The sequence below is a fragment of the Pseudonocardia sp. MH-G8 genome, from assembly GCF_002262885.1.
In the GTDB taxonomy this organism is placed as follows: Bacteria; Actinomycetota; Actinomycetes; order Mycobacteriales; family Pseudonocardiaceae; genus Pseudonocardia.
Window position 1 is genome coordinate 1 of the sequence record NZ_NKYF01000016.1, and the last position, 187,082, is coordinate 187,082.

Genomic DNA, 187,082 nt, shown 5'->3' on the forward strand with positions numbered 1-187,082 from the left:
CGAGGTCTACACCGCCCTAACCCACAGCCACCAAGATCTTCAGATCACGGGTTGACTTCCATAGGAGCATCGGGAGGGTGGAGCCTTCTTCGCGAGTCGGGGTGTGGGCGCATGTGTGTCGTGGGCGGGGTGCGTGCCTCAGGCGGCCGCCTCGTCCGCCGCGCGCAGCACGCGCAACGCGTTGCGTCCGGCGAGCTTCGCGCAGTCCTCCTCGCTCCAGCCCCGCTCGAGCAGCGCGGCGAACAACACCGGGTAGCGCGACACGTCCTCCAGGCCGACGGGCAGCTCCACCGTGCCGTCGTAGTCGCCGCCGAGGCCGATGTGGTCGACGCCTGCCACCTCGCGGGCGTGCTCCACGTGCGCCACGACGTCGGCGAGCGTGGCCCGGGGGCACGCCGGGCCGTCCCAGGTGGCGGTGAAGGCGGTGCGCGTGGCCACGTCGCGGTGGTCCTGGCCCGCCGCCGCCATCGCCTCCCCCAGCTCCCGGTCCCAGTCGGTCACCGCCGCCGAGACGAAGCGCGGCACGAACGTCAGCATGCAGGCCCCCCCGTTCGCGGGCAGCGCGCCCAGCACGTCGTCGGGCACGTTGCGCGGGTGGTCGTTCACCGCGCGGCACGAGGAGTGCGTGAACAGAACCGGCGCCGCGGTCGTGGCCAGCGCGTCGCGCATCGTGGTGGCGGCGACGTGCGAGAGGTCGACGATCATCCCGATCCGGTTCATCTCCCGCACGACCTCGCGGCCGAAGTCGCTCAGACCTCCGTGCACCGGCTCGTCGGTGGCCGAGTCGGCCCACTCGGTGTTCGCGTTGTGGGTGAGCGTCAGGTACCGGACGCCCAGGCGGCGCAGCGCCCGCAGCACCCCGAGCGATCCGGCGATGCCGTGCCCGCCCTCGGCGCCGAGCAGCGAGGCCACCCGGCCCTGCGCGAACGCGGCCTCGGCGGCGTCGGCCGTGGTGGCCAGGGCGAGGTCCGGGTAGCGCTCGGTGAGCCGGTGCACGAGCTCGACCTGCTCCAGCAGGGCCGTCACCGCATCGGAGCCGGCGAACGAGCACGGCACGTACACCGACCAGAACTGCACCCCCACCCGTCCGGCCCGCAGCCGTGGCAGGTCGGTCTGCAACGCGGGCATCCCGGCCACCAGGTCGGTGCCGGCGACGGCGTCGGCCGGGTCCGGGCCCGCGACCTGGCGCAGCGCCCACGGCAGGTCGTTGTGCCCGTCCACGAGCGGGGTGGCGGTGAGCAGCGCCTCGGCGCGCGGAAGGTGGTCCACACCGCCAGTCTGCCGCTCGCGTGGCACCGTGTGGACGTGAGCATCGCACGTGACAGGGACCCGTCGGGTCGACCCCGCAACTCCCGCCCCCGCGACGCGGCGGGCCACCCGCTGCCGCACGGCGCGGAGGGTGCGGAGCGGGTTCCCGAGGACCTGGTGCTGAGCGCGCAGGACAGCGTCACCGAGGCCCAGCGCCTGCTCGATGCCGGCCTGCCCTTCCCCGCCCACGACGTGCTGGAGGCCGCGTGGAAGGCAGCCCCGGCGCAGGAGCAGGAGCTGTGGCGCGGGCTGGCCCAGCTCGCCGTCGGACTGACGCACGCGCAGCGCGGCAACGCCAAGGGCGCCGCGGCGCTGCTGGAACGGGCCGCGGACCGGATCGGGGCCTGGGCCGCGCCGCCGCCCGCAGGCGTCGACGTCCGCGGGCTCCGCGCGTTCGCCGACGCGCTCGCGGCGCGGATCGCCGCGGACGGCCTCACCGGCATCCCCGAGGCGGACCTGCGCCCACGCCTGCGCGGCTGACCGCACGCGGTGATCGCCGGTCCGGCGCACAATCCGGCAGCCCGCCGCCGTCCGCGCACCCATCCGACGATCATGCGGCCGCGCCGGAACCGGTTGGCCCGCTCCGCGTGACTCCGCCATGATCGGCGGGTGCCGCTGCCCACGTCCGCGCCGACGCTCACCGACGGCGTGGTGACCCTGCGCGCCCACGCACCTGCCGACGCCGACAGCGTGCTGGCGATGGCCCGCGACCCCGAGACCCGGCGTTGGACGAGCATCCCCGACCCCTACCGCCCCGATGATGCACGGCGCTGGATCGAGGAGAAGGCCCCGCAGGACTGGCGCAGCGGCGTGGCGTTCCGCTGGGCCGTCGAGGCCGACGGACGCTTCGCCGGCAACCTGGACGTGAGCCCGGGCCCGCCACCGTCGGTCGGCTTCGGGCTCGCACCCGCGGCCCGCGGGCGCGGGGTGATGTCGGCGGCACTGCGGCTCGCGGCGCGCTGGGCGTTCCACGAGGCCCGGTTGCCGGTGCTGCACTGGTGGGCGCAGGCGGGCAACCTCGCCTCCTGGCGGGTGGCGCACGCCTGCGGCTTCCGGCACGAGGGCACCCGCCGCCTCGCCGTGGCCCGGCGCGGGGAGCTGCGCGACGGCTGGTTCGCCTCGCTGGCCGCGGGCGATGCCCTGTCCCCGCGGACGACCTGGTGGCCGACGCCCGTCCTGACCGGGGAGCGGGTCCGGTTGCGCCCGCACACGGCCGCGGACCTGCCGCGGATCGTGCAGGCGTGCTCGGACCCGCGCACCCGGCGCTGGTTGCCGGGCCTTCCGCACCCCTACACCGAGCAGGAGGCGCAGGAGTTCGTCCTGGCCGCCCGGCTCGGCGAGTCGCTCGGGCGCAGCGTCACCTGGGCGGTGGCGCACCCGGACGACGACCGGCTGCTCGCGAACGTCTCCGTGTTCGCCCTCGACGACACGATCAACCCGACCAGCGGCGAGGTCGGCTACTGGGCCCACCCGGACGCCCGGGGACGCGGCGTGGTCGGCGAGGCGCTGGACCTCGTCGTGGCCCACGCCTTCACGCCGGTGACCGCGGGCGGGCTGGGCCGCCACCGGCTGCAGATCGGCGCGGCCTGGTCCAACACGGCGAGCCGCCACGTGGCCGAGCGCGCCGGCTTCCGCCTCGCCGGGCGCTTCACGCGCGACGGCGTGGTCGGGGTCGGCGCCGACCGGGCGATCGAGGACGGCGCCTGGTACGAGCTGCTCGTGTGAGCGGCGCCGCTCGGCGGCGCGCCGCTACCGGGGCATCCGGCGCCACAGGGCCCGTGGCGCGTGGCGCAGCACGGCGAAGATCGGGCGCAGGACCGCAGGCACCCACACCTCGCCGCGGCCGGCCCGCAGCGCGGCCACCGTGGCGTCGGCGACCTGGGCCGGTGTGGACGAGAACGGCGCCGGCGCCATCCCGTCGGTCATGCGACCGATGACGAACCCCGGCCGCACCAGCACCAACCGGGCGCCGCTGCCGTGCAGGGAGTCGGCGAGGCCGCCGGCGAAGCCGTCCAGGCCTGCCTTCGCCGAGCCGTAGACGAAGTTGGCCCGCCGCACCCGCGCCCCCGCGACCGACGAGAACACCACGAGCGCGCCGTGGCCCTGGCTGCGCAGGATCGCGGCCAGGTGCAGCAGGACGGCGACGTGGGCCACGTAGTCGGTGTGCACGATCGCCAGCGCGTGTGCGGGGTCGCGCTCGGCGCGGGCCTGGTCGCCGAGGATCCCGAAGGCGACCACGACGACGTCGAGCCTCCTGTGGCGGCGCACGACGTCGAGCAGGACGGCGCGGTGGGTGTCGAGGGCGTCGGCGTCGAACTCGACCCGGTCCACCTCCGCGGCCCCCGCCGCGCGCAGCAGCTTCTCCTCGGCATCCAGCTCGGTACTGCGCCGCGCCGCCAGCACCACCGTGGCGCCCGCGGCGATCCGCCGCGCCACCTCCACCCCGATCTCGCTGCGCCCCCCGAGCACCAGCACCGTCTCCCCCATCCGCCGAGCGTGGCACAGGCCACCGACGGCGCCGCAGCGGTCCCCCGGGCCCGCGGTGTCGCTGCGCAGGCCGGGAACGATCGGCCGAGACCGCCGGGGATACTGGCAGGCATGCGCGCGGCGGTACTCGGACTCCCCGTCGGACACTCGCTGTCCCCGGTGCTGCACTCGGCGGCCTACGCCGCGCTCGGGCTCGAGGGCTGGCACTACGACGCGCACGAGTGCGACGAAGCCGGTCTGGCGGGGTTCGTCGCCGGGCGAGGGCCCGAGTGGGCGGGGCTGTCGTTGACGATGCCGCTCAAGCGGGTGGCTCTGGACGTCGCCCGCGAGGTCTCCCCGCTCGCGGCCGCCACCGGCGCGGCCAACACCCTGGTCCTGCGCGACGGGCGCCGCTACGCGGACAACACCGACGTCGCCGGCGTCGTCGCGGCGCTGCGCGGGGCCGGCGCCGCACCGGGCGGTCGCGCCGTGGTGCTGGGCGCGGGCGGCACGGCCCAGGCCACTCTCGCCGCGCTGCCCGCATTGGGGATCCACGACGTCGCGGTGCTGGTGCGCAGCCGCTCCCGCACGGGCGGGCTGGACGCGGCGGCGAAGCGCCTCGGCGTCGCACCCTCGGTCTCCGACGCCCTCACCGACCCGGCCCGGACCGGGGCCGAGCTCGCCGCGGCCGACGTCGTCGTCTCCACGCTCCCCAGCGGCGCCGCCGACGCGTTCACCGGTGTCCGCGCGGGCGCCGTCCTGCTCGACGTGGTCTACGCACCGTGGCCGACGGCCTTCGCCGCGGCGGCCGAGGCGGCGGGGGCGCGCGTCGTCAGCGGTCTGGAGATGCTGCTGCACCAGGCCGTGGCGCAGGTGGAGCTGATGACCGGGAGGACACCACCGGTGGCGGCCATGCGCGACGCCCTCGACGCGGCGGACGCCGCGCGGGTCTGACCCGCCACCTATCATCCGCCCATGGAGGGCAGCAGGAACGCGCCGGCACGGCCGGGCACCAACCTGCCGCGCATCGCCGACTTCAACCAGGCGGTGATCCTCAACGCCGTGCGGCACGCGCCCGAGGGCCTGTCGCGCGTGGAGCTCGCCGAGCTCACCGGCCTGTCCGCCCAGTCGGTATCCAACATCACCCGCAGGCTGCTGGACCGCGACCTCATCACGGAGGCGGGCACGCTCGTCCCGGCCGGGCGCGGGAAGCCGCGCACGTTGCTGCGGCTGCACGCGGGCGGGCACTTCGCGATCGGCGTGCACATCGATCCCACCGTCACCACGGTCGCCCTGCTCGACCTCGTGGGCGACGTCGTGGCGTCGGTGCGCACGCTGCCCGCCTCCGCGGCGTCCCCGACGCGGCTGGTCGGCGCGGTCACCGCGGCCGCCGAGGGGCTGGTCGCGGCCACCGGCGTCGACGCGCGGCGGGTGCTGGGGCTGGGCATCGCCGCGCCCGGCCCGCTCGATCCGGGGGCCGGCGTCGTGCTGGAGCCCCCGCTGCTGCCCGGGTGGACGCACGTGGGGCTGCGCGCGCTGCTGCACGAGGCCACCGGCTACCCGGTGGTGCTGCACAAGGACGCGGCCGCGGCGGCGCTGGCCGAGCTGTGGCGGGGTCCGCGCGGGTCGGCGTTCGCGCTCGAGGACTTCGTGTTCCTCTACCTGGGCACCGGCCTCGGCGCGGGCCTCGTCGTGGGCGGCGAACTGTTGAGCGGCACCACGAACAACGCCGGCGAGATCGGGCACCTGATGGTGGCCGCCGACGGGCCGCGCTGCAACTGCGGTCAGCGCGGCTGCGTCGGGGCGGCCTGCATGCCCCGCAACCTGGTGGCCGAGGCCGGCGACGCGGGCCTGCTCCCCCGGCCGGGCACCGGCGACCGCGAGATCGACGACCGCGAGATCGACGAGCTGTTCACCGACCTGTGCGCGCTCGCCGCGGACGGCAGCGCGCCGGCGCGCCGGATCCTGGAGGCCAGCGCGTTCCGGCTGGCCCGCGGCGCCGCCACCGTGAGCAACCTGCTCGACGTGCGCGCCGTGGTCTTCGGCGGCCCGATCTGGGACCGGATCAGCGCCGTGTTCCTGCCGATCCTGCGCGACACCCTGCTCACCACCACCGAGGCCCGCCAGGTGCACCCCGTCACGGCGCTGGGCAGCTCACTCGGCGCCGACGTAGGCGCGATCGGCGCCGGCTGCCTGGTCCTGGAACACGCGTTCTCGACGCGCCCGGCCACCCTGCTACTGGGGCAGGAACTCGAAATGGCCACCTTGGAGCCATAGCGCTGTTCTCAGGCCGAGAGACAGCAGTACGGCTCCAAGGTGCGGGTGGTTCACCCCTTGACGCCGCCCGCTGCCGTGAAGCCTGCACCCAGGCGGCGGCCCAGCAGCAGGTAGAGCAGCACGACCGGGGCCGAGTAGAAGATCGAGAACGCGGCGAGCTGGCCGTAGGCGACCTGCCCGTACTGCGAGGAGAACGTGAAAAGGCTGACCGCGGCCGGCAGCTTCTCCGGCGAGAGCAGCAGCATGAACGGCACGAAGAAGTTGCCCCACATGCCCACGAACGTGAAGATCGTGACGACCGCCATGCCCGGGCGCACCAGCGGCAGCACCACCGACCAGAGCGTCCGCACCATCGAGGCGCCCTCCGTCCAGGCGCTCTCCTCCATGTCGACGGGCACGCCGTCGAAGAAGTTCTTCGTCAGGAAGATCGCGAACGGCAGCGAGGACGTCGCGAGGAACAGGATCGCCCCGGGCATCGAGTCGACCAGGTTGATCTGCACGAACATCGCGTACACCGGGATCATGATCGCGGTGATCGGCAGCCCGGTCGCGAAGATGATCGTGAGCAGGAACGGGCGGCTGGCCCGGGAGCGGTAGCGCGAGAGCGGGTAGGCCCCCAGCGCGGCGCACACCACGGTGATGAGCGTGGCGCCCCCGCAGAGCACCAGCGAGTTCCACAGCGGCCGGAACGTCGTCTCCACGTTCATGATCTCGCGGTAGTTCGCGAGGCTCGGTTCCTCGGGCCAGGACACGGTCAGGGACGCGTTCGGGTCGAACGAGGCGAGCACGACCCACAGCAGCGGGATGCAGTAGAACGCCGCGATGAGCAGCAGGCCGACGTTGGACGCGACGGCCGCGCGCCGGACCCCGCGGACGCGCGCGCTGGTCCCGCGGACCGGGGCAGCGGCGGCGGGACGGTCCTGCACCGTTGTCATACCTTGTCCTCCTTGGGGAGCACCCGCAGGTACACGATCGAGGCGAGACCGCCGATGAGCAGCAGGAGCAGCGCCACCGCGGTGCCGAAGCCGAGCTGCCCGTAGCTGAACGCCTGCTCGTACATGTAGAGCGGCAGCGTCTGGCTGGACGTGCCGGGCCCGCCGGTCGTCATGATGTAGATCAGTCCGAACACCGACAGCGTCTGCAGCGTGATGACCATGAGGTTCGTCATGATCGACGGGCGGAGCAGCGGCAGGGTGATCGAGAAGAACCGCCGCGCGGGGCCCGCACCGTCCATGCGGGCGGACTCCTCGATCTCGGGCGAGATCTGCGCCAGCGCGGCGGTGTAGATCAGCATGGAGAACGCGGTGCCGCGCCAGATGTTCGCGAAGGACACGGCGAGGATGGGCAGCGAGAACAGCAGGTCCTGCGGGGGGATCCCGACCACGCCCAGCAGCGCGTTCAACGACCCCTCGTCGCCGAGGAAGGTGTACCAGAGGTAGCCCGTGACGACCTCCGGCAGGATCCACGCCCCGATGACGATCATGCCGGTGATCGCGGTGACCGCCTTGCTCGCCTGCCGCATCAGCAGCGCGAGCAGGAGGCCGAGGATGTTCTGGCCGATCACCGCCGAGACGATCGTGAACACCAGGGTCAGGCCCACGGAGTTCCAGAAGGCGCCCGTCGTGAACGCCTCGGTGAAGTTCTCCAGGCCGACGAACTCCGTGGAGGACGAGCCCTCGCCGCGCAGCGCCTTGTTGGTCAGCGACAGGTAGATGCTGTAGACGACCGGCCCCGCGAGGAACAGCAGCAGCAGCACCACGGCCGGGGTGAGCGGGGAGGCTCGCAGCACCGACCGGCGCCGGTTGGGCTGGTTGCGCGGGGCGGGCGGCGCCGGGGCTCCGCCGCGTTCGGTCGGGGTCGTCGCCGGGGCCGCCATCACGCCTCCTGCGCCGTGCTGTCGCCGCCGACGATGTCGGCCACCGCCAGGTCGTACTCCGCCACCGCCGCTTCCGGTGGGGCGCCGCGCATCGCCGCGTCGGCCGCGGTCTGCAGCGCGGTGGAGATCTGCGGGTACGGCGCGAGCGCGGGCCGGTACGTGGCCATCGGCACCAAGCCGGTGAAGAACTCGATCGTGGGCGAGTACCCGCGGTACTCGGGATGGTTCACGACGTCGCGCCGGTTGCTGACCTTGTTGTCGTCGATCGTCCAGGCCAGCACGTGTTCGGTCGAGCACATCTCCGTGAGGAACTGCCACGCGAGCTCGGGGTTCCGCGCCCGGCTCGGCAGGCCCCACGACCAGCCGCCGGCCAGCGTGACGACGCCGGGGTCCTGCCCGGACTGCGTCGGCATCGCCGCGACCGCCATCGTCTGCGCCCACTCGGGCCACTCGCCCGGCTTGCCCGGACCCCAGTTCTGGTTGATCCAGTTGCCGTCCAGCGCCACGGCGATCTTCCCCTCCGGCAGCCAGGACGTGTAGATCGTCTCGCTGATGTTCGCGTCCAGCGCGTCGGCGATGCCGGGCCCCAACTCCTCGGCGTACAAGGTCTGGATGAACCGCAGCGACTCGACCAGACCCGCGCTCCCAGTGATCCACTTGCGCGTCGCCTCGTCGTACATCACCGAGCCGGTGCCGTAGAGCAGCATCTGCACGCCCTGCATGCTGGTCTTCTCACCCTGCGGCTTCCCGGCGAAGATGTTGACCGGGACGACGTCGGGCAGCTGCTGCTTCAGCGTGCGGAACGTGGCGAGCAGGTCGTCCCAGCTCCGGGGCTCCCACGGCAGCGGGATGCCGGCCTGCGTGAAGAGCTCCTGGTTGTACCAGAGGGCCCGGGTGTCGGTGGGCGCCGGGATCGCGTAGGTCCGGCCGTCCTCACCCTGCACGGCCTTGCGCGCCACGTCGTAGAACTCGTTCCACAGCGGCCACGACGCCACGCGGTCGTCGATCGGGCGCAGGTAGCCGGCCGCGATGTCGGACTTCAGGATGAACGTGTCCTCGTAGACGATGTCCGACGTGGTGCGCTCCGAGGACATCATCAGCTCGTTCTTCGTGAAGTAGTCGTTCTCCGACGCCACGAGCGGCACGAGCTCCACCGTGACGTCCGGGTGGCGCAGCGCGAATGACGCGGCCGCCCTCTGCAGGTAGGTGCCGTGGATGCGCCCCGAGCCCCACTGCTGGTAGCTGACGCGGAGCGTGTTCGGCGCGGCCGAAGCGCCGCCGCACCCCGCGGTGGCCAGCAGCGGTGTCGCGACGACGGCGCCACCGAGCGCCTTCAAGATGGTGCGCCGAGCCAGTGGCCGCGTACTGCGCGAAGCGGTCATCGAAGTCCCCCGAACCTCGTCGATGAGGGTGGCAGCTCCCACGTAACAGGGCCTAGTAAAAACGATGGACAAAATCTGTCAAGCGGTGGCCCTGATGTGGATCGCGATCACGTAGTCGCCGCCCGTGTACGGCTCGCGCTCCCACGTCGCGAACCGGTCCTCCGGCGTCGCGCCCGCCGCCGCGCACCAGCGGTCGTAGTCGTCGAGGCCGGGCCAGTCGGGTCGCAGCGAGAAGCCCGCGACCAGCCGGCCACCGGGCACGAGGTGCGCCACGCAGGCGGCCACCGCGTCCGCCCGCCGCTCGGGCGCGACGTAGGGCACGACGTTGCCGGCGAGCACCACGACGTCGAACCGCTCCGGGCGGTCCAGGCCGGCGAGGTCCGCCGTGACCCACTCCAGCCCCGGCGCCTTCGCCCGGGCGGCCGCGATCATCTCGGGGTCGGCGTCCACGCCGAGCACCGCGATCCCGCGCCGGTCCAGCTCGATGCCGACGCGCCCGGTGCCGCACCCGGCGTCCAGCACCGTGGCGGGGTGGAAGGACGCCACCAGGTCGGCCTCCCCGTGCATGTTCCGCCCGGCCTCGGCCAGCCGCCGGAACCGCTCGTCGTAGTGCGCGGGGTCGGTCTGCGCGCGCCAGGTCTGCCAGTCGTCGGGGAGCTCGGACACGCGGGTCAGGCTAGAGGCACTGCCACGGAGGTGGGTGACGGATGCTGCCGCGGAGGTGGGTGACGGCGCACCCGCGGCCCGCGCCGGACAGCGCCCGGGGAACAAGCCGCCGGGCGCCGCTGGTTGAGCGTGGACGTGAAGGTGGAGATCTGGTCCGATGTCGTCTGCCCGTGGTGCGCGATCGGCAAGCGCCGGTTCGAGAAGGCGCTCGCGGGGTTCGCCCACCGCGACGAGGTCGAGGTGAGCTTCCACAGCTTCGAGCTCGACCCGTCGGCGCCGCGTCAGCGGGAGGGCGACCTCGCCGAGCACCTGGCCGGCAAGTACGGGATCTCCCGCGAGGAGGCCGCGGACAGGCACCGGCAGATGACCGAGACGGCCGCGGTCGACGGCTGGGACTTCCACTTCGAGCGCGCCCGGGGCGGCAACACGTTCGACGCGCACCGCCTGCTGCACCTGGCTGCCGAGCGCGGCGTGCAGGACGCGGTCAAGGAGCGCTTCTTCCGGGGCTACCTGGAGGACGGCGCGCCGATCGGCGACCCCGAGACCCTGGTGTGGCTCGCCGCCGAGGCCGGCCTCGACGCCGAGGAGGCCCGCGCGGTGCTCGCCACCGACCGCTACGCCGACGCGGTGCGCGCCGACCAGCGGCAGGCCCAGGCCTACGGGATCAGCGCCGTGCCGTTCTTCGTGGTCGACCGGAAGTACGGGGTGGCGGGAGCACAGTCGCCGGAAGCGCTGCGAGAGGTCCTGGAGACGGCGTGGACCGAGGCCCACCCGCTGCAGGTGCTCACGCCGGCCGGTGGCGACACGGACGCCTGCGCCGACGGCTCCTGCAGCGTCTGATCGCAGCGAGCCGCACACCAGGCTGCCCCGGACAACAGCCACGTGCTCCTCGGCCCGCTCACGCGGCCGGTCGACCCCGCCCTGCCCCGCCGGCGATGATCGCCGTGATCAGCACATCAGCGCGGTGCCGGCAGCATCCTTGTACGGCTCACGCGGATCATGCGGCCCTGATCCTTCCGATTCGCGCACCAGGGCGGCCGTGACGACCGCGCCGCGCGACTCGCAACGATCAACGTCGCCGCTCGCGCGGCCAGCCTGCCGGCCGACCGGTCAGGAGACCGGTCGGCGTTGATCGTTACCAGCCGCACACCATGGCTGCCCGGACCACCGCCGCGTACGGCTCGCCCGGATCACCGGCCCCAAATCCATCCGAGTCGCACGCCACCGCGGTGGCGACAGCCGTGACGTGCGACTCGTGGCGATGTCCTCAGTCGCGACGGCCGCGGCCGGCGCCGGCCCCTGCGAAGCCGCGGTCGCGACGCACGTTCGCGCGGCGGCCCTTCAGCGTCGTGGCGCCGCGCAGGCTGCGCAGCACGTCCTCGGCCGCGTGCTCGGGGATCTCCACCAGCGCGTGCCGCTCGTGGATCTGGATGGCGCCGATGTCACGCCCGGACAGGTTCGACTCGTTGGCCAGCGCGCCCACGATGTCCTGCGGCCGCACTCCGCTCGCGCGACCCGCGTTGACGAACAGCCGGGTGGTGCCGGCCTTCGGCGGGCGGGTGCCTGCGGCGGCGCCGCCGCGGCTGCGGGGCTCGCGACGCTCGCCGGCACGAGGGAGCGCGACGACCGGGATGTCCTCGCCGTCGTTCGGGGCGCCGGTGGCCTCCTGCAGCAGCCGGACCGCGGCCGCCGCCACGTCCACGCCGTCGAACTCGGCGGCGAGGACATCCAGCATCGCGCGGACGCCGTCGCCGTCGGTCGGGGCGCCGGGCTCCTCGTCGCGCAGGTCGGCGACGAGCCGCTCCCGCAGCACGGTGGCCGTGCGCGCGAGCCGGGTGGCCCGCAGGTCGGCGGCCGTGGGAACCGGTGCGAACTCGATCGGCTGCCCGGTGAGCCGCTCGACGCCGCGCATCGCGTGGACCTTCGACGGCGGCACCAGCGTGATCGCCACACCCTCGCGACCGGCCCGGCCGACGCGGCCGATGCGGTGCACGTAGGCCTCGGACGACTGCGGCACGTCGTGGTTGACGACGTGCGTGAGCAGGTCGATGTCCAGGCCGCGTGCCGCGACGTCGGTGGCGACGAGCAGCTCGGTGCGGCCGCTGCGCACCCGCTCGACGACCCGGGTGCGGTGCTCCTGGTCCATGCCGCCGTGCAGGGCCTCGGCGCGCAGGCCACGGGCGGTGAGCGTCTCGGTGACGGCGTCGACGTCCAGGCGGGTGCGGCAGAACACGATCGCCGCCGTGGGCCGCTCCGCCTCCAGTACGCGGCCGAGCGCCGCGGTCGTGTGGCTGCGCGGCACCAGGTACGCCGTCTGGCGCACCTTCGGGGCCTCGCCCTCGGGCACGACCTCGCGCCGGATGCGCACCGTGACCGGCTCGCGCAGGTACTTCTGGGCCAGAGTCTCGATGCGCCGCGGCATGGTGGCCGAGAACAGGACGGCCTGGCGGGTGTCGGGCGTGGCGTCCAGGAGCGTCTCGATGTCCTCGACGAAGCCCATGTCGAGCATCTCGTCGGCCTCGTCGAGGACGACGGTCTCGAGCGCGTCCAGGCGCAGCGAACCGCGGTTGAGGAGGTCGATGGCCCGGCCGGGGGTGGCCACGACGATGTCGACCCCCTGCTGCAGCGCCTTCCACTGCGGGCCGACGGGAGCGCCGCCGTACACGGTGACGACGCGGGCGCCGACACCCCGCCCGTAGCGGGTGACGGCCTCGGACACCTGCAGGGCGAGCTCGCGGGTGGGGGTCAGGACGAGGCCGAACGGGGCGTCGCCACGGCTGCGCTCGGGACGCTGCGCGGCGAGGCGCTCGAGGATCGGCAGCGCGAACGCGGCCGTCTTGCCGGTGCCGGTGGCCGCCTGCCCGAGCAGGTCACGGCCCTCGACCAGCGGTCGGATCGACTGGGCCTGGATGGGGCTGGGGTTCTCATAGCCCAGCTCCTCGACCTCGTGCTGCAGCTCGGCGCGCAGCGGGAGGTCGGAGAAGCGGGGCAGGTCGAGCTCGTGCTCGTTCTCGCTCAAGAAAAGTCTTCCGACGCAGGGACGGGAGCACGGACGGCGCTCCCACGGGCGAGCCCGCGGGGCCTACGGCACACGTACTACCTGGCCGGTGCGGTCTCTGAGGTGACTCAACGCGCCACCGACCTCACATAGTCCCAGGTGATCGCGGTCACGGCCGCACCGGGGCTCGTTCTGCGGTCACCGCAGCGCGGGCAGCACGTCCTTCTCCCACGCGGTGAAGAACCCCTCCATGTCGCTGCCCATCTGCGAGACGTAGAGCTCGTCGACGCCGGCGTCGAGGAAGGGGCGGACCTGCGCCACCTGCGCATCGACGTCATCGCCGCAGGCCACCGACTCCCCGATCATGCCGGGCGTCACGAGGGTCTGCCCGTCCATGAAGTCGCGGGGCCGCGGGAGCGTCTGGGCGAGCTGGCCCGGCAGCCCCTGGTTGCCCCAGGTGCGGTGGGCGATGTCGAGCGCGCGCTGCGGGTCGCGGTCCCAGCTCACCTTCGTGCCGGCCTGCACCGGCTTGCCCTGCCCGCCGGACTCCTGGAACACCCGGACCAGGTCGGCGTCGGGCATCGTCGTGATGTACCCGTCGCCGATGCGGCCGGCCAGCTCGGTGGCCTGCGGCCCGAAGCCGGAGACGTAGATCGGCACCGGCTCCGCGGGGAGCGTGTAGATCCGCGCATCCTGCACCTCGTAGTAGGTGCCGTGGTGGCTGACCTCCTCGCCGCCGTGCAGCAGCCGGATCACCTCGATCGCCTCCTCCAGCATCTCCAGCCGCACACCGACCGACGGCCACTGGTCGCCGAGCACGTGCTCGTTGAGGGCCTCCCCGCTGCCGACGCCGAGCACGAACCTCCCGTCCAGCTGCACGGCCGCGGTGGCGGCGGCCTGGGCGATGACCGCAGGGTGGATCCGGAACGTCGGGCAGGTCACCGCCGTCGTGACCGGCAGCGACGTGGCCTGGGACAGCGCGCCGATCACGCCCCACACGAACGGGCTCTGCCCCTGCTCGTCGTTCCAGGGGTGGAAGTGGTCCGAGATCCACAGCCGCTCGAAGCCCGCGGCCTCCGCGCGCTTGGCCTGGTCGATGAGCTCCTTGGGACCGAACTGCTCGCTGGACAGGAAGTAGCCGATGCTCGCCATGCCTCTCCCCTACCCGCGATCGGGCCGCTCGACCCCACCGCGGGCGCGCTTCCCGGGCGTCCGGCACAGTCGAGTCGTGCCCGAACCCCCGCGCCGCCGTCCCGTCGTCGCCACCACCACCGTGGTGGGCACGGCGCTGCTCGGCGCGTCGCTCGCCGCCCGGCCAGGGTCCCGCGCCTTCACCGCGCTGACGCTCGCCACCGCCGCCACCTGGACGGCCGGCGGCCTCGCGTCCGGGCCGGTGCCGCGCGGCCGCGCCGTGGCGGCGCCCGTGGCCACCGGCGCGGGCGTCTTCGCCGCCTTCTACGGGGCCGCGTTGGTCGCGCGGCGCATCCCGTTCCTGGACCGCGCGCTGACGTCGGTGCTGCGGCACGCGGACGCCGGCTCCGGTCCGCTCGTGCTGGCCACCACGCTCGCCAACGGCGCCGCCGAGGAGATCTTCTTCCGGGGCGCCGTCTATGCCGCCGCCCCGCGGCGCCCGGCCGTCGTGTCCACCGCGGTGTACGTGGCCTCGACCGTGGCCACCCGCAACCCGGCGCTCGTGCTCGCGTCGGCCGTCATGGGCACCCTGTTCGCCCTGCAGCGGCGGGCGACCGGCGGCGTGCAGGCCCCGTTGCTGACCCACCTCACCTGGTCGGCGCTGATGCTGCGGTTCCTGCCGAGGCTCTTCCGGCGCTGAGGCCGGGCGAGCGCGACACACGCGCGCCCAGACCCCGACTCGCGGGAGGTGTGGAAGTCCCCCGCGAGTCGGGAGGTGTGGAAGTCCCCCCCGCGAGTCGCGAGGTGTGGAAATCCCCGCGAGTCGGGGTGTGGGGCGCGCGTGTCGGGGTCCTGTCAGCGCTTGCCGTCGCCGCTGGAGAGACCCGCGCGGCGCAGGGCGTCGGCCATCGCACTGTTCATCGGGCTGCCGCCACCCTGGCGCTGCCCGCCGCGACCGTCGCCGCCCTTGCGGTCCCCGCCGCGACCGCGGTCGCCCTGCGGCTCCCGGCGGCCGTCGCCCTTGCGGTCCCGCGGCCCGCCCTTCGGCTCGCGCCCGCCCTTCGGCTCGCGCGGCCCACGTTCCTGCTCGCGGGGCCCGCCGCGCTTCTGGCGCGCTCCCCCGCCGGCCTCGTCCTCGAGGCGCAGCGTCAGCGAGATCCGCTTGCGCGCCTCGTCGACCTCCAGCACCTTGACGCGCACGACGTCGCCGGACTTCACGACCTCGCGCGGGTCGGACACGAACTGGGTGGACATCGCCGACACGTGCACGAGCCCGTCCTGGTGCACGCCGACGTCCACGAACGCACCGAATGCCGCGACGTTGGTGACCACGCCCTCCAGCAGCATCCCCGGCTTCAGGTCGGCGATCTTGTGGACGCCCTCGGCGAAGGTGGCCGTGCGGAACGCCGGGCGCGGGTCGCGGCCGGGCTTCTCCAGCTCGGCGAGGATGTCGGTGACGGTGGGCAGCCCGAACGTCGTGTCGACGAACTCGTGAGGCTTCAGCGACTTGATCTTCTGCGCGTTGCCGATGAGCGCATCGATGTCGGTCTTGGCGCGGGCCAGGATGCGGTGCACGACCGGGTAGGCCTCGGGGTGCACGCCGGAGACGTCGAGGGGGTCGTCACCGCCGCGGATGCGCAGGAAGCCCGCGCACTGCTCGAACGCCTTCGGCCCGAGCCGCGGGACGTCGGCAAGGGCGGTGCGGGTGCGGAACGGGCCGTTCGCGTCGCGGTGCTGCACGATCTGCGACGCGAGGCCCTCGCTGATGCCCGAGACCCGGCACAGCAGCGGCACCGAGGCCATGTTGACGTCCACCCCGACGGCGTTCACGCAGTCCTCGACCACGGCGTCGAGCGAGCGCGACAGCGCCGTCTCGGCCAGGTCGTGCTGGTACTGCCCCACGCCGATCGACTTCGGGTCGATCTTGACCAGCTCGGCGAGCGGATCCTGCAGCCGCCGGGCGATCGAGACGGCGCCGCGCAGCGTCACGTCCAGGTCCGGCAGCTCCGCCGACGCGAACGCCGACGCGGAGTACACCGACGCGCCTGCCTCGCTGACCATCACCTTCGTCATCTTCAGCGCCGGGTTCGCGGCCACCAGCTCGCCGGCGAGCTTGTCGGTCTCCCGGGACGCCGTGCCGTTGCCGATGGCGATCAGGTCGACGTCGTGCGCCACGGCGAGCTTCGTGAGGGTGGCGAGCGTGCCCTTCCAGTCGTTGCGGGGCGCGTGCGGGTAGACGGTCTCGGTGGCGACGACCTTGCCGGTGTCGTCCACCAGGGCCACCTTCACGCCGGTGCGCAGGCCCGGGTCGAGGCCCATCGTCGCGCGGCTGCCGGCAGGGGCGGCGAGCAGCAGGTCGCGCAGGTTCGCCGCGAAGACCCCGATCGCGCCCTCCTCGGCGACCGTGCGCAGGCGCACCCGGATGTCGATCGACAGGTGCATGAGGATCCGGGTGCGCCACGCCCACCGCACGGCGTCGTTCAGCCACTTGTCGGCCGGGCGGCCGAGGTCGGCGATCGCGAAGGCGGCCGCGATCGTGCGCTCGTAGTCGGTGACGACTCCTGGTTCGGCCGGTTCCGCGTCCGGCTCGAGCGCGACGTCGAGGATCTCCTCCTTCTCCCCGCGGAAGGCCGCGAGGATCCGGTGCGAGGGGAGCTTGGTGAACGGCTCGGAGAAGTCGAAGTAGTCGGCGAACTTCGCCCCCTCGGTCTCCTTCCCCTCCCGCACCTTCGTGACCAGGATGCCGCGCGACCACACCCGCTCGCGCAGCCCGCCGATGAGGTCGGCGTCCTCGGCGAAGCGCTCGACGAGGATCGCGCGGGCGCCCTCCAGCGCGGCGGCGGCGTCGGCGACCTGCTCGTTGAGGTACTCCGCTGCGAGGGTCGCGGGGTCCTGGGCGGGGTCGGCGAGCAGCGTTTCGGCGAGCGGTTCCAGCCCGTTCTCGCGGGCGATCATGGCCTTCGTGCGGCGCTTGGGCTTGTAGGGCAGGTAGATGTCCTCGAGCCGCGCCTTGGACTCCGCGGCCAGGATCCTGGCCTCCAGGGCCTCGTCCAGCTTGCCCTGCTTGCGGATCTCGTCCAGCACGACCGTGCGGCGCTCCTCCAGCTCCCGCAGGTAGCGCAGCCGTTCCTCGAGCGTGCGCAGCTGCGCGTCGTCGAGGGCGCCGGTGGCTTCCTTGCGGTACCGGGCGATGAACGGGACGGTCGATCCGCTGTCGAGCAGGTCGACGGCGGCGGCCACCTGGTGCGGCCGGACGCCGAGCTCGTCGGCGATGCGCTGCTGGACGGGTTGCGGGCGGAGCGGGCGCGGATCCTGCTGGGTCGGGAGCGGCGTGCTGGTCACCCGCACATCGTCCCGGTCGCGTCGCGGCGGCGTTGCGAGGGGTGGGTGCTTCCCGCACGAGGGCGCGGCGCAACCCCGAATGCGCCGGTCCACAGAGCCGAACGGCGCAGCGGCGCCCGGCGACGCGGCGTCGCACACCGACTTCGGTGCCGCCACACCGACTGCAGTCGGTGCGTCAGCACCACCGTCGGTGTGCGACGGCCGGCGGCCGCCACTCGCCGACCGCGTCGCGCCCGCACACCGACATCCGCGTCCGCGCACCGACATCCGCGTCCGCGCACCGACTTCGGTGCTCACGCACTGACTGCAGTCGGTGCGTGAGCGCCACGATCGGTGTGCCAGCAGACCGGCCGGGCCGTCAGGCGGGCGCCGGCCGCACGTGGGCCAGCGCCGCCTCCAGGTTCGCCTCCGCGTCGTCCAGCGAGTCCAGCCGCAGTACCGGCTCGCTCCACGGCTCGTACTCGCGGGCACGCACGTCCGCCCAGGTGGGCTCGCGCAGCGCCAGGCCGCGGGCGCGGGCCTGCAACCGCGCGCGGTGGACGGCCGGGTCCGAGCACACGACCTCCACGACGGCCCGCCGGGCGCCGCGGCGCTCCGCGAGCGCGCGCCACTGCTCCCGCGCAGGCGTGACCGCGTTGACGGCGTCGACCACCACCGGCACGCCTGCGGCGAGCGCGTCGTCGGCAACGACCTCGGCCGCGAGGTAGGCCGCGAGGCCGGTGGGCCCGTCGACGCCGGCCCGCAGCATCGCGTCCTCCAGGAGGTCCACCACCACGAGCGCGGCCCCCAGCCGCCGGGCCAGCGGGCGGGCGAGCGCGGACTTCCCGCTGCCCGGGAGCCCGGCGAGCACGACCAGGACGGTCACACCCGGCTCAGCAGGGCCACCGACTCGAAGTGGTGCGTCATCGGGAACGCGTCGAACGCACGCAGCTCGTCCAGGCGGTAGCCGCGCCCGGTGAACAACGACAGGTCCCGCGCGAGCGCCGCAGGGTCGCACGCCACGTGCACGACGCGGTCCGGCTCCCGCGCGCACAGCGCCTCGACCAGGTTGCGGCCCAGCCCGCGCCGCGGCGGGTCCGCCACCACCACGTCGGGACGGCCGGTGAGCCCGCCGAGCACCTGCTCGACCCGTCCGACGCGCCAGCCCACCTGGGGCAGGTCGGCCAGCGCGGCACGACCGTCGGCCACGGCCTGGCGCGCCGACTCGACCACCGTGACCGCGCCGTCGCGCCCGACCTGCCCGGCGAGCACCGCGGCGAAGAGCCCGACGCCGCCGTAGAGATCCCACGCCGTGCCGCCGGACGGTGCGGCCGCCCACTCCCCCACGACGCTCGCGAGCGCGTCCGGCAGCGCCGGGTGGACCTGCCAGAAGACGCCCGGCGTGAGCCGCCACTCCCGCCCGGCGGCGCGCTGCACCACCGGGCCGCTTGCGCCGACGTGCACATCGCCCTCCGCGTCGACGGCCACCTCGACCTCGCCGCCCGGCTCGAACCGGCGCTCCAGAACCGGCGGCAGCGCCCCCGCGGGCGCGATCGGGCAGTCGGCGATCGGCAGGACGTCGTGGCTGCGGTGCGCACGCAGCCCCGGCCGGCCCACCGCGTCGACCGCCAGCCGCACCCGGTGGCGCCAGCCCAGCGCGCCACCCGGCAGCTCCTCGACCTCCACCGCGCGCTCGATCCCGGCGAGCCTGCGCAACTGCTCGGCGAGCACCTCGCCCTTCAGCCTGCGTTGCAGGGCGGGGTCGGCGTGCTGGAAGTCGCAGCCCCCGCAGCCGCCCGCCCGCGCCCACACGCAGGGCGCGGGCACCCGCTGCGGTGCCGCCTCCCGCACGGACACCGCATCGGCCCGGCAGAAGGCCCCGCCACCGTCCTCGACGACGACGGCGAGCACCCGCTCACCGGGCAACGCGTGCCGGACGAACACCACGCGGCCCTCGTGCCGGGCCACGCAGTGCCCGCCGTGGGCGACGGGCCCGACCTCGAGCTCCAGAAAGCGGTCGGTCCAGTCCGTGTCCATGGCCTCCGCTCCGCTCCGGCGGCTCGCGGGCCCTTCAGGCACCGCCCCGCTCCTCCGGTGCTCGGTCGCTCGTTCCTCGCTCCCTGCGCGCCTCCCCCGCGGAACGGCACCGGCCCGCTCGCGCTCGTTCACGTGCGCCGCTGCCCGGTTGCCGTCTTCGCCGGGGGCGGCGGCGTCCCGGGGTCGCGGGTGACGGGCTCGTAACCGCGCCGCGACGATCCGGGCGGCGTCTCCGGCCGCCGCGCGACCATCCGCTCGGACGAGCGCAGCTGCCACGGCACGCTCGTGACCATCACCCCGGGCTGGAACAGCAGCCTGCCCTTGAGCCGCAGCGCGCTCTGGTTGTGCAGGATCTGCTCCCACCAGTGGCCGACGACGTACTCGGGGATGAACACCGTGACGACGTCGCGGGGGTTGTCGCCGCGGATGCGCTTGACGTAGTCCAGCACCGGTTTGGTGATCTCCCGGTAGGGCGACTCGACGACCTTGAGCGGCACCGGGAGCCGGCGCTTGTCCCAGTCACGCATGAGCCGCTTGGTGTCCGCGTCGTCGACGTTGACCGTGACGGCCTCCAGCACGTCCGGGCGGGTGGCCCGGGCGTAGGCGAGCGCGCGCAGCGTCGGCTTGTGCAGCGTGGACACCAGCACGATCGCATGGTTGCGCGAGGGCAGCACGGTGTCGGGCTCGCCGGCAACCAGCTCGGCCGACACGCGGTCGTAGTGGCGCCGGATCGCCTGCATCAGCACGTAGAACACGGCCATCGCGGCGATGGCGATCCAGGCGCCGCGGGTGAACTTGGTGAGGAGCACGACGACGAGCACGACCCCCGTCAGCACCGCACCGAACCCGTTGATGGCCCGCGCGCGATACATGCGGCGCCGGGCGGCCGGATCGGTCTCGCGAGCGAGCAGCCGGTTCCAGTGCCGCAGCATCCCGGCCTGGCTGAGCGTGAACGAGGTGAACACACCCACCGTGTACAGCGCGATGAGCCGGGTGACCTCGGCCTGGAACCCGACGACCAGCACGATCGCCACGGCGGCCAGCACGAGGATGCCGTTGGAGTAGGCGAGCCGATCGCCGCGGGTGTGCAGCTGGCGGGGCAGGTAGCGGTCCTGAGACAGGATCGACCCGAGCACCGGGAAGCCGTTGTAGGCGGTGTTGGCGGCGAGCACGAGGATCAGCGCGGTGACCACCACGACGAAGTAGAAGCCGACGCGGAAGTCGTCGAACACGGCGTCGGCGAGCTGCGCCACCAGCGTCTGCTGCACGTAGCCGGACGGGGCGCCCACGAGCTGGGTGGCGGGAGACTCGGCGATCTTGGCTCCGGTGAGCTGCGCGAGCACGATCAGCCCGGAGAACAGCGCCACCGAGATCCCGCCGAGCAGCAGGAGCGTGGCGGCGGCGTTGCGCGACTTCGGCTTCCGGAAGGCGGGCACACCGTTGCTGATCGCCTCGACGCCCGTGAGCGCCGCGCACCCCTGGGTGAACGAGCGCAGCACGAGCAACGCCAGTGCGAGGCCGGTGAGCGCGTCGCCCTGGGCGACCAGCTCGAGATCGGCGCTGGGGGCGCGCACGTCCTCGCCGAACGCCAGGATGCGGGTCAGACCCCAGATGATCATCGAGCCGACGCCCAGCATGAACGCGTACGTCGGGATCGCGAACGCGACGCCCGACTCGCGCACGCCGCGCAGGTTGATCGCGGTGAGCAGCAGGATCGCCACCACCGCGAAGGCCGCCCGGTGCTCGGCGACGAAGGGGACCAGCGCCCCGACGTTGGCCGCCGCCGCGGAGATCGAGACGGCGACGGTGAGCGTGTAGTCAACGAGCAGCGCGCTCGCGACCGTGAGCCCGGCGCGGCGCCCGAGGTTCACCGTGGCGACCTCGTAGTCGCCGCCGCCCGACGGGTAGGCCTGCACGTTCTGCCGATAGCTGGTGACCACCGTGAGCAGCACGACCACGACGGCGAGCCCGACCCACGGCGAGAACACGTACGCAGACAGGCCGGCGACCGACAGCGTCAGGAAGATCTCCTCGGGCGCGTAGGCGACCGAGGACATCGCGTCGGAGGCGAAGACGGGCAGCGCGATCCGCTTCGGGAGCAGGGTCTGGGCGAGACGGTCGCTGCGCTGCGGCCGCCCGACGAGGACGCGCTTGACGGCGACGCCGAGCTTGGGCACCGCGAAAGCCTATGCGGTGCGCGGCGCGGCGACGCGATAGCGTTCCCGCGACCCCTGGGAGGAAGTGCGTGTACGTCGTGATCATGGGGTGCGGCCGTGTCGGCTCCGCCCTGACGGCCGGCCTCGAGCGGCTCGGCCACGAGGTCGCGGTGATCGACCGCAACCGGCAGGCCTTCCGCAGGCTGGGCCCGGACTTCCGGGGCACCCAGGTCATCGGCGAGGGCTACCACCGCGAGGTCCTCGTCGAGGCCGGGGTCGAGCGCGCCCAGGCGTTCGCCGCCGTCTCCAGCGGGGACAACTCCAACATCATCTCCGCGCGCGTCGCCCGCGAGACGTTCGGCGTGGAGCGCGTCGTCGCCCGGATCTACGACGCGAAGCGCGCCGCGGTCTACGAGCGGCTCGGCATCCCGACCGTCGCGACCGTGCCGTGGAGCACCGACCGGCTGATGCGGATGCTGCTCCCCGACGGCGTCGCCTCGGCCTGGCGCGAGCCGACCGGCACCGTCGCGATCCTGCCGCTGCCCGTGCACGAGGACTGGGTGGGCCGCTCGGTGCGGGAGCTGGAGACCGCGGCCGGATGCCGGGTGGCGTTCATCGTGCGCTTCGGCACCGGCGTGCTGCCCGGCCCGGAGACCGCCGTGCAGGCCGAGGACACCGTCTACGTGGCCGCGGTCTCGGGCACGGTCAGCGACGTCACCGCGGCGGCCGCCGCACCCCCGCAGGAGGGCTGAGGAGGATGCGCATCGCGATCGCGGGTGCCGGAGCCGTCGGGCGGTCCATCGCACTGGAGCTCGTGGAGAACAAGCACCAGGTGATGCTCATCGAACGCGAGCTCGCGAACATCGAGCCGGAGGCGGTGGAGCGCGCCGAATGGGTGCACGCCGACGCCTGCGAGCTGGCCTCGCTGGAGGAGGCCGGGATGGAGGGCTGCGACGTCGTCATCGCCGCCACCGGCGACGACAAGGTCAACCTCGTGGTCTCGCTGCTGGCGAAGACGGAGTTCGCGGTGCGGCGCGTCGTCGCCCGCGTCAACGACCCGCGCAACGAGTGGCTGTTCAGCGACAACTGGGGCGTCGACGTCGCGGTGTCCACCCCACGGCTGCTGGCCGCGCTCGTCGAGGAGGCCGTGGCCGTCGGCGACCTCGTGCGGCTGATGACGTTCCGGCAGGGTCAGGCCAACCTCGTGGAGGTCACCCTCCCGGAGGACACTCCGCTGGCCGGGCGGCCGGTCAAGGCCCTGCGACTGCCCCCCGACTCCGCGCTCGTGGTGATCCTGCGCGGCGGCCGCGTGATCGTCCCGCAGTCCGACGATGCGCTCGAGCCGGGCGACGAGCTGCTGTTCGTGGCCACCTCCGCGGTGGAGGAGGAGATCCACGCCGCTCTGGCCCGGTGACGACGAGCCGGCGCGCGAGAAGCACGTCAGCGCGGTCACGAGGACCCTGGCGTACGGCTCAGGCCCGTCGTCGCATGATCCAGTGGCGAACGGCGGGGTCTCAGGCGGGCGACGGCTCCCGGCCCGCCCTGCGGACCGCCCAGACCGTGCCCAGCAGCGCGAGCCCGACCAGCGGGTAGCCCATCGCGAGCCGGGCGATGCCCAGCCAGGTGGCCTCGTCGGCGTTGTAGAGCCAACCCTGCACGACCACGCGGGCGGCGAACACGAGCGTCCACAGGACGCTGGCGAACGTGTAGGCCCGCAGCAGCCTGCGATCGGCCCGCCAGGACTGGTCGTGGCCGTTGATGGCATGCCACACCACGCCCGCCAGCGGCCGGCGGACCAGCACCGAGACCAGGAACGCGAGCCCGCACACGGCGCTGAACAGCAGCCCGGGCAGGTAGAAGCCGCGCGCCTCGCCGGTGCGGTAGGCGATGAACGCGGCGATCCCCACCGCGAACAGACCCGAGACGGCCGGCTGGAGTGCTTGCTTGCGCACGGCCCGCCAGACCCCGAGCACGACGCCGGCCACGATCGCCGCGATCAGCGCGGGCTGCAACCCGGCCAGGATGTTCGTGACGACGAAGACCGCGACCGGGATCGTGGAGGCGACGACGCCCTGCACGCCGCCCATCTGCTCCAGCAGCGGAGGGAACTCGCTCTCGCGGGGCCGGCCGTCGGTCTCGGGCTCCGGGGTGGGGCCTGCGGTCACGGCGCTCCTCGGTGTCGGGTGCTCAGGTCGTACTCGCCTGGCAGATCTCGTAGTAAGGGTTGTAGAGCACCTTCCGGCCGTCCCGCAGGGCGAGCCGACCGCGCACGCGCATGGTGCGGCCCGGCTCGATGCCGGGGATCCGGCGCCTGCCGAGCCAGATCAGCGTGACGCCGTCGGTGCCGTCGAACAGCTCCGCCTCCAAGGAGGCATCAGCGTTCTGTGGCCGGAACTCTACGCTGCGCAACCGGCCGAGCATCGTGACCTCCTGCCCGCAGGCGCAGTCGGACGCACGCTGCGCCCCCGACCGCTGCGCACCCTCGGAGAGGTCGTCGGCATCGAGCTGGTCGACGTCGCTGGTCAGCCTGCGCAGCATGCGGCGGAAGGCACCGCCATCGGTGCTGGTCATTTCTCCCCCAGCTCGAGGCCCGTGAGCAACACCAAGCGTAACCCGCCGGAAACGTCCCTTGCTGGCTGCGCCACCCGTCGTGCGGCATCGGGCGCGCACCGCCGTCCGCCGAGCGCCGAGCGGTCGCCTCGCCGCGTCGGGTGCACGCGGGCCGTGCTCGTCCGGGTGGTCATGCTCGTCATCGCGGGTCAGGACTCCCTGTGGTGGCGGCCGCGCGGGCGGGCAGGATCGACGTCCCCGAGGAGGGCGCGCAGGCGCTCCGTGGGGGGCACCACCTCGGGGCTTCCGGTGGCGTGCCGACCGCCGTCGCCCTCCGCGCGGTCCGGCATCGCCACGTCCGGGGCCGCCACGTCCGGGGCCGCCACGTCCGGGGCGGCCACGTCCGGGGCCACTGCGTCCGGGGCCACTGCGGCGTCGGGCGCTCCGAAGCGGTCGAGGAACGCCGCCCAGGACGCGTCCTGCTCGCTGGTCCCGATGAGGTACTCGGAGCCCAGGGTGCGCTGGCCGCCGCGGTCGGGGTTCCCACGGTCGAGGTCCGGACGACGATCCTCGTCCGGCTCCGGCGCGGCCCGCCGACGACGCCGCCCGCCACTCGGGGCTGCGTCCGCACTCGGGGCTGCGTCCGGGCCGGCACGGAGACCGAGCAGGTCCTCCGCCGGCTCGGCGGTGTCGGGCTCGCGTCGTCGACGCCGGCCGCCGCCGGCCGGGAGGCCCGCGCTCCACGCAGGCGGCGCGTACGGGTCGAGGGACGCCGGATCGGGCTCCCGGAGGGGCGCTGCGGGCTCGGGGTCCCAGCGGTCCGCGGCCGCGCCGTTCCACGCGCCATCGAGGGCGCTCGGGCCGTCCGGCTCCCACTGCTGCTCGTTGCCCGGCGACCACCCCGCGTCGCCGCCTCCCCCGCGGCCGAGGCCGGTGGTCCACCCGCTCGCGTCGGGGTCCGGTTCCTGCAGGCGCCGCCGACCGCCGGGACGGGACCCGTCGGCCGGAAGGCCGGCGCCAGGATCCAGGGGGCGCCACTGGTCCGGAGCCGGCGCCGGGGCGGACTCCGCCGTCGCCTCGATCGGCCCTCCCAGCCCGGTGGGCTCCCCCGACCACGACGACCGCACGGGATCCGGTTCCACCGGCGAGCGGCTCCCGTTCACGGGCCGGCCCGGGAACGCCGTCCCGGCGGGGTCCGGGGACCAGTCGTCGATCCCGGGGGCCGCGACGGTGGGGACGTCGACCGCAGGAGGATCGACCGCAGGGACCGTGGAGAGATCGGGATCCCGTCGACGGCGGCCCGCCTGGCCCTCGGACGGCTCGGCGTCGCGGAGCCGCCTGCGACCACCCGAGGACGCGGGTGGGGGCGCGGGCTCCCACTGCTGTGCCCCGGTCGCCTCCACGCTGCTGGGTGGCGGCGGCTCCTGCAGGTGCCGTCGGCCCGTCGCCGACACGTCGGTGTCTGCCACAGCCGGCTCACGCAAGGCCCGCCGACCAGTCCCCGAAACATCCGCCCCAGCCGAACCCGGCTCACGCAAAGCCCGCCGACCGGTGCCCGACACACCCGACTCCGACTCCCGCAGCCGCCGGCGACCCGTCGCCGAGACGTCCCCTGCGGATGCGTCGGGCTCCCGCAGGGACCGCCGACCAGTCCCCGAAACATCCGCCCCAGCCGAACCCGGCTCACGCAAAGCCCGCCGACCGGTGCCCGACACACCCGACTCCGACTCCCGCAGCCGCCGGCGACCCGTCGCCGAGACGTCCCCTGCGGATGCGTCGGGCTCCCGCAGGGACCGCCGACCGGTCCCCGACACTCCCTCGACCGCCTCGGGCGCGTGCAGCCGCCGCCTGCCCGTTCCCGTCGTCGACCCGCCGGCCGGCGGGTCCCCCAGCAGGCGCCTGCCCACGGGGGCGGCGTCGTGGACCTGGGGGCTCTCCGGCTCACGCAGGTGGCGACGCCCGGGGCCGGAGTCGAGATCGGCGGCAGGCACCACCGGTCCCGGATCCTCCCGCAGCCGTCGCCGCCCGGCCACGGCAGGGTCCGGTGCCGCGCCGGCGCCGTACCCCTCGTCGAGCGGCTCGCGGCGTTCGAGGGGTTGCACACCTGCGCCCTGCTCGCGCAGGCGCCGCGCGCCCGGGTCCGCCGGACGCACCGGCGGGTCGGGCGGGAGCAGGCCGCCGGCGGCATCGGGCTCCACCGGAGGCGGCCCCTCGGACCGGGGCACCGCAGGTCCGGGTCGCCACGACGCCGCTGCCGTCCGCCGGGCCGCCTGCGCCTGATCCGCACCTGTTCCGGCGGCACGGGCGGCGTCCGCCTCCGCGGCCCGCCACGCGCCGGTGCCGCCGTCCAGCTCCCGAACGGGTCCGCTCACGGCAGCGGTGCGAGGGCTCCGCCTCCCCTCCGCCGGGTGCTCGGCCTGCCCGAACTCCTGATGGGCGGCGCGCTCCTGAGCGGACTTCTTCTGCGCGGCCCTCTTCTGCGCCGCTTTCTTCTCCGCAGCCTTCTTCTCCGCAGCCTTCTTCTCGGCGGCTTGCTTCTGCGCCGCTTCCAGCGCCGCCTTCTTCTGCACCCCCGACTTCCCGGCCCCCGACTTCTGGCCCGCCTTCCGCCCCGCAGCCTGCTCCCCCGCCGGCGCGTCGGCGGCCTCGGCCAGGTGCTCCGGCACGACCAGCGGCAGGATCGTCCGTACCGGGTAGGGCGACTTGCCCCGCATGACGACCGTGCCCCGCAGCACCCGGCGCAGCTCACCGTCGAGGGCCTCCGCCTGGGACGAAGGGCCGGTGGCGACGCCGTAGAGCATCCAGCGCGCCCCGTCGACCCCGACGAACACGGAGGTGGCCGCACCGGAGGTGGCGTGGAGCTCACGACCCCAGTCGCCGGAGAACGACCGCACCGTCGCGCCGCCGTCCCGCAGCGAAGCGTCGATCTCCCGGGAGAGCTCGGGCCACAGCTTCGACGATTTGGGCGCGGCGAGGGCGCTCACCGACAGCCGTCCCTCCGGCATCGTGATGTGCACGGCCTGCATGCGGCCGTTGGCGGTGGGCTCGACCGTGACCTTGCCCCGCGACGGGACGGGCACCCGGAGCGCGCCGAAGTCGACGCGCCCCATGGCATCCGTGGCCTCCGGGTCGAGGTCGTCGCCGTCGTGCGGGCCGGTCAGCGGGCCGGGATCGGCCGGCGTGTCGAGCGCGAGGCCGCCGCCGCCCACGTCGTCGAGCACCGTCCCCGAGGCGCCCCGCTCGCGACGCGCCACTAGTGCCCGCCCAGCCGGGCGTGCCCGCCGGTGGAACCGTGCCCGCCGGCACCGCGCTCCGACTCCGGCAGCTGCTCCACCTCGACGAAGCGCACCTGCTCGACCTTCTGCACGATGAGCTGCGCGATGCGGTCACCGCGGCTCAGCCGCAGCTCCTCGCGGGGGTCGAGGTTGATCAGGCAGACGAGGATCTCCCCGCGGTATCCGGCGTCGACGGTGCCCGGCGCGTTGACGATCGACAGCCCGGTGCGGGCGGCCAGGCCGGACCGGGGATGCACGAAGCCCGCGTAGCCCGCCGGGAGGGCGATCGCGACACCGGTGCCGACGACGGCCCGCTCACCGGGAGGGAGGACGACGTCGGTGGTGCAGTGCAGGTCGGCACCGGCGTCGCCGAGCCGTGCGTAGGACGGCGCGGGCAAGCCGGTATCGAGCCGGGTGAGGAGCACCTCGAGCGTCACCGCGGCCGCGGCGTCGGACGGCGCTGCGGCGAGCGGTGCGGCGAACGGCGAGTGCTGGGGAGCGTCGACGGGGCCGGACACGACGGGCGAGGCTACCCTCGGACACCGTGAGCGAGTACCCGGCTGCCACCCCAGCTGCGACGTCCGGCACCCCTCGGTTCGACGAGCGGTTGTCGGTGCCGCTCTGGTGGTACCTACCGGTGCTCGGCGTGGCGGTCCTCCTCGGCGCCGAGGTGCACATGGGCTACCCGGGCATCCGGTCCTGGATCGGCTACGCGATCACCGTCCCGCTGTTCCTCGGTGCCCTGTTCTGGCTGGGCCGCACCCGGGTGCGGGTGGCCGACGGGGAGCTGCGGGCCGGTGATGCGGTCCTGCCGCTGCGCCACGTGGGGCAGGTTGAGATCGTGCCCCGCGAGGACAAGCAGGTGGCGATGGGTCCGGAGCTGGATCCCACCGCGCACGTGTTGCACCGGGCCTGGGTCGGACCGCTCGTCCGGATCGAGGTCACCGACCCCGATTCCCCCACGCCCTACTGGATCCTCAGCGTGCGCGACGCCGAGGAGTTCGTCGCCGCGCTCGGCCGCTGAGCGACGCCCTCCCGCACACACGTCAGCCCCGAACCGCATGCGGTTCGGGGCTGAGCGGTGCTTCCCCCCGTACGGGGGGCTCAGGCCGCGCAGTCGCGGCAGATGAGCTGCGAGCCACGGCTCTCGGCGAGCCTGCTGCGGTGGTGCACCAAGAAGCAGCTCGCACAGGTGAACTCGTCCGCCTGCTTGGGCAACACCTTCACCGTGAGCTCTTCGCCGGACAAATCGGCGCCCGGCAGCTCGAAGCTCTCCGCCGTGTCCGACTCGTCGACGTCGACGACGGCCGACTGGGCCTCGTTGCGACGGGCCTTCAGCTCGTCGAGCGAGTCCTCGGCCATGTCGTCTGTCTCGTTGCGCCGCGGCGCGTCGTAGTCGGTCGCCATCGTTCCCACCCTCTTACACACATGTCGTCGTCGTGCGGCTGGACAACGCCGCAGAACCGGGGTTTGTGCCCGGCAGTTCTGTGATGCGCGTCTCAACCCGGCCCCGAACTCGGCCGCGATGGGATATCGGGGCCCCGCTCGGGGCGACAGCTTCCCCGGGGCGCAGAGGGTAACCCAGCCCCGGGGATCTCGTCCGGCGCCCCGTGTCGCCCGGAGGTGGCGGCCGTCCGCGCGGTTAGGGTTCCGGGCGTGGCTGTCACTCCCGAGCACGCGGTCGACGTTCCCGCCCCTGGTGGCGCGCACGGGACGGGAGGCACGCTGCGACCGGTCGGTACGGGTCGTTCCAGTCCTGCCGACGGGGTCCGCAACGTCACACTGCTCGGCCACCCGGTGCTCGCGGGGGGACTCGACTGATGGCCGCTTCCCGCACCCGGCCCTATCAGCGCCGCAGACGAGGCCCGCTGCTCGTCGTCGTGTCCGTCCTGGCCGTCGTCGCGATCGCCACCTGGACCACCGTGCTGGTCAGCGCGTCCGGGCCGTCGGGCGCGTCGTCCTGCCCGACGCCCGCCACGCCCGCCGGCGAGGTGCTGGACGACGAGGCTCTCGACGGGGTGGCACCCGGCCCGCCGGCCGCCGTGTCCGCGCGGGTGCTCAACGCGGGCGGCCAGCGCGGCCAGGCGAGCCTCGTGGCCGCCCAGCTCGGCGACCTCGGCTTCCCCACCACCACCGAGACGGGCAACGATCCGCTGTTCCCCGAGGGCGACATGGAGTGCTACGGCCAGCTGCGCTTCGGGCCGAGCGGCGAGGCTGCCGCGAGCACGCTGTCGCTGGTGCTGCCGTGCGCCGAGCTGGTGCGCGACGGCCGTCAGGACGGCGTCGTCGACATCGCGGTCGGCACCGGGTTCGGCGACTTCAACCCGAGCACCGCGGCGCGCGACGCGCTCGAGCAGCTCGCCGAGCCCGGCGGCGGGTCCGACGGCTCGGCCAACGCCGACCCGAACGCGGCAGGCGCCGCCCCCGCGCCGCCGACGGTGGACCCGGCACTAGTGGAAGAGGCACGCGACTCGGCCTGCTGAGCCCCGCACCCCACGCACTTTGGAGCCTTACTGCTGTCCCGAGGCCGGAAAAACAGCAGTGAGGCTCCAAGGTGCGGGATGTGATTCGGGGTGTGGTTCGTCAGACCGAGTCGGCGTCGTGCTCGCGGGCCAGCGCCGCCAGCTCCTCGGCGATGGCCGGGGTGGCCGCGAAGAGGGCGTCGGCGCCCAGCCCGTCGTCGGGCGGGACGCTGCCCGTCGGGCCGGGGGTACGCACCACCGCGCCGGCCTCCCTGGCGATCAGGGCGGCCGCAGCCCAGTCCCACCAGTTGGTGCCGTGCTCGAGGTAGGCGTCCACCCACCCTGCGGCCACCGCGCACAGGTCCAGCGAGGCCGCTCCGGCGCGGCGCACGTCCCGGACGTGCGGCAGCAGGCCGCCGACCATCCGGACCTGCCGCACGCGCCTCTCCGCCCGGTAGGAGAAGCCGGTACCGAGCAGCGAGAGCGACAGGTCCGTGGCGCCGGACACGCGCAGCGGGCGCCCGTCACAGGTGGCCCCGGCGCCGACCGCGGCGCTCCAGAGCCGTCCGGCAGCGGGCTCGAACACCGCGCCCGCCACCGACGCGCCGTCGCGCACCGCGGCCACCGAGATCGCGTACCAGGGCATGCCGTAGAGGAAGTTGACCGTGCCGTCGATCGGGTCGACCACCCACATGGTGCGCGACTCCCCCGCCGTGCTGCCGTGCTCCTCCCCCACCACGGCGTCGTCGGGACGCAGCTCGGCGAGCCGCTCGCGGATCAGCGCCTCCAGTGCGTGGTCGGACGCGGTGACGACGTCGGTGGGGGTGCTCTTCGTCGCCACGCCGTCGGGGGCCGCACCGCCGGGCTCGTCCCACGGCCGCGGCAGCCCGCTCAGGTGCTCCGCCGCCTCGCGGACGAGAGCCTCGGCGATGCGGCGCAGGTCGGCGGGCTCGGTCCGGTCGCCGCCGGTGGTGCCGGTGGGCGGCAGATCGGTGGCGGTCGGAGCGGTCGGGCTGGCGTCGTTCACGGTCACCATCCGACCACATCGCGGCTCATCGGGCGCGGCGCGGCGAGCACGGACACCCGCCCGCGAGGACGCCGGAAGACACGACCCGCCAGGCGAACGGGCGGAGCGCGGCCGACGGAAGCACACGCAGTTACAATGACCGGGTACCCCGATGCGGGATCGCCTCCGAGAGCACCACCAGCACCACCACATCGAGCACCACGGACGGCGTTCCGGCGCGGTATCCCGACAACATCTCCACCTGCAGCCGGATCTTGAGACGGTCCCGGCGCACCGTAGAGCGCACCGTAGCGAGAGGGCCTAGTGGCAGCCGCAGACTCCGCAACCCGCATCGACCCGTCGATCGACGACCCGACGACGGGTCCCGCACCCGCACGCCGATCCGGTAAGCGGTCGGGTGCACCCGCCAAGACCGGCCCCACGCGGTCCCGGGCGGGCGGCTCGGCGAAGGCCAAGCCGGCGACCAAGGGCAAGAAGGGCGACGCCGACGGCGAGCCCACCGAGGTCGACGGCGAGGTCGAGCTGGACGGCGCCGAGGCCGTCGAGCTTGAAGAGGTCGACGTCGAGCTCGACACCGAGATCGCTGCCGAGGAGACCGCCGACGAGGCGGCCGACGACGATGACGACGAGGACGACGACGAGGAGCCGGCCAACACCGGCGCCAACCGTCGCGCCCCCACCACGCGCAGCTCGCAGCAGAAGCAGTCGGGCGACTTCGTGTGGGACGAGGAGGAGTCGGAGGCCCTGCGCCAGGCGCGCAAGGACGCCGAGCTCACCGCCTCGGCCGACTCCGTCCGCGCCTACCTGAAGCAGATCGGCAAGGTCGCGCTGCTCAACGCGGAGGAGGAGGTCGAGCTCGCCAAACGGATCGAGGCCGGCCTCTACGCCGCGGAGCGCATGCGCCGTTCGATCGACGCGGGCGAGAAGGTGTCGCCGCAGATGCGGCGCGACCTGCGCTGGATCGTCCGCGACGGCGAGCGCGCCAAGAACCACCTGCTGGAGGCCAACCTCCGCCTGGTCGTGTCGCTGGCCAAGCGCTACACCGGCCGCGGCATGGCGTTCCTGGACCTGATCCAGGAGGGCAACCTCGGTCTGATCCGCGCGGTCGAGAAGTTCGACTACACCAAGGGCTACAAGTTCTCCACGTACGCCACCTGGTGGATCCGGCAGGCGATCACCCGCGCGATGGCCGACCAGGCCCGCACCATCCGCATCCCGGTGCACATGGTCGAGGTCATCAACAAGCTCGGTCGCATCCAGCGCGAGCTGCTCCAGGACCTGGGCCGCGAGCCCACGCCGGAGGAGCTCGCCAAGGAGATGGACATCACCCCGGAGAAGGTGCTGGAGATCCAGCAGTACGCCCGGGAGCCCATCTCGCTCGACCAGACCATCGGTGACGAGGGCGACAGCCAGCTCGGCGACTTCATCGAGGACTCCGAAGCCGTCGTCGCGGTCGACGCGGTGAGCTTCACGCTGCTACAGGACCAGCTGCAGTCGGTGCTCGCCACGCTGTCCGAGCGCGAGGCCGGCGTCGTGCGGCTGCGGTTCGGCCTCACCGACGGCCAGCCCCGCACGCTCGACGAGATCGGCCAGGTCTACGGGGTCACGCGCGAGCGGATCCGGCAGATCGAGTCGAAGACCATGTCGAAGCTGCGCCACCCGTCGCGGTCGCAGGTGCTGCGCGACTACCTGGACTGAGCAGGATCACCCCAAAGGGCCTCTGAGCTGCGGAAACGCAGGTCAGAGGCCCTTTGCTCATGTCGCACGGCGCTCTCGGTCGTCCACCGTGCGGGGATGGTTCCGGACGGGCGAATCGATGTTGTCGAGGTAGACCGCGGCGCTCCCGCCGCGGCTTCTCACAGAGGAGTCATCGTGCGTCTGGTGTGGCAGCTCTTGGCGGTTGCGGCGGTCTGGATCCTCGGCAATCTGGGCACGGCTGCGGTGAAGGACAACCCCTGGCCGGCGCTCGTCGCCGGCCTACTGACGGCCGTCGTCGGGGTCCTGGTCTACGGCTGGGTGGTGCGGCGAACCGAGCACCGGGCCCCCGTCGAGGTGTCGCTGAAGGGAGCAGGTGCCGGGATCAGCTGGGGCACGCTGCTCGGCATCGCGCTGTTCGGGGCAGTCATCGCGAACATCGCCTTCTTCGGTGACTACACGATCAACGGCCTGGGCACGCCGGCGAGCGCCGTCGCCCTGCTCGGCATCATGGCGGGCGCCGCCGTCACCGAGGAGCTGGTCTTCCGCGGTGTCCTGTTCCGGAACGTCGAGCGCTGGACCGGAACCTGGATCGCGCTCGTGCTGACCGGCTCGCTGTTCGGCCTGATCCACCTGCTCAACGCGAACGCCACCGTGTGGGGTGCCATCGCTATCGCCATCGAGGCAGGCGGGATGCTGACCGCCGCGTACATCGCCACCCGCAAGCTGTGGGTGCCGATCGGTCTGCACTTCGGCTGGAACATCGCCGCGAGCGCCATCTTCAGCACCGAGGTGTCCGGCAGCAACACCGCGCAGGGCCTGCTGGACACGACGATGTCGGGTCCAGCGCTGGTCACGGGCGGCGACTTCGGACCGGAGGGCAGCATCTACGCGGTGGTGTTCGGCGTGCTGGCCACTGGCGTGTTCATGTGGCTGGCCCACCGGCGTGGTCACGTGGTCCCCGTCCGTCGCTCGGCCCGGGCGGACGTGGCCGCCAGGCTCTCCCGGTGACCGAACTCCGGCGGGTCCTGGACCTGCTGCAGGGTCGGTCTCAGCGCAGTTGGCGGAAGAACTCGGTGATGTCGTCGGCGAGCAGTTCGGGCTCTTCGTGGGCGGCGAAGTGTCCGCCGCGTGGCATCGACGTGTACCGGGTGATGTTGTAGGTGCGTTCGGCCCAGGCGCGCGGTGGCTGGGTGAGGTCGGCGGGGAAGACGGCGACTGCGGTGGGCACTTCGACCTTTTCGACGCGCCGGGTCAGGCCGCGGGCGTACTCGTAGTAGGGCCGGAACGACGTCGAGATCGTGCCGGTGAACCAGTACAGCGACGCCTGGGTGAGGACGAAGTCGTCGGTGAACCGGGACGACAGGTCGCCGCCCGATTCGCTCCAGGCGCGGTACTTCTCGACGATCCAGGCCAGCAGGCCGGTCGGAGAGTCGGACAGAGCGTGGGCCAGGGTGAGCGGGCGGGTGTTCTGCTGGTGCTGGTAGCCGCCCTCCTCCGCGCTCCAGGTGGCGACCTGGTCGAGGTAGGCCTGTTCGTCCAGGGTGAGGCCGGCGGCGTCGTACTCCTGGGGTGCGGCGACGGCGAGCAGGTGGATGCCGGCCAGCGACGCCGGGTAGGCCTCACCCAGACGCGAGGTGATCCCCGCGCCCAGGTCGCCGCCGTGGGCGGCGTACCGGTCGAAGCCGAGCTCGTCCCGCATGAGCCGGTGCCAGACCTGGTGGGTCTGGAGCGTCGGCGGGAGGGTCGGTCGTTGCGGTGAGAACGCGTAGCCGGGCAGCGAGGGGACGATGACCGTGAACGCGTCGGACGCGTCGCCGCCGTGCTTCGACGGCTCCGCGAGTCGCCGGGCGAGGTCGGTGAGCTCCAGGAAGGTGCTGGGCCAGCCGTGGGTCAGGACGATCGGCAGGGCGCCGGGCTGCTCGCCGTCGAACCGGAGGTAATGGACGGGCGCGCCGCCGATGGCGGCCGTGTGGTGCGGCAGGGCGTTGATCCGCGCCTCGTGGGTGCGCCAGTCATAGCCTGTTGCCCAGTACTCCGCCAGGCGGCGCACCTCGGTGGTGTCGGCGCCCGCTTCCCAGCCGTCGACGGGCCACCGGGTGGGCCACCGGGTGGCGCGTAGCCGCGCGCGCAGGTCGTCGAGTTCTGCATCGGTCACCGCGCTCAGCGGCTGGTGGTCGGTCATGTGTCTCCTGGTCGTGCTCCCGTGCTGGTCGTGCGCACGCACGGTGCGACAGCGCCTGGCTACCGCGTTGCGGTGGCCAGTGCCGCGCGGATGGCGTCCTCGCCGGCCGGCTCGCCCTTCTCGTTCGAGGACGGCCCGTACGGGGTCCCCCACACCGGCGTGCCCGTGGCCTGCCGCCAGCTGTCGGCCAACGGCCCCGTGTCCACCACGCCGTACCCGATGGATGCGATGAACTCGGTCACCGCCGCCTTCGCCGACCCGGAGTCCCCGGCGATCGGCAGGTACGAGCGGTCGGCCGCCCCCGCTGGGCGGGCGAGTGACAGCAGGTGCTTGAAGTAGATGGTGTTGAACGCCTTCACGAGCCCGGCGCCCGGGATGTACCGCGACAGCAGCTCGCTCGAGGTGAGCGACGTGCCGTCGAGCTCGGGGATGTGCCCGTCACGCTCGGGGCCGTAGTTGCACGTGTCGATGACCGTCTTGCCCGCCAGTGGCGCGGCGGGCAGGTGGGGGAAGGCCGTGACCGGCACCGTGACCACGACGATGCCACCGGCCGCCGCGGCCTCCCCGCTCGTCGCCGCGGTCGCCCGCGGGCCCAGCTCCGCGACCGTGTCCGCGAGCGTCTCGGGACCGCGCGAGTTGCTGAGCACGACCTGGTGGCCGGCCGCGACGGCGAGCCGCGCGATGGTGCCGCCGATGGATCCGCTTCCGATGAATCCCACAGTCGTCACGTTCTCGAACGTCCCTTCACAAGAGCATGGGTCCCTGACCTCAGATGGCGGGGACGTCGGCCGACGGGAAGTAGTGACCGTTGTCCAGATCGGCGAGCAGGCCGGGCTGAGCGGGTTCCCAGCCCAGGGTCCGGCGGGTGATGAGGTTGGACGCCGGGTAGTTCTGCGTGACGACGTTCGCGAGGAACCCGAAGTATCCCGGCAGCATCAGTTCGTCCAGGGGCACGCTCAGGGCGGGCAGACCCAGGCGGCTGCCGATGGCCTCGGCGATCTCGCGGACCGGGATGGCGCCGTCCCCCACGGCGTGCCAGTACTTGCCGGCCGGGCCCTTCTCCAGCGCCAGGCGGAACAAGGACGCGGCGTCACGGGCGTGCACGGCGTTCCACTGGTTCGTGCCGTCTCCGGGGTAGCCGGCGAAGCCCTTCTCCTTCGCGAGGGCGATCAGCGTGGGGAGGAAGCCGGCCCGGTCGGAGGTGCTGTGTGCGATGTTGGCGATCCGCACGACGGAAGACCGCACTCCCCGCTCGGCGAGGCCGATCGCGGCGGTCTCCACGACGTTACGGGCCCGGAGGGTGCCCTTGTGCTCGTCGCCGACGGGAAGGGCCAGGTCGTCCTCGGTGGCCGGGCGGCCCAGGTTCCCTCCCCCGTTCCCGGGCGAGCCGATGCTCCCCGCTATGACCAGCGGCTTCCCGGTTCCCGCCAGTGCCTCGCCGTACGCGAGCACGATCGGGAGCTCGGCGGCGGCCACGGCGTCGATCCCGCCGGACGGAAGCAGGTCCTGCCTGTGCGCGACGTGGATGACGCCGTGGGAGTCGGCGGCCGCCTCCTTGAGCCCGTCGAGGTCCTGGAGGTCGCCGCGGCGCACCTTCGCGCCGAGCGCGGACAGCATCGTGGCGGCCGTGTCCGACCGGGCCAGGCCGGTGACCTCGTGCCCGGCGGCGACGAGCTCGGGGATGATGTGCGAACCGGAATGGCCGGTCCCGCCGGTGACGAAGACGTGCACGTTGCTGCTCCTTGTCAATGGTGCGGGGTGTGCGCTCAGCCGCGGACGTCGACGCCGAGGGCGACGTCGAAGGTCCCCGCGCCGTGGCGGGCCAGGCCCATCAGCAGCGGCCCGACCCCTTCCAGCCAGCGGGCCATCTCCAGGCCGCCGACATCGAGGGGACGCAGTCCGAGGCTCTCGATGAACGCCGACACGCTCGCCTTGGCCTGCGCGTCATCTCCGGCGAAGAACACGTCCAACGGACGCTCCTGGACCAGGACGTGACCGAAGACGGTGTTGAACGCCTTCACGACGTGCGCGCTCGCCGGGACCGCCTTGGCGATCTCCTGTGCACCGGACGTGCCATCAGGGACGACCAGCGCGGTGGCGTCGGCGTTGAAGGTGTTGGAGATGTCGATGATGACCTTGCCGGCCAGTGCGTCCCCGTACCGGGCGACGACCTGCACGGCGCCGGCGTACGGCACGGCCAGGACGACGATGTCGCCCACGGGGACGGTGCCGAAGGTCCCCACCGTGGTCCCGACGCCGAGTTCGGCGGCCAGGCCCTTGGCCTTGGCCGGGTCGCGGCCGATGAGTTCGACCGAGTGGCCGCCCGCGACCGCGCGTGCGGCGATGGCGTGGGCCATTCCACCCAGTCCGATGAAACTGATGCTGCTCATGGTGAGTGCTCTCTTCCTGACGTGGTCGTGTCTTCGGTGGTCACAACCGGCCGGTACGCTCGATCACCTGGCCGGCGAAGTCGAGCAGCTGGTCAAGGCTGGTGAACATCGCGAAGGCATCGAAGTACGCCTCGTCAACACCGGAGTCGGCGTATCGCTTCAGCTGGTCCGCGACCGAGTCGACGGACGTGCCCGGGTCGAGGTTGATCCGCATGGCCGTCTTCAGTGCGTCGGGATCGCGGCCGGCGTCCTGCGCCGCTCGGCGCGCGACCGACCACAGGCGGCCGGCCCCCTCGTCCTGGCTGCTGATCGACGCGGCGGGCGCCGGCCCTTCGACCCCGAGCCAGCCGACCCCGCTGCGGCCGACCCGGCGCATCGCGGCCTCGCTGGCTCCGCCGATCCAGATGGGCGGCCCGCCCGGCTGGACCGGGCGGAGGCCGGCGTGGACCGGTGGCATGGTGAAGAACTCGCTGTTCCAGGACACGGGACTGGTCGTCCACCACGTGTGCAGGAACGCCAGCACGTCATCGAGCATCTTGCCGCGCCGCAGCCAGTCCGCGTTGCGGGCCACGTCGTACTCCTGCTTCATCCACCCCAGCCCCACACCGACGCCGAGGCGGCCGTCACTGAGCACGTCGAGCGTGGTCAGCTGCCGGGCCAGGTGCGGCGGCTCGTAGTAGAACGTGCTGAGCGTGCTGGTGTTCAGGCGTACCCGGCTGGTCGCCGCCGCGGCGACGGTCAACAGCAGCATCGGATCGAAGGAGCGCGACATCTGCGGCCCTCGGGCCAGATAGTCGCTGCCCACATCAACCGGCGTGACCAGGCGGTCGCCGACCCACAGGGCGTCGTAGCCGAGGTCCTCGAGTCCGCGGACGAAAGCGCTCAGGGCGGAGGCGTCGCCGACGGAGGGCCCGACAACGGGAATCATGGAACCGAGCTGCATGGTGATGCGCCTCCTCAGGCGGTTTTATTTCGCCGACTACTCAGCGCAGGGGTCGGTCCGTGAATTCGTTGACGCCCATGGCGAAGTTCCCGTGGCCGATCCCGTTGCCCGCGAGGCCTACCGTGAGCACGCCCGCTCCTTCCAGCCAGTGCGCCATCTTCAGGCCGCCGACGTCGAGCGGGCGCAGTCCGAGGCTCTCGATGAATGCCGCCACGTCCGCCTTGGCCTGCGGGTCGTCGCCGGCGAAGAAGACGTCGGGCCGGCCCTGCGCCAGGACGTCACGGAAGATGGTGTTGAAGGCCTTGAAAACACTGGCGCCGGCCGGGGCGATCTTGGCGACCTCCTGCGCGATCGAGGTCTCCTCGCTGTGGGCCAGCCCGTCGCCCGTGGCGTTGAAGGGGTTGCTGATGTCGATGATGATCTTGCCTGCGAGGGCGTCCCCGTACTCGGCGACGGTCGGAACGACACCGGCGTACAACAGGGCCGTGATGACGAGGTCCCCGGCCGGGACGGCGCCCCACTTACCTGCCGTCGCGCCGCCGCCCAGAACGTCGGCCAGGTCATCGGCCTTGGACTGATCGCGTGCCATGATCTCGACGCTGTTGCCGCCCGCCACCGCGAGCGTGCCGATCGTGCGGGCCATGTTCCCCGCACCGATGAACGTGATGCTGCTCATGACTGTGCACTCTTCCTGTTCTCGAGGCGCAGGTCGTCGACATAGCTGGAGCGGTCTGCACGGTGAATGGGTTCTGAGGAACGGGCCATCGAATACCGATCCCGAATTCCTGCACCGAGTTCCCTCGGCCCCAAGAACGATGCCATCAGCCCGAGCGGGTGTCCAAGACCTGTTTCAGCCATGGCGATGCCCTAGAGGCATTGCCGGACCGAGCTCCCCCAGGAAGCACCTTGGAGCCTTGGTGCTGACTTTCGGCGCTGAGAACAGCGGTGTGGCTCCAAGGTGCGGGATGGGTGCCGTCAGGAGGCGGTCGGAGGCGTCCGGTCGAGCCTGCTCTCGAGAGAGGCGAGGATGTCGCCGCTGCGCACGGCGACGTTGGACAGCAGGGTCGACGCCAGTCCGTGGGTGTGCTCGGTGGCACCCTGCACGTAGATCGGCACGTCGGATCCTTCGAGTTCGAGCCGGTAGTCCTGCGTGATCCGCGCCCGGCCGCGGTCGTCGCGGCGGGCGGCGAGTCCGGTGAGGAACCGCGCCGGGTCACCGGACCGGTAGCCGGTCGCGTAGACGACGACGTCGGCTTCGACGTCCCTCGTGGTGCCGTCGAGCGCGCTCCGGATGCGCACGCGGACGTCGTCACGCCGGTCCTCGCAGGCCTCGACCGAACACATCTTGTCGAACCGGAGCCGCTCGCGGCCGTCGACGCGCTCGGCGTAGTGCCTCTCGTACAGGGCCTCGATGAGATCCGGGTCGACCACGGAGTAGTTGGTGTTGCGGTGCAGGGCGGTGACGCGCAGGCGGACCTCCGCCGGGCTGTCGAAGAACTCGTGGACGGCGTCGGGATCGAACACGCGGTTGGCGAAGGCGCTGTCGTCGGCCGGGCTGTACCCCCAGCGCTGGAACACCGCGTGGACGTCGGCGTCGGGGAAGCTGCGGTGCAGGTAGTCGACGCTCTCGGCGGCGCTCTGCCCGGCCCCGACCACGACGAAGCGCCGCGGCGCCGGGCCGGTGGCCAGCTTCGCCACGTTCGGCACCAGCCGGCTGTTGTGCCAGATCCGCTCGCCCGCCTCGATGCCGTCGGGCAGCACGGGCGTGAGACCGGTGGCGATCACGACGGCCCGGGCGACGACGCGCAGCGGTTCCCCGCCGCGCCGTGCGGTGACGGCGAGCAGCCCGCCCTCCAGCGGCTCGATCTTCTCGACGAGCGTCCCGTAGGCGACGTCGTCGTCGAACCGGGCGGCGGCCCAGGACAGGTAGTCGTGGAACTCCAGGCGGGTGGGGAAGAACGACTGCCGGTTGACGAAGTCGACGAGCCGGCCCCGCTCGGCGAGGTAGTTGACGAATCCGAAGCTGCTGGTGGGGTTGCGCAGGGTGGCCAGGTCCTTGAGGAACGCGACCTGCATGCGGGCGTCCGGGATGAGCATCCCGCGGTGCCACCCGAACGCCTCCTGGCGCTCGAGGAAGTACGCCGAGATCGGCCGCTCCCCCGGGCCCGCGGCGGCGTTGCGCTCGGCGACGGCGATGGCGAGTCCCAGGTTGGCCGGGCCGAAGCCGACCCCCACGACGTCGAGGACAGGGGTGGGCGGCGGAGCGGTGAGGGACACCGGAGCGAGATCCTCTCGTGCAGGGGGCTGGGTCATGGGGTGTGCCGTGACGTGGTGGCGAGGAACTCGAGCAGGACCCGGTTGACCGCGTCGGGGCGTTCCAGGTAGCCGTAGTGGCCCGCGTCGGGGATCTCCACGTAGCGGGCTCCGGGCACGGCGTCGGCCACCTCCCGGGACAGGTGTGGCGGGATCGTGGCGTCGTCGGCGAACCCGACGACGAGCAGCGGCACCGCGACGTCGCGGTAGGCCGCGCGCCGGTCGGTCAGCGCCAGCGACACCGCGAGCTGCGCGCGGTGGCCGGGCCCGATCGCCGCGCCGCGGAAGGCGACCACGTCGAGCCAGTCCTGGGCGGCCCGCTCGTCGCGCAGCGTGGCCGGGGAGAGGTACTGCACGGCGGAGACGGCGGCGTGGTGGTCCGGCGGCGGCACGATCTTCTCGTCGGCCAGCGCGATCTCGCCTGCGGTGAAGGCCCGCTGCACGGGCTCCAGCCGGGCGTGCGCGGCCAGCGCGACAGCCCGTGTGACGAGGTCCGGGCGGGCCAGCGCGAGCTCGACGACGATCCGCGCGCCCAGCGACGTGCCGACCACGGCGGCCGGTCCGGCGTCGAGGTGCTCCACGAGCGCGGCGACGTCGCCGACCATGTCGTCGATGGTGAAGCCCGCGGCGCACTCGTCGCTGGCCCCGGCGCCCCGGTTGTCCAGCGTGACGACCCGGTGTCCGGCCGCGCGCAGCGCCGGCACCTGGTGGGTCTGCCAGACGCGGCCGGGGCTGCCGGTGCCCATCACCATCACGACGAGCGGGCCGGGACCGCCGGGCGGGGCCCAGTCGTCGTAGGCGATCCGGACGCCGTCGCGCGTCACGAACGTCATGACCGCAGCTCCTCGGCGAGCGCCCGTTTGTCGATCTTGCCGACGGCGGTGAGCGGCAGGACGTCGCGGACGACGACGCGGTCCGGGTACATGAAGCGCGCGAGGCCGCGTTCGGCGAGGAAGGCGCGCAGCTGCCGCCCCCTCGGGACGGTCGCGCCCGCCGCCGGGACGAGGGCGGCGCAGACGGCCTCGCCGAGGTCGTCGTCCGGGAGCCCCACGACGGCCGCGGCGGCGATCGCGGGATGCGCCAGCAGGTGCTCCTCCAGCACCGAGGCCGAGACGTTCTCCCCGCCGCGGTTGACGACGTCCTTCACCCGGCCCTCGACGACGAGGTGCCCGGTGGGCAACCGGCGGACGAGGTCGCCGGTGCGGTAGAAGCCGTCCGGAGTGAAGGCCACGGGGTCGTGCTCGCGGGCCCGGTAGTAGCCGCGGATCGTGTACGGCCCGCGGGTCCACAGCTCCCCCCGCTCGCCCGGCGCGACGTCGGCGCCGCGGCGGTCGACGACGCGGACCTCGTCGGCGGGGCAGAGCGGCCGTCCCTGGCACACCGCGACCAGGTCGTCGGGGTCGTCGAGGCGGGTGAAGTTGAGCAGTCCCTCGGCCATCCCGAACACCTGCTGCACCGCGCACCCGAGCGCAGGGCGCACCCGGCGGGCCAGCGTCTCGTCGCACTTGGCCCCGCCGACCTGCACGAGCCGCAGGCTCGGCAGCGGCGCCGGGACCAGGTCGACCCACAGCCGCAGCAGGGGCGGCACCACGGCGGTGACGGTCACCCGCTCCGCCTCCACGAGCGCGAGGGTCACGTCCGGGCTCGGCACCGGGGCGAGTACCACGGTGGCGCCCACCCCGAACGCGCCGAGCATGCCGGGGCAGGCGAGCGGGAAGTTGTGGGCGAGCGGCAGGCAGGCCAGGTAGACGTCCTCGGCGCGCAGCCCGCAGACCTCGGCGCTCGCGCGGGCGTTGTAGGCGTAGTCGCGGTGCGTGCGCGGGATGAGCTTGGGCTTGCCCGTGGTGCCGCCGGAGACGAGCAGCAGCGCGACCTGGGCCGGGTCGACCTCGGGGAAGGCGCCGGCATCGCCGTCGGGCAGGTCGGAGAGCGCGGTGGTCCCGGCGACGGGTTCGCCGTCCACCAGCACGTGGTGCACCGAGGGCACCGCGCGGGCGACGGCGCGGCCGAGGTCGCGGTGGTCGAAGCCGTCGTGCACGTCGGGGCCGATGTAGGCCACGGCGTCGGCCAGACGGGCGAAGTGCTCGATCTCGGAGGCCCGGTGCGCCGGAAGCGCGAGCACCGGGATCACGCCGATGCGCAGCAGCCCGAAGAGCGTGACCACGAACTCGGCGGTGTTGGGCAGGTGCACCACCGCCCGGTCCCCGGGCACCAGCCCGAGGGCGCGCAGGCCACGGGCCCGTGCGTCGGCGCGGCGGTCCAGCTCGGCGTAGGTGATCCGCTCGTCCCCGGAGACGACGGCGGTCGCGCCCGCGTGCCGGTCAGCCCACTCGCGCAGCAGCCCGCCGAGCGTCTCGGCGCGCCAGTACCCCTCCCGCACATAGCGCTCAACCAGGTCTTCGGGCCACCCGAGGGCGCCGTCCAGCAGCGGGGCGGTCACGCCGTCACCACCGGCCCGGGACCGACCAGGAACCGGCTGACGCTGCGCAGCTTCTCCCGCGTCTCCTCGAGCTCCCGCTCGGGGCTGGACTGCGCGACGATGCCGGCGCCCGCGCGCAACCAGGTCAGGCCGTCGCGCTGGTAGACCGAGCGCAGCACCAGGGCGGCGTCCAGGGCGCCCGCGTGGTCCACGGTGAGCACGGCGCCTGCGTAGAGGCCGCGCGGGCCGTCCTCGTGGCGCCCGATCGCCGCGAACGCCGGGGCCTTGGGCAGGCCCGAGGCGGTGACCGAGGGGAACAGCCGGGCGAAGGCGTCCCAGGAGGAGACCCCGGGGCGCAGCCGTCCCCGGACGCGGGACGCGAGGTGCTGCACGCTGCCGCGCAGGACGACCCGCATGAAGTCCTCGACGACGACGGAGCCGGGCACGCTGACCGCGGCGACCTCGTCCTGGGCCAGCTGCACGGACACGGCGTGCTCGTAGATCTCCTTCGGGTCGTTGCGCAGCTCCTCGTGCAGCGCGCTGTCGGTCTCGCGGTCCCCGGACAGCGCGCGGGTGCCGGCGAGCGGCTGGGTGGAGAACGTGCCGTCGGCAGCGACCTCCACCACCGTCTCGGGGCTGAACCCGGCCGCGGCGAGACCGCCGAGGCGCAGCAGGAACGACCGGGCGGGGTTGTTGCCCCGCCGGCCCGCCTCGTAGGTCGCGACCAGGTCGACGGCACCGTCCACCGGCACCGTCCGGGAGAGGATCACCTTGCGGAACCGCGCCTCGTGGATCTCGCGGACGGCCGCCGCGACGGCCGAGCGGTAGCCGGTCGTGTCCGTCACCTCGTCGACCGCCACCGCTGCTCCTGCCGGAACCGGCGGCGCGGCGAGGGTCGCCTCCCAGGCCGCGCGGGCTGCGGGGTCGGCGACGCGCAGCTGCGGCGGGCCGTCCCCGAGGCGGGCCTCCCGGTCGGGGAGCAGCAGGTGCAGCAGCGCACCCGTCCTGTCCGGTGTCGGGAGACCGTGCAGCAGGTGCCCGAGCTCGAACGCGGCCCACCCGTAGGCGCGCCACCCGGGCTCGCCGTGTGCGGCCAGGGCCGCGGCGACCTGGTCGAGCGGCCGGTCGGTCAGGGCTTCGGTGCGGGTCCGGCCGCCGGAGTGCACGTGCAGCCCGGAACGGTCGAGCACGATCTCGGCGCGCACCCCGGCGGCGAACAGCACCTCGCCGTCGCGTTCGTAGAGGACGTACGGCGCGGACCGCGCCTCGCAGTCACGGGCCAGCGCGGCGCCGGCTGCGACGGGATCGGGGGCGGCGGGCCCGGTGCGTGCACCGCTCTGCTCTGTTGCTGTGGACATGCTCGATCTCCTCGCTCGCACAGGAGCGGCCGCGGACGGGACGGGCGGGTTCACCGCCACGCCGCCGCGGCCTCGGGGTAGAAGTCCTCGAAGAGACCCAGGTCGGTTGCCTGGGCGTAGCGCGGGTGGCTGCGGTGTTCGGGAAGGGCGCGTGCCTCGCGCAGGCCGTAGTAGCCGGGGGCGCCCTCCGCGCGCGTCCCGGGGCCCGGGCCGCCCTGAAGGACCCGTTCGAGGTTCGCCACGAAGACCTCGTGGGCGGCCTCGACGAGGTCGAGCATCACGTCCTCGAACACCGCGTCCGGACGTACCGGGAAGCGCCGCTCGGCGAGCACCGGTCCGGTGTCGACGCCGGCGTCGACCTCGTGGAGGGTGGCGGCGAACTCGGGCTCGCCGTGGAGCACGGCGTACGCGACGGTGGCCACCGGCAGCCCGCGATAGCCCGGCAGCGGCCCGCCGTGCACGTTCAGGATGCGCAGCCCCGTGCCGAGCATCCCGGCGCGGAACAGGAACGGGTTGTCGATCGACCACACGATCCCGTCCGTGCACGCGGCGGCCAGCTCGCCGGCCACGGCGTCGAGCTCGTGGCCGTCGGCCACGCGCCGGGCGGGGTGCGGCCCGGGCGTGGCACGGGGCCCGCTGCACACGAGGTCGACGGTGTGTCCCCTTTGCGCGGCGTGCTGCACGGCGCGCCCGAGCAGCGCCCCGTCCCCGACGAAGATCATGTCCGCTCCCCCTCGATCGATTCCCGGGTGGCGCCGCGCAAGGGCCCGAGCAGGACCGCGGTCAGCACCGCCACCCCGGCCATCACGGCGTTGTAGATCCACAGCGCGTCCGCGGCACCGACCAGCGCACCGGCGATCCCGGCCACGACGGCCCCGACCGCGGCCCCGGCCATTCCCTGCGCCGAGAACAGGCTGTTCACCCGCCCCAGCAAGGCGTCCGGGCTGCGCAGCTGCAGCAGCGTGTAGCGCAGGACCTCCTCGAGCGCGTTGGTCGCTCCGGCCGCGACGAACGCGGCCAGCACGAGGAGCAGCGTCGGCGCGGCTCCGGCGGCGGTGTAACAGCCGAAACAGGCGACCATCAGGCCGAGCAGCAGCAGCCCGGGACGGGTCCGGTCGCGCACCCAGCCGCTGCCCAGCGACCCGGCGACGAGCCCGACCGAGAGCGCCGAGTAGATCAGCCCGACGGCGACGGGCGACCCGCCGAACCGGGCATCGACGAACGCGGGCACGAGCACGACGGAGCCACCGCCGAGCATCCCGACCAGGCCGGCGACCATCACGCCGCGCACGACCGGCTCGCGGGCGACGAACCGGGCACCGGTCCGCAGCGCCCGCAGCGGGCTCTCCTGCTCGGCCGGCTCGGCGGCCTCGGCGGGTGCCGGTGTGCCGGTCCGGCCGCCCGTCCCCGGCGGCGGGCTTGCCAGCAGCAGCACCCAGGTCAGGAGAGCGGCAACGGCCCCGGCACCGTAGTTCCAGGCCGCGGACGACACCGCGAACACGAGCCCACCGACCGCCGGGGCGAGCACCGAGCCGAGCCGCAGCGACACGGTGTTGAGCGCGCCGACCGCGTGCAGCTTCGCCCGGTCCACGATGGACGGCATCACGGCCAGCATCGCCGTGAGGCACACCGCCCCGGACAGGCCGTTGATCGCGACGAACACCGCCGTCAGCACCGTCGAGGAGACCCAGACGGCGTTCCCGGCGAGCGCGGCGAAGGCCAGGCCGCTCACCAGCCAGCTGACGATCACCAGCCGCCAGCGATCGACCCGGTCGGCGAGCACGCCGCCGCCGAGGAACCCGACGAGGAACGCCACCGACTCGACCGCCGCGACGGCGCTGACGGCCAGGGTGGACCCGGTGCGGGCGTAGACCTCCAGCGGCACCGTCACCAGGACGACGCCGACGCCGGACAGCAGGATCGTGCGGGCGACGAAGAGGTTGCGGAACGTGCGGTCGTCGCGCAGGGGGCTCAGGTCCAGCAGCACCGCGGACGCCATCAGGCCGGCCCCTCCCCAGCCCAGCGCGCCAGGGTGGCGACCCAGCGGTCCGCGACCCGGGCGGCGAGGTCGTCGTCGAGCACGCCCGCAGGCCAGGTGAACGTCGCCTCGAGCGCCGGAGCGCCGCTCGGGTCGCCGGTCTCCCGCGCCACCGCGTCGACCGCGAGGCTGTGCCCGACCCGGGCCTGCGCGGCCTTCCCCACGTGCACCGCGCCCGCTTCGGGAGCCGGACCCCAGCCGTCGGCGGACTCCACCCGCTCCCGGCCGGTGCGGCCGAGGTAGTTCAGAGTCACCTCCGCCCCGGATTCCGGGATCCGCGCCGGCCCGGTCGGCGGGTGGCGCAGCAGCCCGTGGCCGATGCCTCCGCGCGGGATCTCGGCGAGCGCGGCGGCGACCGGCGGGATGCGGGTCGCCGCGTCGGCCGCGCCGGTGCGGGCGTCGACGCGCACCGGAGCGGTGGTGGCGAACCGTCCGACCGTCCGGGCCAGGTCCAGCGTGGGGTCGAGCTCCTCGACCCGGCCGTGGTTCTCCAGGTCGACGAGCACGTCGCCGTCCACGTCGAGGGCCGAGAGCGCCACGCCGAGCGCGGCGAGCAGCACGGCGTCGGCACCGGTGCCGAACCGCCGCGGCAGGTCGACCAGGATGGCGCGGCCCAGCTCGGCGGGGCAGTGCACCCGTGTCCGGTGCAGGTCGGCGTGCACGTCGGTGCCGTCGCGGGGCCGGCGCACGGGCAGCGGGGTGACGCCTGCGAGGACCTCCCGCCAGTGTTGCGCCTCCGCCGCCACCTGCGGTGAGGCGCCGTGCTCCGCGAGCCGGTGCGACCACGCCGCGAACGAGGTGCCCTCGGGAGCCGGCGTGTTCCCGTCCCGTCCGGACAGGGCCCCGAACCGGGAGATGTCCTCGGCGAGGATGCGCCACGAGGCGCCGTCGACGGCGAGGTCGTGGGCCAGGACGAGCAGGCGGCCCGGCTGCTCGGGCCCGCGGTCCAGCCGGACGAGCCGCAGCATGCCGCCGGGACGGGCGTCGAGCGCGTCACGGGCGGCGAGGGCCTCGCGGCGGATCAGGGCGCGCAGCGGCGTGACGCCGAGCCCGGCGGCGTCGACGGTGCGCACGTGCGCAGCGGGGTCGAGCCGCTCCGCCGGGGCGACCCGCAGGTGCTGCCACCGCCCGTCGGCGCCGACGACCAGGCCGGAGCGGAACACGGGGTGGCGGCGCAGCAGATCGGCGGCCAGCTCGACGAGCGCGGCGTCGGTGAACCAGGACGGGGAACGCACCGCGGCGCCCTGGTGGTGACCGGTGATCGGGCCCTCGAGGGCCTCCAGCCTGCGCATCGCCGGGGTCGGGACGATCACGGTGTCGGTAATGGGGTCGGGGACCGTGACCTCGGTGACGGCGTCGACCTGCTCGGCGAGCCGGGCCGCGGTGGGCGCCGCGAACAGGTCGCGGACACGCACGGCGAGGCCGTCGCGGCGGCAGCGGTTGGCGATCTCGATGGCCAGGAGGCTGTCGCCGCCGAGGTCGAAGAAGTCGTCGTCCACCCCGACCGCGTCGACGCCGATGACCTCCGCGAACACCGCGCAGAGCGTGCGTTCGGTCGGCGTCCGCGGCGGGCTCGCCGCCGCGGCGGTCAGGGGTGCGGGCTCGGGTAGCGCGGAGACGTCGAGCTTTCCGTTGACGGTCAGCGGCAGGTGCTCGACCACCGCCCACAGCGTGGGCACCAGGTAACCGGGCAGGGTCCGCGCGACGGCGGCCCGGACGTCCTCGGCCCGGGCATGCGCCCCGACGAGGTAGGCGGCCAGCCGCCGCTCGGGACCGCCCGTGGCGACGACGGCGGCCCGCTCCACCCCGGGTACGCGGTCGAGCGCGGCCTCGATCTCGCCGGGTTCCACCCGGTAACCGCGGATCTTCACCTGGTCGTCCGAACGCCCCAGGAAATCCAGGTTCCCGTCCGCGCGCCGACGCACCAGGTCCCCGGTGCGGTACATCCGCCCACCCGGGCCGAACGGGTAGGCGACGAACCGCTCCGCCGTCGCCCCCGGCCGGTCCAGGTACCCCCGCGCCAGCCCGACCCCGGCGATGTACAACTCGCCCACCACACCGTCGGGCACCGGCCGCAACCACCCGTCCAGCACGTGCGCGCGGGTGTTCGTGATCGCCGTACCCACCGTCGACGTCGCGCTGTCCGTGGTGCCCGCGCCGAGCGTGTTGATCGTGTACTCCGTCGGGCCGTACAGGTTGTAGCCCCACGTACCCGGGGTGTCGCGCAACCGAGCCCAGATCGACTCCGGCACCGCCTCCCCACCCAGCAACACCAACGGCGGCACATGCGGCCCGTCCAGCAATCCCGCCGCGAACAGGTGGTGCGCATACGTCGGCGTCACGTTCACCACGTCGACCCGCTCAGCAGCGCAGTAGGCCACCAACCGCTCCGCATCGCGACGCAACTGCTCGTCGCACACGTGCACCTCGTGCCCCTCGACGAGCCACAACAGCTCCTCCCAGGACATGTCGAACGCGAACGACACCGTGTGCGCCACCCGCAGCACCCGGTCCCCCGCCGCGGCCACCGTCGGCGCGAAGATCTCCCTACGGTGGTTGACCTGCATGTTCGTCAGACCGACGAACGGCGTCACCACACCCTTGGGCCGCCCCGTCGAACCGGACGTGAAGATCACGTACGCCGGGTGCTCCAACCGTCCTCGCGTGCCCGGCGCGAACGCGCCCAGCTCGCCCGGGGTCAGCGGATCCCCCGGCACCCCGTCGAACACGGCGGCGTCGTCGACGCGCAGCTGCGGCACCCCGCTGAACCGCGGCCCCGCCACCGCGTCCGTGACCAGCAGGCGCGCGCCGGACTCGGCGAGGATCTCGGCGAGCCGGCCGTCGGGGTGATCGAGCTCGAGTGGCACGTAGGCGGCGCCCGCGCGCAGCACCGCGAACAGCGCCACCACCATCTCCACCGACCGCGGCAACCCCAGCGCCACCACCTGCTCCGGGCCCATGCCCCGCGCCCGCAACACGCGCGCCAGCCGCGACACCCGCGCGTCCAGCTCCGCGAACGACACGCGCGCGTCCCCGCACACCAGCGCCGTCCGCTCGGGGCATCGCGCGGCGCGTTCCGACAGCAGCTCGGCGACCGTGACGTCGCCGAGCGGGATCTGCGCGGTCGCGGCCCGCTCGTGCTCGCGGTCCCGGTCGGCCGGGGACAGCACGTCGACGGCGCCGACCCGGGTGCCCGGTGCACTGGCGAAGGCGCGCAGCACCTCGACGAAGCGGGCGGCGAACCCGGCGACGGTGGCCTCGTCGAACAGCTCCGTCGAGTACTCGACCACACCGGTGAGCAGGTCCGGCGAGTCCTGGAAGTTGAACGAGGCGTCGAACTTGGCGGTGCCGGTGCCGACGTAGTCCGCGGTGACCTCGAGGTCGGCGAACTCGGGCACGGCGTAGTTCGCGTCGCCGGACAGGCACACCAGCATCACCTGGAACAGCGGGCTGCGCCCCGCGGCGCGCGCCGGTCCGACCGCGTCGACCACGTCCGCGAACGGCACGTCGGGGTGGTCGTAGGCCTCCACGTCGCAGGCGCGGACCGCGTCGAGGAGCTCGGCGAGCGTGCGCTCGGGGCGTGCGTCGACCCGCAGGGCGAGGGTGTTGAGGAAGTAGCCCACGGCGTCGTCGAGGGCCGGGTCGAGACGGGTGGAGATCGGGGTGCCGACCACGACGTCGGGGCCGTTGCCGTGGCGCGACAGCAGCACCGCCAGCGCGGCGTGCAGGAGCATGAACACGGTGACGCCGTGCGCGCGGGCGGTGCGGTGCAGTGCCGCGGTCAGGTCCGCGCCGACCTCCACCGGCACCTGCGCGCCGGCCCCGCTCGCCGCGGCGGGCCGGAGCCGGTCGGTGGGGAAGGTGCACTCGGCGGGCGCACCCCGCAGGTGCGCGCGCCAGAACTCCAGCTGCGCCGCGGCCGACGTCGGCGCACCGTCGGCCAGGCAGTCCCGCTGCCAGTCCGCGAAGTCGGCGTACTGCACCGCCGGGGCGGGAAGGCCACCCGGCTCCCCTGCCCTGCGCGCCCGGTAGGCCCGCTCCAGGTCCTGGCGCAGCGGCCGCCAGGACCACTCGTCGACGGCGATGTGGTGCAGCGTCAGGACGAGCACGTGCTCGTCCGGCGCGAGCTCCAGCAGCGTGAGCAGCGCCGGGACCTCCGCGGTGAGGTCGAACGGGTGCCCGGCGGCCGTGGCGATGCGCGCGTCGAGGCCGCGGGCGTCCACGCGCTCGCGGACGATCCGGCGCCGGGCGACCTCCGGGCCGAGCACCACGGCCTCCGGGCCTGCAGACCCGTCCTGCAGGACGGTGCGCAGGATCTCGTGCCGGGTGAGCACGTCGCACCAGGCGGCCTCGAGGGCGTCGGCGTCGAACGGCCCGTGCAGCCGCAGCACGTTGGGCACGTTGTAGACCGCGCTGGGCCCGGTCATCCGGTGCAGTGCCCACATCTGCCGCTGGCCCGCGGACAGCGCGCGGACATTGCCGGTGCGCGAACGGGGACGCAGCGGCGGGCGGGTGGCGGCGGCGGGCTCCGGGACCGGGCCGTCGAGGAGCTCCGCGAGCCGGGCCGGGGTCCGCGCGTCGAACACGTTGCGGGGGCGGATCGCCACGCCGGCCTTGCGTGCGCGGTTGGCGGCGGTGAGCGAGGAGATGCTGTCGCCGCCGAGGGCGAAGAAGTCGTCGTCGACGCCGACCGTGTCGACGCCCAGCACCTCGGCGAACACCGCGCAGAGCGTGTGCTCGGTCGGCGTCCGCGGGGCGCGGGTCCCGCCCGTGGCCACCGGCGCGGGCTCGGGCAACGCCGCCACGTCGAGCTTGCCGTTGACGGTCAGCGGCAGGTGCTCGACCACCGCCCACAGCGTCGGCACCATGTAGTCGGGCAGCGTGCGGGCGACGGCGTCACGCACGTCGCCCGCGTCGCCCGCGCCGACGAGGTACGCCACCAGCCTGCGCTGCCCGGGCACCTCGGGGTGCGGGCGGGTGACGACGGCGGCCTGGGCGACACCGGGAACGGCGGCGAGCGCCGTCTCGATCTCGCCGGGTTCCACCCGGTAGCCGCGGATCTTCACCTGGTCGTCCGAACGCCCCAGGAAATCCAGGTTCCCGTCCGCGCGCCGCCGCACCAGGTCCCCGGTGCGATACATCCGCCCACCCGCCACGAACGGGTCCGCCACGAACCGCTCCGCCGTCAACCCCGGCTGGTCCAGGTAACCCCGCGCCAGCCCGACCCCGGCGATGTACAGCTCCCCCACCACACCGTCGGGCACCGGCCGCAACCACCCGTCCAGCACGTGCGCACGGGTGTTCGTGATCTCGGTGCCGACCGTCGACGTCGGGCTGTCGGCGGTGCCGGCGCCCAAGGTGTTGATCGTGTACTCGGTGGGGCCGTACAGGTTGTAGCCCCACGTACCCGGGGTGTCGCGCAACCGAGCCCAGATCGACTCCGGCACCGCCTCCCCACCCAGCAACACCAACGGCGGCACGTGCGGCCCGTCCAGCAACCCGGCCGCGAACAGGTGGTGCGCATAGGTCGGCGTCACATTCACCACGTCGACCCGCTCAGCAGCGCAGTAGGCCACCAACCGCTCCGCGTCCCGACGCAACTGCTCGTCGCACACGTGCACCTCGTGCCCCTCCACCAGCCACAACAGCTCCTCCCAGGACATGTCGAACGCGAACGACACCGTGTGCGCCACCCGCAGCACCCGGCCACCCGCTGCCGCCACGGTCGGGGCGAAGATCGCTTCCTGGTGGTTGACCTGCATGTTCGTCAGCCCGACGAACGGCGTCACCACGCCCTTCGGCTTCCCGGTCGACCCCGACGTGAAGATCACGTACGCGGGGTGGTCGAGGCGCCCCGGCGTCCCCGGCGCGAACGCCCCCAGCTCCGCGTCCGAGAGCGGGTGGTCGGGCACGCCCGCGAACACCTCCGGCTCGTCCACCCGGACCTGCGGGACACCCGCGAACCGCCGTCCCGCGGTCGCCTCGGTGACCAGCAGCGCCGCGCCCGACGCGGTGAGGATCTCGGCGAGCCGGTCGTCGGGATGATCGAGCTCCAGCGGCACGTACGCGGCCCCGGCGCGCAGCACCGCGAACAGCGCCACCACCATCTCCACCGACCGCGGCAGCCCCAGCGCCACCACCTGTTCCGGACCGACCCCGCGGGCCAGCAGCACCCGCGCCAACCGGGACACACGCGCGTCCAGCTCCGCGAACGACACCCGCACCTCACCGGCCACCACCGCCGTCCGCTCCGGACAGACCGCCGCCCGCTGCGCCAGCAGCTCCGCGATCGTCACGTCGCCGAGGTCGCGGACCTGCGACTCGGCCCGCGGCGTGGTCGGGACGGTGATCGCGGCGAGTGGCCGGTCGGGCTCGGTGACCAGCGTGGAGAGCACGTGGACGAACCGGTCGAGCAGCGCCCGCGCGGTGGCCCCGTCGACGGCCTCGGGGCGGTGGTCGAGGGTCAGCTCCATGTCCGCGAACGGGTTCACCGCGAACGACAGGGGGAAGTGCGAGTCGTCGATGGTCTCGACGTCGGCCATGTCGTGGCGTCGCGCGGCGTCGGCGAAGGCCTCCCAGGCGTTGCGGAGCGTCAGGAGCGTGTCGAAGAGCTGCGGCCGCCCGACCGCCTGCTGCACCTGCCCGAGTCCCAGGTACTCGTGGTCCATCAGGGCCGCGCGCTGGGCGCCGAGGCGGCGCAGCAGCGTGCCGGCGGTGTCGGTGGGGGCGAGCCGGACCCGGACCGGGACGGTGTTGAGGAACAACCCGATGCCGTCCTCGATGCCGCTGAGCTCGTCCGGCTGCACCACGACCGGCGAGCCGAGCACGACGTCCGTGCCGGCCGTCAGGTGGCCGAGCACGACGCCGAGGGCCGCGGTCAGGACGGTGTTCACCGTGACCCCGTGCTCGGCGGCGCACGTGCGCACCTGCTCGGAGAGCGTCGCGCCGAGCGTGGTGCCGACCCGCTGCGCCTCGCGGGTCCACACCCGGTCGGCGCCGCCTGCGGCGAGGGTGGGGCCTTCCAGGTCGGCGTAGGCCGCGGCCCACGCCGCGCGCGAGGCCTCCTGGTCCTGCGCGGCGGTCCACCGCAGGTAGTCCGCGTACCCCGCGCCGGTGGACGGCTCGCCGCCCTCGTAACCGGTGAGCAGCTGGTCGACGAACCGCATCGCCGACGCCCCGTCGAAGAGCTGGAAGTGGTTGGTGAGCACCAGCCGGTCGGAGCCGTCGGGCAGGTGCAGCAGCTGGACCCGGAAGAGCGGCGGTGCGTCCAGCGCGATCGGGCGGGCCCGGCCGGTCCCCGCCAGCCGCCCCGCCTCGGCGGCGTCGGCGACCCATTCCTCCTCGACGAGCCCGCGCGGCAGCCGCGCGCGCACGAACTGCACCGGCCGCCCCCGGTCGTCGGTCGTAAAGCCGGCACGCAGCAGCGGGGTGCGCCCGACCAGCTCCTGCAGCGCCTGTTCCAAGCGCGCGCCGTCGAGGACCCGGCCCAGGGTGAAGGTGTTCTGCAGGACGTAGAGTCCTGCCGCACCAGCCCCGTCGGCGTCGGTGTCGCTGTCGGTGTCGCTGTCGGTGTCGCTGTCGGTGTCGCTGTCGGTGACCGACTGGAAGTACAGGCCCTCCTGCAGCGGCGAGAGCGGCCAGACGTCGGTGAGCGGACCGCCGGTCCCGGCGCCGAGTGCCGTGACGTCGTCCGCGGTCATGCCGAGCAGCTCCCGCAGCGGGCCGGCGGGCGGGGCCGGCCGGTGCGCGCGCTCGGCGGTGGCGACGGCGCGCGCGATCCCGCGGGGGGTGCGGTGCACGAACACGTCCGACGTCGAGACGGCCAGACCCGCGTCGCGGGCGGTCCTCGCGACCCGGGTCGCGAGGATGCTGTCGCCGCCGAGGGAGAAGAAGTCGTCGTCGGGCCCCACCCTTTCGTGCGCCAGCGCCTGGCCGAAGGCGCGGCACAGCCGGCGCTCGGTGTCGCCGACCGGTTCCTGGACGGCCCGCTCGCCGCCGAACCGCGGCGCCGGCAGCGCGGCCCGGTCGAGCTTGCCGTTGACGGTCAGCGGCAGGCGCTCCAGGACGACGATCGCCGCCGGGACCATGTACCCGGGCAGTGCGGCGCCCAGCGCCTCCCGGACGGCGGCCGGGTCCGGGGCGTCGACGTCGCGGCCTGCGACGACGTAGCCCACCAGGCGGCGCGCGTCCCCGCTCGTGGACACGGTGGCAACGGCCTGCGCCACCTCGGGCAGCGCCAGCAGGGCGGCCTCGATCTCGCCGAGCTCGATCCGGTAGCCGCGGATCTTCACCTGCTGGTCCGCCCGACCGACGAACTCCAGCTCGCCCGACCGGGTCCAGCGGGCCAGGTCGCCGGAGCGGTAGATCCGCTCGCCGGGCCGCCCGCCCGGTCGGGCCACGAACCGCGCCGCCGTGAGGCCGGGGCGGTCCAGGTACCCCTGGGCGAGCTGCGGGCCGGCCACGTACACCTCGCCCACCACGCCGGGGGGCACCGGTTGCAGGTGCCTGCCCAGCACCAGCACCTCGGTGCCGGGCAGTCCCGTTCCCACCGGGCTGGCCCGGTGCAAGGTGTCGGCGGGGGTGATCTCGCGGTAGGTGGTGTGCACGGTCGTCTCGGTGATCCCGTACAGGTTGGCCATGCGCGGCGCCTGCGCCGGGTGCCGGGCGAACCACGGCCCCAGGGTCGTCGGGTCGAGCGCCTCACCGGCGAACACGACGTAGCGCAGCACGGTGGCCCGCGACCCGGAGGCCAGGTCGTCGGGCTCGTTCGCGGCGAGCCCGGAGAACGCCGACGGGGTCTGGCTGAGCACGGTCACGCGTTCGGCGGCGAGCAGCTCCCACATCCGCTCCGGGCTGCGGACGGTCGCCTCGTCGACCACGACCAGCCGCCCGCCCAGGGCCAGCGCACCCCAGATCTCGAACACCGAGACGTCGAAGGCCACCGAGTGGAACAGCGTCCAGACGTCGCGCGGCCCGACGTCCATGCGCCGGGTCGCCCCCGCGAGCAGGGCGAGCACGGCCGAGTGGGGAACCTCCACACCCTTCGGGGCGCCGGTCGAACCGGAGGTGTAGATGACGTACGCGGGCTGCTCGCCCGGGACCGGCACCGGCGGGGCCGGACGCGCGGCCGCGCGCGCCGCCACCACCGGGTCGGCGTCGAGCACCAGCACCTCGGTGCCTGCGGGACCCGACACCGCCGGGTGCGCGGCGGCCGTGGTCAGCAGCAACCGCGGTGCGGAGTCGGCGACGATCCGGTCGAGCCGCTCGGCCGGCGAGGCGAGGTCCAGCGGGACGTACGTGCCGCCGGTGTGCAGCACGGCCAGCAGCGCGACGACCATCTCGGCGGAGCGGGGCACGGCGATCGCGACGCGGTCGCCGCGCTGCACGCCACGGTCGCGCAGCACGGCGGCCAACCGACCGACCCGGTCGTCCAGCTCGGCGTAGGTCACGTGCCGGCCGTCCACCGTGAGCGCGCTCGTCTCGGGGGCGGTCGCGACGCGGCGCGCGAAGGTCTCGGCGAGCGTCCCGGGCGCACCGGCCACGGCGGGCGGCGGCGGCGCCGCGACGGTGGCGGCGAGCACCGCACGGTCGGCGACGGTGTCGACCCGCAGCGCCGACAACCGCCGCCCCGGGTCCCGCGCGAGCACCTCCAGCACGGCGCTGAGCCGGTCGACCAGCGCCTGCGCCGTCGGCTCGTCGAACAGGTCCAGCGCGTACTCGACGACGCCGTGCAGCACCGGGTTGCCCTGCGCCGTCGCGGTATCGAAGAAGCCGAAGGAGGCGTCGAACTTGGCCGTTCCCGTGTCGACCCACTGCGGCGCCACCTCGGCGCCGGCGAGGGCCGGCTCGCCGCGCGCCGGATCGGTGCGCAGGTGGACCAGCTCGACCTGGAACAGGGGGTTGTGCGTGGCCCGCTGCGGACGGACGCGGTCGACGACGTCGTGGAACGGCACGTCGGCGTGGGCCATCGCGGCGAGGTCGGCGCTGCGTACGCGGTCGAGCACCTCGTCGAGGGTCGGGTCGCCGCCCAGGTCGACGCGCAGCGCGAGGGTGGTGACCAGGAACCCGACGAGGTCCTCCAGCGCGGTGCCGGTGCGAGCGGAGACCGGGGCGCCGATGACGACGTCCCCGCGCCCGTCCCCGGCGCCGTGGGCGTCGAGGAGCACCGCGAGCGCCCCGTGCAGCAGCATGAACATGCTGATGCCGTGCGCGTCCGCGACCTCGCGCAGCCGCCCGGCCAGCGGGGCCGCGACGTCGAACCGGATCTGCGCGCCGCGGCCGGTCGCCACCTCCGGGCGGGGCCGGTCGGCCGGGAAGGTCGTGACCGGCGGGGCGCCGGCGAGCGCCCGGCCCCAGAAGTCCAGCTGGGCCGCGGCGAGTGCGGTGGGCGCCCCCGGCGGGCCGATCCGCTCCCGCTGCCATGCCGCGTAGTCGCCGTGGCGCACCGCGAGCTCGGGGAACCGCGGCGCGTGCCCGGCGCGCCGTGCCGCGTAGGCCGTGCCGAGATCGGCGAGCAGCGTGCGGTAGGACCACTCGTCGACCGCGATGTGGTGCACCACCATCGTCACCACGTGCTCGGTGGGCGAGACCTCGGCCACGCAGGCGCGCAGGGGGGCCTCCCGCTCCAGGTCGAAGCAGTGCCGCAGCACCGCGTCCGCGGATCCGTCCCCGTCGAGATGCAGCGCCAGCTCGCCGGGCGCGTGCACCCGCGGGAGCACCTCGGCGTCCTCGGACTCGTGGTAGGTCGTTCTCAGGACCTCGTGGCGGGCCACGACGTCGCCGAACGCCGCACGCAACGAGGCGCGGTCCAGGGGGCCGCGGACCCGCCAGGCCCGGGGCACGTTGTACGCCGGGCTCGGACCGAGGATCCGGTACAGGCTCCACATCTGCCGCTGGCCTGCGGAGAGCACCGCGGCGCCCGGCTGCCTCCCCGCGATCGGCGCCGGCTGCCCGGTCCCGCGGGCCGCGTCGAGGCGCGCCGCGAGCTGCGCGACCGTCGGGGCCGCGAACACGTCGGCGACGCCCAGCTCGGTGCCCAGCCGCTCCTGCAGCCGGTTGACCAGGCGCAGGGCGGCGAGCGAGTGGCCGCCGAGTGCGAAGAAGTCGTCGCCGGGTGCGGCCGGCGGCTGCCCGAGCAACTCGCCCACCAGCTCGCCCACGACCCGCTCGGTCGCCGAGCGCGGTGCCGCGGCCGCCGCCGACCGCGCCAGCGGGATCGCGGCGAGGGCCCGGCGGTCGAGCTTGCCGCCGGGTGTCATCGGCAGCGCGTCGCCGACCGTGAAGCCCGCGGGGACGATCGCCGCCGGCAGGCGCCCGGCGAGCCAGGCCCGCAGCTCCTCGGGCGCAACACCCGCGCCGGCCGCGACGACGTGGGCGACGAGACCGGGACCGGCGGGGAGCTCGGTGCGCAGCTCGACGGCCGCCGCCGCCACCGCGGGGTGCTCGAGCAGCAGCGCCTCGACCTCACCGGGCTCGGCCCGGACCCCCCGGATCTTGACCTGGTGGTCGGCCCGCCCGATGAGCCGCACCCGCCCGTCCGGGGTCCACATGCCCAGGTCACCGGTGCGGTACAGGCGCCCGCCGCTCCCGTCCGGGTCGGCGACGAACCGCAGCGCGGTCTCGCCCGCGCGCCCGGCGTAGCCACGGGCGACCTGCGGCCCGCCGACGTACAGCTCGCCGACGACGCCGGCCGGCACTGGGTTGAGGAACCGGTCCCTGATCTGGACGGTGCTGCCCGCCGTGGGCGCACCGGCGGTGACGACCGGATCGTCCGCGTGCACCGGGCCGGCGAGCACGTCCCCCGCGACCTCCGACGAACCGTAGGAGTTGACCACCGTGGAGCCGGGGGCCGCCGCGGCGGCTCGCCGGGCCGTGCCCAGCGGCAGCGCTTCGCCCGAACAGATCCACCGGCGCAGCCCGCGGACGTCGCCCGCCCCACCGCCGTCCGGCTCCGTCAGCGCCGACACGACCGACGGCACCGCCGTGAGCGTGGCCACGCCCTCCCGGGCGATCAGCCTGCCGAGCTCGCGCACGTCGGTGGCGGTGACGTCGCTCGCGACGACGACCCGCGCGCCGCCGAGCAGCGCGCCGAGGAGCTCGGTGAGGCCGTCGATGAAGCTGATCGAGGACTTGGCGACCCGGGTCTCCCCCGGTGCCACCGGCCACTCGACTCCGGCCCAGGCCAACCGGCAGGACAGGCCCGCGTAGGTGCCGAGCACGCCCTTCGGCCGCCCGGTCGAGCCGGACGTGTAGACGAGGTAGGCCGCGCTGCGGGGGTCCGGCACGTCCCTCGCGTCGGGAGCGGGGCCCGCGGCGGGCGCGTCCGCGGGGTCCAGCCGCACCGCGTCCGGCGGCGCCCCGTCGAGCTCGGCCCCGGGGCGGCAGATCAGCACGGCGGGAGCCGCGTCGTCGAGCATGAACGCGACGCGGGCCCGCGGGTAGCCGGGGTCGACGGGCACGAGGGTGGCCCCGGCCTCGAGGACGGCCAGCACGGAGACGACGAGGTCGATCGACCTCGGCAGCACGACCGCCACCCGGGTCTCCGCCCCGGCGCCCGCCGCCCGCAGCCGGGCCGCGAGCCGCTGCACCCGCGCGGACAGCTCGCCGTAGCCCACGGTGTGCCCGTCGTGCACCAGCGCGGACGCATCCCCGTGGGTGCGCATCGCCGCGCGGAGCCGCTCGGTGACCGGCTCGGCCACCGGCGCCGCCTGCGGTGCTCCGGCCGCGACCTCGGGACGCAGCAGGGTGGCGAGCGGGCGGTCCGGGTCCTGCCCGGCGGCCACGAGGAGCGCGTCGAGCTCGGCGAGCAGCCGGTCCACCAGCTCGCCCGTCAGGTCGGCCCGGGCGTAGGTCGCCTCCACGTCGAGCCCGGCGTCGGTGAGGAAGACCTCGAGCGCGAGCGGGTGCTGCGCGGTGCCGTTGTCGGTGCGCCGCCAGGTCGTGCGCACCTGCGGCAGCTGCGGCCCGTCGATCTGCTGGGTGAGGAAGAGCAGCTGCGCGTCGAACAGCGAGCCCCCGTGCGCGCCGCGTTCCGGGTTGAGCCGCTCGACGAGCAGGTCGTAGGGGTAGCGCTGGCGGGCGAACCCGTCGGCGGTCACCCCGCGCAGGCGCGCGATCAGATCCCGGAACGTGTCGCGCGGCTCCACCTGGGAGCGGAGCACCACGACGTTGCCGAAGTTCCCGGCGAGCTCGAGGGCGCCCGCCTCCTCGCGGTTCAGCACCGCGGTCCCGACGGCGATGTCGCCGGTGCCGCCGAACCGGCTGAGCAGCGCCGCGTAGCAGCCGAGCACCACGGTGTAGGGCGTCGCACCCAGTCGTGCCGCCAGCGTGCGCACCGCCCGGGCCGCGGCGTCCGACAGGCGCCGGTCGACCCGGGCGCCGGCCTCGGCCGCCGCGCTCCCGTCGTCCGCCGGGAGCCGGTCGAACAGCGCGGGTGCCGGGTCGGCCAGACGGTCGCGCCAGAACGCGAGGTCGGCCTCGTGGTCCGCGGCCGCCCAGTCCCGCTGCTCGGCATCGGCGAAATCGGCCACCTGCAGGAGGGGCGGGCTCGGGGTGACCGGACCGGAGAGCGCCTGCCGGTAGTGGCTCTCGAGGTCCCTGGAGATCGCGGCGAAGGTCAGGCCGTCCCAGGCGATGTGGTGCACCTGCAGCAGCGCCGTCCACCGGTCCGCGGCCTCGCGCACCAGGGTCACCCGCAGGGAGCTGTCCCGAGTCAGATCGTAGGGCCTGCTCGCCCGTTCCCGGGCCAGTACGCGCACCCGCTCACGTGCCGCCTGCCCGGCGCCGGTGAGGTCGACGGTCGTGAGCTCCCAGCTCAGCTCCTCGTGCACCCGCTGGAAGGGGACCCCGTCCTGCGCGTGGTAGGTCGTGCGGAACACCTCGTGGCGCGCAACGAGCGCGGTGAACGCGGCCCGGAGCGCGTCCTCGCGCAGCCGTCCCTCGAACGTCAGCTCGATGCACAGGTTGTAGGCGGTGCTGTCGGGCACGATCTGGTGGTGCAGCCACATCCGCCGCTGCGCGAACGACAGCGGGAACTCCGTGCGCCCGGAGCGCCCGCGTGGACCGGCCTCCGTCGCCCGCTCCCGCCGCAGGCCGGCCGCCGCCAACCGCTGGGCGATCAGCTTCCGCTTGCGGTCCTCGACACTGGTCATCGTTCTGGCCTTCCCGGATCGCACCGCTGCGTGTTCGTTCCACTGCTGTACGTAGTCGTTGCTGGTCAGCCGGTATCGCTGTGTCAGGGATCGAGCGCGTCCGCCACGCGGGGCTCCTCACGGCCCGGCGGACCGCGAGGAGCCGTCACGTCAGCTCGTCGCTCCCTCGAGGAACGGCAGGAGGGTGTCGACGCCGTACGGGATCGACAGCACCGACGGGGCCGACAGGCTCAGGTCGGGCAGCCAGTACGCCCTGCCGTCACGCACCGCGGGCAGGGTGCCCAGCCCCGCGTTCTGCTGCAGCGCCTGCTCCGGGGTCTCGCCGAAGGCGTAGAGCAGCACCACGTCGGCGTCGAGCTGCCCGAGGAGCTCGTTCGACACCAGGATCTGGGTCTCCTCGCTCTGCAGGTCCCGCAGGTAGGGCACCGGCTCGAACCCGAGCTCACCCATGAGCTGCACGGCCGTGGCGTCGCGGCCACCCGCGTAGGCCTCGGCCCCGTAGGCGTCGATATAGGTGAGCGTGCGGCCTGCGAAGCCCGGATGGGCGGCCGCCACGTCGGTGACGTAGCGCTCCGTCCGCGCCACGAGTTCGGCGCCCTCCGCCTCCTTGCCGAGCGCTTCGGCGATGAGCTCGGTCGACTCCTGCCAGGCGGGGGCGTAGGGCAGGGCCCCCGCCGGGAGCGCGACCGTCGGCGCGATCCGGCTCAGCGTGTCGTACCGCTCCTGCTCACCACCGGAGACGACGTCGAGGATGAGGTCGGGCTGCAGCGCGGCCACGGCCTCGTAGTTGATCTCGCGACCCATCACGGCGGGTGTGGCCGCGCCCAGCTCGTCCTCCGCCCACACCCCGACCCCCCGGGGGAAGTTGTACGGGCTCGCGATCCCCACCGGCACCTCGCCGAGCGCCAGGACGACATCGGCATCGGTCATTCCGAGGGTCACGATCCGTTCGGGCGCGCGCTCGACCGTGGTCGTGCCGAGCGAGTGCTCGACGCTCACCGGGAAGGCTCCCGACTCCGGGGCCGGGGCCGCGGCGGGCCCGCTCTCCGCCGGGGCCGCGGAGGAGCAGCCGGCGAGTGCCAGCGTGACCAGCACGGCTCCGATCCGGATCAGGGGGGACGTCAATGATCTCTGCATCAGGGGGAACATCCTCACTCCGGGTCGCGCCCGTCGGGCGTCAACGCCTGCTCGATCTCGTCGGCCGACAGCGACTCGATCTCGTCCACCACCTCGGCGACCGCATCCAGACGCTCGGGGTCGGCCGCCCGTAGAGCGACGGCGGTACCGCGGACCGTCGGGTGGGCGAACAGCATCCGCGCGGTGACGGCGTCGGTGTCCAGCAGCTCGCGCAGCCGCGAGACGATCACCGTGACCAGCACCGAGTCCCCGCCGAGGGCGAAGAGCGAGGTCTCCACCCCCACCGGGGCGCACTCGAGCACCGTGCCCCAGACCCGGGCGATCACACGCTCCAGGGCCGAGGCCGGCGCCACGTGGTCACTCGCGTCGTCGACCCGCTCGGCGGCCAGGCGGCGCACCGCCCGGCGGTCGACCTTGCCGTTGGAGGTGAGCGGGACCTGCTCGAGCGGGAGCACCGCCCGCGGCAGCATGTGCGGCGGGAGCGCCTGCGCCAGCCCACGGGCCACCGTGTCCGGCTCGGCCGGCCCGTGCACCGCGACCACCAGCACGGTGTCCCGCTCCCCGACCACGACGGCGACGGCGCGCTCCACCCCGGGGACCGCGGCCGCGGCCGCCTCCACCTCGCCCAGCTCCACGCGGAAGCCGTTGATCTTGACCTGGTCGTCGCGGCGGCCGAGGAACTCGACGACGCCGCCGGGCAGGTAGCGGGCCATGTCCCCGGTGCGGTACCAGCGCAGCCCGTCGTGCGCGACGAACCGGTCGGCGGTGCGTTCCGGGTCGCCCCGGTAGCCGTGCGCCACGCCGGCACCGCCGATCCACAGCTCGCCGGGCACGTGGTCGGGAACGTCGCGGCCCAGGTGGTCGACCACCCGCAGCCGCACGCCGTCGAGCGGGGTGCCGTAGGGCACCGAGCGCCACTGCGGCGCCACGTCGTCGCCCACCGCGCAGATCGTGGAGTGGATGGCGGTCTCGGTGGTGCCGCCCAGCCCGGCGAAGCCGCACCCGGGGACGCGCTCACGCAGCCGGCCGGGGAGGTCGGTGCCCACCCGGTCGCCGCCGAGCAGCACCTGGCGCAGGCCCGCATCGAGGTCGTGACCGGTGGCGAGCAGGGCGTCGAGCAGGGCGGGCACGCAGTTCAGCACGGTGACGCCGTGGGCGCGCACGAGCTCGGCCCACCTGTCGGCGTCGCGCTGCTCGCCTTCCGCGAGCACGACCACCGATCCGCCGACGGCGAGCATCGCGAACACGTCGAACACCGACAGGTCGAAGTCGAGCGCCGACACGGCAAGCGTCCGGTCGGCCGGCTCGAGCCGGAACCGGCGCACCAGATCGTCGATCGTGGCGACCGCGGCGCGGTGCGGCACCTCCACACCCTTCGGCTCGCCGGTGGAGCCGGAGGTGAACAGCACGTAGGCCACCTGCTCGGGATCGACCTCGACCGGCGCCGGGAGCGGCGGTGCGGCGCGGAGCTCGTCGAGCACCTCAGCGGTGACGGCGATCGTGTGCCCGGACACCGCCCTGATCCGCTGCACGCGGGCGGGCGGCTGCTCGATGCCCAGCGGGACGTAGGCGCCGCCGGCCGCGAGCACCCCGAGCACCGCGACGACCTGGTCGGGGCCGCGCGGCAGCGTGACCGCCACCGGGTCGCCCGGGCGGACGCCGCGTGCCACCAGGCCGCCGGCGACCCGCAGTGCGCGGTCGGCGAGCTCGGCGTGGGTGAGCGATCCACCTGCCCACTCGACGGCGGTGGCGGTCCGGCCGGGTGCCGCGGCGAAGAAGGACCCGTGCAGCGTGCCCGCGGGCGGGCCACCCGGCAGATCGGTGTCGTTGACCCGGTTCCGGACCTCCCGCTGGCCGGCCGGCAGCAGGTCACCGACGGGCTCCCGCCAGGCCCGGTCGTCGGCGAGCCCGTGCACGAGCGAGGAGAAGGCCGCGAACATCGCCTCCGGCACGCCGTCGGCGAGCGCGTCGGCGCGGACGTCCCAGTTCACCAGGATCCGCCCGCCGACCTCGGTGATCTGGGCGTCCAGCAGGACCTGCGGCCCCTGCGAGATCATCCAGACCGGGTCGCCGAAGCAGCGGCGCGCGCGTTCGTCGAACAGCTCGCCGAGGTCGAGCCCGCTGGTGAACACGACGGGTGCGAGCACCTGCTCGCCCGCCGCCCGGCCGAGGTCGCGCAGCACCTCCACGCCGGAGTACGCGGCGTGCGTGGCGTCGTGGTGCAGCCGGCGCTGCACGGCCCGGGCGCGCTCGACGAAGCTCGCCGGCTCGGTGAGGTCGATCTCCAACAGCACCGAGCCGGTGAAGTCGCCGACCACCCGATCGATCTCCGGGTGCACCGGTTCCCGGTCGAACAGCGGGACGTTGAGCAGGAACCGCGGGCGCGCGCTCCACGCGCCGACGACCTCCGCGTACGCGGTGGCCACCACCGCGGGCAGCGTCAGGCCGTGCCGGCGGGCCGCGGTGACCACGGCCGCGCGCTCCGCCCCGTCGAGGGTGAACGCCAGCCGCAGCGCCTGCGGCGTCACGTCCGGCCGCTGCACCTGCGGCAGCTCGGGCGCCCCGGGCAGATCCGCCAGCCGGCCCGTCCAGTGGGCCTTCGCCTGCTCGGCCGCTGCCCGGCGCGCCGGTCCGCGGGCGGCGAGGTACTCGCGGTAGCTCACACCCGGCGGGTCCGCCACACCCGCGGGACCGTCCTCGTAGCAGCGCGCCAGGTCGGCGAGCAGCACGCGGTAGCTCACGGCGTCGGCCGCGACCATGTCGACGTCGAGGTGCAGCCGGGCACCGTCGGGCAGCAGGCTGACCGCGGCCCGGAACACCTCACCCCGCTCGATCGCGAGCAGCTCGTGGGACATCTCGTCGCGCACGGCCTCGAGCCGCTTGCCGCGCTCCTCCGCGTCGAGATCGCGCAGATCGTGCACGACGAGGCCGTCCCACGACCGCGGCGGCAGGACCTCCTGACGCCCGTTGTCGGTGATCCGCGCCCGCAGCATCCCGTGCCGGTGCACCAGCGCCGCCAGGGCGTCCGTCAGCCGCTGCGGGTCCAGCCCGGGCCCGTCGAACTCGAGGTAGAGGTGCGGCGCGACGCCACCGAGGGGCTGGCTCGGGTCCCGGCCGACCCAGTAGGCGTGTTGGAGCAGTGCGAGGTCGAACTCCGAGCCGGGCTCCGCGGCCGGGGCGGCCGGGGCGGCCGGGGCGGCCGGGGCGGCCGGGGCACTTCCCGGCTCCCCGGCGGAGCCGAGCAACGCCGCCCACGCCGTGAGCGTCGGGGCGGCGGCGAGCTCACCGAAGCCGACGGTGCGCCCCTCCTCCCGCCACCGGCCCACCAGCCGCATCAGCGCGATGGACTGCAGCCCGACCTCGAACAGGTCGTCGGAGTCGCCGATCTCGCCGGGGTCCTCGTCGACCAGGTCCGCGATCAGGGTGCGCAGGTCCTCGAGCAGCACCGGATCCGCGGGCATCAGCGGGCGGCGAGCTGGTCGGCCGCGCCGGGAACGGGCTCCGCGGGGTCCGCACCGAGTGCGACGACGCGGTTGGCTGCGTCCACGTGCACCACGCGAGGCACGTGATCGGCGACCGCGGGGTCCGGGACCTGCTGGAAGGCCATGATGATCGTGAGGTGACCCGGGTGCACCAGGTGCGCGGCCGCCCCGTTGATCCCGATCACGCCGCTCCCCCGGGCACCCGTGATCACGTAGGTGGTGAGCCGCGCACCGTTGTCGATGTCGACGACCTGCACCTGCTCACCCTCGACGAGCCCGGCGGCGTCCATCAGGTCCTCGTCCACGGTGAGCGACCCGACGTAGTGCAGGTCCGCCTGCGTCACCGTCGCTCGATGGATCTTGCCGCTGAGCAGCGTGCGGTACTTCGTCACGGCCTCGCTCACGCCGGACACACCTCACCTTCCTCGGGACGGGCGCGCGCACCAGCGCGCGCGAGAGCAGCACCGGCAGGACCCCGGCCGGAGTGTTGTCGTGTCAGGAAACGGCGCCCGCCGGTCCGTCGCTCATCCGCGCCGCCAGGCTCGCCGGGCGCAGGTCGATCCAGACCGACTCGATGGCGGCGAGCACCTCCGCGCGGGTCGCCGGACCGTGGACGACCGTCCAACCGTCCGGCACGGGCGCGAACGTCGGCCACAGCGAGTACTGACGCTCCTCGTTCGCCAAGGCCACGAACTCGCCGGTCTCGTCGTCGAACGGGTTCGTCGTCACCCGGTCACTCCTCATGAGTCGCGATCAGCAAGGGCAGCCTAAGCACACATGAGGTGAGGGGAACTACTCCGAATGGGTGGTCGGACTGCTACTGCTGGTCAGCGCTCCATACGGGATTCGTGATGTACGACCGACTACTGCCTGCGAGCCTGGCGGCCGGTTGCCGCAGACGAGGGCACCCGGGGTGGGGCCCGACGTCATGATCGGCAAGTCGGCGCGTTCGCGGGTTGATTTCGCCCGTTTTCGCGCCGAACTATTGATCATGCCCATTCGCGGGGGCGCTACCGACCGAGAGCCTGCTGAGCGCCTGCGTCGGTGACGCGAGCCGTCGACCCGGGACCCATGCCGCAATGGGCAACTCGTTCAGCATCCTCCGGCTACCGGAGCCGCCCGGCGCCGAGGATCGGACGTCGCTCAGTGCGCGTCTGGCCGCTTCCTCGGCTGTCCCAGCTGAGCGAGCACGTCATCGAGATCGAACCGGAACTGCCCGCCGGGCGTGGTGGCGGCCGGTGTGATCCGGCCCTCCCGCACCCACTCGCGGACGGTCTCGGGATGCACCTGGAGGTGCCGCGCCAGCTCACGCGTGGTGATGAGCGGGCGACGACCGGTGGGCACCGTCCGACGGTAGGTAGAGCTTCCTGTCTCCGGTAGTTGTTCCCGGTCACTTACCGTAGGACATAGTGTATCACTGTCGAACACTGTCGAATGTTCGATATGCTCATGGCGTGGCGTTCTGGATGACCGAAACCCCGGAGGGGTTCGCGATGGGCTATGCGACCGACGAGGCCGAGGCAAGACTCATGATCGAGTCACAACAGCGGGGCTCCGTGACATTCGACGAGGCAACCGGCCGGTACCGCTGGACGGTCGTGCTGGACGGGGGCAAGTCGTCGCACGGTTGGTCCGACACGGAGGCGGACGCGTGGTGGTTCGTGAAGGAGGCCGTGAACCGGCCTCACCGTGGGACCCGCTACGTCACGAAGACCCGCCGTGGTGACGTCGGATAGCGACGTCCACCCGGTCGACCCCATTCTCCATTGCCGGCGCGAGCAGCCGCGCCGGGTTCACCGTCATCATCTGCTGGATGTCGCCCTCGCTCGCCCCTCCCGCGGTCAGCATCGGCAGGATCCGGCGGGAGATGCGCTCGTAGTGCCAGTGGGGCGCGTGGACCGCGCGCCACGACGGCGGGGTCATCCGGCTGAAGCAGGCCGCGTCGTGAGACAGGACCATGCGGTCGGAGTACCCGAGCCGCAGCAGCGCGAGGACGGTGGCGACCCGGCGGTCGTCGGACAGGACGTGCTCCATCCCGAACCTGTCCATGCCGATCGTGGCGCCCTCGTCCATCAGCCGCCGCAGGTAGTCCAGGTCCTCGGTGTCCCCGGAGTGGCCGATGACGACCCGTTCGGGCGCGACGTCCCGCTCCCGGAGGAACGCCAGCTGCTCCAGCCCGTTGCGCAGGGCCGGGCGGCTGTGCGTGGTCACGGTGACACCGGTCCGCAGATGGGCCTCGGCGGCCGCGGCCAGCACCCGGGCGACGTCCTCGGTGATGCCCTCCTCGTCGGTGACCACCTTGATCATCCCGGCCCGGATGCCGGTGCCGGCGATCCCGTCCTCGATGTCGCGCACGAAGTACTCGACGAGCGGATCGGGACCGCCGACGAGCCGGCCCGGGCCGTGAACCCGGAAGAACGGCGGCAGCACGTTCGAGGTGTAGTAGCCGGTGGCGGCCACCAGCTGCACCGGGACCCGCTCGGCCACCCGGGCGATCCGGGCGACATCGCGTCCCAGGCCGAGCACCGTCAGGTCCACGACCGTGCGGATCCCGAGCTCGTGCAGCCGGGTCAGCGCGGCCACCGCCCCCTCGACCGCCTCCTCGGGATCCCACTCCGGGTGCGGGTGGTTGAGGTCGAGCTCGGGATCACCGACGAAGACGTGCTCGTGGATCAACGTCGGTCCGAGCTCCGCCGGCCGGACCGCCCCGCGGAAGGTCGGGACGGCGGCGCCCGGCGCGGACGTCATGCGGCCGATCCGCGGATCGCCTCGTAGACGGAGAGCTGCTCCGGGCTGAGGTTGGCGCGCAGGTACGGCTCCACCTTGGCCCGGAACGCGGCCACGTCGACGTCGTCGACGATCTGGAACTGGCCGCCCGCCCGCCACTTCTCGAGGATCTGCTGCTCGTCCTGCTCGACGCACCCGGGCACCTGCTCGACTGCCGAGTCGACCGCCCGGGACAGCGCCTCCTGCTGCTGCGGGTTCAGCTCGTTCCACCGCGGGCCGACGAGGACCAGGTTCGAGTTCTCCTGGTGCCGGGAGAGGGAGATGTAGTCCTGCACCTCGGCGAGGTTGAGCGCGTCGATGTTGACGATCGGGTTCTCCTGACCGTCGACGATCCCCTGCTGCAACGCCAGGTAGAGCTCCTCGTACGCCACCTCGGTGGGGTTGGCGCCCAGAGCCTCGGCGTTCATCAGGAACTGGGGCGAGTTGGGGAAGCGCAGTCGCAGGTTCGCCAGGTCCTCCGGCGTGCGGATCGGCTGGTTGGCGGTGAACTGCCGGGAGCCCGCCGACCACGCACCGAGGGTCGTGACGCCGGTGGCCTCGGCGAACCCGTCGGTCAGCGGCTTCGACGCGTCGCTGCCGAAGAAGCGCGCGAGGTGCTCGCCGTCGTCGAAGGCGTACGCGGCGTCGACGACGCTCATGGGCTCGTGCACGGCACCGAGCGCCGACGCGCCCTGGATGTCCAGGTCGATGTCGCCGGAGATCACCGACTGGATGCGGTCCGCATCTCCGCCGAGCTGGCTGCTCGGGAAGAGCTGGACCGTGAGCCCTACGTTCGCCGCCGCGACCTCGTCCGCGATGACCTGGGCGCCACAGCGGTGTTGGGGCTGCTGCTCGGTGTAGCTGTGGGCCAGGGTCAGCTCGACGTTCTCGCCGCCGCCCTGGTCCCCGGCGGAGTCGCCGCCACAGGCCGCACCCAGGAACAGCGGGACGGTGAGGATCGCGATGAGCCCGCGGCGTCGATGCTGCGTGAACATGGTCATTCCCTTCGTTGGGTGGCCGAGCCGATCTCGGAGGCGACGAGCTCGTCGAGGTCCCGGGCCATGGCCGTTCGGTCGGCGGGCCGGCCGGTGATCAGCTCGAAGGTGTCGGCGGCCTGGTTGACCGCCATCCCGGCCCCGGTCAGGACCCGGCAGCCCCGCGCGGACGCCTCCCGCACGAGTTCGGTGAGCAGCGGCCGGTAGACGATGTCGGCGACCCAGAGGCCGTCGCGCAGGAGCTCCGGGTCGACCGGCGACCCGGGATGGGCGGCCATCCCCACGGGCGTGGCGTTCACCAGCCCGGACGCCGCCCTGGTGAGGCGGGGAAGCTCGGTGGGCGAGCCGACCACGAGCTCGAGGTCCCGCAGGTGGCCCAAGGACCGGACGAGCCGCTGCGCCCGGCCGGGGTCGGTGTCGACGACCCACAGCGTCTGCAGGCCGATCCCGGCGAGGGCATGGGCCACCGCGGTGCCCGCCCCGCCCGCCCCCACCAGCACGACCCGATCGAGGGCTGCACCCGCGAGCCCGTCCACGATCGCGGCCGCGAAGCCGGTGACGTCGGTGTTGTGCCCGCGGGTGCCCGTGTCCGACACGAGGATCGTGTTGATCGCCCCGATCGCGGCCGCCTCGGGTGCCAGCTCGTCGACGATGGCGGCCATGACGTGCTTCACGGGGTACGTCACGTTCAGCCCGTCGAAGCCGAGCTCCACCGCGTGTGCAAGCAGGTCGCGCAGGTGCTCGCGCCCGAGCCGGGAGTCGGGCAGCTCCACCGTCTTGTAGGCGTAGCGCAGGCCCTGGCGGGCGCCTTCGCGCTCGTGCAGCTCGGGGGTGAGCGACGGGCCGATGCCCTGGCCGAGCAGCCCGGCCAGATAGGAGCGGCGTCCCGCGTCGCCGCTCACAGCCCCAGCGCCTTCGGCAACCAGAGGACCGCGTCGGGAAAGGCGATGATCAGGGCGACGATCACGAGGAACGGCACGATGAAGGGCAGTGAGCCCCGGAACACCTCGCTGACCTTCGCCTGCGTGACCGAGCTCAGCACGTAGAGGACGGTGCCGACCGGTGGGGTCAGGAGCCCGATCATCAGGGTGACGATCATCAGGACGCCGAGCACGATCGGGTCGACGCCGAACCCGGCGCTGATCGGCAGCAGGATCGGCACCACCAGCACGAGCACCGCGGTGGCGTCCACGACCGTGCCGAGGATCAGCATCAGCACGGCCGTGATCACCAGGAACATCGTCGGGTCGGCGGTGAAGCCGAAGATGCTCTCGGTCACCAGCTGCGGCACCCGCTCCCGCGCCAGGATGAAGCCCAGCAGCGCGGCGGACGCGACGATCAGCATGATCGCCGCCGTCGTCACGACCGTCTCGACGAGCACCCCCGCCAGGTCCCGCAGCCGCAGCGTCCGGTACGCGAAGCCGAGCAGGAGCATGTAGGCGGCACCGACGGCGGCCGCCTCGGTGGGTGTGAAGAATCCGCCGAGGATCCCGCCGAGGATCACCACCGGCGCGCCGAGCGGGGCGATCACGCGCCGGCCGGTGGCGAACACCCGCTGCATCGAGAACTCCACGGGCACGATGCCTGTCTGGCGACGCACCTGGACGAACACCACGATGCACAGGCCGAGCGCCATCAGCAGCGCCGGGACGACCGACGCCGCGAACAGGGCACCGGTCGACACGGCCGCGAGTCCCGCGAAGATCACGGCGGGGATGCTCGGAGGCATGACGGGAGCGATCAGCGCCGCGGCTCCGGTGACGCCGAGCCCGAACCGCATCGAGTAGCCGTTGCGGAGCATGGCCGGGATCTGGACCTTGCCGAGCGCGGCCGCGTCGGCGACGGCGGAGCCGCTCATCCACGAGAAGCCGAGGCTGACCCCGACGCTGACGTACCCGAGCCCGCCCCGGACCCGTCCGAGCACGGCGAGGGCGAAGTCGAAGAGCATGTCGGCGATCCCGCCGCGGTTGGCGAGGACACCCAGCAGCACGAACAGCGGCACGGCCAGCAGCGGGAAGCTCGCCGTGGCGTTGACGATCAACCGCAGGCTCATGCCGACCGACTGCCCGATCGACAGCATGTAGACCAGCGACGGGCCGAGGAAGGCGAAGGCCACCGGCACGCGCAGCACGAGCAGCAGCATGATCCCGAGGCTCAGCAGCAGCAGGTTCATCGCACGGCCTCGCCGTGCCCGGCCACCGGCGGCGCCGCGGACCGGGCGAACCCGATCGCGGCGACGACGCCGCGCACCGCGGTGCTGAGGAAGCCGAGGAACGGGAACAGATAGAGCCAGGTGAGCGGCATGCGCAAGGACGGCGACTTCAGGCGTCCCTGGGAGGCCATCAGGTCCCACGCCTCAAGCGCGAACGCCGCCCCGACCAGCGCGACCGTCAGCGCCGCGAACACCCGCACCACTCGTAGGACGGTCGGGTTCTTGACGCCGTCGACCAGCTGGAGGGCGATGTGCGAGTCGGTGGTCACCAGGACACCGGCCACGCTGATGGTGAGCCACACGAGGCAGAAGCGCGCGAGCTCGCCGGTCCACGGCCACCCGGACACCGGCAGGTAGCGCTGAGCGGCCTGCACCAGCACCAGCAGGAAGACGAGCACGAGGGCCACGGCGCCGATCGCCAGCTCCACGCGGGTCACGAGCGCCACCCACCGCGCCCATCCACCGGGCGCGGGAGCGCTCCCGTCGTCTCGGCCCATCGATCCGCCCTTCCGGCGTCGCTGCCAGCGATCTCGTTCCGGTCGGACCGTAAGCGGCAGGTCGGAAGCTGGCAAGCGGTTGCCAAGGTTGCCAAACCGGCGTCATCGGACTGTGATGAGCACGTGGGAAACCCGACCATCTACGACGTCGCGCGCGTTGCCGGCGTCGCGACCTCCACGGTGTCGCGCGTGTTCGGCAAGCCCGGCCGCATCGCCGACGCGACCAGGGACCGGGTGCTGCAGGCAGCCCGCGAGCTCGGCTACGAGCCGAACCCGCATGCGAGGGCGTTGACCTCGAACCGGACGCAGACGATCGCGATGGTGGTCTCCGACATCACCAACCCACACTTCTTCGAGCTGATCCGCGGCGCGGAGATGCGCGCCAAAGCCGCCGCCTACACGCTCGTGCTCGTCAACGCCGAGGAGTCCACGCGGATGGAGCTCGAGCAGGTCCGCCGCCTGGCGAGATCCGTCGACGGGTTCCTGCTCGCCGCCAGCAGGCAACCGGACGACGAGCTCGCCGAGCTGGCAGCGGCGCATCCCGTCGTCCTGATCAACCGCCGGGTGCCCGACATCGCGAGCGCGGTCCTCGAACCCTGGGAGGGCTGCCGCCAGATCGTGGCGCACCTCGCGTCACTCGGTCACACCTCGCTCACCTACCTGGCCGGCCCGCCCAACTCGTGGATGGCCACGAGCCGGTGGACCGCCCTCCGGGACGCCGCGGCGGAGGCCGGCATGAGCGCGCAGCGGACCGGGCCCTACACCCCGACGGTGGAGAGCGGAGGCGCTGCCGCGGACGCCGCGATCGGGACCGGCGCCACCGCATTCGTGGCCCACAACGACCTGCTCGCCATCGGCGTGCTGCGCCGGCTGGCGGACCGCTCGGTCCGGGTGCCCGCGGATGTCAGCGTCGTCGGCTTCGACGACATCTTCGCGGCCGACCTGTGCACGCCGTCCCTCACGACCCTCGGCGGCGCCCACTCCAACGTCGGCCGGGCCGCGGTGGAGATCCTGCTGGAGTCTCTCGGCCACCCCCGCGACCACGGGACGACGCCGGAGATCGTCCTGCCCTCGCAGCTCGTCCTGCGAGCATCGACCGGTCCCCGAACCGGTCCGGGTCGAGGGTCAGCGGTGTGAACCCCGGCTCGCCGAGGCCAGGCGCCCACGGTGGGCGCGATACAGACGGGTCCCGAGCGGGCGACCGGCATGCCAGACGACGTTGGGGACGGCGGCGCGCAGGAGCTGTGCCTGCTCCTCGCTCGCTCCGTGCAGGGCCATGCCCAGCATCAGCAGACGCCGTGTGAAGGACACCTTGCTCAGCGACGCCTCGGCGTTCTCCTTCCACTCGCGTTCGGTCAGGTAGCGGTCGATGAGCGGCAGGATCCGCTCCTCCTCCAGCGCCAGATGCTCGTACAGCGGCGGCAGCAAACGCTCCGCCACGGCGGCGACGGCATCCCGGTCGGTGGCGTCGGCGAAGGCCCGCCAACGCCGGCTCTCCGCGGCGAGCGCTTGCAGCTCGCGGTCGATGGAGGCGTGCTGCCGGTCCATCGTCTCGATGAGGGGCTCGACGTCGTCGGCGCAACGCTCCCGCAGCCGGGGCCACACGTGGTCGTCCTCGCTGGTGTGATGGGCGTGCAGGAAGTCGACCATCATCAGGACGTGGCCGGCGACGACGGCGGTGCCGTCCGCGTCGCCCGCCGGCACGCCGGCGACCAGCGCGGGCAGAGCGGCGAACTCGCGCCGCATGGCGTCGTGCACGCCGATCATGTCGCGGCTGTCGGCCATCTTCTCGTGGTGCATGGGAGCAGCGTCGAGGCCGCACCTTTCAAACCGCCTACAAGGATGAGGGTCGGCCGCCGCGCCGTCGGTGACATGGGCTTGCATGGTGCGGTGCTGACGTTCGCGGTGCTGGGTCCGCTCGAGGTCCGCGCGGGCGATCAGCCGGTCGACGTCGGGGGCCGGCTGCCCCGCAGGCTGCTGGCGATCCTGATCGCCGCGGAAGGGCGGCCGGTCTCGGAGGACGGCCTGGTCGAAGGACTGTGGGGGGACCGCCGGCCACGCAATCCCGCGGGCGCGCTGCAGGTGTACGTCTCCCGCCTGCGCCGGGTGCTGCCGGGCACGACGTTGCAGCGCTCCGCCGGTGGCTATCGACTCCTCGCCGCCGACACCGACGTCGAACGGTTTCGCAGCCACCTCGCCCGCGCCCGCGCGTCGGCGGCCGGCGACCGCCGCGCCGAGGCGCACGAGGCCTTCGACGCGGCGCTGCGGTTGTGGCGCGGGGCACCGTATGAGGATCTGGCCGACGACGAGTCGACGACCGCGATCCGAGCCGCCCTGGTGGAACAGCGCGACAGCGCCCAGGAGGAGGGCGCCGCGGCGCTGCTGGCCACCGGCGACCACGCCGGTGCGGTGGCCGTGCTCGAACTGCTGGTGCACGCCGCGCCGTACCGCGAACGCCGTTGGCAGTTGCTGGCGCTGGCGCTCTACCGTTCGGGACGCCAGGCCGAGGCCCTGAACGCGGTGCGCCGGGTCCGGACCCTGCTGGCCGAGGAACTGGGTGTCGACCCCGGACGGGAGCTGCGGCAGCTCGAAGGCCGGATCCTGGCGCAGGACCCGGCCCTGGCGCCCGGTGATCGGCCGCTGTCGTCGTTCATCGGCCGCGACGCCGATCTGGCCCTGCTGGACCGTCTCGTCGGCACGCATCGGCTCGTCACCGTCGTCGGGCCCGCCGGGTCGGGCAAGACCCGCCTGGCCGTGGAATGGGCCGGGCGCGACGCCGTCGTCCGGCTCGCCGACGTGGCAGACCCCGCCCCCCTGGTCTCGGCGGTCGCCGCGGCGGTCGGCGTCACCGGGTTCGCCGGGGAGCCGTACGAGGCGCTCGTCGAGCGGCTGCGCCTGCGCGGGGAACCCTTGGTGCTCGACAACTGCGAGCACCTCGCCGGCGAGGTGGCCCGGCTCGTCGTCGACCTGCTCGACCGGATTCCCGCGTTGCGGGTGGTGGCCACCAGCCGCAGCCCGCTCGGCGTCGACGGCGAGCACATCCTGCCGCTCGGGCCGCTGGCCGCCGACGACGCCGTGACGCTGCTGACCGATCGCATCCGCGCGGGCCGGCCCGGCTGGTTCGGCCACGACGCCGACCGCCGGGACCTGCGCCGCCTCGCCGACGCGCTGGACCGTCTGCCGCTGGCCCTGGAACTGGCGGCGGCGCGGGTGCGGACCTTCGGCGTACGGGGGCTGATCGAGCAGCTGGACGACCGTTTCACCGTGCTGGGCCGGATCCCGCACGGCACGATGACCCCGCACGCGACGTTGCAGGATGCCGTCGCCTGGAGCTTCGATCTGCTCTCGGGCGACGAGCGTGATCTCGCGGTGCGGCTCTGGCCGTACGAGGGTGGCTTTCCCGTGGAGGCCGCAGCCTCCGCCGCCGGGCTCGGCGCGCTCGTCGCGCTGGTCGACCAGTCCGTGGTCACCGCCGAGCCCGGCGGCAGCACGGCGCGCTTCCGGATGCTGGAGACGATCCGGGCGTACTGCCGGTCCGTGGACGGAGATCCGGCGGCGACCCGGGCCGCGCACGCCGTCCGGGTCCGCGAGCTGGTCGCCCGGGCCGCGGGCGATCTGCAGGGCGTGCGGTCCGCGGCCACGATGGCGGCGCTGCGCCTGGAGTTGCCGAACCTGCGCGCGGGGCTCGCGCACGACCTGACGCACGCCCCGGTCGAGGCCTTGCGTACGGCCGCGCGGCTCATGTGGTTCTGGATCCGCAGCGGCCTGCTCGCCGAGGGCAACCGGGTGCTGACCGCAGCCCTGGCCGCCGCGCCGGACGCCCCGCTCGGCGACGTCGTGCGGGCCAGGACCGCGTCGGCCGGCCTGTTGTACTTCACCGGCGAGGTCGCCACGGCACGGCACATGCTGTCCGAGGCGTACCTGGCGGTGGCCGCGGAACCGGGGCATCGCAGCCTGCTCGCCGAGGTCCGCTACTACCAGGCTCTGGTCCAGCTGCCGGGAGGCGACCCGGCGATCGCGCTGACCGCGGCGGCCGAGGCGCACGCCATCGCCACCGAGACGCAGACCACCTGGCTGGTCCCGGCCGCCGAGATGGCGTGGGGCGCCGCCCTCGTCATGGCCGGCCGGATCGCCGACGGCCGGCACCGGCTGCGGGCCGCCGTGCGGCTCGCCGACGCCTCCGGGCGGGTCTGGACGGCCGCGCTCAGCGAGTTCATGCTGGCCCAGACCCTGGTCGACGCGGGGGACGGCGACGCGCTGCCCCTGCTGCGGACCTCGCTGCGGCGCTTCCTCGACGAAGGCGACCTGAGCAACCAGCTGGCCGTGCTGCACAGCGGAGCCCTGGCCCTGGACGCGGCCGGCGACGGCGCCGGCGCCGCGCTGCTCCGCGACGTCGTCCATTTCCACCAGGCGCGCAGCGGCATCCGGCCGGCCGGCACCTTCCTCCAGTCGATCATGCCGCACGGTTGGTACGAAGGCGCCCCTCCCGCACACTCGCCGACACTCGACGACGCCGTCGCCGTCCTGACCTCCGCGGCGCGCACCGTCTGACGGTTGCACGCTGTCTGACGGTTGCAACCCGGGTGCATGGGCGCCCGGCCAGGATCACGGGGCGAGCCGGTCCACGGCCCGCGCAACGTCGACACCCGCACAGCCAAGGAGCGTCTCGATGCGCATCGGCATCGGCTTACCCAACCAGGTCCGCGACGTCCACGCCCCGGTGATCCCCACCTGGGCCCGCCGAGCCGAGGAAGCGGGCTTCGCCACCCTGGGCACCACCGGCCGGGTCGCCTATCCCGGCGTGATGGACACCGTCGCCCTGGCCGCGGCCGCCGGGGCCACCACCACGATCGGGCTGCTCAGCCATGTACTGCTGGCCACCACCTGGCCGGGCGCGCTGCTGGCCAAGGAAGCAGCCTCGATCGACGCGGTCTCCGGTGGCCGACTCACCCTCGGCATCGGGGTGGGCATCCGCGAGGACGACTTCGTCGTGCCCGGGCACGGACCCCGGGGCCGGGGCGCCCGGATGGACCGCGACCTGGCGACCTACCGGTCGGTGTGGGCCGGCGAACCCGTTGCGGGAAGCCCGAACCCGGCGGTTCCGGCCGGAGGACGGCAGGTGCCGCTGCTGTTCGGCGCCTTCGCCCCGGCCGCCTACCGCCGGATGGCCGAGTCGTCGGACGGTTACATCGCCGGATCGGTGCCGCCGGCCCTGGCGTCCGGCGCTTTCGACGCTGCCCGTGCCGCGTGGCAGGCGGCCGGGCGGGAGGGACGGCCCCGGCTGGTCGCCCACAACTACTTCGCGCTGGGCGATCCCGACCGCGCCCGGGCCAACATCGCCGATTACTACGCTGCTACCGGCGAATACCAGGACATCGTCGTCGGCGGCGTGCACACCGACGCGGAATCACTGCGCGACGCCGTCACGCGGTTCGAGGCCCTGGGCGCCGACGAACTGATCCTGGGCCCCGGAACCGACGACCTCGACGAGATCACCCGCCTGGCCGACGTCGTCCTCTGACCGGCGTCGGTGCGGCGTGGCTTCGGCGATACTCGGCCGATGACGCCCACGGCGACGGCCGCGCAGCCGCGCGGAAGCGCGATCCGATGATCCAGCTGCTCGCGGTCGCGGCCGGCCTGGGCGTCGCGGGAATCGACCCGGGCGGCGCACTGATCGCGATCGGCGCGCTCGCGATGGGTGCCCGCGAGCGGGACGTCCTGGGCTTCGGGCTCGTCTCCGTCCTCGGCACCGCCCTGCTGGGAACGGTCCTGTCCCTGACCGTCGGGCAACGGCTGCTGACCGTTCGCTGGAGCGCGCTCCTCCCCCCGGATCGGCTCGCCGCGCTCATCGAACTGCTGATCGCAGCCGGTCTGGTGTGGTGGGCCGTCGCCCGCCTCCGCAGGCCGGCGGCGCGCCCACCCCGCCCGAAGGGCCGCACCCGGACGAGCGGTACGGCGCTGCTCGGTCTCGCCGTCCTGTGGGCCGCAGCCGCGGTGCTCGACCCCACGTTCGTCGGCCTCGTCGTACTCGCCGGCCGCGAGGAGTCCATCCTCACTGTCGGCGCCGCCCACCTGCTGTGGATCGTGGTGAGCCAGGCCCCGCTGCTCGCGTTGATGGTCGCGATCGCCCGTGGTCACGAGAAGCGCGCCGTCGCCTGGTTCCAGCGCGCCTGGGAGCGCGCTCGTCCCGTGACTGTCGCGGTCGGCACCGGGGCACTGCTCCTGGCCGGGGCGGCGTTCGCCCTCGACTCGCTCTGGTGGTTCTTCACCGAACAGTTCCTGATCACCATCCCGGAGTAGGTGGGCCTGCCGACTCGAAGGCGCGTAGCGACTCCTCCCGCGGGAGGTAGGTAGGGGTGCGACTCATGCTTGGCGCACCGGGTCAGGGCCAGCTCGGCGCGGGCCCGGGCAGCGGGTTGGCACCCTCGGGGCGCAACCCGTCGAAGATGATGGACAGGTAACGCCGCCACATGCCGGGTGCGGGATCCGGCAGGAACCCGACCGCGTGCACCGGCGCACAGATGAGCACGAAGACGTCGGTCCCCGTGACGTCGGGTCGGACGGCGCCCGCCGCACGCGCCCGATCGACCAGCGATCCGACGGTCGCGTGCAGCTCGTTGCGGAGCTCGGTCCCCGCGGCAGTACCCTCGCTGACCTCCTGCAGGAACGTCAGGTCGTGTTGCTGCAGCTCCTCCGCGGCCACGGTCAGGAACTCCAGCAATGCCGCGCCGGGGTCGGGCGCGTCCAGCAGTTCCCGGGCGACGGTCATGAGCGCGGCGAAGTGGGCGCTGACGATCGCGGCGATCAGCTCCTCCTTCGTGGCGAAGTGGCGGAAGACGGTGCCCTTCGCCACGCCTGCCCGGCGAGCGATGTCGGCGATCGAGGCATCGAAACCCCGATCGGCGAACTCGGCCTCGGCCGCAGCCAGGAGCGACTCACGGTTGCGTGCCGCGTCCGCGCGCAGATGACGGGCACGTGTGGTCACGAGCACAACCCTAGCAAGTTGACCGTGCGGTCATCTTGTCGCTACGGTCGCCGGGTCAACATGACCACACGGTCACTTTATTGCGGACCTCCGGAGGACCCCATGGACCTGCACGGCGCCACCGCCCTCGTCACGGGCGCGAACCGCGGAATCGGCCGTCACTTCGCCGTCGAGCTGCTGCGACGCGGCGCGAAGGTCTACGCCACCGCCCGCCGTCCCGAGCTCGTCGAGATTCCCGACGCCGAGGTGCTACGCTTGGACATCACCGACCAGGCGTCGGTCGACGCGGCAGCAGCGGTCGCCACCGATGTCGACGTTCTGATCAACAACGGCGCGTCCACCGCAGGTGGCAACCTCGTGTCCGGCGAGCTCGACGCGATCCGGCAGGTGATGGACTCCAACTACTACGGCACCCTCGCCATGATCCGGGCGTTCGCCCCCGTCCTGGCACGCAACGGCGGCGGCGCCATCCTGAACGTCCTGTCGGGCGTGGCCTGGACCACCGTCGACGGCAACACCGCGTACGCCGCCGCCAAGTCCGCGGAGTGGGGCCTGACCAACGGTGTCCGGCTCGAACTGGCCGACCAGGGAACCCTGGTCGCCGCTCTCGTCCCCGGGCTCGTGGCCACCGAGACGATGAGGGATTTCGCGACGAACGCCGGGATCGCGCTCCCCGACGATGTGATGATCGAACCAGCCGACCTCGTCCGGCTCGCCCTTGACGGGCTCGAAGCGGGGGAGATCGAGATCCTCGACCGGATCGGCGCCGAGGTGAAGGCGACCCTCAGCGGCCCTCCGCGCGCCTTCGACCTGGCCGCGGTCGCACGCGCAGCGATGTCGGCATGACCGACATCAACGGAACCGTCGTCGTCCTGGGCGCCACGGGACAGCAGGGAGGGGCGGTCGCCGCGGCGCTGCGGGCCGACGGCTGGGCGGTGCGCGCGGTCGTGCGCGACCCGTCCGGTCATCGGGCCCGGTCCCTCGCCGCCGACGGCGTCGAGACCGTTCGCGGTGATCTCGGCGATCCGGAGTCGCTGCGCGAGGCCTTCTCCGGCGCCCACGGCGTCTTCAGCGTCCAGCCGAACTCGGGCCAGGCCGGTGCCCGCGTGACCAACGAGGACGAGGTCCGGTTCGGGACGACGGTGGCCGACATCGCCGAGCGCTGCGGCGTCGCCCATCTCGTCTACAGCTCGACGGTCGCTGCGGGGCCGACACCGACGGGCGTCGCCCACCTCGACACCAAGAGCCGTGTCGAGGCTCGTGTCCGGGAGCTGGGCAACGCCGCCACCATCATCCGGCCGGCCACGTTCATGGAGCTCCTCGTGACCCCCGAGATGGGCCTCGACAGCGGGCGCCTGACCTTCCTGATGGGCCCCGACCAGGTCCACCAGCTGATCGCTGTGCGCGACATCGGCCGGGTCGCCGCCGCGGTCTTCGGCGCACCCGATCGGTACGCCGGACGCACCATCGAGATCGCCGGTGACGGTCTCACCGGCACGGCCCTGGCCGAGCACCTGACCCGGGCCGCCGGGCGCCCGATCAGCTACAGCCGGCTGCCGGCGACGCTGCTGGCGCAGGACGAGGTCCTCGGCAGGTTGGCCGCGCTCGCCGACGGCGGAAGGCTGGCGGGACACGCGGACCTCGACGCGCTGCGCGCGGACTTCCCCTTCCTGCTGCCCTTCGACCGTTGGCTGGCGGGCCCCGGTGCGAGCCTCCTCGAGGAGGCGCTGCGTTCCCCGGCCCCGGGCATCGCTGCAGGTGCGCGATCCGGCCCGGAGAGCTAGTGATCGACTCCGGCTGTGGCGCGCGATCGCCATGCGCCCCACAGCTCGGCGTAGCGGCTGGCGGCCGCGAGGAGGTCGGCATGGCTGCCGGACTCCACGACGTGTCCGTGCTCGAGCACGACCACGCGGTCGGCGGACGCGGCCTGGGTGAGCCGGTGCGCCACGATCAAGGTGGTGCGACCGGCCGTGGCGGCGGCCGCCGACTGCTCCAGCCCGCGCGCGCCGAGACTCCCCGCCTCCGCCGTGGCCTCGTCGAGGATCGCCACCGCCGGATCGCGCAGCACCAGCCGCGCCAGCGCGAGCTGCTGCGCCTGGGCCGCCGTGAGGTCCCGGCCGCCCTCCCCCACCCGGGTCTCGATGCCCTCCGGCAGCGCGTCGACCCAGCCGAGGGCGTCGACGCACACCAGCGCGGCGCGCACCTCCTCGGACGTGGCACCCGGGCGGGCCAGCCGGAGGTCCTCGACCAGCGACCCGGCGAACACGTGCACCTCCTGGCTCACGATCGCCACCTGGCCGCGCAGCTGTTCCGGGGTGAGCTCGCCCAACCCGATACCGCCCAGGCGCACCGAGCCCCCCGACGGGACGAGCAGCCCGGCGGCGATGGCCGCGAGGGTGGTCTTCCCCGCGCCGGTGGATCCGACGAGCGCAACGCGCTCCCCCGCCTCGACCCGGAGATCTACGCCGTGGAGCACCGCGACACCGGGCTCGTAGCCGAACACGATGCCGGTCAGCTCCAGCGAGGAGTCCGCGGGCAGGCGAGCCGGCCTGAGCCCGGCGGGCGCGTCGCCGGGGATGCGCACCACGCCGACCAGCCGGGCCAGGCCGGCGCCGGCCGACTGCACCTCGTCGAAGCTGTGCAGCACCGTGCCCACCGGGTCGAAGAGGCGGTGGAACAGCAGCGCGGCCGCCGTGGCCGCGCCGACGGTGACCGCCCCGTCGCGAACCAGTAGGAAGCCGACGACCAGTACCACCGACAGGCCCACGAACTCGGCCCGGTTGGTGCGCCCCACGAACCGGGTGAAGAGCGTGACGATCCCGATCGAGAGGTCCCGCGCGCGGACGGCGGCGCCGTCGATCTGCGTGAGGTGCTGTCGTTCCAGGCCGTAGGCGTGCACCGTGCGCGCCCCGACCATGCTCTCCACCAGCGCTTGTGACCGGGCCGCCACCGCCTTGCGCTGGTCGGCGTACATCGGGGCGGAGCGCGGCAGATACCACCGCAGGCCGAGGACGTACAGCGGCACCGCGGCCAGACCGGCGAGCCCGAGCCGCCAGTCCAGGCCCGCCATCGCGACGATGCCGAGCACGGCCACCAGCAGCGAGGAGATGACCTTCGGCAGCACGTCGGTGACCGCGCGGCCGACGGTGTTGACGTCGTCACCGATGCGCGAGAGCAGATCGCCCTTGCCCGCCTTCTCGACCACGGCGGTCGGCAACGTGAGGGCACGCTGCACGACCCGCTCCCGCAGCGTGGCGAGGACCGTCTCGCCCAGTCTGCCGGTCAGGTAGGCGGCCGCCCCGGTGCTGGCCCCGCCGACCACCGCGGCGACGACCAACACCACCGAGATCGTGACGAACGACGCCGACCCGTGACCGCTGACCCGGTCGACCAGCTCGCCGAAGACGTAGGCCGGCAGCACGGCCGCGGCCGCCGCGACGATCCCGACCAGCAGGGTGGCGGCGGCCGACCCGAGGTGCCCGCGCAGCTCCGTGAACAGCCACGACCAGGACTCACGCGGACCGGCGATCGGGAGCAGGTTCTGCCGGCCGCTCATCGGCCCGGGATCCATCAGCGCAGCACCGCCTTCCGGTACTCGCTGTCGCGGTCGACGAGCTCGTCGTGGGTGCCGGTGGCGCGAACCACGCCGCCCTCGATCACCACGACCCGGTGGGCGGTGGCGAGCAGGATCGGACTGCACGTGACCAGCACCGTCGTGAAGGTCTGCCCGGGCCCGTGGCGCAACGACGAGAGGCCGCGGGCGACCGCGTGTTCGGTGACCGGGTCGACGGCGGTGGTGGGGTCGTGCAGCACCAGCACCGGCGGCCGGGCGAACAGCGCCCTCGCGAGGGCCACCCGCTGCCGCTGGCCGCCGGACAGGCTGGCGCCCCGCTCCGCCACCCGGGCACGGAGCCCGTCCGCGTGGGTTCCCACCACGTCGTCGGCGGCGGACGCGCGCAGCACGGTGTCGAGGAACGCGTCGTCGCCGGTGGGCTCGCCGCCGACGACCTTCGACCCGACGATGTTCGAGCCGACCGTCCCGGTGAAGAGGTCCGTGTGGTGCGGTTCGACCAGCAGCGCCGCCCTCGCCGCCCGGTGCTCGACGGTGGCCAGGTCGGCGCCGCCGACCGCGATCGTGCCGCGGTAGTCCTCCGGCGACACCTGCCCCGACAGCACCGCCACCAACGCCTCCGCGTCAGCTGCCTGCGGTGCGGCCACTCCGACGAGCTCGCCGGGCGGCACCGAGAGGTCGAGGCCGGCGATGCTCCCGTAGCGCAGGTCGGCGATGTCGAGGCCGTACGGCGGGGCGTCGAGGGTGCGCTGCCCCACCGGGACCGACGGCGGCGCCGACAGCACCAGCGCCACCCGGTTGGCCGATGCCCTGGCCTCGGCGATCCAGCTGGGCACGACGGTGAGCTGGGCGAGCGGTTCGACGAGGAACTGCGCCAGCCCGATCACCGTGACGAACTGCCCGATGGTGAGCGCACCGTCGAGGGCCAGCCCGCCCGCGGCGATGGCGATGCCCGCCGCGAGCAGGTTGCCGGCGGTCGCCGAGATCCCCTCGAAACCGCATTGGGTGCGGGCCGCGCGCAGGGTGGCCCGCAGCGAGCGCCGGCTCACGTCCCGGTACCGCTGCGTGGCGGCGCTCTGCGCCCCGATGCCGCGCAGCGGTCGCAGGCCCGAGACCAGGTCCGTGGCCACCGAGGCCGCTTCTCCCGCCGTCTCCTGCTGGTGCTGGATCCGGCGCGTGATGAGCGGCGCACCGAAGTGCAGGAGCACCAGCACCAGCGGCGTGCCCAGCACCACGGCGAGACCGAGAGGCACGTCGATCAGCAACAGGATGATCGCGCACACCGTCGTGGCCGTCAGCGAGGCGACGACGCGGGGGATGTGGTCCAGGAGGTAGGAGGTGTTGTCGGCATCGCTGCTCGAGATCGTCAGCAGCTCGCCCGACCGCAGGTCGGTGCGGATGCCGCGCGGTTGCAGGATCGCTCCGGCCACCTCGACGCGCAGGGTGCAGCCCTCGCCCGCCTCCGCGTGGGTGAGCAGCCGTGCGCCGAACCGCCACATCAGCGACAGCACCACGAACAGGACGGCCAGCACCCCGACCCACCGGACCAGCGCGCCGACGTCACCGGTGGCCACGGCCCGGTCGATGACCACTCCGATGACCACGGGCACCAGGGCCTCGCAGATCTGGTGTCCGCCGTACATCGCCGACCCCGCGGTCAGCCGGCGTCGGTTGCGGACGATCCCGTCGAGCAGAACCCGCGAACCGGCCGACATGATCACCTTTTTCCACCCGGGGGCACGGTGATCTGCCTACCTCACCTCGGCAGGTAATGCTAGCCTCAGCTAACTTCAAGGGGGCGTTGATGCAACCGAGCCACAGGGGTCCCTCCGGCGGGGATCGCAGGCGGTTCCGAGGAACCGCTGTCCGGCTGGGTACCACGTTCGTCGCGCTGCTCGTCGCCATCGGCATGACGGGTTGCGCAACGTCCACGGAGGTCGGCAATTCGGGCGAGACGGTCGCCGTCTCGCACAAGTTCGGCGAGACCGAGGTGCCGAAGAATCCCACCCGGGTGGTCACCGTCGGCTGGAACGACCAGGACTTCGTGCTCGCACTGGGCGTTGTCCCGATCGTGACGCGAGCCTGGTTCGACAGCTACAACGACTACCCCTGGGTCCAGGAGGCGACCGGCGGAAAGGGCGTCGAGACGCTGAGCGGCGAAGGCATCCAGTACGAGGACATCGCGGCGGCGGAACCGGACGTGATCTTCGCCATCTACGAGACGATCGACCGGGCGACCTACGACCGGCTCTCCCAGATCGCGCCCACGGTGATCCAGTCCGGCGAGTACGCGGACGAGGAGACCCCGTGGCACGAGCAGCTCCTGCGCACCGCCAAGGCATTGGGCAAGGACGCCGAGGCGCAGGCGCTCGCCGACCAGGTCAACGCGAAGATCGATGAGGCGAAGGCCGCGAACCCGGCCTTCGCCTCCACCGTCCTCGTCGAGGACTTCGGGCCGGAGAACGGCGGTCATTACCTCATCGGCAAGGGCGACCCGCGCCGCACGTTGTTCGACGCCCTCGGCTTCGGGGCCCAGGACCACGTGGGAGACGTCAGCGAGGAGAACGTGTCGCTGCTGGATCGCGACGTGCTGTTCGTCAACGGCGCCACCAAGGAACAGATGATGACCTCCCCGGTGTTCACCCGGCTGGATGTGGTGCAGAGCGACCGCACCCTCTACACCACGTTCGATTCCAACCTGAGCGGGGCGTTGTCCTACAGCGGCCCGAAGGCGCTGCTCTACGCACTGGATCAGTTGGTCCCGCAATTGTCGAACGCCGTCAACGGAAGGCCGATCGCCGACCTGTCCAACGCGTGAGCGACACGCGGTAGCCGAGAACGGCGGCGGCGGGTCAGGCTCGCGGTCGGCGGCGGGTCGCGAAGCCGTCGAGCATGATCTCGGTCTTGTGGTCGAACCAGCCGCGGTCGCGCCACGTGGCGTCCTCGTCGATCTCCGGGCTCAGGGCGGCGAGGCCGCTCAGCAGTTCAGACGCCGGCGAGACCTACCCAGCGTGCGAAGCCGGAGAGGGTGTCCGTGCGCCGGCGGTCAGACTCGGCGAGCGTCGCGACGGTCTCGCGCACCTGCGGGTGGTAGCGCGTCTGCAGCGGAGCAATCTGCCGCGCCCGGAACAGAGCCTCCAGAGCGCCGGAGCGATCGCCGTGCAACTGCAGACCACGAGCGAGGTCGATCCAGTGGTGCCCGACTCGCTCTCGCGGCGCGGTCGGACCGAACGGCTCGATCGCTGCCGCTCGCTTCACCGCCTCGGTGCCGTCCCGGCGCTCGACGGCCAGGCCGACGGCCCAGATGTTCGCCGAGTCGGTGTCGAACGCCAGCCGGTAGTAGTCACTGCCGCGCGTGACATGACGAGCGGCATGTTGCGCCTCGGCGAGGTGTGCATCCGAAAGATCGGCATCACCAGCGCGGGCTGCGGCGAGCCCGGACTTCACGTGCAGCACCCCGTGCATCGCCAGGGCGGCCTCGTCGTCGGTGCGCAGCCGATCGGCAATGGCGTCCCGAGCGGTGTCGAGATAGTCCAGAGCACCGCGCCACTCGGCCGTCGCGATCAGCTCTCCCGCCCGGTAGAAGTCAGCAGCCGCCATCGCCAGCGGATCCCCCGAGCGCGCCGCCGCCCACTCGACTCGCTCGGTCGTGAGCGACGAGAGGTCCGCATAGCCGAGCTTGTAGGCGATTTGCCCGGCAGCGGCATACGCCTCGGCGAGCAGTCCATAGACGCGCTCGCGCTCGACGCCCTCGTAGTGGTGCACCGCAGCGCGCAGCTCCGCCAGCAGCGGCGGCAGCTCAACACCGAGCTGATCCAGGCTGGCCGACTGACGCAGGGTCGAGGCGTGCTTCACGGCCTCGGCAAGATCCCGGATGGAGCGGGGAGCGACCTCGGACGTGGGCGGCAGCAGATACGCGGCGATCTCGCGGCGGAGCGCCGGGATGACCGAGTGGACCTTGTGCTCGTCGCGGCTCTGCACCGGGTAGGGCTGGCTGGTCAGGTACGCGACCCCGAGACCGAGAACGCGAGCGCATGCGGCGATGAACGCCGGGCTGGCGGGCGTGGTTCCCTGCTCCACCTTCTTGACCAGCGAGAGTGACATGTGCGCCCGGTTGGCCAGCTGGAGCTGCGTGAGCCCGGCGATCTTGCGGGCGGCGCGCACCCGCTCACCAACGGTCTGCGTGGTCACCTCTCCAGGGTACGGCCCTGGATCGGGGTTGGCCCTTTGTTGGCCCTTCCGTTGTCCCTGCCGCCATAGCTTCGCTGCGTGCCCTCTCCGCAACGCAGCGTGTCCGAGCGCATCGCCTCATGCGTGGTCTGGGGGTTCCTCGTCGGCGCAGCGGCGTACGGGTTGCTCCTGCTGGTCGAGGGCCTCATCGGGGCCATCCGGTGAACGACCTCGCCGAGATCATCGCCTTCTACCTCGCCAACGGCCTGACCGGGCGGATCCTCGCCGCCCACGTCGACGACGGCACCGGCCACTGCGCGGGCTGCGCCTGGCAGCAAGCCGCCCAGCCGATCTACCCGTGCGCGCTGCGCTACAGCGCCGAGGTCGCCGCCGCACAGGAGAAGCAGCAGTCCGCTCGGGTCGAATTATCTCCTCGCGCAGAATCCAGCTGATCGCGAACGGGGAGAACGCCCCCGCCACGGTGCCGATCGGGAGAACCGCGGCCTTGCCATCGGCTCCAGCCGTATGTCAACGTTAACTTGTGGCAACGTTAACCGGTGGCGGAGAACGCAGCGTCACCGTGAAGACGGTGGCCGCCCACGCGGGTGTCAGCGCCCAGACCGTGTCGCGCGTCCTGCGAGGCCAGGGCTACGTCAGCGAGAAGACCCGCGCGAAGGTCCTGGCCGCCGTGACCGCCGTGGGCTACCGCCCCAACGCAGTGGGCCGCAGCCTCCGCGCCACCCGCACGCCCATGGTCGGGCTGCTGATCACCGACATCGCCAACCCGTTCTACGCCGCCCTGCACAAGTCGATCGAGGCCGTGTTCCGCAGGCGTGGCCTCACCCTGATGCTGCTGAACTCCGACGACGACCGCGAGACCGAGCGCCAGCAACTCGAGCTGTTGCGTTCCTACCGGCCCAGCGGGCTGCTGGTCGCCCCCGCGGTGCACAGCTCGCTCACCACCGAGGACCTCGCGGGATTCGGTGCCGCGGTGCTGGTGAGCCGCTCCCTCCCCGACCTCGCGGTGCCGTCGGTGGTCACCAACGAGCCCGAGGCGATGGGCGAGGCCACCCGCTCGCTGCTCGACGCGGGCCACCGCCGGATCGCCGCGGTACTCGGCCCGCAGGGCGCCTCCACCACCAGCCGCCGCGAGGCGGGCTACCGGGAGGCGGTGGGCGCCGCCGGGGCGGAGCCGCTGGTGTTCTACACCGACCAGACCGGCGCGGGTGCACGGGCCGCGATCCCGCACGCCCTGCGCGCGCACCCCGACATCACCGCCGCGATCGGGTTCAACGCCCCCGTGACCGAGGGGATCCTCGCCGGCCTGCGCGACGTCGGTCTGCGCTGCCCCCAGGACGTCTCCCTGGTCGGGTTCACCGACGCGCCGTGGATGGCGTTCTACCCGCCACCCATCACCGTGGTGCGCCAGCCCGTCGAGGCGATGGGCCGGCTCGCCGCGCAACTCGTCCTCGACCTGGTCGACGGCACGCCGGTCACCGCAGGGCTGCACGTCGTCCCCAGCACGCTGCTCCGCCGGGAATCCGTCGTCGCCCCGGCGGGCCCCACCCGACGAGGAGGCGAGTGATGTACGAGCTGAGCATCCTGTTCCAGGGATTCCCCGGTAGGAGCACGTGCCACGGCGGGCTGGGCTGGAGCACCGTCGCCCTGCTGCAGGGGCACGGCGAGACCGTCCTCGTCGACACCGGGGGATACGGGTACCGCACCCCGCTGCTCGCGCAACTGGAGGAGCGCGGGATCCGCAGGTCCGACGTCACCGGCGTGGTGCTCACCCACTGCCACTGGGACCACATCTGCAACTTCGCGTTGTTCCCGAACGCCCGCGTGGTCGTACCGCGCCCGGACCTGGAGTGGGCCGTCGCCCAGCCGATCGGCACCTGGGAGCTGCCCGAGTTCCACGTCGAGAAGCTCGCGGCGGCCGACCACGTGCTCCGCGTCGAGGACGGTGGCGAGCCGCTCCCCCAGGTGCACGCCGTCGCCACCCCCGGCCACACCCCGGGCCACTTCGCCTACCACGTCGACACGTCGAGCGGCCCGGTGCTGTTCGCGGGCGACGCCGTCAAGAACGAGTACGAGCTGCGGACCGGCGACACGGACATGACGCTCGACGCCGCCGAGAGCCGCCGCAGCATCGCGAAGGTCCGCGAGATGCTGCGCAGCGACCCGACCCTGGTGCTGGTCCCCGGGCACGACCGCCTCCTCAGCCTGCGCGACGACGAGGTCGTCGCGCACTCGCAGCTGCAGGCCGCCGTCCGCGCGTGGTTGCCCGGCACGGCGGAACCGACGACCACCGTCGATCTCTGCAACCGACCCGCGAACGACGAGGTTCACCCGTGAAGACTCCCCGCCGCAGATGGCTGGTCTACGGCCTGCTGTTCCTGCTGGTCGCGATCAACTACATGGACCGCTCCGCCCTCTCGGTGGCGGCGACCCCGATCTCCCAGGAGTTCGGGCTCTCGCCGGGGCAGATGGGCGTGCTGCTGTCCACGTTCCTGTGGACCTACCTGCTCTGCCTGATCCCCGCCGGGATCCTCACCGACCGGATCGGCACCCGGTGGACCAACGCCATCAGCATCGCCGTCTGGTCGACCGCCACCGTGCTCGCCGGCCTCGTCAAGGGATTCGGCGCGCTGGTCGGCGCCCGGCTCCTGATGGGTGTCGGTGAATCCACGACCTACCCCGCGGCCGGTCGGGTCGTGCAGGAGTGGGCGCCGGCGAGCGAGCGCGGTCGCGTCGTCGCGACCTACAACTCCGGCGCCTACGCCGGACCGGCGCTGGGCTCCCTCGTCACCGCGGCCCTCGTGACCGCGTACGGCTGGCGGACCGCGTTCGTCGTCCTCGGTGGCATCGGCTTCGTCTGGCTCGCCGCCTGGCTCTACTGGTTCCGCGACCCCGCCCAGGCGACGTGGCTCGGCGACGAGGAGCGGGAGAAGATCCTGCGCGAGCGCGGGCTCGCCCAGGAGGCACCGGCTCCGGAGGACGGCCGGCGGGTCGGTGTCCTCGAGCTGTTGCGCCACCGCAGCATGTGGGGCATCGCGCTGGTGCAGTCGGCCGCGGTCTACACGCAGTACATGTTCCTCACCTGGCTGCCCGGCTACCTGGAGCAGGCACGCGGGCTGTCGGTGCTGAAGTCCGGGGCGTTCACCGCGATCCCCTACGTCGTGGCGATGGTGCTCGGGATCGCCCTCGGTGTGGTCGTCGACCGCACGCTGAACACGCAGGCGCGTGCCGCGGGACGGCGCCGGATCGTGGTGGCCGGCTTCCTGCTCGTCTCCTCCGTCGTGCTCCTCACACCGTTCGTCAGCTCGATGGTGGTGCTCATCGCGCTGATCAGCATCTCGCTCACGTGCGTGTCGAGTGCGGTCTCGATGAACCTCGCGCTGCTGGCCGATCTCCTGCGCTCACCGCGGCTCGCGGGCCGCGCCAACAGCATCGCCATGGTCGGCGGCAACGTGTTCGGGCTCGCCGCGCCGATCGTCACCGGCTACGTCGTGCAGTTCACCCACAGCTACACGGCGGCGTTCCTCGTCGCCGGTGTCTTCCTCCTGCTGGGAACCACGGTCGCGCTCACGATGACGCGCACCCCCATCGGCCGTGCCGACCCCGCGACGGAGATGACGGTCGCGTCGACCTGAGCGTCGCGCCCCGACGAGGAGAATCCCGCATGAAGATCACCGCTGTCATCCCGCACGTCGTGGTCCAGCGCCTCGACCAGCCGTTCGGCATGTCCCAGTGGCTCTGGGACGTCCGCGCCAGCTGCCTGGTGGAGGTGCGCACCGACGAGGGCGTCATCGGCTGGGGAGAGTGCTTCGGCCCGGCCCAGGCGAACCGGGCGCTGATCGAGTCGGTCTACGCGCCGATCCTCGTCGGACGCGACGCCGGCGAGATGGTCGCGTTGTGGGAGGCGATGTACAACCGGAGCCGGGAATGGGGCCGCAAGGGCGTCTCGATCACCGCGATCTCCGGGGTGGAGATCGCGCTCTGGGACATCGCGGGCAAGGCCGTGGGGCTGCCCGTGCACCGCCTCCTGGGGGGATCGGCTCCCACGTCCTTCTCCGCCTACGCGTCGGCCTTCTACTACGCGGGCCCGTGGGACGGCGACCTGGAAGGCGAGGCCGCGCACCTGCTGGCCGCCGGCTACCGGGCGTTCAAGATGAAGGTCGGCGGACGCCCGGTCGACGAGGACGTCCGGCGGGTGCGCAGGGTGCGCGCAGCGCTCGGCCCCGACACCCGCCTGGCCGTGGACGCCAACCGCGGCTACACCGCCGCCGAGGCGATCCGCTTCGGCCGTGCGGTGGCCGACGCGGACCTGTGGTTCTTCGAGGAGCCGGTGCTCCCCGAGGACCTCGACGCCTACACCCGGGTCCGCGCCGCGCTCGACGTGCCGATCTCGGGTGGCGAGTCCGAGTTCACCCGCTGGGGCTTCCGCGAGTTCCTGGCCCGCGGACCCGTCGACATCCTCCAGCCCGACGCCACGGCCTGCGGCGGCATCCGCGAGACATTGCTGATCGCGGGGATGGCGAGCGCGCACGGCATCCCCACCGTGCCGCACGTGTGGGGCTCGGCGATCACGGTGGCGGCCGGGCTGCACCTGATGACGGCGCTCCCGGACGTGGTCCCGTCGATGGCGCGCGAACGCCCGCACATGGAGCTCGACCAGGCACCGAACGTCTTCCGCGACGAGCTGTCCGACCTCGTCTGCGGGCCGGTCATGACCGTTCCGGACGGCCCCGGCCTCGGCGTGGAGATCGACCGATCCGTGATCGAAGGGCACCGACCGTGACCGCGCACCCCGTGGGGACCTCCAAGTGGTGGCGCATCGGCGCCGTCCTCATGTTCGGCCTCTTCGTGGCCTACCTCGACCGCTCCAACCTCTCGATCGCCCTGCCGGGGCTGTCGGAGGACATGGGATTCGCCGGGCCGACGTTCGCCGACACGTCGAGCTGGGCGCTCACCGCATTTCTGTTCGGCTACCTCGCCGCCAACCTGCTGGGCGGCTTCCTCACCTACCGGATCGACCCGAAGCTCACCCTGATCGTCACCGTTGCGGTGTTCTCCACGTGCACGCTGCTCTCCGGGTTCGTCGACTCGGTGGGCCTGCTGATCGCGCTGCGGGTCGTGCTCGGCTTCGCCGAAGGGATCTACTGGCCGCAGCAGTTCCGCGTCGCCAAGGCGTGGTTCACCGAGCGGGAGATGAGCAAGGGCACCGCGATCATCCAGTACTACGGCCAGTACACGGCGTTGGCGCTCGGCTTCTTCCTGCTCACCCCGCTCTACGACGCGCTGGGCTGGCGCCCGCTTTTCTGGATCACCGGCCTGGCCGGGATCGTGCTGGTGATCCCGCTCTACCTGGCGTTCCTGCGGTCCGCGCCCGCGGGGGCCACACCCGCCGTGCCCCCGCGCGAGCCCGGCACCCGCACCCGGATGCGCTTCGCCGACTTCGGCGGCTCGCGCTTCCTGCTGCTGGTATTCAGCTACTTCTCCAACGGCATGCTGTTCTGGGGCATCACGCTGTGGATCCCGCTCGTCATCGAGTCGCTCGGGTTCACCGGCACGAGCCGCGGCCTGCTCGCGGCCCTGCCGTACGTGCTCTCGCTGGTGCTGACCGTCCCGATGATGGCGATCAGCGACCGCACCGGGAAGCGCGTGCTCATCGCCTCCTCCGGGCTGCTCGTCGGCGGCGCGCTGGTGGGTGCGATCCCGCTGGTGGAGAGCCCGGTCGGCAAGCTCGTGCTGATCTGCGTGGGCATGGGCTACTTCACCGCGACCTTCACCTCCAACCTGTGGGCCATCGCGGTGACCGACCTGCCCCCACACCTGGTCGGCCCGGCCACCGGGATCATCAACGGCTTCGGGGCCGGGGGCGGCGGGATCGTCGCCGGGTTCGTCGTCGGCCAGCTCCGGGCGGCGACGGGCTCCTACCTCCCCGGCTTCGTCGTCCTCGGGGTGGTCGCGATCATCGGCGGCCTGGCCCTGCTGGCCTACGGGCGCCTCCGTCCACGCGCCCCGGCCCCGCTCCCGGCGGCCGGCGATCTCGCGCGTTGACCACGTACGGCCGCGCGGTGCGAGTCGCACACCAGTGCCCTGGCGACCGCGCTCACGTACTTCTCGCACGTCGGCTGGCCGCCATGATCGCCAGGAGTGGTGTGAGGGCGACAGATCTGTCGCCCTCACACCACTTCTGCTGATCATGGCCCGTCGCGTTCCGCGGAACGCACTTTTCATGATCAGATAGACCTGAGAGGGATTCGGGGAAGATCCAACACCCCTCACGTCTATATGGTCATGAAAACACCTGTGGGCGCGCCGTCCCCGGCTCGCAGCCACTGCCCCACACCCCGCCCCTGGTCTTCGGCGCAGTCGGCCGAGTTCTCCTGCCCTGTCCGCCGGCGGGGTGGCCGGGTTGGCAGAACTACCGAATATCCGGGCTGGGTGGGCAGCCGTCCCCGGCGCGGGCCCAGGCCCGTTCGGGACGAGCCCGTCCCTGCCGGGTGGGTGCCCACCTTGCGGTGGTCCCGTTCCACACCCCTTTATCGATGATCAGCGGTCAGATCGACGGCGTGCCACCTCCGGTGACCGGCGGGATCAGGACCTGCAACGAAGTCGCGCGGCTCAGGTCCCTGTCCCGTTGGCCAAAGCCGTTTCGGAGGGGTTCAAAATCGGCACCACAGCCAGGTGGGCACGGACTCGGCCGTCACGGTCTCGTCCGGAACGGCCTGGGCCTGCGTCGGGAACGGCCGCCCGGACGACCACGATATTCGTTGCTGTACCCCACCCAGCCACCCTCGGCGCGGAGGACGGGCTCGGCGCCGGACCGATTGCGTGTGAGACCCCGGGTGGCGGCGGGGCAGGAAGTCTCGAGCCGGGGACGGCGCGCCCACCGCAACCGGGGCTACGAGGCAGGGCCACGGGGAGGAGCAGCGGCAGGCGCTGGGACGAGGTGTGCTCCCACCCCGTGTCCGATCACGCCCCCGGATTCGCGCCACGCACCCCGTCGACGGGTGGCGCGGAGAAGGGAGGGGAGTTGACGTCGCGGACCGGCTGCCGCACGACCCGGTGAACGTCCGCGGCCACCCGAGCCTCTAGGCCGTGAGCCCGCCGTCGACCGGCAGCACCACGCCGCTGACCTGGCCCGCACGATCGCTCAGCAGCCACGCGGCGGCCTCGGCCACCTCGGTGGTCGTGCCGGCCTTGCGCAGCGGAACGGCGTTGAGCCGGGCCGCCACGGCGTCCGGATCGTTCTGCCGCCACGCCGTGAGCATCGGGGTCTCGGTGGGGCCGGGGGCGATGGCGTTGACGCGGATGCCGAGCGGGCCGTTGTCGTGCGCCGCGGTGCGGGTGAGCCCGATGACCGCGTGCTTCGTGGCCTGGTAGGCGCCCAGGCCGGTGTTGCCGCGGTACCCGCCGATGCTGCTCGTGTTGACGATCGAGCCGCCGGAGTGGCGCATCGCGTGGATCTCCTCGCGCAGGCACAGCCAGGTGCCCTTCACGTTCACGGCCATGACCCGGTCGAAGTCGTCCTCGGAGACGTCGTCGAGCCTGCCCTGCTGGTTGATGCCCGCGTTGTTGAAGGCGCCGTCGAGGCGGCCGAACCGGTCGAGCGTCGCGTCGACGAACCGCGCGACGTCCGCCGCGACGCTGACGTCGCCCGCGGTGGCGGCGACGTCGTGGCCTGCCTCGGTCAGTTCGGCGGTGAGGTCGGCGAGCACGTCGCGCGAACGGGCGGCGAGCATGACCGAGGCGCCCTCCTCGGCGAAGAGCCGGGCCGCGTCGGCGCCGATCCCGGTGCTCCCGCCCACCACGAGGACGATCTTGCCGGCGAGCAGGCCCGCTCCGGGTCGCGTGCCCTCGGTCATGCCATCTCCTCAGTCCTGGGCAGGCTGGTCCGCTGCGCCCCCTTCAACGCGAGCAGCTCACGGGTCCGCGCCGGGCTCGCCGGGGTGCGGCCCATCTCCTGCACGATCCGCACGATCTTCTCGACCTGCTCGGCGTTGCTCCGCGCGGGGCGCCCGGCGCCGAGGTAGAGACCGTCCTCCAGCCCGACCCGCACGTGCCCGCCCAGCTGCGCCGCCTGCGTCGCGACCGCGAACTGGTTGCGCCCGCCGGCCAGGGCGGAGAACACGTAGTCGTCACCGAAGAGGCGGTCGGCGGTGCGCACCATGTGGTGGACGTGGTCGAGGTCGGCGCCGATCCCGCCCAGGACCCCGAACACGCCCTGCACCAGGAACGGGGACCGCACCAGGCCGCGTTCGACGAAGTGGGCCAGCGAGTGGAGGTGGCCGATGTCGTAGCACTCGAACTCGAACCGGGTGCCGCGCCCACCGAGGTCGGAGAGGATCGTCTCGATCTGGGTGAAGGTGTTGGCGAAGATCTGGTCGGCCGAACCGAGCAGGTAGTCGCGTTCCCAGTCGTAGCGCCAGTGCTGCACCCGGGCCGCCGCGCCGGCGAAGTTGAAGTTCATCGACCCCATGTTCAGCGAGGCCAGCTCAGGGGCGAACGTGCGTGCGGCGGCGAGCCGGTCGTCGATGCTCATCCGGGTCGAGCCGCCGGTGGTGATGTTCACGACGGCATCGGTGCCCGCGGCGATCGGCGCGAGGAACTGCGCGTAGACCGCCGGGTCCGGGCTGGGGCGGCCGTCCTGCGGGTCCCGGGCGTGCAGGTGCAGCACCGCGGCGCCGGCCTCGGCGGCGCCGAGCGCCTGCTCGGCGATCTGCGCCGGGGTGATCGGGAGCGCCGCGGACATGCTCGGCGTGTGGATGGAGCCGGTGACCGCGCAGCTCACGATCACGTCGTCGCTGGACCTCACGCGGCACCGTCGCCACGGGTCGCGGCGGGCTCCTCCCCCGGCGGGGCCGGGTAGTCGTCGGCGTTGAGCACCCAGCCCGCGCGCTCGGAGAAGTCCGCCCGCGGCGGGCTGAAGATGTCGATCAGCTGGTTGCGCCCGGTGCCGCACGCCCGCGTCGTGTGGACCGTGGGCGGCGGGATGACCGCCACCGACGGGCTGCCGACGACGCGGTGCTCGTCGGGCCGCCACTGGTCCATGTCGGGCGTCCACGGCGTGCGGATGTGGTGCTCGAACTCGCCCGCCACCGCCAGCGAGCACTGCTGGAAGTCGTCGTGGTGGTGCGGGGAGAGCTTGTTGCGCGGGCGCGGCCCGTCGAACGGCTCCAGGAAGTTGACCATGAACGACCGGGTCCGGTAGATCCGGCCGAACCGGCCGGGCTCGGCCGGGACCTCGTCCGGCCGGTACACCCGCAGCCGGTCGCCGCCGGCCGGGGCGGGCCACGGCTGCAGCGGCGCCACCCGTGCGTGCGGCTCGGCGTAGTCGGCGGCGTTGACCGCGAGCTCGGCGAGGTCGGTGCTGCGGTCGTCGAACAGCCGGACCGGCTCCACCTCGGCGCAGGCCCGGACCGAGGAGTCGCCGGCCGGGACCACGACCACCGCCACCCCCCGGATCTCGCGGCACTCCCCCGCGGCCTCGACGACGACGTGCGCGTCGGCCGCGGTGAGCAGGAGGACGTACTCGTGTTCCTGCGCGGTGCGCTCCAGGACCTGCCCGGGCGCCAGCCGGGACAGCGCCACGACGAAGTTCTGCCCGCGCACCACCCAGGTGCGCCCGGAGCGCTCGTCGTCGATCCGGGGGGTCTCGTCGAACTCGGTGTAGGCGGGGGCGGCGATCGGTGCGTCCAGCGCGACGGCGCGGGTCTGCGTCGTCGTGACCAGCGCGGACCGCGGATCGGTCGGGTCGTACACGGCAGGTGTCCCTTCTGCGCAGCGGATGGAGGTCAGTCGAGGCCCAGCAGGTAGGTCGGGTTGTCGACGAGCATCCGGCGGAGGTTCTTCTCGTCGACGCCGTGGTCCAGCAGGGCGGTCGTCACCTCGATGAACGCGTCGACCGGGCGGGTGCGGCCGATCTGGCCCAGGTCGGAGGCGAGCACGGTGCGCTCGACACCGACCGCCTCGATCCACTCCAGCAGCACCTCGATGCCGAAGTGCTGGTGGTCGTCGGGCAGGTACATGCCGACCTCGTGCTCGACGAACACACCACGCTCGGCCAGCGCCACGCCCTGGGCGACGGTGAGGTCGGTGATGAAGTTCGGGTGGCTGACCGCCATGCGTTCCACACCGCGCTCGACACCGACGGCGAACAGCTCGGCCATGTCGTCGGGGTGCAGGTGCCCGCCGTTGAGGACGGCGCCGGACTCGGCGACCACGTCGGCGACCTGGACCACCTCGGGGCGCAACCGGCCCTCGTCGTCGTGGAGGAGCACCGGGACGGTCGTGAGCTGGACGGCGCTGCTCGGGAACCCGAGCGCGAGGGCCTCCTCCTGGAACTCGATGTGGCGCCGGGAGGAGAAGGTCGGGAACCAGACGATCTTGCCGCCCATCCGCACGCACATCTCGACGGCGTACGGGTTGATCCCGCCGACCTGGTTGTTCAGCACGATGCCGCCGAACACCCGGGTGCTGATCCCCTCGAACGAGCGGTGGGCCGCCTGCAGGTCCATCACCGTGTTGTGGTGGTGGGACTTGGCCACGAACGCCCTCATGTTGATCCGCTGACCGTCGCGCGCGCCGTCGACGTGGTCGAACTCCCGCGGGAACGGGCCTGGACCGGAGTGGCAGTGCAGGTCGACCATCCCGTCGAGGATCCGGGCGACGGCGGGGCTGGCTTCCATGGGTCCTCCTGACGACGGCGACCGCACCGACAGTGGACGACCACATGCTGCACTGTCAATCCATCATGTGAACGAGAGACCGTCTCACTCGCGAGCACAACCGTGATACGCACCTTGTTTTGTTCGCATGGCCGTTGCTGTGTCCACGATGCGGTAGTACGGTCGATACCGTCGTCAGGGCACCCAGGCACACTGCGCGGCGTGAACCGCCAGTTCTCATCGCGAACGGAGACTCGGATGTCCGACAGGAACGACGACACCCGGTCCGGGGGCACCGAGATCCAGGCCGTGGACCGCGCGGCCCAGATCCTGCGGCTGTTCGGACCAGAGACCCCCGAACTCACGGCCGCCGAGGCCGCCGAACGGCTCGACCTCAACCGGACGACGACCTACCGGTACTGCACCTCGCTGGTGTCGGCAGGCCTCCTGGAACGCGGTGTCGCTGCCGGCACCTTCGTCCCCGGAGCGCTGCTGCTGCAGCTCGGGGCGTTCGCGATCGGGCGGCGCAAGGTCGTGGACCTCGCGCCGAACCACATGCGCGAGCTCTGCACGACGACCGGCCTGACCACCGTGCTCAGCCTGTGGGGGTCGACCGGTCCGATCGTCTCCCGGGTCGAGGAGGATTCGACCCGGGCCGTGGTGGTGACCGTCCGCGTGGGCACCCAGCTCTCGCTCGTGACGGCGCAGGCGAAGGTCTTCCTGGCCCACATGGTCGACCAGCTCCGGGTGGATCGCCTGCTGGGCAGCGTGCCCGAGGGCAGCCGGACCGAGCTGGTCCGCGAGGTCCGCGAGCTCGCCGGCACCGACCGCGTCGCGCTCGGCGCGGACGGCTTCGGCGTGCACGCCATGGCCGCCCCCGTCTTCGACGAGTACAGCATCTGCGCCAGCCTCGCGCTGATCGCCACCGACGACATGCTGCCGCTGGAGCCCGAGAGCCGTGTCGCCGTCCAGCTGCGCGAGACCGCCCGCTCGCTGAGCAAGGCCATGGGCGCGGAACGCCGCCCCCAGCGCTGACCCCGCCCCGGCCGCCGGGGCCCGATCGGAGGACACCGATGTCCACGACGTCCAGCAACCCCGTGCCGCCCGCGGCGAACACCGCCCGGGACCCCGGGCGCGCCGCCCTGCGCGGCGGGATCTTCGGCTACTACGCCGACCAGTTCGACATCTTCGTCCCGATCGTCACGCTCGCCCCGGCGATGATCTACTTCCAGGCGGCCGACATCTCGACGACCGCGGCGGCGTGGATCGCCGCCGGGGTGTTCGCCTCCACGCTCGTGGCCCGCCCGCTCGGCGCGGCGGTCTTCGGCCACTTCGCCGACAAGGTCGGCCGGCGGATCACCACCATGGTCGCCGTGGCCGGTTTCGGCGTGTCGACGCTGCTCATCGGCCTGCTGCCGGGCCACCAGCAGATCGGCAGCTGGGCGATCGTGGCCCTGATCGGGCTCCGCTTCGTCGCCGGCATCTTCCTCGGAGGCGAGTACTCCACCGCGGTACCGCTGGCCATGGAATGGAGTCCCCGGGACAAGCGGGGGCTGGCCAGCGGCCTGATCACCGCCACCTCCCCCGCGGCCACCGCCACGATCGCCGGGCTCACCCTGCTCCTGCTCACCGTCCTGCCCTCGGCCGGGCTCGACAGCGCCTACGTCCAGTGGGGATGGCGCATCCCGTTCTTCATCGGCGCCCTGCTCGCCGTCGGGCTGTTCGTCTACTACCGGCGCAACGTCGAGGAAGCGCCCTCCTTCGACGCCGCCGAGGCGACCGGATCCCCGCTGCGGGAGCTGCTCGGCGGGCGGCACCGCCGCGCCCTCCTGCAGGTGTTCGTGCTCATGACGGGCACCTGGATCCTCACCAACATGGGCGTCGCGGTGCTGCCCGCGACCCTCAAGAACGACGTGGGCCTCGACGACCGGAGCGTCACCGTGATCATGATGATCGCGCCGCTGGCCTGCATCGTGGGCTTCCTCGTCTGCGCCGTCCTGTCCCAGCGCATCGGGCGACGCCGCTTCTACATCGGGTTCGGGATCGTGGCCGCCGTGCTCGCCTCTGCGTGCTACCTCGGCATCACCACGCTGGGAGCCGACGACGTGGTCCTCGCCGGGGTGCTGGCCGCCGCCATGCAGGTGCTGTCGCTGTCGCACTTCGGACCCATCGCCGCCTACCTCACCGAGCGGTTCCCGGCCTCGATCCGGGCCACGGGCTACGGCGTCGGGTACAGCCTCGCCCTCATCATCCCGGCGTTCTACGCCTTCTACCTCAGCGGGCTCTCCGCGGTCATCGGCGCCGCCCTCGCACCGGCCGCGCTGATCGTCCTCGGAGGAGCGCTGGTGGCGGTCGGCGCCGCGCTCGGCCCGGAGACGCGCGACGTCGACATGGCACCCGGCGCGGTCCACGCGCTCAGCGAAGGCGCGACCTGATCGCCGCGTACGCCGCCGTCACCCCGGTGGTCAGCGTCGGCTCCAGCACGGGCGCGAAGTGCGGCGAGTGGTTCGAGGGCACCGGGTCGTCGCCGTCGACCACCTCGTCCGGCATTCCGCCGAAGAACCAGTAGACGCCGGGCACACCGATCGCCTCGGGCAGGTGACCGAAGTCCTCGCTCCCCATCCGGGGGTCGGTGGTGCTCACGGCGTCGGCGCGCAGCACGCCGGTGAGGGTGCGGGTGAGCTGCTCGGTGGCGGCGGGGTCGTTGTACAGCAGCGGGAACGTGTAGAGCTCCTCGACGTCGGGCTGCGGCGCCCCGGAGGCCTGGGCCTCCGCGTCGATCACCCGGCGCAGCGCCGCCAGCACCCGGTCCCGCACCTGCAGGTCCAGGTTGCGGACGTTGACCGTGAACTCGGCGACCGAGGGGATGATGTTCTCCTTCAGCCCCGCGTGGAAGCTCGCGATCGTGATCACGGCCGCGCGCTGCGGGTGCACCTCCCGGGAGACGATGCTCTGGATCCGCACCACCATGTGCGCCGCCAGCACCACCGGGTCGATCGTCGCCTCCGGCTGCGAACCGTGCCCACCGCGACCGTGGACCGTGACCCGCCAGCTGTCGGCCATGGCCATCGCGGCGCCGCTGGTGACCTCGACGGTGCCCGCGCGGCCCGGCCACACGTGCTGGCCGAACACGACCTCGGGCCTCGGCACCCGGTCCCACAGGCCGTCGGCGACCATCGCCTCGGCGCCCGCGCTGGTCTCCTCCCCCGGCTGGAAGAGCAGGACGACCGTCCCGGACCAGGACTCGCGGTTGTCGGTGAGCAGCGTGGCGGCACCGATCGCGCACGTGACGTGGACGTCGTGCCCGCACGCGTGCATCACCGGCACCTCGGTGCCGTCGGCGAGCCGGCCCCGCGCGGTGCTGGCGTACTCCAGCCCGGTCAGTTCCTGCAGCGGCAACGCATCGGTGTCCGCCCGGAACGCGACCACCGGGCCGTCGCCGTTGCGCAGGACGGCGGCCACCCCGGTTCCCCCGACGACGTGGGTCTCCCACCCCAGCTCGTCCATGCGCTGCCGGATCAGGGCGGCCGTGCGGTGCTCCTGCATCGACAGCTCCGGTGCGGCGTGCAGCCCCCGGTACAGGGAGTGCAGGTCGTCCTGCAGCGCGGCGGGGATCTGCGGGGGCGCGGGGAGCACGGTCATGGGCTGTCCTTCGTCTCGGGGCGGCCGGGCGCCGGGTGCTGCACCGATCGGTTGCGCAGGAACCAGGCCAGGATCATCGTCACCAGCACTACCAGCGCAGTCGCGAAGTTGGCCAGCACGGGCACGGTGGGCACCAGCAGCAGCTGGGTCACGGCGGCGACCACCACGGCGATGACGGTGACGCGGGGCTGCTTGACGAATGCGGCCAGCTGCACGACGACCGCACCGATGATCGCCGGGAAGATGTAGAGCCGCGCCACCTCCACGACGCTCTCCGGGAGCACGCCGACCAGCCAGGTGCCCAGCGCCCCGACCAGCACCAGCAGCGAGACGACGTGCACGACCACGGCACCGCAGATCGCCATCACGGCGGCCAGCTCGGCGCGCCTGGTGCCCGGCTTGGCGTCGATCGCGACCTGGGCGACGATCGCCGAGGGCAGCAGCTTGTTGGCGATGTTCCCGATCATGAACGCCTGGTACATCGCGGCGGGCCCGAGCACCGGGAAGTAGGTGATCGGTTCGATGACCCAGACCGCGGCGAACACGGCCGCCACCGCGAGGAATCCGGTCCACAGCTCGGCCTGCGACGGCTGCAGGTCGGTGAGGAACACGAGGTAGGCGGGCGCGGACCAGGACAGGAGCAGCCCCAGCAGCATGGTGATCCGTCCCCACCGCGAGGTGGTCCGGTCATAGCGCTCGTAGGCCGCCTGCTGGCTGTCGGTCGACGTCGACACGGCATGTCCTCCGCGGGTCCGGGCTCGGTGTCAGGACGGGGGCGCGAGACCGGCGCCGTGGGCGAAGTAGGCCACGGCGAGGCCGACGATGATGGAGATCCCCAGCCCCCACTCCCGGAGCCAGGCCTGGCGCAGCGCCCTCGCCAGCGCCAGGCAGGCCGTCATGGTCAGAGCGGACACGATGACCGTGATGATGTGCACGGACGTCTTGCCCAGCTCGGCGATGCCCAGCGAGGCGAACGCGCCCAGCAGGGCGGCCGAGGGGACGATGGCCATCAGCGCCGGGTTCACCGACCGCAGCCGCACGTCCCCCCGCTTGAGCAGCGGGGTGAGCACGAGTGTCGCGACCATCCACATGCCCCCGGACAGCGCCATCGCGAAGAACGCCACCGCGAACACGTCCGCGGTGTAGTCCGCACCGCCGAGATCGGCACCCATGGTCGCCGACGCCAGGCTCGCCGACGACACCTCCGTGGCCGCGGAACCGACCAGCCCGATCCGGATGAGCACGGCGGGAGTGCCGAAGAGCGCCAGCAGGGCCACCGCCACGATGGCGATGGCGAGCGAGGGGCCGACGGCCGCGACCGCGCCGGAACGGAAGGACGTGCGCAGGTCCTGCCGGCTGAACCCGATGTCGGGACCGGCGGACCGAGCGGCCCTGACGTAGATCAGCGTCTGCAGGATGATCACGCCGAAGACGGCGAGCGCGCAGAACCACAACACGGGGAGGTTGGCGTAGTCGGACACCGGTGCGGTGGCCGTGCCGGCACGGACGGGCGTCATGGCCGCTCCCAGGCAGGGGTCCTGTCGCTGGAAGGTAACAGTCAGATCTCGACGCCGCAGGCCTCTCGCCCCCGGGACCGCCGGCGCACGAGCAGCACGACGAGCACCGTCACCGCGGCGATCGCGGCGGGCCCGCGCCACCCCGCGCGCGCCGACGCACCGGCCGCCGCCGTCCGCAGGGCGGCGACGGTCTCGTCCCTCCCGGCCCGGGCCCGCTCCGCGACGTCGAACCGGGCGGTGAGCTCCGTGGCCGTGGCGCCGACCTCGGCGCGCAGCTCGTCCACTTCCTGGTGGCGCTCGTCGCCCAGCTCCTCGATCTCGCTCTCGATCTCGATCTCGGCCTCGAGCTCCTCCACCGACATCGTCGCGCCGTCCACGACGGGCCGGTCGGGCGCGACCGGATCGCCGCCCGACCGCGTACCCCCCGAGCGCGCGGTGTCACCCGTGTTCGGAGTGCCCTCCGGAGTCGAGCTCGTGCGCATCGTGCTGCTCCCGTCTGCCGGCCGTCCTCCTCGCGGGATGACCACTTTGCCGGGCGCTCAACCGGCTTGCCCCCGAACGCGATCCGCCGGACGATCATGCAGGTGGACCCGAGCGTGCAGAAGATCATCGATGAGCTGACCGGGGCCGGGGAGCGCCACGACGCCACCCAGCCCGACCGGTTGCGGCGGTGGCGGGTGCTCGAACCCGACGCGGGCCGCTTCCTGCGGCTCATGGCCCACACGACCGGCGCCCGCCGGATCGTCGAGATCGGCACCTCGCGCGGGGTGTCGACGTTGTGGCTCGCGGAGGCCGCGCGCACACTCGGCGCCACGGTCCTCAGCCTCGACACCGATCCCGCCGCCCAGGCCGACGCCCGCCGCAGCACCGCGGAAGCGGGCCTGGGCGACCGGGTGGAGTTCCGGGTCCAGGACGGCGGCGAGGCGCTGTCCGCCATGGCGGACGGCGAGGTCGACCTCCTCTTCCTGGACGCCGAACGCACCGAGTACCCCTCGTGGTGGCCCCATCCCGTGCGCGTCCTGCGCCCCGGTGGGCTCCTCGTCGCGGACAACGCCCTCTCCCACCCCGGCGAGATCGCCCCCTTCCACGACCTCCTCGTGCAGGACCCCGCTCTGCTCGTCACCACGATCGCGGTGGGCAAGGGCGAGCTCGTGGCCCTGCGCCGGTGACCGGTCCGGTCGACGCCCCGTGGAACATCCCGGGGCCGGCAACGGTTGGACCCGGTGGCCGCCGAGTACCGTCGACGGCCGTGAGAGCACGGGGAGGCGAGCAGATGGCGACCGATCGCGCGATCCTTGCGGGTGGCTGCTTCTGGGGAGCGCAGGAGCTGCTGCGCAAGCGCCCCGGAGTCGAGTCGACCCGCGTCGGCTACTCGGGCGGCGACACGCCCAACGCGACCTACCGCAACCACGGTGACCACGCCGAGGCGGTCGAGATCGTCTTCGATCCCGAGGTCATCACCTACCGCGAGCTGCTGGAGTTCTTCTTCCAGATCCACGACCCGTCGACCGCCAACCGGCAGGGCAACGACATCGGCCGCAGCTACCGGTCGGCGATCTACTACACCTCCGAGGAGCAGCGGCAGGTGGCGCTCGACACGATCGCCGACGTCGACGCGTCCGGACTGTGGCCGGGTCCGGTGGTCACGGAGGTCACGGCGGCGGGCCCGTTCTGGAACGCCGAGGAAGAGCACCAGGACTACCTGCAGAAGATCCCCTACGGCTACACCTGCCACTTCGTGCGGCCGGGCTGGGTGCTCCCGCACCGCCAGGTCGGGTCCGCCCGGGGCTGACCCGCCCCACCGGCGCCGAAGCCGAGAGCCCGCCCGCGGGGATCCTCCACGGGCGGGCATCGTGGCGTGTCCGGCCGTTCCGGAACAACATGCATGCACCGCGCGTTGGGATACCTGGTCCCGCGATCGCGGGACGTCTTTCCGCGCCGCCACCGGGCGTCGCACCCCACGAACCACCGCGCCCGCGCGCGCACCTCGCGCGCGGGCCGCCCCGACGTGCTGGAGGTGGCACCTCATGCTCATCCACGACGACTGGCGGCAGCTGGCCGCCTGCCGGGACGAAGACCCGGAGCTGTTCTTCCCGGTGTCCGAGCTGGGCCCGGGCGCCCGTCAGACCGACCACGCGAAGGCCGTCTGCGCAGCCTGCCCGGTGCGGGCCCACTGCCTGGACTACGCGCTCGACAACGCCCTGGACCACGGCATCTTCGGAGGGACCACCGAGGCCGAGCGCCGGAGCCTGCGGCGCCGCGGCGCGGCCTCCCGTCCGGCAGCGTGACGCGCGCACTCTGAGGTACCGAGCGCCCTGACCACACGCGGTCGTCGGCTTCGATCACCCGGCGGTGCCCGGTGTGAGCCGCACGCCAGGGTCCTGGCCACCGCGCTCACGTACTTCTCGCAGGCGGGCTGGCCACCATGATCGCCAGGAGTGGTGTGAGGGCGTCACATCTGTCGCTCTCACACCATTTCTGCTGATCATGACCGCCTCGCGTTCCGCGAAAAGCCCGTGGCGCGCCGTTCCCGGTTCGCGACCATTGCCTCGGCACCCCTGTGCCGGTCTTCGGCGCAGTCGGCCTGGTTCCCGCTGCTCCTGTCCGTTGGCGGGGTGGCCGGGTTGGCAGAACTGCCGAATATCCGGGCTGGGTGGGCGGCCGACCACGATATTCGTGGCTCGTACCCAACCCGGCCACTCCCGGCGCCCACCGCGACCCGCCCTACGAGGCAGGGCCACGGGGAGGGACAGTGGCGGGGCGCCGGGCGAGGGGTGCGCACGCACCCGTGTCCCGTGATGCCCCCGGATTCGCGCCGCGCACCGTCAACCGGTCGCGTCACCGGAGAGCGGGGCGTGCGCGGCATGATCCGGTGAACGTCCTGGACGCCGCCCGGCCGACGAGGGTGTCGCCCGACCACCGTCCTCGCGAATTTCCGCGGCGCTCAGAACCCCAGCGCCTGCCGCAGCTGCGGCGCGTGCCGGCGGGAGACCGGCACGGTCTCGCGGGAGCGCGCGTCGGTGGCGAGGAACAGCGCGCCCTTGAAGCCCTGCTCCACCTCCCGCACCCGGGCGAGGTTCACCAGGAAGCGGCGGTGGACGCGTAGGAAGCCCTTGTCACCGAGCTGCTGCTCCAGGCGGTCGAGGCCGCGGGTGGCGGATACGAAACGCCCGTGGTCGGTGGTGAGCCAGACGGAGTTGTGGTCGGACTCCGCGAAGCGGATCTCGCGGGGGTCGAGCAGGACCCATCGGTCCTCCCGGAGCGCGACGACGCGGTGGGGCACCGGGCGGGCGTGTCCGGGGCCGAACGCGGGCTCGGGCGGCGACTCGGGCGGGGCGGACCCGTCGGCTGCCCCGAAGGCGAGCAGCACGCCGATCACCTGAGGCCCGGTGAAGACCGGATGGACCGCGACCGACACCGAGGCCCCGAGCAAGGGCACGAAGACCTGCGTGGCGCCCTTCCAGTCGGGATCCTTGCGGGCGCGTTCGACGGCGTGCCGGGCCAGGCGCGGCAGCGTGGCGAACTGGGGGGTCCACCGGTGCGCCGGCGCGTACGCGGGGGTGTCCGCGGGCGTGCCCATCAGCACCGCCGCCTCGCTGTTGGCGAGCACGACGCTGCCGGCGAGGTCCACGGCGGCCAACGGGGTGCCGGGCGCCACGCGCGCGTCGGCGAACGCGGCCGCCAGCAGGGTGCCGCTGTGGTGTGCCCGCTGCCGCAGCTTCGCCTCGGTGCCCGCGGCGACCTTGGCCAGCCACGGCAGCGCCGTGTCGGACAGCGGCTTCTGCCAGCACGAGATGTTGAGGACGGCGAGCGGGTCGTGGGTGACGACGTCGCGCACCGCGACACCCGCACAGGCCCAGCCCTGGAAGCCGCGGCACCAGTGTTCGGGGCCCCGGACCATCACGGGGCGGTGGCTCTCCAGCGCGGTGCCCATGCCGTTGGTGCCGCTCGCCCACTCCGACCACGTGGACCAGGGCGCCAGGTTGCTGTCCGCGGCCAGGTGCACGATCCGGCGGCTCCCCCAGGTGCCGAGCACCCGGCCCGCGGGGTCGGCGACCGTGACCAGCCCGTCGAGGCCCTCGACCTCCCGGGCCGCCGCGCCGGCCATGCCCCCCAGCTCGGCGATCACCACGTCGTGGTCGATCGAGTGGGCTCCCACCTCCGCCGCGGCAGGCGCCCGGTCCAGGTGCGGGTCGACCTCGTACTCCTCCCTGCACCGGTACCAGGACATGAGGATCTCCGGCCGCACACCCTCGACCGATTCCATGCCGGCCGAGAAACGCTCCCACGCCTCGGTGATCGTCCGGAGATCCTCACCTTCGAGCGCCACGCCGCTCGTTGCGGCGTAGGCCCCGTTCGTTCGCGCTTGTGCTCCGTTCATCCCATCCTCCTTTGGGCGACGGCAAGGAGCGATCAGGATCGGCGACCACCAGGCGCGCACCGACGCAACACCACGCTGTGCCGCCAGGGCCGAGCTGTCACCAGGCTATCGCTCCAAGGGCTGAACGCGCGACACAGCAGCCACGACCGGGGGTGACGCGACGATGCGGGCCGTCGTCTACCGGAAGCCGTTCGACGTCGAGGTGGAGGAGGTCCCCGATCCGCAGATCGAGCACCCGAACGACGTGATCGTGCGGATCACCTCGAGCTGCATCTGCGGTTCCGACCTGCACATGTACGAGGGGCGGACGGTCGCGGAGCCCGGCATCGTGTTCGGCCACGAGAACATGGGGATCGTCGAGGACGTCGGCAGCGGTGTCACGGCGTTGGAGCAGGGCGACCGCGTGGTGATGCCGTTCAACGTGGCGTGCGGCTTCTGCAAGAACTGCCTCGCCGGCCTCACCGGCTTCTGCCTCACGGTGAACCCGTCGGGCTTCGCGGGCGGCGCGTACGGATACGCCGCGATGGGACCTTATCCGGGAGGTCAGGCCGAGTACCTGCGCGTGCCCTATGCCGACTTCAACTGCATGCCGCTGCCCGCGGGAACCGATCACGAGTCGGACTACGCGCTGCTCGCCGACATCTTCCCCACCGGCTACCACGGGTGCGAGCTCGCCGGCGTCTCACCGGGGGACACGGTCGCGGTGTTCGGCGCCGGGCCGGTCGGCCTGATGGCGGCGTACTCGGCCCTGCTCCGCGGCGCCTCGCAGGTCTTCGTGGTCGACCGCGTCGCCGAGCGGCTCGCCAAGGCGGCCGAGATCGGCGCCGTCCCGATCGACTTCTCCGGGGGCGACCCGGTCGAGCAGATCAGGGACCGGACCCGCGGCGAGGGCACCGACGCGGGCATCGACGCCGTCGGCTACCAGGCCGTGAACGCGTCGGGGGACCGCGAGGAGCCGGCGGCGGTGCTGAACCAGCTCGTGCGCACCGTGCGGCCCACCGGTTCGATCGGGGTGCCAGGGCTGTACGTGACCTCCGACCCGGGCGGGGCCGACGAGCACGCCAGGCGGGGCATGCTGCTGGTCGCGATCGGCACGCTGTTCGAGAAGGGCCTGCGGCTGAGCACCGGCCAGGCGAACGTCAAGCGCTACAACCGCCAGTTGCGCGACCTCATCACCGAAGGCCGGGCACGGCCCGGTTTCGTCGTGTCCCACGAGCTCCCGCTCGAGGAGGCGCCGTCCGCGTACCAGAAGTTCGACCAACGCATCGACGGCTGCACCAAGGTGATCCTCAAACCCGCAATCAGGTGATCCGCCGAGGAGTGTCACAAGAACTGCCATCGAGAAGGAACCCACGAGGAGGTGGAGCCGGTGACGAGCACGGCGCAGGATCGATCAGCAATTCTGGACGAGATCGGCTTGAACGGCCAGAACAAGGCGACGTTGGGCCGGGTGCTGGCGACCGGGAACGTCGACAAGGCCACGGAGCGAGCCGACGGCACGATGGAGGCGACGATCCGCATCAATCCCGACGAGCTGTGCTGGGACCCCTCGGTCCTGGTGCTGCCGCACGGGGGCGACGTCGAACTCACGATCATCAACGACGACCTGAACACGCATTGCGCGCTCTTGCCGAGCAACGGTGATCGCAAGTTCCTCTGGCTGGTCAACCACTCGAGGGGGCGGGCGAAGCTGAACCTCGACGGACCGGGCTACTACTGGTTCAGCTCACCCACCGGCAACGACGAGGGCCGGGGACTCACCGGAGCGATCGTCGTCATGGGAGACGTCCCGCCGGAGGCCCGACTCGACCGACCGGCCCAGCCGCGACCCTAGAGAGGAGACGTCATGACGACTGCTGATTACATCGACGCAGGCGATGCCATCGACCAGGGAACGCTGAGCGGGAAGCACGGAACCGCCCCGCCGGTGGTGGCCGGTGTCACCTACGAGCGCATCCTCAGCGCCCGCGACGAGCCGCACAACTGGCTCACCTACTACGGCGCCTACAACGGGCAGCGGTTCAGCCCGCTGGACCAGATCAACACCGAGAACGTCAAGCGCATCGGTCCGGCGTGGGTCTTCCAGGCCGGCACGAGCGGGATGATCGCGGGCGCGTCGACGTACGCGTTCGAGGCCACCCCGATCGTCGTCGACGGAGTCATGTTCGTCAGCGGCTGGGACGGCTGGGTATGGGCGATCAACGCCGTGACGGGCAACGAGATCTGGCGGTACAAGCACGCGGTCCCGTTCGACGTGTCGTTGTGCTGCGGGAACGTGAACCGCGGGGTCGCGGTCGCTGCGGGAAAGGTCTTCTTCGTCACCGGGAACGCCCACGTCCTGGCCCTCGACGCCGAGACCGGAAAACGCGTCTGGGACCAGACCTACGGGGACGTGCGGGCCGGGGAGAGCGCCACGCTCGCGCCACTGGTCGTGAAGAACATGGTGATCGTGGGGAGCGCGGGCGGCGAGTTCGGCGTGCGCGGTCACCTCGACGCGTTCGACCTCGAGAGCGGCGAGCACGTGTGGCGCAGCTACACGGTCCCGAAGCCCGGCGAGCCCGGCTCCGAGACCTGGCCTGCCGACGGGGAGGCCTGGGCGCGGGGCGGCGCGAACCCGTGGATCACCGGTACCTTCGACCCGGAGACCAACCTGATCTACGTCGGCACCGGCAATCCGGCGCCCGACTTCGACGGTGAGGTCCGCGAAGGCGACAACCTCTACACCGACAGCATCGTCGCCATGGACGTGGACAGCGGCCAGATCCGCTGGCACTACCAGTGCACGCCGCACGACGTGTGGGACTACGACAGCATCTCGGAGTGCATCCTGTTCGAGTCGGACGGGCGTAAGCTGCTCGGTCACTTCGACAAGAACGGCTACTTCTTCGTCGTCGACCGCACGGACGGCGCGCTGGTCCAGATCACCCCCTTCGTCGACCGGATCACCTGGGGCGCGATCACCCGGGACGGCCAGGTGACACCGAAGGTGTACCCGGACAAGGAGGGCGAACCGGCCCACTTCTACCCGGGCCCGGCCGGCGCCAAGGAATGGACCCACGCGGCCTACAGCCCGAAGTCCGAACTCTTCTACGTTCCGGTGCAGGACGTCGGGGCGACCGCCACCCGCCGGCGCCGGGAGTTCAAGGAGAGCATCCCGTACTGGGGCGCCGGCGTGAACGTGGACCTCGACGGCATGACGGGATCCGTCAGCGCGTTCGACGCCAACGGCGAGGAGAAGTGGCGCTGGCGCGCGAGGCTGCCGATGTGCGCCTCGGTGCTGGCGACGGGAGGCGACCTGGTGTTCGCCGGTGAACCCTCGGGCGAGTTCAACGCGCTCGACGCCCGCACCGGGGAGCTCCTGTGGCAGTTCCAGTGCGGGAGCGGCCACCACGGCAGCCCGATGACCTACATGGTCGACGGACGGCAGTACGTGGCCGTACCCGTCGGCTGGGGCGGATGGGCGGAAGGGTTCCTGCCCGGGATGCTCGGCGCCGGCCACGGCAGCGCGCTGATGGTCTTCGCCCTTCCCACGGAATGACCCGGAGATCGTGATCCGCGGATGCGGACAGAGACCGGGAGGAGGTGACACCGGAGTGGAGCTCGCTGAATGGGAGACCCCCGAGTTCGAAGAAGTCGCGTGCGCGCCCGAGGTGACGATGTACGTCGCCCGGACCGACGCCTGACCTGAATCCGCAGTACGCGCATCCGGGGGACGCCACATCGGCGTCCCCCGATGTGCGCGGCGGCTCTTCCCCACGCGGAGGTTCCACAGTGACGTCGATCCTCGTCTTCCTCGCGGGAGCGGTGCTCCTGGTCTACAGCGCCGAGAAGCTCATCGGCCACCTCGTCGGGATCGCGAGCGGCCTGAGGGTGTCGGTCTTCCTGCTGGCGATCGTCTTCACCGGGATCGAGTTCGACGACATCTTCCTCGGGGTCGCGTTGAACCTCGAGGACCTCGAGGGCGTCGCGCTCGGCGTCGTGTTCGGCACCGCGCTCTCGATGACCGGCGTGGTGCTGGCACTCGCCGCGCTGCTGACCCCCACGCGCGTGAACATCCCGCGCCCGTACGTCGCCGTCCTGGCCGCCGCACCGCTGGTGATGATCGCGTTCACGCTGATGGCGCCGCTCACCGCGGTGCACGGCGTGTTCCTGCTCGCGCTCTTCGTCGTGTTCGTCGCCTGGGTCGCCGCGCGCGAGGCGCGCACCGACACACCCGTCTTCCGGGACGCCGAGATGTACGAGGCGTACGCCGCGGCCCGTGCGACCGGGGGCGGTGGCGGCACGGCGCTCGCCTGCACGCCCGAGGCGCAGGACGGGAAGACGGGCAAGGACGGGCACGGCTTCGTCGAGCGGACCTTCTCCGACGCGATGCCCTTCGTCACCGGCGATGCCCGGTCCGGGTGGGCCCGCCTCGGCCTGGCGGTGCTCGCCCTCGCCGGCCTCATCATCGGCGCCACGGCCACCGGCATGGGCACCGAGGGCATCCTGGAGACCTACGGGCTCGAGGGCACCCTGTTCGGCGCGACGATCGCCACCGCCGTCCTCACCATCGAGGACATCTTCCTCACCGTGGAACCCATCCGCCGGGGCGTGCCCGAGATCGGCGTGGGCAACGTCATCGGCAGCGTCGTCTTCTCCGTCACCGGCAAGCTGGGCATCATCCTGCTCGCCGGCGGGATCGTGATCCAGCCGGAAGTGCTCTCCTGGCACCTCCCCGCCTTGATCATCGTGACGGGGGTGGGCGCCTACTTCGTCTTCGCAGGACAGCTCCGGCGCTGGCACGGCGTCGTGCTGCTCGCCCTCTACCTCGCCTACTGGGTAGTCAGCTTCGGCCTGTTCGGCGGCCCTCCGATCGAGCTGGACTAGCGTCCGACGGGAGTTTGAGGTACCCAGGGTGAGAGTGCCGTGACCGGGAGGGATTCCCGTGCCTGACAACCCTGCGCGGACCGAGGAGAGCGGCGGTGGGCTCGGGCTCCCCGCCCCCGCCGCGCCCCGCGGACAGGGCGCCGAGCCCGCGGGCAACCACGACTGGTGGCCGCACCGGCTCGACCTGCGAGTCCTGCGCAAGCACCCGGCCGCAGCCAACCCCATGGGCGCAGGCTTCGACTACGCCGCGGAGTTCGCCACCCTCGACCTCGACGCACTCGCGCACGACGTCGACGAGGTGCTCACCACCTCGCAGGACTGGTGGCCCGCCGACTTCGGCCACTACGGCCCGCTCGTGCTCCGGATGACGTGGCACTGCGCCGGGACCTACCGCGTCGGCGACGGCCGCGGCGGCGCCGGGGCGGGCATGCAGCGGTTCGCACCGCTGAACAGCTGGCCCGACAACCGCAACCTCGACAAGGCGCGCCGGCTGCTGTGGCCGGTGAAGCAGAAGTACGGCCGCCGGATCTCCTGGGCCGACCTCATGGTCTTCGCGGGCAACCGGGCGCTGGAGACGATGGGCTTCACGACGTTCGGCTTCGGCGGGGGCCGCGTCGACGTCTGGGAGTCCGACGAGGACGTCTACTGGGGCCCCGAGCGCACCTGGCTCGGCGACGAGCGCCACGGCGGCGTCCGGGAGCTGGAGAAGCCGCTGGCCGCCGATCAGATGGGGCTCATCTACGTCAACCCGGAGGGCCCGAACACCGTTCCGGACCCGGTCACCTCGGCCCGCGACATCCGCCAGACGTTCCGGCGCATGGGGTTCGACGACGAGGAGACCGTCGCGCTGATCACCGGCGGCCACACGTTCGGCAAGACGCACGGCGCGGCCGACCCGGACGGCCACCTCGGCCCCGAGCCCGAGGACGCCCCGCTCGAGGAGCAGGGCCTGGGCTGGACGAGCAGCCACGGCAGCGGGACGGGCTCGGACGCCATCTCCAGCGGGCTCGAGGGGACGTGGACGCCCACACCGACCCGGTGGGACAACACCTTCCTCGAGAACCTGTTCGGCTACGAGTGGGACGTCGTGCTCAGCCCCGCCGGTCTGTGGCAGTGGGTCCCGCGGGCCGGCGGCGGGGCCGACACCGTGCCGGACGCCCACGACCCCACGCGGACGCACCCCCCGACGATCCTGACCACGGACCTCGCCCTGCGGTTCGACACGGGCTACGAGCCGATCGCGCGGCGATTCCTTCAGCACCCCGACCAGCTGGCGGACGCGTTCGCCCGGGCCTGGTTCAAACTGACGCACATCGACATGGGTCCGCGGGAGCGCTACCTCGGCCCGCTGGTCCCGGACGAGGCGCTGATCTGGCAGGACCCCGTGCCCGCGGTCGACCACGAGCTCGTCGGCGCCGACGAGGTCGCCGCGCTCAAGAGCCGGATCCTCGCCTCCGGGCTCTCGGTCGCCCAGCTCGTCTCCACGGCGTGGGCGTCGGCCTCGACGTTCCGCAACAGCGACCGGCGCGGCGGGGCGAACGGGGCCCGGATCCGCCTCGAACCGCAGCGGAGCTGGGAGGTCAACGACCCCGACACGCTGGCGCACGTGCTGCACACCCTCCAGGAGATCAAGGAGGACTTCGAGGCCGGCGAGCGGAAGGTCTCGCTGGCCGACCTCATCGTGCTGGGCGGGTGCGCCGCCGTCGAGCAGGCGGCGCGCGACGCCGGCCACCCGGTCGAGGTCCCCTTCACCCCCGGGCGCGCGGATGCCTCGCAGGAGCAGACCGATGTCGAGTCCTTCGCCGCGCTGGAACCGGCGGCGGACGGCTTCCGCAACTACCGCGGCGAGCGCGCCCGGCTCCCGTCCGAGCACCTGCTGGTCGACCGGGCGAACCTGCTCGGCCTGAGCGCGCCCGAGATGACCGTCCTCCTGGGTGGCCTGCGCGTGCTGGGCGCGAACCACCGGGGTTCCCCGCTGGGCGTCCTCACCGCGACGCCCGGGGCGCTCACCACCGACTTCTTCGTGAACCTGCTCGACATGGGGGTCCGATGGACGCCGACGTCCAAGGCCGCGGAGACGTTCGAGGGGCGCGACCGCGCCACGGGCGAGGTCCGGTGGACCGCCGGCCGCGTCGACCTCGTCCTCGGCTCGCACTCCGAGCTGCGGGCCATCGCCGAGGTGTACGCGAGCGACGACGCGGCGGAGAAGTTCGTGCAGGACTTCGTGGCGGCCTGGGACAAGGTCATGAACCTCGACCGGTACGACTTGAGCTGACCCACATCGCGCGGCACCGCACGAGCGAGACGTCAGCGGGGTTCTCCGCGGCCCGAACCCCGCTCAGGTCTCGCTCGTGCGTTGCCAGGCGCGACCGAGCTGCCCGACGACGAGGCCGGGCTGCCGCAGGATCTCCAGCTTCGTGTAGCGGTAGATGCGCCAGCCCTTGTCGACGAGCCCGGTGTAGCGGCCGATGTCGCGCAACACCTGGTCCCGATCGGTGTGACCCTCGCCTTCGTACTCGATGCCGATCCTGCGGTCCGGCCACGCGAGGTCGAGCCACACCGCGGTGCGGCTGTTCTCGTCCTGCACCACCCACTGGGCCTCGGGCCTGGGCAGCCCGGCCTGGACGATCAGCATCCGGAGCCGGGTCTCCATCGGGGAGCCGGCACGCCGCTCGGCGTGGGCGAGCACCTCGGCGATGAGCTCGTTGCCACGCGCACGGCGATTGCGGGCGGTGAAGTGCAGCAGCAAGTCCGGTGAGAACCCGTGGACGTTGGCCAGCCGGTCGACCGCAACCACCCGTTCGACCAGGTCGCCGCGGCGGGCCAGGTCGTAGGCCGTGCGCAGTGGGCTGGTCGTCCGCACCCCGTTCACCTCCGTGATCTCGCCGGGGAGCAGCCTGCTGCGGTGCACGACCAGTCCCGCATGGGTGCGTTGCCCGAGATCGGGAACCGTGACCTCGGCCGGGGCGTTGCGCGGACCGCACGAGGCACCGAGGACCTCGGCGGCCGAGTAGCCGGAGAGGACACCTCGCCCGTCGAGGTACCGATATGCGGCGTGGGAGCGCAGTGCAAGGTCCGGGGGTCCGTCCTCCGGTGCGCTGACGTAGGTGTCCGGGAACAGGCGCAGGAACCGCGGCCCCCGCAGGACGTCCGCTGTGATCACCCCGGCGGCGACGGCCGCGCCCCCGCGGAACGCGATCGGCCAGCCCGCGATCTCCCCCATCCGCGCAGGATCGCGCATCGGCCTCTGGCCGCGGGGTCTTTCCAGAAAACCCGCGCGAGCGAGACGTGAGCGGGGTTCGGCGCGGCTCGAACCCCGCTCACGTCTCGCTCGTGCTCAGTTCCTCAGATCTGAGGCGTGATCGCCTGCAGCGCGGCGGAGGACCGGACGGCCGCCGTCAGGTCCGCCAGCGCCGCACCGTGCGCGGCCGCGAGCTCGGCGCTCTGCTCGGTGAGGGTGGTGCGGTCGGCGTAGCCGCCGTGGTCGAGGTACAGCCCGGGCGAGAGGACCTGCACGGCGAAGAAGCCCGCGAGCACGTCGCGCAGGTGGCCCAGCGCCAGGTAGTGGTGCCCGCTCGCCCCGGTGAGCACGGTGGCCGCGACCCGGCCCTGCAGCGGCGCGTCGGACTCGCCCCACTTCCCGCGCTGGGTGCGTTCCAGCAGGTCCTTGAGCAGCGCGCTGTAGGTGGCGCGGAAGACCGGGCTGCCGAAGACCACGGCGTCGGCATCGTCGAAGGCGGCGATCACAGCGTCGGCGCCGGCCTCGGACAGCTCCAGCAGCGACGTCGTGGCGCCCGCCTTCTCCGCGCCGGCCAGCACGCCGGCCACGGCCGTGGCGGTGCGACCGCCCGGCTCCGGCCCCGCCACCACGCCCAGCACCCGTACACCGTCGTTCATCGGTCCTCCTCGGCTCCGGTGGCGAGACCGTAACGGCCCCGGTGGAACAGCAGCGGTGTGCGGCTCGCGTCGGCGGCGAGATCGCGCACCCGGCCGGCGACGATGGTGTGGTCGCCGCCGTCGTACTCGTGCCACAGGGTGCACCCGATCCACGCGCACGCCCCGTCCAGCACCGGGGCCCGGTGCGGGCCGGGCTGCCAGCCCACACCGGCGAACTTGTCGACGCCCGAGCGGGCGAACCCGGCGGAGAGGTGCTGCTGGTCGGCGGCCAGCACGTTGACGCAGAACGCGCCGACGTCGCGGATCCGCGGCCACGTGGAGGACGTGCGCGACGGCGCGAAGCTCACCAGCGGGGGGTCCAGCGACAGCGAGGCGAACGACTGGCAGGTGAAGCCGAGCGGGCCGTCCGGGCCGGCTGCGGTGACCACGACGACGCCCGAGGCGAAGTGCCCGAGCACGTCCCGCAACGTTGCCGGCTCGACGACGCCCGGCCCGTCGATCTGCGCCGTCACGCCGGCAGGTCCGGGCGCGGCGGCGTGCGCTCCCCCGCCTCCACCGGCACCGGGAGCCGGTTCTCGGCGGGCGGGAGCGGGCAGGTGGCGTGGGCGGTGAACGCGCACGGCAGGTTGACGGTGCGGTTGAAGTCGATCACGACGCGGCCGTCGGCGTCCGGGTCGGGCACGGTGACCGAGCGACCGCCGCCGTAGGTGCCGGCGCCCGACGTCGCGTCCCGGAAGTGCAGCGTGAGCCCGCCGGTCTTGCCGGGGAACGCGACGAGCTCGTGTTCGGCCCCGCCGAGCGGGAACCGCACCACGCCGACGGCCGTCGGGAAGTGCTGCAGCCCGTCCACCACGGCGCCGACGGTGAGCCGCCGCGGCTCGGCGTAGGCGGTGAACCGGCCCTCCACGACCCAGCGCGCGTCCACGTCGAACGCGGGCGCCCCGGTGAAGGCCGTGCGGGTGATGGCTTCCGGGTCACGCACCCGCAGCGCGTACTCGTCGGTGCGGCGGATCACCTCGACCCGCCGTTCGCCGACCTCGACGAGCACGCCGGGCTGCCCGTCGACCGGCTCCAGCGAAACGGTGCCGGTCACCGGGGTGCCCTCCAGCGCGGCGTCGCCGTCCGCGGTGAGCTCGACACCCCCGTCACCGGTGGCGCGCCAGGTGCCGGGAATGCCGTCGAACGTGCGCGCGGTGGCGTCGAGCCAGTGCAACGCGGTGAGGCTGAGCCAGCCGTGCGGGGTGCGCAGCTGCTCCTCGCGGTCGCGGTGCCAGGCGTCCCACTCGTGGTGGAGCGGGGATTCCAGCGTGGTCATCAGGCGCTCTCCTTCCGGCTCAGCGGAGCGTGCGGGTGGCGTAGGCCCATGTGGTGGCGCAGGGTCGGGCCGGTGTAGGCGGCGCGGTAGCTGCCGCGGTCCTGCAGCTCGGGGACGACCTCGTCGACGAACCGGTCGAGGCCGCCGGGGGTCAGGTGCGGCACGAGGATGAAGCCGTCGCAGGCGTCGGCCTGCACGAACTCGTCCATCTGCGCGGCGACGGTGCGCGCCGCCCCGACGAACGACTGCCGGCCGGTCTTCTCGATCACGACCTCGCGGATCGAGAGCCCGCCGTGCGCGGCGGCGAACTCGCGCCACTCCTGCGCGACGGCGCGCGGGTCGCGGGCGTGCCGCACCCGGCCGCGGGTGATGTCGATGTTGTCGACGTCGGGGTCGACGTCGGGCAGCGGCCCGTCCGGGTCGTACTCCCCCAGGTCACGGCCCCACACCTGCTCCAGGAACGCGATCGCGGTCTGCGGGGACACCTGCTCGCGGCGGATCCGGGCAGCCTGCTCGGCCGCGTCGGCGTCGGTGTCGCCGACCACGAACGTCACGCCGGGCAGCACCGTGAGGTCGGCCGCGCTGCGGCCGTACTGCGGGAGCCGGGCCTTCACATCGGCGTAGAACGCCTGCCCGGCCTCCAACGTTCCGTGCAGGGTGAAGATCGCGTCGGCCGTGGCGGCGGCGAAGTCGCGGCCCTGCGCCGAGTCGCCCGCCTGGATCAGCACCGGATGCCCCTGCGGGCCGGGCGGCAGCGGGAAGCCGCCGCGCACGTCGAAGTGGGCGCCGCGGTGCACGACCTCGGAGCCTCGGGAGTCCCAGAACGCCCGGGTGACGGCCACGACCTCGGCCGCCCGTTCGTAGCGCTGCTCGCGGGGCAGGAAGCCGCCCCGCCGGAAGTTCTCCCCGGTGAACGCGTCCGAGCTGGTCACCATGTTCCACGCCGCACGGCCGCCCGACAGGTGGTCGAGCGAGGCGAACTGGGCCGCCAGCTCGTAGGGCTCGTTGAACGTCGTGTTGATCGTGCCGGCCAGCCCGATCCGGGTGGTGACGGCCGCGAGCGCGTTCAGCACGGTGAACGTGTCCGGCCGGCCCACGACGTCGAGGTCGTGGATCCGGCCGCGGTGCTCGCGCAGCCGCAGCCCCTCGGCGAGGAACACGAAGTCCATCAGCCCGCGCTCGGCGTTCTGCGCGAAGTGCGCGAAGTGCGCGAACGAGGCGAAGTCGGTCTGGCTCCCGGCCGCCGGATCGCTCCAGACCGTCGTGTTGTTGACGCCCGGGAAGTGGGCGCCGAGGTGGATCTGCTTCTTGCCGGCGTTCACGCCGTCACCTCCGCTGTGGGATTGGCTGCGTAGTGGTTGGCCGGACGGCGCAACCCGAACCGGCTGCGCAGCGAGCCACCCGCCCGGCCCGTGCGCAGCAGCCCGCGCCCGGCCAGCAGCGGCACGACCTGGCCCGCCACCACGTCGAGGTCCGCCGGGAGCACGAGCGGCACCAGCGTCACCCCGTCGGCGGCTCCCACCCGCACGGCGGCACCGATCGTGTCGGCGAGGTCGGTGGGCGGGCCGAGCACCCGCACCGACGACGCCGGCAGCGGCGCGCCGGCCAGCGCGTCGAGCTCGGCGAGGTCGCGGCGGGCGCGATCGCGGTCGGGCGCGAGGTGCACCTCGACGTCGAGCAGCACCGTGACGTCCTCGGGGTCGCGGCCGGCCGCGGCGACCGCCGCCCGCACCCGGTCGCGCGCGGCGGCCGCGGACGGCAGGTCGGGTGCCGCGATCCGCACGGCGTCCGCCCAGCGGGCAGCCACCGGCAGCGCCTCCGGCTCGTCGGCGCGCAGCACCACCAGCGGATGCCCCTGCGGCGGGCGGGGCGTGATCGAGGGGCCCGCGACCGAGAAGAACTCGCCGGTGAAGTCGACGCGGTGCAACTTGTCGCGGTCGAGGTAGCGGCCCGTGGCGACGTCGCGGATCACGGCATCGTCCTCCCAGGAGTCCCACAGCCGCACGACGGCCTCGATCGCCTCGGCGGCCTCGCGCCACAGCTCGGCGGCGGCCGCGGCCGGCTTGCGGCCGAACAGCGCTGCCTCCTCGGGGGTGTGCGAGACCGCCGGCTCCCACCCTGCGCGACCACCCGAGACGATGTCCAGGCCGGCGATCGCCTTGGAGGTGTGGAACGGCTCGGTGTGCGTCACGGTCACGGTGGGCACCAGCCCGATCCCCGCCACCACCGGCGCCACCCGCGCGGCGACCGCCACGGCATCCAGCAGGCCGGGGACGGGCGCCACCGTGTGCGGCACGAACGCGAGGTCCAGACCGCGCCGCGCGGCCGTGCGCACCAGCGCCGCGTGGTGCGCGCCGGTCAGCAGCACGTCCGGATCCAGCCCGGCCCAGCGCGACGCGGCGGGGTGTCGGCCCGCGGCGGGCAACTCGACGGCGAGGTGCATCCGCGCTTCGCTGAAGGGACTCATGAGACGACGCTCGCTTCCTCGGATACCCCTGCGGATCTGCGCGCCCACGCCCGCGCCAGCAGCTCGGTGCTGCGGACGCGATCGGCGTGGGCGGTGGTGATCGTGGTGACCAGCAGCTCGTCGGCCCCGGTCACGCGGGCGAGCGTCGCGAGCCGCTCCACCACGGCGTCGGGCGTGCCCACGAACTGGGTGTCGACGCGGTCGGCGACGCCGGCCCGCTCGGCGTCGGTCCACACCCGCGCCCGCGCCTGCTCGGGTGTGGCGTAGGGCCGGGCGCCGACCCCGGTGCGGATGTCGAGCACCCACTGCGCGTACGGCGCGGCCAGCTCCTCGGCCCGCTCCTGCGTCGGGGCCACCACGACGTCCGCGGAGACCATCACGTGCGGGACCGCGAGCCGGGCCGACGGCCGGAACGACGCCCGGTAGGCCGCCACGGCGTCCAGGACCGCGCCGGGGGTGAGGTGGTAGCTCGCCGCGAACGGGAGGCCGCGGGTGCCCGCGACCTCCGCACTGGTGCCCGGACCGGTGCCGAGGACCCAGACGTCCAGGTCGGCGCCGCCGGCGGGCGGCACGGTGAGCGGGTACCCGTCCGGGCGACGCGCCGCCCCGGCGACGAACCCGAGGATCGCGTCGACCTGCGCCGCGTAGTCCGGCGGCGGGTCGTCCACGCGCAGGCCCAGCAGGTCGGCGAGGTGGGCGTAGGTCGACAGGTCGCCGCGCACGCGGGGAGCGGGCGGGAGCAGGAGCCCGTCCACCTCCCGGGACGGCGCGGCGGGGGGCGCGCTCCCGCCGTCGTGGGACTCCCCGGCCCGGCGCAGCAGCCGGTGCAGGTCGAACCGGCCCAACCCGAGGTCGACGCGTCCGGGGTGCAGGGCGGCGACGGTCCCGAACTGCTCGGCGGCCTGCAGCGGCGTGGTGAGCGGGAGCTGCACCGCCCCGGAACCGACGCGGATGCGCTCGGTGGCCGCGGCGACCAGCGCCACCAGCACCGCGGTGGCCGACGAGGCGACGCCAGCGGCGAGGTGGTGCTCGGCGAGCCAGTAGCGCCGGTAGCCCTCCCGCTCGGCCACCCGCGCGAGGTCGATCGAGTTGCGCAGCGCGTGGGCCGCGGTGCCGTCCGCCGGAACCGGGGAGAGGTCGAGGATCGAGAGCGGGACGGTCACGACGCCACCCCCAGCGGCGCGCCTGGCACCGGTTCGTCGCCGGGCCGGGCGTCGTCCGGGTCGCGGGGCAGGGCGCCGGCCAGCGGGCGGCTCGGCACCGCGGCGCGCAGTGCCGGCGCGACCTCGGCCTGGAAGCGCTCCAGCATCTCGCGCTGCCGCGCCGGTGCGAGCCCGTCGCCGTCCAGGTGCAGGTGCAGGACCTCGTGACCGAGCTGCTCGCGGTAGCGCAGCACCTTGTCGACGATCTGGGCCGGGCTCCCGATCAGCGCGGAGCTGCGCGCGACGAAGTCCTCCAGCGTCGGGAACACCACCGGCAGCCCGAACCGCTGCGCCGCGGCCTGCCGCGCCGCGAACGCCGGGCGGAACTCCTCCACCGCCTGCTGCGAGGTGGGGGCGAGGTGGAACGCGGCGGTCCCGGCGCCCACGAGCGCGTCGGCCGGATCCCGACCGTGCGCCGCCCAGCGCTCCCGGTAGTGCGCCACCAGCTCGGCGTAGGGCGCCACGGGATGGGTCACGTTCGCGGAGAACAGCGGATCCCCGCAGCGCGCGGCCACCTCCACCGACTCGCGGCTGGTCGCGCTGCCGTGCCAGACGCGCAGCGGGCGCTGCCGCGGCGGGGGCCAGGTCTGCGCGTCGTGCAACGGCGGGCGGAACCGGCCCGACCACGTGGTGCGCTCCTCGCGCCACAGCCGCCGGAACAACTCGTAGCCCTCCGCGTTGCGGTCCCACTGGTCGTCGGTGGTCACCGCGAAGAGCTGGGCCTGCGCCGCGCCGTTGCCCTTGCCGATGATCAGCTCCAGGCGGCCGTCGGCCAGCTGGTCGAGGGTGGCGTAGTCCTCGTAGGCGCGCACCGGGTCGAGCAGCGAGAGCGTCGTGACGCCGGTGAACAGCGTGATCCGCGAGGTGCGCGCCGCGATGTGGGAGAGCACCACGGGCGGTGCCGAGGACAGGAACGGGAGCTCGTGCCGCTCCCCCACCGCGTAGCCGTCGAAGCCGAGCTCCTCGGCCAGCACCGCGTTCTCCACCACCCGGTGCAGACGCGCGTTCGCCGTGGGCGTCCGGCCGGTGACCGGGTCGGGGCCGTTGGTGATCAGGGTGAGGACGAGGATCTTCATGCCGACTCCTCCAGTGCCCCGGTGCGCTGCCCCGCGATGGCGGCGAGCAGCTCCCGGGTGTAGTCGTGCGCGGGTGCGGCGAACAGCTGCGCGGTGGGGGCGAGCTCCAGCAGCCGCCCGTGGCGCAGCACCCCCACGCGGTGCGCGATCCGGCGCACCACCGCGAGGTCGTGGGAGATGAACAGGTAGGACAGGCCCGCGTCGGCCTGCAGGTCCACCAGCAGGTCCAGCACCTGGGCCTGCACGCTGACGTCGAGCGCCGACACCGGCTCGTCGCACACCACGAGGTCGGGCGAGAGGGCGAGCGCGCGGGCGATGGCCACCCGCTGGCGCTGGCCGCCCGAGAGCTCCGCGGGCCGCCGGGAAAGCGTCGAGGCGGGCAGCGCCACCCGGTCCAGCAGCTCGGCGGCCCGGGCCCGCTGCGACCGCGCGTCCCCCACCCGGAACGCCCGCAGCGGCTCGGCGATCACGTCGGCGATGCGGAAGCGGGGGTCGAGCGAGGCGTAGGGGTTCTGGTAGACGAGCTGGGCACGCCTGCGCAGCTCGCGCCAGGCCCGTCCGCGGGCGCGGGTGATGTCGGTGCCGTCGAACGTAACGGTGCCCGAGGTCGGGTCGGCCAGCCGCAGCAGCAGCCGCGCGGTCGTCGACTTGCCCGAGCCGGACTCGCCGACCAGCGCCAGGGTCTCGCCGCGGGCGATCGTGAAGCTCACCCCGTCGACGGCGCGCAGCCGCTCGCGCCCGAGCGGGAACTCCTTCACCAGGTCCCGCACCTCCACCAGCGGCGGCGCCCCTGCCGCGGGAGCCGCGGCCGCGGGGGCCACCGGCGCCAGTCCGGGCGCGCTCTCGAGCAGCCGCCGGGTGTACGCGTCGCGCGGCGCGCTGAGCACCTCCCGCACGGGTCCCTCCTCGACGATGCGCCCGCCCTGCATCACGACGAGCCGGTCGGCCCGGTCGGCGGCCACCCCGAGGTCGTGGGTGATCAGCAGGACGGCGGTGCCCGACGCCCGCACGAGCCCCTCGAGGTGGTCGAGGATGTGCCGCTGCACGGTGGCGTCCAGCGCGCTGGTGGGCTCGTCGGCGATGAGCAGCTGCGGGCGCGCGGCGATGCCGATCGCGATGAGCACGCGCTGGCGCATCCCGCCGGACAGCTCGTGCGGGTACTGCCCGGCACGAGCGGCGGCATCGGGCAGACCGGCCTCGTCGAGCAGCTCCACGGCGGCGAGGCGCGCGGAACGCCTGTCGGCGATGCCGTGCACCCGCAGGCTCTCCGCGACCTGCTCCCCGACCTTCTGCACGGGGTTCAGCGCGATGCCGGGGTCCTGGGGCACCAGCCCGATCCGCCGGCCCCGCACGGTGCGCAGCGCCCGCTCGGTCATTCCGGCGAGCTCCTGGTTCCCGTCCGGGCCGTCCAGGGTGATCCGACCCCCGTCGATGCGCCCGGTGCCGGGCAGCAACCCGACCACGGCGTGCGCCAGCGTCGACTTGCCCGAACCGGACTCGCCGACGACGGCGACGACCTCGCCCGGCGCCACGCTCAGCGAGACACCCCGCAGGGCCGGCACCGCGGACCCCCCGGCGGCGTAGGAGACACGCAGGTCCGAGACCTGCAGCAGCGGCGCGCTCACCGGGACCACTCCCCGTCCAGCGCGCGGGAGATCCGGTTGACGGCGAGAACGGTGGCGGCGATCGCCGCGCCGGGAACGGCGCACAACCACCACGCCACCGCGAGGTAGTTGCGGCCCTCCGACACCAGCGAGCCCCACTCGGACGCCGGGGGCGGTGCCCCGTAGCCGAGGAAGGACAGCGACGAGACGGCCAGGATCGCGAGGCCGAACTCCAGCACCGCGAGCACCAGCACGGGACCGGCGGCGTTCGGCAGGACGTGGCGCCACAGCGTCACGTACCAGCGGGTGCCCACCGACCGCGCGGCCTCGACGTACACCGATTGCCGCACCCGCAGCGTCTCGGCGCGCATGACCCGGGCGAAGCTCGCGACGCTCGCGATCCCCACGGCGATCGCCACCTTCACGGTGCCGTACCCGAGGGCGGTGATCAGCGCGAGCGACAGCAGCACCGCGGGGATCGCGAGCAGCACGTCCACCGCGCGCATGAGCACCTCGTCCACCCAGCCGCGGACGAACCCGGCGAGCACGCCCACCGACCCGCCGACGACCAGCGCCACCGCCACCGCGATCACGGTGGCCTGCAGCGAGAGCGCGGCACCGTGCACCACGCGGGTGTAGACGTCGCGGCCGAGGTAGTCGGTGCCCAGCAGGTGGGCGGCACCGGGCGGCTGCAACCGGTCGGCGGGCACCCCGAGGTCCGGGTCGGCCGGCGCCAGCACCTGCGGCGCGAACGCCGCGAGCAGCACCAGCGCCACGAACACGACGGACACGACCAGACCGGGGCGCCGCAGCAGGAACCGAACCCACCCGTCGCGGCGCGGGGTCTCCTCGTCCGGCACCGGGCCGGTGACGGGTTCGCGGATCAGCAGCTCGGTCACGGTGTCGCCCCCGTCGTGATCCTCGGGTCCAGCAGCGGGTAGATCAGGTCGACCGCCAGGTTGACCAGCACGAACACCACCGCCGCGAAGACGACGATGCCCTGCACCACCGGGATGTCCTGCACCCCGACGGCCGAGACGGTGAGCCGGCCCAGCCCGGGGCGGGTGAACACCGTCTCGACGACGACGGAGCCGGCGAGCAGGTTGCCCAGGACGTGGGCGAGGACGGTCAGCGCGGGCAACGCGGCGTTGCGCAGCGCGTGGCGCAGGTGGATGTCCACCCGCCCGACGCCCTTGGCGCGAGCCGTCACCGCGTAGGGGTCGTCCAGCGCCTGCGACAGGCTCTTCGCGAGCACCTGCGCGATCAGCGCCCCCGTCGGGAGCCCGAGCGTGACGGCCGGGAGCACCAGCGCGGCAGGTCCGCCCGCCCCGACCGAGGGCAGCAGCCCCAGCCCGAACGCGAAGACCTGCACGAGCAGCAGCCCGACCCAGAACACCGGAAGCGACACCGCGAGCGAGGGCAACGCCAGCAGCAGCTGCCGCAGCCACGGCACCCGCGTGTAGGTGCCCACGAGCGCGACCGTGCCACCGAACAGCACCGCGACGACGAGGCCGGCCAGGGTGATCTGCAGCGTGGGCGGCAGCGCCTCCAGGATCGCGGCGCGCACGTCCTGGCCGTTCTGGATCGACGTCCCGAAATCGCCCGACAGCGCCGCCCACAACCGCTGCCCGTACTGCACGATCACCGGCTGGTCGAACCCGTAGCGGGCGCGCAGCGCGGCCAGCTGATCGGGCGGCAACGGCTCGCCGTCCAGGCCGCCGCTCGCCATCGTGGCGATCGGGTCCCCCGGCAGCAGGTACAGCACCACGAACGACACCGTGAACGCCGCCCACAGCACGCCGACCGCCGTGGCGGCCCTCCGGAGCAGGTAGCGGCCCACTACTCGGCCTTCCACGCGTCGTGCAGCTGGAGGCGCGACGAGGCGTCGAACGCCACCCCGTGCACGTTCGCCGCGACGCCGAGCACGGTGGTGAGCTCCACGACCGGCACGACGTGGTGCTCCCCCACGAGCAGCTGCTGCGCCTGCGCCACCGTCTCCGCCCGGGCCGCCGTGTCGGGCTGCGCGGCCTGGCGGGTGAGCAGCGCGTCGAGCGGGCCCGCGGGCAGCCGGTAGTAGTTGTTGCCCGCAGTGCCGTACTGGGAGCGCAGGATGTCCGGGTCGGCGCGGGTGAGGTTGCCCCACGCGGCGGTGAACCGGCCCTCCTGCATCGTCGGCGTGTTCTCCGCGATCGGCACCTCGCGCACCTGCAGGTCGATCCCGATCCGGCGCAGCTGCTGCTGCAGCAGCTCCACGGTCGGCCGGTTGGCCGCCGCGTTCGCGAACCAGGTGAGCTCCACCGACAGCGGGGTCCCGCCCTTCACGCGGACGCCGTCCGGGCCGGGCAGCCAGCCGGCCGCGTCCAGCACCGCCCCGGCGCGCGCCGGGTCGAAGGCGAGCTGCGCGGACTGGTCGGCGTAGGCGGGGGTGTTGGAGGCCAGCGGGCTCGTGGCCGGCCGGGTCTGCGAGGTGTAGACGGTGGCGACCACCTCCGCGCGGTCGATCCCCAGCGACACCGCCTCGCGCACCGCGGGATCTGCGCCGAGCGGTGTGGAATGGTTGAACGAGATGCCGAACGGGATGCCCGGGTTGGACCGGGCGAGCAGTTGCACCCCGCCACTCACCAGCAGTGCCTCGTCCTGCTGCGCGATGTTGCCGATCCCGTCGACCTCGCCCGACGCCAGGCTGCCCACGCGCACACCCGACTCCGGGACGATCCGGAACTCGAGGCGGTCCAGGTACGCCTCGCCCTGGTGCGCCCACAGCGACGAGCCCCACGCGTAGCCGGGGCGCTTCGCGAGGACGATCGACTCGTCGCGCGTGTAGGAGTCGAGGACGAACGGGCCGGAGCCGATCACGGAGGCGCAGCGGTCGTCGTCGCTGCGCGCGACCGTGGCCTGCGCCAGGATGCCGAGGCTGTGCGTGGAGGTGCCCTGCAGGAACTGGACGTTGGGCTCGTCGAAGGCCACCGTGAACCGCGTGGGGCTCTCGACCGCGGTGCCCCGGTACCCGGCGAGGTAGCCCTTGGGCAGCGAGGCGCGCGGTCCCAGCCGTGCCACCGCGTCGAAGTTGGCGGCCACGGCGGCTGCGTCCAGCGGCGTGCCGTCGCTGAACGTGACGCCCTCGCGCAGGGTGAACGTGTACGCGGTGGCATCGGCGTTGCTCTCCCAGGCCGTGGCCAGCCAGGGCCGCAGCTCGCCGGACTCCGGGTCCTGGTCGGTGAGGGAGTCGACGATCTGGCGCAGCGAGTAGATGGTGTCGTTGCTGCTGACCTGCTGGGGATCCACGCAGCCCTGGTCGCTGGACACGGCGAACCGCAGGGTGCCGCCCGGGCGGGGCGGGCCGGCGTCGGCGCCGCTCGCGGCGGGCGCGCCACCGCAGGCGGCGGTGAGCAGGAGGACCGCTGTGATGAGCCAGGGGGCCTGGCGGCGCAGGTGCGTGGTCGGTACGGGCACGGGCATGTCCGGGCATCCTTCGTCGAGCGCGCAGGCTCGGGGAGCACGTCGCGTCGGCGGCGTGCGTGCGGTGGGCTCAGGTCGGCGGCGTCAGCCGCGACAGAGCGCCGCGCTCGTGCGGCAGAGGTCGACGTGGCGGCGCCAGGCGTGCCACGTCGTGCGCAACGGGCTCGCGCCCTGCTCGGGACCGGTCACGGCGACCTCCATCGCACCCGGCGGTAGCACCCGCTCCCACACGGGGTGGGGGGTTGCTGCGGCGTCGTCGAGCCGGGTCTCTCGGCCGCTCTGGATGGTGTCCGGGATTGCTCCTCGACCGTACGGAGCCTTCACGCGCTTTTTCAAGCACTCGTCCACGAACTGTGTCGGGGGCCATGCGGAACCCGGGAAATGACCGTACAAAACCGCGCGCATTCCCACGCTTGACATTCCGGTCGGATGCCTGCCTATCGTGGAAATGAACCGGGCGGCCGCCCTGTCCGGTTCGATCCCACACCGGTCGCGACGGAGGACGCCGTGCCCTGTCCCCCCACCCTGCCGGCCTCCGCTCCACGTTCCGCAACCGCCGTCGCCGACGTCAGCACCGACGTCGTCGTGGTGGGCGCCGGCGCACCGGGCGCGGCCGTGGCCTGGCACCTCGCGCGGCTCGGCGCGAAGGTGCTGCTGGTCGAGCGACGGGCCGCGGGTGACGTGTGGCGCTCGGCGGGCCCGGCACGGTGGAACGACGTCTCCGTGCCGCCCGCGCTCGCCGACGAGGCGTTCGGCTGGTGGCGCGAGGTGGAGCGCGACACCGGTGCCACGCTGCTGCACGCCGAGGCCGGCGCCTGGTGGGTGCGACCCCGGCACGCGGTCGCGGCGCTCACCGCCGCGGCCACCGGCTGGGGCGCGGTGCTGCGCCACTGCGATCCGGTGCGCAGCATCGAGCTCCGGGCCGGCCGCGCGGTGGTGCACACTCCCACCGCCGCCCTGCACGCCCACCGGGTCGTGCTCGCCGGCGCGGGCCTGCAGTCCCTCTCCCCCGTCGCCGCCGGCCACGCGGGCCCGGTGCTCGCCGGGCCGCGCGCGGGCGCGTTCGCGGTGCCCGCACAGGGCCGCTCGATCGCTACCGCCGCGCTCCCGACCTGACCGCGGATCCCGTCATCACGCGGCGGCCATGATTTCGAATCACAATTGTGGCGATCGCGACACGCTGGTCAGGTACTCCTGGCACTTCTCCGGTTCGAAGAACCAGTCCGCGAGGTCGGAGGGATCGTTGAAGCCGTTCGCGAAGCGGTCGGCCACGGCCTGGTTCGTCTGCGCCGCACCGAGCACCGCCTGCACGTGCTCGGGCGGGTCGAGCATGGTGTTGGTGAACTTCGTGACCCACTGGGCGTGCGTCCAGTACGCCTCGAACGTCTGCTGCATCCACTCCCGGTCGAACGGTGCGTGCCCGCGGGTCAGGATGCCGTCGAGGTAGTACTGCGCGCACCGGCACGCGTTGTTGGAGCCCTGCCCGGTGACCGGGTCGTTGGCCACCACCACGTCGGCCATGCCCAGCACGATGCCCCCCGACGGCAGCTCGCCCACCGGCTTGCGCACCATCGGCGTGTAACCGCCGACGAGCGTGCCGCGCGAATCGGTCAGCTCCGCGTCGCGGTACCGCTCGTACTCCCACGGGAGGTGCGTCTCGAGCAGCTGCAGGTGCCGCTTCCACTGCTCGTCGGGCCCGGGGCGGTCGGCGAACGCGTCGAACGGCCCGCCGGGCATGCCGGAGAGGTAGAGGATCTCGCACGGTCCGCTCACCGTGTAGCCGGGGATGTTGATGTTCTCCCCGACCCCCGCAACGATGTTCACCCACACGTCGACGGCGCCCTCGGGCCGCTCCGGCCGCTTCGGCACCCGGTTCACGTAGGACACCGAGAGGGCACGGGCCGGCTTGACGTGCACCGACCGTTCCTCGTCGCGGTCGAACAACTGCACCAGCTCGCCCTTGCCCGCGGCGACGACCGTCAGGTCGTACATCCCCGCGAGTCCGTTCAAGTCGGCCGTGGTGACCCCGTGGATGACCACCTTGCCGCCACGCTGCTCGAACAGCTCGAGCCATGTGGCCATCTTGACGCGCTGGTCGATCGACTGGGCGGGACCGGGCCACTCGCCCGCCCAGTTCAGCGCCCGCTCTCCCGGCTCGACGCTGACCGAGAGCCCCTGGTGCGTCGGCGCGGGCGCGACGTCGTCCCACAGGTTCAGGCCGTGCGAGCGTTCGATGGCCAGGGCCTTGTCGAACATGCACTGCGTCGACATGACGCGGCTGTTGCGGATCTCGTCGGCCGTGCGCGCCGACATCATCGTGACGTCGTACCCGTGTTGCTGCAGGGTCAGCGCGAGCTGCAGCCCCGACTGCCCCGAGCCGACGATCAGGATCTTGCGCATCGGACCCCCGAACCGACGAGAACCTCAGGCATGTGCGCGCACCCTTCCTGGCGGCGAGATCTCCCCGAGAGACATCACGTGCGTGACGAGTCGCCGCAGCGCCTCGACCGTCGATCCCCGCTCGCGGGCGTCGCAGGTGATCAACGGGACGTCGGCGGGCAGGGCCAAGGCGTCGCGCACATCGTCGAGGTCGTGGTGCAGGTCCCCGTGGAACCTGTTGACCGCCACGACGAACGGCAGGTCCGAGTCGTTCTCGAAGTAGTTGATCGCGGCGAACGACTGGTCCAACCTGCGCGTGTCGACGAGCACGATCGCCCCGAGCGCGCCCCGCGTCAGGTCGTCCCAGAGGAACCAGAACCGCGGCTGCCCCGGCGTGCCGAACAGGTAGAGGAGCAGGTCGGGTTGCAGCGTGATGCGCCCGAAGTCCATCGCCACCGTGGTGGTCGACTTGCCTGCCTCCACCGGCTCGTCCACACCGGTGCCCGCCTCGGTCATCCACGCCTCGGTGTTCAGCGGCGGGACCTCCGACACCGAACCGACGAAGGTGGTCTTGCCGACGCCGAAACCGCCGGCGACAACGATCTTCGCCGAGATCGCGAGCAGCCCGTCGGGCTCGTTGCCCCCCGCTTCGGGTGTCACGGCTCGCACCTCAGATCCGTAGCCGCTCGAGTCCATCGAGGATCCTCCCGAGCATCTCGCGGTCGTGGTTGTAGGCGTGCGCCGTGGGGTGGATGTAGATCGCGCCCTGGGCCGCGAGGTCGCTGAGCAGGACCCGCACCACGCCGAGCGGGACCGAGAGCTCCGCGGAGAGCTCGGCGATCGACACGCGCGTGCGGGCCCGCTCGTAGAGCGCGCGCGACTCGGGCATCAGCGAGTCGGACAGGCTCGGGTCGTACCGGGGCACCGATACCAGGGCCTCGACCAGCAGCTCGTGGCGGGGCCGGGTCCGGCCGCCGGTGAGCGCGTAGGGCCGGATCCTCTTGCTGCGCATCTTCCGGTTCCCCCCGGGGTCTCCCGACGTCTCCCCCGCGGTCACGCGGGTGCCCGCCGCGCGGAGAGCACCCGCCGCATGTCGGCCCGGACCTCCGGGCTCAGCGCGTGGCCCGTGTTGCGCACGAACTGGGTCATCTCGTAGGCGACGACCTTCATGTCGCAGTCCGGACCGGTGAGCACCGCGAGGCCTGCGCCGGAGCCGATGCCCATGAACAGGAACCAGCCGTGCGTCATGCGGATCATGATCTGCTCGCACGTGCCCTTGTCGAACAGCGAGGCGCTGCTGCGGGCCAGGCTCAGCAACCCGCTCGCGATCGCGGCGAGCTGCTCGGCGTCCTCCCTCCCGACGGTGCGCGAGGCGCTCAGCGGGAAACCGTCCGACGACATGATCAGCGCGTGGGTGACACCGTGCACACGGCCCACGAAGTCGTTCAGCAACCAGCCGAAGTCCTGAGGCGGCCCACCGCCCTCGGCGGTCACTTCGGCTCCTCGTCGGTGTCGGCCCGCTCGTCGACACGCGAGTCGGTCGCGGTGTCCTCGGCGCGCGCGGCCTGCTCCCCGTCGGCGAAGTCGCCGAGGTCGGCCAGGAACTTGTCGTGGCCGTCGTCGACCGGTTCCCCGCCACCGCCGGGATCGTCGACCTCGACGGCCGCATCCTTGGTGCTGCGGGACACGCGGCGCGGCAGCCCGCTCGCCGTGGCGCCGCTGACCGTCGGCGCCGCCGGGCGGGGAGTGGGTGAGGGCGGGGTGGGTGGGGGCGGGGCAGGCGGCCGCGCGCCACGGCGTGGCAGGCCGGACGGCGTGACGGTCGGCGCGGCATCCGTCGCCGGGGTCACCGCGGTGTCGGAGGGTCCGTCACTCGAAGGCACGGGGACGCCGTCGCGGGGCGCCGCCACCGGGTGCGGCTGGTGCCTGCCGTTGACCGGGACGGTCTGAGCACCCGACCACCGTTCCTCCGGCAGCTCCGTCACCAGCGACGGCGGGACGAGCACGGTGGCGGTGGTGCCGTTCGGGACCTTGCGGTGCAACGCCACCTGCAGGTCGTGCCGTTCGGCGAGCCGTCCGACCACCGCGAGTCCCATGTGCCGCACGGCGTCGTCGTCGAGCCGCAGGCCCTGAGCGAGCCGGCTGTTGAGGTCGGCGAGGCGGTCCGGTGGGAGCCCGATGCCGCCGTCCTCGATCCGGATCAGCACGCTGCCCTGCTCGGTGAGGTGGGCGCTGACCCGCACCTGCTCGTCCGGCGGCGAGTGGTTGGCCGCGTTGTCGAGCAGCTCCGCGAGCACCCGGGACAGGTCGTCGGCGGCGAAGCCGACCACGCCCAGCGGCACCGTGCGACCGATCCCGATCCGGGCGTACTGGTCGATCGAGGACATCGCGCCGCGGATGGTGTCGAGGACGGAGGTCGTGTCACCGCCGCTCTCCCCGGCATCGCGGCCGGCGAGCACCCGCAGGTTCTCGGCGTTGCGGCGCAGCCGCGCGGCCAGGTGGTCGAGGCGGTAGAGCTGCCCCAGCCGCGTGCTGTCGTCCTCCTTGCGCTCCAGCTCCTCGAGCTCGGCCAGCAGCGTGTCGATCAGGTTGAGGTCGCGCAGCGCGATGCTCGCGCAGACCTCGCCGAGCGACTCGTTCCGCGCGGCCTCGCCCCACGCGCTCGGGGCGGCCTCGAGCACTTTCGGTGCGGAGTGCCGGGGCGGGTCCAGCAGGTGCGCTGCCACCACCCGGGAGCGATCGAGCATTACACGTGATCGATCGAAGATCTCACGAGCGCGCGCCCGCGTCGCCATGCGGTCCCCTCTGACGTTCGGTGACGGTCAGTTCCGGATCACTCACTCTGCCGGGATCGCGGGCAATGCAAGCAGAGTCGGCCGTGCTTGTCGACTGCCCCGACCGGAGGCTCCGGATGCCCTGCACGGACCACCCGCGCGTTCGCGCTGCTCCGCCGGGCGCAGCCGCCGAGGCGGTCGCGTTCGGTGGGACGCGATGTCATCCCAATGGGGGCGAGCACCTCGATGGTGGCGAGGCGGAACCACCGGCGCCGGGCCACCCACGCGTCCTGCCGGTCGCACACCGACTTCGTCGCGGCCACACCGATTTCGTCGCTGCCGCACCGACTGCAGTCGGTGTGGCAGCACCACGATCGGTGTGCGAGCGGTCGGCGCCGCCGGCGGAGGCCACTCCCCCGCCGGCACCGTGCGCGGGAGAGGATGGCTGCGACCCACCGCCGCCCGACGAGGAGCCGCCCGATGCCCTACACCGCCGTGGAGATCGCCGACGCCCGCCCGCAGGTCCACGCCGAGGCGTGGGTGGCCCCCACGGTCGTCCTCGCCGGCCGGGTGAGCCTCGCCGCGCAGGCGAGCGTCTGGTACTCCTCGGTGCTGCGGGCGGACCTGGACACGGTCACGGTGGGCGCGCGCAGCAACATCCAGGACGGCTGCGTGGTGCACGCCGACCCCGGCTTCCCCGTCACGCTCGGCGCCGGGGTGAGCGTGGGCCACCGCGCGGTGCTGCACGGCTGCACGATCGAGGACGACGTGCTGGTCGGGATGGGCGCGGTCGTGCTCAACGGGGCCCGCATCGGCACCGGCTCCCTCATCGCGGCCGGCGCCGTGGTCCTCGAGGGCACCGAGGTCCCGCCCGGCTCGCTGGTCGCGGGCGTGCCCGGGAAGGTCCGTCGCGAGCTGGGCGAGCAGGAGCGGGCGGGCATCCTGGCCAACGCCGAGTCCTACGTGGCCCTCGCCTCGACCCACGCCGCCGCGACCGCGGCTACCCCTTGATGCCCGTCTCCGCCACGCCCTGCACCAGGTAGCGCTGCAGGAACACGAAGACCAGCACCAGCGGCACGATCGAGATCAGGGCCGCCATGAACACCTGGTGCAGGTTGATCGTCTGGGCCGTCATCAGGGTGGACAGCGACACCTGCACCGTCCACTTCGACTGGTCCTGCCCGACGACCAGCGGCCAGAGGAACTGGTTCCACGCGTTGATCACCGTGATCACCGAGATGGCGGCGAAGAAGGCAAGCGAGTTCGGCACCACGATCCGGCAGAAGACGCCGACGTAGCCGAGCCCGTCGATGCGCCCCGCCTCCTCGAGCTCGCGGGGGAAGTTCAGGAAGTACTGCCGGAACAGGAAAGCGGTGAACCCGCTGAACAGCACCGGGACGATGATCCCCTGGTAGGAGTTCACCCAGCCCAGCCGCGAGACGATGATGAAGCTCGGCACGAACGTCACGGCGGGCGGGATCATCAGCGTCAGCAGCACCCCGTAGAAGATCGGGGTGGCGAACCGGAACGGGATGCGGGCCAGTGCGTACCCGGCCATCGACGACAGCACCACGGTGCCGACGGTCTGTGCCAGCGCGATGAACGCCGAGTTGAACAGGGCCTGCCCGAAGTTCGCCGTGGAGTCCTCGAAGACCTCCGCGACGTTGCCCCACTGCAGCGAGCTCGGGAAGATCGTCCAGTCGACGCCGGTGATCTCCGGATCGGTCGCGAACGCGTTGCGCAGCATCAGGTAGAACGGCAGCAGGAACAACATCGTCGCCACGATCAGCGCGGCGTAGCGGGCCACCGCGGCGGCCACGCCGCCTGGCGTCCGCGCTGGGGTCATCATCGCACCGCCCTCACTTCTCGGGCCTCCCGAAACCGTAGATCCGCCCCTGGACCAGCGTCACGATGACGATCAGGGCGGCGAGGATCATGGCGCCCGCGCTGCCGTGGCCGTAGTCCTGGTTGCCCTGCGCGGTGTAGTAGAGGTAGACCAGCGGCGGCCGCGCCAGCGAGCTGTTGCCCAGCAGGTTGAAGAACTCGTCGAACGCCTGGTAGGCGGCGATCAGGTTGAGCAGCAGCACCGCCACCGACGTGGTGCGCAGCTGCGGCAGCGTGATGTGGCGGAAGGTCTGCCAGCCCGCCTTCGCGCCGTCCACGTAGGCCGCCTCGTAGAGCTCCGGTGAGATCCGCTGCAGCCCCGCGAGGAAGAGGATCATGTAGAAGCCCAGCTGCAGCCACAGCCGCACCGTGGCGATCACCAGCCAGTACCACGGCGGGTTCACCGAGGACAGCCACGCGATGTTCTCCACGCCGAACAGCGACAGCACCTGGTTGGCCAAGCCGAAGCGCACGCCGTTGAAGATCGAGAGCTTCCACACGAGCGACGCCACCACGTAGGAGCACGCGGTGGGCAGGAAGAACGCCGACCGGAAGAAGGCGCGGGCGAACCGGACCTGGTTGAGCAGCACCGCGAGCGCGAGCGACAGCACGAACGTCAGCGGAACGATGATCGCGGCGAACACCGTGAACGTCCACAGGCTGTCCAGGAACGGGCCGGGCGAGAGCAGGTCGAGGTAGTTCTGGATCCCGACGAACTCGCCCGGCTGCACCGTGTTCTGGGCGCGGTTGAAGCTCAGGACGAAGCTCCACGCGATCGGCAGGTAGACGAACACCACGAGCCCGGCGAGGAAGGGCCCCATGAAGAGCCAGAACGCCGTGGTGGCGCCCGGGGTCGTGCGGCGCCGCGCGGCCCGGGCTCCGGTCCGCGGCCGGGCCTTCGGCGGCCGCTCCTGCACGGCGCTCACGCCGCGAGGCGCGCCAGCTCGGCCTCGACCGCCTGCTGCGCGGTGGCGAGCTCGGCGTCGACGTCACCACCCTCGCGCACGATGGCCGTGGCCGCGTCAGCGAAGGCCGACTTCATCTTGGGGGTCCACATCGGGTCCTTCGCCACGGCGTGGTCGGTGAAGATGCGCAGCGCGTCGGCCGCGACCCCGTCCTGCAGCTTCTGCGCCCGGGCCGCGAGGCTCTTGCGCGGCGGGATGTGGAAGCCGTAGGAGAGGTTGAAGTCCTCCTGCGCCTCGGTGTTGTCGATCCACAGCCACTTCGTGTAGTCCTTGGCCAGCTCCACGTCCTGCGCCTTGGCGCTGACCATGGACGTCCAGCCCCCGAGGAACGTGGACGGCGTCCCGACCGTGTCGCTCAGCGCGGGCCACGGCACGATCCCGAAGTCGTCGCCGAGGGCCTCCTGGATCTTCGGCATCGCCCACAGCCCGCCCCACTGCATGGCGGTGAGCCCCTGGGTGAACGACGACGGGTCCCAGAAGTCGGTGGGCGCCCCGAGCAGCAGCGAGCCGGTGTCGGCGAGCTCGCGCAGCTTGAGCAGGGCCGTCTTCGCCTCGGGCGTGGTGAAACCGACGGTGTTCTCCGGTGTGAGGTTCTTCGTGCCCGCCATGTACAGCACGAGGTCGAGGAGGGCACCGCCGCCGAACGCCGGGGTGACGCCGACGTCGTTGCCGATGAACAGGCCCTTGACCCCGTCGCGGTCCAGCGCGCGGGAGGCGTCGATGAGCGCGTCCATGGTGGTGGGTGGCTGCACGCCCGCCGCGGCCAGCAGGCTCTTGCGGTAGTAGAGGAAGCCGCAGTCGTCGACGATCTTCACGCCCCAGATCGAGCCGTCCAGGGAGGCGGCCTCGATGTCGGTCGCGGTGTAGTCGTCCCGGACCGGGCCGATGATGTCGTCGACGGGGACGATCTGGCCGCTGCGGACCATGTCCACGTTGAGGTTGTACTCGAAGACGTCCGGCCCGTTGCCCGACAGCAGCCCCGAGGACAGCTTCGACTCGTAGTCGCCGGGCGTCCACTGCACCTCGACGGTGGCGCGCTCGTAGCCCTCCGCGTAACGCTTCACCGCCTGCTCGGCGCCCTCCTCGCCGTAGAGGTGGTACCACTGCCGGATCGTCGGCGCGCCTCCGGCGGAGCCCCCGCCGGTGTCGAGGCCGCCGCTGTCTCCCCCGCAGGCCGCGAGCGCGCCGCCGAGGCCGAGCGCACCGGCGAGGGTCAGGAACGTGCGGCGGGTGTGTGCCGGGACGTGCGGCAGCGAGGACTTCTCCGCGGACATGCTGGCCTCTCGACGTTGGGGGCTCTGATGCGGTGAACGGGATGGCGGAAACTTCCGGAAAGCCTTTTACTCTGGGCGCGGACGCTAGGACGTACGTCACATCGGTGTCAAGCACACAGGGGCGTCAAGCACACGGGAGCGACCATGCAGATCCCGCGCGGCGAGCGGGCCAGGATCGTCGACGTCGCCGCGCGCGCCGGCGTCGCCGTGAGCACCGCGTCCAAGGCGCTGAACGGCCGGGGGCAGCTGCGCGCCGAGACCCGCCACCGCGTCCTCGCCGCCGCCGACGAGCTCGGCTTCCAGGCCAACACCTTCGCCCGCAGCCTGCTGTCGGACCGCAGCTACTCGGTCGGCCTGCTCACCAGCGACCGTGTCGGCCGGTTCAGCGTGCCGGTGCTCGCGGGCGTCGAGGACGCGCTCGGCGTCGGCAAGATCCTCGTCCACCTCTGCGACGCGCGCGGCGACCCGCTGCGCGAGCAGCACTACGTCCGCACCCTGCTCACCCGCCGGACCGACGGCATCATCGTCACCGCCGAACGCACCGACCCGCGCCTGCCGATCACGGTGGAGCGGCCGGTGCCGGTCGTCTACGCCTACGCGCAGTCGACGAGGTCCCAGGACGTCTCGGTCGTCCCCGACGACCACCAGGGCGCCACGCTCGTCACCCGGCACCTCGTCGAGTCCGGCCGCCGCCGGATCGGCCACATCACCGGCGACTGGTGGCACGCGATCCACGAGCGCGCCGCGGGCGTCCGCACCGTGCTGGCCGAGGCCGGGCTGGAGCTGGCAGGCGGCGAGGCCATCGGGGGCGACTGGAGCGAGGCTTGGGGCCGGCAGGCCACCGAGATCCTGCTGCGCCGCGACCCGCACATCGACGCGGTCGTGTGCGGCACCGACGAGATCGCCCGCGGCGTCCTGGACACCCTGCGCGACCACGGCAGGCGCGTGCCCCACGACGTCGCCGTCGCCGGGTTCGACAACTGGGAGCCGCTCGTCACGGGGTGCCGGGTGCCCCTGACATCGGTGGACCTGGGCCTCCCCGAGATCGGCAGGCACGCGGCGGAGCTGCTGCTCGCCGCGATGGAGGGCCGCGCCGAACCCGGCGTCCGGAAGCTGCCGTGCCGGCTCGTCGTGCGGGAGTCCACCGGGGCGGCGGCGACGTGAGAGCGGCGGCGTGAACGGCGGTCAGAGCGAGTCGAGGAACCGCTGCGCCACCTCCTGCACCATCTCCGCGCCCCCGTCGAACTCGGCCGAGGAGTACTCGCCGTAGGTGTAGGCGAGGAAGACGGCCTCGCCGACCCGGGTCACCGCGATCCGCTGGCCGTAGGGCGCGAACTCCTGCCCGCCGAACCACACCGCGGCGAGGAACCCGTCCTCGCCCAGGTCGGGCTCGTCGCGGGTGGCCCACGTCCAGTCGCTGCCGCCCGGCTTCGTCCCGGTGCGGCACGCCTCGAGCGCCCGGCGGAACCCCGCGACCACCTCGCTCGCGACCTCGGCCGAGGGGTACACGCCCAGCTGGCGCGCGTCGTAGGCCTCCGGTCCCTCCCGGAAGACGGTCTTGAACCGCGCGCGCTGCCCGTCCGTCGGGTAGGCCGTCGGCTGGCACGGGTCGAGCAGCCAGGCCCGCTCCGCGCTGTTGTCGGTGGTCCAGTCGGTGAACTCCGCCGTGTCGCTGCTGGTGCCCTCGTCGGGCAGGAGCAGCGACTCCGGCACGCTCGCGCCGTCCCCGTCCCCGTCCACGTCCGGCGGGGCCGGGACCGACGGGGTGGGCGCCGCGGGGCCCGGCGCGGCACCGGCCGCGGCGTCCACGGCCGGTGCGGCCGGTCCTCCCCCGGCGTCGGCGCCGCACCCCGCCGCCAGCACCGCTACCACGGCCAGCGCGGCGGCCGCCGTCCGGCGCGTGCACGTCCTGTTCATCGGGTCCCCCGTTCCTCGTCCCGCACCCAGTAGGACGTGGCGCACGCGGATCCGGTTGCCCCGGCCGGCCGTTCGGGTTGGGCCGAGCGGCCCACATCGCCCCGACCCGCCGCGGCCCGGGGTTGGGAGAACGGGCCGGACACGGAAGAGTGAGCGCGCACACCGATCATCGCCGCACCGCCGCAGGAAAGTGAGCGCCCGACGTGACCGACGAGTCCGCCGACCCGATCACCGGGACGGGAATCGACACGACCGTGCCGCACTCGGCACGGATCTGGAACTACTGGCTCGGCGGCAAGGACAACTACGCCGTCGACCGGGAGGCCGGTGACGCCTGGACGGCCATCCACCCCGAGATCATCGTCATCGCGCGCGAGACCCGAGCGTTCCTGCGCCGCTCGCTGGAGCACCTGGCCGGTGAGGTCGGGATCCGCCAGTTCCTCGACGTCGGCACCGGCCTGCCCACGGCCGACAACACCCACCAGGTCGCGCAGCGAATCGCCCCGGAGGCGCGGGTCGTCTACGTCGACAACGACCCGCTGGTGCTGGCGCACGCGCGCGCCCTGCTCACCAGCACCCCCGAGGGCAGCACCCGCTACCTGCACGCCGACATGCACGACTCGCAGGCGCTGATCGACGGAGCCGCGGAGATCCTCGACTTCACCCAGCCCGTGGCCGTCTACTTCATGGGCGTGCTCGGCCACATCGGTGACCTCGAGGAGGCCAGGACGCTCGTCAAGGGCCTCATGGACCGGGTGCCCTCGGGCAGCTACCTCACGATCTGCGACAGCACCCACCCCGCCGAGGACCCGGCCTTCCAGAAGGCGCAGGAGGAGTACGCCGACACCGGCGCCATCCCCTACTGGAACCGCCACCCCGAGGAGATCGCGAGCTTCTTCGACGGGCTGGAATGGGTGGAGCCCGGCTTCATCACGGTCCCGCTCTGGCGGCCGCAGCGGCCGGAGGGCGTCACGATCCTGCACGACAACCCGCCGGCACCGCTCGACCACTTCGGCGGCGTCGCGCGCAAGCCCTAGCGGCCCCCACGCCGTCCGCACCGTGTGATCGCCGCCGCGCCGGGTAGCCCGATCCGGAGACGATCCGCGAGGAGAGGTGCGTGATGGCGGAGACGGTGGGCGACCACCTCCTGGGCAGGCTGCGGGAGTGGGGCGTCGAGCAGGTGTTCGGCTACCCGGGCGACGGCATCAACGGGATCGTCGCCTCGTTCGGGAAGGCCGGGGACCGGCCCCGGTTCATCCAGACCCGCCACGAGGAGATGGCCGCGTTCGCGGCCGTCGGGTACGCGAAGTTCACCGGGCGGGTCGGCGTCTGCACGGCGACGTCCGGACCGGGAGCCATCCACCTGCTCAACGGCCTCTACGACGCGAAGCTCGACCACGTCCCGGTCGTCGCGATCGTCGGCCAGACCGAGCGGAGCGCGATGGGCGGCGCCTACCAGCAGGAGGTGGACCTGCAGGCCCTGTTCAAGGACGTGGCGAGCGACTACCTCGTCGAGGTCAACGTCCCCGAGCAGCTGCCCAACGCGCTGGACCGCGCCTTCCGCACCGCGCTGGCCCGGCGCGCGCCCACTGCGCTGATCATCCCGAGCGACCTGCAGACGCAGGACTACTCACCGCCGGCGCACGCCTTCAAGCAGGTGCCCTCCAGCGCGCCGGGTCTGGCCGCACCCACGCTCACCCCCGACGGCGCCGAGCTCGCCCGCGCCGCCGAGTTGCTCAACGCCGGGCAGAAGGTGGCGATCCTGGTCGGCCAGGGCGCCCGCGGGGCCGCCGCGGAGGTCGAGCAGGTGGCCGACGTGCTCGGCGCCGGCGTCGCGAAGGCGCTGCTCGGCAAGGACGTGCTGTCCGACGAGCTGCCGTTCGTGACGGGGTCGATCGGGCTGCTCGGTACGCGCCCGTCCTACGAGATGATGCGCGACTGCGACACGCTGCTCATCGTCGGCTCGAACTTCCCCTACAGCCAGTTCCTCCCCGAGTTCGGGCAGGCCAGGGCCGTGCAGATCGACATCGACGGCGGCCTGATCGGGATGCGGTACCCGACCGAGATCAACCTGCTCGGCGACGCGCGCACCACCTTGGCGGCGCTGCTGCCCCTGCTGTCCGGCCCCACCGACCGCGCCTGGCGGGAGCGCATCGAGCAGGGCGTGTCGCACTGGTGGAGCACCATGGAGCGGCAGGCGATGCTCGACGCCACACCGGTCAACCCGATGCGGATCGTGTGGGAGCTCTCCGAGCGGCTCCCCCTCGACGCGATCGTCACGGCCGACTCCGGCTCCGTCGCGAACTGGTACGCGCGCCTGCTGCGCATCCGCGGCGACGTGCGCGGCTCCCTGTCGGGCACCCTCGCGACGATGGGACCCGCCGTCCCGTACGCCATCGGCGCGAAGTTCGCCCACCCCGGGCGCCCGGCGATCGCGCTGACCGGCGACGGCGCCATGCAGATGAACGGGCTCGCCGAGCTGCTCACGATCCGTCGCTACGCCGAACGCTGGTCCGACCCGCGGTGCGTGGTCTGCGTGCTGCACAACAACGACCTCAACCAGGTGACCTGGGAGCTGCGCGCGATGGGCGGAGCGCCCAAGTTCGAGGAATCGCAGAACCTCCCCGACGTCTCGTACGCCGACTTCGCGCGGGGTCTCGGCCTGGAGGCGATCACCGTCACCTCACCGGACGAGCTCGGGCCCGCGTGGGAACGCGCGCTCAGCGCCGACCGTCCCGCCGTCCTCGACGTGCACTGCGACCCGGAGATGCCACCCATCCCGCCGCACGCCACGTTCGAACAGGCGGAGTCGATGATGCAGGCCGTGCTCAAGGGGGATCCGGAAGCGTTCCACCTCGTCGCCCAGGGCCTCAAGACGAAGCTGCAGGAGGCACTGCCCGGCCGGCGCCGCTGACGGCCACCGGGCATGCGTCCGGACGGGTCCCGGGCGCACACGCACCGTGATCGCGTGGCGCGCCGCACCGTCGCCGTCGCCCCGCGTGACGGGTGCCCGGGGTGGGCCGTTCGGACCGACGCGTGCCGACTCCCGGCCGCCAGGGGCCCCGTACGCGGCGCTGAACGGTCGCGTGGACACGCCCGACGGCGCCGCGGACGCGTCCGGGACTGTTCAGGTGACGCAGGACGAGCGGGCGAACAGCGTCTGGCACGGCACACCGCGCACGGAGTAGGAATCGACTTCCCGCCGCTCTCGACCTGCAGGAACGGCACTCCGGAAGGCCTCCCGTGGAACCGCCCGACCCATCCCGCCCCGGCGCCCCCGCAACGATCTCCGTCGCCGAGTTGCTCGCCCGGTGCACCGGGGAGCCGGCCGGCGCCGCCCGCGGCGCGGCGGCACCGGGCCCGGCGATCTCGGTGACGGCGCTGCTGCGGCGCGAGGGACGCGGCCCGCACACCGTCGACCGCCCCCTGCAGCCGCGCGGCCACGACCGGGCCGCAGAGCCCGCCGCCCCGCCCCGCCGCAGCGTCCGCAAGGCCGCCGCGGCGGCGGGCGCGCTCTTCGCCGTCACGGCGGTCGTCGGCAGCACGCTCGTCGACAACGCCGTCCGACACACCCCCGACCCCGCGCTCGGCACCCCGTTGTCCGAGGTTCCCCTGGCCGGCGCCGCCGTGTCCGCCGCCGCGGCGCCCCCGAGGGCGGGCAGCCCCGAACCCGCCACCGGCCCGGAAGGCGACGCCACGTTCCCCACGGTGCGGCAGCTGTTCGCCGAGGCCGTCCCGTCCGAGCTCGACGCCCCGCTCCTCGCCACCGCCGCCGACATCAGCGACCTGCACCTCACGGCCTCCGCGTCGTCGCTCCTCCCCCCGACTCCGTCCGGGACGCGGGCCGGATCCGCCGCCGCGACGCCCGGCACGGGGACCGTCCCGCCCGGCGGATCCGGCACCCCGCCGGGCGGGATACCGCTCGCGCCGCCGGTGGCCCCTGGCATGTTCCCGCCGGCGGTCGGCCTACCCGGCGGCCCGCCTGGTCTTCCCGGCAGCACTCCCGGCAGCCCGCCTGGTGCTCCCGGAGGCGCCCCCGGAGCTGCGTCTGATGCTCCCGGAGGCGCATCCGGCAACCCGCCTGGTGCCCCTGGCAGCGCCCCCGGAGGTCGGTCTGATGCTCCCGGAGGTCCGCCTGGCGGCGTCCCCGCCGGCCCTCCCAGGGGCGAGCCCGGTGGCGGAGGGGTCGCCCCGGGCGGACCCGGTGTGGTCCTGACCCCGGGCGACATCACGACGCCGCCGGTCGAGGTGCCCGCGGTGGCCGCTCAGGTGCCCGTTGTCGGCCCGGTCCGCACGCCCGCGGTGACGCTGGCGCCCGCGCGCGTCTCCCCGCCGGCCCTGTCCGCCACGATCACGCCGGACGCGGTCGAGGTGGCCACCGGTGCCGCCGAGGTCGCCGTCCCCGACCTCGCGGTCTCCGGCGCCACCGTCGGCCCGGTCGCCACCTCCGCGGCCGGGCTCCGCACGCCCGACGTCGCGCTGACCGGCGCCGGGGTGGCACTGAGCGCCGACGCAGCACCCGAGCTCACCGTCCCCGGTGCGGCCGTCTCCGGCACCCGCCTGGAGACCCCCGACCTCACGCTCGGCTCCGCCGAGATCCCGCTGCCCGACGTGGAGCTGCCGGCCGTGGAGCTCCCCGCCACGACCATCGGCGGCGACGAGCCCCACGCCGACACCGTCGAAGGGCTCGGGCAGAGCGTGGTCGGCACCGTGGAGGGGCTCGGCGCGGGCCTCGCCACCGCCGTCGGCGGCTCCGCAGAGGAGACCACGGAGAACACGGACGACGTCGGCACCGTCGACGAAGCCGCTCCCGACACCGACGACGACGCGGCCACCGACGCCCGGCCCACGAGCGACGCGAGCAGCGCAGCCGACACGCGCACCGCGCCGGCCGGCACCGAGGGCGCCGAGGGCACCGAACCCCGCGAAGCCGACGACGACGACGCCGAGGACGAGACCACCGAAGCCGACGACGCCGAGGCCGACGAGCGCGACTCCGGCGACGTCGACGCGAGTGCCGGCGGCGAAGGCGATGCCGACGACGGGGCCGACGACGGGGCCGACGACGGGGCCGACGACGGGGCCGACGACGGGGCCGACGACGGGGCCGACGACGGGGCCGACGACGGCAGCACCGAGGACGACACCAGCACCAAGAACGACGGCATCGCTGATGAGAACAGCGACACCGACGAGAACAGCGACGGCGGCGCCGCCGAGGACACGGCCGACACCGATACGCCGAGCGAGTCCAGCGACGCCGCGGACTCCGAGTAGTGCGAGGGGCGAGGGGGAGCCCACTGACGAACGAACGAACAGCTCTCTCGTCGGCTAGGTAGCGACCAGAGTGCCGTTCGTCGGGTGAGGGCGCTCCTGCACTTGGAGCCAGCCCGCCTTGATCACTGATCGGGTACACGAGCGGCGAGATGTCGCCGCCGCTGCGCCAAACCGATGATCAACGGGAAGCGCGGTCGGCGAGCCGACGAGCGCAGGCGCGGAGCCTGCCGCCAGGTCACCGCCTCGGCCGCCGTCCCCGACCCGGCGATCACCACCCGCTGCGGGTCGCCGGATGCTGATTGGTGATCGCTACGAGAAGCACCTGACGTCGCCGCGCCAGCACCCACGCACTGCTCGGACCGATCACCCGGCCGTGATCACCTCGACAAGTACGCCACTGTCGCAGCGCCCGCCCTCAGGTACTGATCGGACCGACCACCGCGCACCGCGTCCCGACCCGGTTCCCACCCCGCAGGCTCCTCCTGCTGCCGCCGCGCCGGTGGCGGATCTAGGCTTCCGCCGTGGTCACCGTCCGCCGCACCATCGATGCCCCGCCCGACGCCGTCTGGGCCGTCCTCGCCGACGGCTGGCTCTACCCCTCCTGGGTCGTCGGCGCCTCCCGCATGCGCGAGGTCGACCCGGCGTGGCCGGGGGTGGGTGCGCACCTGCACCACTCGGTCGGCACGTGGCCGGCGCTGCTGAACGACACCACCACGGTGCTGGCCAGCGTGCCGAAGCGGGAGCTCGTGCTGCGCGCCCGCGGGTGGCCGTTCGGCGAGGCCGAGGTCCGGCTGGTGCTGGAGGAGCACGCACAGGGCTGCGAGGTCGTGATGTCCGAGACGGCGCGCAGCGGGCCGGGCCGGTTGGTGCCCGAGCCCGCACAGTCGGTCCTGATCGGTCCCCGCAACGTCGAGTCCCTGCGCCGCCTCGCCTACCTCGCCGAGGGCGAGTCCCGGTAGATCAGCTCCAGCGCCGCCGACGTGACGCGGCGCCGGACCGCGCCGAGCGCCCGCTGCTCCCCGAGCGCGGCCCGGGCCGCGAGCCACCCGCACACGCCGTGCACACCGCCGCCGGGATGGGCGGCGGCGCTGCCCAGGTACAGCCCGCCGACGACGGTCTCGGACCGGCCGAGGCCGGGCACCGGCCGGAACACGAGCTGCTGGAACAGCTGCGCGGTGCCGCCGTTGACGGCGCCGTGCACGAGGTTCGGGTCTGCGGCCTGCAGGTCGCCCGGCCGCTGGACGGCGCGGTGCAGCACCGTGGCACCGAAGCCGGGGGCGAACTCCTCGACGGTCGCGTCGACCCGCCGGGCCAGCTCGTCGGCCGCGTCGTCGTCGCTCACCCCGCGCGGCAGGTGCGTGTAGGCCCAGGCGCTCTCCGTGCCCTCCGGGGACCGGCTCGGGTCCGCGGTGGTCATCTGCCCGAACAGCATGAACGGGGTCTGCGGGACCGCCCGCGACTCGATGTCGGCCGACCAGCGCGTGAGCCCGGCCTCGTCGGCGCCGAGGTGGACGGTGCCGGCTCCGGCCACGCCCGGGTTGCGCCACGGGATGGGGCCCTCCAGCGCCCAGTTGACCTTGACGACGGGGGTGTCCCACTCGAACCGGTCGAGGTCGGCGTGCAGCCGGGGCGGGAGCGCGTCGGCCGGCAGCAGGTCGCGGTAGAGCGTCGGCGCCGCGACGTCGGCGATCACGGCGCGTCGGGCACGCACGGTGAGACCGGTGGCGGAGTGCACGGCGACGGCGCGTCCGCCCCGCACGTCGATACGTTCCACGTGCTCGCCGGTGCACAGCTCGGCGCCCGCCGCCCGGGCCCGCCGGGCGAGGGTGGCGGCGAGCTCCCCGGCCCCGCCGACCGGCGCCGGGAACCCGTGCTTCTGACCCAGCATCGCGAGCAGCCAGCCGAAGACGCCGCTCACGGTGGCGTCGGGAGGGGCGTCGGCGTGCACGGCGTTGCCGGCGAGCAGCAGCCGGGCACCCTCGCCGGCGAACAGCTCCTCCCCCATGCGGCGGGCCGGCAGCGCGAGGAAGCGGGCCAGCCGCAGCGCGTCGGCCGTGCCGATGCGGCGCAGCAGCGCGGCCGGGCCCCGCACCGGCGGGAACGCGGTGAAGACCGTGCGCAGCACCGCGTCGCCGATCTCGTCCCACTGCGCGCACAGTGCCAACCAGGCGTCGCCGTCGCGCGGGTGGTGCTCGGCGAGGCCTGCGGCGGTGGCCTCGCGGTCGCGGTGCAGGACGGCGGCGGGTGCCCCGTCGGGCCGGACCGGGTGGGCCAGCACGGCCGGGGCGTGCGACCAGCGCAGCCCGCAGCGCTCCAGCTCGAGGGACCGCAGCACCGGCGACGCGGCCGAGAGCGGGTAGAACGCGCTGAACAGGTCGGCGGTGAAACCGGGGTGCAGCTCGGCGGAGCGCACGGCGCCGCCGAGGACGTCGGAGGACTCCAGCAGGCACACGTCCCAGCCGGCGTCGGCCAGCACGGCGGCCGCCACGAGCCCGTGGTGGCCCCCGCCGATCACGACGGCGTCGGCGGTTCGGATCGTCATGGCGCCACTATCGCCCGGGCCGCGGCATCGGGCACCCGCAGATGACCTCCGTGGTAATCGACGGGCGCACGTCGAGGCGCGAGGCTCGTCCCATGAGCACGAGGACGACCGTCGACGAGTTCCTGCGCCGGACCGCGGAAGGCGATCCCGAGCGGATCGCGGCGCTGTACGCCGACGAGGTGGAGTGGATGCTGGACTGGCCCGACGGCGACTACGCGGACACCGTGCCCTGGATCCGGCACCGCTCCACCCGCGCAGGCGTGGCCGAGCACTTCCGGCTGATCGCCGAGCACCACGTGCCGGAGGAGAGCACGACGACGCTGACGGCCGTGCTCGTCGACGGCGCCGACGCGGTGCTGCTCGGCGAGTTCCGCAACACCGCGAAGCCCACGGGTCGCCGCTACACCGCCGCGTTCGCCCTGCACCTGACCGTGGCGGACGGGCTGATCACCCGCCACCACGTCTACGAGGACAGCCTCGCGGTGGCCCGGGCGTTCGGCGCAGCGTGAGGGACGGGGTGGGGGACGGCGGTCAGAACAGGATGCCGTCGAGCTTCGGGTCGATCCCCGCTTCCCGGCAGTAGTCGGTGTAGCGCTGGAGCTTCCGCTCGGCCGTCTCGACCCAGGCGAGGTTGCCGTCGGCGTCCATGTACTCGATCGGGCCGTGGATGAAGAACAGCGTCATCATCGGCTCCGACTCGTCGTCGACGTCCGCGACGAGCGTGTGCACGTCGCCGGGCGGTTCGTAGACGTACGCGCCCGGGGTGGCCTGCCAGTCGTGCTCGATGTAGTGCCAGCGGCCCTGCAGCACCCAGCCCTCCACCTCGGCGAGGTGGCGGTGCCGGTTGACCACGCCGCTCTTGGCGACCTTGAGCAGGTTGACCCAGCTGCCCTTCTCCAGGTTGATGCGCACCGGCTTGAACCAGACGTTGTCCGATCCCTGCGGCACCCAGGGCAGATCGGCCGTCTGCACGAGGAAGTCGGCCGCGTGCTCGCTCGCAAGCTCGCTCATGCGCCCCGTTGTACCCCCGCACCCGTCGTCGCGTGAACCGCACATCGTGGATGCCGGCATCCGTCCCGCTGATGGTGCGCGCGCGATCCGACGCACATAGGGTCACGCAGTGCTGAGAGCGGACCTGCGGCTGGAGTGGCTCGTCTCGTTCCTCGCCGTGGTGGAGACGGGCAGCTTCGTGGCGGCCGCCGAGGTGACCCACCGGTCCCAGCCGCGGATCAGCATGCACGTGGCCGCGCTGGAACGCGGGGTGGGCCTGCCGCTGTTCAACCGCCGCAAACGGCCCGTGGAGCTCACGGAGGCGGGCAAGGCGCTGTCGGAGCACGCCCGCACCATCCTGCGCGAGGTCGAGGCCACCGAAGCCGCGATGGCGGCGTGGCGCGACGGCGCACGCGGCGTCGTCACGCTGGGCAGCCACCCCAGCGCCAGCGCCGCCTTCGTGCCCCACGTGCTCCGCGAAGCCGCACGCGTCAGTCCGGACGTGCGGGTCGTGCTGGTCGAACGCTCGACCCTGGAGCTGGACGACGCGCTGACCAGCGGCGAGATCGACCTGTGCATCCGGCCGATGACGCCGGCGCCCGCCCGTGCGAGCGTGCGTCAACACGTGCTGTGGCGCGAGCCGCTGGTCGCCCTGCACCCGCCCGACCACCCGCTCGCGGACCTGCCCGAGCCGCTGCCGGTGGCCGAGGTCGCCGCGCACCCGCTGCTGTCGATCGGGCGTCTGGACGCCCCGGAAACCGGCGAGTTCGAGTCCTACCGCCTGTTCCGGGAGTGCGGGTTCGAACTGGAGCCGGTGCAGGCCACCAACCAGCCGCAGACGCTGGTGTCGCTGGTGCGTCACGGCTTCGGTGTCGGGGTCACCAACTCGCTCGCCGCGGAGGTCACCGACACCAGCGACCTGTGCGTGCGCCGGCTGGAAGGCGCCGCCGGGCGCCGGGTCGCCGTGTACTGGGACTCGACGCGCCTGCTCACCGCCGCCGCTCGCACCCTGCTGCAGCAGATCGTGGCGCAGCCCCGCCCCGACGGCACCGAGCCCCCGGAACGCCCCGATCCACCACGCGAATAGCGCTATCCGGAACTCGGCCTTCCCCGTTCCCGGCGCTGCTCCTAGCGTCGCACCCGTGCCGGCCGCCGCATCTCCGTCCCCCTCCGTGCTCCAGGGCCGGACGGCCATGGTCACGGGCGCGGGCTCCGGGATCGGCCGCGCGATCGCCCTCGGGCTGGCAGCGGCCGGCGCGGATCTGCTGCTGCTGTCCGACCGCGACAACCTCGGCCCGGTCGCCGAGCAGGCCTGCGCCACGGGAGCGGCGGTCACCACCGAGCTGCTTGACCTGGCCGACCGCCCCGCCCGGCGGACCGCGATCGAGCGCCTGCTGGACGCGCACACCGTCGACGTGCTGGTCAACAACGCCGGGCTGATCCGGCGCGCCCCGGCCACCGAGTTCAGCGACGAGGACTGGTACGACGTCATCGAGCTGAACCTGCACGCCGCGTTCGAGCTGTGCCGCGCCGCCGGCCGGCGGATGGTGGCCCGCGGCTCCGGGAAGATCGTCAACGTCGGCTCGCTGCTGAGCTTCCAGGGCGGAGTGGTCGTGCCCTCCTACGCGGCCAGCAAGCACGCGCTCGTCGGGCTCACCCGCGCGCTCGCGAACGAGTGGGCCGCGCACGGCGTGAACGTCAACGCCATCGCCCCCGGCTACGTCACCACCGCCACCACGACGGCGCTGCGCGACGACGCGACCCGCAGCGCGGAGATCCTCGCGCGCATCCCGGCCGGCCGGTGGGCGCAGCCCGAGGACGTCGCCGGACCCGCCGTCTTCCTCGCCTCCCCCGCAGCCGACTACGTCCACGGGCACGTCCTCGTCGTCGACGGGGGTTGGTTGGCCCGGTAAGCAGATCGGAGGGTTCGACGATGAGCCACCTGAGCAGCCGCCGCCTCGCCGTACTGGCGGGCGGGCCACTCGTGCTCGTGCTCGCCGCCTGCGGCGGTGGTGGTGCGACGATCGACGACGACGTGAGCGGCGGCGAGGCACCGCAGCTCGTGACGGTCGACGCGGGCTACGTGTCCGCGGTCGACCAGCTCGGCCTCCCGATCGGCCTGGAGACCGGCGCGTTCGAGGAGCAGGGTCTGGACGTGCGGCTGGCCCAGCCGTTCCCCACGGGCGTCGACTCCCTCAACGCCCTGCAGGCCGGCGAGGTCGACTTCATCCAGGTCGGCACCCCCGCGATCGGTGCCGCGCAGCGCGGGCTCGACCTCGTGCTGCTCGGCAACTACTCCGGGTCGGCGAGCCAACAGGCGATCGACGACACGATGGCTGTGGTCGCGCGGCCGGGCTCGGGCATCAGCGGTGACGACCTCGCGACCCTGCGCGGCAAGCGCATCGGCGTGTCGATCGGCTCGATCAACCACCTGTACCTGATCGGGCTGCTGCAGGAGCTGCAGATCCCCGCCGGCGAGGTGGAGGTCGTGAACACGGCGCCGCCGGACATGCCGGTCGCCCTGCAGACCAGCGGCATCGACGCGGCGATCGTGTGGGACCCCTGGCCGATCACCATCGAGCAGCAGGTGCAGGGCGCCGAGGAGGTCGTGCGCGGCGGCGGCTACATCCCCTACGTCGGCTACATCGTCGCCATGCGGGAGTTCGTGGAGCAGAACCCGGACGTCGTCGCGCGGTTCCTCACCGCACGTGCCACGGCCGACCAGTGGATGCGCGAGAACCCCGACGAGGCCGCGGAGGCGGCCACCCGCTGGCTGCCCGGCACGGAGCCGGAGGTCGCGAGCGAGGCCATGCAGTACAACGTGGCGCAGCTGGACCCGCGGTTCTCCGCCTGCAACTACGCGGCCCTGGACACGGTGGCGCAGATGCTCGCCGAGCAGGGCGTCACCGAGCCCGGGTTCGCGGTGGCCGACAGGTTCGTGCCCGGCCCGATCACCACGGTCATGGAGGAACGCCCCGAGCTGTTCGACGACCTCCCGGCGATCCCGGAGCCCGCCCGCATCGGCGCCGACTTCGCCTACGAGCGCGAGGCCGCCCTCGCGGCCTGCCCCGCGACGTGACCGCCGCGGCGCCACCACCCGCAGCGCTGCGGGCGCGACCCCGCCGCCGCACGTCGTCGCCGCGGTCGTTGCTGGGATCGGCGCTCTGGTTCCTCGCGCCGTTCGCCGCGCTGCTGGCGGTGTGGGCCGCGGTGGTGGCCGCCACCGGGGTGCCGATGCGCATCTTCCCGCAGGTCACCGACGTGGTGCGAGCCCTGTTCGAGATGACCGCGAGCGGGGAGCTGTTCGTCCACCTCGGCGCCAGCCTGCGCCGGGTGCTGATCGGCTCGGCGCTGGCGATCGTCACCGCGCTGCCGTTTGGCGTGGCGCTCGGGGCGAGCCCGCGGCTCTCGGCGTTCTTCGCGCCGCTGCTGCGCTTCTCGGTGGCGCTGGCCGGCATCGCCTGGATCCCGATCGCGACGCTGTGGCTCGGCTACGGCGACGGGGCGGTGATCTTCATCGTGTGGAACGCGATGTTCTTCGCCCTCACCTACAACACCGTGCTCGGCGTGCGGCGCATCCCGCTCCCGCTGCTGCGCGCCGCGCGCAGCATGGGCACCGGGCGGCTGCGGATGTTCTGGGAGGTGCTGCTGCCCGGTGCGCTGCCGAGCGTGGTGACGGGGCTGCGGGTCGGGCTCGGCTACGGCTGGCGCGGGCTGGTGGCCGCGGAGATCATCGCCACCAGCGCGGGCCTGGGCTACGCCCTGTTCCTCGCCCAGAAGACGTTCTCGACGGACGTGATCATCGCGTCCATGGTGATCATCGGGCTGCTCTGGCTCGCGATGGACCGGCTGCTGCTCGCCCCGCTGGAGCGGCGCACCGTCCAGCGCTGGGGCATGACGGCGGGTGTGTCATGACGGTCCTCGCGAAGGGACTGCTCGGGAAGGGGCTGGCACGCCGGCTGAGCCGCAGTGGCGTGGTGCGCACGCTCGGCCCGTTCGTGCCGGTACTGGCGCTGTGGTGGCTGCTCGCGGAGCTGGAGCTGTTCCCACCCGCCTTCTTCGTGGGCCCGGACGTCGTGCTCACCGAGCTCGGCGGCCTGCTGGAGCGCGGGGTGCTGCCCGGCTACCTGTCCGACTCGCTCACCCGCCTCTGGTACGGCGTGCTCTTCGGGCTGCTGATCGGACTCCCGCTCGGGTTCCTCGTCGGGATGTCGACGGTCCTGCGCAGGCTGACCTGGCCGCTGCTGCTGTTCTTCCAGGCGATCGCCGACATCGCCTGGCTGCCGATCGTCATCGTCTGGTTCGGGTTCAGCCTCACCGCGGTGACGTTCGTGATCGTCTACACGATCGTCTTCCCGCTCGTGCTCAGCGTCGTGGCCGGGATCGAGCAGGTGCCCCAGGAGCTGGTGCGAGCGGCCCGCAGCCTGGGGGCCGGACGGTTCCGCGTGTTCGTCGAGGTGATCCTGCCCGGCGCGTTGCCGGCGGTGGCCAGCGGCGTGCGCACGGGGCTCGGCTACGGCTGGCGGGCGCTGGTCGCCGCCGAGATCATCGTCGGGACCAGCGGGATCGGATTCATGATGTTCGACGCCCGCCGCGTCGGGGACGTCTCCGAGGTCTTCCTCGGGATGATCGTGCTGGGCATCCTGTGGTATGCGCTCGACGCGCTGTTCCTCGCGCCGTTCGAGCACGCCACGGTGGAACGTTGGGGACTGGTCCGTCAGGAGGCCGCAGCATGACGGCATTGCAGATCGAGCACCTGCACAAGACCTACACCGACGGCTACACCGGCGAGGAGGTGGTCGCGATCGGCGACGTGTCGTTCGACGTCGCCGAGGGCGAGTTCGTGTCCGTGCTCGGCCCGAGCGGCTGCGGCAAGACCACCGTGCTGAACATCGTCGCGGGATTCGTCGAGGCGGGCGGCGGCACGGTCACCGTGGCCGGGAAGCCGGTTCACGGCCCCGGGCCGGACCGGGGTGTGGTGTTCCAGGACCACGCCCTGTTCCCGTGGAAGACGGTGCAGGGAAACGTGACGTTCGGGCTGCGCATGCGCGGCGTCGCGAAGGCCCAGCGCGAGGCGACCGCCGCGGAGTACCTGCAGCTCGTCGGCCTGACCGGGTTCGAGCACCGCTACCCGCACGAGCTGTCGGGCGGCATGGCGCAGCGGCTGGGCGTGGCCCGGGTGCTCGCCAACGAGCCCGCCGTGATGCTCATGGACGAGCCGTTCGCCAGCATCGACGCCCAGACCCGCCGCAAGCTGCAGGAGGACCTCACGCGGATCTTCCAGGCGCGCCGCCCGACGGTGTTCTTCGTGACCCACGACGTGGACGAGGCGGTGTTCCTGTCCGACCGGGTCGTGGTGCTCACCGGACGGCCGAGCCGGGTGCACGAGATCGTCACGGTCGACCTGCCGCGGCCGCGCGAGTGGCGCACGACCGGGGAGCTGGACCGGTTCCGCAGCACCCGCAACCGCATCACCGACCTGCTCGCGGGGGACGAGGCCGATGTTGTCCCGGATCCTGCGTAACGGCCCCCTGCGCCGCATCGCGGTGGTGGTCCTGCTGGTGCTGCTCTACCAGGGTTGGCTCGGCGTGCAGGCCATCGGGAAGGCCGACCCGAGCGTGGGGGCCGACCCCGACGACCGCGGCCGCTTCCCGGTCGACGTCGTGCTCGACTTCCCGCCCGAGCGCTACCACGTGTTGGAGCTGCAGAAGCACGGACGGGTCGCGGGAACCGACGGCATGGTCGTCCACCTGCGCGGGGTCTCGCCTGCGGGGCTGGACGCCCTGGCGAGGGAGTACTGGATCGAGGGTCTGACGACCCCGACGGGAGCCGCCGAGCCGTAGACCCGCAACCCCATCCGCACCGGGTTGTGCGGCCCAGTTGGGGCGGCGCGTCTCCATGCCTTTCCTGCTCCTAGGCTGCCCACGTCCCCCTACTGCCGGAGGTTGGATCGCGCGTGGCTCCGCCGTCCGTCCGCACCCGCGCCTCCAGGGCGCTCGCACTCGCCGTCGCGGTGGTGCTGCCCGCCGCGTGCAGCACCGTCGCCCCGGGCGAGGCACCTGCGGCCGGGGCACGCGAGGAGCTGGCGCGCAACGTCATCCTGCTGCTGGGCGACGGCCTCGGGCAGCCGCAGCGCGAGTTCCTCCACATGGCCATCGCCGGGCCGAGCGGACAGCTCGCGATGGATCGCCTCGACGTCACCGGCTCGGTCGACACCACGCCCGCCGCTTCCGACCAGGTCACCGACTCCGCGGCCGCGGCCACCGCCTTCGCCACCGGTGTGCGGACCACCAACGGCGCGGTCGGCGTCGACGTCGACGGCGAGCCGCTGACGACCGCCCTGGAGCTGGCCCGCGACGCCGGGAAGGCGACCGGGCTGGTCACCACCTCGCAGGTCACGGACGCCAGCCCGGCCGCGTTCGCCGCGCACGTCACCGACCGCGACCTGCAGAGCGAGATCGCGGAGCAGTACCTGGAGGACGCCCGCGTGGACGTCATCCTCGGCGGTGGGCAGGACCACTGGCTCCCCGAGGGGGAGCAGAGCGGCTCCGAAGACGAGGACGACGAGGACGAGGACGAGGCGGCGCCCGACGACGCGGACGGACGGTCGCACGGCGACCTGATCGCGCGCGCCACCCGGCTCGGCTACACGCACGTCTCCGACGCCGCCGGCCTCGCGGCCGCGGACAGCGAGAAGCTGCTGGGGCTCTTCGCCGCCCAGGAGATGTTCGAGAAGGGCGACGACGGCGAGGGCCGGTACGCGCCCGCGGTCCCGCTGCCGGACATGACGCGGGCCGCGCTGGGCGCGCTCGACCGGCGCGAGGCCGGGTTCTTCCTCCTCGTCGAGGAGGAAGGCATCGACGAGATGGCCCACCAGAACAACGCCGCGCAGATGCTGGAGGCGGGCCGGGCGCTGGAGGGCGCTGTCGAGGTCGCGCTGCAGTTCCAGGCGGCGAACCCGGACACGCTGATCGTCGTCGCCGGTGACCACGAGACCGGCGGCATGGAGGTCACCGACACCGCTGCGGGCGCCCCACCCGCCGGCGAGGACGGCCCGTTCCCGGTCACCGACTCCGACCGGCAGCTGTGGGTCGACTGGTCGACCGCGGACCACACCGGTGCGCCCACCCCGATCACCGCCGGCGGGCCGGGCGCCGAGGCGTTCGAGGGCGACATCCAGAACACCGGGGTCTTCACGGGCGTGATGGAGTCGATGAGCCTCGCCAACTGACGGCAGCGCCGCGACGGAGGGAGCACGGATGACGAACCGCTTCGAGGGACGGCGCGTGGCCGTCACGGGAGCCGCCGGCGGGATCGGGCTCGCGATCTGCGAGAGCCTCGCCGGGCAGGGCGCGCAGGTGTACGGCCTCGACCTGAAGGGGCTCGACGCCCTGCCGGCCGGCGTCACCGGGCAGCCCGTCGACGTCACCTCGGAGGAGTCCGTCGTCGCCGCGGTGCGGGCTCTCTACGCCGCCGACGACCGCCCCGTCGACCTGGTGAACGGCGCCGGCATCGTCGAGGACGTCCCGGCCGAGGAGATGCCGGTCGCGGAGTTCGACCGGATCCTCTCGGTGAACCTGCGCGGCGTGTTCCTCACGTGCCGCGAGTTCGGCCGAGAGCTGCTCGCCCGCGGCGGCGGCGCGATCGTCAACATCGCGTCCATGTCGGGCAACGCGGTCGTCAACCACCCGCAACGCCAGTGCGCCTACAACACCTCGAAGGCCGGGGTCAGCGCGCTCACCCGCTCGCTCGCCGTGGAGTGGGGCCCGCGCGGCGTGCGGATCAACGCCGTCTCCCCCGGCTACGTGCAGACCCCGCTCACCATGGCGAAGGACGACCTGCACCCGCAGTGGATGCGCGAGACCCCGCTCGGGCGGTTCGGGCAGCCGAGGGAGGTCGCGAAGGCCGTGGAGTACCTCCTGAGCGAGGACGCCGCCTTCTGCTGCGGCACGGAACTGCTGATCGACGGCGGGTTCTCCCTGCGCTGACCGCGTTCCGCGGGGAGGAACGAGCGCGGCAACAGCGGGGTAGCAGGCTCACGGGCCCGGCTCCGCCACCAGCCGCCTGCCGGCGTCGGCCGGGCGCACGTGCGGCCCCGCCGGGACGTGCCAGTTCCCGGTGGCCTGGTGCGCGGCGATCGCGGCCTCGTCGACCTCGACGCCGATGCCCGGACGCTCCCCCAGCAGGATCCGCCCGCCCTCGACGCGGACGTCGACGTCCAGGCCGACGGGATGGGCGAGGTCCTGCAGCTCGCACACGAGGTGGTTGGGCACCGCGGCCGCAGCGTGGGCGAGCGTCATGGGGGTCGAGCCGACCGGGCTGACCGGCAGGTCGTGGGCGTGGGCGAGCACCGCGACGCGCAGGAAGTGCGTGATCCCCCACACCGCGCCGGCCTGCACGATGTCGACCGCGCCCGCGGCGAGCAGGCCGCGGTACTGCTCGAGCCCCGTGAGGTTCTCCCCGGTTGCGACGGAGGTACGGACGCCGCTGGTGACCGCGGCCAGCCCGGCGGCGTCCCAGCGCCGCACGGGCTCCTCGATCCACGTCAGGTCGAGGGTCCGTTCCAGCTCCGCCACGTGGCGCACGGCCTGCTTGCGGGTCCAGGCCTCGTTGGCGTCGAGCATGAGCGCGGGCCGCACGCCGGGATGGGCCTCGGCCAGGACGTCCCGGACCAGTTCGAGGCGCTCCCGGTCCCGTGCGACGTCGAGCCCGCCCTTCAGCTTCGCGGCGGTGAGCCCGCGCTCGGCGAAGCGCCCGTAGAGGGTGGCGAGCTCCTCGGCGGGCACCGCGATGTCCAGGCCCGACGCGTACGCCCGCACCTCGCCCCGCCGGGCCCCGAGGCAGCGCCACAGCGGCTCTCCCGCGGCCTTCGCCTTGAGGTCCCAGAGTGCGGTGTCGAGCGCCCCGATCGTGCCGAACACCGCCCCGGCGTGCCCGGTCTTGAACACGCGGTCGAGCATCCGGTCGTAGAGGGCGGTGGTGGCGCGCGGGTCCTCGCCGTCGATCGCCGGGAACACCCGCTCCAACTCCGGGTGCGGGCCGATGCCGACGCCGGTCAGACCCACGTCGGTCTCCACCAGTACGAGCGGGACCTCGGTGACGCCCTCGGCGATCACACCGTTCGCGTCGCCGACCGGGCGGCCCCAGTGGTGGACGGTGGCCAGGGTGCGGTAACCCGTGATGCGCACGTCGTTCAGCCCTTCATCGATCCTGCGGCGGAGGGGACCGCGCGGCGGGCGCGGGCGAGCACCTGGGTGTCGTGCGCGTAGCGGCGCACCCGCAACAGCGCCACCACCACGACGGGCGCGGCCACGAGCGCCAGCGGCGGGAACAGTGCGAGCCCGGCCGCGGCGGCGCCGAGCCCGACGACCGCGCAGGCGCGCCAGCCGCGCAGCCGGACCCGGTAGACCTCGTGGGTACGCCGGATCGCGGCGGACTCCGGCCCGTCCGGCTCGCGGGCCGCCGGTGGCGCGGCGGCAGGCACCCGGCCCCGGGTGACCGCGAGCACCGCCGCGACGAGCGCCGTCCCGGCGAGCAGCAGGGCCTCCCGGGAGGACCCGTCGCCGGCGCGCAACCCCGCCAGCACGCCGAGGCACGCGGCGGCGACGGCCCAGGCGATCGCGCGGCCGCTCACGCGAGCACCCCGACGGCCTGCAGGATCGCCACGACCCCGAACGCGGTGAGCATGATCCCGGCGACGAGGGTGGTCCACCACCCGAGGCCACGCAGCCGGTAGGACCGCGGCAGGACCTTCCGCTCGGTCCACAGCATCGCGAACGCCATGGTCCCGACGCCGAGCACGCCGCCGACGAGCGAGGTCGGGGTGAGCAGCACGACGGGGTCGATCCCGGTCCAGATCAGCAGCAACGAGAACACGAGCACGTACGGGTAGACCCACCGGCGGGTGGCGCGCAGGCCGCGCAGCCGGACCGTCCGGCTCAGCGCGGCGACCGACTCGTGCGCCGTGGTGGCGTAGACCTCCCACAGGGCCAGCACCGTGCCGAAGAAGGCGAAGAAGATCGCCACGTAGTAGAGGTAGACCAGGCCGGGCCAGACCACCTCGAGGAAGCTCGCCTGGTTGGCCAGGAGCTCGTCGTCCACCGGGACCAGCTGCCTGCTGTGCAGCAGGTTGGCGCCGTTGATGACGAAGGCGGCGGTGAACACGACGACCGCGATCCCGGAGAGCAGGACGTCGCCGAACGGTGCGAGGGTCCACGCCCGCGCCCGCGCGACTTGCTCCGCGTCCTCGGGCAGCGGCAGGTGCCCTCCCTTCTCCACGTGGGCGTAGCGGGCCTCGAGCTGCGCGATCTCCTCGCGCCCGAGCAGGCCCCACTTCTTCTCGCGCAGCAGGCCGGTGTAGCCGATGAAGTCGAAGACCCCGCCGCCGATGCCGCCCATGTACATGACGACCTCGACCCAGACGGGCCGTTCGGCCACCGACGGGTAGGAGGTGAACACCCACCCCTCGAACTCGGGCATCTGCGGCAGCAGGCCGGCCAGCACGGCCGGCCAGTCCGGGCGGGCCCAGAACACCGCGACGAGGACGGCCGCGAGCATCAGCCCGACCAGGGCCGTCTGCACCCGCTCGAGGAGCTGGTAGCCGCCCACCCAGGACAGCCCGCAGCAGACGACCAGCAGGATCGTGGCCCAGAGGACGCCGGTGCCACCGAGCAGCGCGGCCGCGTAGTCGCCGACGATCAGCGACACCCCGGCCGCCGCGGTGGGGAACGACAGGATCGCCAGCCCACCGAGCACGGCCGGGTACCAGCCGCGCGGCCCGGGGATCGACGTCACCCACCGCGTCATCGGGTGCTCGCCGGTGAGGACGGCATAGCGGTTGGCGGAGTACATGATCGCGCTCTTGAGCACCGCGCCGAACACGAGCGCCCAGATGATCGTGTAGCCGAAGACCGCGCCACCGCGGGCGGCGAACACGGTCTCGCCGCTGCCGATCGTGATCGAGGCGAGCACCGCACCGGGGCCGAACACGGCGAACGCGCCGCGCACCGAGAACGTGCGGAAGGGCGGCTCCGGGTAGGTGAGAGCGCCGACCCCCTGCGGGTCGATCGGGTGTCTGCTCGTCGGGTGCGGCTGCGCGACGTCGTCGTCCACCGTCGTCCTTTCAGAGGGAATCGGGCTGCGACAACATAAGACGTATGACGAATGACGTCAATGCTGCCGGTGGGCCGATCCCACGGGCAACGTCCGGTACGGTCGCGCCATGACCGCCGACGTGCGCCCTCCCGGCGGTCCGCTCGACACCCCGGCCTGGACCCGGCGGCCTGCGGGGCTCTCCACGGCCGTCACGCACGAGCTGGTGCGGCGGATCGTCTCCGGCGCCCTCCCCGCGGGCAGCGCGCTGCCGACCGAGCCGACGCTGTGCGAAACCTTCTCCGTCAGCCGCACCGTCGTGCGCGAGTCGGTGAAGATGCTGCAGGAGAAGGGGCTCGTGCTCGTCCGCCAGGGCTCCGGCACCGTGATCACCGCTCCGGACTCGTGGAACCTGCTCGACCAGCAGGTCCTCGCCGCGGCCATCGAGGGCGACCGCGATTCCGGCATCCTCGACGACCTCGTGGTCACCCGCCGGCTCCTGGAGGCGGACATGGCGTTCGTCGCGGCCCGCACCATCGACGACGAGGGCCTCACGCGGTTGCGCGGCCTCGTCGACCTGATGGACACCCTCGTCACCGACTGGGCGGGCTACATGCCGCGCGACAAGGAGTTCCACGACGTGATCATGAACGCGTCCGGGAACCGGATCGCCCGGGGCGTCGTGCGCTCGTTGGAGTTCCAGGCCGCCGACACCGCCCGGTACATCGGCAGCCCCGATGCCGCGGGCTGCACCGCCTCCAACCGGGGACACCGCGAGATCTACGAGCGGATCGTCGCGCGCGACGGCGCCGGGGCCGCGGAGGCGATGGCGCGCCACATCAGCGAGGCCTGGCTCGCCCGCCGGGCCGACCGGGTGGGCGCCGAGCGCCTCGAACGCTGACCCGCCGCGGCGCGCTCACCGCAGGTGACGCAGCGCGGGGTGGGCGAACGCCTCGGGGTTGACGACGTGCGGCGGGCGCCGCGCGTCCCGCACGTCGAGCGCCGCCCGGATCGCCGCCGTGCCGTTCGCGAGCCCGAGCTCGTCGGTCCAGCAGGTGGCGTGCGGGCTGAACAGGGTGTTCGGGGCGGAGAGGATGGGGTCGTCGGGTGCGGGTGGCTCCTCGCGGAAGACGTCGAGCGCGGCGCCGGCGATGCTCCCGGTGCTCAGCGCGGCGGCCAGCGCGTCCTGGTCGACGATCGGCCCGCGTGCGACGTTGACGAGGAACGCCGTGGGCTTCATGCGCTCCAGCGCCGCGGCGTCGACGAGCCCCCGCGTGCCCTCGGTGAGCGCCGCCGTGACGAGCACGATGTCGGCCCCGGCGAGCACCGTGTGCAGGTCGCCGAGCTCGACGCCCGCGGCCGCGGCGGCCGCGGTGTCGGCGTACGGGTCGTGGGCGATCTGGCGCATCCCGAGGGGCGCGAACATCGTGCTGACGGTCCGGCCGATGTTGCCCCAGCCGACGAACCCGAGGGTGCGCCCGGTCAGACCGGTGCCCATGTGGTCGAGCCGGTCCTGCCAGCGGTGCTCGCGTACCAGGCGGTCCTTGTCCCGCAGCCGGTGGGAGATCCCGAGCACCAGCGCCAGCGCCGCCTGCGCGACGGGCCGGGCGACGGCGTCGCGGGTGATCGTGAGCAGCGTGCCGTTCGCGGTGACCGCGGGGACGTCGACGTTGTCGTAGCCCACGCCGAAGCGGGCGACGACGCGCAGCCGGTCGGCCTGCTCGAGGGACCGGGCGGTCACCCGGGGCAGGAGACCGACCAGCGCGTCCAGGCCGGCCAGCTGCTCCGGCGGTATCTCCCCCTCGGTGACCTCCAGGAACCGGTGCTCGACGCCGGGGTCGTCCGCGAGCAGCGACAGCCCGATGTCGCCCCACCCGATGCGACCGTCCGGGGTCAGGAAATCGCCGGTCAGCCCGACCTGGAAGGTCATCAGCTCGTCCTCTCGGTCACGACGGGGCGGGCGGTGCGGCTGACCCGCACCATGAGCAGCGCCGACAGCAGCATCAGCGCGCCCACCCCGAACATCGGCACGTGGTAGGAGCCGGTGAGGTCGGCGAGCACACCGGTGACGTACGGGGCTGCGAATCCCGCGGTGTTGCCCACGGTGTTGATCAGCGCGATGCCGGCCGCGGCGGCGGCACCGTGCAGGAAGCGCGGCGGGAACGTCCAGAAGTTCGGCATGCCGGCGAAGATCGCACACGCCGTCACCGTGATCACCGCGATGGTCGCCGCGGGCGAACCGGCGTAGAGCGCCAGCGGGATGCTCACCCCACCGACGACGGCCGGCCCCGCGACGTGCCAGGTGCGGACGCCGCGCCGGGTGGCGTCGCGGCACCACAGGTAGAGCACGACGGCGGCCGGCAGGTACGGCACGGCCGTCACGAGGCTGGTCTCCCACACCCCGAACTCCTGGCCGGACCCCGCCTCGAACCCGGCGATGATCGTGGGCAGGAAGAAGGCCAGCGCGTAGAGCCCGTAGATGAACCCGAACGCCACGAGCGCGAGGCACCAGACCCGCCCGTCGACGAGCGCGTGGCGCACGGAGCCGGAGTGGTGCCCCGTCCCGGCCGTCTCCGCGGTCTCCCGCTGAAGCGCCGCCGTCAGCCAGGCCTTCTCGCGCGCGTCGAGCCAGCGGGCGTCGGCGGGCCGGTCCGGGAGGTAGAACCAGGCGATGACGCCGACCACGATCGCGGGCACCGCGACGCCGAGGAACATGAAGCGCCACCCGTCCAGCCCGAACAGCCCGTCCCCGCCCGCGATGAGCGCGCCCGCGAGCGGCGCACCGATCACGGTGGTGAGGGGCTGGGCGAGGTAGAACAGCGCGAGGACGCGGCTGCGGTGGCGGGCGGGCACCCACTGGGTGAGGAACAGGATCGCCCCGGGGAAGAAGCCGGCCTCGGCCACGCCCAGCAGGAAGCGCAGGACGTAGAGGCTCTCGGCGTTGCCCACCCAGGTGAACAGGGCCGCGACGAGGCCCCACGACACCATGATCCGCGCCAGCCAGCGCCGCGCCCCGAAGCGGTGCAGCGCGAGGTTGCTGGGGACCTCCAGCAGGATGTAGCCGACGAAGAAGACGCCGGAGGCGAACCCGAACTGCGCCGCGGAGAGCGCGAGGTCGGCGTTCATCCCGTTCGGTCCGGCGAACGCGATCGCCGTCCGGTCCAGGTAGTTGATGAAGAACATCAGGGCGACGAACGGCACGAGCCGCACGGCGACCTTGCGGATGGTGGACGTCTCGACGGGATCGGGATCGACGGGTGTCACGAGGACCTCCCTCTGACGGCGACGGTGCCGGCTCGGCGACCGTAACCACGCCCGCGGAAATTGGTCAACCGGTTGACATGCGGGCCATCTGCTTGTTGCCTGGCGGCAGCCACACCGCGACAGGAAGGCGCCGCCGTGACCCTCCCCGTGATCGAGAAGGCCCGTTCGGGCGACCTCGCGCTCGGTACGTTCGTGTTCGAGTTCGCCACCCACGGCATCGGCCGCCTCGCGGCGCACGCGGGGGCGGAGTTCGTGCTCTTCGACGCCGAGCACACCGGCTGGGGCTGGGAGACCCTCGGCGGTCTCGTGGCCACCACCCGCCCGACCGGCGCCCCGGCCTGGATCCGGATCCCCTCGGCGTTCGACCGCACCACGGTGAGTCGCGCCCTCGACGTCGGGGCGAGCGGGATCATGGCGCCGATGGTCGGCTCGGCCGAGGTGGCCGCACAGCTGGTGGACTGGGCGAAGTACCCGCCGGACGGCAGCCGCGGCGCCGCCTTCGGCGTGGCCCACGACGACTACCGCCCCGGCGACAACGTGGCCACGATGCGCCGCGCCAACAGCGACAACGTCGTGATCTGCCAGATCGAGACGGTCGCCGGGCTCGAGGCGGTCGAGGAGATCGCCGCCGTGCCCGGCGTCGACGTCGTCTGGGTCGGCCACTTCGACCTCACCAACTCCATGGGCATCCCGGGCCAGTTCGACCACCCGGACTACCTCGCCGCGCTCGACCGCGTCGCGAAGGCCGCCGCGGACACCGGCACGGTCGCCGGCTTCATGCCCACGTCGGTCGAGCAGGCCACCGACCTGGTCGGGCGCGGGTACTCGCTGCTCGCCTACAACGGCGACCTGTGGCTCTACCAGCAGGCACTCGCGGCGGGCATCACGGCGATCCGCTCGGCCACCTCGTCCGGGGGCTGACGCGATGGCAGCGCCGGGCGCCGGGGTGGCGCCGATCCGGCGCGACAGCCCGGTGAGCCAGGTGGCGCGCCGGCTGCTGGACGAGCTGACCGCCGGGGAGCAACGGCCAGGCACGCGCCTGCCGTCGGAGCGGCGCCTCGCCGAGAACCTCGGCGTCGGCCGCTCGGCGATCCGCGAGGCGATCGCGGTGCTCGAGGTGCTCGGCATCGTCGAGGTCCGCGTCGGCTCGGGCACCTACGTGCGCGGCACCGTCTCCGACCTGCTGCCGCAGGCGATCGAGTGGGGCCTCATGCTCGGCGAGCGGCACACCCGCGACCTCGTGGAGGCCCGCCGCCACCTCGAGGCCGTGACGGCGCGGCTCGCGGCTCAGCGCGCCACCGACGACGACGTGGCGCGCCTGCGTGCCCGGCTCGAACGGATGCGCGAGACCGCGGACGCCGTCGCCGAGTTCACCGAGGCGGACGTCGAGTTCCACCTCGAGGTCGCGCGGATCGCGGGCAACACGGTGCTGCGCGACATCCTGCACAGCGTGCGCGCCCTGCTGCGGGTGTGGATCCAGCGGGCGGTCGGCGCCGACGGGGACACCAGCGCCACTCTCGCCGAGCACGAAGCGGTGTTCCGGGCGGTGGAGCGGAAGGCCCCGGACGCCGCGGCGACGGCGATGGAGACGCACATGGAGAAGGCGAGCGCCCGTCTCGAACGCTCGCTCTCCACCCCCTGACCCTCAGACACCCACCTCGATCAGCGCGTCCTGCACGAACTTCTTCGCCGCCGGCACCTCGTCCTCCGTGACGTGCTCGATGATCACCGGCATGTTCGGGTGCTGAGCGGCGAGCAACTGCAGGTACAGCGGGTAGTTCAGCGCGCCCTGGCCGGGGCCGTGCAGCTCCATCGCCCCGACGCCGCGGAAGGACAGGTACTCGGCGGCGCCGGTGTCGGTGTGCTTCTCGTTCGCGTCGGTGGCGCGGGCGACGTCCTTCGCGTGCGCGATCCTGATGTAGGGGCCGAGCTCGCGGAACACGCGGCGCAGCACGCCGTCCATGTCGTCGAGGTTGTGGTCCTCGTAGTAGTTGGTCGGGTCCATGACCAGTCCGAGGTGCGGGCTCGCGATGTCGCGGAACAGCCTCAGCGTGGCGTCGACCGTGCCGATGACGTTGTTGACGTAGGTCTCGACGCAGAACACGGCGTCGTGCTTCGCGGCCTCCTCCACCAGCCCGCCGACCACGTCGAGGCACTCGGCGTAGCCGGCCTCGGTGAGGTTGCGGGGGTCGGGCGCCCAGTCGCTCTCGACGTTGTACGTGCCGGTCTCGCTGATCACGTACGGGGTGCCGAGGTTGCGGCCGTTGCGGATGAGCGCGCGCAGCCGGTTCAGCCGCAGCTGCCGCTCCTCCGGGTCGGGATGGATGATGTTGGTGTAGCCCGACACGGAGACGATCGGCAGGTCGTGGCGGCGGTAGGTGTCGCGGATCTCCTTGCACTCGGCCTCGGTGAGGCCCTGCTCGCCGAACCGGGCATCGGTGAAGTCGAGGTCGAACTGGACGCAGCCGAAGCCGTGTGCCCGCGCGCGGCGGGCGGCCTCGTCGAGGTCGTGCTGGTAGATGCCGGAGAAGATGCCGACGGGCAGCATGGGGCCACTCCTTCGTGGACGGGGTTCGCTCAGAGGAACTCGCCGGGCGACACGGCGCGTCGCTCGGCGATCGATCGGTAGGTGGCCTCGACCAGCGCCATCGTCTTCAGGTTGTCCCGCGCGGGGAGCGCGGGTGGCTCACCGGTGGCGAGGGCGTGCTGCAGCTGCTCCATCACGCCGCCGAAGGCGTCCGGGAACCACTGCGTGGTCCAGGTCGGCTCGACCCAGCCACCGGACGTCTCGCTGGAGTACCGCAGGGTGGACGGGCTGCCGTCGGGGAAGTCGGGCCAGCCGAGCGTGCCGGTCGCGAGCCCGCGGGTGCCCTCCACACGCCAGCGGATGGCGACGTCACCCTCCATGCCCTCCTGCACCGGCCCGCCCCAGACGTCCTCGAACGAGAGCGCGAGCACGCCGTTCGGGAACCGCAGCGTGCTCGCCACGATGCCGTCGACGTGGGCGAACGTGGTGCGCGGGTCCGTGCGGGCCGCGGTGTAGACGTCCTCGGGCTCGCCGAACAGGTACCGCAGCGCGTCGAGGTGGTGGACGCTCATGTTGGCGATCGTCAGGCGGTCGTAGTCGCGCAGGAACGGCTGCCAGTGCGGCACGGCGCGCATGTCGACGGTGGCCGTGACGACCTCGCCGAGCTCGCCGCGGTCGATCAGCTGCTTGAGCACGCGGATCGACTGGTCGTAGCGCATGTTCTGGTTGACCGACATGACCTTGCCGGCGGCCTCGACCTCCTCGACCAGCGCGGTGGCCGCGGCCAGGTCCAGTGCGAGCGGCTTCTGCGCGAGGATCCCGCGCACGTGGTCGTGGCGCAGGGCCGCCCGGATGACGTCGGGCTGCAGGTGCGGCGGGTAGGCGACGTCGAGGATCTGCACCGACGGGTCGGCCACCAGCTCCTCGACGGTGTCGTACACCGTGGGGATGTCCCAGCGCTTCGCCACGGCCTCGGCGTTCGAGCGGGTCCGGGAGGTGATCGCCCGCACCGGGAAGCCCGCGCGGGCGTAGGCGTCGAGCTGGACGTCGGCCATGATGAACCCGGAGCCGACGGCACCGATGCCGAACTCGCGGCAGCGCACCGGCTGGTCGGGCACGAGATCGTCGGTCACAGCGCCCCCACCCGGAACGTCGTCGCGTAGCGGCGCTCCTCGCCCGGTTCGAGGAAGGTCATCGACCCGTCCTCGCGGGCGGCCTGCTCGCCCTGGACGTGGTGCGTCGAGGGCTCGAATCCCACGGCGTAGGCGCCTTCGCGCAGGTGCAGCCACTGGAAGAAGGCCGGGAACTGCGCGGTGTCGTACTCCAGCTCGAAGAACACCCCGAGCCGCTCGTTGACCAGCCGCGGACGCGCCTTGCCGGCTGCGTCGGGCTTGAGCTCGTGCTCGTAGACCTGCTCGACGAAGCCCTTCTGCGGGGCGGGCATCTCGATGTTCGAGACGCCCTGCTCGGCCACGCTGTCGCTCTGCCAGAGCGTGCGTTCCAGGGGCAGCTCGTAGCGGGCGCCCTCGTCGAGGAACGGCCAGCCGATGTTGACGTGGTAGAGGTACATGTGCGGGGTGGGGTCGAAGCCGGCGTTGCGCACGGTGTCGATCAGCCGGATCTCGGTGCCGCCCACGTCGGCCTCGACTCGCCGGTGCAGGCGCAGGTGCTCGCCGAAGATCGCGGCCTGGCGCACCTCGCCCTCGGCCCACAGCACGCAGTTCTGGTCGTCGACCCACTGCTCGCCGTAGCCCGTCAGGCGCGCAGGGATGTTGCCGACGCGCCCGTGCAGGCCGTGCGAGACCGTCCCCCGCGGCGGGTAGCGGTACTGCGACGCGTCCACCTCGGCACCGAAGAGCGTGTGGTCCAGGCCCGCGGTGAGCAGCAGCCCGGAGAAGCTGCGCATGATCGACAGACCGTCGTCGTCGCGGTACTCGTGCAGGCCGGGGTGGCGGAACCCGGTGGCCGAGCGCCAGCCGAAGCCGTTGCCGCGGAACTCGGCGGTGCCCAGGTCCATGGCCCGGTCGACGAGCACGTCGAACGACAGCCCGGCGCCGGTGCGGAACTCCAGCGCGCGGATCCCGCGCTCGGCGCCGTCGTCCAGCACCACCGCGCGCACCCCGCCTGCCGCGCTGACGTCCCCGGCCCGTCTCGCCAGCTCGGTCCGATCGAGCTTCACGCCATCACCCACCCTCCGTTGACCTCGATGCACTGTCCCGTGACGAACGAGGAGTCCGGGCCGACCAGGAACGCCACCACGGCGGCGAGCTCCTCGGGACGGCCGCGGCGCTTGAGCGCCTGGCGGTCCAGCACGAACCGCCGGTACTCCTCGGGGTTGTCGTGGATCTCCTCGGCAGCGGTCGGGAACGCGCCCGGCGAGACGCAGTTGACGCGCACGCCGTGCGGGCCGAGCTCGCGCGCGAGCGCCCGGGTGAACGCCGCCGCGGCGCCCTTCGTGGACACGTAGGCGGCGAGGTCGGCCCAGCCGCCGTGCATGGTGATCGAGGCGACGTTCACGATCGCCCCCTCCCCCGCGTCGGTCATCCGCCGCCCCGCTGCCTGCGCCGCCACCCAGTAGGCGCGCTGGTTGACCGCCACGACCTGCTCGTACTCGGCCAGCGGGACCTCGAGGAAGGGCCGGCTCGGGTAGACCGCGGCGTTGTTGACCAGCGCCCGCAGCGGCCCCAGCTCGGCCTCCGTGCGCGCGACCGCGGCCTCGATGGCCTCGGCGTCGCGCAGGTCCACGCGCAGCGGCAACGCCTGCCCGCCGGCCTTCCCGACGTCCTCGGCCACGCGCTCCAGGCCGGCCTCGTCGACGTCGAGCACGGCGACGTCGAACCCGTCGGCGGCGAGGCGGACCGCGGTGGCGTGGCCCAGCGCGCCGCCGGCGCCGGTGACCAGTGCGGCGGTCACGCCGCGACCGCGCAGGGACGGAACAGCGACCGGTTCATCGGCGAACCCCCTCGTGACGGCGATCTCGCACCCCCGATTGACATCAGGATCCGGGGCTGCCTAGCGTGATGTTAGCGCTATCGGTAGCGCTAACACCAGAGGAGAACGCATGAGCGAAGATGCTGCGGCGGCCCGGAAGCGCTGGGTGCCGGTCTCGGCCAGCGCGATGGGCACGGTGATCGAGTGGTACGACTTCTTCCTGTACTCGTCGGCCGCGGTCCTGGTGTTCAACACGCAGTTCTTCGGTGACGTCAGCCCGGTCGTCGGCACGATGATCGCGTTCGCCACCTACGCCATCGGGTTCCTGGTCCGCCCGCTCGGCGGCATCGTCTTCGGCAACCTCGGCGACCGCATCGGGCGCAAGCCGGTGCTGCTCGCGACCGTCCTGATGATGGGGCTGTCCACGATCGCGATCGGCCTGCTGCCCAACTTCGCGGCGATCGGGTACTGGGCTCCGGCCCTGTTGATCCTGCTGCGGGTGGTCCAGGGCTTCGGCGCGGGCGCGGAGTACGGGGGCGCGGTCGTCGTGGCCGGCGAGTCGGGCCGCACGCGGCGCGGCTTCTTCACCAGCATCCCGGCCGCGGGCGTCGACGTGGCGATGATGCTCGCCACCGGCGTGTTCGCCCTCTTCGCCCTCCTGCCGCGGGAGGCGTTCGACGCATGGGGCTGGCGGGTGCCGTTCCTGCTGTCCGTGGTCGGCGTCGCCGTCGCATTCTGGATCCGCGTGCGGATGCCCGAGACCGACGAGTTCCGGGAGATCGCGACCGAGGCCCGCGAGGCCCCGCGCTCCCCGTTCCGGGAGCTGTGGAGCGACCACCGCAGGAAGCTCCTGCTCGCGGCCGGCGTGAACTTCGGCGGCAGCCTCACCTACGTCTTCCAGACGTTCGCGCTCTCGTACTCGATCAACAACCTCGGCTACCCGGCGGTCGTCTCGCTGCTGGGCGTGGTGGTCTCCGGCCTCGTCGGGGCGGCGGCCACCGTGGCCTGGGGTGCGCTGTCCGACCGGGTCGGACGCCGGCCGGTGATCATCGGCGGCGCACTGTTCCTGATCGCGTTCGTCTACCCGTTCTTCGCGCTGATCGAGATGGGCAACATCGCGCTGCTCTACATCGCCGTGGTCGTCGCGCACGTGGCCGACCGCGCCATCTTCGGCGTGCAGGCCTCCTACTACGCCGAGCTGTTCCCCCCGCGGGTGCGCTTCTCCGGCATCGCGACCGCCCGCGAGGTCACCGGCGCCGTGGTCGGCGGCCCGCTCCCGCTCGTCGCCACCGCGCTGGTCGTCGCCGCCGGCGGCAGCGCCTGGCTGGTGGCGCTCCTGGTCGTCGTGCTCGCGGGCGTCTCGGCGCTCTCGGCGTGGCTGTCCCCCGAGACCAACCCCGACGTCGCCCCGAAGTCGCGGCACGCCTCCGTCCCGACATCCGCCTGAGGAGCCGAGAATGACCACCACACCAGGGATCCTCGCGGGGTACCGCGTGCTCGACTGCTCCATCGCCATGGCCGGCCCGTTCGCCGCGCAGCGCCTGGGCGACCTCGGCGCCGACGTCGTCAAGGTGGAGCCGGTCACCGGCGAGTGGCAGCGCCACGCCGCCGGTGGCGGCGCGACGGGCAACCGGATCAACGTCTCGTTCCTCTCGCTGAACCGCAACAAACGCTCGCTCGCCGTCGACCTCAAGGACCCGCAGGGCCAGGAGGTGCTGCGCAAGCTCGTCGCGGGCGCCGACGTGTTCCTGCAGAACTACCGCCCGGGCGTCGCGGCGCGGCTCGGCGTGGACTACGAGTCGCTCAAGGCGATCAACCCGTCCATCGTCTACCTCTCGATCTCCGGATACGGCGAGGACGGTCCGTACGCGCAGCGCCCCGGGCAGGACCTGCTGTTGCAGGCCATGTCCGGCGCGATGCTCTCCTCCGGCCGCGCCGGCGAGGCCCCGCGCGCCGCCGGTCAGTACCTCGTGGACGCGGTCACGGCGTCCACCGCGTTCGAGGGCGTGCTCGCCGCCCTGCTGCACCGCGAGCGCACCGGCGAGGGCCAGCTCGTCACCGTCAACATGCTCGACGCGATCACCACGCTGCAGATGCAGGAACTGGCGGTGCACACCGTCGGCGGGCTGCCGCAGACCCGGTCCCGGGAACCGCACGCGCACGTCTACATCCGCTCGCCCTACGGGGCGTTCGAGACTGCCGACGGCTACCTCGTGCTGGCGTTCCCACCGCTCAAGACGCTCGGCGAGATCATCGGGGATGACTCCCTGCTCGACATGGTCGACGAGGAGCACGGCTGGACCCACCGCGACGAGATCTTCGCCGCCACCGCCCGGCGCCTGCGGACCCGGCCGTCTCAGCACTGGCTCGACGCCTTCGCCGCCGCCGGGATCTGGGCCGGTCCCGTCTACGGCTACGCCGACCTGCTGCAGGACCCGCAGGTCCGGCACAACGGCACGTTCGTCACCTACGAGCACCCCACCGAGGGCGCGGTCACGGTCCCCGGCTTCCCCTACAAGTTCTCCGCGACGCCGCCGCGCATCGACCGGGGCGCGCCGCTGACCGGCGAGCACACCCGCGAAGTGCTCGCCGAGATCGGGGTGCCCGACGAGGACGTCGCCCGGCTGCTGGATGCCGGCGTCGTCGTGGAGACCACGTGACGTGCAGCGCGGGCTTCAGGGGCATCACCTGGGACCACCCGCGCGGCCGCGACGCCCTCGTCGCCGCGGCGGGTGAGCTCATCGGATGGGACGTGCAGCCGCTCGAGGGGTTCGAGTCGCACCCGATCGCGGACCTGTGCGCGCGCTACGACCTCGTCGTGCTCGACCACCCGCACCTGGGCGAAGCCCTCGCGTCCGGAGCGCTCACCCCGCTCGACGACCTGTTCCCCGCCGAGGAACTGCAGGCGTGGGCCGCAGCGTCCATCGGGCCGACCATGCGCTCGTACGCGATGGCGGGCCGGCAGTGGGCGCTGCCGCTCGACGCGGCCACCCAGGTGGCGGCCACGCGCACGGACCTCGCCGGCGACGCCCCGGACACCTGGGACGAGGTCGTGCGCCTCGCCGGCCGCGGCCCGGTCGCGTTGTCACTGGCGGGGCCGCACGCCTACCTCACCTTCGCCTCGGTCGCGGTCGCGCTCGGCACGCCGCCGGACGACACCACCGGCCTCGTCCCGACCGCGACCGGCCTCGCCGCGCTCGACGTGATGGCGGAGATCGACGCCCACGCCCCGCCGCAGACGCGGGCGCTCAACCCGATCGGGCTGCTGGAGCTGATGGCCGGCACCGACGAGCTGTGGCACGTCCCGCTGGTCTACGGCTACGTCACCTACGCCGGGCGCGTGGCGTTCACCGACGCCCCCTCCGCCGGCGGACGGCGCGGCTCGACACTCGGCGGCACCGGACTCGCGGTGAGCGCCCGCTGCCGGCCCACACGCGAGCTGCGCGACCACATCCGCTGGCTGATGTCGGCGGAGGCGCAGTGCGGCTTCCTGCCGGCGCACAGCGGCCAGCCAAGCGCGCGCGCCGCGTGGGCCGACACGGCACTCGACACCGGCCACTTCTACTCGCACACGGCTGCCACCTGCGAGAACGCCTGGGTACGCCCCCGCTACGCCGGCTACATCGGCTTCCAGACCGCCGCATCGGCACTCGTCCGCGACGTGCTGGGCGGCGTCCTCGACCCCACGCGCGGGCTGGAACGCATGCGCGCGCTCTCCGCGGCGAGCCGCATCGAACAGGAGGAGAACGCATGATCCCCGCGCCCACTTCGGACGAGGTCCTGCTCGAGGTCGCCGACCGGATCGCCACGATCACCCTGAACCGCCCCGCCAAGCTCAACGCGGTGACGCCGGAGATGTCGGAAGCTCTGGTGCGCGCCGTGCAGTGGTGCGACACGACCGACGACGTCCGTGCGATCGTCGTGACCGGCGCGGGCGAGCGCGCGTTCTCGGCCGGCTCCGACGTGCGCGAGCTCGACCGCTACGCCACCCCGTGGGACTTCCGCAACCGCACCGACTACTGCGACGCGATCCGCGCCGCCCGCACCCCGACGATCGCCGCCGTCAACGGGTACGCGCTGGGCGGCGGCCTGGAGACCGCGCTGTCCTGTGACATCCGGATCGCCTCGCGGACGGCGTCGTTCGGGGCGCCGGAGATCACGCTGGGCTGGATCGGCGGCGGCGGCATGACGACGTTCCTCGCGCACGCGATCGGGCCCTCCAACACGGCGTACATGACCATGACGGGCGACCGCGTCGACGCGCAGCGGGCACTGGCGTGGCACCTGGTCACCGAGGTCGTCGAGCCCGCCGACCTGCTGCCGCGCGCCCGGGAGATCGCGGCGACGATCGCCTCCCGCGCGCCGATCGCGGCCGAGACTGCGAAGGTCAACCTGCGGGCCGCGTTCTCCCTGCCCGAGGACCAGGCGATGGCCTACGAACGCGACCTGCAGACCATCTGCTTCGCCACCGAGGACGCCGCCGAGGGCCGCCGGGCGTTCGCGGAGAAGCGCCCGCCCGTGTTCCGCCGCCGGTAGTGGATCACCCCCCGGATATCGTTCCCGACGTGATGGAGCCCCGCCGACGCCCGCGCCGGCGCTCGGCGACGCGCTCGGTCACGCTCACCGACGTGGCCGCGGCGGCGGGCGTCTCGCCGCAGACGGTCTCGCGGGTCGTACGGGACCCCGACGCGGTGGCCGACGAGACGCGCGAGCGGGTCGAGAACGCGATCGCCAGCACCGGCTACGTGCCGAACCTGGCCGCGAGCAACCTGGCGTCCAACCGCAGCCGCGCGGTGGCCGCGATCGTCCCGCAGATCAGCACGTCGGTGTTCGCCGAGACGGTGCACGCGTTCGAGTCCGCGCTCGCGCCGCACGGCTACCAGATCTTCCTCGGTACCACCGAGTACCGGCCCGACCACGAGGAAGAGCTGGTCCGCAGCTTCCTGGGTCGCCGACCCGACGGATTCCTCATCGTCGGCACCCAGCACACCGCCGGCACCAGGGCGCTGCTGGCCGCCGCCGGCATCCCCGTGGTGGAGACGTGGGGCTGGACCGAGGACCCGGTCGACGTCCTCGTCGGGTTCTCCAACACGGCGGCAGCCGCCGCGCTGGTCGCCCACCTCGTCGAGCGCGGGCGTCGTCGGATCACCTTCGCCGGCCGCCAGCTGCCGGGCGACCCGCGCGCCGCGGAACGCCTCGCCGGCTACCGCGCCGCCGTGCGGGACCTGCTCGGCACACCGCCCCGCGAAGTCGACGCGGGCCCGGAGCCGGTCTCCATGGACACCGGGGTGGCGCTGCTCGACGCGGTCGTCGAACGCTACCCCGACACCGACGCGGTGATGTTCTCCAGCGACGTGTTCGCCGCCGGCGCCCTGCAGGCCTGCGTCCGCCGCGGCGTCGCGGTCCCGGACCGGTTCGCGATCACCGGGTTCGGTGACTTCGAGATCGCCCGCCACCTCGTCCCCGCGCTCACGACCGTCGCCGTGCCGAACGCCGAGATCGGTGCCACCGGAGCGGCACTGCTGCTCGACCGGATGCGCGGTCGTGACGTCGCGCAGCGCTGCCACGACGTCGGCTTCCGGGTCGTGGAGCGCGGGAGCACGTAGGCGGCGGACCGGCCGCGGCTGCGGCACGAAGTCAGCTGCTGCGATGCGACGCAGGGCCAGCGGCTCGGGGCCCGAGGAGGGGTCCAGGGCCGGGGCGTGGCGGGTGCAAGGACCTGCGGGCGGTGGGCAGCTTGCCTCCCGATGGTCCCGTCCCCGCCCCCCGGATCAGAACGGTGGCTCATCGTCAGGCGCCGGACCCCGTGTCGGCGGCGGTCGCGGTGGGTCAGCGGCCGGCCGATCGAGGATCTTCCGGTCGTAGCGGCGCAACCGCCGCTCGGCCTGGGTGTCGCTCTCCTCAGCGGGGTGCGGCGACGGGTCCGGGTCGGGCAGATTCAGGCGTATCGGTTCGCCGCGGATGACATACACCCGCCCCAGCGGACTCACCCACCGGAAAAGCCCCGGCTCGGGCTGGGTCAGGGACCAGCCGCGATCCTTGTCGGCGTGGTGGCGCTTGCAGCCGGGCCCGATATTGGTCTCGACGGTCTTGCCGCCGCGACCGTAGTCCTGCGTGTGGTCGAGGTCGGACGAGCGGGCGGAGCGGGTGCAGCCGGGGCCGCAGCAGTAGCGGTCACGGGCGCGGACGTGATCGGCCAGGGGTCCGCGAGCGAAGCGGGCGTCGGGGTTGGCGGCCAACCGGGCGCGCAACTGGTCGCGACGGGCCCAGTGGGAGGCGATCTCGGCCAGCAGCCCGTGCCACTCGCCCAGCACCGGGTCGGCGGCGAAGCGCTGCATCTCCTCGACGGTGAGGTGCACCTCGACCACACCGCCCCGCACCCGATCCGAGCCCGACCTGCGGGCGTCGGGGCGGGCGCGGGGTCGGCGACGCAGCACCCCGGCCAGCAGCAGGTGGCCGGTGTCGTCGACGACGGCGAACCGCCAGGCGGCGCCGCGACGTTGGGCGGCGGCGGCGTCGCGGGCGAGGTGCGCGCCGACGGGTCCGACGCGGGGGATCTCGCCGGGCCGGTTGTCGAGCCCCGCGAGGGTGGCCATTCCGAGGCGGATCTCGACGCCTTCACGGATGCCGGCCTGATCCCGAGCCCACCGATCCGCTCGCGCCCCCTCACCGGTCTCGGGCGAGGTGGCCGCGCCGGATCCAGCAGCGGCGGACCCACCAGCGGCAGCAGGCTCACCAGCGCCGGTAGCGGATGTCTCGGTGACGGCAGCCTCGGTGACGGCAGCCTCGGTGACGGCAGCCTCGGTGACGGCAGTCCCGGTCGCGGAAGTGTCTGCGTCAGCAGGCTCAGCGGCAGCAGGCTCGGCGGCACCAGACTCAGCGGCATCAGTAGTGGGGACAGGCCCCGCGCTGGAGGTGGCTGCGTCAGCGATATCGGACTCGCCCGCGTCAGAGGCGCCGGTGGTGTCCTCGTCGGGCACGTCCTCGGCGCGGGACGTGCCCAGGAGTCGCGCGATGATCTCGACCTCGGTCAGACCGTGGAACCCGCCGTTGAGCATGCCCAGGAACAGGTCGGCGCTGATCCGCCGCCGCAGGCCGGGGTGCCCGGCCCGCTTCGCGGCCTCGACCAGGCGGTCGAGGCGTTCGGCCGCAGCGCTCGCCTCGTCCGGAGGCAGCCCGGTGCCGACGAGGGTGGCGGTACCGGTGGTGGGGTCGAGGTACAGGGCCACCCCGCGTTCCTGGACTGCACGGCGGTAGCGGCGACGCCGGTACTGGGGGTCGATGGCGTGCAACGCCCGGTAGAGCCGATCGCCCAGCTGCCTGGTGGTCAGGCCGGGCGCCTCGGGCAGGAACCGTTCGCACAACCGCCGGCACTGCTCTTCGGTGACGTCCCCGTTGGCGGGGTCGAGGTAGTCGAGGAACACCCGCGCTTTGGCACGGTCGATCTCCCCGCGGTGCAGGGCCGCGTAGACCAGCGGCAGGCGTTCGATCAGGGCGAGAGCGATGCCGAGCTCGCGGTCGGCGGCGGTGGGGGTCCAGGTCAGGGCGGCGGCGATCTCATGGGACGCCCACTCGAACGCCTCGCCCGCCCGCAGCACCGCCACGGCAGGATCCCCGGGTAGCTCCTCCAGGGCCACGGTGTGGGCGACCTCGGCGACACCGGCCAGCCATTCGGCGTCCTCGTGCGCGCGCTGGCGGGAGCGCGCCTGCAGCACCTCGATCAATCGGCTGTTCGGGATCGCCCTCCACGGCAAGCGGCTCAGCAGGGCAGCCAGCTCCGGACCGGGCGGCGTGCTGACCGCCCGATCCACGAGTTCCACCACTGCTGCCATGACTCGAACTTACGTTCGACCTCTGACAGTTCGAGGCTGTTGACGACATCTGGTGGGAGTTCACCCGAGAAGCGCAGCCGGCGGTGACGGGCGGTGAGGAGCCACGGCGGACGAGTTCGCGTCGGATCACCAGCGCGCTCGTGGGGCAGACCGAGCAGCTGTGGCATCCACATGGCCAGGGAAACCTGGCCTGTCGCGCCGGGGCCGGGATCGCCACCACGGTGAGCAGCACCTGCGTGCCGGTCGCGAGGACCGTGCCGTGATCACCGGTTCGGTGCAGGAGCGGCCACATCTCGCCGTTCCTGCACCGAGCTGACGATCATGGACGGTGAGGCGGTCTCGACGGGTCACCGGGAGGGTGCGCGAGGAACCAGTCCACGATCCCCGGCATCCGCGGCTCGAAGGCCCCGGGGACGGAGATGTTGAGCGCCCCCGTCCGCTCGTCGGTGCGGTTCTGGAAGTCGTGCGGGGTACCGCCGGGGGCCAGCACGAACGACCCCTTCGGCGCGTCGATCCAGCGATCGCCGACGAGGAAGGTCATCGTGCCGTCGAGGACGTAGAAGACGTCGTCCTCGGGATGGGTGTGCGCGCCCGGGCCCGTCGTGTGCGGTTCGAGCCACCACTCGGAGATCGAGTAGCGGTCGGCCGTCTCCGCCCCGTCCGCCTTGAACACGGCGGCGATCGGACCCATCTCGTACCGGCGCCCCGCACCGGGCGCGAGGTGGACCGGGGGCCGGTGTGCGGGATCTGGGTCCATCCGCCGACGGTAGCCAGGTGGGGGCAGCCGGCGATTGGACGAATGGGAACGCGCCTACCCCAGCCTGCGGTACCGCGCCCCCGGGTGGTCGTCGGGCAGCTGCGGGCCCGGCGCGGTGCCCAGGTTCTCGCGCAGGGTCGGGGCCGCGTAGCTCTCCTGCGCGCGCCCGCGGCGGCGCAGCTCGGGCACCACGTGGTCGACGAAGTCGACGAACGTGCCGGGCGTGACAGCGTAGGCGAGGTTGAACCCGTCGACACCTGCCTCGTCCACCCAGCGCTCCAGCTCGTCGGCCACCGTCGCGCCCGAGCCCACCACGACCGGGCCGCGGCCGCCGACGGTGATGAAACGGGCCAGCTCGCCGACCGTCCACTTCCGGTCCGGGTCGGAGGTGGTGAACGCGGCGAGCGCCGAGCGGGTGGCGTCGGTCTCGACGTACTCAAGGAGCTGGTCGGGGTCGGCGCCGGAGAGGTCGACGCCGCTCCAGCCACCGAACAGCGCCAGCGCGGCCTCTGGGCTGGCGTGCTCGAGGTAGGAGTCGCGCTTGGCGATCGCCGCCGCGTCCGTCTCGGCCGCGATCGCCGTGAGCATCGCGAAGATCTTGATCGCGCCCGGGTCCCGGCCGGCCGCGGCGGCCGCCTCGCGGATCCGGTCGACCGAACGCCGCAGGACCGCGGGCGTCGGGCCGCTGACGAACACGGCCTCCGCGTGCGCCGCGGCGAATCGGCTGCCCCGCGGCGAGGCGCCCGCCTGGAAGATCACCGGCGTGCGCTGCGGGGACGGCTCGCACAGGAACGGCCCGGGCACCTCGTAGTAGCGGCCCTTGTGGGCGATGTCGTGCACCTTCGCCGGGTCGGTGAACACGCCGCGCTCGGCGTCGCGGACCACGGCGCCGGGCTCCCACGAGCCCTCCCACAGCTTGTAGCAGACCTCGAGGTACTCCTCGGCCAGGTCGTAGCGCTCGTCGTGCGGGATCTGCTGGTCGCGCCCCATGTTGCGGGCCGCGCTCTCCAGGTAGGAGGTCACGACGTTCCAGGCGACGCGGCCCTTCGTCAGGTGGTCCAGCGTCGTCATCCGGCGCGCGAGCGCGTAGGGCTGCTCGTAGGCCACCGACACCGTGACCCCGAAGCCGAGCCGCTCGGTGACCGCGGCCATCGCCGAGACCGGCATGATCGGGTCGTTGACCGGCACCTGCGCGGCCTGGCGGACCGCGGCGTCGCGCGAGCCGCCGTAGACGTCGTAGACGCCGAGGACGTCGGCCAGGAAGAGCGCGTCGAAGCCGCCGCGTTCGAGCAGCTGCGCGAGCTCGGTCCAGTAGTCGAGGTCGGTGTAGCGGTGGCCCTGGTCGTCGGGATGGCGCCACAGGCCGGCGGACTGGTGCCCGACGCAGGCCATGTCGAACGCGTTGAGCAGGATGCGGCTCACGAGCGGGCCTCCACGGGGGTGCGTGCCGGTCGGTTGCCGATCGACACGCGATGCGTCTCCGGCGCGAGCAGGGTGGCCACGACCGTGATGGCGGACAGCACCAGGAAGTACCCCCAGATCAACCAGGGCCGCCCGCCCCCGGCCAGCAGCAGCGCCGCCGCGATCAGCGGCGCCGTCCCGCCCGAGAGCACCGACCCGAACTGGTAACCGATCGACGCGCCGCTGTAGCGCACCTCGGTGGCGAACAGCTCGCTGAACCACGCCGCCTGCGGACCGTACATCGCGTCGTGGAAGACGTTCACCGCGATCACCATCGCCAGCACGATCAGCGCCGTCGAACCGGTGTCGAGCAGGAGGAAGAACACGACCATGAACAGGCCGGCGCCGATCGCCCCGACCAGGTACACCGGGCGCCGGCCCACCCGGTCGGACAGCATCGCCCACAGCGGGGTGGTGAACAGCCCGATCGCGGACGCCACGATCACCGCCGTGAGGCCGGCGTCCGGGTTCGCCGACGCGCCGTCGGCCAGGTAGGTGAGCGCGAACGTCGTGCAGAGCACGTAGAGCGCGTTCTGCGACATGCGCATCCCGATCGTGACCCACAGGCTGCGGCGGTGGGTGCGCACCACCTCGACCACGGGCCTGCGCACCAGCTCGGCGCGCTCGCGGGCCTGCAGGAACACCTCCGGGTCGGCCACGGTGAGCCGCACGGCGAGCCCGACGCCGACCAGCACCAGGCTGAGCAGGAACGGGATCCGCCAGCCCCAGGCGAGGAAGGCCTCCTCCCCCAGCCCTCCGCGGACCCCGGCGAACACGGCGGAGGCCAGCAGCATCCCCGCGGGCGAGCCGATCTGCGGGAAGCTGCCGAACAGGCCCCGCCGACGGCCCGACGAGTGCTCCACCGACATCAGCACCGCCCCGCCCCACTCGGCGCCGACGGCCGCGCCCTGCAGCAGGCGCAGGACCACCAGCAGCGCCGGTGCGAGCAGCCCGACCTGCCCGAACGTCGGCAGCAGGCCGATCCCCGCTGTGGCCACGCCCATCAGCAGCAGCGACGCCACCAGCATGGACCGGCGCCCGACGCGGTCACCGAGGTGCCCGGACACCAGCGCGCCGATCGGGCGCGCCCCGAACCCTGCCGCGTAGGTCGCGAACGAGGCGAGCACCCCGGCGGCCGGGTCGACGTCGGAGAAGAACAACGGGCCGAACACCAGCGCCGCGGCGGTGGCGTAGAGGTAGAAGTCGTACCACTCGATGGTGGTGCCGACGAGGCTGGCCACGGCCGCCCGGCGCTGCTGGCGCGGGTCGGTGCCGGATGTGGACGTGGCGGCGGGTGCGGACGTGCCGGACATGGCGGGGCCCCCGGGGAGCGGATCGGGCGAGGAGTGGACGCGGAGACGGACGTCAGCGTCGACAGTCACCCGGGGCACGACGGCACAGGTCGATCACGCGGCGGCGCGTCAGTCCCTGGTCCGGCACAGCGGTAGACGATATGCGCTGCCCCGCCCCGAATCCGAGTCCACTGTGACCACCCTCTCGACGCGAGCAAGCCGGGTCGCCGCATGATCGGTCCGAAAGGCACAGCAGCGTTGGAGGGGCAGCGCGGGAAGGCTCGCCGCGCGCGGTGTCAGGGCGCCACGGGCTCCGGCCTGCGGAAGACCCGGGCCGCCGCCACCTGCCCCGTGCCGTCCGGGGCGCCGAGCTCGGCGAGGTGGCGGGCGACCCGGTCGTCCACCGACAGGTACTTGCGGCCCGCGCGCAGGTCGGCGTCGTTGCGCAGGCGGATGATCAGCGGGAACGCGCTCAGGGCGCCGGCGTCGAACAGGCCGGTCGTGTAGACCAGCTGCACGCCCAGCGCGCGGGCCACGCCGAACTGCAGCTCCAGGAGGTAGCCGGCCGATGCGCGGCCGATCGGGTTGTCCAGGAACAGCACGCCGGCGTGCGGGCGCCTGCCCTGCCCCCGCTGGTGCGCGCGCAGGGCGGCCATCGTGCAGTACAGGACGATCGCGGCCGTCAGCTGCTGGCCGCCGGAGAACACGTCGCGGATCTCCGAGACGCGCAGCCGCTCGGTGCGCAGCACCGCGTCGGGCTTGAGCATCTCCACGCGGACGCCCTTGGGCATCGCCGCGCGCACGGCGCGCAACAGCAGCGACATGCCGTCGCGACGCTCCCGGGCGCTGCCGCCCTTCTCGTGGGCCGTGCGGTCGACGACCTCGCCGAGCTCGTGCAGCAGCGCGGCGTCGGTGAGCTCGTCGAAGCGGATGCGCAGGAACTGCTGGCCCGACCAGTCCGACAGGCCCTCCGGCAGCTCGGACAGGCGCTGGGCCAGGCGCAGGGTGCGCAGTGCCTCGCCGACCATGCCGTGCAGCCGGGTGACGATGCCCGAGCGGTGCCGGCCGATGTTGGCCAGGTCGTCCTCCAGCGAGCGCAGCCGGGGACGCAGCGCCCGCTCCCACTCCCCGGCAAGACCGGGCATGTCCGCGCGGGCCACGCCGAGCAGGTGGCTGCGCACCGGGCTCGTGACGCCGGAGAAGCGCGTCTCCTGCGCGAACTGGGCCACCGCATCCACGGCGGCGCGCACCTCACGGTCCGCGCCGGCGCGGGTGCGGGCCGCGTCGCGGACGGCCGCGCGGGCCTCCTTCCAGCGCGCCAGCGCGGCGTCGACGTCGTCGGGGAACGGCGGGACGTAGCCGACCTCTCCGGTGCCGTCGAGGAAGGTGTCGTCGAGGCCTGCGACGACGTGCCGGAAGCCCTCCGCCGACGACTCGGCCGCCCGGTGCCCGGCCTCAGCCGCTGCGGCCGCCGCCCGTGCCTGCGCCGTCTCCGCCGCGGCCGACCGCGCGTCGTGCTCTGCCCGGTCCACCAGCTCCCGACCGTGCTCCACGCCCTCGGGCTCGCCGTAGGGCTCGACGTCGCAGGACGGCGCGGTGAAGCGGCCCGCCTCCTTCGTCGCGAGGGCCAGCTCCGCGGCGGCCTCGCGCAACTGCTCCGCACAGCGGGTGAGCGTGCTGCGGGCCTGCGCGGTGGCGCTGCGGCGTGAGGCGGGATCGGCGGCGTCGGGCGAACGCAGCAGCGCGTCGGCGGCCGCCCGTGCCCCCTCGGGCAGCTCCTCGATCCCGGCGTGGGCCGCGCGCGCGGCGCGTTCGGCCTCGCCGAGGCGGCCTCGCAGGTCGGCGTCGACCTCGGCCGCCGCGTACGTGGCCTCGGCGTTGCGGTACTCCGCGCGCAGCACGCCCAGCGCTGACCCTTCCGCGCCGGACCCCTCTGCGCCGGACCCCTCTGCGCCGGACCCGCCCGGGTCTCCGTCGTCCACCGGCAGGTCGGCCAGCTCGGTGCGGCTGTTGTCGGCCACGCTCTGCTGCCGGTCCCGGCGGCGACGCGCCTCCTCGGCCTCCCGCCGCGCTGCGGCCGCCTCGGCACGGGCCTTCGCGGCGTTGCCCTCGGCCCGCTCGACGCTCGCGGTCGCCGCCCGCACCTGTTCCTCCAGGTCCGGCCGGCGGCGCACGTCGCCCCACAGCGCGGCGAGCGCCGCCGCGCGGGCCCGGGCCGACGCCGCGGCGGCGTCGATGCGGGGCGCCTCCTGCTCGAGCCGGTCGGCCCGGTCGTCGAGCGCGGTGATCTCCGCGTCGGCCCGCTCGACCTCCCGCGCCGTGACGGCCAGGGCGGCGCGCGCGGTCTCGGCAGCCTCGGCGAGCGCATCGAGCTCCCCTGCCGGGTGCTGCGCGCGCCACGCCTGCAGCCGGGCGAGCAGCGCGCGGTCGGCGTCGAGGGACGCACCGAGGGACTCCAGCGCCTCCGCCCGGTCGCGCGTCTCACGGTCCAGCTCCACGCGGACCTGCTCAGCGGCCGCCTCGTCCAGCATCGCCGGATTCGGGGGGACGACGAAGTCGACGCCGGGCGCGGTGCCGTCGTCCGCGACGGCGGCCGTGGCCCCGACGGCGACGGCCGCGCACGGCAGCAGCCGCGCCCGCTCCAGCTCCTCGCGCGCCCGCGGGGCGTCCCCGGGGTTGTTGAGCAGCACGCCCGACACCAGGTGCGGCAGCCGCGCGACGACGGACGCGCGCCGCGCCTCGTCCAGCATCGTGAGGTAGCGCCAGCCGGAGTAGGCGGTGATCCCGGCGGCCTCGAGCACGCCGAGCACCTGCCCGATCTCCGCCGGCTCGGGAAGCAGGCCGCCGTCGCCGAGCGCCCGCAACGCGCGGGTGTCGCGCTCCTGGGCGGCGAGCAGCTCGGTGCGCTGCCGGTCTCCCGTGCCGATCGCGGCGACGAACCGCTCCGCCACGGCGGAGGCGTCGGTGTCGGGCCGGATCTCCTCGACGCCGAGCAGCTCGGCGAGCCGCGGTTCGGCCGCCAGCGCGTCCCGGGCGGCCACGGCCTCGGCCAGCGCCGACCCGGCGCGCTCGGCGGCGACCCGCGCCGTGTCGTCGGCGCGGCGGGCCTCGCCGCGCCGCTCGTCGGCCCCGCGGCGGGCACGGCGCAGCTCGGTCAGCTCGGTGTGCAGCGCGGCGAGCTCCTCGGCCGCCGACCCCGCCTCCGCCTCCGCGGCGGCACCGGCTGCGGCGACGTCCTCACCCTCGTCCAGGTGCCCGGCGGTGACGGCGGTGGCGATCGCCTGCGCGATCCGCGCCAGCTCGCCACGGGCCTGCTCGGCGCTCGCCGCGTGCGTCGCCGCGTTCCCGGCGTCGGCCAGCTCGGCGGCGCGGGCGGCGTCGGCGCGGGCGTCGGCCGCCGTGGCCGCCTCCTCGGCGGCACCGGCTGCGGCGTCGGCCTCGCGGACCATGGCACGCAGCCCCGCCGCCAGCGCGCGGGCCGCGTCCTGGCGTGCGCGCAATGCCGGACGGGCGCGTTCCTGCTCGGCGTCGACCACGCCCCGCAGCCGGCGCGCCTCGGCGTCGGCGACCTGGTGGCGCAGCAGCGGCTCCACCGCCTGCCAGCCGGCCACCTGCCGTTCCGCCTCGTCGTGCGCGTACCGCGCGGCGGCCTCGGCCTGCTGCGCCGCCGCCCGCTCCAGGAGCGCGACGCGCCGGCGCAGCTCGGTGCCGATCTCCTGGCGCCGACGTTCCTCCGCTTCCGCGCAGCGCACCCGCTCCTGGGCCTCTGCGTGCGCGGCCGCGGCGGCGCCCGCGCGCTCGTCCTCCGCGGCGCGCCGGGCCGCGATCGCGGCGGCGAGCGTGCGCGCGCCGGACTGCGCGCTCGCCTCGCCGTCACGCGCGGCGGCCGCGGCGCGCTCGGCCTCGGTCAGCGGGCCGAGCCCGGCGAGGGTGCCCTCGACGAAGTCGCGCTCGTGCTCCAGGTCGGCCCGTTGCGCCAGGCGGGTGGCGTAGCCGGCGACGAGGTCGGCGAGGTTCTGCGGCTCGTCGGGGTCGAGCACGGCGCGCAGCAGGAAGTCGACGAACGCCTCGTCGCTGGGGAACGCGAACGCCTCGGCCGCCTCACCCTCGCCTGCGTTCATGGCGCGCTGGTAGCGGAACAGCTCGGGGTCCAGGCCGACGTCGGCCAGGTGGCGCGTCCAGTCCCGCGGGCCGGTCTCCCACACCAGCTCGCACGCCGGCCGCGCGCGGTGCTCCTCCTGCACGCGGTCCTTGAAGCCTGCGGTGGTGACGCGCCGACCGTCCACGGTGAAGGGCAGGTCGTCGAGCCCGAAGCCGGGGCCGGGCCGGAAGGAGTACCAGGCGGCGCCCAGCTTCTCCGGGTCCGACGAGGTCACGTGCCCGCGCCACTCCGACACCTTGCCGGTGACCAGCAGCTGCCCGGTGCGGGTGTGCATCCACTCGCACACGACGTGGGCGACGTCCTCGCCGAGCACGAACTTCTCCAGCACCGTGGTGCTCGTCGTCCCGACCACCTGCCGGCGCCCCGGCAGCAGCACCGAGAACACCAGCTTGAGCAGCACCGACTTGCCGCCGCCGTTCTCCAGGAACAGCACCGACGCCGGCGCCGGGCGCCGCGGCACCCGTTCCAGGTCGTCGGGGGCGAACAGGTCGGCCTGCGACGCGACGCCGCGCACGGCCGGGCCGACGCCGCGCAGGTCGAGTGTGACGTCCTGGTAGCGCGCCCCGGGTGGTCCGACCGAGAACAGCCGGACGCGGTTGAGCTCATACATCCGGAGCCTCCAGCCCGGCCGGAGCACGCAGGCTGCCGGCCGCCGAGGCCACCGGCAGCACGCCCAGCTCCAGCAGCTCGTCGAACGCGCGCTGCGCGGCCAGCTCCCGCACCTGCACCTGGTAGCGCGGGGTGGTGCGGTACACGCCCTCGGTGCCGACCGCCACGAGGAAGCCCTGGTCGGCGAGGAACCGCAACGCCTTGCCGATGATCCCCCGGGTGGTCGCCTCCCCTGCGCGCCCGTCCTTCGTGGCCGTGGTCTCAGGGCGCCGCAACCACGCCCGCCAGGCCGCCTCCAGCTGCGGGGCGTCCGACTCCGGGTCGGTCTCCTGCCCGCTCGTGCGTTCTTCCAGCACGCGGCACGCCTCGCGCACGGCCCCGTCGACCTGGTCCACCGACACGCGCCCGACGTAGCTGTCGTCGCCCAGGTCGTCGGGCCGCGGGAACGCAAGCGCCGCCGCCGCGAGGTGCGCGAGGCCGTGCAGCATCTTGTCGGCCTGCCGATTAGCAAGGACCGTGCGCCGCGCGTACTCGTCCATCCGGATCTCGAACACCGACTCCTCGACCGCGGCCAGCACGATCCCCGACTGCGGCCCCGCCGCGAGCACCACCAGCCCCAGCCCGGCCGCCACGCGCTGCACGGCGTCGGCGAACGCGTCGTCGTCGCGGTAGCGGCGGACGAGCTCCCCGTAGCCGGCGTCACGGGTCGGCAGCGCCTTGGGCCGCATGCCGTGCGCCACCAGCCGTGCCGCGGACTCGACGTCCTGGGCGGAGACCTCCCGGCTCATGCGACCTCCTCCTGCACGTCGCGCCCCTGCTCGATGCCCTCTGCTTCGTCGAGCACGCCCGCCGTGGCCACGAGCAGATCGGACCCGCCGAACTCGGGGTCGCGCAGCACGGTGCCGTCGTCGAGGGCCAGCAGGACGCTCGGGTCGCCCTGATTGCGCGCGGTGCCGATGGCCGACCCGACGCCGTGCACGACGCGCAGCACCACGAGCGCGGGCAGGTCGGGGTCGACGTCGCGGGCCTGCGCCAGGAGCTCGGAGAGCCGGCGCACGGGAACCTCGTCCAGCACCGCAGCCGAGCGCGCCCACGCCCGCTCCCCGAACCGTTCCTCGGTCGCCGGCTCGAGGTCGGGCTCGACCACCGGTTGCCCGAGCGGGTCCCGTTCCAGGGGCGGGGTCAGCAGCGTCTCCACCAGCCCGGTGAGGCTCGGCACGCTCGGCACGCGCACGCCCGCGCCCGCGCTGAAGAACGCCGACGCCGGCCCGGTGGCCGCCGCGGTGTCCAGGCCGAGGCAGGGGCGCAGGAGCTGGCCGAACACGTCGATCGCCGCGCGCTTGGGGCGCCCGCTGAACTGCTGGCGGTCCTGCTCGGCGCGGAACGTCGCGCCCGCCTCCTGCAGCCGCGCCTGCAGCTGCGTGTGGCGCTGGATGCAGTCGTTGACGACGTCGACCAGTTCGGCGGCCTGCCGGCGGCGTCCGGGCTCGGTGGCCTCGTCGCGGGCGTCGGCGATGTTGGCGAGGATCGCGGTCTCCGCGCGGTAACGGGACTCGATGTGGGTGAGCGCCTCGTCGAGCAGCGCCGGGACCGCAGTCATCCAGTCCACCGTGCGCACGTCGCGGCGGGTGGCGTCCAGCTTCTGGCGCAGCGCCTCCGCGTACTGCACGGTGCGGTAGCGCGCCTGCTCCGCGGCGAGCCGGGCGTCGCCCAGCCGACCGCGGCTGATCAGGTTCTCCAGCTTGACCTCGGCGGCGACCTGCGCCGACTCCACGTCGGTGTCCAGCGCCCCGACGAGCACGTTGATCGCCTCGTCCGAGGAGCGCAGGTACACCTCGCCGTCCGGCGCGGCGACCTCGACCAGCAACTTGAAGTCGAAGCGGCGGCGCACGTAGCGCCCCTCGGCATCGACGCTGCCGTAGTCGACCTGGAACCCGCGGTCGAGGCTGCCCACGTTGATCAGGTTCTCGATCACCCAGTGCCCGACGTGCTCGTGCTCCCCTTGCGGGGCGTCCGGGGCCTGCGCCGCGACGAAGGGCCGCAGCCGCCGCACCACCTGCGCCTGGTCGGCGCCGTGATCGAAGTCCATCGCCAGCGTGACCTGGTCGATGGCCTGCAGCGCGATCTCCGCCATCTGGTAGCGGGAGGCCTCGAGCCAGTCCAGCCGGGACTTGCGGGCGTCGAGGTCGTGCAGCGGCGCCGTGCACGCCAGCGCCTTGAGCCGGCGGGAGACTCCCTCGTCCCCCGCCCGCGCCGCGCCGCCGTCCGCCATCACGGACGGGCACTCTACGGCCAGGCGTTGTTGCGACCACGGATCACCCGAACCGTCGGGCCACCGTCGCTCCGCGTGACGCACGCCGAGGTCGAGATCACCGCGGAGCTGGTGCGGGACCTGCTGCGCGACCAGCACCCCGACCTGGCCGATCACCGTGCGGGTCTCGGCGCGCGTGGCAGACGGCGCTGCTCACCCCGCCCCGCGTGCCGAGGCGCTCGCTGGTTGTTCTGCCGCATCTTTCATGATCAGGTAGACCTGAGAGGGATTCTGGGAAGATCCAACCCCCTCACGTCTATATGGTCATGAAAACACCTGTGAGCGCGCCGTCCCCGGCTCGCAGCCACTGCCCCACACCCCGCCCCTGGCCTTCGGCGCAGTCGGCCGAGTTCCCCTGCCCCTTCCCGTTGGCGGGGTAGCCCGGTTGGCAGAACTGCCGAATATCCGGGCTGGGTGGACAGCCGTCCCCGGCGCGGGCCCAGGCCTGTCCTGGACGAGTCCGTCGCTGCCGGGTGGGTGCCCACCTTGCGGTGGTCCCGTTCCACACCCTTATCGATGATCATTGGTCAGAGCGAAGGCGTGCCCACCTCCCGCGACCGGCGGGGGCCGGGAGGACCTGCAACGAAGTGATGCGGCTCAGGTCCCTGTCTCGCTGGTCAAGGCCGTTTCGAAGGGGTTCGAGAACGGCACCACAGCCAGGTGGGCACGGACCCGGCCGCCACGGGCTCGTCGAGAACGGGCCTGGGCCCGCGTCGGGGACGGCTACCCGGTCGACCACGGTATTCGTTGCTTGTGCCCCACTCGGCCACCTTCGGCGCGGAGGTCGACCTCGGCGCCGAACCGACTGCGCGTGAGACCTGGAAATGGGGGTGGGGCAGGAGGTGTCGAGCCGGGGACGGCGCGCCCACTGCAACCCGGGCTACGAGGCAGAGGAGGATCGCCTCTGATAGACCGGCAGACGACGTTTGCGGCAAGGGCGGCCAACACTCGTTGTTCTGCTATCGAGATAATCTCGGCGCGCAACGTTCACTATTGCACACGGTGAACCACCTGAACAGACCCATGCCATCGAACACCTGTTCGACTAAACTTGAGACATGTCCGCAGTCGCCGCCGCATACGAACACCTCCAAGAGGCGATCGAGGAATTGCGGACGGCTGCGGAATCCGCCCTGGCCTCCGACGGTGAACTGATGTCGGTGTTGTCGGTGACCGAAGGCGTGTCACGGCAACTGGACTACCTCACCGTCTCCACCACCGCCGCCCTGCAGCGCCGCGGCACGTTCGCCGAACGCGGCTACCGCAAACCCGAAAGCGCGTTGACCGACCTTCTCGGCTGCGACTCCTACGAAGCCCGCCGCCGCGTCGTGGCCGCGGAGCAGGCGTGCGAGCAGATCGGACTCGACGGCACCGTGATCCCCGCCCGGCTCCCCGCGACGGGGAAGGCGTTCGCCGCCGGGCACGCCGGTCTGCGTCATGTCGAGGTCATCGCCGCCCTGCTCAACACTGCGGAGGCGGGGCGGATCACCGACTGGCAACGGGCCGGGTTGGAAGAACAGCTGGCCGGTATGGCCGCCGAGTACTCGCCCGGGCAACTACGCAAGATCGGCACCCAACTCCTGGAAGCCCTCGACGACGACGGCCCCGAACCCGATGACAACCCGCCCGAGCCGGTCAACCGGCTGCAAGTCCGTAAGCGTCGCGACGGGTCAGGCGGCACGATCAGCGGTCAGTTCGACGACGCGGCGATGTTCGACGCGATCGCCACCGTCATCGACGCCAAAGCCAAGCCGCTCGGCCGCGATGATCAACGATCGACGGGGCAGCGTCAGGCCGAAGCCCTCGCCGACGCCTGCGGGTTCGTCCTCGCCCACGCCACCCTCCCCGACACCGGCGGGCGACGCCCACACCTCAACGTGCTGATCCGGCTCGAAGACCTCGAAACCCGCGCCCGCTCCGCGATGCTCGACTTCGGCGGCCGCATGAGCCCCACCTCGCTACGGATGCTGGCCTGCGACGCCGCCGTCGTACCCATCGTCATGAACGGCGCCGGGCAACCCCTCGACGTGGGCCGTTCCACCCGGGTGATCCCCGACGGACTACGCCGGGCGGTCACCGCCCGCGACCGTGGATGCGCCCACCCGGGCTGCGACCGGACACCATCGTGGTGCGAAATCCACCACATCTGGGAGTGGGAGCACGGCGGCCCCACCGAACTGGGCAACCTGGTGAGTCTGTGCAAAGTCCACCACCGCCTGATCCACGATTCCGGATGGGTGGTGCGAATCCGCCACGGGTTACCGGAGTTCATCCCACCGAAATGGATCGACCCGGAACAGAAACCACGCTGGAACCCCTGAGTCGACCCGATTCAGCCGGCGGTGAGCGGTGCCTCCACGAGGCGGTGCAAAGCGGGGTTCGGGTCATCCGGGCTCGTAACTAGTCAGGTCGGCGGGGCCGCTTGATCGACATGTGAGATGATCTTGGTGTGCCGGTCGAGGGTGAGCGTCCGTCCTACGACGAGCTCGCCGCGCTGGTCGCG

General features: G+C 73.3%; 161 protein-coding genes and 1 riboswitch. Of the genes, 65 read left to right on the forward strand and 96 right to left on the reverse strand.

Annotation, left to right across the window (positions count from 1 at the left end):
• Nucleotides 1-138: 138 nt before the first annotated feature.
• On the reverse strand, nucleotides 139-1,269 hold the full coding sequence (locus tag CFP66_RS28880; protein ID WP_094928360.1) for a dipeptidase: 1,131 nt from the start codon (nucleotides 1,267-1,269) through the stop codon (nucleotides 139-141).
• A 36-nt stretch (nucleotides 1,270-1,305) separates the two neighbouring features.
• Between CFP66_RS28880 and CFP66_RS28885 the strand changes: the two genes are divergently transcribed.
• Nucleotides 1,306-1,788 carry a DUF309 domain-containing protein gene (locus CFP66_RS28885; RefSeq protein WP_094928504.1) on the forward strand — a complete coding sequence of 161 codons (483 nt, stop codon included), beginning with the start codon at nucleotides 1,306-1,308 and terminating at the stop codon, nucleotides 1,786-1,788.
• Nucleotides 1,789-1,917: 129 nt separating this feature from the next.
• On the forward strand, nucleotides 1,918-3,033 hold the full coding sequence (locus CFP66_RS28890; RefSeq protein ID WP_094928361.1) for a GNAT family N-acetyltransferase: 1,116 nt from the start codon (nucleotides 1,918-1,920) through the stop codon (nucleotides 3,031-3,033).
• A gap of 24 nt (nucleotides 3,034-3,057) precedes the next feature.
• On the opposite strand, the gene CFP66_RS28895 is transcribed toward CFP66_RS28890, so the two are convergent.
• On the reverse strand, nucleotides 3,058-3,795 hold the full coding sequence (locus tag CFP66_RS28895; RefSeq protein ID WP_094928362.1) for an SDR family NAD(P)-dependent oxidoreductase: 738 nt from the start codon (nucleotides 3,793-3,795) through the stop codon (nucleotides 3,058-3,060).
• Nucleotides 3,796-3,906: 111 nt separating this feature from the next.
• On the opposite strand from CFP66_RS28895, the gene CFP66_RS28900 reads away from it, so the two are divergent.
• Both CFP66_RS28900 and CFP66_RS28905 read left to right on the forward strand, forming a co-directional pair.
• The gene (locus tag CFP66_RS28900) at nucleotides 3,907-4,728 is read left to right on the forward strand and encodes a shikimate dehydrogenase (protein ID WP_094928363.1); all 822 of its coding nucleotides are present in this window, start codon (nucleotides 3,907-3,909) and stop codon (nucleotides 4,726-4,728) included.
• A gap of 21 nt (nucleotides 4,729-4,749) precedes the next feature.
• A complete protein-coding gene (locus CFP66_RS28905) occupies nucleotides 4,750-6,051 on the forward strand; it encodes an ROK family transcriptional regulator (protein ID WP_198961730.1) in 1,302 nt (433 codons plus the stop codon).
• 50 nt (nucleotides 6,052-6,101) lie between these two features.
• On the opposite strand, the gene CFP66_RS28910 is transcribed toward CFP66_RS28905, so the two are convergent.
• The 4 genes from CFP66_RS28910 to CFP66_RS28925 form a co-directional block, all read right to left on the reverse strand.
• A complete protein-coding gene (locus CFP66_RS28910) occupies nucleotides 6,102-6,986 on the reverse strand; it encodes a carbohydrate ABC transporter permease (RefSeq protein WP_094928364.1) in 885 nt (294 codons plus the stop codon).
• Nucleotides 6,983-7,927 (reverse strand): carbohydrate ABC transporter permease, encoded by a 945-nt coding sequence (locus CFP66_RS28915; protein WP_094928365.1) that lies wholly within the window; start codon nucleotides 7,925-7,927, stop codon nucleotides 6,983-6,985. The genes CFP66_RS28910 and CFP66_RS28915 overlap by 4 nt, the downstream gene beginning before the upstream one ends.
• Nucleotides 7,927-9,309: an extracellular solute-binding protein gene (locus tag CFP66_RS28920; protein ID WP_094928366.1), complete on the reverse strand. Its 1,383-nt coding sequence runs from the start codon at nucleotides 9,307-9,309 to the stop codon at nucleotides 7,927-7,929. Before CFP66_RS28920 ends, CFP66_RS28915 begins: the two co-directional genes overlap by 1 nt.
• Before the next feature lie 78 nt (nucleotides 9,310-9,387).
• Complete coding sequence (locus tag CFP66_RS28925; protein WP_233159796.1) at nucleotides 9,388-9,975, reverse strand: trans-aconitate 2-methyltransferase; 588 nt, start codon at nucleotides 9,973-9,975, stop codon at nucleotides 9,388-9,390.
• A gap of 129 nt (nucleotides 9,976-10,104) precedes the next feature.
• On the opposite strand from CFP66_RS28925, the gene CFP66_RS28930 reads away from it, so the two are divergent.
• Entirely contained in the window at nucleotides 10,105-10,815 is a 711-nt protein-coding gene (locus CFP66_RS28930; protein ID WP_233159797.1) for a DsbA family oxidoreductase, read from the forward strand.
• A 427-nt stretch (nucleotides 10,816-11,242) separates the two neighbouring features.
• Here the strand turns inward: CFP66_RS28930 and CFP66_RS28935 are convergent, their stop codons facing one another.
• Together CFP66_RS28935 and CFP66_RS28940 are read right to left on the reverse strand one after the other, a co-directional pair.
• Complete coding sequence (locus CFP66_RS28935; RefSeq protein ID WP_094928367.1) at nucleotides 11,243-12,994, reverse strand: DEAD/DEAH box helicase; 1,752 nt, start codon at nucleotides 12,992-12,994, stop codon at nucleotides 11,243-11,245.
• A 177-nt stretch (nucleotides 12,995-13,171) separates the two neighbouring features.
• Nucleotides 13,172-14,125 (reverse strand): TIGR03557 family F420-dependent LLM class oxidoreductase, encoded by a 954-nt coding sequence (locus tag CFP66_RS28940; protein ID WP_094928368.1) that lies wholly within the window; start codon nucleotides 14,123-14,125, stop codon nucleotides 13,172-13,174.
• Nucleotides 14,126-14,201: 76 nt separating this feature from the next.
• On the opposite strand from CFP66_RS28940, the gene CFP66_RS28945 reads away from it, so the two are divergent.
• Complete coding sequence (locus CFP66_RS28945; protein ID WP_233159799.1) at nucleotides 14,202-14,804, forward strand: CPBP family intramembrane glutamic endopeptidase; 603 nt, start codon at nucleotides 14,202-14,204, stop codon at nucleotides 14,802-14,804.
• Nucleotides 14,805-14,959: 155 nt separating this feature from the next.
• Here the strand turns inward: CFP66_RS28945 and CFP66_RS28950 are convergent, their stop codons facing one another.
• The 4 genes from CFP66_RS28950 to CFP66_RS28965 all read right to left on the reverse strand — a co-directional run bounded on the left by CFP66_RS28950 (nucleotide 14,960) and on the right by CFP66_RS28965 (nucleotide 21,639).
• The gene (locus tag CFP66_RS28950) at nucleotides 14,960-17,446 is read right to left on the reverse strand and encodes a Tex family protein (protein WP_094928369.1); all 2,487 of its coding nucleotides are present in this window, start codon (nucleotides 17,444-17,446) and stop codon (nucleotides 14,960-14,962) included.
• Nucleotides 17,447-17,804: 358 nt separating this feature from the next.
• Nucleotides 17,805-18,311: an ATP-binding protein gene (locus tag CFP66_RS28955; protein ID WP_094928370.1), complete on the reverse strand. Its 507-nt coding sequence runs from the start codon at nucleotides 18,309-18,311 to the stop codon at nucleotides 17,805-17,807.
• The gene (locus CFP66_RS28960; RefSeq protein WP_094928371.1) at nucleotides 18,308-19,462 is read right to left on the reverse strand and encodes a class I SAM-dependent RNA methyltransferase; all 1,155 of its coding nucleotides are present in this window, start codon (nucleotides 19,460-19,462) and stop codon (nucleotides 18,308-18,310) included. The genes CFP66_RS28955 and CFP66_RS28960 overlap by 4 nt, the downstream gene beginning before the upstream one ends.
• Before the next feature lie 128 nt (nucleotides 19,463-19,590).
• On the reverse strand, nucleotides 19,591-21,639 hold the full coding sequence (locus tag CFP66_RS28965) for an APC family permease (RefSeq protein WP_094928372.1): 2,049 nt from the start codon (nucleotides 21,637-21,639) through the stop codon (nucleotides 19,591-19,593).
• Nucleotides 21,640-21,707: 68 nt separating this feature from the next.
• Here CFP66_RS28965 and CFP66_RS28970 point away from each other — a divergent pair, with 68 nt between their 5' ends.
• Both CFP66_RS28970 and CFP66_RS28975 read left to right on the forward strand, forming a co-directional pair.
• The gene (locus CFP66_RS28970) at nucleotides 21,708-22,370 is read left to right on the forward strand and encodes a TrkA family potassium uptake protein (RefSeq protein WP_094928373.1); all 663 of its coding nucleotides are present in this window, start codon (nucleotides 21,708-21,710) and stop codon (nucleotides 22,368-22,370) included.
• A gap of 5 nt (nucleotides 22,371-22,375) precedes the next feature.
• A complete protein-coding gene (locus CFP66_RS28975; protein WP_094928374.1) occupies nucleotides 22,376-23,032 on the forward strand; it encodes a TrkA family potassium uptake protein in 657 nt (218 codons plus the stop codon).
• A 100-nt stretch (nucleotides 23,033-23,132) separates the two neighbouring features.
• Here CFP66_RS28975 and CFP66_RS28980 read toward each other — a convergent pair whose 3' ends face one another.
• The 4 genes from CFP66_RS28980 to dut all read right to left on the reverse strand — a co-directional run bounded on the left by CFP66_RS28980 (nucleotide 23,133) and on the right by dut (nucleotide 27,880).
• Nucleotides 23,133-23,783, reverse strand: a complete 651-nt coding sequence (locus CFP66_RS28980) for a DUF3159 domain-containing protein (RefSeq protein WP_233159800.1) — start codon at nucleotides 23,781-23,783, stop codon at nucleotides 23,133-23,135.
• A gap of 22 nt (nucleotides 23,784-23,805) precedes the next feature.
• A complete protein-coding gene (locus tag CFP66_RS28985; protein WP_094928375.1) occupies nucleotides 23,806-24,189 on the reverse strand; it encodes an OB-fold nucleic acid binding domain-containing protein in 384 nt (127 codons plus the stop codon).
• A 188-nt stretch (nucleotides 24,190-24,377) separates the two neighbouring features.
• Nucleotides 24,378-27,389, reverse strand: a complete 3,012-nt coding sequence (locus CFP66_RS28990; protein ID WP_143517416.1) for a DUF3710 domain-containing protein — start codon at nucleotides 27,387-27,389, stop codon at nucleotides 24,378-24,380.
• A 32-nt stretch (nucleotides 27,390-27,421) separates the two neighbouring features.
• Nucleotides 27,422-27,880 carry a dUTP diphosphatase gene (gene dut / locus CFP66_RS28995; protein ID WP_233159807.1) on the reverse strand — a complete coding sequence of 153 codons (459 nt, stop codon included), beginning with the start codon at nucleotides 27,878-27,880 and terminating at the stop codon, nucleotides 27,422-27,424.
• Between the two features lie 107 nt (nucleotides 27,881-27,987).
• On the opposite strand from dut, the gene CFP66_RS29000 reads away from it, so the two are divergent.
• On the forward strand, nucleotides 27,988-28,467 hold the full coding sequence (locus CFP66_RS29000) for a DUF3093 domain-containing protein (RefSeq protein ID WP_094928378.1): 480 nt from the start codon (nucleotides 27,988-27,990) through the stop codon (nucleotides 28,465-28,467).
• A gap of 80 nt (nucleotides 28,468-28,547) precedes the next feature.
• Here the strand turns inward: CFP66_RS29000 and CFP66_RS29005 are convergent, their stop codons facing one another.
• Nucleotides 28,548-28,850: a DUF4193 domain-containing protein gene (locus tag CFP66_RS29005; protein ID WP_094928379.1), complete on the reverse strand. Its 303-nt coding sequence runs from the start codon at nucleotides 28,848-28,850 to the stop codon at nucleotides 28,548-28,550.
• 249 nt (nucleotides 28,851-29,099) lie between these two features.
• Here CFP66_RS29005 and CFP66_RS48075 point away from each other — a divergent pair, with 249 nt between their 5' ends.
• On the forward strand, nucleotides 29,100-29,264 hold the full coding sequence (locus CFP66_RS48075) for a hypothetical protein (protein WP_158228260.1): 165 nt from the start codon (nucleotides 29,100-29,102) through the stop codon (nucleotides 29,262-29,264).
• Nucleotides 29,264-29,926 (forward strand): envelope integrity protein Cei, encoded by a 663-nt coding sequence (gene cei / locus CFP66_RS29010; protein WP_094928380.1) that lies wholly within the window; start codon nucleotides 29,264-29,266, stop codon nucleotides 29,924-29,926. Before CFP66_RS48075 ends, cei begins: the two co-directional genes overlap by 1 nt.
• 100 nt (nucleotides 29,927-30,026) lie before the next feature.
• On the opposite strand, the gene CFP66_RS29015 is transcribed toward cei, so the two are convergent.
• Together CFP66_RS29015 and CFP66_RS48080 are read right to left on the reverse strand one after the other, a co-directional pair.
• Nucleotides 30,027-30,941: an inositol monophosphatase family protein gene (locus CFP66_RS29015; protein ID WP_094928381.1), complete on the reverse strand. Its 915-nt coding sequence runs from the start codon at nucleotides 30,939-30,941 to the stop codon at nucleotides 30,027-30,029.
• A 121-nt stretch (nucleotides 30,942-31,062) separates the two neighbouring features.
• Complete coding sequence (locus tag CFP66_RS48080; RefSeq protein ID WP_158228261.1) at nucleotides 31,063-31,206, reverse strand: hypothetical protein; 144 nt, start codon at nucleotides 31,204-31,206, stop codon at nucleotides 31,063-31,065.
• 29 nt (nucleotides 31,207-31,235) lie between these two features.
• Here CFP66_RS48080 and CFP66_RS29020 point away from each other — a divergent pair, with 29 nt between their 5' ends.
• A complete protein-coding gene (locus tag CFP66_RS29020; protein WP_094928382.1) occupies nucleotides 31,236-32,630 on the forward strand; it encodes an RNA polymerase sigma factor in 1,395 nt (464 codons plus the stop codon).
• A 174-nt stretch (nucleotides 32,631-32,804) separates the two neighbouring features.
• Nucleotides 32,805-33,638 (forward strand): CPBP family intramembrane glutamic endopeptidase, encoded by an 834-nt coding sequence (locus CFP66_RS29025; protein ID WP_094928383.1) that lies wholly within the window; start codon nucleotides 32,805-32,807, stop codon nucleotides 33,636-33,638.
• 40 nt (nucleotides 33,639-33,678) lie between these two features.
• Here the strand turns inward: CFP66_RS29025 and CFP66_RS29030 are convergent, their stop codons facing one another.
• The 18 genes from CFP66_RS29030 to CFP66_RS48085 all read right to left on the reverse strand — a co-directional run bounded on the left by CFP66_RS29030 (nucleotide 33,679) and on the right by CFP66_RS48085 (nucleotide 66,386).
• Nucleotides 33,679-34,812 (reverse strand): epoxide hydrolase family protein, encoded by a 1,134-nt coding sequence (locus CFP66_RS29030; RefSeq protein WP_198961731.1) that lies wholly within the window; start codon nucleotides 34,810-34,812, stop codon nucleotides 33,679-33,681.
• A gap of 59 nt (nucleotides 34,813-34,871) precedes the next feature.
• Nucleotides 34,872-35,540 carry an NADPH-dependent F420 reductase gene (locus CFP66_RS29035; RefSeq protein ID WP_233159801.1) on the reverse strand — a complete coding sequence of 223 codons (669 nt, stop codon included), beginning with the start codon at nucleotides 35,538-35,540 and terminating at the stop codon, nucleotides 34,872-34,874.
• A gap of 40 nt (nucleotides 35,541-35,580) precedes the next feature.
• Nucleotides 35,581-36,543 (reverse strand): SDR family oxidoreductase, encoded by a 963-nt coding sequence (locus tag CFP66_RS29040; RefSeq protein WP_094928385.1) that lies wholly within the window; start codon nucleotides 36,541-36,543, stop codon nucleotides 35,581-35,583.
• Between the two features lie 35 nt (nucleotides 36,544-36,578).
• Nucleotides 36,579-37,202 carry an NADPH-dependent F420 reductase gene (locus CFP66_RS29045; RefSeq protein ID WP_094928386.1) on the reverse strand — a complete coding sequence of 208 codons (624 nt, stop codon included), beginning with the start codon at nucleotides 37,200-37,202 and terminating at the stop codon, nucleotides 36,579-36,581.
• A 40-nt stretch (nucleotides 37,203-37,242) separates the two neighbouring features.
• A complete protein-coding gene (locus tag CFP66_RS29050; RefSeq protein WP_094928387.1) occupies nucleotides 37,243-38,145 on the reverse strand; it encodes a TIGR03619 family F420-dependent LLM class oxidoreductase in 903 nt (300 codons plus the stop codon).
• A 40-nt stretch (nucleotides 38,146-38,185) separates the two neighbouring features.
• Nucleotides 38,186-38,821: an NADPH-dependent F420 reductase gene (locus tag CFP66_RS29055; RefSeq protein ID WP_094928388.1), complete on the reverse strand. Its 636-nt coding sequence runs from the start codon at nucleotides 38,819-38,821 to the stop codon at nucleotides 38,186-38,188.
• Nucleotides 38,822-39,120: 299 nt separating this feature from the next.
• On the reverse strand, nucleotides 39,121-40,422 hold the full coding sequence (locus CFP66_RS29060; RefSeq protein WP_233159803.1) for a lysine N(6)-hydroxylase/L-ornithine N(5)-oxygenase family protein: 1,302 nt from the start codon (nucleotides 40,420-40,422) through the stop codon (nucleotides 39,121-39,123).
• A 32-nt stretch (nucleotides 40,423-40,454) separates the two neighbouring features.
• The gene (locus CFP66_RS29065) at nucleotides 40,455-41,291 is read right to left on the reverse strand and encodes an alpha/beta fold hydrolase (RefSeq protein WP_094928390.1); all 837 of its coding nucleotides are present in this window, start codon (nucleotides 41,289-41,291) and stop codon (nucleotides 40,455-40,457) included.
• Nucleotides 41,288-42,898, reverse strand: a complete 1,611-nt coding sequence (locus CFP66_RS29070; RefSeq protein WP_094928391.1) for a (2,3-dihydroxybenzoyl)adenylate synthase — start codon at nucleotides 42,896-42,898, stop codon at nucleotides 41,288-41,290. The genes CFP66_RS29065 and CFP66_RS29070 overlap by 4 nt, the downstream gene beginning before the upstream one ends.
• The gene (locus CFP66_RS29075) at nucleotides 42,895-44,235 is read right to left on the reverse strand and encodes a salicylate synthase (protein WP_094928392.1); all 1,341 of its coding nucleotides are present in this window, start codon (nucleotides 44,233-44,235) and stop codon (nucleotides 42,895-42,897) included. Before CFP66_RS29075 ends, CFP66_RS29070 begins: the two co-directional genes overlap by 4 nt.
• A gap of 50 nt (nucleotides 44,236-44,285) precedes the next feature.
• On the reverse strand, nucleotides 44,286-44,957 hold the full coding sequence (locus tag CFP66_RS29080) for a formyltransferase family protein (RefSeq protein ID WP_094928393.1): 672 nt from the start codon (nucleotides 44,955-44,957) through the stop codon (nucleotides 44,286-44,288).
• Nucleotides 44,954-46,234 carry an enterobactin transporter EntS gene (gene entS, locus CFP66_RS29085; protein ID WP_094928394.1) on the reverse strand — a complete coding sequence of 427 codons (1,281 nt, stop codon included), beginning with the start codon at nucleotides 46,232-46,234 and terminating at the stop codon, nucleotides 44,954-44,956. Before entS ends, CFP66_RS29080 begins: the two co-directional genes overlap by 4 nt.
• Nucleotides 46,234-60,423: a non-ribosomal peptide synthetase gene (locus CFP66_RS29090; RefSeq protein ID WP_094928395.1), complete on the reverse strand. Its 14,190-nt coding sequence runs from the start codon at nucleotides 60,421-60,423 to the stop codon at nucleotides 46,234-46,236. Before CFP66_RS29090 ends, entS begins: the two co-directional genes overlap by 1 nt.
• A gap of 150 nt (nucleotides 60,424-60,573) precedes the next feature.
• The gene (locus tag CFP66_RS29095; RefSeq protein ID WP_158228262.1) at nucleotides 60,574-61,560 is read right to left on the reverse strand and encodes an iron-siderophore ABC transporter substrate-binding protein; all 987 of its coding nucleotides are present in this window, start codon (nucleotides 61,558-61,560) and stop codon (nucleotides 60,574-60,576) included.
• A gap of 14 nt (nucleotides 61,561-61,574) precedes the next feature.
• Complete coding sequence (locus CFP66_RS29100) at nucleotides 61,575-65,021, reverse strand: non-ribosomal peptide synthetase (protein WP_198961732.1); 3,447 nt, start codon at nucleotides 65,019-65,021, stop codon at nucleotides 61,575-61,577.
• Nucleotides 65,021-65,434: an aspartate 1-decarboxylase gene (gene panD / locus CFP66_RS29105; protein ID WP_094928511.1), complete on the reverse strand. Its 414-nt coding sequence runs from the start codon at nucleotides 65,432-65,434 to the stop codon at nucleotides 65,021-65,023. The genes CFP66_RS29100 and panD overlap by 1 nt, the downstream gene beginning before the upstream one ends.
• Nucleotides 65,435-65,537: 103 nt before the next feature.
• On the reverse strand, nucleotides 65,538-65,771 hold the full coding sequence (locus CFP66_RS29110; protein WP_094928398.1) for an MbtH family protein: 234 nt from the start codon (nucleotides 65,769-65,771) through the stop codon (nucleotides 65,538-65,540).
• 414 nt (nucleotides 65,772-66,185) lie between these two features.
• Nucleotides 66,186-66,386, reverse strand: a complete 201-nt coding sequence (locus CFP66_RS48085; protein ID WP_158228263.1) for a helix-turn-helix domain-containing protein — start codon at nucleotides 66,384-66,386, stop codon at nucleotides 66,186-66,188.
• 110 nt (nucleotides 66,387-66,496) lie between these two features.
• Between CFP66_RS48085 and CFP66_RS48090 the strand changes: the two genes are divergently transcribed.
• On the forward strand, nucleotides 66,497-66,778 hold the full coding sequence (locus CFP66_RS48090) for a hypothetical protein (protein WP_158228264.1): 282 nt from the start codon (nucleotides 66,497-66,499) through the stop codon (nucleotides 66,776-66,778).
• On the opposite strand, the gene CFP66_RS29125 is transcribed toward CFP66_RS48090, so the two are convergent.
• From CFP66_RS29125 to CFP66_RS29145, 5 genes are read right to left on the reverse strand one after another with little or no spacing between them, the layout of a single operon-like run.
• The gene (locus CFP66_RS29125) at nucleotides 66,747-67,790 is read right to left on the reverse strand and encodes a phosphotriesterase (protein WP_094928401.1); all 1,044 of its coding nucleotides are present in this window, start codon (nucleotides 67,788-67,790) and stop codon (nucleotides 66,747-66,749) included. The two genes, CFP66_RS48090 and CFP66_RS29125, sit on opposite strands and share 32 nt — an antisense overlap.
• Nucleotides 67,787-68,803: a DctP family TRAP transporter solute-binding subunit gene (locus CFP66_RS29130; RefSeq protein WP_158228265.1), complete on the reverse strand. Its 1,017-nt coding sequence runs from the start codon at nucleotides 68,801-68,803 to the stop codon at nucleotides 67,787-67,789. The genes CFP66_RS29125 and CFP66_RS29130 overlap by 4 nt, the downstream gene beginning before the upstream one ends.
• 2 nt (nucleotides 68,804-68,805) lie before the next feature.
• Nucleotides 68,806-69,705, reverse strand: a complete 900-nt coding sequence (locus tag CFP66_RS29135; RefSeq protein WP_094928403.1) for a shikimate dehydrogenase — start codon at nucleotides 69,703-69,705, stop codon at nucleotides 68,806-68,808.
• A complete protein-coding gene (locus tag CFP66_RS29140; RefSeq protein WP_094928404.1) occupies nucleotides 69,702-70,976 on the reverse strand; it encodes a TRAP transporter large permease in 1,275 nt (424 codons plus the stop codon). The genes CFP66_RS29135 and CFP66_RS29140 overlap by 4 nt, the downstream gene beginning before the upstream one ends.
• A complete protein-coding gene (locus CFP66_RS29145; RefSeq protein WP_094928405.1) occupies nucleotides 70,973-71,512 on the reverse strand; it encodes a TRAP transporter small permease in 540 nt (179 codons plus the stop codon). Before CFP66_RS29145 ends, CFP66_RS29140 begins: the two co-directional genes overlap by 4 nt.
• Before the next feature lie 123 nt (nucleotides 71,513-71,635).
• Between CFP66_RS29145 and CFP66_RS29150 the strand changes: the two genes are divergently transcribed.
• Nucleotides 71,636-72,649, forward strand: a complete 1,014-nt coding sequence (locus tag CFP66_RS29150; RefSeq protein ID WP_094928406.1) for a LacI family DNA-binding transcriptional regulator — start codon at nucleotides 71,636-71,638, stop codon at nucleotides 72,647-72,649.
• Here the strand turns inward: CFP66_RS29150 and CFP66_RS29155 are convergent.
• Entirely contained in the window at nucleotides 72,638-73,396 is a 759-nt protein-coding gene (locus tag CFP66_RS29155; protein ID WP_198961733.1) for a hemerythrin domain-containing protein, read from the reverse strand. The two genes, CFP66_RS29150 and CFP66_RS29155, sit on opposite strands and share 12 nt — an antisense overlap.
• Here CFP66_RS29155 and CFP66_RS29160 point away from each other — a divergent pair.
• The 3 genes from CFP66_RS29160 to CFP66_RS29170 all read left to right on the forward strand — a co-directional run bounded on the left by CFP66_RS29160 (nucleotide 73,385) and on the right by CFP66_RS29170 (nucleotide 77,812).
• A complete protein-coding gene (locus CFP66_RS29160; protein WP_094928408.1) occupies nucleotides 73,385-76,063 on the forward strand; it encodes a BTAD domain-containing putative transcriptional regulator in 2,679 nt (892 codons plus the stop codon). The two genes, CFP66_RS29155 and CFP66_RS29160, sit on opposite strands and share 12 nt — an antisense overlap.
• A gap of 118 nt (nucleotides 76,064-76,181) precedes the next feature.
• Nucleotides 76,182-77,033, forward strand: coding sequence for an LLM class flavin-dependent oxidoreductase (locus CFP66_RS29165; protein ID WP_094928409.1), 852 nt, complete (start codon nucleotides 76,182-76,184; stop codon nucleotides 77,031-77,033).
• 86 nt (nucleotides 77,034-77,119) lie between these two features.
• Nucleotides 77,120-77,812 (forward strand): hypothetical protein, encoded by a 693-nt coding sequence (locus tag CFP66_RS29170; RefSeq protein ID WP_094928410.1) that lies wholly within the window; start codon nucleotides 77,120-77,122, stop codon nucleotides 77,810-77,812.
• A gap of 82 nt (nucleotides 77,813-77,894) precedes the next feature.
• On the opposite strand, the gene CFP66_RS29175 is transcribed toward CFP66_RS29170, so the two are convergent.
• On the reverse strand, nucleotides 77,895-78,497 hold the full coding sequence (locus tag CFP66_RS29175) for a TetR/AcrR family transcriptional regulator (RefSeq protein ID WP_094928512.1): 603 nt from the start codon (nucleotides 78,495-78,497) through the stop codon (nucleotides 77,895-77,897).
• 60 nt (nucleotides 78,498-78,557) lie between these two features.
• Here CFP66_RS29175 and CFP66_RS29180 point away from each other — a divergent pair, with 60 nt between their 5' ends.
• Both CFP66_RS29180 and CFP66_RS29185 read left to right on the forward strand, forming a co-directional pair.
• On the forward strand, nucleotides 78,558-79,343 hold the full coding sequence (locus CFP66_RS29180) for an SDR family NAD(P)-dependent oxidoreductase (protein ID WP_233159804.1): 786 nt from the start codon (nucleotides 78,558-78,560) through the stop codon (nucleotides 79,341-79,343).
• A complete protein-coding gene (locus tag CFP66_RS29185) occupies nucleotides 79,340-80,281 on the forward strand; it encodes an NmrA/HSCARG family protein (RefSeq protein WP_094928412.1) in 942 nt (313 codons plus the stop codon). The genes CFP66_RS29180 and CFP66_RS29185 overlap by 4 nt, the downstream gene beginning before the upstream one ends.
• Here the strand turns inward: CFP66_RS29185 and CFP66_RS29190 are convergent.
• Together CFP66_RS29190 and CFP66_RS29195 are read right to left on the reverse strand one after the other, a co-directional pair.
• The gene (locus tag CFP66_RS29190) at nucleotides 80,278-82,053 is read right to left on the reverse strand and encodes an ABC transporter ATP-binding protein (protein ID WP_094928413.1); all 1,776 of its coding nucleotides are present in this window, start codon (nucleotides 82,051-82,053) and stop codon (nucleotides 80,278-80,280) included. The two genes, CFP66_RS29185 and CFP66_RS29190, sit on opposite strands and share 4 nt — an antisense overlap.
• Before the next feature lie 14 nt (nucleotides 82,054-82,067).
• A complete protein-coding gene (locus CFP66_RS29195) occupies nucleotides 82,068-83,783 on the reverse strand; it encodes an ABC transporter ATP-binding protein (RefSeq protein ID WP_094928513.1) in 1,716 nt (571 codons plus the stop codon).
• Between the two features lie 89 nt (nucleotides 83,784-83,872).
• On the opposite strand from CFP66_RS29195, the gene CFP66_RS29200 reads away from it, so the two are divergent.
• Nucleotides 83,873-84,886 (forward strand): ABC transporter substrate-binding protein, encoded by a 1,014-nt coding sequence (locus CFP66_RS29200; RefSeq protein ID WP_094928414.1) that lies wholly within the window; start codon nucleotides 83,873-83,875, stop codon nucleotides 84,884-84,886.
• 167 nt (nucleotides 84,887-85,053) lie between these two features.
• Here CFP66_RS29200 and CFP66_RS29205 read toward each other — a convergent pair whose 3' ends face one another.
• The gene (locus CFP66_RS29205; protein WP_094928415.1) at nucleotides 85,054-86,259 is read right to left on the reverse strand and encodes a helix-turn-helix transcriptional regulator; all 1,206 of its coding nucleotides are present in this window, start codon (nucleotides 86,257-86,259) and stop codon (nucleotides 85,054-85,056) included.
• 78 nt (nucleotides 86,260-86,337) lie between these two features.
• Here CFP66_RS29205 and CFP66_RS50020 point away from each other — a divergent pair, with 78 nt between their 5' ends.
• The 7 genes from CFP66_RS50020 (at nucleotide 86,338) to CFP66_RS29235 (ending at nucleotide 92,301) form a co-directional block, all read left to right on the forward strand.
• Complete coding sequence (locus CFP66_RS50020) at nucleotides 86,338-86,463, forward strand: hypothetical protein (protein WP_255413902.1); 126 nt, start codon at nucleotides 86,338-86,340, stop codon at nucleotides 86,461-86,463.
• Nucleotides 86,460-86,690 (forward strand): hypothetical protein, encoded by a 231-nt coding sequence (locus CFP66_RS29210; RefSeq protein ID WP_094928416.1) that lies wholly within the window; start codon nucleotides 86,460-86,462, stop codon nucleotides 86,688-86,690. The genes CFP66_RS50020 and CFP66_RS29210 overlap by 4 nt, the downstream gene beginning before the upstream one ends.
• Nucleotides 86,691-86,827: 137 nt before the next feature.
• A complete protein-coding gene (locus tag CFP66_RS29215; protein ID WP_158228266.1) occupies nucleotides 86,828-87,823 on the forward strand; it encodes a LacI family DNA-binding transcriptional regulator in 996 nt (331 codons plus the stop codon).
• Entirely contained in the window at nucleotides 87,823-88,593 is a 771-nt protein-coding gene (locus CFP66_RS29220) for an MBL fold metallo-hydrolase (protein ID WP_094928418.1), read from the forward strand. The genes CFP66_RS29215 and CFP66_RS29220 overlap by 1 nt, the downstream gene beginning before the upstream one ends.
• Nucleotides 88,590-89,891 carry an MFS transporter gene (locus tag CFP66_RS29225; protein WP_094928419.1) on the forward strand — a complete coding sequence of 434 codons (1,302 nt, stop codon included), beginning with the start codon at nucleotides 88,590-88,592 and terminating at the stop codon, nucleotides 89,889-89,891. Before CFP66_RS29220 ends, CFP66_RS29225 begins: the two co-directional genes overlap by 4 nt.
• Before the next feature lie 29 nt (nucleotides 89,892-89,920).
• Nucleotides 89,921-91,039, forward strand: a complete 1,119-nt coding sequence (locus tag CFP66_RS29230) for a mandelate racemase/muconate lactonizing enzyme family protein (protein WP_094928420.1) — start codon at nucleotides 89,921-89,923, stop codon at nucleotides 91,037-91,039.
• Nucleotides 91,036-92,301, forward strand: coding sequence for an MFS transporter (locus CFP66_RS29235; RefSeq protein ID WP_198961734.1), 1,266 nt, complete (start codon nucleotides 91,036-91,038; stop codon nucleotides 92,299-92,301). Before CFP66_RS29230 ends, CFP66_RS29235 begins: the two co-directional genes overlap by 4 nt.
• 1,037 nt (nucleotides 92,302-93,338) lie before the next feature.
• On the opposite strand, the gene CFP66_RS29240 is transcribed toward CFP66_RS29235, so the two are convergent.
• From CFP66_RS29240 to CFP66_RS29255, 4 genes are read right to left on the reverse strand one after another with little or no spacing between them, the layout of a single operon-like run.
• Nucleotides 93,339-94,112 (reverse strand): SDR family NAD(P)-dependent oxidoreductase, encoded by a 774-nt coding sequence (locus tag CFP66_RS29240; protein WP_094928421.1) that lies wholly within the window; start codon nucleotides 94,110-94,112, stop codon nucleotides 93,339-93,341.
• Complete coding sequence (locus CFP66_RS29245; protein ID WP_094928422.1) at nucleotides 94,109-95,062, reverse strand: 3-keto-5-aminohexanoate cleavage protein; 954 nt, start codon at nucleotides 95,060-95,062, stop codon at nucleotides 94,109-94,111. Before CFP66_RS29245 ends, CFP66_RS29240 begins: the two co-directional genes overlap by 4 nt.
• The gene (locus tag CFP66_RS29250; RefSeq protein ID WP_094928423.1) at nucleotides 95,059-96,009 is read right to left on the reverse strand and encodes a hypothetical protein; all 951 of its coding nucleotides are present in this window, start codon (nucleotides 96,007-96,009) and stop codon (nucleotides 95,059-95,061) included. Before CFP66_RS29250 ends, CFP66_RS29245 begins: the two co-directional genes overlap by 4 nt.
• A gap of 32 nt (nucleotides 96,010-96,041) precedes the next feature.
• The gene (locus CFP66_RS29255; RefSeq protein ID WP_094928424.1) at nucleotides 96,042-96,935 is read right to left on the reverse strand and encodes a DUF6282 family protein; all 894 of its coding nucleotides are present in this window, start codon (nucleotides 96,933-96,935) and stop codon (nucleotides 96,042-96,044) included.
• A 237-nt stretch (nucleotides 96,936-97,172) separates the two neighbouring features.
• On the opposite strand from CFP66_RS29255, the gene CFP66_RS29260 reads away from it, so the two are divergent.
• Nucleotides 97,173-97,949: an IclR family transcriptional regulator gene (locus CFP66_RS29260; protein ID WP_094928425.1), complete on the forward strand. Its 777-nt coding sequence runs from the start codon at nucleotides 97,173-97,175 to the stop codon at nucleotides 97,947-97,949.
• A 38-nt stretch (nucleotides 97,950-97,987) separates the two neighbouring features.
• Nucleotides 97,988-99,349 carry an MFS transporter gene (locus CFP66_RS29265; protein WP_094928426.1) on the forward strand — a complete coding sequence of 454 codons (1,362 nt, stop codon included), beginning with the start codon at nucleotides 97,988-97,990 and terminating at the stop codon, nucleotides 99,347-99,349.
• Here CFP66_RS29265 and CFP66_RS29270 read toward each other — a convergent pair.
• The 4 genes from CFP66_RS29270 to CFP66_RS48095 are packed head-to-tail and all read right to left on the reverse strand — an operon-like array spanning nucleotide 99,330 to nucleotide 102,555.
• Complete coding sequence (locus tag CFP66_RS29270; RefSeq protein ID WP_094928427.1) at nucleotides 99,330-100,556, reverse strand: amidohydrolase; 1,227 nt, start codon at nucleotides 100,554-100,556, stop codon at nucleotides 99,330-99,332. The genes CFP66_RS29265 and CFP66_RS29270 overlap by 20 nt on opposite strands.
• On the reverse strand, nucleotides 100,553-101,290 hold the full coding sequence (locus CFP66_RS29275) for a hypothetical protein (protein WP_094928428.1): 738 nt from the start codon (nucleotides 101,288-101,290) through the stop codon (nucleotides 100,553-100,555). Before CFP66_RS29275 ends, CFP66_RS29270 begins: the two co-directional genes overlap by 4 nt.
• 30 nt (nucleotides 101,291-101,320) lie before the next feature.
• A complete protein-coding gene (locus CFP66_RS29280) occupies nucleotides 101,321-102,073 on the reverse strand; it encodes a DUF5058 family protein (protein WP_094928429.1) in 753 nt (250 codons plus the stop codon).
• Between the two features lie 41 nt (nucleotides 102,074-102,114).
• Entirely contained in the window at nucleotides 102,115-102,555 is a 441-nt protein-coding gene (locus CFP66_RS48095; protein ID WP_094928430.1) for a hypothetical protein, read from the reverse strand.
• Nucleotides 102,556-102,657: 102 nt separating this feature from the next.
• Here CFP66_RS48095 and CFP66_RS29290 point away from each other — a divergent pair, with 102 nt between their 5' ends.
• From CFP66_RS29290 to CFP66_RS29300, 3 genes are all read left to right on the forward strand, one after another.
• On the forward strand, nucleotides 102,658-103,242 hold the full coding sequence (locus CFP66_RS29290; RefSeq protein ID WP_198961735.1) for an O-methyltransferase: 585 nt from the start codon (nucleotides 102,658-102,660) through the stop codon (nucleotides 103,240-103,242).
• 104 nt (nucleotides 103,243-103,346) lie between these two features.
• A complete protein-coding gene (msrA, locus tag CFP66_RS29295) occupies nucleotides 103,347-103,865 on the forward strand; it encodes a peptide-methionine (S)-S-oxide reductase MsrA (protein WP_094928432.1) in 519 nt (172 codons plus the stop codon).
• Nucleotides 103,866-104,100: 235 nt separating this feature from the next.
• Nucleotides 104,101-104,361: a WhiB family transcriptional regulator gene (locus tag CFP66_RS29300; RefSeq protein ID WP_094928433.1), complete on the forward strand. Its 261-nt coding sequence runs from the start codon at nucleotides 104,101-104,103 to the stop codon at nucleotides 104,359-104,361.
• A 656-nt stretch (nucleotides 104,362-105,017) separates the two neighbouring features.
• Here CFP66_RS29300 and CFP66_RS29305 read toward each other — a convergent pair.
• Nucleotides 105,018-106,454, reverse strand: a complete 1,437-nt coding sequence (locus CFP66_RS29305; RefSeq protein WP_094928434.1) for a DNA-binding protein — start codon at nucleotides 106,452-106,454, stop codon at nucleotides 105,018-105,020.
• 163 nt (nucleotides 106,455-106,617) lie between these two features.
• Between CFP66_RS29305 and CFP66_RS29310 the strand changes: the two genes are divergently transcribed.
• The 6 genes from CFP66_RS29310 (at nucleotide 106,618) to katG (ending at nucleotide 113,595) form a co-directional block, all read left to right on the forward strand.
• Nucleotides 106,618-107,763 (forward strand): glutathione-independent formaldehyde dehydrogenase, encoded by a 1,146-nt coding sequence (locus CFP66_RS29310; protein ID WP_094928435.1) that lies wholly within the window; start codon nucleotides 106,618-106,620, stop codon nucleotides 107,761-107,763.
• A gap of 60 nt (nucleotides 107,764-107,823) precedes the next feature.
• Complete coding sequence (locus CFP66_RS29315) at nucleotides 107,824-108,288, forward strand: MSMEG_3727 family PQQ-associated protein (RefSeq protein WP_094928515.1); 465 nt, start codon at nucleotides 107,824-107,826, stop codon at nucleotides 108,286-108,288.
• Between the two features lie 12 nt (nucleotides 108,289-108,300).
• Nucleotides 108,301-109,992, forward strand: a complete 1,692-nt coding sequence (locus CFP66_RS29320) for a PQQ-dependent dehydrogenase, methanol/ethanol family (RefSeq protein WP_094928436.1) — start codon at nucleotides 108,301-108,303, stop codon at nucleotides 109,990-109,992.
• A 55-nt stretch (nucleotides 109,993-110,047) separates the two neighbouring features.
• Complete coding sequence (gene pqqA, locus CFP66_RS29325; RefSeq protein WP_143517418.1) at nucleotides 110,048-110,137, forward strand: pyrroloquinoline quinone precursor peptide PqqA; 90 nt, start codon at nucleotides 110,048-110,050, stop codon at nucleotides 110,135-110,137.
• Between the two features lie 88 nt (nucleotides 110,138-110,225).
• The gene (locus CFP66_RS29330; protein ID WP_094928438.1) at nucleotides 110,226-111,320 is read left to right on the forward strand and encodes a sodium:calcium antiporter; all 1,095 of its coding nucleotides are present in this window, start codon (nucleotides 110,226-110,228) and stop codon (nucleotides 111,318-111,320) included.
• A gap of 58 nt (nucleotides 111,321-111,378) precedes the next feature.
• A complete protein-coding gene (gene katG, locus CFP66_RS29335; protein ID WP_094928439.1) occupies nucleotides 111,379-113,595 on the forward strand; it encodes a catalase/peroxidase HPI in 2,217 nt (738 codons plus the stop codon).
• Nucleotides 113,596-113,658: 63 nt separating this feature from the next.
• On the opposite strand, the gene CFP66_RS29340 is transcribed toward katG, so the two are convergent.
• From CFP66_RS29340 to CFP66_RS50440, 13 genes are all read right to left on the reverse strand, one after another.
• Nucleotides 113,659-114,543, reverse strand: coding sequence for a hypothetical protein (locus CFP66_RS29340; protein WP_094928440.1), 885 nt, complete (start codon nucleotides 114,541-114,543; stop codon nucleotides 113,659-113,661).
• A 122-nt stretch (nucleotides 114,544-114,665) separates the two neighbouring features.
• Complete coding sequence (locus CFP66_RS29345; RefSeq protein WP_094928441.1) at nucleotides 114,666-115,217, reverse strand: NAD(P)H-dependent oxidoreductase; 552 nt, start codon at nucleotides 115,215-115,217, stop codon at nucleotides 114,666-114,668.
• Nucleotides 115,214-115,729: a flavin reductase family protein gene (locus CFP66_RS29350; RefSeq protein ID WP_198961736.1), complete on the reverse strand. Its 516-nt coding sequence runs from the start codon at nucleotides 115,727-115,729 to the stop codon at nucleotides 115,214-115,216. Before CFP66_RS29350 ends, CFP66_RS29345 begins: the two co-directional genes overlap by 4 nt.
• Nucleotides 115,726-116,532 carry a DUF1684 domain-containing protein gene (locus tag CFP66_RS29355; protein WP_094928442.1) on the reverse strand — a complete coding sequence of 269 codons (807 nt, stop codon included), beginning with the start codon at nucleotides 116,530-116,532 and terminating at the stop codon, nucleotides 115,726-115,728. The genes CFP66_RS29350 and CFP66_RS29355 overlap by 4 nt, the downstream gene beginning before the upstream one ends.
• Nucleotides 116,532-117,854 (reverse strand): LLM class flavin-dependent oxidoreductase, encoded by a 1,323-nt coding sequence (locus tag CFP66_RS29360; protein ID WP_094928443.1) that lies wholly within the window; start codon nucleotides 117,852-117,854, stop codon nucleotides 116,532-116,534. Before CFP66_RS29360 ends, CFP66_RS29355 begins: the two co-directional genes overlap by 1 nt.
• Nucleotides 117,851-118,999 carry an LLM class flavin-dependent oxidoreductase gene (locus CFP66_RS29365; RefSeq protein ID WP_233159805.1) on the reverse strand — a complete coding sequence of 383 codons (1,149 nt, stop codon included), beginning with the start codon at nucleotides 118,997-118,999 and terminating at the stop codon, nucleotides 117,851-117,853. Before CFP66_RS29365 ends, CFP66_RS29360 begins: the two co-directional genes overlap by 4 nt.
• Nucleotides 118,996-120,162 carry an LLM class flavin-dependent oxidoreductase gene (locus tag CFP66_RS29370; protein ID WP_198961737.1) on the reverse strand — a complete coding sequence of 389 codons (1,167 nt, stop codon included), beginning with the start codon at nucleotides 120,160-120,162 and terminating at the stop codon, nucleotides 118,996-118,998. The genes CFP66_RS29365 and CFP66_RS29370 overlap by 4 nt, the downstream gene beginning before the upstream one ends.
• A complete protein-coding gene (locus tag CFP66_RS29375; RefSeq protein ID WP_094928444.1) occupies nucleotides 120,159-121,277 on the reverse strand; it encodes an LLM class flavin-dependent oxidoreductase in 1,119 nt (372 codons plus the stop codon). The genes CFP66_RS29370 and CFP66_RS29375 overlap by 4 nt, the downstream gene beginning before the upstream one ends.
• Nucleotides 121,274-122,902 carry an ABC transporter ATP-binding protein gene (locus CFP66_RS29380; RefSeq protein WP_094928518.1) on the reverse strand — a complete coding sequence of 543 codons (1,629 nt, stop codon included), beginning with the start codon at nucleotides 122,900-122,902 and terminating at the stop codon, nucleotides 121,274-121,276. The genes CFP66_RS29375 and CFP66_RS29380 overlap by 4 nt, the downstream gene beginning before the upstream one ends.
• Complete coding sequence (locus tag CFP66_RS29385; RefSeq protein ID WP_094928445.1) at nucleotides 122,899-123,780, reverse strand: ABC transporter permease; 882 nt, start codon at nucleotides 123,778-123,780, stop codon at nucleotides 122,899-122,901. The genes CFP66_RS29380 and CFP66_RS29385 overlap by 4 nt, the downstream gene beginning before the upstream one ends.
• The gene (locus tag CFP66_RS29390; RefSeq protein WP_094928446.1) at nucleotides 123,777-124,721 is read right to left on the reverse strand and encodes an ABC transporter permease; all 945 of its coding nucleotides are present in this window, start codon (nucleotides 124,719-124,721) and stop codon (nucleotides 123,777-123,779) included. Before CFP66_RS29390 ends, CFP66_RS29385 begins: the two co-directional genes overlap by 4 nt.
• The gene (locus CFP66_RS29395; RefSeq protein WP_094928447.1) at nucleotides 124,721-126,340 is read right to left on the reverse strand and encodes an ABC transporter substrate-binding protein; all 1,620 of its coding nucleotides are present in this window, start codon (nucleotides 126,338-126,340) and stop codon (nucleotides 124,721-124,723) included. Before CFP66_RS29395 ends, CFP66_RS29390 begins: the two co-directional genes overlap by 1 nt.
• A gap of 84 nt (nucleotides 126,341-126,424) precedes the next feature.
• Nucleotides 126,425-126,529 carry a putative leader peptide gene (locus CFP66_RS50440; RefSeq protein WP_369805196.1) on the reverse strand — a complete coding sequence of 35 codons (105 nt, stop codon included), beginning with the start codon at nucleotides 126,527-126,529 and terminating at the stop codon, nucleotides 126,425-126,427.
• 5 nt (nucleotides 126,530-126,534) lie between these two features.
• A riboswitch (SAM riboswitch) is annotated at nucleotides 126,535-126,630 on the reverse strand.
• Nucleotides 126,631-126,847: 217 nt separating this feature from the next.
• On the opposite strand from CFP66_RS50440, the gene CFP66_RS29400 reads away from it, so the two are divergent.
• A complete protein-coding gene (locus CFP66_RS29400) occupies nucleotides 126,848-127,456 on the forward strand; it encodes an FAD-dependent oxidoreductase (protein WP_158228267.1) in 609 nt (202 codons plus the stop codon).
• Between the two features lie 39 nt (nucleotides 127,457-127,495).
• On the opposite strand, the gene CFP66_RS29405 is transcribed toward CFP66_RS29400, so the two are convergent.
• The 5 genes from CFP66_RS29405 to CFP66_RS29425 are packed head-to-tail and all read right to left on the reverse strand — an operon-like array spanning nucleotide 127,496 to nucleotide 131,466.
• A complete protein-coding gene (locus tag CFP66_RS29405; protein ID WP_094928449.1) occupies nucleotides 127,496-128,740 on the reverse strand; it encodes a styrene monooxygenase/indole monooxygenase family protein in 1,245 nt (414 codons plus the stop codon).
• 24 nt (nucleotides 128,741-128,764) lie between these two features.
• Nucleotides 128,765-129,415 carry an ATP/GTP-binding protein gene (locus tag CFP66_RS29410; RefSeq protein ID WP_094928450.1) on the reverse strand — a complete coding sequence of 217 codons (651 nt, stop codon included), beginning with the start codon at nucleotides 129,413-129,415 and terminating at the stop codon, nucleotides 128,765-128,767.
• On the reverse strand, nucleotides 129,390-129,731 hold the full coding sequence (locus CFP66_RS29415; RefSeq protein WP_094928451.1) for a DUF742 domain-containing protein: 342 nt from the start codon (nucleotides 129,729-129,731) through the stop codon (nucleotides 129,390-129,392). The genes CFP66_RS29410 and CFP66_RS29415 overlap by 26 nt, the downstream gene beginning before the upstream one ends.
• Nucleotides 129,732-129,772: 41 nt before the next feature.
• Entirely contained in the window at nucleotides 129,773-130,213 is a 441-nt protein-coding gene (locus CFP66_RS29420) for a roadblock/LC7 domain-containing protein (protein ID WP_094928452.1), read from the reverse strand.
• Nucleotides 130,210-131,466, reverse strand: coding sequence for a sensor histidine kinase (locus CFP66_RS29425; RefSeq protein ID WP_369805197.1), 1,257 nt, complete (start codon nucleotides 131,464-131,466; stop codon nucleotides 130,210-130,212). The genes CFP66_RS29420 and CFP66_RS29425 overlap by 4 nt, the downstream gene beginning before the upstream one ends.
• 507 nt (nucleotides 131,467-131,973) lie before the next feature.
• Between CFP66_RS29425 and CFP66_RS29430 the strand changes: the two genes are divergently transcribed.
• On the forward strand, nucleotides 131,974-132,504 hold the full coding sequence (locus tag CFP66_RS29430) for a gamma carbonic anhydrase family protein (protein WP_094928454.1): 531 nt from the start codon (nucleotides 131,974-131,976) through the stop codon (nucleotides 132,502-132,504).
• Here CFP66_RS29430 and CFP66_RS29435 read toward each other — a convergent pair.
• The 3 genes from CFP66_RS29435 to CFP66_RS29445 all read right to left on the reverse strand — a co-directional run bounded on the left by CFP66_RS29435 (nucleotide 132,494) and on the right by CFP66_RS29445 (nucleotide 135,616).
• The gene (locus CFP66_RS29435) at nucleotides 132,494-133,342 is read right to left on the reverse strand and encodes a carbohydrate ABC transporter permease (protein WP_094928455.1); all 849 of its coding nucleotides are present in this window, start codon (nucleotides 133,340-133,342) and stop codon (nucleotides 132,494-132,496) included. The genes CFP66_RS29430 and CFP66_RS29435 overlap by 11 nt on opposite strands.
• Before the next feature lie 10 nt (nucleotides 133,343-133,352).
• The gene (locus CFP66_RS29440) at nucleotides 133,353-134,198 is read right to left on the reverse strand and encodes a carbohydrate ABC transporter permease (RefSeq protein ID WP_094928520.1); all 846 of its coding nucleotides are present in this window, start codon (nucleotides 134,196-134,198) and stop codon (nucleotides 133,353-133,355) included.
• 101 nt (nucleotides 134,199-134,299) lie between these two features.
• Nucleotides 134,300-135,616, reverse strand: a complete 1,317-nt coding sequence (locus tag CFP66_RS29445; protein WP_094928456.1) for an ABC transporter substrate-binding protein — start codon at nucleotides 135,614-135,616, stop codon at nucleotides 134,300-134,302.
• Nucleotides 135,617-135,760: 144 nt separating this feature from the next.
• Between CFP66_RS29445 and CFP66_RS29450 the strand changes: the two genes are divergently transcribed.
• On the forward strand, nucleotides 135,761-136,780 hold the full coding sequence (locus CFP66_RS29450; protein WP_094928457.1) for a LacI family DNA-binding transcriptional regulator: 1,020 nt from the start codon (nucleotides 135,761-135,763) through the stop codon (nucleotides 136,778-136,780).
• Between the two features lie 21 nt (nucleotides 136,781-136,801).
• Here the strand turns inward: CFP66_RS29450 and CFP66_RS29455 are convergent, their stop codons facing one another.
• Complete coding sequence (locus tag CFP66_RS29455; protein WP_094928458.1) at nucleotides 136,802-137,533, reverse strand: hypothetical protein; 732 nt, start codon at nucleotides 137,531-137,533, stop codon at nucleotides 136,802-136,804.
• A 203-nt stretch (nucleotides 137,534-137,736) separates the two neighbouring features.
• On the opposite strand from CFP66_RS29455, the gene CFP66_RS29460 reads away from it, so the two are divergent.
• From CFP66_RS29460 to CFP66_RS29480, 4 genes are all read left to right on the forward strand, one after another.
• The gene (locus CFP66_RS29460; RefSeq protein WP_094928459.1) at nucleotides 137,737-138,570 is read left to right on the forward strand and encodes an SAM-dependent methyltransferase; all 834 of its coding nucleotides are present in this window, start codon (nucleotides 137,737-137,739) and stop codon (nucleotides 138,568-138,570) included.
• Nucleotides 138,571-138,653: 83 nt separating this feature from the next.
• Nucleotides 138,654-140,447, forward strand: coding sequence for a thiamine pyrophosphate-requiring protein (locus tag CFP66_RS29465; protein ID WP_094928460.1), 1,794 nt, complete (start codon nucleotides 138,654-138,656; stop codon nucleotides 140,445-140,447).
• A gap of 329 nt (nucleotides 140,448-140,776) precedes the next feature.
• Nucleotides 140,777-142,810, forward strand: a complete 2,034-nt coding sequence (locus tag CFP66_RS50170; RefSeq protein WP_094928463.1) for a hypothetical protein — start codon at nucleotides 140,777-140,779, stop codon at nucleotides 142,808-142,810.
• Between the two features lie 521 nt (nucleotides 142,811-143,331).
• The gene (locus CFP66_RS29480) at nucleotides 143,332-143,769 is read left to right on the forward strand and encodes an SRPBCC family protein (protein WP_094928464.1); all 438 of its coding nucleotides are present in this window, start codon (nucleotides 143,332-143,334) and stop codon (nucleotides 143,767-143,769) included.
• Here the strand turns inward: CFP66_RS29480 and CFP66_RS29485 are convergent.
• Complete coding sequence (locus tag CFP66_RS29485; RefSeq protein WP_094928465.1) at nucleotides 143,742-145,352, reverse strand: NAD(P)/FAD-dependent oxidoreductase; 1,611 nt, start codon at nucleotides 145,350-145,352, stop codon at nucleotides 143,742-143,744. The two genes, CFP66_RS29480 and CFP66_RS29485, sit on opposite strands and share 28 nt — an antisense overlap.
• A 92-nt stretch (nucleotides 145,353-145,444) precedes the next feature.
• On the opposite strand from CFP66_RS29485, the gene CFP66_RS29490 reads away from it, so the two are divergent.
• Nucleotides 145,445-145,861, forward strand: coding sequence for a nuclear transport factor 2 family protein (locus CFP66_RS29490; RefSeq protein ID WP_094928467.1), 417 nt, complete (start codon nucleotides 145,445-145,447; stop codon nucleotides 145,859-145,861).
• 22 nt (nucleotides 145,862-145,883) lie between these two features.
• On the opposite strand, the gene CFP66_RS29495 is transcribed toward CFP66_RS29490, so the two are convergent.
• Nucleotides 145,884-146,363 carry a 2,4'-dihydroxyacetophenone dioxygenase family protein gene (locus CFP66_RS29495; RefSeq protein ID WP_198961738.1) on the reverse strand — a complete coding sequence of 160 codons (480 nt, stop codon included), beginning with the start codon at nucleotides 146,361-146,363 and terminating at the stop codon, nucleotides 145,884-145,886.
• Between the two features lie 109 nt (nucleotides 146,364-146,472).
• Between CFP66_RS29495 and CFP66_RS29500 the strand changes: the two genes are divergently transcribed.
• The 9 genes from CFP66_RS29500 (at nucleotide 146,473) to CFP66_RS29540 (ending at nucleotide 154,330) form a co-directional block, all read left to right on the forward strand.
• Nucleotides 146,473-147,429 (forward strand): LysR family transcriptional regulator, encoded by a 957-nt coding sequence (locus tag CFP66_RS29500; RefSeq protein ID WP_094928469.1) that lies wholly within the window; start codon nucleotides 146,473-146,475, stop codon nucleotides 147,427-147,429.
• A gap of 55 nt (nucleotides 147,430-147,484) precedes the next feature.
• Nucleotides 147,485-148,255, forward strand: coding sequence for an SDR family oxidoreductase (locus tag CFP66_RS29505; protein WP_255413903.1), 771 nt, complete (start codon nucleotides 147,485-147,487; stop codon nucleotides 148,253-148,255).
• A 20-nt stretch (nucleotides 148,256-148,275) separates the two neighbouring features.
• Nucleotides 148,276-149,421 (forward strand): ABC transporter substrate-binding protein, encoded by a 1,146-nt coding sequence (locus tag CFP66_RS29510; RefSeq protein ID WP_094928471.1) that lies wholly within the window; start codon nucleotides 148,276-148,278, stop codon nucleotides 149,419-149,421.
• Nucleotides 149,418-150,257, forward strand: coding sequence for an ABC transporter permease (locus tag CFP66_RS29515; RefSeq protein ID WP_198961739.1), 840 nt, complete (start codon nucleotides 149,418-149,420; stop codon nucleotides 150,255-150,257). Before CFP66_RS29510 ends, CFP66_RS29515 begins: the two co-directional genes overlap by 4 nt.
• Nucleotides 150,254-151,078, forward strand: a complete 825-nt coding sequence (locus tag CFP66_RS29520; protein ID WP_094928473.1) for an ABC transporter permease — start codon at nucleotides 150,254-150,256, stop codon at nucleotides 151,076-151,078. The genes CFP66_RS29515 and CFP66_RS29520 overlap by 4 nt, the downstream gene beginning before the upstream one ends.
• The gene (locus CFP66_RS29525; protein ID WP_094928475.1) at nucleotides 151,075-151,866 is read left to right on the forward strand and encodes an ABC transporter ATP-binding protein; all 792 of its coding nucleotides are present in this window, start codon (nucleotides 151,075-151,077) and stop codon (nucleotides 151,864-151,866) included. Before CFP66_RS29520 ends, CFP66_RS29525 begins: the two co-directional genes overlap by 4 nt.
• Entirely contained in the window at nucleotides 151,844-152,185 is a 342-nt protein-coding gene (locus CFP66_RS29530; RefSeq protein ID WP_094928476.1) for a hypothetical protein, read from the forward strand. The genes CFP66_RS29525 and CFP66_RS29530 overlap by 23 nt, the downstream gene beginning before the upstream one ends.
• 113 nt (nucleotides 152,186-152,298) lie before the next feature.
• Nucleotides 152,299-153,573, forward strand: a complete 1,275-nt coding sequence (locus CFP66_RS29535) for an alkaline phosphatase (RefSeq protein ID WP_158228268.1) — start codon at nucleotides 152,299-152,301, stop codon at nucleotides 153,571-153,573.
• Between the two features lie 28 nt (nucleotides 153,574-153,601).
• On the forward strand, nucleotides 153,602-154,330 hold the full coding sequence (locus CFP66_RS29540) for an SDR family NAD(P)-dependent oxidoreductase (RefSeq protein ID WP_094928478.1): 729 nt from the start codon (nucleotides 153,602-153,604) through the stop codon (nucleotides 154,328-154,330).
• Nucleotides 154,331-154,378: 48 nt separating this feature from the next.
• Here the strand turns inward: CFP66_RS29540 and CFP66_RS29545 are convergent, their stop codons facing one another.
• From CFP66_RS29545 to CFP66_RS29555, 3 genes are read right to left on the reverse strand one after another with little or no spacing between them, the layout of a single operon-like run.
• The gene (locus CFP66_RS29545) at nucleotides 154,379-155,530 is read right to left on the reverse strand and encodes a mandelate racemase/muconate lactonizing enzyme family protein (protein ID WP_094928479.1); all 1,152 of its coding nucleotides are present in this window, start codon (nucleotides 155,528-155,530) and stop codon (nucleotides 154,379-154,381) included.
• Between the two features lie 5 nt (nucleotides 155,531-155,535).
• On the reverse strand, nucleotides 155,536-155,976 hold the full coding sequence (locus CFP66_RS29550; RefSeq protein ID WP_094928480.1) for a hypothetical protein: 441 nt from the start codon (nucleotides 155,974-155,976) through the stop codon (nucleotides 155,536-155,538).
• Nucleotides 155,973-157,454 carry an Nramp family divalent metal transporter gene (locus tag CFP66_RS29555; RefSeq protein WP_094928481.1) on the reverse strand — a complete coding sequence of 494 codons (1,482 nt, stop codon included), beginning with the start codon at nucleotides 157,452-157,454 and terminating at the stop codon, nucleotides 155,973-155,975. The genes CFP66_RS29550 and CFP66_RS29555 overlap by 4 nt, the downstream gene beginning before the upstream one ends.
• A gap of 109 nt (nucleotides 157,455-157,563) precedes the next feature.
• On the opposite strand from CFP66_RS29555, the gene CFP66_RS29560 reads away from it, so the two are divergent.
• Entirely contained in the window at nucleotides 157,564-158,334 is a 771-nt protein-coding gene (locus tag CFP66_RS29560) for a FadR/GntR family transcriptional regulator (RefSeq protein ID WP_094928482.1), read from the forward strand.
• A 15-nt stretch (nucleotides 158,335-158,349) separates the two neighbouring features.
• Here the strand turns inward: CFP66_RS29560 and CFP66_RS29565 are convergent, their stop codons facing one another.
• Together CFP66_RS29565 and CFP66_RS29570 are read right to left on the reverse strand one after the other, a co-directional pair.
• On the reverse strand, nucleotides 158,350-159,363 hold the full coding sequence (locus CFP66_RS29565) for a D-isomer specific 2-hydroxyacid dehydrogenase family protein (RefSeq protein ID WP_094928483.1): 1,014 nt from the start codon (nucleotides 159,361-159,363) through the stop codon (nucleotides 158,350-158,352).
• Nucleotides 159,363-160,697 (reverse strand): MFS transporter, encoded by a 1,335-nt coding sequence (locus CFP66_RS29570; RefSeq protein ID WP_233159806.1) that lies wholly within the window; start codon nucleotides 160,695-160,697, stop codon nucleotides 159,363-159,365. The genes CFP66_RS29565 and CFP66_RS29570 overlap by 1 nt, the downstream gene beginning before the upstream one ends.
• A gap of 135 nt (nucleotides 160,698-160,832) precedes the next feature.
• Between CFP66_RS29570 and CFP66_RS29575 the strand changes: the two genes are divergently transcribed.
• Complete coding sequence (locus tag CFP66_RS29575) at nucleotides 160,833-161,618, forward strand: HpcH/HpaI aldolase/citrate lyase family protein (protein ID WP_094928484.1); 786 nt, start codon at nucleotides 160,833-160,835, stop codon at nucleotides 161,616-161,618.
• A 4-nt stretch (nucleotides 161,619-161,622) separates the two neighbouring features.
• A complete protein-coding gene (locus CFP66_RS29580) occupies nucleotides 161,623-162,339 on the forward strand; it encodes a FadR/GntR family transcriptional regulator (protein WP_094928485.1) in 717 nt (238 codons plus the stop codon).
• A gap of 3 nt (nucleotides 162,340-162,342) precedes the next feature.
• Here CFP66_RS29580 and CFP66_RS29585 read toward each other — a convergent pair whose 3' ends face one another.
• Genes CFP66_RS29585 through CFP66_RS29600 form a run of 4 tightly spaced genes read right to left on the reverse strand, consistent with a single transcriptional unit; the run spans nucleotide 162,343 to nucleotide 166,137 of the window.
• Nucleotides 162,343-163,245 carry a sugar phosphate isomerase/epimerase gene (locus tag CFP66_RS29585; protein ID WP_094928487.1) on the reverse strand — a complete coding sequence of 301 codons (903 nt, stop codon included), beginning with the start codon at nucleotides 163,243-163,245 and terminating at the stop codon, nucleotides 162,343-162,345.
• 29 nt (nucleotides 163,246-163,274) lie between these two features.
• Nucleotides 163,275-164,357, reverse strand: a complete 1,083-nt coding sequence (locus CFP66_RS29590; RefSeq protein ID WP_198961740.1) for a Gfo/Idh/MocA family protein — start codon at nucleotides 164,355-164,357, stop codon at nucleotides 163,275-163,277.
• Nucleotides 164,354-165,403 carry an aldose 1-epimerase family protein gene (locus CFP66_RS29595; RefSeq protein ID WP_198961741.1) on the reverse strand — a complete coding sequence of 350 codons (1,050 nt, stop codon included), beginning with the start codon at nucleotides 165,401-165,403 and terminating at the stop codon, nucleotides 164,354-164,356. Before CFP66_RS29595 ends, CFP66_RS29590 begins: the two co-directional genes overlap by 4 nt.
• Nucleotides 165,400-166,137 (reverse strand): SDR family NAD(P)-dependent oxidoreductase, encoded by a 738-nt coding sequence (locus CFP66_RS29600; RefSeq protein WP_094928490.1) that lies wholly within the window; start codon nucleotides 166,135-166,137, stop codon nucleotides 165,400-165,402. Before CFP66_RS29600 ends, CFP66_RS29595 begins: the two co-directional genes overlap by 4 nt.
• A gap of 148 nt (nucleotides 166,138-166,285) precedes the next feature.
• On the opposite strand from CFP66_RS29600, the gene CFP66_RS29605 reads away from it, so the two are divergent.
• From CFP66_RS29605 to CFP66_RS29625, 5 genes are read left to right on the forward strand one after another with little or no spacing between them, the layout of a single operon-like run.
• A complete protein-coding gene (locus tag CFP66_RS29605) occupies nucleotides 166,286-167,602 on the forward strand; it encodes an MFS transporter (protein WP_094928492.1) in 1,317 nt (438 codons plus the stop codon).
• Nucleotides 167,603-167,612: 10 nt separating this feature from the next.
• Nucleotides 167,613-168,815, forward strand: a complete 1,203-nt coding sequence (locus tag CFP66_RS29610) for a CaiB/BaiF CoA-transferase family protein (protein ID WP_094928493.1) — start codon at nucleotides 167,613-167,615, stop codon at nucleotides 168,813-168,815.
• The gene (locus CFP66_RS29615; protein ID WP_094928494.1) at nucleotides 168,812-169,909 is read left to right on the forward strand and encodes an extracellular solute-binding protein; all 1,098 of its coding nucleotides are present in this window, start codon (nucleotides 168,812-168,814) and stop codon (nucleotides 169,907-169,909) included. Before CFP66_RS29610 ends, CFP66_RS29615 begins: the two co-directional genes overlap by 4 nt.
• Complete coding sequence (locus tag CFP66_RS29620) at nucleotides 169,906-170,691, forward strand: enoyl-CoA hydratase/isomerase family protein (protein ID WP_094928495.1); 786 nt, start codon at nucleotides 169,906-169,908, stop codon at nucleotides 170,689-170,691. Before CFP66_RS29615 ends, CFP66_RS29620 begins: the two co-directional genes overlap by 4 nt.
• Nucleotides 170,692-170,723: 32 nt before the next feature.
• The gene (locus tag CFP66_RS29625; RefSeq protein WP_094928496.1) at nucleotides 170,724-171,761 is read left to right on the forward strand and encodes a LacI family DNA-binding transcriptional regulator; all 1,038 of its coding nucleotides are present in this window, start codon (nucleotides 170,724-170,726) and stop codon (nucleotides 171,759-171,761) included.
• 165 nt (nucleotides 171,762-171,926) lie between these two features.
• Here the strand turns inward: CFP66_RS29625 and CFP66_RS29630 are convergent, their stop codons facing one another.
• The 7 genes from CFP66_RS29630 to CFP66_RS29660 all read right to left on the reverse strand — a co-directional run bounded on the left by CFP66_RS29630 (nucleotide 171,927) and on the right by CFP66_RS29660 (nucleotide 184,540).
• The gene (locus CFP66_RS29630) at nucleotides 171,927-173,987 is read right to left on the reverse strand and encodes an HNH endonuclease signature motif containing protein (protein WP_094928497.1); all 2,061 of its coding nucleotides are present in this window, start codon (nucleotides 173,985-173,987) and stop codon (nucleotides 171,927-171,929) included.
• Nucleotides 173,988-174,306: 319 nt separating this feature from the next.
• Nucleotides 174,307-174,744 (reverse strand): cupin domain-containing protein, encoded by a 438-nt coding sequence (locus CFP66_RS29635; protein ID WP_198961743.1) that lies wholly within the window; start codon nucleotides 174,742-174,744, stop codon nucleotides 174,307-174,309.
• 54 nt (nucleotides 174,745-174,798) lie between these two features.
• The gene (locus CFP66_RS29640) at nucleotides 174,799-176,166 is read right to left on the reverse strand and encodes an LLM class flavin-dependent oxidoreductase (protein WP_094928498.1); all 1,368 of its coding nucleotides are present in this window, start codon (nucleotides 176,164-176,166) and stop codon (nucleotides 174,799-174,801) included.
• On the reverse strand, nucleotides 176,163-177,518 hold the full coding sequence (locus CFP66_RS29645) for an MFS transporter (protein WP_094928499.1): 1,356 nt from the start codon (nucleotides 177,516-177,518) through the stop codon (nucleotides 176,163-176,165). Before CFP66_RS29645 ends, CFP66_RS29640 begins: the two co-directional genes overlap by 4 nt.
• A gap of 275 nt (nucleotides 177,519-177,793) precedes the next feature.
• Entirely contained in the window at nucleotides 177,794-182,269 is a 4,476-nt protein-coding gene (locus CFP66_RS29650) for a hypothetical protein (RefSeq protein ID WP_094928500.1), read from the reverse strand.
• Nucleotides 182,262-183,056: a hypothetical protein gene (locus CFP66_RS29655; RefSeq protein ID WP_094928501.1), complete on the reverse strand. Its 795-nt coding sequence runs from the start codon at nucleotides 183,054-183,056 to the stop codon at nucleotides 182,262-182,264. Before CFP66_RS29655 ends, CFP66_RS29650 begins: the two co-directional genes overlap by 8 nt.
• Nucleotides 183,053-184,540: a hypothetical protein gene (locus tag CFP66_RS29660; protein WP_094928502.1), complete on the reverse strand. Its 1,488-nt coding sequence runs from the start codon at nucleotides 184,538-184,540 to the stop codon at nucleotides 183,053-183,055. Before CFP66_RS29660 ends, CFP66_RS29655 begins: the two co-directional genes overlap by 4 nt.
• 1,097 nt (nucleotides 184,541-185,637) lie before the next feature.
• On the opposite strand from CFP66_RS29660, the gene CFP66_RS29670 reads away from it, so the two are divergent.
• A complete protein-coding gene (locus CFP66_RS29670) occupies nucleotides 185,638-186,900 on the forward strand; it encodes an HNH endonuclease signature motif containing protein (protein WP_094928503.1) in 1,263 nt (420 codons plus the stop codon).
• Nucleotides 186,901-187,082: the final 182 nt, after the last annotated feature.

Excerpts from the sequence above, each read along its gene's own strand:
- CFP66_RS29170 (WP_094928410.1), top strand. The coding sequence starts at position 77,120 with ATGATCCAGCTGCTCGCGGTCGCGGCCGGCCTGGGCGTCGCGGGAATC.
- CFP66_RS29125 (WP_094928401.1), bottom strand. The coding sequence starts at position 67,790 with ATGACGTCCGCGCCGGGCGCCGCCGTCCCGACCTTCCGCGGGGCGGTC.
- CFP66_RS29015 (WP_094928381.1), bottom strand. The coding sequence starts at position 30,941 with ATGGTGACCGTGAACGACGCCAGCCCGACCGCTCCGACCGCCACCGAT.
- CFP66_RS28920 (WP_094928366.1), bottom strand. The coding sequence starts at position 9,309 with ATGACCGCTTCGCGCAGTACGCGGCCACTGGCTCGGCGCACCATCTTG.
- CFP66_RS29495 (WP_198961738.1), bottom strand. The coding sequence starts at position 146,363 with ATGAGCGAGCTTGCGAGCGAGCACGCGGCCGACTTCCTCGTGCAGACG.
- CFP66_RS29185 (WP_094928412.1), top strand. The coding sequence starts at position 79,340 with ATGACCGACATCAACGGAACCGTCGTCGTCCTGGGCGCCACGGGACAG.
- CFP66_RS29375 (WP_094928444.1), bottom strand. The coding sequence starts at position 121,277 with ATGAAGATCCTCGTCCTCACCCTGATCACCAACGGCCCCGACCCGGTC.
- CFP66_RS29670 (WP_094928503.1), top strand. The coding sequence starts at position 185,638 with ATGTCCGCAGTCGCCGCCGCATACGAACACCTCCAAGAGGCGATCGAG.
- CFP66_RS29365 (WP_233159805.1), bottom strand. The coding sequence starts at position 118,999 with ATGAGTCCCTTCAGCGAAGCGCGGATGCACCTCGCCGTCGAGTTGCCC.
- CFP66_RS29560 (WP_094928482.1), top strand. The coding sequence starts at position 157,564 with ATGACCGCCGACGTGCGCCCTCCCGGCGGTCCGCTCGACACCCCGGCC.
- CFP66_RS29395 (WP_094928447.1), bottom strand. The coding sequence starts at position 126,340 with ATGCCCGTGCCCGTACCGACCACGCACCTGCGCCGCCAGGCCCCCTGG.
- CFP66_RS29465 (WP_094928460.1), top strand. The coding sequence starts at position 138,654 with ATGGCGGAGACGGTGGGCGACCACCTCCTGGGCAGGCTGCGGGAGTGG.
- CFP66_RS29065 (WP_094928390.1), bottom strand. The coding sequence starts at position 41,291 with ATGACGTTCGTGACGCGCGACGGCGTCCGGATCGCCTACGACGACTGG.
- CFP66_RS29145 (WP_094928405.1), bottom strand. The coding sequence starts at position 71,512 with ATGGGCCGAGACGACGGGAGCGCTCCCGCGCCCGGTGGATGGGCGCGG.
- CFP66_RS29635 (WP_198961743.1), bottom strand. The coding sequence starts at position 174,744 with ATGGACCCAGATCCCGCACACCGGCCCCCGGTCCACCTCGCGCCCGGT.
- CFP66_RS29240 (WP_094928421.1), bottom strand. The coding sequence starts at position 94,112 with ATGACCGAGGGCACGCGACCCGGAGCGGGCCTGCTCGCCGGCAAGATC.
- CFP66_RS28985 (WP_094928375.1), bottom strand. The coding sequence starts at position 24,189 with ATGACCAGCACCGATGGCGGTGCCTTCCGCCGCATGCTGCGCAGGCTG.
- CFP66_RS29305 (WP_094928434.1), bottom strand. The coding sequence starts at position 106,454 with ATGAACGGAGCACAAGCGCGAACGAACGGGGCCTACGCCGCAACGAGC.
- CFP66_RS29220 (WP_094928418.1), top strand. The coding sequence starts at position 87,823 with ATGTACGAGCTGAGCATCCTGTTCCAGGGATTCCCCGGTAGGAGCACG.
- CFP66_RS29520 (WP_094928473.1), top strand. The coding sequence starts at position 150,254 with ATGACGGTCCTCGCGAAGGGACTGCTCGGGAAGGGGCTGGCACGCCGG.
- CFP66_RS29080 (WP_094928393.1), bottom strand. The coding sequence starts at position 44,957 with ATGATCTTCGTCGGGGACGGGGCGCTGCTCGGGCGCGCCGTGCAGCAC.
- CFP66_RS28910 (WP_094928364.1), bottom strand. The coding sequence starts at position 6,986 with ATGACAACGGTGCAGGACCGTCCCGCCGCCGCTGCCCCGGTCCGCGGG.
- CFP66_RS29140 (WP_094928404.1), bottom strand. The coding sequence starts at position 70,976 with ATGAACCTGCTGCTGCTGAGCCTCGGGATCATGCTGCTGCTCGTGCTG.
- CFP66_RS29345 (WP_094928441.1), bottom strand. The coding sequence starts at position 115,217 with ATGAACGACGGTGTACGGGTGCTGGGCGTGGTGGCGGGGCCGGAGCCG.
- CFP66_RS29200 (WP_094928414.1), top strand. The coding sequence starts at position 83,873 with ATGCAACCGAGCCACAGGGGTCCCTCCGGCGGGGATCGCAGGCGGTTC.
- CFP66_RS29445 (WP_094928456.1), bottom strand. The coding sequence starts at position 135,616 with ATGTCCGCGGAGAAGTCCTCGCTGCCGCACGTCCCGGCACACACCCGC.
- CFP66_RS29435 (WP_094928455.1), bottom strand. The coding sequence starts at position 133,342 with ATGATGACCCCAGCGCGGACGCCAGGCGGCGTGGCCGCCGCGGTGGCC.
- CFP66_RS29625 (WP_094928496.1), top strand. The coding sequence starts at position 170,724 with ATGGAGCCCCGCCGACGCCCGCGCCGGCGCTCGGCGACGCGCTCGGTC.
- CFP66_RS29160 (WP_094928408.1), top strand. The coding sequence starts at position 73,385 with ATGGGCTTGCATGGTGCGGTGCTGACGTTCGCGGTGCTGGGTCCGCTC.
- CFP66_RS29255 (WP_094928424.1), bottom strand. The coding sequence starts at position 96,935 with ATGGAAGCCAGCCCCGCCGTCGCCCGGATCCTCGACGGGATGGTCGAC.
- CFP66_RS29650 (WP_094928500.1), bottom strand. The coding sequence starts at position 182,269 with ATGTATGAGCTCAACCGCGTCCGGCTGTTCTCGGTCGGACCACCCGGG.
- CFP66_RS29090 (WP_094928395.1), bottom strand. The coding sequence starts at position 60,423 with ATGACCAGTGTCGAGGACCGCAAGCGGAAGCTGATCGCCCAGCGGTTG.
- CFP66_RS48095 (WP_094928430.1), bottom strand. The coding sequence starts at position 102,555 with ATGCGCACGAGCTCGACTCCGGAGGGCACTCCGAACACGGGTGACACC.
- msrA (WP_094928432.1), top strand. The coding sequence starts at position 103,347 with ATGGCGACCGATCGCGCGATCCTTGCGGGTGGCTGCTTCTGGGGAGCG.
- CFP66_RS29055 (WP_094928388.1), bottom strand. The coding sequence starts at position 38,821 with ATGAGCAGCATCACGTTCATCGGTGCGGGGAACATGGCCCGCACGATC.
- CFP66_RS29660 (WP_094928502.1), bottom strand. The coding sequence starts at position 184,540 with ATGGCGGACGGCGGCGCGGCGCGGGCGGGGGACGAGGGAGTCTCCCGC.
- CFP66_RS29405 (WP_094928449.1), bottom strand. The coding sequence starts at position 128,740 with ATGCGCAAGATCCTGATCGTCGGCTCGGGGCAGTCGGGGCTGCAGCTC.
- CFP66_RS28900 (WP_094928363.1), top strand. The coding sequence starts at position 3,907 with ATGCGCGCGGCGGTACTCGGACTCCCCGTCGGACACTCGCTGTCCCCG.
- CFP66_RS29075 (WP_094928392.1), bottom strand. The coding sequence starts at position 44,235 with ATGTCCACAGCAACAGAGCAGAGCGGTGCACGCACCGGGCCCGCCGCC.
- CFP66_RS29340 (WP_094928440.1), bottom strand. The coding sequence starts at position 114,543 with ATGGGGGAGATCGCGGGCTGGCCGATCGCGTTCCGCGGGGGCGCGGCC.
- CFP66_RS29265 (WP_094928426.1), top strand. The coding sequence starts at position 97,988 with ATGTCCACGACGTCCAGCAACCCCGTGCCGCCCGCGGCGAACACCGCC.
- CFP66_RS29190 (WP_094928413.1), bottom strand. The coding sequence starts at position 82,053 with ATGAGCGGCCGGCAGAACCTGCTCCCGATCGCCGGTCCGCGTGAGTCC.
- CFP66_RS29100 (WP_198961732.1), bottom strand. The coding sequence starts at position 65,021 with ATGCCCGCGGATCCGGTGCTGCTCGAGGACCTGCGCACCCTGATCGCG.
- CFP66_RS29005 (WP_094928379.1), bottom strand. The coding sequence starts at position 28,850 with ATGGCGACCGACTACGACGCGCCGCGGCGCAACGAGACAGACGACATG.
- CFP66_RS29415 (WP_094928451.1), bottom strand. The coding sequence starts at position 129,731 with ATGCGCAGCAAGAGGATCCGGCCCTACGCGCTCACCGGCGGCCGGACC.
- CFP66_RS29155 (WP_198961733.1), bottom strand. The coding sequence starts at position 73,396 with ATGCAAGCCCATGTCACCGACGGCGCGGCGGCCGACCCTCATCCTTGT.
- CFP66_RS29045 (WP_094928386.1), bottom strand. The coding sequence starts at position 37,202 with ATGAGCAGCATCAGTTTCATCGGACTGGGTGGAATGGCCCACGCCATC.
- CFP66_RS29630 (WP_094928497.1), bottom strand. The coding sequence starts at position 173,987 with ATGGCAGCAGTGGTGGAACTCGTGGATCGGGCGGTCAGCACGCCGCCC.
- CFP66_RS29525 (WP_094928475.1), top strand. The coding sequence starts at position 151,075 with ATGACGGCATTGCAGATCGAGCACCTGCACAAGACCTACACCGACGGC.
- CFP66_RS29645 (WP_094928499.1), bottom strand. The coding sequence starts at position 177,518 with ATGTCCGGCACGTCCGCACCCGCCGCCACGTCCACATCCGGCACCGAC.
- CFP66_RS29530 (WP_094928476.1), top strand. The coding sequence starts at position 151,844 with ATGTTGTCCCGGATCCTGCGTAACGGCCCCCTGCGCCGCATCGCGGTG.
- CFP66_RS29655 (WP_094928501.1), bottom strand. The coding sequence starts at position 183,056 with ATGAGCCGGGAGGTCTCCGCCCAGGACGTCGAGTCCGCGGCACGGCTG.
- CFP66_RS29440 (WP_094928520.1), bottom strand. The coding sequence starts at position 134,198 with ATGGGGCCCTTCCTCGCCGGGCTCGTGGTGTTCGTCTACCTGCCGATC.
- CFP66_RS29355 (WP_094928442.1), bottom strand. The coding sequence starts at position 116,532 with ATGACCACGCTGGAATCCCCGCTCCACCACGAGTGGGACGCCTGGCAC.
- CFP66_RS29585 (WP_094928487.1), bottom strand. The coding sequence starts at position 163,245 with ATGCTGCCCGTCGGCATCTTCTCCGGCATCTACCAGCACGACCTCGAC.
- CFP66_RS28895 (WP_094928362.1), bottom strand. The coding sequence starts at position 3,795 with ATGGGGGAGACGGTGCTGGTGCTCGGGGGGCGCAGCGAGATCGGGGTG.
- CFP66_RS29270 (WP_094928427.1), bottom strand. The coding sequence starts at position 100,556 with ATGACCGTGCTCCCCGCGCCCCCGCAGATCCCCGCCGCGCTGCAGGAC.
- CFP66_RS29280 (WP_094928429.1), bottom strand. The coding sequence starts at position 102,073 with ATGACGCCCGTCCGTGCCGGCACGGCCACCGCACCGGTGTCCGACTAC.
- entS (WP_094928394.1), bottom strand. The coding sequence starts at position 46,234 with ATGGCGTCCGCGGTGCTGCTGGACCTGAGCCCCCTGCGCGACGACCGC.
- CFP66_RS29050 (WP_094928387.1), bottom strand. The coding sequence starts at position 38,145 with ATGCAGCTCGGTTCCATGATTCCCGTTGTCGGGCCCTCCGTCGGCGAC.
- CFP66_RS29425 (WP_369805197.1), bottom strand. The coding sequence starts at position 131,466 with ATGCTCGATCGCTCCCGGGTGGTGGCAGCGCACCTGCTGGACCCGCCC.
- CFP66_RS29490 (WP_094928467.1), top strand. The coding sequence starts at position 145,445 with ATGAGCACGAGGACGACCGTCGACGAGTTCCTGCGCCGGACCGCGGAA.
- CFP66_RS29485 (WP_094928465.1), bottom strand. The coding sequence starts at position 145,352 with ATGACGATCCGAACCGCCGACGCCGTCGTGATCGGCGGGGGCCACCAC.
- CFP66_RS29410 (WP_094928450.1), bottom strand. The coding sequence starts at position 129,415 with ATGGACTCGAGCGGCTACGGATCTGAGGTGCGAGCCGTGACACCCGAA.
- CFP66_RS29130 (WP_158228265.1), bottom strand. The coding sequence starts at position 68,803 with ATGTTCACGCAGCATCGACGCCGCGGGCTCATCGCGATCCTCACCGTC.
- CFP66_RS28960 (WP_094928371.1), bottom strand. The coding sequence starts at position 19,462 with ATGGACACGGACTGGACCGACCGCTTTCTGGAGCTCGAGGTCGGGCCC.
- CFP66_RS29260 (WP_094928425.1), top strand. The coding sequence starts at position 97,173 with ATGTCCGACAGGAACGACGACACCCGGTCCGGGGGCACCGAGATCCAG.
- CFP66_RS29430 (WP_094928454.1), top strand. The coding sequence starts at position 131,974 with ATGCCCTACACCGCCGTGGAGATCGCCGACGCCCGCCCGCAGGTCCAC.
- CFP66_RS29310 (WP_094928435.1), top strand. The coding sequence starts at position 106,618 with ATGCGGGCCGTCGTCTACCGGAAGCCGTTCGACGTCGAGGTGGAGGAG.
- CFP66_RS29450 (WP_094928457.1), top strand. The coding sequence starts at position 135,761 with ATGCAGATCCCGCGCGGCGAGCGGGCCAGGATCGTCGACGTCGCCGCG.
- cei (WP_094928380.1), top strand. The coding sequence starts at position 29,264 with ATGGCCGCTTCCCGCACCCGGCCCTATCAGCGCCGCAGACGAGGCCCG.
- CFP66_RS29580 (WP_094928485.1), top strand. The coding sequence starts at position 161,623 with ATGGCAGCGCCGGGCGCCGGGGTGGCGCCGATCCGGCGCGACAGCCCG.
- CFP66_RS29030 (WP_198961731.1), bottom strand. The coding sequence starts at position 34,812 with ATGACCGACCACCAGCCGCTGAGCGCGGTGACCGATGCAGAACTCGAC.
- CFP66_RS28975 (WP_094928374.1), top strand. The coding sequence starts at position 22,376 with ATGCGCATCGCGATCGCGGGTGCCGGAGCCGTCGGGCGGTCCATCGCA.
- CFP66_RS29610 (WP_094928493.1), top strand. The coding sequence starts at position 167,613 with ATGACCACCACACCAGGGATCCTCGCGGGGTACCGCGTGCTCGACTGC.
- CFP66_RS29540 (WP_094928478.1), top strand. The coding sequence starts at position 153,602 with ATGACGAACCGCTTCGAGGGACGGCGCGTGGCCGTCACGGGAGCCGCC.
- CFP66_RS28915 (WP_094928365.1), bottom strand. The coding sequence starts at position 7,927 with ATGGCGGCCCCGGCGACGACCCCGACCGAACGCGGCGGAGCCCCGGCG.
- CFP66_RS29620 (WP_094928495.1), top strand. The coding sequence starts at position 169,906 with ATGATCCCCGCGCCCACTTCGGACGAGGTCCTGCTCGAGGTCGCCGAC.
- CFP66_RS29605 (WP_094928492.1), top strand. The coding sequence starts at position 166,286 with ATGAGCGAAGATGCTGCGGCGGCCCGGAAGCGCTGGGTGCCGGTCTCG.
- CFP66_RS29165 (WP_094928409.1), top strand. The coding sequence starts at position 76,182 with ATGCGCATCGGCATCGGCTTACCCAACCAGGTCCGCGACGTCCACGCC.
- CFP66_RS29195 (WP_094928513.1), bottom strand. The coding sequence starts at position 83,783 with ATGTCGGCCGGTTCGCGGGTTCTGCTCGACGGGATCGTCCGCAACCGA.
- CFP66_RS29180 (WP_233159804.1), top strand. The coding sequence starts at position 78,558 with ATGACCACACGGTCACTTTATTGCGGACCTCCGGAGGACCCCATGGAC.
- CFP66_RS28905 (WP_198961730.1), top strand. The coding sequence starts at position 4,750 with ATGGAGGGCAGCAGGAACGCGCCGGCACGGCCGGGCACCAACCTGCCG.
- CFP66_RS29095 (WP_158228262.1), bottom strand. The coding sequence starts at position 61,560 with ATGCAGAGATCATTGACGTCCCCCCTGATCCGGATCGGAGCCGTGCTG.
- CFP66_RS29320 (WP_094928436.1), top strand. The coding sequence starts at position 108,301 with ATGACGACTGCTGATTACATCGACGCAGGCGATGCCATCGACCAGGGA.
- CFP66_RS29300 (WP_094928433.1), top strand. The coding sequence starts at position 104,101 with ATGCTCATCCACGACGACTGGCGGCAGCTGGCCGCCTGCCGGGACGAA.
- CFP66_RS29230 (WP_094928420.1), top strand. The coding sequence starts at position 89,921 with ATGAAGATCACCGCTGTCATCCCGCACGTCGTGGTCCAGCGCCTCGAC.
- CFP66_RS29565 (WP_094928483.1), bottom strand. The coding sequence starts at position 159,363 with ATGACCTTCCAGGTCGGGCTGACCGGCGATTTCCTGACCCCGGACGGT.
- CFP66_RS28940 (WP_094928368.1), bottom strand. The coding sequence starts at position 14,125 with ATGGCGAGCATCGGCTACTTCCTGTCCAGCGAGCAGTTCGGTCCCAAG.
- CFP66_RS29455 (WP_094928458.1), bottom strand. The coding sequence starts at position 137,533 with ATGAACAGGACGTGCACGCGCCGGACGGCGGCCGCCGCGCTGGCCGTG.
- CFP66_RS29510 (WP_094928471.1), top strand. The coding sequence starts at position 148,276 with ATGAGCCACCTGAGCAGCCGCCGCCTCGCCGTACTGGCGGGCGGGCCA.